This window comes from Hydrogenophaga laconesensis (assembly GCF_031457235.1).
Lineage (GTDB): Bacteria > Pseudomonadota > Gammaproteobacteria > Burkholderiales > Burkholderiaceae_C > Hydrogenophaga > Hydrogenophaga laconesensis.
Map to the genome: position 1 here is coordinate 57672 of NZ_JAVDWE010000009.1, position 169242 is coordinate 226913.

Here is a 169242-nt window from a genome sequence, read left to right on the forward strand (position 1 = left end):
CTCGTGCTCATCCTCATCTTCCGCCCCCGTGGGCTGCTGGGCAAGCGGGAGACCTGATCCATGACGACCAAGTACTACGAATTCAAACCCCTGAACGTGGGGCGCTGGCTGACCTGGGGCCTTTTCGCGCTGCTGCTCATCGTGGCGCCGAAAATCTTCACCAGTGGCCTGGCGATGACCGTGCTCTCGCAGATGGGCATCGCCATCATTGCCTGCCTGTCCTACAACATTCTGCTGGGGCAGGGCGGCATGCTGAGCTTCGGCCATGCCGTCTACACCGGGCTCGGATCGTTCATGGCCATCCACGCGCTCAACCGAGTGACCGAAGGCACGCTGAGCCTGCCGGTGTCGCTGATCCCGATCGTGGGCGGCCTGGCCGGCGTGTTCTTCGCCGTGCTGTTCGGCTACGTGACCACACGCAAGGCCGGCACCACCTTCGCCATGATCACGCTGGGCCTGGGGGAACTGGTGTTCGCTCTCTCGCTCATGATCCCCGAGTTTTTCGGCGGCGAGGGCGGGGTGTCGGGCGACCGCATGGCGGGCAAGCCGTTCATGGGCGTCACCTTCGGCCCGCAGGTGCAGGTGTACTACCTCATCGCGGTCTACACCTTCATCTCGGTCGCGCTCATGTACGCATTCACGCGCACACCGCTGGGCCGCATTCTCAACGCGGTGCGCGACAACCCGGAGCGCGTCGAGTTCGTGGGCTACGACACGCAGAAGGTGCGCTACTTCGCGTTCATCATCGCGGGCTTCTTCGCCGGCATCTCCGGCGGCCTGGGCGCATTGAACTTCGAGATCGTCACGGCCGAGGTGGTGGGCGCGGCACGTTCTGGCGCCTACCTGCTGTTCACGTTTCTCGGCGGCGCCACCTTCTTCTTCGGCCCCATCATCGGCGGCGTGCTCATGGTGCTCGCACTGATCCTGCTGTCCGAGCTCACCAAGGCCTGGCTGCTGTACCTGGGCCTGATCTTCCTGTTCATGGTGATGTACGCGCCGGGCGGCATTGCCAGCCTGATCATGATGAACCTGCGCGTGGCGGCCTTCGGGCGGCTGCGCGAACTCTGGGTGAGTTACCTCGCCCTGGCCGGCACCGCGCTGGTGATGCTGGCGGGTGCTGCGGCCATGATCGAGATGGTCTACCACCTGCAGCTCAACACCACGCTGGGCTCCGAGCTGCGCTTCCTCGGCGTGCCGCTGGATGCGCACGGCCTCAACAGCTGGTTCGGCGCGGGCATGGTCCTGCTGACCGGCTTCGGGCTGTTCGAGCTCACGCGCCGCGCCTTCCTGCGCCAGTGGGGCGAGATCCAGGAATACATCGAAAAGGAAATCAAGCGAAGGGAAGCCCTGTGAGCACCGCCCCATCGAACTACGCGCTCGAGCTGAAAGACCTGCGCAAGAGTTTCGGCAAGACCGAGATCATCCGCGGCGTGAACCTGGCCGTGAACGCCGGTGAGCGCGTGGGCATCATCGGCCCCAACGGGGCCGGCAAGTCCACACTGTTCAACCTCATCAGTGGCCGATTCGCGCCCACCAGCGGGCAGGTGCTGCTCAATGGCCAGCGCATTGATGGCAAGAAGCCGTTCGAGATCAACCGCGCCGGCCTCTCGCGCAGCTTCCAGATCACCAACATCTTCCCCAAGCTCAGCGTGTTCGAGAACCTGCGCTGTGGTGTGCTCTGGAGCCTGGGTTACAAGTACACCTTCCTGAAGTTCCTGGCCGACCTCGACGACGCCAACGAACGCGCCGAGCAATTGATGGAAATGATCAAGCTCGACCGCAAGCGCGACGTGCTGGCCATGAACCTCACCTACGCCGAGCAGCGCGCGCTGGAGATCGGCATCACCATCGCCGGTGGCGCGAACGTGATCCTGCTCGACGAGCCCACCGCCGGCATGAGCAAGAGCGAGACCAGTCGCTTCATCAGCCTCATCAAGGAAGTGACCGTGGGCAAAACCCTGCTCACGGTGGAGCACGACATGGGCGTGGTGTTCGGCCTGGCCGACCGGATCGCCGTGGTGGTCTATGGCGAAGTGCTGGCCTTCGACACGCCCGCGGCCGTGCGGGCCAACCAGCGCGTGCAGGAGGCTTATCTTGGTTCTCACGTGGCAGATGCTCAGGGAGCGGCAGCATGAACCCCCACGTTTGCGGCTTTGCCGCTGCACTGCCCCCCGAGGGGGCGCGGCCCTCCTTGGGGCGGCCCAGCGGAGTACCAAGATGCTAAAGATCGAAAATCTCCACGCCTACTACGGCAAGAGCCACGTCCTGCACGGCGTGAGCTTCGAGGTGCAGCCGGGCGAGATCGTCGCGCTGCTGGGCCGCAACGGCTCGGGCCGCTCCACCACCGCCAAGGCCGTCATGGGCCTGGTCGACTGCCAGGGCAGCATCCACTGGAAGGGCCAGCAGATCATGGGCAGGAAGGCCTATGAGGTGGCACACCTGGGCCTGGGTTACGTGCCCGAGAACCGCGACATCTTCCCCACGCTCACGGTGCACCAGAACCTGATGCTGGGCCAGAAGGGCAGCGGCAAGGGCTCGCGCTGGACCTTCGAGGACATGTACAACATGTTCCCGCGCCTGCGCGAGCGCCAGCACACCGAGGCCGGCGTGCTCTCGGGCGGCGAGCAGCAGATGCTGACTCTGTGCCGAACGCTGATGGGTGACCCGGACCTGATCATCATCGACGAACCCACAGAAGGCCTGGCGCCCAAGATTGTCGAGCTGGTGGGCCAGTACCTGCAGACGCTCAAGTCGCGCGGCGTGTCGGTGCTGCTGATCGAACAGAAGCTGACCATCGCGATGGCGATTTCCGACCGCGCGCTGGTGATGGGGCACGGCAGCATCGTGTTCCAGGGCACACCGGAGAGCCTGCGCGCCGATCCATACACCCGCAAGGAGTGGCTGGAGGTTTAGAGCGTGGCCCCCACGCTCCGCCGCTGCGCGGGTCGCTGCCCCCCAAGGGGGCTTTCCCGGCTTGGGGCGGCCCGGCACCGGGAATCCCCCTGCGCCGCCTGCGGCGTCACCCCCCACTGGGGGGCGATGCCTGTGGGCCGGCGGAGCCGGACCCACGGCATCCTGGGTCCGGGCACGCGCTCCGGCTGCAGCCCGGTACACAGTCTTTCCGCGTTTCACCTTTCCCGAGACAAGCCGGCGACACCCGCCCCTTTGCGGCGCCGCACAATCTTTCTAGAATCGAACGATCGTTCTTTTTACAGAAGAGCGTCACAGTCAACGCCCTCAGGCACTGCCCGACATACACAACGAAGGAGCTTTCATGACCGCTGAGTACAAGGTCCACGGCGATGTGGCCGTCATCACCATGAACAACCCGCCGGTCAACGGCCTGGGCCTGTCGACGCGGCAAGGCATCACCGATGGGCTGGCCAAGGCCGAGGGCGATCCGGCGGTCAAGGCGATCGTGCTCACCGGTGCGGGCAAGGCGTTTTCGGGTGGTGCGGACATCCGTGAGTTCGGCTCGCCCAAGGCGCTGGCCGAACCGAACCTGCTGTCGGTCATTCTGGCGGTGGAAAACGCCTCGAAGCCGGTGGTGGCGGCCATTCACTCGGTGGCCATGGGCGGCGGCCTGGAGCTGGCACTGGGTTGCCATTACCGCATTGCCGCACCCGGCACCAACGTGGCATTGCCCGAAGTGAAGCTGGGCCTGATTCCGGGTGCCGGTGGCACGCAGCGCCTGCCGCGCGCCCTGGGCGTGGAACCCGCGCTGAACATGATCGTGAGCGGCGAAGCCGTCAAGAGCGAAATGCTGGCGCAGGTGCCGGGCCAGATGCTGTTCAACAAGCTGGCCGCATCGCCGGACAGCCTGGCGGAGGAAGCCCTGGCCCTGGCCCGCGAGATGGCCGCGAAACATGCCGATGGCAGTGCGCTGCCCAAGGTGCGCGACCTGCCTTGCAAGCACCCGAAGGGCGATGCGTACTTCCAGTTCGCGCGCAACATGGTCAAGGGCATGTCGAAGAATTTCCCGGCGCCCGCCAAGTGCGTGGACGCGGTGGAAGCCGCCACCAAGAAGAAGTTCGACGATGGCATGACCTTCGAGCGAGAGATCTTCATCAACCTGATGTGGACGCCCGAGTGCCGCGCGCTGCGCCACCTGTTCACCGCCGAACGCGCCGCGAGCAAGATTCCCGACGTGCCGGAAGACACGCCCAAGCGCGAGATCGCGTCCGTGGCCGTGATCGGCGCCGGCACCATGGGCGGCGGCATTTCCATGAACTTCCTCAACGCGGGCATCCCGGTGAAGATTCTGGAGATGAAGCAGGAGGCGCTGGACCGCGGCATCGCGACCATCCGCAAGAATTACGAAGCCCAGGTGAAGAAGGGCAAGCTCAAGCAGGACAAGTACGAACAGCGCATGTCGCTGCTCAGCACCACGCTGAGCTACGACGATATCGGCTCGGCCGACCTCGTGATCGAGGCCGTGTTCGAGGACATCGGCGTCAAGGAGACGGTGTTCAAGGAACTCGACCGCGTGATGAAGCCCGGCGCGATCCTCGCGTCGAACACCTCCACGCTGGATGTGAACGCCATCGCCAACTTCACCAAGCGTCCGCAGGACGTGGTGGGCCTGCACTTCTTCAGCCCCGCCAACGTGATGAAGCTGCTGGAAGTGGTGCGGGGCGACAAGACCGCCAAGGACGTGATGGCCACCGTGATGGCCGTGGCCAAGAAGATCAAGAAGACGGCTGTGGTCTCGGGCGTGTGCGATGGCTTCATCGGCAATCGCATGATCGAGCAGTACGGCCGCCAGGGCGGCTTCCTGCTGGACGAGGGCTGCACGCCCGAGCAGGTGGACAAGGCGATGGAGAAGTTCGGCATGGCCATGGGCCCGTTCCGCATGGGCGACCTGGCCGGCAACGACATCGGCTGGGCGATCCGCAAGCGCCGCTATGTGGAAAAGCCGGACATGAAGTACAGCAAGACCGCCGACCTGCTGTGCGAGAAGGGCCGCTTCGGGCAGAAGACCGGCGCAGGCTGGTACGACTACGTGCCGGGCAAGCGCGATGCGATCCCGAACGCCGAGGTGGTGAAGATGATCGAGGATCACCGCAAGTCACTGGGCATCACGCCGCGCAAGATTTCCGACGAGGAGATCGTGCAGCGCCTCATCTACGCGCTGGTGAACGAGGCTGCGCACATCCTGGAAGAAGGCATTGCCAACAAGGCGAGCGACATCGACGTGGTCTACATCTTCGGCTACGGCTTCCCCATCCACCGTGGCGGCCCGATGATCTACGCCGACACGGTGGGACTGTTCAATGTGGTGCAGAGCATGAAGCGCTTTGCGAAGAACCCGCTGGACGACGCGAAATTCTGGGAGCCGGCGCCGCTGCTGGCCCGTCTGGTCGCTGAAGGCAAGACCTTCAACTAAGCCCACCGCCAGCAAAAGACCGAATCAGGAGAACATTCATCATGACCAACGCCGTCATCGTTTCCACCGCCCGCACCCCCCTGGCCAAGAGCTGGAAGGGCGCCTTCAACATGACCCACGGTGCCACCCTGGGTGGCCATGCGGTGCAGCACGCCGTGCAGCGCGCCGGCATCGAGGCCGCCGAGGTGGACGACGTCATCATGGGCTGCGCCAATCCCGAAGGCGCCACCGGCGCCAACATCGCGCGCCAGATCGCGCTGCGCGCCGGGCTGCCCATCACCACCTCGGGCGTCACCGTCAACCGCTTCTGCTCCTCCGGCCTGCAAACCATCGCCATGGCCGCGCAGCGCATCATTGCGGGCGAGGGCGATGTGTACGTGGCCGGTGGCGTGGAGAGCATTTCCTGCGTGCAGCAGGAAATGAACACCCACATGCTGGCCGATCCCTGGCTGGTGAAGAACAAGCCCGAGATCTACTGGAACATGCTGCAGACTGCGGAGCAGGTGGCCAAGCGCTACAACATCGGCCGCGACGCCATGGACGAATACGGCGCCGCCAGCCAGCAGAAGGCCACAGCCGCGCTGGAAGCCGGCCTGTTCAAGGCCGAGATTGCGCCGATCACCGTGACCGCCGGCGTGGCCGACAAGGTCATGGGCCTGATCACCAAACAGGTGACGGTGGAGAACGACGAAGGCATTCGCGCTGGCACCACCAAGGAAGGCATCAGCGGCATCCGCTCTGCCGTCCCGGGTGGGCTGGTGTCTGCCGGCAACGCCAGCCAGTTCAGCGATGGCGGCGGCGCCTGCGTGCTGATGAACGAAACCCTGGCCGAGAAGCGTGGCCTGCAGCCGCTGGGCCGCTTCCTTGGCTTTGCGGTCGCGGGTTGCGAGCCTGACGAAATGGGCATCGGCCCGGTGTTCGCCATTCCCAAGGTGCTCAAGCGCCTGGGCCTGAAGATGGACGACATCGACCTGTGGGAACTGAACGAGGCCTTCGCGGTGCAGGTGATTTACTGCCGCGACAAGCTGGGCATTCCGGGCGACCGCCTCAACGTGAACGGCGGTGCCATCGCCGTGGGCCACCCCTATGGAGTGTCCGGCCAGCGCCTGACGGGCCACGCGCTCATCGAAGGCAAGCGCCGTGGCGCCAGGCGCGTCTGCGTGACGATGTGCATCGGCGGCGGCATGGGCGCGGCTGGCATATTCGAAGTGCTCTGAAGGCGAGCCGCCATGGCCGAGGCCAGCGTCAGCCCCGAGGAATTCCTGGCCATGGGGCGAGAGGTGCTGGCGGCCCAGCCGTTCTCGCGCCTGATCGGTGCCGAGCTTGCCGCGTTCTCCCGGGGGCGCTGCGAGCTGCATGTGCCCATCGGTGAGTCGGTCAAGCAGCAGCACGGCTTCGTGCACGGCGGCGTGCTCAGTTACGCGGCCGACAACGCGCTCACCTACGCCGGTGGCAGTGCCCTGGGCTTGCGGGTGGTCACGGCGGAGTTCAAGATCAACTACCTGAGGCCTGCGATCGGCGAGCGGCTGATTGCCCGCGCCGAGGCCGTGCACACGGGGAAGACGCAATCGGTCTGCCGCTGCGATGTGTTCGTCCTCAAGGACGGCGTGGAAAAGCTCTGCGCCGTGGCGCAGGGCACCATTGCCGCGCTGCCACCTCAGAACTGAAGAAGAGACCGTTTCCATGAGCCTGCGTCCGACCGTCGACTTCCTGCTGAACGACTGGCTGCATGTCGAGAGCCTGAACCAGCGCGAGCGCTTCGCCGACCACAGCCGCGAAACCTTCGACGCGGTGTTGGACACCTGCGAGCGCATCGCCCGTGAGAAGTACGCGCCCTTCAACCGCGTGGTGGACACGCAGGAGCCGCATTTCGACGGCGAGAAGGTGATCCTGCCGCAGGCCACGCATGACGCGCAGAAGGCCTACGCCGAGAGCGGCATGCTCAGCGCCGCGCAGGACTACGAGGTCGGCGGCATGCAGCTGCCCTACACGGTGGAGGCGGCCGCCAACGCCTTCTTCGCCATGGCCTCGGTGAGCATCGGCAGCGGCATGCTCACCACCGGCAACGCCAACCTGCTGATGGCGCATGGCACCGATGCCCAGAAGCGGGTGTTCGCGCTCAACGAGTTCTCGGGTCGCTTCTCGGGCACCATGTGCCTGTCCGAACCCCAGGCCGGTTCGTCGCTCAGCGACGTGGCCACCCGCGCCGTGCCGGACGGCCCCGATTTCCAGAGCGATCCGCTCGGACCCCGTTACCGCCTCAAGGGCAACAAGATGTGGATCTCTGCGGGGGAGCATGAGCTCACCGAGAACATCATTCACCTCGTTCTGGCCAAGATTCCCGATGAGAACGGCAGGCTGGTGCCCGGCACGCGGGGCATCTCGCTGTTCATCGTGCCCAAGAAAATCGTGAACCCGGCCGGGGAACTGACAGGCGAACGCAACGACGTGGCCCTGGCCGGCCTGAACCACAAGTGCGGCTGGCGTGGCACCACCAACACGCTGCTCAACTTCGGCGAGGGCAGGTTTCCTGTGAAGGGCGAGGCCGGTGCGGTGGGCTACCTGGTGGGGCAGGCAGGCAAGGGCCTGCACTGCATGTTCCACATGATGAACGAGGCCCGCATCGGCGTGGGCATGGCCGCCACCATGCTTGGCATGGCGGGCTACCACGCGAGTCTGGACTACGCGAAGAACCGCCCGCAGGGCCGCCCGATGGGACCGGCCGGGAAAGACCCGGCGCAGCCGCCGGTGCGCATCATCGAACACGCGGACGTCAAGCGCATGCTGCTGGCGCAGAAGGCGTACTGCGAAGGCGCGCTGGCGCTGGAGCTGTACTGCGCGCGCCTGGTGGACGAGCAACACACCGCCGATGCCACCACGGCAGACGACGCGCGCCTGCTGCTGGAAGTGCTCACGCCCATCGCCAAGAGCTGGCCGAGCGAGTGGTGCCTGGAGGCCAACTCGCTGGCGATCCAGATCCATGGTGGCTACGGCTACACGCGCGACTTTCCCGTGGAGCAGTACTGGCGCGACAACCGCCTGAACATGATCCACGAGGGCACACACGGCATCCAGGCGATGGACCTGCTCGGGCGCAAGGTGCTCATGGAAGGCGGCAAGGGCCTGAGCCTGCTGGCGGGCCGCATCAACGACACCATCCAGCGCGCGATCCACATTCCGGAATTCGCGGCCCACGCCAATGCGCTGGGCCAGGCGCTCGCGCAGGTGGGTGCGGCCACCAAGGCCGCGTGGGCCACGGGCGAGCCGACCGACGCGCTCGCGAACGCCGTGCCCTACCTGCAGGCCTTCGGTCACACCGTGCTGGCCTGGATCTGGCTCGACGTGGCCCTGGCCGCGCATGCCGCGGCCGAATCACCCGCGCGCGCGGGCCGCCTGGCGGCGATGCGCTTCTTCTTCCACTACGAGCTGCCCAAGATCGGCGCGTGGCTGCAGGTGGTGAGCAGCCGGGACCAGACCTGCGCGGCATTGCCCGAAGAGGCGTTCTGATGGTCCACCACATCGTCATGTGGAAGATCAAGGCCACGGCCGATGGCAGCAGCCGCGAGGCCAACATCGCCAAGGCCAAGGCGCTGCTCGATGCCTGCGCCCACCTGGTGCCCGGCATCGTGCGATTCGAGGTGGCCGGTTTTCTGGAAGGCATGGAGTGCACCTACGACCTGGTGCTCAACAGCAGCTTCACGGATCGCGAGGCGTTGGCCGCGTACCAGAACCATCCGTCCCACACCGCCCTCAAACCGTTCATGCGCCTGGTCGTCCAGGAACGACAGTGCATGGACTACGAGATATGAAACACCCTCTGCGCCGCTGCACGGCTTCCCCCTCTCTGGCGCCTTCGGCTTGGAGGGGGACGGCACCTAGGGCCGGCAAAGCCGGACCCTCAGTGCCCCTGGCTTGCGCTGCTGCATGCGTTGCGGGTTGCTCGCCGGCGCGGTGAAGAGAACGATACAGATCGACATCACGCACTTACCACAGGAGACCACATGACCCGGACCATTCCCCAACTCTTCGACCTCAAGGGCAAGACCGCCCTGATCACCGGCGGCTCGCGCGGCCTGGGCCTGCAGATGGCGCATGCGCTGGGTGAGGCCGGCGCGCGCGTGCTGGTGAGTTCGCGCAAGGCCGAGGACCTGGAGAACGCCGTGGCCGAACTGCAGGCCGCCGGCATCGACGCGCGCTGGGTGGCGGCCGATTGCTCGAAAGAGGAAGACATCCATCGCCTGGCCGACGAAAGCCTGCAGCGCCTGGGCGATATCGACATCCTGGTGAACAACGCCGGGGCCGCCTGGGGCGCACCGGCCGAAGACCACCCGGTGGAGGCCTGGGACAAGGTGATGAACCTCAACGTGCGCAGCTATTTCATCCTGAGCCAGGTCATTGCGCGGCGCAGCATGATCGCGCGCAAGTCGGGCCGCATCATCAACACCGCGTCCATCGCCGGCCTGGGCGGCAATCCCTCGGGGATGAACACCATCGCCTACAACACGTCCAAGGGCGCGGTGATCAACTTCACCCGGGCGCTGGCCGCCGAATGGGGCAAGTACGGCATCACCGTCAACGCCATCTGCCCGGGGTTCTTCCCGAGCAAGATGACCGTGGGCACGCTCAAGGCCATGGGCGAGGACAAGCTGGCCGCCCACGCACCACTGCGCCGCCTGGGCGACGACGAAGACCTCAAGGGCCTGACGGTGCTCTACGCGTCCGATGCCGGCAAGCACATCACCGGGCAGTGGCTGGCGGTCGATGGCGGGGTCAGCGTCATCACGGGAGGTTGAGCGCTTCATGGAGTTTTCCGTCCGCATTCCTTTCGTGGAGTTGCTGGGCTTCGAGCTGCACAGGTTCGAAGGAGGGGAGGCGGAGCTGCGCTTCAACCCGGGGCCCGATCACATGAACTCCTTCGACGTCGTGCACGGCGGCGCGAGCATGACCCTGCTGGACGTGGTCATGGCGCACGCCGCGCGCTCCACCGTGCCGGAGATGGGCGCGGTCACCATCGAGATGAAGACCAGCTTCATGCGTGCCGCCAAGGGGCCCTTGCGGGCGACAGGCCGCACCATGCACCGCACTGCCACGCTGGTCTTCACGGAAGGCCACATTCACGACGCCGCAGGCAGGCTGTGTGCCCACGCCACGGGCACCTTCAAGCTGATGCCGCGCCTGGCCACCGGGCCGGGAAGCACGCAAGCCCTCAACCGCATTCCCACCGACTGAATACCCTTTTCCAACGGAGACCACCATGCCCGCCAACCAGCAGATCCTTCTCGACAACCGCCCCGACGGTGAAGCCACCGTCAACAACTTCAAGCTCGTCACCACACAGACGCCCGCGCTGGCCGAGGGCCAGGTGCTGGTGCGCCACCATTTCCTGAGCCTGGACCCGTACATGCGCGGGCGCATGAACGACAGCAAGAGTTACGCCGCCTCGCAGCCGCTGGGCGAGGTCATGATCGGCGGCACCGTGGGCGAGGTGGCCGAATCGAAGCACCCGAAATTCCAGCCCGGCGACAAGGTGGTGGGCATGGGCGGCTGGCAGGAGTACAGCGTGGTCGACGCCGGCCAGCCCGGCGCGCTGCGCAAGGTGGACACCACGCACGTGCCGCTGTCGCACTACCTGGGCGCGGTCGGCATGCCCGGCGTGACCGCCTGGTACGGCCTGGTGAAGATCATCAACCCCAAGGCCGGCGACACCGTGGTGGTGAGCGCGGCCACCGGCGCGGTGGGCAGCGCGTTCGGCGCGCTGGCCAAGGCGCGCGGCTGCCGTGCGGTCGGCATTGCGGGTGGCCCGGACAAATGCAAGTACGCCGTGGAAGAACTCGGCTTCGACGCCTGCATCGACTACAAGCAGCACAAGGACATGTATTCGCTGGCCAAGGCCCTGAAGGAAGTCTGCCCCAAGGGCATCGACGGCTACTTCGAGAACGTGGGGGGCATGGTGCTCGACGCCGTGCTGCTGCGCATGAACGCGTTTGGCCGCATCGCGGTCTGCGGCATGATCGCCGGCTACGACGGCCAGCCATTGCCCCTGGCCAACCCGGCGCTGATCCTCATCAACCGCCTCAAGGTGGAAGGCTTCATCGTCAGCGAACACATGGAAGTCTGGCCTGAGGCATTGACCGAACTGGGCACGCTGGTGGCCACCGGCAAGCTGCGCCCGCGTGAAACCGTGGCGCAGGGCATTGCGGCCGCACCCGAGGCGTTCATGGGCCTGCTCAAGGGCAGGAACTTCGGCAAGCAGCTCGTAAAACTTGTGTAGTCCCGCGCGCCGCCTTCGGCGTCACCCCCCAGGGGCGGCGAAGGCGACCCGGCGGAGCCGGTTCTGCGGTGGCTCTGGATGAAGACACCGCTTCTTTTGAGGAGTCGTTGTGAACGCCACGCATGACGTGTTCAACCAGCCCCTGCCGCTGGTGGATGTGAACCTGTTTGCCGGCAACCAGCCGATGCAGGCCGCGCTGAAGTTCAACGCCCCGTCGCTGGACACGGCCTCGCTGCATGCACTGGGCGCCACCGTGGGCAGCGCGGGAATGCAGACCCACGCCCGCCTGGCCAACGTGCACACGCCGCAGCTCAAGACCCACAGCCGTTTCGGTCACCGCATCGACCAGGTCGAGTTCCACCCGGCGTACCACGCGCTCATGCAGGCGGCCACTGGCGCCGGCCTGCACGGCACCCCCTGGGGCGAAGGCGCCGACCACGCGCACCAGTTGCGCGCCGCCGGCTTCATGCTGTTCACCGAACTCGAACCGTCCATCCTCTGCCCCATCTCGATGAGCTACGCGGTCGCGCCCGCGCTCAAGGACAACCCCGCCATCTGGCGCGACTGGGCGCCCGGCCTCACCAGCCGCGCCTACGACCCCGCGCTCAAGCCCTGGCGCGAGAAGCCCGGCCTGACCATGGGCATGGGCATGACGGAAAAGCAGGGCGGCTCCGACGTGCGGGCGAACACCACCCGCGCCGAGCCCGCTGGCAGTGATGCCTGGGGACAGCGCTACACCGTCACCGGGCACAAGTGGTTCTTTTCCGCGCCGATGTGCGATGCCTTTCTCATCCTCGCGCAGACCGCCAGCGGCCTGAGCTGCCTGTTCCTGCCTCGTGTGCTGCCCGACGGCTCGCTCAACCAGCTGTTCATCCAGCGCCTGAAGGACAAGCTCGGCAACAAGGCCAACGCCAGTTCCGAGGTGGAGTTCGTGGGCGCGAGCGCGTGGCTGGTGGGTGAGGAAGGGCGGGGCGTGCCGCAGATCCTGGCGATGGGCACCATGACGCGGCTCGACTGCGCGCTGGGCACCAGTGGCCTGATGCGTCAGGCGCTGTCCATCGCACTCAACCACACCACGCAGCGCAAGGCCTTCGGCAAGGCGCTGATCGACCAGCCGCTGATGAAGAACGTGCTAGCCGACCTGGCGCTGGAATCCGAAGCCGCGACCGCGCTGGCGCTGCGCCTGGCGCGCAGCTTCGACCGCGCGGGTGATGCGCACGAGCAGGTGATGATGCGCCTGCTCACCCCGGTGGCCAAGTTCTGGATCTGCAAGCGCGGCAGCCACTTTGCCCAGGAAGCCATGGAGTGCCTGGGCGGCAACGGCTATGTGGAAGAGGGCGGCGAAGGCATCATGGCACGCATCTACCGCGAGATGCCGCTGAACTCCATCTGGGAGGGCGCAGGCAACATCATGGCGCTGGACCTGTTGCGCGCGCTGCGCAAGGCCGATGCCGCCGCCGCGCTGGCCCACGAACTGGCGCCCGCGCGTGGCATGCACCCGGCGCTGGACCACCTGGCCGAACGCCTGCCTCTGCGCGTGGAAGAGATGGCCACCGAAATGGAGGCGCGCCGCCTCGCCCAGGACGTGGCCCTGGCCGTGCAGGCCGCGCTGCTGGCCCAGACCGCGCCGGCCGCCGTCTTCGGCGCTTTCTGCGACTCGCGCCTGGGCGGACACTGGGGCTACAGCTTCGGTTCGCTGTCGTCGGGCACCGACGTTGATGCCATCATTGCCCGAGCCATGCCGCGCTGACGACCACGGAAAGTCCCCCCATGCCCGACCTCATCCTGCACCACTACGGTCTCTCGCCCTTCGCCGAGAAGGCTCGCCTCATGCTCGGCCACAAGCGCCTGGCCTGGCGCGGCGTCACCATTCCGGCGACCATGCCCAAGCCCGACGTGATCGCGCTCACCGGTGGCTACCGCCGCACGCCCATCCTGCAGATCGGCGCCGACATCTACTGCGACACCGCGCTCATCTGCGATGTGCTCGAACATGTACAACCCGATCCGCCGCTGTACCCCGAGCATTTCAAGGGCATGGCCCGGGTGCTCGCGCAGTGGGCCGACACCACGCTGTTCTGGGCCTCGATGGGCTACAACCTCAGCCCCAAAGGCGCCGCCGCGCTGTTCGCGGGCCAGCCACCCGAGGTGGGTCAGGCCTTCGCCGCCGACCGTGCCACCATGCGCGCCGGCATGACCAGCCCGCGCCCCGGCGACGCCACGGCGGCCTTCCGCAGCTACCTGCGCCGCCTCTCCACCATGGTGGAAGAACAGCCCTTCCTGCTGGGTGAAGCGCCTTGCATCGCCGACTTTGCCGCCTACCACCCGCTCTGGTTCAGCCGTGTGGCCAACCGCGCCATGGCCGGCATCCTCGATGCCACGCCACCCGTGCTGGAGTGGATGGACCGCATGGCCGCCATCGGCCATGGCCAGATGAGCAAGGTGAGCTCCACCGAGGCCATCGCCACCGCGGCCGCCGCCGAACCCGCGGCCCTGGCGGATGAGGTGTTCCAGGACGAGCACGGCATCGCGCTGGGCAGCCGCGTCACCGTGGCCGCCGAGACCTTCGGCCCCGAACCGACCGAGGGCATCCTGCGCGCGGCCACGCGCACGCGCTACACCCTGGAGCGCGAGGACGCGAGGGCCGGCCGGCTGCACGTGCACTTTCCGCGCATCGGCTACGTGTTGAGGGAAGTGCGCGCTTGAACCCGAGAGAACTGAACTGGCGCTGCCTGCCGTTCGACGCCCTGCATGCCCGCACGCTTTACAACCTGCTGCAGCTGCGCACCGAGGTTTTCGTGATGGAACAGACCTGCATCTTCCAGGACATGGACGGTGCGGACCCGCAATGCTTCCACCTGCTCGGCGAGGAGGCGGACGGCACACTGGTGGCCTACGCCCGGCTTGTGCCGGCCGGCCTCAAGTTCACCGAGGCCAGCATCGGCCGCGTCGTGACGTTGCCGGCCGCACGCGGCGGCGGGCTGGGCCATGTGCTCATGCGCGAGGCGGTGCGGGCGCTGCACGGCCTCTGGGGTGTGCAGCCCATCCGCATCGGCGCGCAGGCGCGACTGGAAGCTTTCTACCGCCAGCACGACTTCGTGCCCGCGAGCGAGATCTACATCGAGGACGGCATCGACCACGTGGAAATGACGCGAGCCGCCTGAACCTTTCACATCACCACACAGGAGACAGACGCATGATTCAGGACTTCAAGGGCAAGACGGCGGTGCTCACCGGCGCGGGTTCGGGCTTCGGGCTGGAGTGCGCCCGCATCGGTGCCCGGCTGGGCATGAACCTGGTGCTGGTGGATGTGCAGCAGGACGCGCTGGACAAGGCCACCGCCGAGATCGAGGCCACCGGCGTGCAGGTGCTCTCGCGCCGGGTCGACGTCTCCAGCAAGGACCAGATGGAAAGCCTCGCCGCGCTGGTGGAGCAGCGCTTCGGCGCGCCGCACTTCGTCTTCAACAACGCCGGCGTGGGCTCGGCCGGGATGATCTGGGAAAACTCCGTGCGGGATTGGGAGTGGGTGCTGGGCGTGAACGTGTGGGGTGTGATCCACGGCGTGCGCCTGTTCACGCCCATGATGCTCGCCGCCGCGAAGAAAGACCCGAACTGGCGCGGCCACATCGTCAACACCGCCAGCATGGCTGGCCTGCTCACGCCGCCCAACATGGGTATCTACAACGTGAGCAAGCACGCCGTGGTGAGCCTCACCGAAACGCTCTACCAGGACCTTAAGCTGGTGAGCGACCAGGTCAGTGCCAGCGTGCTGTGCCCGTACTTCGTGCCCACCGGCATCAACCAGAGCCACCGCAACCGCCCGGCCGAGATGGCCGACGAAAAGCCCACGCAGAGCCAGCTGATCGGCCAGGCCATGACCGACAAGGCCGTGGGCTCTGGCAAGGTCACGGCAGCCGAGGTGGCGCAGCTGGTGTTCGACGCGATCGCCGCCGACCGCTTCTACATCTTCAGCCACCCGCGCGCGCTCGGCAACGTGCGAGCGCGCATGGAGGGCATCGTCAACCAGACCAACCCCGCCGACCCGTTCCACGAGCGCCCCGAAATCGGCGTGGGCCTGCGCGCCGCGCTGCGCGCCATGTGAGGCTGCGGTGGGTGAGGGCGGCCACACACTGTTCGACACCGCCATCGGTGTCTGCGGCATCGCCTGGGAAGGCGATGTGGTGGTGGCGGTGCAACTGCCCGAAGCCGACCTGGCACGCACCCGCTCGCGGATGCTGAAGGGCCTGCCGCCGCTGCCCGAAGTGAGGCAGCCACCGGCACCGGTGCAGGCCGCCATCGAAGGCGTGCAGGCCCTCTTGAACGGCGAAGCAAGGGATCTGCTCGAAGTGCCACTTGACATGGCGCGCGTGAGCCCATTCCAGCGCGAGGTCTACGCCCTGGCCCGTGCCATTCCGCCGGGTCGCACGCGCACCTATGGCGATCTGGCCACGGCGCTGGGTGACGTTGGACTGTCCAGGGCGGTGGGCCAGGCCATGGGCCACAACCCATTCGCCCCCATCGTGCCCTGCCATCGCGTGCTGGCAGCGGGCGGACGCTCCGGCGGGTTTTCCGGTGGCAGCGGCGTGCCGACCAAGCTGCGCATGCTGCAGATCGAGCGAGCGCAGATCGGCGATTCGCCCGGGCTCTTCGATGGGGACGGCACATGATCGCCGCGACGGAGCTTCTGGCCGGTCCCATCCGCGTGATGGACTTCCGCTGCAGCGCCGGGCCTTCGGCGAAGCCGTTCACCGAAGTGCACGATGCGCATTCGGTGTCCTATGTCCGCAAAGGCAGTTTCGGCTACCGGGTGCGTGGGAAGTCCCATGAACTGGTGGCGGGCGCGGTGCTCGTCGGCCATCCGGGTGACGAGTTCATGTGCACGCACGAGCACCACCTGTGCGGTGACGAATGCCTGTCGTTCCACTTCTCGCCCGGCTTCGTGGATCTGGTGGGTGGGACGCGCGGCAACTGGCGTGCTGGCGCCGTGCCGCCTTTGCCCGAGCTCATGGTGCTGGGAGAACTGGCCCAGGCCGTGGCGGGAGGCCACAGCGATGCGGGTCTGGACGAAGTGGGCCTGTGGTTCGCGTCGCGCTTCCTGCAGGTCGTCACGGGCCGCGAGCACGAGGCGCTGGCCGTGAGCGGGCGGGACCGCCGTCGCGCCGTGGAGGTCGCCCTGTGGATCTCAGCGCACTCGCAGGAAGCCATCGACCTGGACCGGGCGGCGGGCGAGGCCTCCCTGAGTCCGTTCCATTTCCTGCGGCTGTTCTCGCGGGCGCTTGGCGTCACGCCGCACCAGTACCTGGTGCGTTCGCGGTTGCGCCAGGCCGCGCGCCTGCTCGCCGAAACCGATGACGCCGTGACGGACGTGGCGCAGGACGTGGGCTTCGCCGACCTGAGCAACTTCGTGCGCACCTTCCACCGCGCGGCGGGTGTGTCGCCGCGCACTTTCCGCCAGGCCGCGCGCCATGGCAGGGCACAAGACCGCAAGATTCTCCAAGACCGCATGGCCTCGCTGATCGACGATGACCGCCTGATCCACCCCTCGAACAGGAAGCCATCGCCATGTACGACCACATTGGACTGAAAGTCAAAGACCTCGCCGCCAGCCGCCGCTTCTACGAAGCCGCGCTTGCACCGCTCGGCCACGTGCTGGGTTCTCACGACGACACCTGTGCCGGGCTGGGCCCCCAGGGTGCACCCGCACTGTGGCTCTACGCCAGCATGGGCGAGAAAGGCGCTGCGGGCACGCATGTGGCTTTCCGCGCGCCCGATCAGAAGGCGGTCGACGCCTTCTACAAGGCAGGCCTGAAAGCCGGTGCGAAAGACAACGGTGGGCCCGGCCCGCGCCCGGACTACAGCCCGACCTACTACGCGGCCTTCCTGATCGATCCGGACGGCAACAACGTCGAAGCCGTCTGCCCTTGACGCCACGGGAAGGCACGGATCAGGCCGGCGCCTGCACTTCCTCGTGTTCGGGCGGCTTCTTCTTGAGGTTGCCCAGCACGAGCTGCCGCCCGGCGAACAGGCCGCCCGCCGCTTCCATGTCCATGCGCTCGGCATCGCGGCGACGCAGGTGTTCCATCACCTCGTCGGCCTCTTCCTCGGCCGCGCCCATGGTCAGCAGCGCCTGCCGGCCCATGGCCATCGCCGACTCGAAGGTCTCGCGCACGAGGTAGCTCACGTCGGCCTTGCGCAGTTCCAGCACGTGCTCGCGGTCGAAGGCGCGCACCAGCAGCTCGGCCTGGGGGAACTCTTCCCTGGCCAGTTCGGCGATGCGCGTGGCGGCCTCCTTGTTGTCCAGGCACACCAGGATGGCCTGCGCCGTGTGCGCGCCTGCGGCGTGGAGGACGTCGGCACGGCAGCCATCGCCGTAGTACACCTTGAAGCCGTACAGCTCGGCGTCGCGGATCATCTGCACGTTGTTGTCGATGATGGTGATGCTCGCGCCGCGCGCGATCACGCCCTGGCTGGCGATCTGGCCGAAGCGGCCGAAGCCGATCACCAGCACGCTGGCGTTCTGCTGGCCATCGACCTTCTCGATGCCGTCGAGCGAGACGGCGCTGTCCGCCGGGGTCAGGCGCTTGTGCACCAGCACCACCAACGGCGTGAGGGCCATGGAGAGCACCACGATCGCGGTCATGTTGGCGTTGACCACGGGGTCGATCACCTTCGCGCCCAGCGCGGCCGCGAACAGCACGAAGGCGAACTCGCCGCCCTGGGCCATGAGCACGGCGCGGTCCAGCGCGTCGGCGTGCGAGCTTTTGGCCAGGCGCGCGACGATGTAGATGCACAGCGCCTTGACGATCATCATGGCCACCACGCCGGCCAGGATGATGGGCCAGTTGCTCGCGACGGCGGCCAGATCCAGCGACATGCCGACGCTCAGGAAGAACAACCCGAGCAGCAGGCCCCGGAACGGCTCGATGTCCGCCTCCAGCTGGTGCCGGAAGGTGGATTCGGAGAGCAGCACGCCGGCCAGGAATGCGCCCATGGCCATGGACAGCCCGCCCACCTGCATCAGCAGGGCGGCGCCGAGCACCACCAGCAGCGCCGCGGCGGTCATCACTTCGCGGGCCTTGGCGTTGGCCAGGATGCGGAAGAGGGGGTTGAGCAACCACACGCCGGCGGCGACCAGAGCCACCAGAGACCCCAGCGCCAGGCCGATGGTGCCCCAGCGCGAGGAACTCGCCGCCACGGTGGCCCCCACATCGGCCGGCGCCATGAACGCCACCACCGCCAGCAACGGCACGATCAACAGATCCTCGAACAGCAGGATGGCGACGATCTTCTGGCCGCGCGGCTGGGCCATGTCGCCCCGCTCGCCGAGCAGCTGCATCACCACGGCGGTGGAGGTGAGCACGAAACCCATGGCGCTCACGAATGAAACGCCCAACGGGAAACCGAACGCCAGGCCCACGCCGGTGAGCAGCAGGCCGCACACGACCACCTGCATGCTGCCCAGGCCGAAGATGGCCTTGCGCAGGCTCCAGAGATGGGAGGGCTGCATTTCCAGCCCGATGACGAAGAGGTACATCACCACCCCGAGCTCGGCCGTGTGCAGGATGGTGGCAGGGTCGCTGATCAGCCCCATGCCGAAGGGCCCGATGGCCAGGCCAGCGGCCAGATAGCCCAGCACCGAGCCCAGACCGATGCGTTTGAACAAGGGCACGGCCACGACCGCGGCACCCAGCAGGGTCACGACTTTGAGCAGATCGCCTGCGCTGCCTTCAACGGCCATGGGGATTCTCCGGAGGGATGAAAGGAATTCGGAATGCGAAATTGTGACGCAGGCGGCATCGCCCTACACCAGATCGGCGCAACCGTGCCCGGGCAATGCCTTCGGGCGGTGGCGACAATAGCCCGATGTTCTTTTCCCGTTATCTCAAGATGGCCCTGATTCTGGGCCTGTTGTCCGCCATCGGCCCCTTCGCCATCGACATGTACCTGCCGGCGCTGCCGGCCATCGGCCGCAGCCTGGGCGCCGAGGTGGGCGCCGTGCAGTTCAGCCTCACTGCATTCTTCCTGTCCCTGGGGGTGGGCCAGTTGCTCTACGGGCCGGTGTCCGACATGGTGGGCCGCAAGCCGCCGCTGTATTTCGGCCTGGGGCTGTTCACGCTGGCCAGCATCGGCTGCGCGCTCGCGACCGACATCCAGACCCTGGTAGCCCTGCGCTTCCTGCAAGGCCTGGGTGCGGCCGCCGGCATGGCGATTCCACGTGCGGTGGTGCGCGACCTGCACACCGGCGCGGAAGCCGCGCGGCTGATGTCGCTGCTGATGCTGGTGTTCAGCGTCTCGCCGATCCTGGCCCCCCTGGCGGGCAGCGGCGTGATCGCGCTCACCGGCTGGCGCGGGGTGTTCTGGGCGGTGGCGCTGGCGTCGGTGGCCGGGTTGCTGCTGGTCTACAGTGCCCTGCAGGAAACCCGCTCCGAAGCCGAGCGTGTGGAAAGCAGCCTGGGCAGCGCGCTGCGCGCCTACGGTGTGCTGCTGCGCGACTGGCACTACCTCGGTCTGGTCGGCATCGGTGCCACGGCCATGGCGGGCTTCTTCGTGTACCTGGCGGGCTCGCCCTTCGTGCTGATCAACCACTACGGCCTGTCGCCCACGCAGTACAGCCTGGCCTTCTCATTCAACGCCGTGGCCTTCATCGGTGCCTCGCAGTTCACCGGCCTGCTGGGGCGGCGCTTCGGCCTGGTGCGGCTGGTGAAGGCCGCCGCCACGGCCTCGGGCACCACCATGGCACTGCTGCTGGCGTATTACCTGCTGGGCGGTGACCAACTCTGGGTGCTGATCACGCTCTACTTCGTGGCCAGTGCCTTCATGGGCCTGGTGATTCCGACCGCCTCCGTGCTGGCACTGGAGAAGCACGGTGCCATCGCCGGTACCGCGTCGGCGCTGCTGGGCACGCTGCAGATGCTGGGCGGTGCAGCGGCCATGGGCATCGTGAGCCTGTTCGCCACCGGCAAGCCGTTGCCAATGGTGGTGGGCATGGCCACCGGTGCGCTGATCGGCGTGGCACTGACCTGGATCACGCTCTCGGGCGACGCCCGCCGGCACCTCGCGGCCGAGGCGCACGGGTGACCCCGCAGGACGGTCTTCCTTCGCCCCAGCGCGGCAAGGCCGTGCTGGTGATCGTGCTGGGCATCGCCATGTCGGTGATGGACGGCAGCATCGTCAATCTTGCGCTGCCCGGCATTGCCCGCGAGCTTGATGCGACGGCGGCACAGGCCATCTGGGTGGTCAATGCCTACCAGATCGCTTCGCTGGTGATGCTGTTGCCTCTCGCGGCACTGGGCGATCGCCTGGGCTACCGGCGGGTCTACCTCGTGGGCATGCTGCTGTTCGTGGTGTCGTCGGTGGTCGCCATGCTGGCGAACTCGCTGCCCATGCTCACGGCGGCGCGCGCGCTGCAGGGCCTGGGTGCGGCCGGCATCCTGAGCGTGAACACGGCGCTGGTGCGGCTGGTCTACCCGAGCTCGCGGCTGGGGCGTGGCATCGCCATCAACTCCATGGTGGTGGCCACGTCCACGATGGCGGGCCCGGCGGTCGCGGCGGCCATCCTGTCGGTGGCGTCGTGGCCCTGGCTGTTCGCGCTGAATGTGCCGCTGGGCCTGCTGACCCTGTGGATGGGCCGACGGGCTCTGCCCACCAACCCGCCACGCACCACCGCTGCGCCACAGTTCTCGCTCGTGGACGTGCTGCTCAACGTGCTCATGTTCACCCTGGTCTTCGTCGGCGCGGACTACCTGGGCGTGCGGGCCGGTGCGGCGCATAGCGCACCAGCCCTGGGCTGGACGCTGCTGGCCGCGGGTGTCGCGGTGGGCATCGTCTACCTGCGCCGCCAGTGGCACCTGGCCGCGCCGCTGTTCCCGCTGGATCTGTTGCGCCTGCCGGTGTTCGCGTTGTCGATGGCGTCGTCCGTCGGCGCCTTCTGCGGGCAGATGCTGGCTTTTCTCAGCTTGCCGTTCCTGTTGTTGGAAGTGCAGGGGCGTTCGCACATGGACGCGGGCCTGATCATGACGGCCTGGCCGCTGGCCACGGTGCTGGTCGCACCGATCGCGGGCCGTCTGATCGGCCGCTATCCGGCCGGCTGGCTGGGCGGTATCGGCATGGTGGTGTTCGCTTCCGGCCTGCTCGCCACGGGCTTGCGCCCCGAGCACGCGACCAGCCTCGACATGGCCTGGCGCCTGGCCCTGTGCGGTGCGGGTTTCGCGCTGTTCCAGTCGCCCAACAACCACACCATCGTGACCACCGCGCCCCTGCACCGCAGCGGCGCGGCCAGCGGCATGCTGGGCACGGCGCGGCTCACGGGGCAGACGCTGGGTGCGGTGGTGCTGGCGGCGATCTACGCGATCTGGAACCAGCACGACGGCCGGGGCGAGACCATTGCGTTGTGCCTGGCGGCCAGCTGCGCCCTGCTGGCGGGCGTCACGAGCTCGCTGCGTGTGCGGGCGAGCCGCTAGGGTCGCGGGTTCGCCGCCAGCCCTTCGGCCAGCGCCCGCACCGACAGCGGCGCGCAGCCCTCTGCCTTGTTGCTGATGGTCACGTAGACGTTCTGGCCGGCACCCGCGATGCCGGCCATGGTGCGCACCAGCAGCTCGCGCGTGTCCTGATCCACATCGTGGATGCGGTCGTAAGGGCTGTATTCGCGCTGGGCGTCTTCATACCCATAGGCCCCATGCAGCGGGTTGAGGTTCCAGCGGCACACCATGGGGCCGGGCCAGAGCTTGCGCAGCAGGGGCAACTGATCGGCCAGGCGCGGCATCTTGGCGTGCAGGCACAGGCACCAGGTGGCCCCCGCTTCGCGCAGCATGGCGGCGAGTTCCGGCATGAAGAGCGGGTCCAGCCATTCGGGGTCTCGCACTTCCAGCGCCAGCACGCCGTCGGGTGCCGTGGGCGAGAGCGGCGGCTGGGCCAGCAGCAGCGTGCGCATGCGCTGCAGCACCAGGGGCAGGTTGTGCAGCAGGTGACGGGGCAGCGGGCTCAGCTGGAACACCAGCGCGCCGACCTTGTGGCCCAACCCGGCGAGTGCCGGCGCCACGAAGTCCTGGGTGGCCAGGACGGGGTCCAGAAAGGCCGGGTTGGGCTGCAGGCCCCGTCCGTCCTCGCCGCGCACGAGGGCGTCGGTCACATGGCTGGGCGCCTTGACCACAAAGCGGAAATCGTCGGGCACCTGGGCGGCATAGCGGGCGTACTGGTCCTGTGTGAGCGGGCGGTAGAAGCTGCGGTCCACGCCCACCACGCGCAACAGGGGGTGCTGGCTGTAGGCGTGCAAGCCTTCCTTTGAGAGGAGCGATTCGCTGTACGGGCCTTCGTCCCACACCAGACCTGCCCAGCCTGGGTAGCTCCACGATGAGCTCCCAATCCGCACACGTGGAGGTATCGTGGCCGCCAGCGCCTGCAGCGCGGCGTCGGCAGGGGCCGGACAGACCTCGTTCGTCCGGCGGCGTCGCACGATCGGCTCGCTGGCGGCTTGCGCGAGCACGTGTGGCGAGGGCGCAGCGGGCGGTGCGCCGAAGAGGTCGTCCTGCATGGTGAAAACGGGCGTTTCTGCGTACCACATCTCGCGGCTCGCGGCCTGGAATGTTAGCCCGTCAGGTGTGGCAAACTCGCGCGCTTCTTTTGTTCCCACAGCGACGGTGCATGCAGCAGATCATCCGGCAGATCGCCACAGAAATCAGGGTTGAAGAGAGACAGGTGTTGGCAGCGGTGGAGCTGCTGGATGGCGGCGCCACGGTGCCCTTCATCGCCCGCTACAGAAAAGAAGCCACAGGCGGCCTCGACGACGTCCAGCTACGGGAACTGTCGTTCCGGCTGGACTACCTGCGCGAGCTGGAGGACCGCCGGGTGGCGGTGCTCAAGAGCATTGACGAACAGGGCAAGCTCACCGACGCGCTGCGTGCCGCGATCGCCGCGGCGCCGACCAAGCAGGAACTGGAAGACATCTACCTGCCGTTCAAGCAGAAGCGCCGTACCAAGGGCCAGATCGCGCGCGAGTTCGGCATCGAACCACTGGCCGACCGGCTCTTCGCCGACCCGACGCTGGACCCTGTGGCCGAGGCGGCGGCCTTTACCCGCCCCCCCGAGGTGCTGGACGACGGCAAGCCGGGCGCCGATTTCTCCACGGTGCCCGCCGTGCTCGACGGCGTGCGCGACATCCTCAGCGAGCGCTGGGCGGAAGACCCGGCGCTGGTGCAGAGCCTGCGTGAGTGGCTATGGCAGGAAGGCCTGCTGAAGAGCACGCTGGTGGCTGGCAAGGACGAAAACACGCCCGACAACGCCAAGTTCCGCGACTACTTCGACTACGACGAACCCATCAGCCGCGTGCCCTCGCACCGGGCGCTGGCCGTGTTTCGCGGCCGGGGCCTGGAAATCCTGGACGCCAGACTGGTGTTGCCCGAGCCCCCCGACGCAGTGCCCGCCGGCAAGCCGGGCGCCACGCCATCGCTGGCCGAAGGCCGCATCGCGCTGCACCTGGGCTGGAGCCACCAGGGCCGCAAGGCCGACGATTTGCTGCGCAAATGCGTGGCGTGGACCTGGCGCGTGAAGCTCTCTCTCTCCAGCGAGCGCGACCTGTTCGCCCGCCTGCGCGAAAGCGCCGAGGCGGTGGCCATCAAGGTGTTTGCCGACAACCTGCGCGACCTGCTGCTGGCCGCGCCGGCCGGTCCCAAGGTGGTGATGGGGCTGGACCCTGGCGTCCGCACGGGCGTGAAGGTGGCCGTGGTCGATGCCACCGGCAAGCTGGTCGACACCGCCACCGTGTACCCGCACGAACCCCGGCGCGACTGGGATGGTGCCCTGCACACCCTGGGCCTGCTGGCACGCAAGCACGGCGTGAACCTGATCGCCATCGGCAACGGCACGGCCAGCCGGGAAACCGACAAGCTCGCCGCCGATCTCCTCAAACTGCTCGAGAAAGCCGGGCAGGGCGGGATGCAGAAGGTGGTGGTCAGTGAGGCTGGCGCTTCCGTCTACTCCGCCAGCGAGTTCGCCTCGCAGGAAATGCCCGATGTGGACGTGAGCCTGCGTGGCGCGGCCAGCATCGCCCGCCGCCTGCAGGACCCGCTGGCCGAGCTGGTGAAGATCGATCCCAAGAGCATCGGCGTGGGCCAGTACCAGCACGATGTGAACCAGAGCGAGCTGGCCCGCACGCTCGATGCCGTGGTGGAGGACTGCGTGAACGGCGTGGGCGTGGACCTGAACACCGCCAGCGTGCCGCTGCTCTCGCGCGTGTCCGGCCTGTCGGGCAGCGTGGCCAAGGCCGTGGTGCGCTGGCGCGAGGCCCATGGCGCGTTCCGCAACCGCCAGCAGCTGATGGAAGTGGCGGGCCTGGGCGCCAAGACCTTCGAACAGAGTGCGGGTTTCCTGCGCATCCGGGGTGGCGACAACCCGCTGGACATGACCGGCGTGCACCCCGAGACCTACCCTGTGGTCGAGCAGATCATCGAAAAGACGGGCAAGCCGGTGGCCGAGCTGATGGGCCGCGCCGACATGCTCAAGACCTTGCGTCCGGAGCTGTTCGCCAACGATCGCTTCGGCGTCATCACGGTGAAGGACATCCTGGGCGAGCTGGAGAAGCCGGGCCGCGATCCGCGCCCCGATTTCCAGGTGGCGCGTTTCAACGAAGGCGTAGACGACATCAGCGACCTGCGCGAGGGCATGATCCTGGAGGGCACGGTGAGCAACGTGGCGCAGTTCGGCGCCTTCGTCGACCTGGGCGTGCACCAGGACGGCCTGGTGCACGTGAGCCAGCTGTCGCACAAGTTCGTGAACGACGCGCGCGAGATCGTCAAGACCGGCGATATCGTCAAGGTGAAGGTGATGGAAGTGGACGTGGCGCGCAAGCGCATCGGCCTGTCCATGAAGCTCGATGCCGCACCCGCCCGGCGCGACGGCCCGCGCGACAACCGCTTTGAACCGTCGCGCGGCCAGGGCCGTTCCGGCGCCCCCGCCTCGCCACCTGTGACATCTGCCATGGCTTCGGCCTTCGCGAAGCTCAAGAACGCGCGTTGAGCGGGCCCCGTGGCTCAAGTCGGGTGAAGCCCGGCCGATAGGAAGGACAACAAGAAAACCCTTTCGCATCGGACTTCACCCTCATGGAACTCGAAGCCCTCCTCAATTACCCGCGCGCCTTGCCGCCCATGTCGCGCACCGTCTCGGACCTGCTGGCCGAGATGAACAAGGATGACCCCAGCCCCAAGCGCGTGGCTGGCCTGGTCGCACACGACCCCGCGCTCACCACCCGCGTGCTGCGCCTGTCGAACTCTGCGTTCTTCCGTGTCAGCCGCCAGATCGGCAGTGCCGATGAGGCGGTCGCCCTGCTGGGCATGACGCACGTGCGCTCGCTCGTGATGGCCGCGGCCCTCGGATCGAGTTTCAAGAATGTGCCGGGCGTGGACATGGTCCATTTCTGGCGCTACAGCCTGCGGACGGCGGACATCTCGCGCTCCCTGGCCAGCCTGCTGAGGCAGAACGAAGGCAACGCCTTCACGGCCGGGCTGATCCACGGCATTGGTGAATTGATCATGCACATCGCCATGCCCGACGTCATGGCGCCCATCGACATGGGCACGCCGCCCCTGGATCTGCGGCGCGCCGAAGTGGAGCGCAGCGCGCTGGGATACACCTATGCCGAGGTGGGTGCCGGCATGGCCGAGAAGTGGCAGTTTCCCACCTCCATCGTTTCCGCCCTGAAGTACCAGGCCGCGCCTTTCGATGGCGAGACCTACGACGCCCTTGGGGGCGTCCTGCACCTGGCGTCCTGGCGCGCCCGGGCAGAAGAGATCCGGCTCGATGAGAGCGGTCTGGCCGCCACCTTCCCCGACATGGTGGGCCTCACCCTGGGCCTTGATCTGGACAGCGTGCTCGGCAAAGACCCGACGGAATGGTCGTTCAGCCAGGCTTTGAGCGCGTTCATCGACTGACACGATTTCCCGGCACGTTGTGCCGAAAAAGTTCTCAAGTGGCGCCCGCACCCGTCGATGAACTCATCACAAGTCACCAACCGCCGCGCACTCCGAAGGGCAGACCATCATGCAACTCGAAAAGCTCCTCAAGCAACCGAATGCACTTCCTTCAGCACCCAAGGTGGTGCGCAAGCTGATCGAGACGTTCGACCAGGAAGATGTCGATGCCATGCTGGCGGCCTCCCTGATCGAAGACGACCCGGTGCTCACCGCCAAGTTGCTCAAGACCGCCAATTCGGCGTTCTTTGGCCTGAACCGGTCCGTGAGCACGGCGCGCGATGCGATCAACGTGCTCGGGCTCATCAAGGTTCGCGCCCTGGTGATCGCCGCCTCGCTGGGTGAAGGCTTCCACACCGTGGGCGGCGTGAACCTCAACCAGTTCTGGCGCTACAGCCTCAACACCGCGAACCTGTCGCGCTACATCGCGCTGCCCATCAAGATGGATGAGAACACCGCGTTCACGGCCGGCCTGATCCACGGCATTGGCGAGCTGGTCATGCACGTGGGCATGCCTGAAGCCATGATCGATCTCGACCGCAGCGTCCCCATGCTGGACCTCAAGCGCGCCAAGGCCGAGCGTGGCCTGTTCGGCTACAGCTACGCCGAGGTGGGGGCCGCGCTGGCACGCGACTGGCACTTCCCCAAGCGCATGATCAACGCCATCCTTCACCAGACGGCACCGTTCGACAACGACGTGTACGAGCCGATTGCCGGCGTGATCCACATCGGTTCCTGGCGTGCACGGGCGGAAGAGCAGCAGATGCGCTCGGAGCTGCTGATCAACACCTACCCCGACCCGGTGGGCCTGGTGCTTGGCATCGACCCCGACACCGTCGTCGCCGAGGAAATTCCCTCGATCTCGCGCCACTCGGAAGTCACCGAGGCGTCGGAACCCCACTGACTCCTTCAGGTGCCGGGCCTGCGCGACAATCGCAGCCCTATGCAAGCGCTCCGTTTCTACGCCGGCCCGGCGGCCCGCCGGCACATCGAACAGCACGGCCTGCGTCCGCAGGACATCGGCGTCATCCCCGCGGCGGCAGGTGGCCCCAAGGGCCTGATCCTCGGTCCCATCGACCGCTTCCTCTTCGGTGAATGGCTCGCTCGCAGCGGGCAACCCGTGGATCTCGTGGGGGCCTCCATCGGCGCCTGGCGCATGGCCACCGCATGCCTCAACGATCCCGTGGCCGCCTTCGAGCGGCTGGAACGCGACTACATCGCTCAGCATTACGAGTTGCCACCCGGGCAGAAGCGGCCCACGGCCGTCCAGATCAGCCAGCGCTTCGGCGAAAACCTGGAGCTCTTCTACGGTGGTCGGCTGGATGAAGTCCTTCACCACCCGCGTTACCGCCTGCACATCGTGACTTCCCGGGGGCGCCTGCTGCTGCGCCAGGATGGCGGGCTGCGCACGCCGCTGGGTTACCTGGGGGCCTTCACGGCCAACGCGCTGCACCGCAAGGCGCTGGGGGCGTGGCTGGAACGCGTGGTGTTCTCGTCGGCCCCGGCGCAGGCCGACAGCCTCGGTCCGCTGCCCTTCGGCACGCTGGACTACCGCACCCGCCAGGTGGCGATGCGGGCAGACAACTTCATGGACGCGCTGCAGGCCAGCTGCTCGATTCCTTTCATGCTGCGCCCGGTGCGCAACATTGCCGGCGCGCCGCCCGGCACCTACTGGGATGGTGGTCTCACGGATTACCACCTGCACCTGCAGTACCAGCCGCCAGCGTCCTCACCCATCGTGCTCTACCCGCACTTCCAGAAAGCCGTGGTGCCCGGCTGGCTCGACAAGGCCTGGAAGGGACGCCACCGCAGCAGCCCCGCGCTGGACGCCATGCTGGTGATCGCCCCCGACCCCGAATGGGTCAAGACCCTGCCCAATGCCAAACTGCCCGACCGGGACGATTTCCGCCGCTACGGCCAGAACCTCCCGGCACGCATGCAGGTGTGGAACGGCGCCGTGAGCGCGGCCACGCAACTGGCCGACGAGCTGGCGCGGTGGCTGGAGCGGCCCGATCTGTCGCGCCTCGACCCCCTGTAAGGCCTTGGCCGGGCGCGGGATAATCTCGCCCATGCCCGCTTTCCTGACCGCCGCCCTGTACCAGTTCGTGGATCTTCCGGACTTCGCCGACCTGCGCGAGCCGCTGCTCGCCTGCTGCGAGGCGAACGAGGTGAAGGGCACGCTGCTGCTCGCGCGGGAAGGCATCAACGGCACCATCGCCGGACCGGAAGCCGGGGTGCGGGCGGTGTTGACGTTCCTCCGCGCAGACCCGAGGCTGGCGCGCCTGCCGCACAAGGAGTCCTGGAGCGAACACCCGCCGTTCCACCGCATGAAGGTGAGGCTGAAGAAGGAGATCGTCACCCTGCGCGTGCCAGGCCTGGACCCGAACCAGACCGTGGGCCAGTATGTGAAGCCGCAGGACTGGAATGCCTTGCTGGCCGATCCCGACGTGCTGCTGATCGACACCCGCAACGACTACGAGGTGGCCATCGGTACCTTCGAGGGGGCGATCAACCCGAACATCAAGACCTTCACCGAGCTGCCGGCCTGGCTGGATGCGCAACCGGCCTTGCAAGGGGAGGGTAAGAAGCCCAAGGTCGCGATGTTCTGCACGGGCGGCATCCGCTGCGAGAAATCCACGGCGCTCATGAAGATGCGCGGCTTCGACGAGGTCTACCACCTCGAGGGCGGCATCCTCAAGTACCTGGAGGAAGTGCCGGCAGAGCAAAGCACCTGGCAAGGCGACTGCTTCGTGTTCGACGAGCGCGTGAGCGTGGGCCATGGCCTGGTGCCCGGGCCGCACGAACTCTGCCGTTCCTGCCGCTGGCCGCTGGACCCGCAGGAGAAGGCCTCGCCGCACTACGTCAAGGGCGTGAGTTGCGCGCACTGCCACGACCAGCGCAGCCCCGAGGAAAAGGCCCGCCTCGCCGAGCGCCAGCGCCAGGTGGAGCTGGCGGAGGCACGGGGCGAGGTGCACGTGGGGGCGCGCATGCCGGATCGCGATGGCGGCGGCATTGCCGAGCCGGAACCGCAGGCCTGAGCGCCAGGTCGCCGACTCGGCAGCCTGCCATCACATCGACGCGTGCAGCATGGCGCGGTAGTCGTCGGGGCTTGCCAGGCGCGGATTGGTCTTGTGGCAGTGGTCCGCCAGGGCGCCTTCGATCACGCGGTCAAACAGGTCAGGGGTGACGCCCATGGCCGCCAGGCCGCTCGGCAACCCCAGCCGGGCACTCATGTCCTTCACCGCCTCGGGCACATCGCTGCCGCTGGGCAGGCCCATGGCCTGGGCCATGCGCTGGAGGCGATCGTCTTTGCGCATGGAGTCGGTCTCGGCATTGAAGCGGATGACGGCAGGCAGGAACACCGCGTTCAGCGTGCCATGGTGCAACCGCGGGTTCACGCCGCCCAGGCTGTGGCTGAGCGAGTGCACGCAGCCCAGGCCCTTCTGGAATGCCATCGCGCCCTGCATGGACGCGCTCATCATGTTCAGCCGCGCCTCGCGGTCCTGGCCGTTCCTGGTGGCCCGTTCGATGTGGGCCCAGCCGCGCCGCAGGCCGTCCAGGCCAATGCCGTCGGCTGGCGGGTTGAAGGCGGGGGCCATGAAGGTTTCCATGCAGTGGGCAATGGCGTCCATGCCGGTGGCCGCGGTCAGCATGGGCGGCAGGCCCAGCGTGAGCTCGGGGTCGAGCAGGGCGGTGCGGGGCACGAGGTGCCAGCTGTGGAAGCCCAGCTTGCGCCCGTCGTCGACGATCACGATGGCGCCGCGCGCCACTTCACTGCCTGTGCCGGCGGTGGTGGGTACAGCGATCAGCGGCGGCACGCGGTCGGTGATCTTCGGCGAGCCGCCTTCGATGGTGGCGTAGGTCTTGAGGGGCCCTTCGTGCGTGCAGGCAATGGCCACACCCTTGGCGCAGTCGATCGCGCTGCCCCCGCCCAGCGCGACCAGGCCGTTGCAATCGCCTTGCCGGTAGACCGCCACCGCCGCACGGATGCCCGCTTCGGTCGGGTTGGACGGGGTCTGGTCAAACACCGAGGCTTGCAGGCCGGGCATGGCCGCGAGGGTTTTGTCGAGCAGGCCTGCGGCCTTCACGCCCGCGTCGGTGACGATCAGTGGGCGGGTGATGCCGACACGTTCGCACTCGGCCTGCAGCTGCTCGAGGGCGCCGAATTCGATGAGGATGTTGGTGACGTAAAGAATCTGGGCCATGTCTGTCTCCGTGGAGCAAAAACTATACGGTCGGCCTGAACGCTTGACTATGCGGACCTGCCCGCGCGGGTCGCGCAAAAGACAGCCACAATCGGATGCCATGCAGAACCCCAACGATCCCCGTGGCCTGCTCACGCCGACGATGCGCGGCGTGCTGGACCGCATCGCGCGCGCCGGTCATCCACCCCTGCACGCATTGCCGCCCGACCAGGCCAAGGCCGCCTACGAGGCCGGCGCCGGTGTTCTCGAGGTGCCTTCACAGCCCCTGGCCCGGGTGGAGAACCTGAGCATTCCCGCGCGCGACGGTGCCATGCTGCCCGCGCGCCTGTTCGCCCCCGAGGCAGACCAGCCCCTGCCGGTGCTGCTGTATTTCCACGGCGGTGGCTTCACGGTGGGCAGCGTGGACACGCACGCGCCGCTGTGCCGTCAGCTGGCACAGCTGGCGGGTTGTGCCGTGGTGTCGGTGGACTACCGGCTGGCGCCCGAGTGGAAATTTCCGACGGCGGTGAACGATGCCTGGGACAGTCTGGCCTGGCTGCGCGCGCAGGCTGGCGCACTGGGCCTGGACGCTTCGCGCATCGCGGTGGGGGGCGACAGTGCCGGCGGCACGCTGGCGGCCGTGACGGCCATCGCCGCGCGCGACATCGGCTGGTCGCTGGCGCTGCAATGTCTTTTCTACCCCGGCTGCGCCGGCCACCAGGACACCGCGAGCCACAAGACCTTCGCGAAGGGCTTCCTTCTCGAGGAAGCGGACATCACCTACTTCTTCGGCCACTACCTGCGCGAGGCTGCCGACCGGGACGACTGGCGCTTTGCGCCGCTCGATGGGGTCGACGAGAGCGGCCATGTGCGGGAGCTGGACGACGTGGCACCGGCCTGGATCGGACTGGCCGAGTGCGACTCCCTCACCGACGAGGGGGTGATGTACGCAGACCGCCTGCGCCATGCCGGTGTGGCGGTGGATCTTGAGATCTACGCCGGGGTGGTCCATGGTTTCGTCAATTTCGGGCGTGCCATCCCCGAGGCCCGCACCGCTCACCAACACGCCGCGCTCGCGCTGCGCAACGCTTTTGGAGTCCACTGAGATGAGTTTGAAACGATCCGATTTCCGCTTCTTCCACCGCATGCGTGTGCGCTGGGCCGAGGTGGACATGCAGAAAATCGTGTTCAACGCGCATTACCTGATGTACTTCGACACCGCCATCTCGGACTACTGGCGCGTCATGGCCCTGCCGTACCACGAGACCATGGAGCAGCTCGAGGGCGACCTGTACGTGGTGAAGGCCACGGTGGAATTCCATGCCTCTGCGCGCATGGACGACCAGATCGACGTGGCCATGAAATGCAGCCGCATCGGCAACTCGTCACTCACCTTCACCGGTGCGATCTTCCGGGGCGATGAACATCTGATCAGCGGGGAGCTGGTCTACGTGTTTGCCGATCCGGCAACGCAGAAGTCCCGCCCCGTGCCGGCCGAGCTGCGTCAGGCACTGGAAGGCTATGAAGCCGGTGAAGCCATGACCTCGGTTCGCGTGGGCGCCTGGAGCGAACTCGGGCCTGACGCGCAACGCCTGCGCACGGCGGTGTTCGTGGAGGAGCAACGCATACCCAAGGAACTGGAGTGGGACGAGGCCGACCACACGGCGGTGCACGCCGTGGCCTACAACCGCCTGGGCCGAGCGGTGGCCACCGGCCGGATGCTGCCGCACGAACCGGGTGTGGCGCGCATCGGCCGCATGGCGGTGGAACGCACCCTGCGCGGTGGCCGTCTGGGCCGCGATGTGCTGCACGCGCTGATGGGCGCTGCACGCGAGCGGGGTGACAACGAGGTGATGCTGCATGCGCAGCAAAGCGCCGAGGGCTTTTACGCCCGGCTGGGTTACGAACGCCGTGGTGCGCCCTTCGAAGAGGCGGGCATCCCTCACCAGGAAATGGTCGCCAGGCTCTGAGGCCGGAGAGCACTCACCAGTTGAGGGTTTCGCGATGGTGCTGGGCGCCTTCGAGCGGGGCACCCGGGCCCGTATGCGGGTAAGTCCATTCGTCCATGTGCACGTCCCATCCGCTGCCTGCAGGCCGTGCGCTCACCACCAGGCTGCTGCGTGTGCCATAGGCGCGTCCGGGCATGCACACGAAGGCGCTGGATAGCGCGCGCTCCATGTCATCCGGCACGCCGGTGTGGGGCAGTTCCCGGGCATTGGCCGGCGTGCCATCGGACAGGCTGCGTGCGAGCGGAAGCATCCACTCATCGGTGGTGGACATGCGGGTGAGCGCGTCCGTCACGGCCTGCTTGAGGCGCAGGGTCTTGGGCCAGGGCGTGTCGAGGCTGGCGTTGGACAGGCCATAGATGCCGGCCGACAGGGCCTTGCGGTGCATCTTTGACGCTCGGGTTTCGTGCGGTGTGTCGGGGTCCCGGTTGCTCAGCCAGGTCCAGTGCTGGCGATGGAAATCACCCACCACTAGGTTGAAGCCCCCGTACGCGCTTGGGTCGATCGTGCCGGCCAGCCGGTCTTCATCGCCGTCGCCCTGCAGCCATCGGGTGACCAGTTCACCCCGGCTGCGCGATCCGGACCCCGCCAGTGGCTGCCGCACATTGGTCAGCATGGCCACGCGCCCGGCCGGGCTCAGGCCGAGCCAGGTGCCGCCATCGCGCAGGTCGCGCCCTGCGACGATTTCAGTCCCGTCGTCCAGGTTCCAGCGGTGCAGGGCGGCGGTGGGGCGGTTCAGGAACTCATCGCGGTTGGCCGCGATGAGCAAGGGGCAACCCGGTGCGGCATTGAGAGCAAACGCGATCAGGCACATGGGCGCTCCGGGCGCGGCACTCAGATGTCTTCGAGCAAGGGGTAGGGCAGGGGCAGCAGATGCAGGGTGGGGCCGTCAGCGCTGCCAGCGTGCAGGCTGCCTTGCGCGGCGGCGCTGGTCTGCATCGACACGATGGCGTCGAATCCGCCAGTGGGGTTGGGCGCGGCCTGGACCACGGTGCCGCAGGCCTGTTCGGCATCGCCACTGTGAAACACCTCCTGCCCCGAAGCCAGCGGCGCATCGCCGTGCACCACGTAGGCGCGGCGCTTGAGCGTGCCCCGGAACTGGCTGCGTGCCACCACTTCCTGGCCGGGGTAGCACCCCTTCTTGAAGTTCACGCCACCAACCGATTCGTAGTTCAGCATCTGCGGCACGAAGGCTTCGTAGACCGGCTGGCTCACCGTGCCCACGCCGCTTCGCACGTCCAGCCATTGCCACAGGGGTTCGGCCAGTGCTTCGCCTTCGGGTTGCGCCGCTGCGCCTGGGGCCAGCCACAACGCGCGGGCCAGTCCCTCGGCCGGGTAGAGTCGCACGACGCTGGCTTCACCATCGCGCCACTGGCTCCACGCGGCCACCGGCAGCGCAGGCGGCACGGCGGCGCCCACCAGGCCGAACAGGCGGAAGGCATCGCTGGCGTCGCTCAGCCTGGCCTTGGCGCGCAGCACGAACATGGAGAGGCGCTTGAGCGTGGTGGGCAGCAGGTCGCGGCTGCAGACGAGGAGGATCTCGTCGTGGCTGCGCTTGAGGCCCACGAAGCTGGCCTGCATGCGTCCCTTGGCCGAGCAGAAGGCGGCCAGCCGGGCTTCCGACAGGCCGAGGAGGGCGAAGTCCTGCGTGAGCTGGCCCTGCAGGAATCTGGCGGCGTCCTCGCCCGCCACCCGGATCACGCCCAGGTGCTGCAAGGCGGTCACGCCGCTGGTGGCGAGGCCCTGTGGGGCGCTGCCGGGGATCGTCGATGTGCTCATGGCGTCGATTATCATGGCCGGCTCGAATCCCCACGGCCGTCCAAGCCTTGTCCCTGCCGAGCCCAAGCCTGTGATCCGTTTCCTCAAACTGCTGGTGGTCATTCCCCTGCTGCTGGCCATGCTGGCAGCCGTGGGCGGCATGTGGTGGCTGGAGCAGCCCCTGCCATTGAAGCCGGAGGCCTCGGACCAGAACCCGTTGCTGGTCACCATCCCGCCAGGGTCCTCGGCCCAGACCGTGGCGGACACCCTGGAGGCGTCGGGTGTGCAGACGCCTTCGGCACTGCTGTACGCGTGGTTCCGTTTCTCCGGGCAGGCGCGCGACATCAAGGCCGGTACCTACGAGTTCACGCCCGACACCACGCCCCGCATGCTGCTGTCCAAGCTGGTGCGAGGCGAACAGGCCCTTCGCAGCATCACGCTCGTGGAGGGCTGGAACATCCGCCAGGTGCTGCAGGCGGTGCGCAGTTCGCCCGACCTGACGCAGGACATCGAGGGCATGAGCCAGAACGACATCATGGCGCTCATCGGCTACCCGGGTCGACATCCGGAAGGGCGGTTTTTCCCCGACACCTACCGTGTGGTCACACGGGCTCCCGCATCGAGCGTGTTGCGGCAGGCCGCCCAGGCGATGGAGCAGCGTGTGGCACAGGCATGGGAACAGCGCGATCCGGCCACGCCGCTGCGCACGCCGGATGAGGCGCTCATCCTGGCCAGCATCATCGAGAAAGAGACCGGCCTGGAGAGCGACCGTCGGCGCGTGGCGGGTGTGTTTGCCAACCGCCTGCGCATCGGCATGCGGTTGCAGACCGACCCCACCGTGATCTATGGCCTGGGCGAGCGCTTCGACGGCAACCTGCGGCGCGTCGATCTGCAGACGGACACCGCCTACAACTCGTACACCCGCGCGGGTCTGCCACCCACCCCGATTGCCATGCCGGGCATGGCATCGTTGCTGGCTGCGGTGCGGCCCCAGGCCACGAACGCCATCTATTTCGTGTCGCGGGGCGATGGCTCCAGCCAGTTCAGCGCCACGCTCGAAGAACACAATGCCGCGGTGCAGCGCTACATCCTGCGCCGTTGATGCCTCTCTCGTATCCGACCATGCCCGCTGCCGGACTCTTCTTCACCTTCGAAGGCATCGACGGCGCGGGCAAATCCACGCACATCGCCGCGCTGGCCGACGCCTTCACCGCCGAAGGCCGTGTGGTCACGCTCACCCGCGAGCCAGGCGGCACGCCGCTGGCGGAAAAGCTGCGCGAACTCGTGCTGAACGACGCCATGGACCCGTTGAGCGAGGCCCTGCTCATGTTCGCGGCGCGCCGCGACCACCTGCAGCAGGTCATCGAACCCGCGCTGGCGCGAGGCGAGGTTGTGCTGTGCGACCGCTTCACCGACGCGACCTTCGCCTATCAGGGCAGTGGCCGAGGTTTTGACCTGAACGTGCTGCGCCAGCTGGAAAACTGGGTGCAGGCGCGGCCAGACAGCCCGCAGATCCGCCAGCCCGACCTCACGGTGTGGTTCGACCTGCCACCCGAGGTGGCAGCACAACGCCTGGTTGCCGCGCGCATGCCTGACCGGTTCGAGTCCCAGCCGCAGGCCTTCTTCGAGCGTGTCGCGTCAGGCTATGCGCAACGCATGCAGGCTTCACCCGAGCGGTTTGCCCGCATCGCCTCCGATCTGCCCCGGGAGGCGGTCTGGCAGCAGGTGCGGCAGGCGTTCGAACAGCGCAACTGGCTGCCGCCCGAGGGAGGGCGCGCATGAGTGGCCTGGCGCCCTGGTTGCAGCGGCAGTTGCAGCGTCTGCTTGCCCAGCGCGGCCACGCCTTGCTGCTGTCCGGACCTTCCGGTCTTGGCCAGTACGACCTCGCACTTGCGCTGGCGCGGGCCTGGCTGTGCGAGCAGCCGGGAGAACACGGCGCGTGTGGTGTATGCGGCAGTTGCCATGCCATCGACGTGCGCACGCATGCCGACCTGTGCGTGCTCATGCCCGAAACCCTCAGCCTCGAGCTGGGATGGCCGCTGGACGAGGGCGCCCAGAAGGAAATCGACGACAAGAAGCGCAAGGCAAGCAAGCTCATCCGCGTCGAGGCTGCCCGCGAGGCGGTGGGCTTCACGCAGTTCACGCGCTCGCGCGGTCGTACCAAGGTGATCCTGGTCCATCCGGCCGAGCGGATGAACGTGGAATCCGCGAACACGCTCCTCAAGACGCTGGAAGAGCCTGCGGGCGAGGTGAGGTTTGTCCTTTCCACCGAGGCCGCGCACCAGTTGCTGCCCACCATCCGCAGCCGCTGCCTCACCCACAACATGGCGTGGCCCGCTGAGGCCGAGGCGCTGGAGTGGTTGCAGCAGCAGGCCGCGGGGGAAAACCGCAGCGTCAGCCGCGACCAGGCGGCCGTGTGGCTGCAGGCCGCAGGCGGTCGGCCTGACGATGCCCTGGCCTGGGCCGCCGCCGGGCTGCAGGGCTCGACCTGGGCGCAACTTCCGCAGGCACTGGCCCGGGGCGACTGGGGCACGCTGAACGGCTGGCCGCCAGCGCAACAGCTTTCGGTGCTGCAGAAGCTGTGTCACGACCTCATGGCCCGCGCGGCCGGGGCGCCCGCACGCTTTTTCCAGTCGGAACAGTTGCCACCGGCACCTCGATGGGGAGCGCTGGCGCAATGGTCGCGTGAACTCGCGAACGCCGCACGCTCCGTCGAACACCCCTACAACGCGGGCCTGATGCAGGAAGCCTGGGCCGCGCGCACCCGGCAGGTGCTGGCGGGCGCGGCCGGTCGCAAAGGCTGAAAGCCACCCGGAAGCTGGCGAAACGCCGATTTGTCACGGAATTGGCCCGGTATTGATGCCCTGCGATGGCAGCAAAACCGCCCGAATGCCCAGGTATTGCCGCTAAACTCGCCAACCATGAGCACCCATCCATCCCCATCGTCCGCAGCGGCGCGGCCGAGCGTGATCCAGCTCTCCATCAAGGAAAAGGCGGCTTTGTATGCCGCCTACATTCCTTTGTTTGCCGACGGTGGGATCTTCATTCCCTCGTCGCGCGAGTACCGACTGGGCGACGATGTCTATGTGCTGCTCAGCCTTCCCGATGATCCGCAGCGCTATCCGGTGGCAGGCAAGGTGGCCTGGGTCACGCCCGCCAAGGCGCAAGGCGCACGCACGCAAGGGGTGGGCATCCGATTCCCGGCGGATGAAAAGTCGCGCCAGCTCAAGCTCAAGATCGAGGAGATCCTGGGCTCCAGCCTCGGTTCCGACCGCGCCACACAGACACTCTGACCACCCGCTCCCCTGCAGGCCGATGCGGCGCACAATGCGTGTTGCCCATCGGCCTTTTCCATGCCTGCTTCCCTTTCGCATGTTCACCGACTCCCACTGCCACCTCAGTTTTCCCGAACTTCAGGCCCAGCTGCCCGACATCCTCAAGGCCATGGAGCAAGCGCAGGTCGACCGGGCCCTGTGCATCTGCACAACGCTGGAAGAATTCGAGGAGGTGTACGGCCTCGCCCACGATCACAGCCACCTGTGGGCCACCGTGGGTGTGCACCCCGACAGCGACAACGTGCAGGAGCCCTCGCTCGACGATCTGCTGGACCGAGCAGCACGCCCCCGCGTGGTGGGCATTGGCGAAACAGGACTGGACTATTACCGGCTCGGCGAGCGGACCGTCGCTGACATGGAGTGGCAGCGCGAGCGCTTTCGGACCCACATCCGCGCCGCACGCCAGACTGCGCTCCCTTTGGTCATCCACACCCGCAGTGCTTCCGACGACACCGTGGCAATCCTGCGCGAGGAGGGTGGCTTCGGCTCGGCGACGGCACAGCCGAGGCCTGTGGCGACCGGTGTGTTCCACTGCTTCACGGAAAGCATGGCCGTGGCACGTGCTGCCCTGGACCTGGGCTTTTTCATCTCGTTTTCCGGCATCCTGACGTTTCGCAATGCGGCCGACCTGCGCGAGGTGGCGGCCTATGTGCCACTCGACCGCATCCTCATTGAAACCGACAGCCCGTATCTCGCACCGGTGCCCTACAGGGGCAAGACCAACACCCCCGCCTACGTGCCCTGGGTGGCGAGGCAGGTGGCAGAGCTCAAGCAGCTCAGCGTGGAGGCCGTGGCGGAGGCCACCAGCCGGAACTTTGAAACCCTGTTCAATGGCATCAAGGCATCGGCCTGAAGCAAATGCATCTCATCCAGCACATCAAGAATATGAAAAAGTTCATTGTTTTCAAATGGATGATTTGCCTTGTCATGGTATGGGTTCCGGCCTCCTGGGCGAGCTCATTCGACGATTTCTTCATCGCGGTCAAGAAGAACGATGTGCCCGCCTTGCGCCACCTCGTCCAGCGCGGGTTTGACCTCAACACACGCAACGCAGAAGGCGAGCACGCGCTGTATCTGGCGCTGCGCGACGACGCCCCTGATGTCGCGACCTACCTGATCAGTCAACCGAAGGTGGATGTGGAGGCACGCACCGCCAAGGACGAAAGTCCGCTGATGATCGCGGCCATCAAGGGGCGCCTGGAGCTTGCCAGGCGCCTGATCGCGCGCAAGGCCGAGGTGAACAAGACCGGCTGGACGCCGCTGCATTACGCCGCATCGAATGCGAACGAAACCAGCACGGCCATGGTACGGCTGCTGCTGGAGAACCATGCCTACATCGATGCGGAGTCGCCGAACAAGACCACCCCGCTCATGATGGCGGCGCACTATGGAGCACCGGGTGTGGTCAAGCTGCTGCTGGAAGAGGGGGCCGACCCACTGCTCAAGAACCAGCTGGGTCTGACCGCCATCGATTTCGCGCAACGCGCCAATCGGCAAGCCTCCGCCGACATCATCTCGGCCTTCGTTCGCGCCAGGCAACCCAAGGGCAAGTGGTGATTGCCGCCCCGAAAGGGTGCAGAGGCAGACATCCCCGCCAGGCGAAAAGTAGGTGTAACCCACATGCGCCGATCGACTCGGCCGCATCAAAATCCTGCGGTTACCCACAAATTGAGGAGACGCCGTGAAATTGGCAAGCCAAAAGGACTTCTACTCCGGACTCATGTTCACAGCCGTCGGCATCGTGTTTGCCGTCGGAGCCACCAACTTCACGGTTGGCAGCGCTGCGCGCATGGGCCCGGGCTATTTCCCACTTCTGCTCGGCATTCTGCTGGCGATTCTTGGCGTGATCGTCACGCTGCAGTCGTTCAAGAGCAAGGCGACGGATGGGGATCCCATCGGCAGTTTCGCCTGGCGGCCCCTGGGCTTCATCATCGGCGCCAACCTGGCGTTCGGTGTGCTGCTCGTTGGCGTGCCGGCGCTGGGCATTCCGGCATTCGGCATGATCATCGCTATTTATGCGCTGGTGCTCATCGCCGGCTTCGCACGCCCCAATTCGAGCATCAAGGAATCGCTGATCCTCGCCACCATCCTTGCGGCGGGCAGCTATTTCGCCTTCGTGTACGCGTTGAATCTGCAGTTCCCGGTGTGGCCTGCTTTCGTGACCGCCTGAGCCGGAGACATTCGCCATGGAACTGATTGATCATTTGACGCTGGGCTTCGGCGTCGCCTTCACCGCACAGAACCTGCTCTACGCGCTGCTGGGCTGCCTGCTGGGCACGCTCATCGGCGTGCTGCCTGGCATCGGCCCGGTGGCGACCATCGCCATGCTCCTGCCCGCCACTTATGGCCTGCCGCCTGTGGCCGCGCTGATCATGCTGGCTGGCATCTACTACGGCGCACAGTATGGTGGCTCTACCACGGCCATCCTGGTCAACCTGCCGGGTGAATCGTCCTCGGTGGTGACCGTGATCGACGGCCATCAGATGGCGAAAAAGGGAAGGGCGGGTCCCGCGCTGGCGGCCGCTGGCCTGGGCTCCTTCTTTGCAGGCTGCGTCGGCACGCTCGTGCTGGCCGCCTTTGCTCCACCGCTGACCGAAGTGGCCCTGAGCTTTGGTCCCGCTGAATACTTCGCGCTGATGATCGTGGGCCTGATTGGTGCCGTGGTGCTGGCCTCTGGCTCGCTCATCAAGGCGCTGGCCATGATCGTGCTGGGCCTGCTGCTGGGTCTGGTCGGCACGGACGTGAACTCCGGCGTGGCGCGCTTCAGCTTCGACGTTCCTGAACTCACCGATGGCATCAGCTTCGTTGTGATCGCCATGGGCGTGTTCGGCTACGGCGAAATCATCCACAACCTCTCGCACCCCGAAGGCGAACGCTCTGTGTTCACCGACAAGGTGCAGGGCCTGATGCCGACCAAGGAAGACTTCAAGAACATGCTGCCGGCCGTGCTGCGCGGCACGGCACTGGGTTCTGCGCTGGGCATCCTGCCGGGTGGTGGCGCACTGCTGTCCGCCTTTGCGGCTTACACGATCGAGAAGAAGGTCAAGCTCAAGGCCGGCGAAATCCCGTTCGGCAAGGGCAACATCCGCGGTGTGGCAGGCCCCGAATCGGCCAACAACGCCGGTGCACAGACCTCGTTCATCCCGCTGCTCACGCTGGGCATTCCGCCCAACGCCGTGATGGCGCTGATGGTCGGTGCCATGACCATCCACAACATCCAGCCCGGCCCGCAGGTGATGACCAGCAACCCGGAACTGTTCTGGGGCCTGATCGCCTCGATGTGGATCGGCAACGCCATGCTGATCATCCTGAACCTGCCGCTGATCGGCATGTGGATCAAGTTGCTGGCCGTGCCTTATCGCTGGCTGTTCCCCGCCATCGTGCTGTTCTGTGCGATCGGGGTGTACTCGACCAACAACAACAACTTCGACATCTGGATGGTGGCGCTGTTCGGCGTGATCGGCTACATCTTCATCAAGCTCGGTTGTGAGCCTGCACCTTTGCTGCTGGGCTTCATCCTCGGCCCGATGATGGAGGAGTACCTGCGCCGCGCGCTGCTGATCTCCCGCGGTGACTGGTCGGTGTTCGTGACGCGTCCGATCTCCGCCTCGCTGCTGGCCGTGGCCGTGGCGCTGCTGCTGATCGTGCTGCTGCCGTCGATCAAGAAGAAGCGCGAGGAAGCCTTCGTCGAAGATTGATGAAATGACCTTGGTGGCGTCTGCCGCCGCGTCATAAATGCAGAAACCCGGATCGCTGAAAGGCGTTCCGGGTTTTTTCGTGGCCACGACGAACGAGCCGCGATAGCCTGCAGAGGAGAGTTGCTTGATCGGCATGAGCCCCTTGCAGCCGTGTCCTTGAAAGATTTGAGTGCGCCTTTGATATTCCACGATGTATATAAAAGTTAAATTTCTAATGACAATTCGATAGATAGAATTGTGCATAAACGTGGCGATATGACAACAGAAAAGTTGCACGCGGTAAGCGTTCCACACTCACCGGGCCAGCAGCCCTCCGCCAGCTAGCACGCCACCCCTTCGCACTCTGGCACTCTGGCACTCGCACTCTGGCACTCGCATTCCGACAGGCATTGCATGTCCGGTCTTCATGTCTACGTGTCCGACGTGTCTACGTGTCCGACGTGTCCGACGTGTCTACAGGGGTGGCGTGTCTACGCTGGCTCCAGGCAGCAGGCCCGGTGAGCGCTCCACTTTTGGCGTTGAAGTAGGGGTCACTGGTTAACCCACGTTGACATGGGGCGCTTCGCCCCCATACCCCAGACCCCGAACCCCTACGGGGTGCCCCACAGGGGGGCGGTTCGGGGCCCCATGTTGTCCCCAGAAAGAAAAATCAGCGCCTTAGCAGGAGCCGGAGTAGTTGGCGTAGGCCACGAGAAAGCATCTTGGCCAAGAGCAAATTGGTTGCGCGTTGCGCCTGGCTTTTGCGGCCGTCTCCCCACCTTGGGGAGCGTCTACGAGGCGGGAACACTGGTCTTCACCGGCGCGGCCGCAGCACCCTGCGGTGCTGGCTGGCCTGCGGCCGTCTCGAAATCAATGAAGATCCCGTGCCGCACGATCTGCAGGCAGATCTGCTCGGTGGTGCGGTAGGGGGTGCCGGTCTGCGTGAAGCACTTGCAGCCCTTGCCGGTCCACTGGATGCACGCGGCAGGCAGCGGGACACGTGTCGGAGTCGTAAGGCCGTCATAGACCGGCGCAGTGTGCTCAAGGCCTTCGAGCCTTGGCACGCGCTCCGTGGCGTACTCCAAGGCCGTCTTGGGCCGCTGCTGCTGCGGCTGCGGCTGGCCGCCAATGCCTGGAACATCAGGCGACACGCCGCTCGCCCCTGCAGGAGCCGAACTGCCGCCGGGTGGCTTGCCGGACCCACCGAACGCCTCTCCGCGAGAGAGCTTGCCAAGAAACACTGCCCAGGCAATGCCGACGCCAATGATGATCAGCACAGCAATCACGATTGGCATCGGCACCTTGAGCTTGTGCGTGTGGACCTCGGCGGACTTGTACCAGCCAAAAACCTCTTTGGGATACCGGCGCGTGTTGGACACGCTGTCTTTGCGTGTCTTGTCACAGTTCTCGCGCACGCCCTGCCACTGGTGAACAGAAACGGTGCGCGACCCGAACTTGCGCATGATGTGCCGGTGGACCTCGATGTCCTTTCGGACAGCTGCGTCCAGCTTGCCGGGATGCTGCGTGATCAGAAAGATGTCGTGGCCGTTGTGCCGGTGCGTCGCCATGCGCGCGACATGCTCAGGCGCTGCCTGACCGTTGCCACGCAGAGGGAAATGATACTGGGCCTCATCAATGACGATGATCGCGCCTGGGGGGCACTCGTACCACTTCTTCGGATCGTCCAGCAGCTTCCAAGGCAGGGTCAACTCCTTGATGCCGTGGTAGTAAACCTCCCGGTTTTCCTTCTTCCGCTTGGCCTCAACATCAGCGATGGTGAGAAGCGTCTTTCCAGCGCCGGGAAGACCAGAGGTCAGCGTGATCATGAACCGCCCCCAGGCACGACGCGCATGCGGCTGAAAGAGTCATTGTTCAAGCCCCACAGAGTGAGCTTGATCACGAAGGCGCTAAACCAAATGTTTAGACAAACACCCACCTTCAATACCCCGATCAGCTGCACCGTGACGGGCGGCAACGTGTGGAGGAGCGCCATGATCTGCGCTTGATTCATGTCCACCAGCGCATTCATGCCGGTATACGTGACATAGCCAATGCCGAGCGACACGAGCGATTTCGCGACGATCTGCCCAACACCGGACGCAAGCCCGGCAACGATCCAGCCGGCCAAGCCGGCAGCAAGCGGTAAGGCCATCAGTCACCCCTCCTCAAAATGAACAACGTCGCACCGAGCAGGCTCATGGCCACAAGCAAGTTGCCGATGAGCTGGAGCCATGTGCAGATGCGCGATAGCTCCAGAACCATCGTGCGACCGGCGACATGAAACGAGATATCCGCAGGGCAAGAAGAGCCAAGCGGGTTCGACTGGTCGAAGACCCCCACAGAAATCTGCTGCGCGTTTTCTGCCGGGTTCTCAGTCCACGTGCCAGCGAGCACCGAGTTGACGAGGCCTTGCGTGTCGCTGTCCATCTCAAAAACGTCTTTGAGCTTGCACAGCTGATCGTTGACAGCCTTTGCAGTCGCGCATTGCACGGCGTCGCCCGTGCACTGGAACGACGCTTGGCAGTTGCCGCCGAAGCTGGAGCCTTCACCACCACCGCATTCCTTCGAGGCGGGATTTGCCGCGCAAAACTCGCCCTTACCCTGCGTGGTGGTGCTGGTGGTGGTCGTGGGAGAACCACCATTGACAGTTGTCGTGGTGGTCGTTGTCGTGGTGCAGCTGCCAGCGCCGTTGCACGTCGTGGCCTTGGACTCGGTCTTCTGCGTGGTGTTGCCCGCACCATCGTTCGTGGTGTTCGTGCTGGTGCTGCCGCTGCTGGTGTTCGAACACGGCACGTTCACGGTGACACCATTCACGGTGCCTGGGCACATCCCGGGCGGTGGAGCTTCCGGCCAGTTCGTGTCAGGTGTACCAACTGGCGGCGGCGCATCGGGTTCTGGCGACGGTGTGCACGTTGTGCCCGCACCAGATGCCCCGCTAACGCCGGAGCCATGGCACACGTAGGACCCTCCAGAGCCGGTTCCACCGCAGATGTCCCCGGTCACCGTGGCGGTGCACGAGTAACCTGCATTCGTCATGCAGATGGTGCGCGTGGACAAGGACGGATTCGTCGTGGTCCAGGAGGCTTTGACGGGCGAGCCGTTGATGCTGGCGCAGTGCTGTTCTTCCGGCGTCTGCTGGACAACGCATGCGTTGCCGTCTTCGACATAGCCGCTGTTGCACGAGCACTGCCCACCAGAAAGCGTTGCGTTACCGGGACAGGACTGGACAGGACCGGAGTTCACAGCAATGGTGATCGTTGCGCCACTCCAGGCGGGACCGGTCCAACGGCAATTGCTGCTATCAGCTGAGATGAAACTCCGAGCGTTTCCGTCGTATGCAATTGCCTTGGCGATCCAGTCTTGACAGGCCGCTGTCGGGCTAGAAGACCACGCGCTAGTAACTTGATCAGTGGTAACTCGATACTGCGTCGAGGTCGTAGGAGGAAACGCCGCGTGCGCCTGTGCGCCGAAAACCAGCAGCAGGAGGGCCAGAAAGGCCCTCAGGGCGCGAGAAACAGCCATACCGCCCCCAGCACACCCACCACCACGTAAATGCCGTAGAAGTCTGTTTCCATCGCGTTGCTCCAGTGAACCCATTCCATGGGGGTGCACGCACCCCCACAGGATGGATTCACACCATCACTTCATCACGCGGCGCAGCCACACGAACAGCAGCAGAGCCAGCAGGATGCCGATGGCAAGCCCGCCGGCATCGCCGATGTCTTCCTTAGCCGAAGCGACGTCCGTCGCAAGGCTGGCCGGCAGCGCGGCGTGCACGCTGGTGCCGATCAGCAGAAGACCCGTGCCGACGGCAGCGGGAACCTTGGCGCCGAAGCGCTTGATAGCGTTGAAGGGTTTCATCACAGTTTCCTTTCTTGGTGGTCAACCGTCGCTGTTGCCTTTTAGGACCGCCATCAGCGCGCGGATGCCGAAGCCGGCAAACCACAAGGAGACGACGAGTCCAGAGAGCACCAGCCCGTCAGCGACGGTTAAATGAAACGGGCCGGTGGTTTCGAGTTGGAGCGTCACCGTGCAAGCACTGGCACACTCAACGATGACGGGATCGGGCATTACGCAGGGACCGCTTTGCGGGGTTGAGCAGCTGCAGGACCACGCACTTCGCCGGTCAGCGGATCAGGCGTGTCCTCCAGCGGGCGGCAGTCGATCACCACCTCTTTGGTCTCACGGCCATTCGACACGCGCTCCACCTCCAGGCGGACCATCACGGGGCGGTCGATGCTGGGCTTGAGATGCGCAAGGCGCATCACGATCTCAGCATCAGGGACCTTCCACTCCTCGACGGAGTGGCCGAACTTCCAGTTCGTGCCGTCTTGGTCCTTGCGGTTGTGGCGCTCATCGAGCTTGACCTTGGTGTACAGCGCACCGCTGTTGATCTCCTTGCCGTCGAGCTTGCCCTTGAAGGCCTTCATGCCCACCAGTTCAACCTTGAGTTCCATTGCGTTTCCTTTCGATTTCAGGCAGCTCATACCAGTCAGGCGGAGACACAGGGCCGAGCCGGATAACCCTGGTCTTCGTTTTCAGTTGGGTGACGTTGCTTTTGATGGCGATATCCACCCCATAGGGCAACAGCGCCTTACGGTGCTTAAAGAACGTGGCGCGGCTCATCCGCGACACCACGTCATCACCGGCCTGCCACATGCGATACGTGGACAGGAGCGGCTTCGAAAGCCCACTCAACTCCTCGACCTCGGCCGAGGCACGCGAGAGCACTTCCTTGCGGTCTTCAAAATCGATTTCCAGCTGCTTCATGTCGAAGCCTCCGAGGTAGTGGCAACCCATGTCGTGCAGCTTGGTTGCCTTGTAGGTGGTCTCGAAACGCACGATCCCTCGCTCGTCGCACCAGTCGGCCAGCTGCTCTAGGTACGCGTCGCCCTTGGCATGTCGGCGCAGTTCCGCGGCTTTGAGATACGCCTTGCTGTACACACGGCGTGAACCGCGTCCGAAGTCCACGGTCTCACCGTCACCGTGGGTGCCGGTCTTCAAGCGGCTGGCCTGCTGGCCCGAGAGCCAGCGCATAAAGTGGTAGGCGTCCTCGCGTGAGCCGGTCTCGAAGTTCTCGGTCATGTCGACACGCGTGACGATGGCCCCCGTCCACACACTGCGCGGCTCACCCTTGAAGTTCGTGATGAACTTGTCACCTTCGGTGAACGCCGGCAGGTCGTGCTCTTCGAGCAGCGCATTGATGCGCTGGATGCACTGCATGAACGTGTAGCCGAACACGTTGTCGGGTCGGCGAAAACGCGAGGCGTTTCCTTCGAACCACACCGTTTCGCCGTCGCAGCGCAGGTACACGGACGTGTCATGGCTGCCCTCGATGCGCAGCTTCTTCAGCGTCGTATTGACACACTCGCCGTGGGCGTCAATGCGCAGGAACGCACCGTCACACAGTTTGGGCAGCTGTGCAGCGCCATGGCGCTGGTAAATGCTGATCCAGTCGCAGAAGCCCACCGCCTGAAACTTGGTGATGGGAGCAGGGTGCCAAGTCTCGGGACGTTTCACGTCCACTGCGACGAGCGCGGAGAGGGGGAACAACGCTTCGAGGTCGGCCCGATCAACAGCTTCCGCAGCTGGGCTAGAAGTGGCGAAAGTCTCGCCAGTGAGACTAAAGTGACGTGTTACTAGCACGTCACGCCCTCCGGGCCGGTCTGAGCCTCGGTCGCGGCAAGCCGCTGCCCGGTCTCTGCCCGGCCCTCCGGGGCAGCGGAGCAGCTGCAGCGACCGTCCACCAGCGCACACTGGCGGACGTTGCGGGTCGCGGTGGACATGCGCCCATGGATCGGGCCGTAGAGGTCCAGCTGCCACATTTCGACGCCGTCGGCGGTGTCCCAGGCGGTGACGATGCGTGCGCAGCAGATCGTGCGGCCAATCCGCGCCTGGACGTGCAGGCCGGCCACAGAGTGACCAGCCCGAGCAGCAGCTGCGCAAACGGCCGCGTGATCGCGGTGTGTGTACGGGGCGCTCATCGCGAAAGCTCCGCCCAATCGATCCTCAGAAAGTCCGCGAACGCCTGATACGTGAAAAACGGGAACATCACCAGTGCGAAGACCACGAAAACGATGCCGATGAATCTCATGGCCGCGTCCTGCGCCGAGGTTGGACATCGAGGCCGAGGAAGAGCACGACGTGCAACCACTGGAGGTAGTTGTGCTCATGCCGGGTGTTCTCCCCCGTCACTGGTGCGGCCGGAGCCGCCAAGGTTTCGACCGCGCCAGCCGGCGACGGGGGAGAACGATCGTCATGAAGACAGTCGGGCCACGAGCAACCGTCGCGGCAGATTTGATCGACGCTGCAGAACTGGCAAGCGCGAAGTTCGGTCTCGGGGAAGGGCATGGCGGCTCCTGATTTGCGCCCCCGTGAAGGGGGCGTTAAAGTCGGAGCCGTCCTGCAAGACACACCCCGACACGTTTAGGTCTTGACAACCTAAACGCAACCTTAGGTCAAAACGACCAAAGGAGCAACGCGATGAAATCTGATGAATTGAGCCAGTTGATTGCCCTTGCTGCAGCGCAGCACGGCAACAACAAGAGCGAGCTTGCCCGCCAGCTTGGCGTAAGCCCGCAGACGCTGAACCACTGGGAGACGGGAAAGATTCCGTGCCCGCCGGAGCGCGTGGCTCTCATCGCAGCAGCTGGAAATCTCCCGCCAGATCAATGGCTTACGAGAGCCGTGCTGTGGAAGCACGACGGTACAGACCTTGGGGAAAGACTCAAGGTGGCATTGGGAAAACCAATGCGAGCGATTGGCGCGGCGCTCGTTTTGTGTATCGCAGTCGCCTTGGCGGGGCACTTTGGTAAGGCCGAAAGCGGCCTTTTCAGGCGCGCCTGACATTCCACGATGTATATTATGTCAAGTTACATCCGGGCGCTTTTCCGGCGATTGATTCGCCGCCGTTGGGCGAAATTGGCGGGCCTTAATTACGGGAGCCCTGATGTTCAAAGCGCCTGGTCAATTGCCCCCTCTGTCGCTATTGCTTGATGACATTCCCACCAGGTGCGCGAAAACCATTTCGCGCCACCTGGGCATCAGCACCAGGACATTGAAGCGCTACCAGGTGGAAGACCAGGCGCCGCGCTTCATCCTGCTGGCCCTGTTCTTCGAAACCCGCTGGGGGCGCTCCATCATGGATTCCGAGCTCGAACACCGCCACCGCCTGCACATGGGCTACATCGACGCTCTCAAGCGCGAAAACGCACATCTGCAGGCCCGGATGGCTCGCTTGGCGGATCTGCTGGACCGGGGCGACTATGGAGCCGCCAACTCACCCATTTTCGATGCCCGGGCGCACTTTGTGCACATGGGTCCAGTCACCACCGGCGGGCATGTCCCGGTCCGGCTCAAACCCTTCGACCTCAGGCCGAAAATGCAGGCCTCCAATCAGCCGCCGATCACCCACGATGACAGCCCATGTGTCACGGCCGGCAGCGCGTCGCTGCTCAAAAAACACCGGAGCATCGACATCGGTGACGGTCAGAAAGAGCTGAGAGTCTTCCTTGATGCGGAACGTGATTTCCATCACACCGATGGTAAACCCGAGGATGCAAATTTTTCAAGAGCGCCCGGCGCGCCGCTGGCGATACAGCGGCGGGGTTCAGTCGCAGTGCTTGCCGCTGGGGTCGAACGTGTCCAGCAGCTCGGAACAGAACCAGTGCGCAACGCGCTGGCGCCACCCTCGCCCATGGGCAATGTGCCGCTTGAGGCGTGAGGTCACCAGCGTTTCGCGCGGCAGCTCGAGCAGGATCACGGTGAAGACCACCACGTTCACCAGGAAGTCCACCAGCAGGCCGAGAATCAGCACGGGGTACCCCAGATACAGCGCGGTCGGGCGCAGCGCGCCGGCGTCTTTGGCGCGCTTGAGGTTCATCACCGCCAGGTAGAGCACCCACAGCAGGTACAGCGCCGCCGGCGCGGCCAGGATCGGGGCGAGATCAGTGCTCACAGTCGCAGCCTTTCGTGCTCTGGCTGATCCAGCTGCGCAGCTGGGGCAGCTGCTGCAGGATCAGCGCGGCCAGGATGGCGCCGCCGATCAGCACCAGGCTCTCGCGGAGGACCTCGGGGGCGCTGGGTAGGACTTTCATCGGGGGGCCTCCTGGGACTGCGGAAACAGCCGCGTCTCGATGCGGATCAGGCTGCGCTCCATGGCATCGATCCGGCCCTCCAGGGAGAGCATCTTGGCGCTGTAGGTCAGCACACCGCCGACCATGGCCGACACGATGGCCACAATGATTTTTTCGAGCATAGGACGCGGCGTCACTTCTTCGCCTTGATGTGGAACAGAGTGCGATCGCCGAACAGGTAGAACCCGATCGCCGATGCGAAGTTGTCGATGCTGTCGCTGGGCACGCCGTAGGTCTTGCTCCAGACCCACACGCCCAGCACCACGCCGCCCAGCAAGGGCCGCTGCAGGCGCACAACGGCCTCCACCCAGGGGTAGGAGGGGTTCATGCCGCCGGCGGCGTTGATGGCCGTGAAGCGGTCCAGCTCGGCCTTTTGCATCGCCAGCCAGTCATTGACGGTGGCGGGCTTGAACTCGGCGCCGGTGAAGCGCGCCAGGATGGTCTTCACGACGTCAACGCCCACGGGGGCGAGCGCGGCCAGGATGGTGATCGGGTCCATAGGTCCTCAGAAGTAGCGGAAGTCCATGCCGCCGGCGTTGTCGGTGCCGTTGCTCTCGAAGGCCGGCGGGAGATCCACGCGGCGGGGGTCGGTCAGGGCGTACTGAGCGCGCGCCCTCGCCGCCTCGATCCGGCGCGCTTCCTCGCTGTCACCGCCCCACAGCACGGTGGAGCCGAACACGGAGCCGGCGCCGGCGTTGATGAAGGTTCCCGCCGGGCACGAAAACGAGGCGTCCAGCCAGCGCCCGGACGCAATGTCGGCCTCGCAGGCGCTGCGGTTGGTGTCGGGTACGCCCAGCACCGAGCCGATGCCCTTGACCACGCCCACGCCGGCGGCGCCCACGGCCTCAACGGCGCTCTGTGCGGCGCTGCCGGCGAGACCGGCGATGCCGCCGGCGCTGCTCACGCGGCGCGAGGCGTACCAGATCAGCCCGGCCACACCCAGCACGCCTAGCGCGATCAGCTTGGCGTTCGTGGCACTCATGCCAGGCTCCCGCCGGCGTTGAGGTAGCGCGCCTGCAGATCGCCCATGGAGCGCATGCCCTGCCCTGCGTAGTTCGCTCCTGGCAGGCTGGCCCACTCGCTGCGCGCAGCGGCCACAGCGCCGGCCAGATCGCCGCGCTCGATGCGCGCGAGGGCGCCGCGCTCGCGCAGCAGCTCGATGGCGGCGCGCTCCTGGCTGGCCGGCGAGAAGTCCACCAGGCCCAGCTTCGGCTTGAGGCGGCGCCAGGTGGTCACCGTGATCTGGAACTTGCCCGCCGCGGTGGAGCGGCACCCGGGGTTCAGGCCGGCGCCGCGGCACTGCTCGGCGGTCAGCACCACGCCGGGCCACTCGCCCAGGCTGTACGGGTGGTCCGCGAAGCTCTGGATGGTGTGGCTGTAGGCGTAGCACACGCGGTACGGGTCGGGCTGGTTGGCGGTGCCTTCGGCCCAGCCGATGGCATCGAGCAGCGCGGCGACATTGGCCGCGCGCGTGGTCGGTGGGTTCATGGTCACTTCCTTCTGCTGCGTTTCGAGCACGTTGGCCTGAATCCAGGCCGTGATGGTGTCAATGCCGCCGGCGGGGGCCGGGCCCGGCACGAAGGTCCAGGCGTCCAGGGCGGGCCAGTCCAGCACGCCAGGCGCCCCGCCCTGCGCTGGCTCTGGCGAGGCTGCAGCGCGGCGCGTGGCGGCGAACGCCACACCACCACCGAGCAGCAGCACCAGGGCCACCAGGGCGCGTTTCATCAGATCGCTTCCTCGATCAGCTCGATGCCGGAGATCAGGCCCACGTTCGCCGAGGCGACGAACACGCGGAACCCGGCGCCGGGCTCGATCAGCACGGGCTCGTAGAGGTCGCCCACGTCCACCTGGTTGGCCGCCAGCGAGGCAGTGAACACCGCGTTCATGGAGGGCGCGGTGCCGTTGAAGTTGCCCGCCGCAGTCTGGTAGCACTCGAACGAGGGCGGCGCGCCCAAGCGCTTGTGCACCGGCGCGCTGGGGTTGAGCGCCAGCCCGGTGCCCAGCGACGTGATGTGGCCGGACCCGTACACCGCCGCCACGGTCACCGAGACACGCAGCCGCTGGATGTAGATGTTCTTGCCGCTGCCTGGTGGGTTCCACAGCACGGTGCTGTGGTTGACGCCCACCGCCGCCGCCACGTTGAACGACGCGATGAAGGCCTGCCCGGCGATGGTGCGGCTCTTGGAGCTATCGACCACCTGCACCACGCCCGAGGTGCGCCGCGTGCCGGCCTCGCTGGTGCCGAACGCGAAGCGCACCACCTGCGCATTCGGGCTCTCGATGGTGATCGTGGAGTAGTCACCCCCCTTGAGGTAGAACGACGCTTCGGCGTTGCGCATGATGCCGCGCAGCTCGCCGTGCAGGCCGATCAGCTTCACGGTCACCGGGTACGAGCAATCGAGGATCTCGAAATAGCCGCCGGAGATCGCGTAGGACTTGTGCTCGCCGGTGGAGAACGCGGCGGTGAGGATTTCCAGAAACGGAGGGGCTTGGGTGGTCATGGCTTCAGGAGCGCATAGCCCACCACGCCAGCGGCGGCAGCGATGGCCGCCCACTGGATGGTGTTCTGTTGCGCGTTGTCGGTGGGTTGGAAGTTGTCGATGGCCTTGCCCGCCATCGACGTGTTGGAGTCGATCAGCTTGTCCACCAGGGCCGCGCCGGCGGTCACCGTCTTGTCCCAGGCGGCAACGTTCGCATCCATGCCCGCCTGGTTGAGCTCGACCACGGCGGCGCCGCTGCGCGAGATCACATCGGCGCCCATCGCGGCCATGGCCTTGACCACGTCCGGATCGTTCATGTTGATGGTGTTGCCGGAGGAACCGGAAACGCCGATGCCGTCCTGCACCGCCACGCGCTGATCGGTGTTGGTGGACGTGGTGTCGCTGCTGCTCGTGGAGCGGCCACCGCCGCCACCACCGCCGCACACCAGGCGGCCACACGCTTCGCGGCGCGTGACGCATTCGCCCAGGGGTTCACCCAGGGCGTACAGCTGTCGTTTCGTGATGCTCATCTGAGCGCCTTCCTCATGATCCAGCCGGCCACCTCGTAGCCGTGCCGCTCGCTCTTGTGCACCAGGCCGCGCCGCGAGGTCTGGAAGCCCACCTCGGTGCAACCGCACTGGCGCGCCGTTTCTTCGACCAGCTGGAAGCCCAGCTCGGTCAAGTCGTCTGTTGCCTTGCCCGCTGCGGCGGTGATCCACAGCACGTGGCCCTGGCGTTCCAGGACGAACACGCCACCACCGGTGGCGGTCTTCAGCTCGAAGGGCACGCCGGCGGCGGTCAGGCTCTCGGGGGTGGAGGTGCCGGCGGGGTCGATGATTGGCGTCTCGGTGAACGCCTGCACCGCCCGCTCGCGGCTCACTTCCTGGACGATCTCAAGCGCCATACGACCGCCAGACCGAGCGCGGCCCACACCCACCAGGGGATGGCACCGCCGATGCCCGAAACGAGGCCGGCGCCGCTGGACTTGTCCTGCTGGCTGCTGGCGCTCTGCACGCCGGAGAAATTGACGTTCCAGCCCGAGTTGTCGGCGCCCGAGCCGTAGCTCGCGCCCTCGGCGCTGCTGGGGCCGGCGCTGCCGCCCGCCCCGCCCGTCATGCTGGGGATGGGAGTGGTCATCAGCCCACCGCCAGGAGCGCCGCAACGCCGACCAGCAGGAGCGGCAGCACGCCACCGATACCGCCCTGCTGCAGGGGGGTGCCCACCTGGCTGTAGGTCAGGCCGTTCTGACCGGCGAAGGTCGCCGGCTGGGTGGTCTTGTTCTGCTGCACCGGGCCCAGGTGGTTGTCAATGGCGCGCGTGAGGCCGTATTCGGCCACGCGCTCCCACCAGGGGCGGTTGTCGCCCGCCGGAGCGGCCGCGTAGGGGTCCAGCTTGGCGCTTTCGCGCGCGTCGGTCCAGTAGCTGGCGCTCTGGTAGTAGTTGCCCTCGGCGGTGACCTTGGACACCACCTGGCCGGCGGTGTTGGCCGCGTACTGGGTGCCGCTGGCGTCCACCTCGATCCAGCTGCCGTCGTCGAAAAACTGTCGCATGGTGCGCTCCTGATGATCTGCACACCCCGCCGGCGCTCATGGCCGGCGGGGGGTCTACGCTCGCTTCGGGGGATATCCGGTTACGGGCGCTCGTTCGTCGTGATCGACTCGGTGTAGATGTTCCAGGTGCCACCGGTGTTGACGTTGAGGCGGATGTCCAGGTTCTGGATCACCTTGGGCTTGCCATCGGCGCCGATGATCTGGCTGGTGTTGAGCATGTGGCCCATCAGATCGTGCTCGGTGAAGTCCACCACGAAGAGACCGGCCTGCGGCACCTTCTGGTAGGTCTTCTGGAAGAACTCGGCCTGGCCCTGCGTGATGCTCTCGAACTCGTCGGCGCCCTCGCGGCGCACACGCACGAAGTTCAGCTGCGCGAGCGTGCCGAAGAAGTACATGCGCTTGATCTGCTCGCCGTTGAGGCCGGAAGGCAGAATGATCTGTTCCTCGGTCGCGCCGCCCAGCACGCGCTGGGTGAAGCGGTTGCGCACGATCAGGCGGTTGGCACTGGGCACGTCCACCTCGGCCACGGCCTTGACGGTCGATGCGGCGGTGACCGTGTAGGTGGCCAGGTCGAATTCCAGCACCATGTCCTGCACGCCGGCCTCGGCGGTCGCGGCGTAGGCGCCCAGCGTCATCGCGGCTTCATCCTTGCCGCGCGGCTCGATGAAGTTGAACTCCAGCACCTGCGGATCGCTGGTGAGGCGGTTGAACAGGTTGGCCGCGACCATCTGCGCGGCGGTGTTCCAGCGGATGCGCTCGGCGCCGTTGAGGCGCAGCACGATGTTGCTGATGAGCGTGGTGTTGATGTTCCCGCCCAGGAACAGGATGATCTTGTTGTACGTCACGCCCAGGGGCAGGCGGATGGTGACCCGCTGGTTCGGGCCCACGTTCTGGATCAGGGGAAGTTGGACCTTACGGGTCATGGTGTGCTCTCGGTGGTGGTTGCGACAAAGCCGCCAGCAATGCCGGCGGCGCACTCGGTGGAGACGTTCAGCCTTGCAGGGCTTTTTGCACCAGGGGGCGGGTGAAGCCGATCTGGTTCAGGCCGTAGATGACGCCCAGCACAACGGCGGTGGTCATCAGGGCGTCTTTGATCTTGGCTGCGGACATGGGTGGTTCTCCTGTGAGAAGTGTTGAAGGTTGGGAGCCTCGATTCAAGGGGGCAACCCGTGACGTAGCAAGCCCTGCGGCCCGTACGTAGGGCCTACGTAGCCCCCCCCCGCTTCTTCTTCAAAACAATGGTTTTTTTGCCACTCTGGCCGGTCCGCCAGTCCCGTTCCAGGCAGTTGATCGTGGTCGCCTGGTCGGTTTCTGCCGTGGTCAGCGCCGCGATCTCGGCATAGGGCACATCGAACAGATCCGCCATCACGGCCTTGTCCTGGCGAAAGCGCAGGGTGAACACGCGGCAGTAGGTCAGGCCCGAGAAAAAATCTTTGTCGCAGTCCGCCGGGCGCTGGGTGGCCGCGATCACGCGCAGGCCCTGGTGCCGGCCCTGTTTCGTGATGCGGCGCCAGCTCGGCGGCGCCCAGCTCGCGCGCGTCACGCCGTTCAGCTCCTCGACCATGAAGGTGCAGTTCCCCGCGGCGAACACGGCACGGCACAGCAGATCGAATTTCTTCGCGTGCGTATCGGGGTCCGGGCCCGGATCGAACGACACAGCAAAGCGCTTGCCCTTGAGCGCCTGGCACACCTCGGGGATGGTGCGCACCGTGCGCCCGAAACCGGCGTATTCGTTGAGCGGGTCCCACGCAATGAAGCGGTCGGGCTTGGTGGCCTTCAGGTGCTCGCGCACGCTCACGCCCTTGCCCGAGCCCGTGGCGCCGATGTACGCGCGGAGGTCAGGACGGTTGCTGTTGTCCATCGACACGCTCCACGGGTGGCGGCGACACGCGCAGCAGCTTCAAGGTGGCGAGCGCCGGCATGCCCAGCGCCATCATCAGCTGGATGTACGGGCCATAGCCCTCGAACAGCTGGCCCAGCGTGAGGCCGTGTTTCCGGGCCACGGCAACGATGGCCTTGCCGATCTCGACAAGCTGCTTGTCGTTCCAGACCTGCAGCAGCGGTTCCTGCACGTGGTCGGGCGCGAACGGCAGCGCAGCCGCGCGCAGCAGGCCAAGCGCTTCGGCCAGTTCCTCGGCTTCGCTGGCGAGCACCTGCTGTTCCTGGCGAACGTCTGCCGCCGGCGGCGCGTCCAGGCCGGCGCCCTCGGTCGCAATGGCGTCCAGCGTGGTGAAGTCGCCCACCTGGTCATCGGCACCAGGTGGAGCGGGCGGGGGGGATTTTTCGACGCGGGTCACCATGACAGCAGGCTCCTACGGGGTGCGGGTGGTGGGGGTGGTGCCGGCGGCTCGGGCGCCGGTGCTGGCGCCGGCGGTGCCGGTTCAGGGCTCGGGGCGGGCCCGGCCTTGGGGATCAGATCGCGCAACAGCTCATCGCTGCGCTCGCTGCGCGCGAAGCCCTGAAAGTTGCAGCCGTTGCACGTGACGACGCACAGCTGTTTCGAGCTGAGCGTGTAGCGGGCCTTCGCCGAGCGGCACACGGGGCAGATGCCCTGCCCCAGCTTCACGGACTCGGCCATGGTCAGGCCGCGTCGGCGGATGCGTTCGCGTGCTCGCGCTGCAGCGTGGACAGCGCCAGTTGCGCGTGCAGGGACTGTTCCTCGGCGGGCAGCGCGTCGAACGCCTCGGGGCCCGGCTCGTACGCGTCGCGCGCCAGGCGCAGGAGGTCGGCGGCGGAATAGTCGCGCCCGGCCACGGTGGCCACAACCGGATCGAGCGGCGGAAACACCGGCTCATCGTCGGCGCCGAGGTCGGGGTGCGCGGTGGGGGTGGTGGGCTCGACGGCCTGGGCGATCAGCAGCGCCAGGGCGGAAACGTCGGGGCCGGTGGTGGCCGTGGCGGCGGCGAAGTCGCGCAGCGCGGCAGCGAACTGGTTCGGGGACATGGATCGTGCTCCGTTCGATCCAGCACCCTGCAGGGAGTGGCGGGATTATGGCCGATTTGGGGCGTTTTTCCGTACGGGGTGAGGCCCTGCCCTACCCCGGGGCCCGTTCGTGGCGCCTAGCCCTGTCTGCGCGCCCGGGTGCCGTACGCGGCGTGGATGGTGGCGACCTACAAAACTCCCCCGCGCCCTGATAAGCCGGCTGTTGGGGAGCCGGTCCGAAGGCCGGCGGGGCGAAGCCCCTCGGGGGCCCGGCTTGGCCCCCTTGGGGGCCTGTTGATGCATCCCCCATGGGCGTTGGTTATCCACAAAAAGTTGTCCCCCGAAGGGGTAGGGGTTAAAGAATGCAACGGTCAGTGATACCCCTGGGTTGTGCCCTGGGCTTAGTCCGCGTCCGTACGGCTGGAAGCCGCATAGAACCTAGCTTTTTTTATTCACACCCCTGGGCTTTACCCTGTGTTCTAAAGCGCTGGGCCTGCGTTTTTCCGTACGGGTTTTTGCGCGGCTTCTCACGTACAGGCGGAGCATCCCCTGGGTCTCGTTTCGTTCGGTGTTTCGCGCCACCAGCTTGGCGTCTACAAGCCACTGGACGGCCCGACGCACCTGGTCAATCGTGGGCGGGGGCATGCGCTTGCCCTTCTCGGGCGGTGGCGGTGTGCACAGCTCGATCAGGCGCTTGTAGTTGGTGATCTGCTCGCCGCTGTTGAAGTCGGCCTGGCTCACCAGGATGAAGTAGAGGTGCACCGTGAGCGGGTCGCGGAGCTTGTTCAGGAGGATCTTCAGCTCCTCGCCCTCGAACCGCAGGAACGAGGGCGTGAAGATGGTCGCGGGTAACGGCATCAGGCCGGGCGCTGCGCGAGGCACAGACCGGCGCACTCCCCTTCGGGGTACCCGCACCCGCTGGCGGCGTGTTCGCAGCGCCTGGCGGGCGCCTTGGGGCCTGGGCGGGGGAACATGGGGAGTTCCACGCGGACGGCCAGGCAGCGGTTACCGATGCCCTCCATCAGCATGCCCATGCACGAATGGCTCGGGTATCGGCAGGCTTCGCACTTCGGGGTGCTCATCGCACCGCCACGCCGGATTTTTCGAGGGCGGTGCGCACCAGGTCCATCGCGTGGAGCATGTGGTACGCCTCATCCTGGTTGACCGCGTTGTTGCGGCAGTCCTGGAAGCCGATGCGCTTGCACAGCTCGGCCAGCGCGTAGGCCGCGAAGGGTTCCAGCTCGACCTTGATCGTCACGGCGTGGTGGCTCATGTGCGCACCTGCAGGGCGCGGATCAGGCGGGCTTCCGCGCTGTCGAAATCGGGGGTGTGGTAGCTCAGCTGCAGCCGGGCTTCGGCCTCGGCGCTGCGGATCGTCATGGCCCGCACGAAGCACTTGAAGGGCTTGCCGTGGGCGCTGAATTCCAGCTCCCAGCCAGGCATGGCCGAGGGGTCGAGCGGTGAAGGGAGGGACTGCAGGCGCGGCAAGGCCGCGAACTGGACCGACGCGCGCCGGTCTCGCTGAGTGGTTTCCATGATGCTGCTCTACCGACGCCCCGCGCGCTCCGTTAAGAGCGCCCCCCGGCTGGAAACTCACTGCAGGGTGCCGGATTTGGCGTTGGACCGGGGGGCAGCGCGAATATGCCCTAATGGCCCTGTACATGTCAACGACAATTCAGGGCATTGCACGTATTAGGGGTTTACAGCATCATCCCGTACGTACGGAAACCACCCTGCAAGGACTGGATATGCAAACAGTAGACACCCTACTCGACACGGTGAAAAGCAAGCACGGAATCAAGTCCGATTACAAGCTGGCGCAGTTCCTGAAAGTCACCCAGCACACCATCGCCAATTACCGCCACGGCAGAAGCCGCCCCGACGATCTAACGTTGCATCGTCTGGCCGAATTGGGTGATGTGCCCAGGGAGGAAATCGACCTGCTGGCGGTGAAACTCCAGGCCGAACGCGCGTCAACCGATGAGGCGCGGGCATTGTGGTCGCGGATCGCGGCGCGCCTTCAAGGCGGCGCGGTGCACTCTGCTCTGTTGGCGGTCCTGGTGGTGCTGGGCTTCATCACCGCCCCGCCGAACGCCCACGCGGTAGTTACCTCGCCCGCTACTATTTCCGCAGCACCGGCCAACGGTTTGTATATTATGTAAATAAAAAAATGGGGAGAAAACCACGCCGAGATGTGTCCACTCACCCGTTGCTCATGGACGGCTTCCCACCGTAAGCCGTCAAGACAAAGTTGTCGAGCTCATAGCCAAGGTTCGACGCCACCATACGCAACCTCGCTTCGATCTCGGGGTCGAAGAACTCATGGACGGCGCCTGTACGGTTGCAAATCAGGTGGCCATGGTGACGTTCGCCGTCGTTGAGTTCATAGACGGCCTTGTTGTTGCCGAGTTGGTTCTTCTTGAGCAACCCAGCCTGTTCAAATTGCCCGAGCACGCGGTACACCGTGGCCAGTCCGAGGCCGAGATGGGGTTGTTCCGCCAGCAGCAGGCGGTACACATCTTCCGCCGCCAGGTGGCGTTGCTCGCTGGACAGGAAAAGGCCCAGGATCTTCAGGCGCGGCAGTGTCGGCTTGAGCCCGCTGCGCTTCAGGTCTGCGGAGGGTTCCATGGGCATGCCCGCAAAGGATGAAGTCAAGGGTGCGTGCGGTTGTGGGGAAAAAAAAGCATGGCTGGCCGGCAATGCGCCGATGGCTAGCAAAAACGACGCCTGGGAACCATGCCCAGGGTCGCCCCACGAAAAAACCTATTTGGTCAGGATGAGTTTGCCCAGCTTGGTGGCTTGCAGCTTGTACAGCGAACCGTTGTGTTCGATTTGCACGCACTTGCCTCCCCGTAGGAGCGAGATGCTGTCGATGTGCGGCAGTGCGCCCATGGCGGGAGACGGGTCCGCTGCGTTCTCACCCCTCGGCACAGTGGCGGCGGCAACGCGCCGCGGGATGCTCAAACGCTGGCGGGTGATCGGCTCTGTCTGCATGGCATCGCTCCTTGGTTCGCGAATCGACGACGGTTGTCACCTGAATCCATGGAGCGAAGCATAGCACATAAATGCGACTGATTCGCATTTCATTTAACAACCTTCGCGAAGGCGGGCGCGCCTTCTCGCGGGTCTGTTGATGCTCACAGGCACGGCGCGTTTGTTGCTACAGCTATCGGGGAAACACCGGGCTCCCGGATGAGTCGAGACTTACAATGCAAACGCCTGTCACAGCCGCATCTTCATGCGGTATTCAAACGAAAGACATTATGAAAAACCTGTTCCTTTCCCTGAGTCTGATCGGTGCCGCCGCCTTGGTGGGTTGCGGAAAAACCGAAACGCCCGCGCCTGAAGCTGCGCCGGCCGCTCCCACTGCTGCGCCGGCCGCCGCACCCGCGCCGGCCGAGCTGCCTGAACTCAAGGTTGCTATCGACCCGACCTACGAGCCCTTCACCTTCAAGACCGCCGACGGCAAGCCCACCGGCTTCGATGTGGACATCGCTGAGGCGCTGTGCAACGAGATCAAGCGCAAGTGCGTGTATGTGGAACAGGTCTGGGACAGCATGATCCCCGGTCTGCAAGCCAAGAAGTACGACGCCATCATCAGCTCCATGTCCATCACGGAAGAGCGCCAGCAAGTGGTGGACTTCACGGACAAGTACTACTTCACCCCCAGCCGTATCGTGGTCAAGACCGGCACCGCCTACACCGACCCGGCTTCGCTCAAGGGCAAGAAGATCGGCGTGCTCAAGGGCAGCACGCAAGAGAAATACGCCATGGGTGAACTCAAGCCCGCAGGCGTGAGCGTGGTTCCCTACGAAGCCCAGGATCAGGTCTATCTGGACATCAAGTCCGGTCGCCTCGATGGCACCGTGGCCGATCAGGTCGAGGTCAACGGCGGCTTCCTGAGCAAGCCCGAAGGTGCCGGCTACGGCTTCGTCGGCCCGGTGCTGAATGAGGCCAAGTACTACGGCACCGGCGTGGGCGTGGCCCTGCGCAAGGGCGAGACCGCGCTGAAGGACGAGCTCAACGCCGCCATCAAGGCCATCCGCTCCAATGGCGTCTATGAGACGGTGAGCAAGAAGTACTTCGACTTCGACGTGTACGGCAACTAAGCCGTTCCCGTGCTCTCCGGCTACTTCGACTCGATCCTGCAAGGCGCCCTCCTGACGGTGGGCGTCTCGCTGGCCGCCTTGCTGGTGGCCATCGTGCTGGGTCTGCTGGGCGCGGTGGCCAAGCTCTCAGGCCGGCGCCCGCTGGTGGCGCTGGCCACGCTGTACACCACGCTCGTGCGTGGCATTCCCGAACTGGTGCTCATGCTGCTCATCTTCTACGGCGGCACCATTGGTCTCAATCACCTGCTGGCCGCTGCCGGCAGCAAGTCGTCGGTGGACATCAACCCCTTTCTGGCCGGGGTGCTCACCATCGGATTCATCTATGGCGCCTACATGACGGAGACCTTCCGTGGCGCCATCCTCTCGATTCCCAAGGGCCAGATGGAGGCCGCCTGGGCGTTCGGCATGGGGCCCCTTCGGACCTTCCTGCGCATCACCGCCCCGCAGATGGTGCGCTACGCCCTCCCCGGCTTCACGAACAACTGGCTGGTGCTGATCAAGGCCACCGCCCTGGTCAGCCTGATCGGCCTGAAGGAAATGACCTATCTGGCGAAGCAGGCCAGTGCCGCCACGCGCGAGCCTTTCACCTTCTTCCTTTTCGCCGCGGCGCTGTTCCTCATCTACACCTCCGTTTCCCTCTGGGCACTGCGCTGGCTGGAACGCCGCTTCAGCCTGGGCGTGAAGCGCGCCAGAACCTGAGAACCGGCCTATGCGGTGGGACGTCATCTTCCAGCCCAACAACCTCGCCATGTACGGCGACGGGCTGCTCACCACCGTCTGGCTGTTGCTGTCTTCGCTGGGGGTGGGCGCGGTACTGGCGCTGCTGTTTGCCCTGGCACTCACCAGCTCGATCGCGCCGCTGCGCTGGATCGTCGGTGCCTACACCTATGTCATCCGCGGCACGCCGCTGCTGATCCAGCTCTACCTCATCTATTACGGCCTGGCGCAACTGGACTGGATCCAGGCGCGCTGGAACGATGTCTGGCCCTGGACGCATTTCAAGGAGCCGTTCTTCTGCGCCCTGCTCGCCTTCAGCCTGAACACGGCCGGTTACACCGCCGAGATGCTGGCGGGCGCGATCCGCGAGACTTCCGCCGGTGAGATCGAGGCGGCTCAGGCGATGGGGATGAGCCCGGCGAAGGCGATGTGGCGCATCGTGCTGCCCAGTGCCATGCGCCGTACGTTGCCGGCGTACAGCAACGAGGTGGTGATGATGCTGCACGCCACCAGTCTCGCGAGCACCGTGCCCGCCATGCTCGACGTGACCGCTGCCGCCAGCCGCATCTACTCGGACTACTACCTGCCGTTCGAAGCCTATATCTTTGCCGCGGCGATCTACCTCACCATCACCTTCAGCCTGGTGGGCATGTTCAAGCTCGCCGAGCGGCGTTTCCTGGCCCATCTGGCGCCCCGCGGGCACTGAGATCGTTCATGCGGCGCGTCGAATACCCTCTCCTGAGCCCCAGTCTGGGCAGCCAGAAAACCCTGGTGGGTTTTCACTATGGCACGCCCGGTGCTCGGCCCAAGGTGTACGTGCAGGCAAGTCTGCACGCCGATGAACTGCCCGGCATGCTGGTGGCCCACCACCTGAGGCAGTTGCTGGACGAGGCCGACGAGGCTGGCCGTTTGCGGGGTGAAGTCGTTCTGGTGCCGGCGGCCAACCCGATCGGCCTGAGCCAGCGGCTCGATCACCGCGCCATGGGCCGCTTTGAATTCGATACCGCCCAGAACTTCAACCGCCACTACCCCGACATGGCCGCGGCCGTGCTGGACGATGCCCGTCCGCTGATGACCGCCGACGCCACGTCCAACGTCGCGGTGGTTCGCCAACTCGTCGGCCAGTGGTTGCAGCAGTGGACGCCCTCGAGCGAACTCGAGAGCCAGCGCCGCCTGCTGCTGCTGCTGTCGCACGACGCCGACCTGGTGCTGGATCTGCATTGCGACACCAATGCGGTGATGCACATGTACAGCGAGGAAGCCTGCTGGCCCCCCTTCGAGCCGCTTGCACGCTTGCTGGGTTGCCAGGCGGTGCTGCTGGCACGCGAGTCGGGCGGAGGCCCCTTTGACGAAAGGCTCTCGGGACTGTGGTGGCAGCTCGCCGCTGCGCTGAAGGCCTCGGGCGTGAAGGGCCCTCTTCCGCAGGCGTGTGCCAGCACGACGGTGGAGCTGCGCGGCGAAGGCGACGTCTCGCATGAACAAGCCCGTCAGGACGCGCGGGCGATCCTGGCATTTCTCGTCCATGCGGGCGCGCTGGCCAGCCACGGGACCCATGAGCTGCCCCCCATGGCCTGCAAGCCCACGCCGCTGGCCGGATCTCAGACGCTGCGCTCGGCCATGCCGGGCGTGCTGGTTTTTCTTGCGCAACCCGGTGACACGGTGTCCGTGGGCGACGTGGTGGCCGAGGTCATCGACCCCACCGCCGAAGGCGCCGCGCGTGTGCATGAGGTGCGTGCTGAAGTGGCCGGCGTCCTGTACGCGGCCATTCGCGAACGTTATGTCACGGCCGGCGGCGAAGTCGGCAAGATCGCGGGCGCCACACCGTTTCGCACAGGCGATCTGCTGGGCGCATGAGTTTCATTTCCACCGAGCATCGGGCATAGATCATGACTGCTGACCCCACCGTCCCCCGCACGCCTGGCCGGCCTCTGCTGGAAGTCCACGACATCCACAAGCGGTTCGGTGAGAACGAGGTGCTCAAGGGCGTTTCGCTGCAGGCCCGGGCGGGAGACGTGATCAGCCTGATCGGCAGTTCGGGCTCGGGCAAGAGCACCCTTCTGCGCTGCATCAACCTGCTGGAGAACCCGAACAGCGGGCGCATCCTGCTGGGTGGCGAGGAACTGCAGCTCAGGGTCGACCGTCACGGCGAGCTGCGGGCGGTCAATGCGGCCCAGCTGCAGCGGCTGCGCACCAAACTGGCCATGGTGTTCCAGCACTTCAACCTCTGGGCACACATGACGGTGTTACAGAACATCATCGAGGCGCCCGTGCATGTGCTCGGCATTCCGAAAGACCAGGCGGTGGAAACCGCTCGCCGCTACCTGGAGCGTGTGGGTCTGCGCGGGGTGGAAGATCGCTATCCGTCGCACATGAGCGGAGGCCAGCAACAGCGGGTGGCGATTGCCCGCGCGCTCGCGGTGGAACCTGACGTGATGCTGTTCGATGAACCCACCAGCGCGCTCGACCCCGAGCTCGTGGGCGAGGTGCTGCGCGTGATGAAGCTGCTGGCCGAAGAAGGCCGCACCATGGTGGTGGTGACACACGAAATGGGTTTCGCGCGCGAGGTGTCCTCCCACCTCGTCTTTCTGCACAAGGGATGCATCGAGGAACAGGGTGTTCCGAGAGAGGTGCTGGCGAATCCCAAAAGCGAACGGCTCGCGCAATTCCTCTCGGGCAACCTCAAATAGGCCGCCAGCGGCTTGTCAGGGGCTGGCGGGCGGCCGCAGCTCCAGTGTGGATCGCCACTGCGCGGGCTTCATCGTCAACACGCGGTACTGCACCGCCATCCAGGCATCGCTCATGTCGCGGTAACGGCCAGAAAACACGTTGCCGCTCTGCCCCGTCTGGTAGATGAAGCGGGACTCGTCCAGATTCGCGAGGTCGTACACCGCGCGCAGGCTGGCGGCGTGTCGGTTGGCGTAGGGTGCGTCGGCCTTGTCCAGGTGGTATTGGCCCACGTTGACCGTGAACGGATCGCCACCCGTGGGCGTGCGCACCTCGAACAGCCTGGCCAGTGGCTTCACGTTGCTCAGGGGCCGGTGGATCGAGATGGCAGGATGGGCATCACCCCAGCGCCAGGTGGACACATCGCTGCCGTGCACGGCCTGCAATGCATTGAGGGCGTCGGTCAGCGCCTGACCGCTCGCAGCGGCGCAGCCCGGTGCGCCGCACCAGCTGGCATCGTCCCGTTCCAGAATGCCTTCCACCGCGTTGCGGAACAGGCGCTTGCCGTACATGCCCTCGAACCGTTCGCGGCCCAGCCGCTCGCCAATCACGCGGCGCGTGAAGGTGTCCACCCATGCCGTGTAGATCAGCGGTGCCGCCGCGTCGGCCCGCATGTCGCCCTTGAAGTCGCGCAGCGCGCTCAGCGCTGCCGCGGCCAGGGGGTGGTCGGACGAGGCTTTCTGCAGGAACGGCAGCAGGCGCATCGTGGCCGCCGCGTATTGATCTGCGTGGATCTCACGGAATGACTCCAGCGTGTGTTTCGGGGTCTTCTCCAGCAAGGCTTCGATGCGCTCCTGACGGTACGGCGCGGCCCAGTCCTGGGTGAGAAAGTGCGGGTAGTCCGGCGCATGGATGCGCTGGTTGGCCGTCGCGATCCATCCGCGCGCGCCATCGTCCTGCGGGGTTTCCTCGTACGGCAGCCAGCCCGCCCAGTCGTAGCGCGGGTCCCAACCTGGCGAGGGAGCAACACCGCGGATGTCGTTGTCGGGCGCACGCACGGGCACGCGGCCAGCCGCCTTGTAGGCGATGCGGCCGGTGCGATCGGCCATGACGACGCTCTGCATCGGTGCGTGGAAATCGCGCAGGGCACGCAAGAGGTCGTCCACCGACTGTGCGCGGTTGGATTCGAGTGAGGCCACCACGTTGCGGCTGTCGGCGTCGAGTGCGGTCCAGCGCAGCGACAGCACGAAACGGCGTGTGTCGATCACATCGCCGTGGCGCGCCTGAGCGTCGCTGAGCACGGGACCATGCCGGGTGCTGCGCACCATGTGGCTCACGTCAGGCTGACCCTTGACGCGGATGGTTTCCATGCGCAAGCCGAAGTTGGCCCAGGCCGGCTCTTCGCCCGTGGACGGCACGCGGTACTGCGCAGGGTTGGCCGGGTTGATCTGCTCCAGGTAGAGGTCCTGCACGTCGGGGCCGGTATTGGTGAATCCCCAGGCCACCTGCTGTGTGCGGCCGAGCACCACGAAAGGCGTGCCCGGCAGCGTGGCACCGATCACGTCCATGCCTTTGATGCCACCGACATCGGGGGCCTGCAGGCGAGCGAAGTACCAGATCGCCGGCGCGCTCAGGCCCAGGTGCGGATCGTTCGCCAGCAAAGGCATGCCCGAAGCACTGCGTGCCCCGTTCACCACCCAGTTGTTCGAGCCTTTGCCCTCGATGTTGCCCAGCTCGTCTGCCCAGCGCTGCAGGTCCTGCCCGATCTGCTCGCGCACCGAGGCGAGCACCCCCGCCGCTTCCGGCGCCCGCGACGTCGCGGCCGGCCGCGCACGGTAGATACCCAGTTCGCGGTAGAGCCTGGCCAGATCGGCTGTGGCCGCCGGCTGCTCACCCGGATACGGCGGAAACAGTTCCCACAGGGCCTTTGTGTCGATGGCTTCCAGCGCCGTGAGCCGTGCGAACTCGTTGCCCCAGTTGCCACCGAGGTCGAGCGCCATCATCAGCGACCAGGCCACGCTGTCCGCTGGATCCCAGTAGCGCCCGGCGGCGGCTTCGTCACGCGGGTTGATACCCAGCAGCAGGAACTCGGGTGTCAGCAACTGCTCGGTGTGGGCGAAGAACGCATTCACGCCATCGCTGTAGGCCTGCAGCGATTCGCGAGCCTCGGCCGGAAGGTTCTCGAGTTGCCGCAGTGCCGCATGGCGCAGGCCCAGCGTGCGCATGAGCTTGTCGGTCTCCAGTGTGGAAGGTCCCAGCACTTCGGACAGTGTGCCGCGCATGATGCGGCGGTTGAATTCGAGTTGCCAGCCACGCTCCTGCGCGTGCACATAGCCCATGGCCATCCAGGCGTCGCGCGGCGTGCTGGCCAGGATGTGGGTGACATCGCTGGCATCGCGGTGCACCTTCACCGGTGCGGACAGGCCGCCGACGTTGAGGCTGCCTTCGGTCCTGGGCAAGCTGCGCCAGGCGTAGAAAGCCGCGAGTGCGGCGGCGAGCGCCAGCAGCAACGTCAGAAGGCCGAAGAGTCGTTTGATCCAGCGCACGATGTGGTCCCCAAGATGTCTTGTTGCGAAGCGCGGTGGTCTTGCCCGCCACCCTGGCGCCCTCCCCCTCGGCGGCTACTTCTCGATGCCGCCGGGCGCGATTGAAAGGTGTCCCTCGACCAGCCTGAAACGCACCGTGGGCGCGCTGAAATCGCTGAAGGGGGCGCCCATCGCGATCTCGCCATCGCTGTGCAGCAGGCATTCCTGGCGGCGCAGCGCAATCACGTTGTCACCCGCGCCGAAGCGCACCCAGGTGCCATAGCTGCTGATGTCTTCCAGCACGTAGTTGCCAGAGCGGATGTCGATGTTGGCGTGCATGCGCGAAACCCTGGGATCGCTCACCACGAAGTCGGCCTCGGGCACCCGGCCGATCTTCAAGGGCAGATCGGTCAGGTTGAAGGCGTGCGTGGAGTCCAGCCAGGACAGTTCAAAACCACCGAAGACAGACTCCTTCATCGGGCTGAGCGCGTGCAGGTCGGCCGGCAGCGTGAGGAATTCGGACAGCATCTCGGGTTGCCACTCGACGCGAAACACCTCGCAAGGCTCCACGCGCCCCTTGATGCGCATGGGGCCCAGGCTGCGACTGCGCACCCCGTGGCGGGGGCCGAGTTTGCGAATCACCGTGTCGGTGGCCATGATCTGTTCCGGGCCTGCAAGATCGCTCAGGCGCGAGGCCACGTTGACGGCGTCCCCAAAGCAGTCACCGTCGACCACGACCACCTGACCGCGCGCCATGCCGATCTGCATCATGAGCTTGAGGCGGTCGGGCCATTGCATGACCCGTTTGGCGTGCTCCTGCTGGATCTGCACCATTGCATCAACCGCGTTGCGGTTGTTGGAGAACGACATGAGCACGCCGTCCCCCAGCATCTTGACGACCGTTCCCCCGTTTTCCACCCCCATGGAGCCGATCCATTGGGTCAATTTGGTGACGGCTTTGGTGGCACGGTCGTTACCCAGTGTTTCAAACACGGACACGCTACCCGTCAAATCCACGAAAGCAATAGTCAGTTCGGCCATAGGTGAAGCAAATATCCGCTGGATTACAACACACCACCGGGGGTATTCCTTGTCCCCCCGAAACCATGGTTTTTCACCCTGTGGCGGATGCCAAAGTGGGCTCGAGCACGCCGCCTGAAATCACACTTGTTGATACCGCTATGGCTGTCGTCACAAAACCGACCTCAGCATGGCCTGGCACGCAAAAAGCGTAAAAAGGTATTAACAACATGAGAAACACATTCAAAAGTCTTCAGTAAATACATGATTTATTTGTTGTTTTTTGCGTGTTGTCAAACATTCCCGATTGCAAACACTCGGACGCGGGACGTATCCTGCGACCAATTAGTACAAAGTCGTTGAGGCCACTTCCATGCGCTGGTTCAAACCCGGTATCCGCAACAGCATTTCAGCCCTTCTAAGCCCTGAGGCGCGCAAGGACTCACCCGAGTCGCTAGAACCCGTGCGCGAAGCCATGCTGGCGGCCCTGGGCGAAGACGGCGCCAGGGTCAATCCACAGCTCACCCGCAAGCTGAAGTACCTGCACGATGCCCACGCCCTGTGGTTCGCGCGCGCCGAAATGGTGGCCGTGTTGAGCCAGCTGCATGGGGAAGCACTTGCGGTGCACCGAGTGAAGAGTCTCTCCCCGGTGTTCCAGGGCCTGGTGCCCAAGAGCCTCATGGACGCCTGCCGCATCCGCAGCAGGTAAACGCCTCTCCCTGCGAAGCCCCCTTCGTGCTTCAGCCCCAATAGATCAGGGCGTCGCGCCCTTCCACCATCAGATCCACCTTGCGTCCGACGGGCAGCAGCACCTTGGTCGGCACGTGCCCGAAAGGCAGCCCGGTGAACACCGGCGTTCTGGTCTGCGTGCGCAGCCAGTCAAAAACCGTCTGCAACTTGAAGCCCCGGTCGTAGCCGGGGACGAGCTTGAACCGGTTGAAGGAACCCATCAGCACCGCCTTCTGCTTGCCGATGATCCCGGCGTTGAGCAGCTGTGTCAGCTGGCGTTCGATGCGGTACGGATGCTCGTTCGCATCTTCCAGGAACAGGATGCCGCCTTCGATCGCCGGCAGGTAGGGCGTGCCCACCAGCGCACAGATCACGTTGAGGTTGCCGCCCCACAGCGTTCCGCCGCGCACCTTGAACAGTGGCGGCTGCTCGGCGTTCTTGCCCTTGCTCTGAAGGGTCTTCGCATCCGACGCCGGCAAGCGCCAGCCCGCGCCTTCGCCGTGCCCGACCAAGAGGTCGTCGAAACAGGCCTCCATGATGTCGTCGGGCGCTTCGGCGCCGAAGTCCTCCCCCAGCGCCGGACCGGCCCAGGTGGTTGCGCCGGTCCTGGCCAGCACCGCCATCTGCAGCGCCGTGAAGTCGCTAAGACCCACGAACTGCGTACCGCGTTCGATGGCCTTGGCAATCTTCCTGAAGGGCAGCTGGCCGACGATGCGGGTGAGCCCGTAGCCACCGCGCGAGATCAGCGCCACATCCGCACCGCTCGCCGCCGCGCGGCCAATGGCGGCGATGCGGGTTTCGTCATCGCCTGCGAAGCGCATGTGGCTCGACAGTGCCGCCTCATCGATTTCCACCTCATGACCCAGCGCCTTGAGCCTCGCCACGCCACGGCGGAACGCGGCCCTGTCGCGCACGGCACTGGAGGGCGAGTAGATGTAGATGTGCCGAGGGCCGTGACGGTGTTCGTGGTTGCAGGCGGGGCCGCAATGGTGATCGTGTTGATCGTGGCTCATGGAAGTCGACGGCAAAAGGGCTTGATTATCGGGGTGCGACGGGGCCGAAGTGGCGCACCGCAGCGTGGGCGATGGCTTCGCCATGCTCCTGCACAAAGTGCCCGGCCTGCGGCAACCGCAGCGGTTCCGGGCAACCGCGGATCAGGGCGTGCAGGGACTGCATCACGGGTTCGCCGAGCACAGGGTCCTGCTGGCCGATGGCCATCAGGCTGCGACCCTGCCATTGGCGGGACCAGAACTCGCGAGCCTCTCGGCTGATGGCCGCGCCATCGTCGTCATGGTGCTCGGGCACACGCGCGGGAAAGGCGCGCAAGGCGGCACGGTGGCCACGGTCGGGGAACGGCGCGTTGTAGGCGGCGCACTCCTCTGCCGTCATCTGCGGGTTGCCGCGCGCGAACAGGCGCGCCACGTCGAATTCGGGGTTCTGTGCGCACATCTTCCGCCAGGCCAGAAAACCGGGCGACAGCGGCGTCTCGCCCGTCGCCAGGATGGTGTTCATCACCAGCAGGCCCTGGTAGCGATGCGGCGCGGCCATGGGCAGGGTCAGGCCGAGCAGGCCGCCCCAGTCCTGCACCACCAGCACGACATTGCGCAGGTCGAGGCGTTCCACGAATTCGAGCAGCACCTGCCGATGCCAGCCGAAGGTGTGGGCGCTTTCCTTCTTGGGCTTGTCGCTGCGGCCAAAGCCGATGAGATCGGGGGCCACCACCCGGCCTCCGCTCGCCTCGAACACCGGGATCATCTTGCGGTACAGGTAGCTCCACGCCGGGTTGCCGTGCAGGCAGAGCCAGGTGACGGGCGCCTCGGCCGGACCTTCATCCAGGTGGTGCATGCGCAGGCCGTCCAGCGCGGGCAGATCATTCAGGTAGCGCGGTCGCCAGGGGTAACCTGGCAGATTCTGGAAACGGTCATCCGGGGTGCGCACGGCGTCGTCGCGCACCGGTTGCGGGTTGATGCGGCGCTCCTTGAAGAAGCCGCGCAGCAGCTGCGCGCCCTCCTCCGCCAGCACGCCGCCCTGCACCTGCGTCTGGTGGTTGAGTTGTGCATGTTCGAACAGGTCCAGCACGGAACCCGCCGCGCCGGTCTTCGGGTCTGCGGCACCGAACACCACACGGGCCAGCCTCGCGTGCAGCATGGCGCCGCTGCACATGGCGCAGGGTTCCAGCGTCACGTAAAGCGAACATCCGTCGAGCCGGTAGTTGCCCATTGTCTGTGCCGCCGCACGCAGGGCGACGATTTCGGCATGGGCGGTGGGGTCGTGCTGGTCGATGGGGGCATTGCGGCCCGTGGCGATCACCTGCCCGTCCTTCACCACCACGGCGCCCACCGGCACTTCACCAGTGGCGCCCGCCTGGCGGGCTTCGGCCAGCGCCAAGCGCATGAAGTGCGCGTCGTCGGGGGCGGGCGTGTCGGGCATCCGGGGAGTGTAGGCGAGCGCGCATACCCCATCGGGTAAAATGCACGCCGGGTGTTCGCGCTGCATGCCGCAGCGAAACAGGTTCATGCGCTGGTCGGGCCGCCACGCGGAATTGTCACGACCATGAACCGACCCTCCTCCCGGCAGGACCTGCCGCGCGCCCAGTTGCTCACGCTGCGCGCCTTTGCCACCCTCCAACGTTTTCTGCACATCGAGGCCGTCAGTGGCGTCGTCCTGCTGATCGCTGCGGCTGTCGCCCTCATCTGGGCCAACTCCCCCGCCGCCGCCATCTATCAGGCGGTGTGGCACGCCCCACTGACGTTCGGCCTGGGCGAATGGATGGTCTCGCAGTCCTTGCACTTCTGGATCAACGACGCCTTGATGGCGGTGTTCTTTCTTGTGGTCGGCATGGAGATCCGCCGTGAGATTCACGAAGGTGCACTCGCCAGCCTGAAGCTTGCCGCCTTGCCCATGGCAGCGGCTTTCGGCGGCGTTCTCGTGCCCGCCCTGATCTACGTTGCCCTGAACACCGAGCCGACGCAACTGCAGGGATGGGCCGTGCCCACCGCGACCGACATCGCATTCGCTGTCGGCGTGCTGGCCCTGCTGGGCCGCTCGATTCCCGGCAACGTGCGCGTGCTGCTGCTGGCGCTGGCCATCATCGACGACATCGTCGCGGTGCTGATCATCGCGCTCTTCTACTCGGGCGGGCTGGACTACAGCGGCCTGCTGGTGGCCGGTCTCGGCATTGCCATGGTGCTCGGCATGCAGCACATCGGTATCGGATCCGCCTGGGCCTATGTGTTGCCGGGTGCCGTGTTGTGGCTTGGCTTGCTTCAGACGGGTGCCCACCCGACGCTGGCAGGTGTGGTGCTGGGCCTGATGACGCCCGTGCTGCCCACCCGCACGCGGGAGCGCCCCGTGGACATGGCCACCCGCGCGGTGGACGCATTGCGGACCGGGAATGACCGCACGGCCCACGAGCTCGTGGAGCCATTGAAGGCCTTGCGCCTGGCCCAGCGCGAAGCCCTGCCGCCCGTCACCCGCGTGCAGATGGCGCTGCACCCCTGGGTGGCCTTCGGTGTGATGCCGCTGTTCGCCCTGGCCAACGCGGGGGTGACGCTGGAAGGCGTGGACCTGGATCTGGGTGGCGCAAGCACGGTGACGCTGGGGGTGGTTCTGGCCCTGGTGCTTGGAAAGCCGCTGGGCGTGATGCTGGCCAGCTGGCTGGCCGTGCGCATGGGCTGGTGCCAGTTGCCGGTGGGCGTCAACTGGTCCGGTGTCATGCTGGTGGGCCTCCTGGCAGGCATCGGTTTCACCATGTCCATCTTCATAGGCACCTTGGCATTTGCAGACGACAACCTGCTCAATGCCGCCAAGCTGGGGGTCCTGCTCGCTTCGCTGCTGGCCGCCGTGCTGGGTCTTGGCTGGGGTGCCATGCAGGCCCGCCGTGCCCGCCGGCTGGTCTCCTCTGGCATGATCGCGGGTTCTTCTGGTTAACCCTGATGCCACACGCCCCGCAACGCCGCTGGGAGCTCGACGCCCTGCGGGGCCTGATGCTCGTCCTCATGACGCTGACCCACATGCCAACGATGTACTCGTTGCCATCGGGTCAGCCGTTCGGCTTTGTCTCGGCGGCGGAGGGGTTCGTGTTTCTCTCTGCCTTCATGGCAGGACGCGTCTACGGTCGCCGGGCGCGACGCGACGGTTTGCCAGCCATGCAGACCGCCTTCCATGAGCGCGCGCTCAAGCTCTACCTGTGCCAGCTCGGCCTGTTGCTGCTGGCGTTCACGCTGATCGCCTGGCTGGGCGTGTACAACCGGCAAGGCGGTGTCACCGGGCTGCTGGAATTCTTCTTCATGGACCCTCAGGCCGCCGTGGTGGGCGCCGCGCTGCTGCTGTACAACCCGCCGCTGCTCGACATCCTGCCGCTGTACATCGTGATGATGCTGGTCAGTCCCTGGCTGCTGCGCCGTGGCTACCAGCAGGGCTGGCGGGGCCTGCTGGCCGTCAGCGGACTGCTCTGGCTGGGTGAGCAATGGGGCCTTGGCCACGTTGTGCACCAGGCCATCGAAGCACTGACCGGCCTGCCGATCCCGTACCGGTACACCGGTGCCTTCCACTGGCTCGCCTGGCAGGCCCTGTGGGTGGTCGGTCTGTGTCTGGGGGCCCGCGAACAGCCTTTGCCGCGCGTGCCGCGCTGGATGCTGGCGCCAGCGGCCCTTTACGCCCTGGGCATGTTCGTGTGGCGGCACGTGGCAGGGCAGGATCCGCTGCCCTGGTTACCCGCGGTCGGCGTGCTCCTCGACAAATGGTCGCTCGGGCCGATGCGGGTGCTGAATTTCGCCAGCGTGTTCCTGCTGCTGGTGACCATCTGTCCCTGGCTGACGCGGATGCTGCCCCGCCTGGAACCACTGGAGCTGCTGGGGCGCCACTCGCTGGTGGTGTTCTGCACCCACATCGTGATCGCGTTGTTCACCCTCGCCTTCTTCGGCTCCACACAGGTCATCCGCCCCTGGACCACCGACGTCACGCTGCTGCTGGCCGCCTTCGCTGGCCTGTTCGCCGTGGCCATGCTGGCGCAGCGGCACGAGCGTCATGGCTTGCGACCCTGGCTGTTCTGGCGCCCCCGCCCCCAGGTCCACTGACGCCCCCACGTTGCGAGGGGAACTTTTGCCCTGTCGCACGGCCCCGAGCAGGGATCGGTTAACTTGGTGTATTCCCGCCAACCTGCCAGGAATCAGACATGAGCCAGGACGACCGCCAGTGGGAACTGGACGCCATGCGCGGCTTGATGCTCGTGCTGATGACCCTGACCCACCTCCCTACCCGGCTTGCGGACCCGCTGGGCCAGCCATTCGGCTACGTGTCGGCTGCCGAGGGTTTCGTGCTGCTGTCGGCCTACATGGCCGGCCGCGTGTATTCCGCGAAAGCCGACAGGCAAGGCGCCGAAGCCATGAAGACGGCCTTTTTCAACCGCGCCGTCAAGCTCTACGCCTGCCAGCTGGCCCTTGTGGTGTTTGCGTTCACGGCTGTCGCCGGCCTGGGCCTGGCCTTGCGCGAAGGCGCTGTGACCGACATGCTGGCCTTTTTCCTCGAGCGACCGGTGGTCGCCACGCTCAGCGCGGGCCTGCTGCTCTACAGCCCTGCGCTGCTCGACATCCTGCCGATCTACATCGTGTTCATGCTCCTGAGTCCACTGGTGTTGTTGCACGGCATGCGCCACGGTTGGGGTGCTGTGATGGCGGTGAGCCTGGCGCTCTGGTTCGGCGCGCAGTTCGGGCTCGGACCAGCGCTCTACCAGATGGCCACCGGCTGGTTCGACATGCCGCTGCGCTACCGCGACATGGGGGCATTCGAGATCTTCGCCTGGCAGTTGCTCTGGGTCATCGGCCTCTGGCTCGGCACCGAGCACAGCGAGCCCGGTCACCAGCCCACCCGGTTTCCGCGCTGGATGGTACTGATCGCGATCTCGCTGGCACTTTTTGCCTTTGTCTGGCGCCATGCTGTCGGGCAGATACCGATGCCGGGCCAGTCGCCGGTGAACCTGATGTTCGACAAATGGCACCTGGCACCGCTGCGCCTGCTCAACCTGCTGGCCCTGGTGGTGCTCGCCATGTACTACGCGCCCTGGCTCAAGCAGCATCTGCCGCGCTGGCGACCGCTGGAGGTGCTCGGCAAGGCCGCGCTGCCGGTGTTCTGCGCCCACTTGGTGGTGGCGCTGCTGGCCCTGGCCGCGTTCGGCCCCGCCAACCCCGCCAGGCCTGTCTCGGTGGATCTGCTGATCCTCTTCATGGGGTTCTACACCCTGTGGCTCGTGGCCCGCGTGACACTGGCGCGAGACCGCAGGGTCGCACAGCGAAAGGCCCGCAAGGGGCCGGTGCGGCTCAGCCCTTCAGGTGCAGCGCGATGATCTGCCGCCACAGGGCATAGCCCTCGGCATTCATGTGCAGGCGGTCGGCCTGGAAGAGTTCGGGGCGCGGTTGCCCATTGGCATCGAGCATGGCCGAGTGCACGTCGATGAAGTCCAGCTGCGGTTCCGTGGTGCTGTAGGCCTTGATCAGCTCGTTGGTTTCGCGCACCGCCGGCATCATGCCGGCACGCAGCGGGCTGGGCTTGATGGAGACGAAGGCGATCCGGCTTTCTGGCAGCTCGGCCTTGACCGCACGCACGAAGGCGGTGAATCGGTCGAGCACGTCGCGCGGGGTGGCGCCCTCGGACAGGTCGTTCTCACCCGCGTAGACCACCACCATGCGGGGCTTGTAGGGCAGCACGAGCCGGTTCACCAGCTTCACACAATCCAGCAGTTGCGAACCACCAAAGCCCCGTTTGATGACCACGGGCTGGTCGGAAAAACTCGTCTCCAGATCGTTCCAGAGCCGGATCGACGAGCTGCCCACGAACACCACGCCACCCGGCTGCGGTGCCTGTTTCAGATCGGCGGCGGCAAAGGCCTCGAAACTGGCGCTCCAGCGGGGGTCGATCGCTGCGAGCTGCGTGGCCGCCGGTGGTGCCGCCACCGGCGCACTCGCGGGCACGGCCACCGCCAACTGGGTGACGGCGGGTGCCTGGGAGGCCACGGGGGTCTCGGCCTGCGCAAGGGCCGAAGAACCGATGCTCAGCAAAGCGGCCAGGGCCAGCTCCAGGGGCAACGGTGAACGCAAGGAACGGTGGGTCACGTGGTGCAAGGCGTCAGGGAGAGATGAAGGCGCTGAATGGACAGCCCCATCTCCGGAAAGTTCAGACCCCGCCAGTGTAAAGATCGGTATCCGGTGGGTCCACCTGGTGCCGGGAAAGTGTTGTCCTGAAGCCCCACGGGGCCCCGTTCGTCGGAACCGCTGGACTCAGGTGGCCTCTGGTGGCACGACCAGCACGTCGTTTTCCGCGATTTCCAGCACCCGCTGCGCCACGCTGCCCAGCAGCAGCCCGAGCACGCCACGGCGCTGCTGCGTGCCGAGCACCACCAGGTCGGACGGATGGGCCTGGCCGTGGGCGTGCAGCAGCAGCGCCGTGTCGCCATGCTCCAGCCAGGTGCGCAGGCGCCGCCCCGCCTCGGTGGGGAGATCGCAGGACTGGATGAACGCGTCCGCCGCCCGTTCCGCCTGCGCCAGGCCATCGGCGCGGACCTTGGTCATGTCCACACCGCCAATGGCCGGATAGGGGTTGTCGAACGCGTGGAAGAGCGTGAGCGTGGCCTCGGGAAACAGCGCGGCAGCGGTGCGCAGCGTGTGGCGCGAGGCCTGCGAGAAGTCGGTGGCGACGATGACCTGGCTGTAGGGCGCGCGTGGCCGGCTGCGCACCACCAGCAGCGGCACAGGCGACCGGCGCGCCAGCGCTTCGACGGAGGACCCCAGCACCACACGGCTCAGTGCCTCGTTGCGCGCCACGCCGGTCACGATCAACTGGCTGCCCTCGGCGCCCGCCACTGTCAGCACGGTATCGGTCACAGCGCCCTGCTCGACCCGGGGCACCAGGGGCAGGTCACCTTCGCCGGCGATATCGGCCCGAAGGCGCCGCTCGGCCAGCACACGGCGCGCCGTGCCGCCGGCCAGTCCGCTCGCGCGCGCGAGCACCGAGGTGGGTGCCTCCGCGGGTTCGGGCTCGACGACGGTGAGAGCCACCAGGCGGGCATCCCAGTCGCGCGCGAGTTGCACGGCCCGGTCCAGGGCGCGGTCGCTGCGGCTGCTGAGGTCGGTGGCCAGCAGGAGGTGACGCGGGGTGGTGGATGTGCTCACTGGGCAGTTCCTTTCAGGGTGGTCGGGCCGGTGTCACGGGCCGTCGGATTCAGTTCCGGAAAGACCTGCCAGCGCCGCAGCAGGGCCTTTTCCACTTCCAGCACGACCATGGAGAGCACGCCGATGGCCAGGATCACCAGCCCGTCGAGCAAGGGCACCGCCCGGGTGTCGAACACCGCCTGCATCCATGGCGTGTACGTGAAGGCCATCTGCGCCAGCACCACGCCCACCACCGCCCACAGCACCGCAGGGGTTCCGCGCGCGCCGCGCCAGGTGAACGAGCGCATGTGCAGGTAGCGCACGTTGAAGAGGTAGAAGATCTCCATCACGCACAGGGTGTTGACCACCATCGTGCGGGCCAGTTCCACACCGAAGCCGCGCACCGTCGCCCAGCCGAAGATGCCAAATGCCCCGGCCGTGAACAGCAGGGACACCAGTACCACGCGCCAGACCATGAACGGCGAGAGCAGCGCCGCGTCGGGCGAGCGCGGGCGGCGCTGCATCACACCCGGTTCGGCGGGTTCGAAGGCCAGCACCAGCCCGAGCGTGATGGTCAGGATCATGTTGATCCACAGAATCTGCGTGGGCGTCATCGGCAGCGTGAGGCCGAAGGCCAGCGCCGCGATGATGGCCAGCACCTCGCCACCATTGGTCGGCAGCGTCCAGGCGATCACCTTGCGGATGTTGTCGTACACCGTGCGCCCCTCGCTCACCGCGGCCACGATGGAGGCGAAGTTGTCGTCGGCCAGCACGATCTGCGCGGCCTCCCTGGCCGCATCCGTGCCCTTGTGGCCCATGGCGATGCCCACATTCGCCTGCTTGAGCGAGGGTGCGTCATTGACACCATCGCCGGTCATCGCCACCACATGGCCCTCGCTTTGCAGGGCCCGCACGACGCGAAGCTTGTGTTCCGGGTTGGTGCGTGCGAAGACGTGGGCGTTCAGCGCCAGGGTACGCAGGTCGCTGGCAGACGCGGCATCGAGCTCCTGCCCCGTCACCACCACCGGCTGCACCGCCAGATCCAGCTGGCGTGCGATGGCCGCCGCCGTGGCAGCGTGGTCGCCCGTGATCATTTTTACCGCGATGCCGGCGCTGCGGCAATCGGCCACCGCCGCCATGGCTTCGGTGCGCGGCGGGTCGATGAAGCCCACCACCCCCAGGAAGACGAGTTCATCCGCGTCGGAGAACGCCAGGCGCGCCGGGACCGGGTTCAGGCGCCGGCGGGCGAAGCCCAGCACGCGCTCGCCAGCGGCGGCGGCCTCGGCGATCGCCTGTTGCCAGTGCGCCTCGTCCAGCGCTTGTTCCGTGCCCTGCGCGTCGAGTTGCGCGCGGCTCATCGCCAGCAAGCGCTCGGGCGCTCCTTTCACCAGCAGGTCGGCACCGCCTTCGGCGCGGTCGTGCAGCGTGGCCATGAAGCGGTGCTGGGCATCGAATGGAATCTCGTCGGCGCGCGGGTGCACCGCGCGCTGCGTGGCAGGCTGCAGTCCCGCCTTCATGGCCAGGGCCACCAGCGCGCCTTCCATGGGATCGCCATCGACCCGCCATCCACCTTCCGGCGCCTGCAGCAGGTGCGCGTCGTTGCAGAGCAGCGCGGTCTCGATGAGGCTGCGTGCATTCAACGGCAGCGTGGCACAGCCTTCGGGCAGGTCCAGCGTGCCCACGGGTTCGTAGCCCGCGCCGTTCACCATCACGCAAGCGGTATCGGTCACCACGCGGCGCGCGGTCATCTCGTTGCGCGTGAGCGTGCCGGTCTTGTCGGAACAGATGACCGTGGTCGCCCCCAGCGTTTCCACGGCCGGCAGGCGGCGCACGATGGCCTGACGCCCCGCCATGCGTTGCACACCGATGGCCAGCGTGATCGTGATCACCGCCGGCAGGCCTTCTGGCACGATGCTCACGGCGATGGCCACCACCACCATCAGCGCGTCCACCCAGTGGTGATCGCGCACGAACACGACGAACAGGAACAGCAGCGCGGCCAGCACCGCCGAGAACAGGGTGAACCAGCGGCCGAAGCCGTTGATCTGCCGCAGCAACGGTGTGGCGAGTGAACGCACCTCGCCCAGCAGGCGGCTGATGTGGCCGATTTCGGTGTGGCGACCGGTGGCCACCACCACCGCGCTGCCCTGCCCCGCCGCGACCAGCGTGCCCGAATAGGCCATGGAAGACCGGTCCCCCAGCGCGGCACTGGTGGCCACGGCATCCTCCTGCTTCGAGCTCGTCACCGACTCGCCGGTGAGGATCGCCTCGTCCACCAGCAGGCCGCGCGCGCGCAGCAGCCGAAGGTCCGCTGGCACGCGGTCGCCGGCTTCGAGCAGCACCACGTCGCCGGGCACCAGGTCGGCCACCGGCACCGTCTCGCGGCGCCCGTCACGCAGAACACGCGCGTTGGGCGCCAGCATGCCGCGCAGGGCATCGAGCGCCTGTTCGGCGCGCCCCTCCTGCACGAAGCCGACGATGGCGTTGACCAGCACCACGCCGACGATCACCGCCGCGTCGATCCAGTGGTCCAGCAACGCGGCCATGGCGGCCGCGGCCAGCAGAAAAAGGATCAGCGCGTTGTTGAACTGGTCCAGCAGGCGCAGCATGGGGTGCACACGGGGTGGTGCGGGCAGTTCATTGGGGCCGGCCTCCGTCAGGCGGCGGGCCGCTTCGGCGGGCGCCAGTCCTTCGCGACGGCTCCGGAGCGTTTCGAGTACCGTGTCGGGCGCCCATGCATGCCAGTCCTGCGAGGATGCGTTGGCGGCCTCCGACGCGCCGCTGGCGTGGGTCGTGGCGTGATTCATGCCCGGAATAGAACACGTCGAGGGGAACGGGTTCAACCCGCCGGGGCACTCATCGCCCAGCGGTTGACATGGATCAAATCCGCCCGTTCCGGCAGTAACGCAAACGTGACACAAACCCGGGTGGACGGAACAATGGCCACGCAAAGCGCTTCACACTCGACACCATGACCCTTCCAGCCTCACGTCCCCTGCTGCCCGCCGGGGTGCAGCTCACCCCCGAGGGCCTGCCCCGCCTGCTCGCCCACGCCCGCGCGCTCGGCGCCATCCGCATCGCCGTGGTGCACCCTTGCGACGAACTCAGCCTGCGGGGCGCGCTCGACGCGCGCGAGGCAGGCCTGATCGATCCCGTGCTCGTCGCGCCGCGCACGCGGCTGCTCGCACTGGCCGCGCAGCTGTCGGTGGACCTCACGGGCCTGCCCATCGAGGATGTGCCGCACAGCCATGCGGCCGCCGCCCACGCCGCCGGCCTGGCCTCGAGCGGCGCGGTGGAGGCGATCATGAAGGGCAGCCTGCACACCGACGAACTGCTGGGCGCAGTGCTGCCTGCGCACGCCGGGCTGCGCACCAAACGCCGGCTGAGCCATTGCTTCCTGATGCAGACACCGGCCTACCCCAGGCCTTTCGTCATCACCGACGCGGCCATCAACATCGCGCCCACGCTGGAGGAAAAGGCCGACATCGTGCGCAACGCGATCGAGCTCGCTCACACGATCGGCGTGGCCGTGCCGCGCGTGGCGATCCTGGCTGCGGTGGAGACCGTGAACCCGCGCATGCCCGCCACACTGGACGCCGCGGCCCTCTGCAAGATGGCCGACCGCCGGCAGATCACCGGTGGCCTGCTCGACGGGCCGCTGGCGTTCGACAACGCCATCTCGCCTGAGGCGGCGCGTGTCAAGGGGATCGAATCGCCCGTGGCGGGCCGGGCGGATGTGCTGGTCGTGCCCGATCTGGAAAGCGGCAACATGCTGGCCAAGCAGCTGGAGTACATGGGCCAGGCGGCCAGCGCAGGCATTGCGATCGGCGCACGAGTGCCCATCGTCCTCACCAGCCGTGCCGACTCCCGTGCCACGCGCCTGGCGTCGTGCGCGATCGCGGTGCTGCTCGCCCATCGCTACCGGGCCAGCCCGCCATGAGCACGGAAGGCGGCATGGTGCTGGTTCTCAACGCGGGCTCGTCCAGCATCAAATTCGCCCTGTTTGAGGCCGGCCCCAACCCGCCGCGCGAGCCCGCCTGGAAGGGCCAGGTGCGCGGCATCGGTGGACCGCAGCCCACCTGTGCCGACAGCAACACCCCCGAAGCGCCGCTGGCACTTGGCACCTCGCAGCCCTACCACGACGCACTTCGCCAGATCCTGGAGCGGGTGCGCGCCAGGCTCGCCACGCGCCGGCTGCACGCGGTGGCGCACCGGGTGGTGCATGGCGGCAGCCAGTATTTCGACCCGGTGCGCGTGAATGCGGCCGTGCTGACCGATCTGCAGCGTCTCATCCCGCTCGCGCCACTGCACCAGCCCTTTGCGCTCGACGCCATCCAGGTGCTGCTGGAGAGCGACCCGCAGCTGCCGCAGGTGGCCTGCTTCGACACGGCCTTCCACCACACCCTGCCCCAGGTGGAACAGATGCTGCCGTTGCCACACGCGGCGTGGGAACGCGGCCTGCGCCGCTACGGCTTCCACGGCCTGTCGTACGAATACCTGTCTGTAGCGCTCCCCGAGCGCCACGGCGCGCTGGCCCAGGGTCGTGTGATCGCTGCGCACCTGGGCAGCGGCGCGAGCCTATGCGCCCTGCAAGGTTCGAAAAGCGTGGCCACCACGATGGGCTTCTCGGCGCTGGACGGGCTGATGATGGGCACCCGCACCGGCTCGCTCGACCCCGGCGCGGTGATCTACCTGATGGAGATCGAGAAGCTGAGCCTGGAAGAAGTGGCCCGCGTCCTGTACCACGAGTCGGGCCTGCTGGGTGTGTCGGGAGTGTCGTCGGAACCGCGCCGTCTGTTTGCCGAAGAAGGCCGCACCGACGCCACCGGCGAGCGCGTGCGTGCCGCGCTGGCGCTGTATGTGCGGCGCATCGTGCGCGAGATCGGTGCGCTGGTCGCCGTGCTCGGGGGGCTCGATCTGCTGGTGTTCACCGCCGGCGTGGGCGAGCACAGCGCCGAGATGCGCCAGCGCATCTGCCGCGAGCTGGGCTTTCTGGGTGTGGTGCTCGACGACGACGCCAACCTGGGCCACGCCCCGCGCATCTCCGCGCCCACCAGCCCGGTGGTGGTGGCCATCGAACCGACCAATGAGGAGTGGATTGCGGCTCGGCATGCCGCCGCGCTGGTGCTGCGCGGTTGAGTGTCCCTAGGCGCGCGGCGGGTTGGGCCGGCCCAGCTCGACGATGGGGCCCGTGGACGCGTACTGGTTGCCGCCCAGGCGCGTGAGCGGCTGCGTGCGAACGACGTCGAAACGGCCATTGGGCTCGACGAAGCGGTCGTCCAGGTGCAGGGCCACGACGACACCGAACACCACGTTGCTGAACGTGTCACCGGGCCCGATGGGCTCGATGTCCATGATCTTCAGCAGCTTGCACTCCATGCTGGCCGGCGAGGCCGCCACGCGCGGCGGGCGCACTTTGTTGCTAGGCGCCTTGGCCAGCCCGGCGAGTTCGAATTCGTCGGTGCCATAGGGCGCGTTGAACGAGGAGTTGTTCATCTGTTCGCGCAGGTCCCAGGTCACGAGGTTGGTGACGAATTCGCCAGTGGCGCGCACGTTGGTGATGGTGTCCTTCTCGTGGCGGTCGTCCGGCGCGTTGCACGAGAACATGACCACGGGCGGTGCCGTGGAGACCAGGTTGAAATGCGAGAACGGCGCGAGGTTGACGCGGCCATCCGCGGCCATGGTGCTGATCCAGCCGATCGGCCGGGGGGCGACGATGGCATTGAAGATGGAGCGCTTGTAGTCCGTCGCGGTGTCGAGGTCGATGTACATGGGTCGGTTCAGAAGGTTATTCAGGGCGCGGCGCGTTGACGATGGAAGCGCCTGGCTCGCCGCGCACCACCCTGGCGAGGTTCTCGGCCGCCTGCTGGCGGCGGCCGAAGAAGCCCTCCCAGGTCCAGGAGGCCACGTGCGGCGTGCTCAGCACGCGCGGGTGCGCCAGCAAAGGATCATCGCGCGCCGGAGGCTCGGGGTCGAACACGTCGAAAGCGGCGCCCGCCAGCGTGCCGGCGTCCAGCGCTGCGATGAGCGCGGCGGCGTCGACCAGGGTGGCCCGCGCGGTGTTGATCAGCACGGCCCCCTTCTTCATGCGGGCCAGTGCCGCCGTGTCGAGCAGCGGGCGGTCACCCGGTAGCGCTGGGCAGTGCAGCGATACCGCGTCGCTCTGCGCGAGCAGTTCGTCCATGTCGACGGCCTGCACGCCGGGCGGCAGATCACGCGCCAGCGGATCGTGCACGAGCACGCGCACGTTCCAGCCCGCCACACGCTGCGCCAATGCACGGCCAATGCGGCCGAAACCCGCAATGCCGAGCGTGCTGCCATCGAGCCCGCCCGAGAAGACCTGCGGGTTGCGCCAGCCTCCCGATTGCAGGTACTCGCGCGTCCACACATGCAGCTGCTTGCGCAAGGCCAGCAGCAGGGCCAGCGCATGCTCGGCGACGGCCACGGAATCGTTGCCACCGGGCGTGTTGCACACGGCAATGCCGCGGGCGGTGGCGGCGGCCACATCCACGGTGTCCACGCCGATGCCGATCTTGCTGATGACCTTCAGGCCCGGCAGTGCGTCCATCACCCCCGGTGTGATCCGGATGCCACCGGAGATCAGCACGCCCTCGCAGCCGCTGGCGTCGGCGATGAAGTCGGCTTCCAGGTGGCGGCGGTACGCAGGGTCGTGGTTGGGCTTGCCCAGGCGCACATCGAAACCCTGCTCGCGCAGCCAGGGAATGCTGGGGTCATCGGGCATGACGCGTTCCCAGATCAGGACGGGTTCGTTTCGTTTGGAGCTCATCGGTCGGTGTTTCTCGGAGGGATGGGGGTGTCGGCGAAGCCGAACACGCGCGCGGGGTTGTGCACCAGGATCTGCTCTCTGAGCGAGGCGTCGGGCACGGCGCGGGCGAACAGCTCCACCAGGTCGGCGTCGTTGGGCATGGTGGTCGAGGCCACGTCGTACAGCGGATGCGGCCAGTCGGTGGCCCAGAGCATGCGCCAGGGATTGAGCGAGACCACCCGGCGGATCAGCTCCACCGCGTCGTGGTAAGGCGGCGAGAAGCGATGGTCCACGCGCGAAACCTTCACCCACCAGTTGCCACGCGTGATGGCCTCGCGAAGGAAGCGGAATCCCTCGCCATCGAGTTCATCACCATTCAGGTAAGCGAGGTGATCGACGACCACCTCGGTGCGGATTTCAAGCAGCAGGCGCGCCTGCGCCGCCAGTTCGGCGGCGGTGGCGTGCAACGAGATGCTCCAGCCCAGCGCCTCGGCACGGCGCACCTGGCGCCGGAAAGCCAGGCCATCAAAAGCTGCGCCGAAGCGCGAGAGGATGTTGAAGCGCGCACTGCGCACCCCGGCGGCATGCAGTGCTTCAGAGGCCGCGTCCGACACGCTGTCGTCCAGCAGCGCCACGCCCCGGTAACGGTGGGGGTCCGAGCGCAAGGCCGTGAGCAGCACCGTGTGGTCGCTGCCGTAGACCGAGGGTTGCACCAGCACGGCACGATCCACGCCGAGCCGCTGGTGCAGCGTGCGCAGTTCACCGAGCCAGGCCACCGGTGGTTCGTGGCGCCGGCCGGGCAGCAGCAGATCTGCGCGGGTCGGATCGAACACGTGAATGGCGCAATCGCAGGTCCCCGGCGGCAGCGCCACCGAGGGCTGGCGCGTGTCGCGCCGCCAGTCGTGGTACAGGGTCACGGCTGCGGCGCTCGGATGGCGTAGTCGCCGGCGTTGTGCACCCAGCCCTTGGCGATGAAGTCCTCGCGCGGTGGGCTGAACACGTCGAGCAGCAGGTGATGGCCTTCGCCCACGCCTTCGGTCGTGTGCACCAGGTCCACCGGCACCACGACGAGCGAGGGCGACGCAGCGGCCAGGTGCTCGTCGTCGCGCCAGAGGTTGGCGTCGCGGCCCCAGTTCACGCGCAGGTGGTGGATGAAGTTGCCTGCGAGCGCGAGCGAACCCTGTTCGAGATCGCTGTGGCTGTGCGGGCTCAGGGCCTTGCGGTCACGCACGCCCTGGTACTCCACCCAGTTGATGCTCAGCGTGTCGGTCTGCAGCATCTTCAGGCGCGGGTTGTCTGCGGGCGCGGTCACCTGCGCCATGTCGAACACCGTCACAAGCGGTGCGCCGGGCTGGCGCTGGAACGGTCGGCCGGTGGGCTTGATGCGCGCGTCCGGCTGAGCGTAGGCACTGTCGTTGATCACCGAGGCGGGGTCGACGTCGGGACGGCTGGATGCGATCACCGTGCAGGTGCCCGGGGCAACCAGCTGCACGCGGCAGCGGCCGGCGGCCACCACGCAGGCGCTGCCCTTGTTCGGCACCGCCACGGGCTCGCCCTGTGGCGCCAGTGGGGTCACGGTGGCGCCCACGTCCGGAAAGATCAGCAACATCTCGGCCGGGCTTTCCACTTCGAATGCGTTGCCCCCCGATTCCACCCACTCCACCACGAAGTTCTGCGCGCGCATGCGCCGGTGGCGGTTGCCCGCGATGGCAGGTCCCTCGTGCTCGGGAAAGACGGCGAAGCTGCGGTGGCGGACACCTTGGGAAGGGGCAACGGGTTTGGAAGACATGAAAAGAATGAGAAACGAAAGGGACAGCGAAGCAGGCCGGAGTGGCCTGGAATGCGACGATCATCCCCTCCACCGCGATGTGGAGGCAATCCGAACGCGGCCATTTTCTGCCTGCCGGAAAGCGGGCCGAGTTTCGTTGACACCCGTCGAGCCGCTCGGGAATCATCGGTTCACATTCCTTTCTTCCATCGAGCCCCGGAGACATCCATGAAAGCACTTCAACGCACCCTGCTCGGCGCACTCGCCGGTGCCGCATTCGCGCTGGGCGCAACAGCCGTCCACGCACAGGCGGACGACTTCCCCAACAAACCCGTGCGGCTGGTGGTGCCCTTCGCCGCTGGCGGCACGATGGACCTGTTCGGCCGCCTCGTGGGCGGTGAAATGGCCAAGGCCCTGGGCCAGACCGTGGTGGTGGAAAACATGCCCGGCGCGGGCGGCTCCATCGCCACCGGCAACGTGGCCCGCTCGGCGGCCGACGGCTATTCCATCTGCTTCTGCGCCACCGGCAGCACCGTGATCCTGCCGCTGATGGATCCGAAGCTGCCCTACAAGGTCGCCACCGACCTGCCGCCGGTGGGCCATGTGCTGCGCATCGAGCAGACCATCCTCGTCAATGCCGAGAAGGGCGCGCCCAACCTCGCGGCACTCATCGCCAAGGCCAAGGGCAAGCCGGGCGGCATGTTCTACGGCACGCCGGGCAACGGCACCTCCAACCACCTGGCGGGCGAACTGTTCAAGATCGCGGCGGGCATCGACGTCGGTACCGTGCACTACAAGGGCGAGTCGGCCGCGGTGCTGGACTTGCTGACCGGCCAGATCGACTTCATGGTGGCGTCGGTGTCCTTCGCTGACCCGCAGGTGAAGTCCGGCAAACTGCGCATCCTCGCGCTCACCGGCCCCAAGCGCGTTCCCACGTACCCGGACGTGCCCACCATCGCCGAGTCCGGCTACCCCGGCTACGAGGCCACCACGCAGGTCGGCCTGCACGTGGCCAAGGGCACGCCGCAGGCGCGCATCGACAAGCTCAACGCGGCCATGAACACCGCACTCAAGAGCAAGGAATTGCTGGACCGCATGGCCGCCAGCGGTGTGTCTCCCGTGGGAGGAACGCCAGCCGCCTACGCCACGTTCCTGCGCCAGGAAGAGGACAAGTGGGGCAAGGTGATCAAGCAGGCCGGCATCAAGCTCGAGTAAGTTCGCGGTTTTCTTTCTTCTGCCCGAGACCACCTGCCTGTCATGTCCGTCACCCTGTTGATGCTGCCGCCGCAGATTCCCGCCACCCGTGACTGGGCTGGCCGGTTGCGCGCCGCCCTGCCCGAACTGAATGTCATCGTTGCCGAGACCGACGATGAAGCCCTGGCCGCCATCGGCGGTGCCGATGCCGCCGTGGGCACGCTCACGCCAGCGCTGCTGGCGGCAGCGCCCCGCCTGCGCTGGTTGCACTCACCGCTGGCGGCGCCACCCTCGGGGTACTTCTTTCCAGAGCTGGTCGACCACAGTGTGACGGTGACCAACGTGCGCGGCATCTTCAACGATCACATCGGCGCGCACATCCTGTCCTTCGTGCTTGCCTTCTCGCGCGCGCTGCATCGCTTCATCCCGCAGCAGCAGCGCAGCGAATGGCGGCAGCCGCCGCGCTACGAAGGCACGGTGTACCTGCCCGAGGCCACGGCGCTCATCGTCGGCGTGGGCGGCATTGGCGCAGAAACCGCGCGCCTGCTCAAGGCCTTCGGCGTGCACGTGATCGGTACCGACGCACAGCGCACGGCATTGCCCGAGGGCATGGACGAACTGCACAAGCCCGAGGCACTGGACAGCCTGCTGCCGCGCGCGGACTTCGTCATTGCCACCGTGCCGCACACCCCCGAGACCGAGGGCATGTTCCACCGCGAGCGCTTCCAGCGCATGAAGCGAGGCGCCTTCTTCATCAACATCGGGCGCGGCATGACCACCCGGCTCGACGACCTGCTGGCCGCACTACAGGCCGGTGAAGTGGGGGGCGCAGGGCTGGACGTGTTCGAGCAGGAGCCCCTGCCCGCGACGCACCCGCTCTGGACGCAGCCCGGTGTGTTCATCACGCCGCACGTGGCCATGTGGGGCCCGTATTACAACGAGCGCCGCTACGCCATCCTGGAAGACAACTGCCGCCGCTTCATAGCGGGGCTGCCGCTGGCCAACCGCGTCGACAAGGCCCTCTGGTACTGACATGCACGCCACGGGTATGATCCGCTCCCCCTCCCGTCCCTGCGGGAACGAGCCCATCCTGCCCATGGCCGACGCCTCCGACGACAACTCCAACGGATCGATCCGGGCCATTTCGCGCGCGTTGCAGATTCTGCGGATCATGAACACGCAGCCGACGTGGAGCCTGCACAGCCTGCACCTGCAGACCGCGCTGCCCAAGTCCACCATCTTCCGCATCCTGCACACACTGCAGCTCGAGGGCTATGTGCGGCTGGAAGGTGTGGCGGGCGTCTATCGTCTCACCGAGAAGATCCTGGAGATGAGCGGCGGTTTCACGGAAAAGTCGCTGCTGGTGGAGGTGGGCTCGCCGCTGGCACTGCGGCTGACCAAGCAGATCAAGTGGCCGGTGGCGCTCGGTGTGCTCGATGGCGACGCGATCGTGGTGCGCTACAGCGGCATGCCCTACAGCCCGATTGCCGCGCACTCCACCACCATCGGCCGCCGTCTGGGCCTGGCCGACACTGCCATGGGCAAGGCCTACCTGGCCTTCTGTCCCGAGGTGGAGCGCGAGATCCTGTTCGACATGCTGCGCGCCGCGCCCGGTGGCAGCCAGCTCGGGCACGAGGAACTGCTGATGCAGGAGCTCGACACCATCCGCCAGCAGGGCTATGCCGTGCGCCAGCCCAACCCGCAGCGGCGCACCGCCACGCTGGCCACGCCGGTGATGCACCTCACCGAGGTGGTGGGGCTCATGGGCATGACCACCTTTGGCAACCTCATGACCCCGGCCACCGTGGCCCAGTACGCGCCACAGCTGCAGCAGGCCGCTGCCGCCGTGAGCCAGGCCTACCGCACCCGCCTGCCCGCCGCGCCGGACACCGGCGCTTTCTGACCAGCGGAAAGCCGCGCCACGGCGCTTGCCGCGCTGCCCGCTGCTGGCGACCATGGCAACGCGCGGCGCATCCGCCGCGAGCCGCCAACAGGAACCCCTTTCGATGAAGCCACGGGCCAACATCCGCCAGCGCCAGCTCTCGCTCGGCATCTTCGTGAAAACAGACTCGCCCCAGATCACCGAGGTGCTGGGCACGACCGACCTCGACTTCGTCGTCGTCGATGCCGAACACGCCCCCTTCGACCGCCTCACGCTCGACCGCCACATGATGGCCGGGCGCGCCACCGGCATTCCCGTGATCGTGCGCATTCCGGACACCTCGGCCGCCACCATCCAGTCCGTGCTCGACCTCGGTGCGGCGGGCGTGCTGGTGCCCCATGTGGACAACGCGGAGCAGGCGCGGGAGGTCGTTGCACGCGCGCGCTACCGCAACGGCAACCGGGGCTTCTCCATCTCGCCGCGCAGCTCGGGCTACGGCGCCCAGCGCATGGCCGACGCCATCGAGGCCGGTGATCAGACCCTGGTCATCTGCCAGATCGAGAGCGCCGATGGTGTGACCGAAGCCCTCGACATCGCCAGCACGCCCGGCGTGGACGGCCTGTTCATCGGCCGTGCGGACCTTGCGTTGTCCATGGGTCTGGACGACATCCGCGCACCCGCCGTGTCCGAGGCCTGCAGTCGCATCATCGAAGCGGCGAAGACCGCCGGTGTGAGCGCGGCCATGTTCGTGCCCAACGAAGCCGAAGCCCTGGCGTTCCGCAAGATCGGCATCGACTGCTTCGTGGTCTCCTCAGACCAGTCCCTGCTGCGCCAGGCGACCCAGCAGTTCGCGGCGGCCAGCACCGCGCTGCGCAAGACCGCGTAAGGCGAACTCAGGCGCCCATGCCCAGGCGGCGCATCCAGCCTGCGAGCGCCTGCTCGTCCGGGTTGCCGGCGGCGTAGGCAGCCAGCATGGCTGCGTGCGATTCGGGCCGGTGCTGGTTCAGCTTCACCTTGCACTGCAGGCTGGTCACGCGCAGTTCGAACGCCGAGATGCCCTGCATCAGCTTGCGCTGGAACTCTTCGTCCAGCCCGCGCCACTGGTCCGCATAGGCAGGGTCGTGGTCGTGGATCAGGTGCTTGAGCAAGCGGTCCTTGTCATCGAAGCCGTCCAGCAGCCGGGCCTGCACTGTGGCGTGCACAGCGAGGTAGTTCCAGGTGGGCACCCGAGCCAGATCCGGGTACACGCGTGGCGTCATGTAGGCGTGCGGCCCGAGAAAGGTCACCACCGCCTGCGGGCGCGCCTGCAGGTAGCGGCCGTGCGCGTTGGGTCTGGCGCAATGCCCCAGCAGCGTGAGGCCGCCCTCTTCCTCCAGCACATGCAGCGGCAGGTGCGTCACGAAAGGCAGGCCTTCGTCGTCGGTGGAGATCAGGCTGGCGAACGGGTGCGCACGCATCAGCTCGACAGCGATGGCAGCGTCCTTGGCGGCGAATTGGGGCGGCAGGTACATGGCGACCGATGAGGGTTTTCGTGGGGGTTCGTGGCACTGTAACGGTTCGCGTCGGGCGGATGTGGCGCCTATCATGGACCCATGCCCGCCTCGGACATCCTGAACCACCCTGCGTTCCAGAGCGTCGTGTTGCCCTTGCTGCTGTGCTCCGCCTGCGCTGCGGCACTGAGCCGCACCGCGGGGCCTCGCTGGGCCGCGGCCGGCGTGTTGCTGGGCCTGCTGCTGGCGTTGGCCTGGTTTCCGGGTTTTGACTGGCCCGCGAGCACACGCGCGCAAAAGCTGCCGTGGATCGTCCTCGCGGGCGCGGCCGTGAGCCTGCTGGTGCCCGCTTTGCGGCGCGGAGCATCCGGCGTGGCATTGCCTGCCGGCCTGACCCTCATCGCCCTGGCGCTGGCCGCCTGGGCCGGCACCAGCGGTTCGCTGCTGCTCGCGCAACTGGCTCTGGTGCTCGCCGTGGCCGGCGCTGTCGCCACCTTCCTGGCCTGGCGCCACCCATCGCCACCGGGTGGTGGATGGCTCGTGTTCCTGCTGCCCGCCGCCCTGGCCTGCCTCACCATCGCCTGGGCGATGACCGGTGCCGCCGGCTCCGCACACACCACCGACGACCCCTACTACGCCCCGCAATGGAAATGACCACACCGCCGGCCAAATCCGTGCCCGGCCCACCCACCGCCACCGATGTTCCCGCCGACTGGCATGCGCTCTGGCTGCAGATGCTGCAGGTGCGCACTTCCGTCGGCCCCGTGCCACCCGCCCTCGTGCGCCAGGCCGGTAGCGGATGGCGGCTCGCCGCGCCCTTCAGCCGGCGCAGTACGGAACTCTTCAGTCTCTACAAGCCGTTGCTCGACGCGGCCGATACCGCCAGCGACACCCCCTGGACGGTGGCCCAGCTCGGCCAGAGCCTGGACGGCTTCGTGGCCACCGCGACCGGCGACTCCTACTACGTGAACGGTGCGCACTGCCTGCTGCACCTGCATCGTCTGCGCGCCCTGTGCGACGCCGTGCTCGTCGGCGCCGGCACCGTCGCCATCGACAACCCGCAGCTCACGACCCGCCGCGTGCCCGGCCCGCAACCCGTGCGCGTGGTGGTGGACCCTGCCGTCAGGCTCGACGGCCATTCCCGCGTGTTCCGCGACGGCCAGGCGCCCACCCTCTGGGTGTGCGACACCCTGCACGTCGCGCGCGCCCGCCAGCAGCTGGGCACCGGCGGTGAAGGGCCGCACCCCGCTGAAGTGCTCGCTGTGGACGATCTGCTGATCGAAGGCGACGTCTGCCACGGCTACCGGCCAGAACGCGTGACCAGTGCACTCGCCCAGCGCGGCCTGCACCTGCTGTTCGTCGAAGGCGGTGGCATGACGGTCTCGCGCTTTTTCACCGCCGGCGTGCTCAACCGCCTGCACCTCGTGCTCGCGCCCGTGCTCATCGGCCAGGGCCGACGCGGCCTGCGCGTGCCCGCGCACGACGTCATGGCCGACTGCCCTCGCCCACCCGCGCGCACGCTGGCGCTGGGTGATGACATGTTGTGGGATCTGGATCTCAACCCATCAGGATGCGCCTGACCGGCCCACCGTTCCGATGCATTCCTGCGGCCGATCGCCGCGGTCTGTCTGTTCGGTAGTGCACGAAGCGTCCCACGCATAATCTCCGTCGGCCCAGGGAGCCTCTCGTCTCGCACACCTCCATCGTGACCCCCACTCTCAAGCAATTCTTCTATCACAGCCGTCTCGCCCCCGGGCAGCGACATTCCGCGGTCAGCGACATCATCTCCACGGCGCGCCGCTTCAACGCCGGGCATGGGATCACCGGCCTGCTGGTCTTCGATGGGGAGCGGTTCTGCCAGTTCATCGAAGGTCCGCCCACGGAAATGGATGCCTTGGTCGAACGCCTGAAGACCGATCCCCGGCATGTGGACTTCACGGTGCTGATCAGCGACGCCTGGGCCCATGAGCGGCTGCACCCGTACTGGAGCATGGCCTACGCCGCGCTGGAAGGGCCGGCCTACCTGACCGATCTGCTGAGCCGCCCGGGCGAGGAGGCACTGCGCCAGTTGCAAGCCAGCATCGACCGGCTGGACGTGAACTGATCGTTGGTCATGACCTTCGGTGCCCGGCTGAAAGCGTGGGCGAAGCGGACCCGGCGGGATGGTGTCACGCTCTGGTTCGCGGGCAAGCACCGCCGAACGCCCTGGTACGCCAAGGCGTTGGGCCTCTTCGTGGTGGCCTGCGCGCTCAGCCCCATTGACCTGATTCCCGACTTCATTCCCGTGCTCGGCTATGTCGACGATGTGCTGTTGTTGCCCGGGCTGATCTGGCTGGCGATCCGGCTGGTGCCGCCGGATGTCCTGGAAGAATGCCGTCGTGAAGCCGACGGCTGGCTGGAGACCCATGGCGCCAGACCCCGAAGCCGACTGGGAGTGGTGCTGGTGGTCAGCGCATGGGTCGCGTTGGCGGCTGCCGCGCTGTTCTGGCTTTCGTGATGACCCTGTCCCTTCCATGACCGTCCCTGCTTCCGTCTTCATTCGTCCAGCCACCATCGCGGACGTGAGCGCGATGTTCCGCATCCGGACCTCGGTGCGCGAAAACACCCTGACCGTCGAAGAGCTCGCCCAGTTGGGTGTCACGCCCGAGTCCCTGGCGCAAGCCGTGTCGGGCGCAGTCTGTGCGTGGGTGGCGGAGGTGGCGGGCGAGCCGGTTGGCTTCTCGATGGTGGACCTGGCCACCGCGTGCCTGTTCGCCGCGTTCGTGCAGCCCGCGCACGAGGGTCGTGGCATCGGCAAGCGCCTGATCCGGGTCAGCGAGGAGGCCTTGTTTCAACGGCACGCGGTCGCATGGCTGGAAACGGCACGCAACAGCCGCGCCGCCGGGGTCTACCGGCACCTGGGCTGGGGGAACGAGCGCGACGTGGGCGACGGCGATGTGCGCATGGAGAAGCAACGGGCATGATGCCCGCCCTGTCCTGGTCCATCGCGACTGGCATCGCCGCCTGGGCACCACCGGGTATCGAGCTGCACAACCACAGGCGCCGAGCTGTTTTGCGGCGGTGGTGTCGGCGGCGCTCGTGGCGCTCGGGGTGCCCGGCGCCATCCCCGTGCTGCCCGCGGTGATCGTCGAGCCGGCCCTGGTGCGCTGCTGGGCGAACCCGTCTGCGTGCGCTGGATCGCGAGGTGGGCGACTAGTTCGTGTTGGTCGCCGGCATGCCCGGGATGGGCGTGGCATTGGGCGACACCGGTGCGGGCGTCGGCGGTTCCGCCGGGTCGAACAGATGCCGCGGCGGGTTGCGCTTCATTTCGCCGGCCAGGGTGAGCTGCTCGGGGCTCATGCACTCGTCGGCCAGCCGCTTGCCCAGTTGCTGGCTCATGAGCATCGACTTGTTGCCCAGCTGCAGCCACATGGCGCCGCGTTTGGGGTCTTCAAGGCGGATGGCACCGGTGCGGCTTTCCACCGGGTGCATGTAGTAGCGCGCGTTGCGCATGTTCTTCACCTGGACGATGAAGAAGCCCTGCCGCTTGGCGGGGGTGATCTCCACCGAGGCGCCCAGTTCGCAGGGAATGCTGCCCAGGTACACCCGTTGCGCCACGGCGAGGTCGGCTTCGTTCAAGGTCACGTTGGTGTCTTCTTCGATCGGGGTCACCTCTTCCACGGCCTTGGCAGCGGAGCGGGCCAGCGGAGCGCGCTTGGTAACGGGTTTCGTGGCGGATGCCGGGGGTGTCGCAGCAGGCTTCGCGGCAGGTGTGGCCGTTTGCGCCAGGGCAGCGAAGGGACCGAACGCGACGGCGCTCATGGAAAGGACGAGAGGGAGCAGTTTCATAAGGTCGGCCGGGTGTGTGCGGGGCACGGTGGGTGAAAAACAGCGCGTAGTCTGCGCGCTCATGCACCGGAATGGTGTTTGAAGATGTTTCGGTATCCCCGCAGTTCAACGAACCGTTTCACGCACCAGCCGGATGCCCACCAGCGTATAGCGCGTCTGCGCGGTGTTCCAGTTGCGGAAGGCGCAGCGCGCATACAGCGGCCAGGTGTGCCAGGAACCCCCTCGCCTCACCTTCACCGCGCCTTCGGCCGGGCCGCTGGGGTCGACCTCCGGCGATTGGGCGTAGTAGTCGTCGCCATGCCAGTCGGACACCCACTCCCACACATTGCCATGCATGTCGTGCAGGCCGAAGGCATTGGGTGCATAGGAGCCGACGGGTGCGGTGAAGGCATGGCCATCGTTGCCGGCCGTGGCACGGTCGCGCCAGGCGGGCCAGTGGGCGGCGGCTTCCGCATCGAAGGTGTTGCCCACGCGCGGCAGACCGGCGGGGTCGTCGCCATGCTGGTAACGGCCCTTGCCACCCGCGCGGCAGGCGTATTCCCATTCGGCTTCTGTGGGCAGCCGGTAGATGCGACCTTCCCATGCAGACAGCCACCGCGCCAGTGCGACGGCATCGTTCCAGGTAACGTTCACCACCGGGTGGTCGTCACCCTGCGCGAAGCCTGGGTTCTGCCAGGAATAGCGGGGCAGGCGGCCCTCGAAGGCGTCGCCACGGGGGGTGGTGGCGGGGTTGTAGCCCGGGTTGTAACCGTAGCCGCCGGTACCGTCGGCAATGGATTCAGGCACATGGCCTGAACGCTCGAGAAAGGCCCGGAACTGGCCGACGGTGATCTCGTGCTGGCTCATCTCGAAGGGTTTCGTGATGCGGACACGGTGCATGGGCGCCTCGTCCGACAGGCCTTCGAAACGGGAACGCTCCATGGCTGGGTAGGCTGTGGCCAGCACGTCGGGCGTTTCGTCGCTGCCCATCCAGAACTCACCCGCCGGCACCGGCACGAACGCAATGCCGAGGGTGTCAAGCGCCGGGGTGGCCGTTGTGCACCCGGCAAGGAGCGTGATGAAAGCCAGCGCAGAAACGCGTCCGGCGCGGCACTCAGGAATGGGCATGGTGTCTCCGCCTGGGGCACCCATCGACCGGATCCAGGTTGATCGACGGGCTTTGCGACGCATTCTAGGCAGACGGAATTTTTTCCTGCGGCCCCCCCACGGCTGCATGGACCTCTCGACAGAACCGCCCAGTACGGCGCTCGCTTGTGTCAGCTGCCCTTTCCCGAGGCGCGACCTCATCCTGCTGCCGGGCGACCTGATCTGCCCCGGTCGCATCGACGATGCAGAGCCCGTGCGAGCCGATTTGTCGAAGAATTTACGCGCGGGCGCCTGCGTGGAATGGCTTCTTTACGCGGCCTGGAAGAACACTCGTGATCGGCGTTGTCGCCTGTCACGAGTCCTTCCAACATGTTCGAAACCTTTCTGCTCCTGGTGCCGCTGCTGGCCCTGGGCTGGCCCCTGGGGCGCTATCTGGCTGCGGTCATGCGCGGCGACCCGATGGGCGGCGATGCCCTCTTCGACCGGGTCGAGCGTCCGCTCTACCGCCTGCTCGGCACCCGGCCCGACCACGGCATGGGCTGGCGCCGGTACGTCCAGGCCTTCCTGCTGAGCAACCTTCTGCTGGCGGTGGTGGTCTGGGTGATCTTCATGACCCAGGCCTGGCTGCCTCTCAACCCCGATGGCGTGCCCAACATGTCCTGGGATCTGGCGCTGCACACCACGGTATCGTTCCTCACGAACACCAACCAGCAGCACTACTCGGGTCAGGCACAGCTGTCTTACCTCGCACAGATGACGGGCATCGTCGGCCTGCAGATGGTCACGCCGGTGATGGGCCTGGCCCTGGCCGTGGCCACGCTGCGCGGCCTTTCCGGCGGCCGCCAGGGCGACGTTGACGGCCCCGACATCCCGGGATCACGCGCCGAGGTGGTGGATGTGGGCAACTACTGGGCCGACGTGATCCGGGGCGCGGTGCGGTTCATGCTGCCGCTGTCGCTTGTGCTGTCGGCGCTGCTGGCCTGGCAGGGTGTTCCCGCCACGCTCGCGTCCGGTCCCACCGTGGCGCCGGTCGACGTCAGCGCAGCATTGAAGGAACAGAAGATCCCCCTGGGTCCAGTGGCCCCGATGGTGGCGATCAAGCAGCTGGGCAGCAACGGCGGCGGATGGTATGGCCCGAACAGCGCGGTGCCGCTGGAGAACCCCACGCCGTTGTCCAACTTCCTGCAGACCCTCGCCATCTGTCTCGTGCCGGTGAGCATCGTGTTCATGATCGGTCCGTTCACCCGCCGCCCGCGTTTCGGCGCCATGGTCTTCGGCTCCATGCTCGCGCTCTCGGTGTTGTCCACCGGCCTGTCGCTCTGGTCTGAAAGCCACTCCAGCACCGCCACGGACGTGGCTCTGATGGAAGGCAAGGAGGTTCGCGTCGGCGCCGAGGCCTCGGCGTTGTGGGCTTCCGTCACCACGCAGGTCAACAACGGCTCGGTCAACACCATGCTCGATTCCACCGCGCCACTGACCGGCATGGTGTCCATGGTCAACATGCTGATCAACGCCATCTGGGGCGGTGTGGGCTGCGGCTTGCAGCAATTCATCGCCTACCTGCTGCTGGGCGTGTTCCTGGCCGGGCTGATGACGGGCCGCACGCCGGAGCTCTTCGGTCGCAAGATCGAAGGACCCGAGGTGCGGCTGCTCGCCATCCTGGTGCTGCTGCAACCCCTGGTGATTCTGGGCTTCACCGCCGTCGCGCTGGCCGTGCCCGGCCTGGCAGGCAATTCCAGCCCGGGCTTCCACGGCATCAGCCAGGTGTTCTACGAATACGTCTCGGCCTTCGCCAACAACGGCTCGGGCTTCGAAGGACTCGCGGACGCGACGGTCTGGTGGAACGTCAGCACCACCATCGTGCTCGCTGCCGGCCGCTACCCCGCGCTCATCATCCCGCTGGCCATTGCCGCCATGCTGGCCGCGAAGCGGCGCGCACCCGAAGGGGCCGGTACGCTTCAGATCGAGACGCCGACCTTCGCACTCACGCTCATCGGCATCGTCCTCATCCTCACGCTGCTGCAGTTCATGCCGGTGCTGGTGCTGGGCCCGGTGGCCGACCACCTCTCGCTCATGCCCTTGCTGGCGCGCTGAAAGGACGTCCGACATGAACACCTCCAACCCGCTTTCATCCGCGTGGGCCGACGCCTTCGCGAAACTCTCGCCCCGCCATGCGTTCCAGAACCCCGTCATGGCGGTGGTCTGGCTCGGCACACTGCTGACCGCCGTGGCCACCCTGGCCGGCCGGGCCTCTGCCGGCTTCGGCTGGGCCGTGACCGGTGTGCTCTTCCTGACCGTGCTGTTCGCCAACTTCGCCGAAGCCATCGCGGAGGCGCACGGTCGCGGGCAGGCCGCTTCGCTGCGGCGCGCTCGCAAAGACCTGGTGGCCCGGCGGCTCGATGCATCGGGCCAGGACAGCAGCGTGCCCGCGACCGAGCTGCGCCCGGGAGACCGTGTCGTGGTGGAGGAAGGCCAGCTGGTGCCTGCGGACGGCGAGATCGTCGAAGGCATGGCCACCATCAACGAGGCCGCGGTGACGGGGGAATCGGCCCCGGTGCTGCGCGAGGCCGGCACCGATCGATCCGGCGTCATCGGCGGCACGAAGGTGCTGTCGGACCGCATCGTGGTGCGCGTCACCGCCGAGCCTGGCCACAGCTTCCTCGACCGCATGATCGCGCTGGTCGAGGGTTCCAACCGGCAGAAGACCCCGAACGAGATCGCGCTGGGCATCCTGCTCGGGGTGATGACGCTGACCTTCCTGATCGTGGTGGTCACCCTGCCCTTCATCGCTGACTTCGTCGGCGTGCAGGTCAACGTCGTGCTGCTGGTCGCCCTGCTGGTGTGCCTCATTCCCACCACCATCGGTGGCCTGCTGCCGGCGATCGGCATCGCGGGCATGAACCGCGCGCTCAAGGCCAACGTGCTGGCCAAATCCGGCAAAGCCGTGGAGGTCGCCGGCGACGTGGACGTGCTGCTGCTCGACAAGACCGGCACCATCACCCACGGCGACCGCCAGGCCACGGCCTTTCACGCCATGGCGGGCGTCGACCCTGCGCAACTGCGTCAGGCGGCGCTGCTGGCCTCGCTGGCCGACCCGACGCCCGAGGGCAAATCCATCGTCAGGCTGGCGCGCGAGAAAGGCGAAGCACTGACCGACCCCGCACGGGCGCATTTCGTGGCCTTCACCGCGCAGACGCGCATGTCGGGCGTGGACATTCCCGACGATCGGATCATTCGCAAAGGCGCACTCGACGCCATCGCGGCCCATGTGAAATCGCTGGACGGCCGCGTGCCGGCGGAACTGGAGGCCCGCGTCATCGACGTGGCGCGCAAGGGCGCCACGCCCCTGGTGGTCAGCGACGGTCGCCACGTGCTGGGCGTGATCGAGCTCTCCGATGTGGTCAAGCGCGGCATCAGGGAACGCTTCGCCCGCCTGCGCGAGATGGGTGTGAAGACGGTGATGATCACAGGCGACAACAAGTTCACCGCCGCGCACATCGCGGCCGATGCCGGGGTCGACGACTACATCGCCGAGGCGAAGCCCGAAGACAAGCTCGCGCGCATCCGCGCCGAGCAGGCCCAGGGCCGGCTGGTCGCCATGGTCGGTGATGGCACCAACGACGCACCCGCGCTGGCACAGGCCGATGTGGGTCTGGCCATGAACTCGGGCACCCAGGCCGCCAAGGAGGCCGGCAACATGGTCGACCTCGACTCCGACCCCGCCAAGCTGCTGGCCGTGGTGGAGATCGGCAAGCAGCAGCTCATCACGCGCGGGGCGCTGACGACCTTCTCGCTGGCCAACGACGTGTCCAAGTACTTCGCCATCCTGCCCGCGCTGTTCGCGGCAGCCATTCCCTCCATGGCGGTGCTCAACGTGATGAACCTGTCGAGCCCGTCGAGCGCGGTGCTCTCGGCGCTCATCTTCAACGCGCTGGTCATTCCGGCCCTGGTGCCGCTGGCCTTGCGCGGCGTGCGGTTCAAACCCGCCAGCGCCACCGAGCTGCTGCGCAGCAACATGCTGATCTACGGCCTGGGCGGTGTGCTGCTGCCTTTCGTGGGTATCAAGCTGATCGACCTTGTGTTGTCCGCGCTTTTCTCCATGTGAACCATCGAGACCTCCATGACCATTGCCTCCTCCTCTCGTACTCGCCCCATCACCCGTGCATCTGACGATGGCGGCCTGTGGCGAAGTGCCCTGGGCCTGACCACTGTGACACTCGCAGGATTCGGTTTTCTGTACGCTGCGGCCGGTGTCGGCGTCGGGCAACTGTTGTTTCCCGATCAGGCCAATGGCAGCCTGGTTTTCCAGGGCGATCGCAAGGTGGGCTCCGCGCTGGTGGCCCAGCCCTTCACCGGTGCGGGCTACTTCCAGCCCCGACCTTCCGCCGCCGCCTACAACCCGCTGGCACTGGCCGCCAGCAACCAGGCCCGCACCAACCCAGACATGCGAGCGCGCATCGAGGAGACCCGCGCGGCCGTTGCACGGCGTGATGGCATCGCCCCCTCGGCCGCCCCCGGTGACCTGGTCACGCAGTCTGGCAGCGGCATCGATCCGCACATCAGTGTCGAAGGGGCCGCGGTGCAGGTCGACCGCGTGGCACGTGAACGCGGACTGGACCGCAAGGCGGTCGAGCGCCTGGTCACGGAGCACACCGAAGGCCCCCAGCTCGGTGCGCTCGGCCAGACGCGGGTGAACGTGCTGTTGCTCAACCTGGGGCTCGATGCATTGGGGGCATCGGCCCCCGTCGCACCCCGCAAGACGGCATCATGAACCGGGCGCGCCACGACAGCGGCTATGCTGTCTTCAACCGGTCGTACCACCCATGGGATCTGAGAACGCAGAACGGGCCGATGCCTTGATGGAGGGCTTGCGCCGCCAGGCGGCAGGCCGCCTCACGCTGTTCCTCGGTGCCGCCCCGGGCGTCGGCAAGACCTGCGCCATGCTGACGCGTGCGCGCGAGTTGCGCCGCCAGGGCCTGGACGTCGTCATCGGCTTCATCGAGACGCATGGGCGCAGCGAGACGCAGGCCCTGGTCGAAGGACTGCCTCAAGTGCCGCGCCGCCTGACGCAGTACCAGGGCAAGGCGCTGGAAGAGATGGATCTCGACAGCCTGCTGGCGCGGAGGCCCGCCGTGGCCCTGGTGGACGAGCTGGCGCACCGCAATGTGCCCGGCAGCCGCCACGAACGCCGCTGGCAGGACGTGGAGGAACTTCTGGACGCGGGCATCGACGTCTACACCACCCTCAACATCCAGCACCTGGAGAGCCTCAACGACGTGGTGCACCAGATCACTGGCATCCGGGTCAGCGAGACCGTGCCGGATGCGGTGCTCGAGCGTTTGCGCGACATCCGCCTGGTGGATCTGCCAGCCCGCGAGCTGATCGAGCGGCTGAACCAGGGCAAGGTCTACCTTCCTGAACAGGCCTCACAGGCGCTTCAGGCTTTCTTCTCCCCGTCGAATCTCACGGCGTTGCGTGAACTGGCGATGCAGACCGTGGTGGCGCACGTGGACGCAGACCTCCGCGAAACGCGCACCGCAAGCGGCCTGGGGGGGATCGCGATTCAGCGCCATGTGCTCATCGCCATCGATGGCCAGGGGCAGTCCGAGTACCTGGTGCGCGCGGGCGCACGTCTGGCCGAAAGGCGCGGCGCCCCCTGGTCGGTGATCACCGTCGACACCGGGCATTCTGCGGACGCCGTGCCGCAGGGCGACGATCTGCGCCGCGCGGCACCTGCCCGCCGCCCCATTGCGCGCGCGGAACAGCAACGCCAGATGGAGCTCGACAAGGCCTTTGCCCTGGCCCGCAACCTCGGGGGTGACACCGAAGTGCTTCACAACACCGATGTCGCGCAGGCGCTGCTGGATGCGGCGGCGGCGCGCGGTGCACGCTCCATCGTGATCGGTCGAACGCGCGAACGCCCCATCGCGCGCGTCTTCAACCGCACGCTGACGCAACAGCTTTTGCAGCGGGGCGCGCGTTACGAACTGACCATCGTGAGCACACCGCAGTTGCGGCAGCGCTCGCATCGCCTGCAAGACCTCGCGGGTGAACGGCTCGCGCGCGGCGAACCCACGCTCATTGCCGTGGCCACACTGGGCGCGGTGGCCACGGCGGCGGCGGCGGAAAAGCTGCTTGGCCTGCAGGACCTGACGCCGGTCTTTCTGGTGGCCGTGCTGCTGGTGGCATCGCGCACGCGCATGCTGGCGGCCGTCATCACCGCCGTCCTGTGTTTTCTGGCGTACGACTTCCTGTTCATCGAACCGCGCTTCACCCTGCTCATCAGCGCCCCACGCGGCGTGGCGACGGTGTTGCTGTTCCTGGCTGCGGCCCTCATCGCGGGCCGGCTGGCCTCGCGCCTGCGAATGCAGGTGATAGCGCTGCGCGCCGCGAACGCGCACGCCATTGCGATGCAGAACCTTGCCAGGCGGCTGGCCAAGGCGGCCGACCTGGGCGGTGTGGTTGCGGCCAGCTCCGCCGTGCTGCAGTCCGCGCTGAACGCGCAGGCCTGGGTGCGGCTCCGGGGCGAGTCGGGCCCGCCGGCGGCCGATCACCTCCTCGATGAAAAGGACCGCAGCGCCGCCGACTGGAGCGAGCAGAATGCCCAGCCCAGTGGCCGCTTTACCGACACGCTGGGCCAGTCGGCCTGGTGGTTCCTGCCGATCCACAGTGGGGAAGAGTCCCTGGGTGTCGTGGGCCTGCGCTTTCCCGACGGCATGGGACGGCTGTCCTTCGAGCAGCGGCGGCTGGCTGAAAGCATGACGGAGGACATCGGGCAGGCTGCCCTGCGCGCGCGGCTGGTGTCCGAGCTGGAAACCGCCCGGGTCAGCGAGGAAACCGAGCGGCTGCGCTCGGCGTTGCTGTCCTCGGTGTCGCACGACCTGCGATCGCCCCTCTCTTCCATGATCGGCGCGGCCGATAGCCTCCAGCGTTACGGTCAGGACATGAACGAGCAGGACCGTGGCAGCCTGCTGGACACCATCCGTGTGGAGGGCGAGCGTCTGGATCGCTACATCCAGAACCTGCTGGACATGACCCGCCTGGGCCAGCACGGTCTCACGCTGGCACGCGACTGGATCGGTGTCGACGAACTGGTCGGCTCCGCCTCGCGCAGGCTGCAACGCTACGTCCCGGATGCGAGGCTGGAAACCCGCATCGCGTCCGGCATGGGCCTCATCCACGTGCACCCGGCACTGGTCGAACAGGCCTTGTTCAACGTGATGGAAAATGCCGCGAAGTTCTCGCCGCCGGGCGAGACCATCCGGGCGGAGGTGCGCCCTGGCGAAGGCAACAAGGTGCTCATCGACGTCACCGACCAAGGCCCCGGCATTCCCGAAAACGAACGGCGCAGGATTTTCGACATGTTCTACAGCGTGGAGCGCGGTGACCGAGGTCAGCACGGCACCGGGCTAGGCCTGACCATCGTGCAGGGCATCGTGGGCGCGCACATGGGCCAGGTGGAGGCGTTGCCCGGACCTGATGGACGTGGCACCACCATCCGCATCAGCCTGCCCATGGGTGAACAGCCCATTCCCGGGGGGTGACGCCATGCCCGCAAAGGCCACCACGCCCCAGGCCCGCGTGCTCGTCGTCGACGACGAACCGCAGATTCGCAAGTTCATTGACATCAGCCTGCGCTCGCAGGGTTACACCACCCTTCTGGCGGAAACCGGTCAGCAGGGCTTGAGCCTGCTGGCGAGCCAGGGAGCCGACATCGTGGTGCTGGATCTGGGTTTGCCCGATCGCGATGGCCAGTCGGTCCTGCAGGAGCTGCGCCAATGGTCCGGTGTGCCGGTGATCGTGCTGACGGTGCGGTCGTCCGAAGAGCACAAGGTCGCGCTGCTCGATGCGGGGGCCAACGACTATGTCACCAAGCCCTTCAGCATCGGGGAGTTGATGGCACGCATACGCGCCTTCCTGCGCAGCACTCCGATGAGCACCGACGTCGCGCCGATCTATGACGACGGACACCTCAGGGTCGACATCGCCCGTCGGGAGGTGTCGCTCGGCGGCGAGCCCGTGGCTCTGGCGCGAAAGGAATTCGCCCTGTTGGCCCGGCTGATCCGGGAACCGGGCCGCCTGGTGACCCAGACCCAGCTGCTGCGCGACATGTGGGGCCCCACGCACGACGCCGACACGCACTACCTGCGTGTGCTGGTCGGCAAGCTGCGCCACAAGCTGGGTGACGACGCAGCCGCGCCACGCTACATCGCCACCGAACCGGGGGTGGGCCTGCGTTTCATCGGCGAGCGCCCGCCACCCTGATCGGCGGGCATTCCCGCGCCCGCCCCGACAACTTTGCGACAATACGATACATATATACTTCGTATACATTTCGCATAAAGGAGCCTTCATGGGCATTGTCAAGATTTCCGACCAGATGCACGAGAACCTGCGGGTGGCCGGCAACGCGCTCAGCCGTTCCATCAATGCGCAGGCCGAGCACTGGATGCGCGTCGGCATGCTGACCGAGATGTATCCGGAGCTCAACCACCGCGAGATCAGCCAGATGCTGGTGCGGGCCGAACTGGCGGGTGGACTGGACCTGGTGGAGGCTGTCTCGGTTCAGCCGGGCAAGGCGCGCGCGACCACGGCCGGAAAACACTAGTGGCGCGCGGCATCACCATCAAGTCCGCCGCCGACATCGCGATGGCGCGGCGGGCGGGCCAGCTGGCCGCCGACGTGCTCGAGATGATCGGGCCGCATGTGGTGCCGGGCGTGAGCACGGAAGCACTGGACCGCCTCTGCCACGATCACATCGTGAACGTGCAAGGTGCCATTCCAGCCAATGTGGGGTACCAGGGCTACCCCAAGACCATCCTCACCTCCGTCAACCAGGTGGTGTGCCATGGCATTCCCTCGGCAGACAAGGTGCTGAAAAAAGGCGACATCGTCAACATCGATGTGGCGGTCATCAAGGACGGCTGGTTCGGCGACACCAGCCGCATGTTCTTTGTCGGCGAGCCGGGCACCCTCGCCCGCCGCCTCGTGGAGACGACCTACGAGGCCATGCTGGCGGGCATCCGCGAGGTGCGGCCCGGCGCCACGCTGGGCGACGTGGGTCACGCGATCCAGTCGGTGGCGCAGCGCGAGCATTTCAGCGTGGTGCGCGAGTACTGCGGTCATGGCATCGGGCAGACGTACCACGAGAAGCCGGACGTGCTGCACTTCGGGCGGCGCGGCGAAGGCACGGTGCTGGAGCCCGGCATGGTGTTCACCATCGAGCCGATGCTGAATGCGGGCAAACGCGACACCCGGCTGATGCCCGACGGCTGGACGGTGGTCACCAAGGACCGGTCTCTCTCCGCCCAGTGGGAGCATATGGTGGCCGTCACGCCCGATGGTCATGACGTGCTCACGCGCTGGCCTGGTGGCACGGGCCGCTACGCGCCGGTCTGACCCGGCCCCTTGCTCAAGGCAGCGCCAGCAGGTCCGTGTGCCCCACGCGCAGCTGGCCCGTCGCCGCCAGCGCATGCCGCCGCTGGCGCCAGGCCTCCACCGCAGCCGTGGACGGCGGATCCTGCTCGCTGGCGGCGATGGCGATGCCGTCCACCAGCGCACGCTGCAGCGCACCAGCCTGCGGACCGTGCTGGCTGTCGATCCACCAGTCGCTCGAGGCGCTGAACACCCGGTAGCCGCTGCCCAGCAAGGCGCGCTGCAGCGTGACCACAGCGCGCGCGCCCAGTGCGGGGCCGAACCCCTTGTCGCGTCGCTGGTGTTCGGCAAACAGGCGTCCCACGGTGGTGTCCATCGGGTCCGGCGGGGTCCATTCGTGGCGACCGTCCACGCTGAGCGTGAACAGCAAGGCCGCCCGCGCGGTCACGGCGAGCCGCACCATGCGCTGCAGCCAGCCTTCGCTCACCAGATCGAGCAGCGCCGAGGCCGTGACCAGATGAGCAGCATGCCATGGCAGCATCTCCAGATCGAGGGCGAGGTCGGCCTGTTGTCGGACGATGGTGGCCTCGAAGCCAGGGCCACCCAAGGTGGATGGCCATTCACGCAGCAGTGCGGCATCGTGATCCACCACCAGCCATTCCTGCGCACCGCCCAGCCGGGGCGCGAGCCAGCGCAGGTTGGCGCCGGTGCCGCAACCCAGGTCGATGACGCGCCATGGCGTACCCGCCGGTGGCGCCATCGCGTGCAGACGCGCGGCCAGATGCAGGTGTTTCGCGGCTTCGTCGCGCGCGGCGGTGTCGAAAGGCTCGCGCCGCTGCAGCCATGCGGCGGTGAAATGGCGATCGCTCATGCCACGCTGCCCAGCGTCGCGGCAAAGCGCGCCGCCTGCTGCGGCCAGGTCGGCAGCAAAGCCGCTGCCTCGCGCGCGCCGGTGGCCAGGCGTTCGTGCAGAGCGGGGTCGGTGAGCACCCGGCCCAGCGCGGCCTGGAGCTTGAGCACATCGCCGGCGGGCACCTTGAGGCCGGCGCGCGGCGGCAAAGTGCGGGCCAGCGCGCCGCCATCGGTGGTGACGACCGGCAGGCCGTGGGCCACCGCCTCGGCAACCACCATGCCATAGCCCTCGTACAGCGACGGCAGCACGAACACGTCTGCCGCCAGGTAGTGGGCCTGCAGCGCCTCGGGCGGGAGCTCGCCATGCCAGACCACGCGCTCCTTCAGGGGTTCTGCCATGGCCTGCAGGCTGGCGGTGAAGCCGGGGTCGCGCTCGGTGTTGCCCACCAGGTGCAATTCCCAGGGCAGGTGCTGCAGGCCTGTGAGCGCTTCGAGCAGCACCGCGTGACCCTTGCGCGGGATGAGCGAGGCCACGCAGAGCAGCCTGACCACCCCGTTTCGCCGGGGTGTTTCGGAACGGGATGGCACGGGATCGGTGCCCGGCTCCACCACGGTGATGCGGGACGACGACACCCCCAGGGCGGTCACGTCGGCCACGGTGCTGCGGCTGGTCACTACCACGCGCCGTGCACATTGCAGCGCCCTGGCCTCGCTCTCCCGCAGCCGGGCACTGTCTTCGGAGCGCCAGCCGGTTTCCAGGTGCAGGGGGTGGTGCACCAGGGCCACCCAGCGCAGGCGCCTCGCGTGGCGCAGCGCCACGTCGGGCATGCAGCCGAAGGCCAGGCCATCGGCGACCACCAGGGCGTTGTCGGGCAAGGCCTGAACGAGCGCCTCCGCCGTGATGAGGTCGAACTGATCCGGGCACGGCCACGCGCCGTCCAGCACCAGGGGCATCACGCTCCAGTCGACCTCGCGCAGGGCGGCCGCCAGCCGGCGGTCGTAGGCGTACCCGCCGGTGGGGGTGTTCCAGTCGCCCGGCAACAGGAAGTGGCAGGTCTTCAGGGACGACATGGCTCAGGCGGGCAGATCACCCTCGTACGAAGCCCAGGCCACATGCGATTCGTGCAGCGTCACACGCATCTGGCGCAGGCCGCTCGCATTCGCGCCAAGCTCACCTGTGGCGATGCACGCGGCCACGCGGTCGAAGATCGCCCGGGCCATGAACTCGGTGGTGGTGTTGTGCCCCTTGAACTCGGGCATTTCGTCCAGGTTCTGGAAATTGAAAGCGGCCAGGGTCTGCCGCAGCACCTGCGTGGCCAGGCCAATGTCGACCACGACACCGTCGGCATCGAGCGAGTCGCGGCGCAGCTCCAGGTCCACCACGTAGGTGGCGCCGTGCATGCGCTGGGCAGGCCCGAAGACGGCGCCCTGGAAGCTGTGGGCGATCATGAAGTGGTCTCTGACGTTGACGGCATACATGGCGTTGATGGCTTCCGGGACAGGGTTCAGGAATAGTCGATGCGGTGGCACAGCGTACCCGGTGCACCGTCGCCGGCCAGCCGCGCGAGCACCTGGGGCAATTCCGCGAACGGCGCGGTGTCGGTGACCAGCGCATCCAGCGCGGGCTCGGTGAGCAGCGAGAGCGCCAGTTCCAGCCGCTGGCGGTGGCTCCAGCGCTCGCGTTGCCGTGGTGCCACGTGGCCGACCTGTGAGCTCTTGAGTGTGAGCCGCTGCGAGTGGAAGGCTTCGCCCAGCGGCACGTTCACGGCGCGATTGCCGTACCAGCTGAGTTCCAGCACGGTGGCTTCGAAGGCGGCAAGCCGCAACGCAGTGGCCAGCCCGGCGGAACTGGCGCTGGTGTGGATCACGAGGTGCGCCCCGCCCTGTGCGTCCTGCGGCAAGGCAAAACCCGCACCGAGTGCGGCTGCGATGTCCGCCCGGGCGGGGTTGGTGTCCACCACCTGCACGCTCCCTTCGGGCAACCGTGCGGCCAGCCAGGCCACCAGCAGGCCGAGCGTGCCACCGCCGACAACGGCGATGGGGTCGCCCGGGCGCGGTGCGGCGTCCCACAGGGCGTTGATGGCCGTTTCCAGGTTGGCGGCCAGCACGGCGCGCGCGGCGGGCACGCCCGGCGGCAGCGGCACCACCGCCGTCGCGGGCACCTGAAAAACCGTCTGGTGCGGGTGCAGGCAGAACACTTCGCGGCCCACCAGTTCGGCAGGCCCGGCCTCGACCACGCCGACGTTCACGTAGCCGTACTTCACCGGGCCGGAAAACTCGCCCACCTGGAACGGCGCGCGCATGCGCTGTGCTTCGCTGGCGGGCACTTCACCGCGGAACACCAGGCCTTCCGTGCCCCGGCTCACCGCGGTGTGCAGGGTGCGCACCCGCACGCTGCCCTCAGGCAGCGCGGGCAGGGTTTCCTCACGGATCTCGGCGCGGCCGGGCGCCACCACCCAGCAGGCCTGGGCAGACACAGCTGCTGACGAATCGGAAGCGTTGGGCATGAACGAATCGGGGAATGCGGTGTCGGAGGGTGGAGCGTGCCATGATCGCCGGAAACGGGCCCGTGAATGTTCACGTGTCCCATCCGCAGGCGCCCATCTTGCCATCCATGAAGACCGCCGAAAACGCCATCGCTTCATCCACGGGTACCGTGCACACCGGGTTGCGGCACGACGCTGCGCGCGATCTCGCCGCTGTGGCGGTGCTGGTGCTGGTGCTTTCGGTGGCGCTGGGCATGGCCGCGGGCCTTGGCGCTGATTACAGCGCCAAGGCCCTGCTGGTGTACGCGGTGGGCGTCTGGCTCGTGTGGCGCGCGTTGGGCGCGCACCCGCACCCGCGCTTCGGCCCCGCCAACCGGGTGACCCTGGCGCGGCTGGGTTCGATGGCGCTGCTCGCCGCCCTGGTGGGCGAAGACCTGCCCCGCCCACCCCTGGCCGACATGCCCACGGCGGCATGGTGGCTGGTCGGGGTGGCCACCGTCACGGCAGTGGCCGACGCGGCGGACGGCGCACTGGCGCGGCGCAGCGGCCTGGCCAGCGCCTTCGGTGCGCGCTTCGACATGGAAACCGACGCCGCCTTCACCCTGGTGCTCTGCGCGCTGGTGCTGCAGGCCGGCCAGGCCGGTGCGTGGGTGCTGGCCGCGGGACTGATGCGCTACGCCTTCGTGGCCGCCGCGCGCCCCTGGCCCTGGCTCGCCGGCGCGCTTCCACCGAGCCGGCGGCGCCAGACCGTGTGCGTGGTGCAGATCACGACGCTGATCGTCTGCCTCGGGCCGATCGTGTCACCCGGCCTCGCGGTCTGGCTGGCGGCGCTCAGCCTGGTTTTGCTCACCCTTTCGTTCGCCATCGACGTGCGGACCCTGGCGCGGCAGCGCCCCACCCCACAGGAGACCTGAGCCATGCGCACTTCCGCCCTGCTTCTTCCGCTGGTGCTCTGCGCCCATCTGCTGGCCGCCATGCCCGCGCAGGCCCAGGCCGCGCGCTACGAGCTCGACCCCGACCACACCACCGTCGCCTTCCTGGTCGACCACATCGGCTATGCCAAGGTGCTCGGCATGTTCCGGTCCGCGCGCGGGAGCTACCGCTTCGACGAGGCCACCGCCACCCTGTCGGACGTGCGCATCGAGGTGGAAACAGCGAGCGTGTTCAGCAACCAGCGCAAGCGCGACGACCACCTCAAGGGGCCGGACTTCCTCAACAGCGGCGAATTCCCGCGCATGGTGTTCACCGCCGCCAGCGCGAAACGCACCGGCGAGCGCACCTTCGAGGTGGCGGGCCAGCTGGAACTGCTGGGCAAGTCCCAGCCGCTCACGCTGCAGGCGACCTGGAACAAGAGCGCCGAGTCGCCCTTGGGCGGGCCATTGCGCAAGCCGTACGTCATGGGTGTGTCCGCGCGCGGCAGCTTCAAGCGCAGCGCCTATGGCATGAACTACGCCGTGGCCAACGGCTGGGTGGGCGACGAGGTGCCGCTGATCGTCGAGTTCGAGGCGGTGCGCCAGTGAGGGTGGCGCCCCCGGCGGCCATCCCCTGGCTGCTGCGCTTCTGCCTGGCCTTTGCGCTGCTGAACACGCTGCTGACGTTCGAGAACCGCTGGCCGGGTTTTGGCGTGCGCTACATGCCGCGCCTGTCGTACGAACTGTGCCTGGCCCTGGTGGCACTGATGGCCTGGGTCGCCTGGAGGGGCCGTCTTTCCACCCGTGCCGCGTCCGCCATGGCAGCGGGCTTTCTGGCGCTGGTGTTGGCGCGCTACGCCGACGTGACGGCGCCTGCCGTGCTGGGCCGGCCGGTGAACGTGTACTGGGACGGTCGCCACGCCAGCGAGCTCGTCCAGCTGGCGGTGCAGACCCTGCCAGCGTGGCAGGTGGCAGCGGCGGGTGCCACCCTGATTCTGGGCTCGGTGCTGCTCTTCCTGCTGGTGCGCGCCGCCATCGCGGTGCTGGCCGGCTGCCTGGCCTGGCGCGGTCCGCGCCCGTGGGTGCTGGCTGCCACGGCGGTGCTCACGCTGAGCTTCATGGCCTACGTGCCGGGCCAGCGCGACACGCGCTGGTTCTTCTCGCTGCCGCTGACGCCCACATTGCTGCACCAGGGCGAGTTGCTGGCGCGTGTGTGGTGGCCGGCGGCGGGGGAGTCGGTGCTGGACGCCGCTCCCGCGTTCGACGGCGACCTCTCCGGTCTGGTGGGCCCGGCCGGGCCGGCCGATGTGCTGCTGGTGTTCGCCGAGTCTTACGGCAGCGGCAGCTTCGACCAACCCGCCATGGCCTCGGCGCTCGCGTCTTCGCGCACGGCGCTGGACGATGCCATCCGCGCCGGTGGGCGCCACGTCGTCAGCGCTCGGGTGACCGCGCCCACGTTCGGTGGCGCCTCCTGGCTGTCGCACGCCGGTTTGCTGGCGGGGGTGGATACCCGCGACCCCGCCGATCACGACCTGCTGCTGGCCAGCCAGCGGCCCACGCTGGTGCGCCATTTCGCGCGCCACGGCTACCGCACGGTGGGCTGGATGCCAGGCCTCAAGCGCCCCTGGCCCGAAGGCGCTTTCTACGGCTTTGACCGGCTGTCCGGCGACGCGGGCATCGGCTACAGCGGGCCAGACTTCGGCTACTGGCGCATCCCCGATCAGGCTGCGCTGGCGCTGCTGCACGTGCAGGAACTGGAGCGGAAAGGACACGAGGCTGCCCGCGTGCCGCGCTTTGTCGTCTTCCCCACCACCAGCACCCACGCGCCGTTCCACCCCCTGGCGCCCTTCGTGCCGGATTGGCCACGCCTTGCCGGCCCGCAGGCCTACACGGCAGCCGAGGCCCGGGCGGCGCAGGCCGCGCCAGTGGCCGTGCGGGAACCGCTGCGGCCCTACGTCGACAGCCTGCGCTACCAGTACGCCTGGATGGCCGACTACCTTCGGCACCACGCGCCCCACCCCCTGGTGATGGTGATCGTCGGCGACCACCAGCCGCCTGCGCTGGTCAGCGGTCCCGGCGCCTCATGGGATGTGCCCGTTCACGTGATCAGCGACGACCCCGCGCTGCTGCAGCGCCTGCTGGTCAGTGGTTTCGTGCCCGGCCTCGCCCTGCCCGAACAGCCGCAGGGCCCCATGCACCAGCTCACACGGGTGCTGCTGGGGGTGTTCAACGCCCCGGGGGCGCACGAGTTGCAAGGCTTCGAGCATGTGGGCGCGCCAGTGCCAGCGCCACACACCGGATCCTGATCGGGATACGCCATTCAGCCCGCCAGCCAGGCGTGCACGTCGCCGGAGGACGCGTCCACAGGCAAGGCGCGCAACCAGTCGCGCATCGACGCCGCCAGCTCGCCTTCAGGCTTCAACAGGCGTTGCCGTTCGCCGAGCGAGACAGCGTAGCGGTAGCGCCCGGGGCCGGCCAGTGCCTCCAGCCGGTCGATGCAACCCAGCGCGACGCCACGCACCGCCGGCACGAACTCGAACGACAGGGCCGGTAGCGCCTGGCTCAGGCCCAGCAGCACCTCCTCTTCGAAACCCTCCACATCGATCTTCACGAAGTCGGGCACACCATGCGTGGCGATCAGTGCGTCCAGCGTGGTCACGGTCACCAGGGGGCCTTCTTCCCACCGAACGCCACGGAAGGATGACGCGGCCGTCGCTTCCCGCACGAAGCGGGTGGACAGCGTGGAGACGGTGGGCGTGAGCTCGCTGACGTGCAGGCGCATCTCGCCCGGCGAGCGGCCCAGGGCCTGCGGCAACAGCGTCACACCCGTGTCGCGCCCGAAGCGGCGCCGCAGCAGCCAGACGAAATCGGCCTGCGGCTCCAGCGCCACCACGCGCGCGCCCAGCTGCCGGAACGCGGCCACGCGGTTGCCCGCGTGGGCGCCGACATCGAACGCGAGCCCGCCTGCCGGCACGAAGCGCCGGTAGAAACGCCGGAGCTGCACGCCCCGCCAGGGAATGGCGCGGTAGATCACCCAGGAGCGCAGCAGGCCGACGGCCCGGGCAGGCAGGCTCATGGCTGCCCGCGAAGAATGCGCGGCGAAGCCGCAGTCGGGCCGGACAGGAAGAATGGCTTGTGCATCGGCCCCACTGTAGTCGCCACGCGCGCGCCGTGGTCGCGGTCTGATAATGGCCCACGCCCCTCCCCACCCCTCACCCTGTCAGGACGACGATGGCCGACGACGCACCCAGCGAGCTCCTGTCTCGCCGCCACCAGATGTTCCCCGTGCTCACCGACGCCGAGATGGCGCGGATGCAGCGGTTCGGCAAGCGGCAGACTCACCCCGGCGGCACGCACCTGCTGCGGGCGGGCGAACCGGGTGCCGGCCTGTTCGTGGTGATGGACGGCGTGGTGGCGGTGAGCGAGCGCGACGGCCTCGGACACATCACGCCGATCGTGAAGCACAGCCGGGGGCACTTCATGGGCGAGGTCGGCTCGCTGTCGGGCAAACCGTCGCTGGTGGACGGCATCGCGGAGGACACCGTCGACACCCTGATGCTCACGCCCGGCCAGTTGCGCGCGCTCATCATCGCGGAGGCCGATCTGGGCGAGCGCCTGGTGCGCGCACTGATCCTGCGCCGCGTGGCCCTGATCGCGTCCGGAGCCAGCGGCCCGGTGCTGATCGGCCAGCCTGCCTCGGCCGAACTGATGCGGCTGCAGAACTTCCTGCGCCGCAACGGGGAGCCGTACCACGTGGTCGATGCCGCATCGGACGCCGGTGCCACAGCGCTGATGGAGCAGTCCGGCGCGGCCGATGGCGAGCCGCTGGTGGTGTGCCCCGATGGCGAGGTGCTGGTCAACCCGGACGACCAGACGCTGGCCCGCCGCCTGGGCATGGTGGATACGGCGGTGCACGACGAGCTTTTCGACGTGGCCGTGGTCGGCGCCGGGCCGGCCGGCCTGTCCACCGCGGTCTATGCGGCATCGGAAGGGCTGCGCGTGGTCGTGCTGGATTGCCGCTCGTATGGCGGGCAGGCCGGGGCGAGCGCGCGCATCGAGAACTACCTGGGTTTTCCCACCGGCATCTCCGGCCAGGCGCTGGCGGGCCGCGCCTACGTCCAGGCGCAGAAGTTCGGCGCCGAAATGCTCATCCCCTCCGAGGTTGCCCGGCTCGACTGCACGCGGGACGGCCCGGACCGTGAGCTGGCCGTGCACCTCACCGATGGCCGGCGGCTGCGGGCACGAACGGTGGTGATCGCCAGCGGCGCACGGTACCGGCGGCCCGATGTGCCCGGACTGAGGGATTTCGAGGGACGCGGCGTCTGGTACTGGGCATCGGCACTGGAAGCCACGTTGTGCGCACGTGCCGACGTGGCACTGGTGGGTGGTGGCAATTCGGCGGGCCAGGCGGCGGTGTTCCTGTCCCAGCACGCGGCGCGCGTGACCATGCTGGTGCGCGGCCCGGGGCTGGCGGCGAGCATGTCCCGCTACCTGATCGACCGCATCGAGGCCATACCCAACATCGAGCTGCGGCCGCACACCGCCCTCACGCGCCTGCATGGCAGTGCCGAGAACGGGTTGTCCGCCGTGTCCTGGCACGACCGCCGCGCGGGCCTGCAGGAAGAAAAGCCGCTGCGCAACCTGTTCCTCTTCGTGGGGGCAGACCCGGAAACGGGCTGGATGGCGGGTTGCGAGGCCGCCGTGGATGCCCATGGATTCGTGTTGACGGGCGATGCCACGGGCGCTCGGCCGGATGGACGGCCCGCCCGTTCACTGGAAACCAGCATCCCTGGCGTGTTCGCGGTGGGGGATGTGCGGTCGGGTTCCGTCAAGCGCGTGGGCAGCGCGATTGGCGAGGGAGCGGCGGCGGTGGCGCAGATCCACGCGCATCTCGCCGCAGGTCATTGATTCATTGAAAATCAATGAGATTTCACGATATTCTCATGTTTTACATGAGAATGAGCTCAAACCACCCCGCTGACAAGCCATTGATAATTTTCGTTTTAAATCAAATACTTGCCATTGATTTGAAATGTACTGGATGAAATATGAAAAACGGGTGGGCATTCGTGTGAACGCCCACCCGCCTGGCGTCATCCGCTTCAGCCGCCGAGGTAGGCGTCCTGCACCTTCGGGTCGCGCAGCAGTTCCTGGCCGCTGCCTTCCAGCACGATGCGACCGGTCTCGATCACATAGGCGCGGTCCGCGATTTTCAGCGCCTGGCGCACGTTCTGCTCCACGAGGAAGATGGTCAGGCCGCCCTTGTTGATCTCGCGCAGCGTGCGGAAGATGTCCTGCACGATGATGGGTGCCAGGCCCATCGAAGGCTCGTCCAGCAGCAGCACGCGGGGCTTGGCCATCAGGGCCCGGCCAATCGCAAGCATCTGCTGCTCACCGCCCGACAGGTTGCCGGCGAGGCCGTCCGCCCGCTCCTTGAGCCGCGGGAACAGCGCATAGATGCGTTCGAGGTCGTCCATGCGCTGGGCGCGCCCGTCGCGGCGCGTGTAGGCACCGAGCTCGAGGTTCTCGCGCACCGTGAGCGTGGTCAGCGTCGCACGGCCTTCAGCCACCTGCACCATGCCGGCGGACACGATCTTGTGCGGCGGCAGCGCGCTCAGGTCCTGCCCCTGCAGCGTGACGCGCCCGGCGGCTTTCTTCACCAGGCCCGACAGAGCCAGCAAGGTGGTGGACTTGCCCGCGCCGTTGGCCCCCACGAGCGTGGTGATCTGGCCTTCGTGCAGCTGGAGGTCGATGCCTTTGACGGCCTCGATGTGGCCGTAGGAGACCTTCAGCCCCTCGACCTGGAGGAATGCTGCGCTCATCGTGCACTCCCTTCCACCGTGGCGGCATCGCCGCCGGCCTCGTCTTCTTCCCGGCCCAGGTAGGCCTCGATGACCTCGGGGTCGTTGCGGATCTGGTCCGGGTCGCCGCGCGCGATGATGCGGCCGAAGTTCAGCACGGCGATGTGCTCGCACAGTCCCATCACGAAACGCATGTCGTGCTCGATCATGAAAACGGTGTAGCCGCGCGCGCTGATGTTGCGGATCTCGGCCATCAGGTCGGTCTTTTCGGCGCTGTTCATGCCCGCGACGGGTTCGTCGAGCAACAGCAGCCTGGGTTCGGTGGCCAGCGCGCGCGCCAGCTCCAGCTTGCGCTGCTCGCCGTAGGACAGGTTGTCGGCGATGTCGCTGGCCTTGTGGTCCAGCTTCACCCACGACAGCAGCTCGCGAGCGCGGTCGCGCGCACGGCGCTCCTCGCTGCGGAACAGGCCGGTGGACGCCAGCAGGCCGAACGCGCCGTAGCGCAGGTGCGAATGCATGCCCACCATCACGTTCTCCAGCAAGGACATTTCCTTGAACACACGGATGTTCTGAAAGGTCCGTGCGATGCCGGTGCGCGTGATCTGGTGCGGCTTGAGACCCGCCAGGTCGCGGCCTTCGTAGCGGATGGTGCCGCCCGAGACGGCCAGCAGGCCGGTCGTGAGGTTGAACACCGTCGTCTTGCCGGCCCCGTTCGGCCCGATCAGACCGAAGATGCCCCCCTGGGGCACCGCCAGGTGAACGTCCTGCAGCACCTTGAGCCCGCCGAAATGGCGCGAAACGCCGTCGAATGTCAGCAAGGGGACATTGCTCATTGCGCGCCTCCCTTGCGTCCGAACCACTGGCGCATGCGCGCCGGATCCCAGATACCCTTGGGCAAGAACAGCACGATCAGCACCAGGATGATGCCGTTGATGACCATGCGGAAGTCACCGAAGGCGCGCAGCGTTTCGGGCAGCAAGGTCAGGATCACGGCGCCCAGCACCGGGCCGAACAGGCTGTTGATACCACCCAGCACGGCCATGGTCAGGATGTCCACGCCCCGGTCGAAACCGAACTCGTTGGGGCCGATGAAGAACGTGAGGTGCGCATTCAAGGCGCCGGCCAGACCGGCAATGGCGGCCCCGAGCACGAAGGCCAGCATCTTGTTGCTCCCGACGTCGATGCCCATCAGGCCGGCGGCGGTCTCGTCTTCCTTGATCGACTCGAACGCACGGCCCACTTTCGAGCGGCGCAGGCGCCAGAGCCCGAACAGCACCGCCACCAGCGCCAGCAGCACATGCCACCACTGCGTCAGCGGCGGGATGCCGTTGAGCCCCAGGGCACCACCGGTGATGTCTTCGGTGTTGAGGATGGCGATGCGCACGACCTCGCCGAAAGCGAGCGTGGCCATGGCCAGGTAGACACCCGACAGGCGCAGCGTGGGCTTGCCGATGACGAAGGCCATCAGCGCCGGTGCGGCAATGCCGCCGGCCAGCGCAACCGGGAACGGCACGCCAAAAGTCATTGTGAGAATGGCCGAGGTGTAGGCGCCGATGCCCATGAAAGCGGCATTGGCCATGGCGAGCATGCCGCAGGCCAGCGTGAGCCAGATCGACAGCGCGAGCAGGGAGTTGGTGCCGAGCGAGAGCACCACGTTGCTGTAGACAGCCCAGAAGTTGGAGAGCGCTTCCATCATCAGACCTTGCGCTCCTGCAAGGTACCGAACAGCCCTTTGGGTCGCAGCAGCAGCACCAGGAACAGCAGGCCGAAGCCGACCGCGTCGCGCATGGTCGAGCCGATGTAGGCCACCGACAGCACTTCTGCGAAACCGAGAAACAGGCCACCGAGCAGTGCGCCGCGGATGTCGCCCATGCCGCCCAGGATGATGACCGCGATGCCCTTGTGCAGGATGGGCTGACCCATCAGCGGGAACACGGCGTTCGAGTACAGGCCGATCAGCACGCCGGCCAGGCCGCCCAGCGCAGCGGCGGCGAAGGACGTCATGTAGAACAGGCCTTCGACGTTGATGCCCAGCAGGTGCGCCGCCTTGGGCGACTCGGAAATGGCGCGCAACGCACGGCCCAGCTGGGTGCGCTTGAGCACCAGCAGCAGCACGGCCATCAGCGCGAACGAGAGCAGGATGATGCCGAGCTCCAGCGCGGTCAGGTGCAGGCTGCCCAGGTTGATGGACTCTTCGGAGACCACACCGGCCGGAAAACGGATGTTCTGCGCGCCGAAGATGCCCTGGATGCCATTGTTCAGGATGATGGCCACGCCAATGGTCGCGATCATCGGGATCAGGTGTGGCGCATTGCGTGCGCGCAGCGGCCGCAGCACCAGAAAGTCGATCAGCAAACCGAGCATTCCACAGAAGAGGAACGCAAACAGCAGCCCGGCCCACAGGGGAAGGCCCAGCACGGCCATGGCTTCGACGGCCGCGTAGGCGCCGACCATGAACACCGCACCGTGCGACAGGTTGATGACGCCGAGGACGCCGAAGATGAGTGTGAAACCCAGTGCGAAGAGCGCATACACGCATCCGAGCGACAGGGCATTGACGAGTTGCTGTTCTAGCAAGGCGGTGCTCCGGGCCTCACGGCAGGCATGAAGCCGAATTCAGGGGAAAAAAATCAACCTCTGCCGGCGGCACCGGATGTCCGCCATCGCAGAGGCTGCTGGTCTGCCAGCGCCGCCCTCACCTCACGGGACAGCGGCGTCACTGGCGGCGTCTTACTTCGTGATGACGAACTCGGCACCCTTGGTCACGCTGACGATGGGCGCTTGCTGCGCGTCATAGCCGGCAGGCTTGCCGGCCTTGTCGTTGGCACGACGGAACTGGAACGGGCCGGTGGCGCCGGTCCACTTTACGGCGGGCAGCGCATCGCGCAAAGCGGTGCGGTCGGCGGCCAGGTTGCCCGAGAGCTTCACCGTCTTGAGAGCCTGCGTGGCGATGTACAGCGCGTCGTAGGCCTGGGCGGCGAACTGGTCCGGCGCCATCTTGTACTTCTCGGTGTAGGCCTTGATGAACTTGCTGTTCTCGGGCGTGGTGTTGCTGGCCGACCAGGGGCTGCCCACGTAGAGGTTGTCGGACTGGCCCTTGGCCAGGTCGAACACCTTGGTCGAGTTCATGCCGTTGCCGCCGATGAAGGGCACGTTCAGGCCGAGCTGGCGGGCCTGCACCATGATGGGAGCGCCTTCGGCCAGCAGGGCCGACAGGACGATGGCGTCAGCGCCGCTGGCCTTGATCTTGGTCAGCTGGGCCTTGAAGTCCACGTCACCCTTGGCGAAGGTCTCGGTCGTGGTGACGGGAATCTTCAGGTCGTCGAGCGCCTTCTTGAAGTTGTCGTAACCGCTCTTGGTGAACACGTCGTCGTTGCCGTACAGCACGGCGACCTTCTTGATGCCGGCGTTCTTCACGGCGACCTTGATGGTCTCGGGCAGCACGTCGGCTTCGGTCACGGAGTTGCGGAAAACGTAGTCGCCAATGGCGGTGATGCCGTCCGCGGTGGTCGAGGTACCGAAGGCCACGGTCTTGCCGGCCTGGGCGATCGGATGGCCGGCCTGGGCCGAGTTCGACAGTGTCGGGCCGAAGACCATCAACACCTTGTCCTGGAACACCAGCTTCTTGAAGACGTTGATCGCTTCTTCCTTCTTGCCTTGCTCATCGGCCACGACCAGCACGATCTGGTTGCCGTTGACACCGCCTGCGGCGTTGATCTCGGCCGCAGCCAGTTCGAAACCGTTGCGGATGGCTGCGCCGTACTGGGCAGCGCCACCCGACAACGCTTCGGCCACACCGATCTTGATGTCTGCAGCGCTGGCGGCAAAGCCCAGCGCGGCCAGCGAAAGGATGGCGGTCTTCTTGAAACTCACGGAAATACCTCTTTGGATGGTTGACGGACTGGGGTCGCCTGCCAGCGGTCTGGCATGTCGCCAGCACCGTCCACGCCTGTCAGGTTCGCCCGATTCTGTGACTGCGCAGCAGCGGCGGCAGCCGGGGTTTTTACGGGGAAACTATAGCAAATCGAGAAGTTTCCATCTCAAAAATGCATGGATGAGCCCTCTCGAATGAAGGTTTGGCATGGCTCGGCGCCGCCATTCCAGGGCCTTGCGGCGCCTTGCTCCTGCCTCAGTGCATGGGGCTTTCCAGGCTCAGGCAATGGGCTCCAGGCCACCGGTTCTTCTCACACATCTCCCGCGCCGTGTGCCGGATCATGTCGCAGATCGCCTGGCGCGCCTTGGACTCGCTGAAGTTCAGGGGCTCGCAGATGCTCAGCCTGCGGCGCATCCGGCCTCCGTCGATACGGTGTGCGATCAGCCGCCCATCGTTCACCTCGCGCTCGGCGAGCGCCAGCGGCATGACCGAGAAGCCCAGCCCGGCTTCGACCGCGCTCTTGATCAGGTGGATCGAGTTCATCTCCGCGACCACGTTCAGCGAAGGCAGTCCTGCGGCCTGCAGCGCCGCCTCGATCACCCAGCGCGTGGTGTGGCCGTTTTCGGTGCTCGGCATGATCATCGGCCGCGAGCAGGCGGCCACCAGCGACACATCGTCGGTGGACGGGGCATCCGTGGCGTGCGGCGCCCGAAGCAGCACGAACTCTTCGTCCACCAGGGGCGTGAAACGCAGGTTCTGCTCCGTCCCGCTGTCGCACAGAATCGTCAGATCGATCAGGCCGCGGTGCATCTGGTCCATCACGTTGCCGGACAACTCCTCATTGAGGCGAAACGCGATACCGGGGAAGGTGGCGGCCGCCGCCCGCATCAATGGCAGGGCCAGCACGGTGGTGATGGTCTGCGGAAGCGCGAGCACGATGGCGCCGGTCACCACATCACTGGAACTGCGCACGGCGGCGCGCAGGTTGGCCACCTGCTTGGTGATGCCCAGTGCATAGTCATAGAGCACCTCGCCTTCCGGCGTGAGTGACACGCCGCTGCGGCCTCGCACCATCAACCGGGCCTCGAGGTCGGCCTCCAGTTCCATGATCTGCCGGCTGAGCGCCGACTGGGCGATGTGCAGTTTCTCCGAGGCCCGCGACAGGCTGCCGCTGTCGGCAATGCACAGAAAGTACTTGAGTTGGCGCAATTCCATTGACGACCTCGACTCCCCGTAGCGGGACGGCAGGAGGATAGTCGCAAACAGGAGGGGCAACCGATGAACGCCCAGCGGTCTGACTCAGGGTTGACCCGGACGAAAGCCGGCAGCCAGGGCGGTCACGTCATGGGCTGGAAGGCCCGGGATATCACTCCCACTCGATCGTCGCTGGCGGCTTGGAGCTCACGTCGTAGGTCACCCGGTTGATGCCCCGCACCTCGTTGATGATGCGGCCGGACACCTTCTTGAGCAGGCTGTACGGCAGCTCTGCCCAGTCGGCGGTCATGAAATCGCTGGTCTGCACCGCGCGCAGCGCGACCACGTAGTCGTAGGTGCGGCCGTCGCCCATCACGCCCACGCTCTTGACCGGCAAGAACACGGTGAACGCCTGGCTGGTGAGTTCGTACCAGGTCTTGCCGCTGTGCGGGTCGACCGTGGAGCGCAGCTCCTCGATGAAGATGGCATCGGCACGGCGCAGCAGGTCGGCGTACGCCTTCTTCACTTCACCCAGGATCCGCACACCCAGGCCCGGGCCGGGGAAGGGGTGGCGATAGACCATGTCGTGCGGCAAGCCAAGCGCCACACCCAGTTCGCGCACCTCGTCCTTGAACAGATCGCGCAGGGGCTCGAGCAGCTTCAAGCCCAGTTGCTCGGGGAGACCTCCCACGTTGTGGTGGCTCTTGATCGTCACCGCTTTCTTGCTCTTGGCACCACCGGACTCGATCACGTCGGGGTAGATCGTGCCTTGTGCCAACCACTTGGCGCCTTTGGTTGATGCCCCACTTGCGGTCAGTTTGGCCGCTTCGGCCTTGAAGACCTCGACGAACTCGCGGCCGATGATCTTGCGTTTGGCTTCCGGATCGCTCACGCCGGCGAGGTGGCCGAGGAACTGGTCTGACGCGTCCACGCGGATCACCTTGGCGTGCAGCTTGCCGACGAACATGTCCATCACCATGTCGCCCTCGTTCAGGCGCAGCAGGCCATGGTCGACAAAGACACAGGTGAGCTGGTCGCCGATCGCACGGTGGATCAGCGCGGCCGCCACGGACGAGTCAACGCCGCCCGACAGGCCAAGGATCACCTCTTCATCGCCCACCTGCTCACGAATCTTCTCCACCGCTTCCGCGATGTGGTCGCGCATCACCCAGTCGGGCGTGGTGCCGCAGATCTCGAGCACAAAACGCTCCAGCAGCGCGCGGCCTTGCACGGTGTGCGTGACCTCGGGGTGGAACTGCACGGCGTAGAAGCGGCGGCTCTCGTCGGCCATGCCGGCGATGGGGCAGGAATCGGTGCTGGCCATGAGCTTGAAGCCCGGAGGCAGCTCGGTCACCTTGTCACCGTGGCTCATCCACACCTTGAGCATGCCGTGGCCTTCCGGGGTGGTGAAGTCGGCAATGTTCTTGAGCAGCGCAGTGTGGCCACGCGCACGCACCTCGGCGTAGCCGAACTCGCGCGTGTGGGAACCCTCCACCTTGCCGCCCAGTTGCTGCGCCATGGTCTGCATGCCGTAGCAGATACCCAGCACGGGAATGCCCAGCTCGTACACCGCGTCGGGGGCCTTGTCGTCCACTTCATACACGCTGGCGTGGCTGCCCGAAAGAATCACTCCCTTGAGCTGGCCGTCGGCGGCAAACTCGCGCACCCATTCGTCGCTCACGTCACAGGGGTGCACTTCGCAGTACACGTGGGCTTCGCGCACACGGCGTGCAATGAGCTGAGTAACCTGGGAGCCGAAATCGAGGATGAGGATCTTCTGGTGCTGCATGGTGGTTTTCCGGGGTTTTCAAAAGGGCTCGGTGGCGATGCCGCAGGCCTTGGCGGCTTGCAGCAGATCGGCTTGGCGCGAGACCAGCGTGCCGTTGAAGCGCACGACGAGCTCCAGGTAAGTGGCGTCGAAATAGCTGATGTGGTGGGACTCGGCCAGCCGCAGCACCTGGCTGCGACGGTGCAGGCTCAAAGGGGGGTCGATGTCGACCTGCGCCTGCGCCACCAGCTCCAGACCGCGCTCGTAGTGGGCGCGGGGCAGGCGGCCGCCGCGGCAGGCCAGCAGCAGGGCTTCGCCCAGTTGCCAGTGCCACAGGCTGGGCGCGTGGTAGATGCCGGCACGGCTGCGCGCCTGGCTGTAGTGGTAGTCGGTGCGCTCGCTATGCTGCTCGGGGATCAGCCAGGCCAGGGCCACCGAAGCGTCGATCACCCAAGGCCTCATCGGGGCTCCTCGGTCGACCAGGCGGCGCGAAACGCGCGCAGTTCGGTGAGTGCCTGGGCGGCCACGCGTTCGCGTTCGGCTTGATCCACGTGGGCCACCTCGGCCGCCAGCCGCACCACCGGCTTGCCGTGCCGCGTGAGCACGACCTGCTCACCCTGCTCGGCCGCGCGAATTAGCTCGGACAGCTGGCCTTTGGCCTGGTGGATGGGGACAGACAGCATGGTCAATGGGTGGCGCCGGAAAACCAGGGATTGTGCCAGATTCCGCCATTTTGGGTCCCAATACTTTGGGTCCAGATTTTGTAACACCCGCCATCCCAGCCCACCATGCTCCACCCGCCCCGCGCCTACATCTACCTCGACGCCGTGGCCCGCGCTGGCTCCATTCGCAAGGCGGCGGAGAAACTGCACGTGGCGTCCACCGCGCTCAACCGCATGATCCTGGAGCTCGAAGAACAGGCCGGCACGCCCCTGTTTGAGCGCCTGCCGCGCGGCGTGCGCCTGACGGCGGCGGGCGAGGTGTTGGTGCACACGGTGCGCCGCTCGCTCTCCGATCTGCGGTCGGCGCAGTCGCAGATCGAGCAGTTGCGCGGCCTGGTGCGTGGCACCGTGCGCCTGGGCTGCGCCGAATCGGTGGCCACCGACCTGATCCCCAGCGCCGTGGCGCAACACCAGGCGCAGCACCCGGGTGTGCAATTTCAGGTCGTCTCTGGTGTGACGCACCACCTGGTGCAGCTGCTCGGCCAGGATGAAGTGGAGCTGGTGCTGGTGCACGACCCCGCCCCGAGCGATGACCTGCAGGTCATCAGCCGCCTGCACCAGCCGCTGTGCGCGATGGTGCGCCCAGACCACCCCCTGGCCGGGCGCACCAGCCTGCGCCTGGCCGAATGCCAGCCCTACGCCGTGGCCCTGGGCGATCATTCGTTTGGCAGCCGCCGCCTGCTCGACGCGGTCATGGCGCGCTCGCGCATCGCCATGCGCCCCATGATCGAAGCCAGCACGGTGCAGTTGCTCAAGGAATTCACGCGGCAGACGGGGGCGATCAGTTTCCAGTTCGAGATCGGCACGCTGCAGGAAAAGCGCCGCGGCGAGCTGGTGTCGATCCCGCTGGTGGATGCCGCGCTCGGCCGCAGCGAGCTGGTGCTGGCGGTGCGCGAGGGCCGCCGCCTGCCCAGCGCCACGCTGTCTTTCGTGGAATTGCTGGTGGGGCGCCTGGCCGAAATCACGCCCTGAGGCCGTTGGCTGCGGCCCAACTGCACACATTTCTCGCTCGCCCTGAGCGAAACATTGAGCTTCCGCGCAGCACTGGTGTTCCAGATACTGCGCTGCATGCACCGCTCGACACCCCTTCGCCAGCTCCAGGTCTTCCGCCTGCCGATGTCCCACCCCGGCGACTTGTCGGCCCTGGCCGCCTTGCTGGATACGGGGCGTGTGCGGGCCGACGAGGTGGTGGCGGTCATCGGCAAGACCGAGGGCAACGGTGGTGTAAACGACTTCACCCGGGGCTACTTCACCCAGAGCCTCATGCACCTGCTCGGCGCGCGCATGGGCCGCGATCCGGCCGATCTGCTGCTCGAACTGCCCTGCGTGCTCTCGGGCGGCACCGAAGGCGTGCTCTCGCCCCACTACAGCGTATTCGTGCGAAGCGCCGCCAGCGCGGATGCGCCTGCTTGCCCGGCGCTGGCCATGGGCCGCGCCTTCAGCCCGCCCACGCCGGCGGCGGACATCGGGCGCTGGGCGCAGGTGCACGCGGTGGCCGACGCCGTGCGCAGCGCCATGGCCGACGCCGGCATCGACAACCCGGCCGATGTGTGCTTCGTGCAGGTTAAAGGCCCCTGCGTGACCGCCGCTCGGGCGGCCGCCGCACGGGCCGCCGGCCAGCAAGTGGTCAGCGACGACCCGAACCGCTCCATGGCCCTGTCTCGCGCGGCGGGCGCCTTCGGGGTGGCACTGGCGCTGGGCGAAATGGCCGACGACCCGGCGCTGGAAGCCGGGCTGCTCACGCGCTTTGATCTCTGGTGCGCACGCGCCGGCGTGTCCACCGGGGTGGAAGTGCAGGCCAATGAAATCGTGCTGCTGGGCCACAGCGCGCACTGGCGCGGCCCGCTGCGCATGGCTTGCGAGCCCATGGCCGACGCGCTGGACTTGCCGGCCGTCACCCGCGTGCTCGCCCGGCTGGGCCTGCGCGCCGACCCCCAGCTGGACAATGCAGATCGCCACCGCGTGGCCGCCGCGCTGGTGAAGTGCGAGCCCGACCGCCGGGGCCAAGTGCGCGGCACGCGCGTGACCATGCTGGACGACACCGACATCAACGCCCAGCGCCACATCCGCGCGGCTGTGGGCGGTCTGGTGGCGGGTGTGCTGGGCGATGGCCGCATTTTTGTGTCGGGTGGTGCCGAGCACCAGGGGCCTGAGGGTGGCGGCCTGGTGGCCGTGATCGCGGAGGCGGCATGAGCACCGACACGCGCGCACCGTTGTGGCAGCTCGATGCCTGCGCGCTGGGCGCGGCGTACCGCACTGGTGCACTTACACCGCTGGCTGTGCTCGATGCCCACCTGGAGCGCCTCAACATGGTGCAACCACTCATCAACGCCATGGCGTGCGTCGATGCCGACGGCGCACGCCACGCGGCCACCGCCAGCACCGAACGCTGGCGCCAGGGCCGCCCGCTGTCGGCGCTGGACGGCGTGCCCATGACCGTGAAAGACAACATCCAGCTGGCTGGCCTGCCTTGCCGCTGGGGCAGCCGGCTCTGGCAAGACCACCGGCCCGCCGTGGACGAATCGCCCGTGGCACGGCTGCGCGCGGCGGGCGCGGTGTTTCTGGGCAAGACAGCGGTGCCCGAATTCACCTTGCAGGGCTACACCGACAGCCCGCTCACCGGCGTGACGCGCAACCCCTGGGACGCCGCACTCACACCCGGCGGCTCCAGCGGTGGCGCCGTGGCCGCGCTGGCGGCGGGCGTGGGCGTGCTGGCGCTGGGCACCGACGGTGGCGGCTCGATCCGCCGCCCGGCTGGTCACACCGGCCTGTATGGCTTCAAACCCGGCTGGAACGTGGTGCCCCGCGAGCAAGGCCTGCCCGAGGTGCTGCCCGGCCTGGAAGTCATTGGCCCCATGGCCCGCCATGCGCGCGATCTGCCGCTGGCCATGGCCGTGATCGGCGGCACCGTGCCCGGCGCATGGCGCGCAGCCGAGGCCGCGTCCCAGCCCTTGCGCATTGCCTACTGGCGCCACATCGCCGGCTCGCCGGTGGACGCCGACGTGCTGGCGCGCTGCGACGCCGCCGCGCAACAGCTGTGCGAACTCGGTCACACGGTGGAAGTGACCGAGGCGCCGGCCGACATCCAGGCCTTCAACCAGCAGGCCTGGCCCGTCATCAGCACCACGGGCCTGGCCCACGTGCTGCGCGACGCGCCGCGCGCGGCCGACGAACTCTCCCCCGCGCTGGCCGCCATGTGGGCCTGCGGCGAGGCCTGGCGCGCCACCGATCTGTTTGAAGCCCAGGCCGTGGTGCGCCGCCTCGAACGGGCACTGGAGAAGGTCTTCAGCGCGCACGACCTCGTGCTCACACCCTGCTCGGCTGCTCTGCCTTGGCCCGCCGACGAGAGCCACCCGCCCGTGATCGACGCCCAGCCGGTGGACGGGCGCGGCCACGCCGTGTTCACCGCCTTCGTCAATGCCACTGGCCTGCCCGCAATGGCCCTACCCGCCGGGCGCGCCGGGCACCTGCCGGTTGGCGTGCAGCTGGTGGCCCCGGCCGGCGGCGACGCGCTGCTCCTCGCCCTGGGCCTGCAGTGGGAGCAAAGCGGCGGCTCCGCCAACGAATGGCCGCTGTGGCCCTGATTCTGCTTATCTGGAGAAAAGCCTGACCATGTCCCCCCTGAAAAAAATCGTCATCGTCGGCGCCGGCGTGGCCGGTTCCATCCTCGTCCGGCGCCTGGCGGCGCTGCCCGGCGTGGCGGTCACTTGCCTGGAGCGCGTGGCGCCCGACGACCACAGCGAAGCCGGCACCGGCCTGAACGTCGGCCCCAACGCCATCAAGGCCCTGCGTGCCTGCGACCCGACGCTGGCCGACGAAGTCATCCGCCAGAGCCTGCCCTGGACGCAATGGCGCACCTCGCTGGCCGATGGCACCGTGCTCTTTGACCTGCCGCTGGCGCGCGTGGCCGACAACGCGGGCATCCGCATTCGCTGGTCCGAGCTCTACCGCATCCTGCGCAGCGGCGCGAGCCCGGCCATCCGCTACGGCTGCGAGGTCACGTCCATTGGCGCCTCCCCGACCGACCCCCACCGCACCCGCGTGGCCTGGACCGAAAACGGCCAAGCCCACACCATCGACGGCATCGACCTGCTGATCGGCACCGACGGCCGCTACTCGGCCACCCGCGCGGCCTTCTCCGGCCTGCCCGAGGCGCGGCATGTGGGCGTGGCCATCTTGCGCGTGCTGGTGCAGGACCGCAGCCAAGGCCTGGTGGACGACTACGAGCAGTGGTTCAACCGCCACCACCGCCTGCTCGCGTTTCGCGTGCCGCCCGACCACATCTACATCGCCGGAACCTACCCGATTGAACCCGGCGCGGCCATCCCAGACGACTGGAAGACACCCGAGGGCATGCGCCGCGCCTTCCTGCCCGAAGGCCGCGAGGCCTCGCCTGCGGTGCGCTGGCTGGTGAACGCCATGTGCGAGCAGACCGAGCACGCGCACTGGGCACGCATGCAGGAGTCCGACGTCCGCTTTGTCGAACCCGTGCGCCAGGTGCTCTACCTGGGTGACAGCGCCCACGGCATGGCACCCACGCTGGGCCAGGGCGCCACGCAGGCAATGGAAGACGCGAGCTGCGCCGCGCTCCTCATCGAGGCCGCCATGCGTGCGGGCCGGCACGGCGTGCGCGACTGGCTGGACGCGATTGACCTGGCTCGCCGCGAACGCATCCGCTTCGCCATGGAACTCTCGGTGCGCGCCACCGACACCATGCTGCAAGGCGCCGACCCAGTGGCCGGCGCGCGCTGGAAAACCGAAGACCCTTTCATCGACGACCTTACGCGGCTGTTCCGCGACGTCGCACTCGGCGAGAAGACATGAGCCCCCACACGCCACCCGGCACCAGCGACGGCGCCTTCACGCTGGGCCTGTTCCATTTGGCCATCAAGACCAGCGACCTCGCCCTCACGCGCGCCTTCTGGTGTGGCGTGATCGGGCTGCGCGAGGTGGCGCGGCCCGACTTCGGCTACCCCGGCGCCTGGCTGGCCTGCCCGCAGCCCGGAGGCCAGGCCATCGTGCACGTGTATGCCGGAGGCCCGGCGCTGGCCGGGCTGGACCACGTACCCAGCGGCAGCGCCGCGATCGACCACCTCTCGCTCGCCTGCGTGGGCTACCACGCCTACCGCGCGCGGTTTGCTGCGGCCGGCCTGGCGTGGCGCGAGTTTCTGGTGCCCGGCACCACGCTGTGGCAGCTGTTCGTTTACGACCCCAGCGGCGTGCAGCTCGAGCTCACCTTCGAGGGGGCGGCCGAAGCCGGGGCGCCTCCCGACATGTCCGAGGGCCGCATCTACCGCGCCGGCCACCCGTTCTTTCAACCGCCGCTCTACCCCCGGCAGACCCTTTTGTCACTTCACGGAGAAACCCGCCATGCAACGCGCTGACTTCCTTTCCCTCGCCGCCAAAGCCCTGGCCACCCTGACCCTGTGCGCCGCGCTGCTGCCGCACGCCCAGGCCGCCGACCGCGTGCGCGTGGGCGTGTTCCCGTCCAGCGCGGCGCTGCCGTTCTACATTGCGCAGAACCGTGGCTTCTTCAAGGCCGCCGGGCTTGAAGTGGAAGAGGTGCCCATGACCAGCCACCCGCTCACGGTGCAGGCCATCGTGGCCGGCAACATCGATGGTGCGGTCAACCTCGTGACGCTAGAAGGCGCCAACATGGAGTCGCGCCGCGCCAAGACGCTCAAGTACCTCTCGCTCAACGGCCAGAACAGCGCTCACGTGATCGAGCAGTTCGTCGTCAAGGCCAATCTCCCGGCCAAGTCGCTCAAGGATTTCAAGGGCGGTATCAAGCTGTTCTCGGCCCCGGGGCCGGCCAACATCGGCGCAGCGCGCGCCGTGCTCAAGAAGCTTGGGCTGGTCGAGGGCACCGACTTCACCATCCAGGAGCAGCCCATCAACATGCATGCCAGCGTGCTGCAGGCCGGTACGTTTGACGGTGGCTACACGCTGGAGCCGGCTGCCACGATCATGGTCGCCCAGAAGGTGGGCAAGCGGGTGGAAACGGGCGTGATCGCCACCCACCTGCTGGGCAACAAAAATGCCAGCGCCTTTGCCGCCGGTGCCGTGCTGGCCGACAAATTTGTGAGCGAGCGGCCCGATGTGGCCAAGCGCTTTGCCGACGCCTGGGCGCGCGGCGTGAAGGAAGCGCAGTCCGACAGCAGCACGCGCGGTTACCTGATCGCCGGCATGAAGGTGCCGCCCGAACTGGCCGCCACCGTGCCGCTGCCGCGCATCGTCATGGCCGCTGACCTCTCCCCCGCCGATGTAGCCGACTTCCAGAAATTCCTGGACCTCGGCGTCGAGTTCGGTGTGATCAAGGACAAGGTCGACGCCAAGGCGCTGCTCAAGGCCTTCTGATCACCTGAAGCGGACACCCCATCCCATGCGAGTCATGCCCTCGAACGACGCCTTCCCCCCACCCCCGGCCACCCCCATGGCCGGGGCGCACAACGACACCTCGCACCGTTGGTACCCGGTCGGTACGCACATCACCGTGCGCGGCCTCACCAAGCGCTTCGACGGGGTGACGGTCTACGACCAGTTCGACCTGGACATTCCCAAGGGCAAGATCACCTCGGTGTTCGGCCCCAACGGATGCGGCAAGAGCACGCTGATCAACATGATCTCGGGCATCCTGCCGTACGACAACGGACAGATCCTGTTCGAAGGCAAAGAGGCACAGGAAACGCGCATCGGCTACGTGTTCCAGAACTACCGCGAGGCCGTGTTTCCCTGGATGCGCGCCATCGACAACATCCGCTACCCGCTGCAGTTTCTCGACCTCACCAGAACCGAGCGGCAGGCCCTGCTCGACCAGGTGGTGGAGAGCTTTGACGTGTCATTCGACCTCAACCGTTACCCTTACCAGATGTCGGGCGGCCAGCAGCAGCTGGTCTCCATCATGCGGGCGCTGGTGGTTGAACCCGAGGTGCTGTTTCTGGACGAGCCCTTCTCGGCGCTGGACTACGAGATGGTCATGTTCCTGCGCGGCACGCTGCAGAAGGTGCTCAAGGAACGCTCGGTGACCACACTGCTGGTCTCGCACGATCTGGACGAGGCCGTGCTGCTGGCCGACGAAGTGCTGCTGCTCACCAAACGTCCCACACGCGTGGCCGAACGGCTGGTGTTTGACGCGCCTCGCCCGCGCAGCGCCGACACCACCGTCACCCCCGCATTTGTGCAGACCAAGACCCGGGCACTCGAAGTCTTCCAGCGTGAGGTGCGCGCATGAAACTCCCCGTCTGGCTCTACCGCCTGCGCCCGCTGCTGGGCGCGGTCATCCTCATTGCAGGCTGGGCGCTCATCCACGCCGCCGGCGCGGTTGACCCTGTGCTGTTGCCCTCGCCCGCGGAGGCCGCCGGAGCGTTCTGGAACGGCATGACGCAGGGCACGCTGGGTGCCGACTTTGGCAAGACCATCGTGCGCACGCTCAGCTCGTTTGCCATTGCGCTGGTGGTGGCGGTGCCGCTGGGCATCGTGCTTGGCGCCTCGCAGCGCCTGTACGAATCCATCGAGTTCGCCATCGACTTCTTCCGCTCCACGCCCGCCTCCGCCATGTTCCCGCTGTTCCTGGTCATCTTCGGTGCCGGTGAACAGACCAAGATCGCCGTGGCCGCCTTTGGCGCCGCCCTCGTGATCCTGTTCAATGTGGCCTACGGCGTGATGGGCGCGCGCAAGCAACGCCAGCTCGCCGCCCGCGTGATGCGCGCACCGCGCTGGCGTGTGCTGACCGACGTCACTCTGCTGGAATCGATGCCGCAGGTCTTCGTCGGCATGCGCTCGGGGGTGTCGCTGGCGCTGGTGATCGTCATCGTGGCCGAAATGTTCATCGGCTCCACCGATGGCCTGGGGCAGCGCGTGATGAACGCCCAGATGGTGTTCGACATGCCCGAGATGTACGCCGCCATTTTTGCTGCCGGTGCCCTGGGCTACGCCATGAACCTGATTTTCCTGATCGCAGAACGCCGCTTCGTCCACTGGGGCGGCAAGTGACACCACCCTTCGAAAGCCTTATGTCTTCTCCCACCGATATCAACCGCCCCGATGTGCTCGCCGAAGTCAACGCCGTGTTTGACGCCTACGAACAGGCGCTGGTCACCAACGATGTGGTGGTGCTCGACGAACTGTTCTGGCGGTCGCCGCTGACGCTGCGCTACGGGGCTGGCGAAAACCTCTACGGCTTTGACGCCATCCAGGCCTTCCGCCAGGGCCGGCCAGCCGCGAACCTCATGCGCACGGTCACGGCGCGGCAGGTCACCACCTTCGGGAGCGACATGGCAGTGGCCAACATCGAGTTCCGTCGCGAAGGCAGCGAACGCATTGGCCGCCAGAGCCAGACCTGGGTGCGCATGCCCGAGGGCTGGCGCGTGGTATCGGCCCATGTGAGCCTCATGCTCTGACCATGAAAAACGCCCCTCGGGAGGGGCGTTGTTTCAGGCCGTGAGCGGCAATCAATCGGCGCGGTAGTTCGGCGCTTCCTTGGTGATCTGCACGTCGTGCACATGGCTCTCGCGAATGCCGGCGGCCGTGATCTCCACGAACTCGGCGTTTTCGCGCATGTGCTCGATGCCAGGGCAGCCGCAGTAGCCCATGGCCGCACGCAGGCCGCCGGCCATCTGGAAGATGATCGAGACCACCGAACCCTTGTAAGGCACCCGGCCTTCAATGCCTTCGGGCACGAGCTTGTCGGCGTTTGGATTGCCGGTGCTGCTCTCCTGGAAGTAGCGATCGGCGCTGCCCTGCTGCATCGCGCCAATGGAGCCCATGCCGCGGTAGCTCTTGTAGCTGCGGCCCTGGTACAGCACGATCTCACCCGGTGCTTCTTCGGTGCCAGCGAACATGCCGCCCATCATCACGGTGTTGGCCCCCGCCGCAATCGCCTTGGCAATATCGCCGCTGTAGCGGATGCCACCATCGGCAATCATGGGCACGCCCGTGCCCTTCAAGGCGGTGGCCACGCTGTCGATCGCCATGATCTGCGGCACGCCCACACCGGCCACGATACGCGTGGTGCAGATCGAGCCCGGGCCGATGCCGACCTTGACCGCGTCCGCACCGGCTTCCACCAGCGCCAGCGCGGCGCCGCCGGTGGCGATGTTGCCGCCGATCACGTCGATCTGCGGATAGTTCTGCTTGACCCAGCGCACGCGGTCGATCACGCCCTTGCTGTGACCATGAGCCGTGTCCACCACGATGGCGTCCACACCAGCCTTGACCAACGCTTCCACCCGCTCCTCGGTGCCGTCGCCCACGCCCACCGCAGCGCCCACGCGCAGCCGGCCTGCGGCATCGCGCGCTGCGTTCGGGAAGTTGAGCTGCTTGGTGATGTCCTTCACCGTGATCAGGCCCTTGAGCTCGAAGGCGTCGTTCACGAGCAGCAGGCGTTCCAGCTTGTGCTTGTTAAGCAGCGCCTTGGCTTCCGCCGGCGTGGTGCCTTCCGGCACGGTGACCAGGCGCTCGCGCGGCGTCATGATCTCGCTCACCGGCAGGTCGTAACGGGTCTCGAAGCGCAGATCGCGCCCCGTGACGATGCCGACCACCTTGCCGCCGTCGACGACGGGGAAACCGGAAACGCCGAGCTCGTCCGAGAGCTTCATGACCTGGCGGATGGTGGTCTGGGAGGAGATGACGACCGGGTCGCGCAGGACACCGGATTCGTAGCGCTTGACCTTGGCCACATGCGCTGCCTGTTCCTGCGGCGTGAGGTTCTTGTGGACGATGCCGATGCCGCCTTCCTGGGCGATCGCGATGGCCAGTCGGGCCTCGGTGACGGTGTCCATGGCCGCCGAGACCAGGGGCAGATTCAACTGGATGTTTCGGGAGAACTGGGTGGCAAGCGAAGTGTCCTTGGGCAGGACCTGGGAGTACGCTGGCACCAGCAACACGTCGTCGAAGGTGAGCGCTTTGCCGAGGAGGCGCATGGGTAAAGCTCCAAAAGCGTCGATTGTAGCCGGGCGGTCTCGGGGCAAACCCGCACCTGCTGTTCCATCCACATACCGCTCAGGGGCGAAAAGCTACCGCTCCGGCAGCTTGTGGACGAGAAGCCTGCAGATGCCTACGTGCCCTTGAGAACCCGCCGCTAAACTCGCGAAATGCCTCAAAAAACCGCTCTGCTCACGTCCTGGCGCACCCCTGTCGCTGCGGGTTTCCTGCTCCTGGCGTGCTCGCTGGCGTCTGCACAATGGGTATGGATGGAAGGTGGCCGCAAGGTGTTCAGCGACACCGCTCCGCCGGCCAGCGTGCCAGACAAGAGCATCGTCAAACGCCCAGGCGGCGGTGGCGCACCGATGCTGCCACCAGCGGCGGCTGCACCGTCAACGCCGGCAGAAGGCGAAGCCACGGCCCAGGCGCCAGCAACCTCCACCGGCGCACCCCAGCTGCCTGCCGGTGACAAGGAACTCGAGGCCCGGAAGAAGCAGGCTGAACAGGCAGAGGAAGCGAAACGGAAGGCCGAGGAACAGCGCATCGCCAAGGCCCGCAGCGACAATTGCGCCCGTGCACGGCAGGCCAAGGCCACCATGGACTCGGGTGTGCGCCTCGCGACCACCAACGCCAAGGGCGAACGCGAGGTGATGGACGACAAGGCCCGCGCTGCGGAATCGCGCCGTCTGGACGACGTCGTGCGCAGCGACTGCGGCCCGATGCCGAAGGCGGCTCAGTAACCGGCCTTCGAACCAGGGCGGCGCTTCGCGAACAGGCCCGTGGCGCGCGCGCCCTGCCCTTTGAAGCGCTCACGGCGCGCCACTTTCGGATCCACACGCAAGCCGCGCACCACCTCCACGCGGTCGCCCTCGCGCAACACCCAGTCCCACCCGGCCTTGCGGCCCCAGATGCCCGTGGCCAGCGAACCGGACTGGATATCGGGAAAGCGCTGCAGCCAGCCCGCCTGCTGCAGTGCTTCGCCCAGCGTGGTCCCTTCGGGGATGTCCAGCACGTCCTCCACCACCTCGCGTGGCGCAGGCGCATGCATCAGGGTGATCTTCATTGCCGGCTCAGTCGGCGCCGTAAACCTGGTCGGCACGCTTGACAAAGGCGTCCACAAGACTGCCCGCGATCTTGTCGAACACCGGGCCGACCAGCGCGGCCAGCGCCGTGCTGGCGAAACCATAGGTCAATTTGAAGTCCACCTTGCAGGCGCGCTGCGCACCGTCCCCCAGAGGGGTGAACTCCCAGACGCCGTCCAGGCTGGAGAATGGCCCGTCCACCAGCTTCATGAGGACCTGGCGGTCGGCCACATGGGTGTTGCGGGTGGTGAAACTCTGCCGCAGGCCGCTGATGGCCATGCCCACACGCGCCACCATGCCGTTGCCATCATGTTCCAGCACTTCGCCCTGGTCGCACCACGGCAGGAATTGCGGGTAGCGCTCGATGTCGGTCACCAGCGCGAACATCTCGGGCGCGCTATGCCATAGCAGAACGGACTTGTGAATGGTTTTCATACAATCCGGTTCATTGTATTGGCCTGAAACGGCCTCACTTTCCGCTGCATGGCCACCACAAGCAACAAAACACCCTCCACCAAAGGCGTCGACAGCCGCATTGCTGAAAACCGCAAGGCGCTCTTCAACTATGCGATCGAAGAACGGTATGAGGCCGGCATGGTGCTGGAGGGATGGGAAGTCAAGGCACTGCGCGAAGGCAAGGTGCAGCTCACGGACGGCTATGTGGTGATCCGGGAGGGAGAGATGTTCCTCATCGGATGCCAGATCAACCCGCTGCACACCGCTTCCAGCCACGTCAGTCCTGACGCCGTGCGCACCAAGAAGCTGCTGCTGCACAAGGAGCAGATCCGCCGCCTGGTCGGCAAGGTGGAGCAGAAGGGTTATGCCCTCGTGCCGCTCAACCTGCACTGGAAGACCGGCAAGGTGAAATGCGAGATCGCGCTGGGCAGGGGCAAGGCCGAGCACGACAAGCGCGACACGATCAAGGACCGCGAGGGCAAGCGGGAAGTCGAGCGCGCGATGAAGTCGCGCAGCCGCTGAAGAAATTTTCCGCGCCACGGGAATAAACCCGTGCGCGCTGGCGTTCATTCCGATGCAGAACCCTTCTGCCCTCAACCCCAATGGAGAACGCCATGATGAAATTCCCGATCGCCGTCACGCTGGCTGGAGCCTTGCTCGGTGGATGCGCCTCGATGTCGTCCTCACCCACGCCGGCCATGGCCAGCGAAGGTGTGCTGGTCGGCCCCAACCGCATGACCCTTTACACCTTTGACCGCGATGTGGCGGGCAGCGGCAAGTCGGTCTGCAATGGCCCCTGCGCCACCAACTGGCCGCCGTTGATGGCCTCAGGTGGCGACAAGGATGGCGGCGACTACACGGTCATCACGCGCGACGACGGACAGAAGCAGTGGGCGCTGAGAGGCAAGCCGCTGTACTACTGGGCCAAGGACACCAAGCCCGGCGACAAGACGGGTGACGGCTTCAACAACGTCTGGCGCGTCGCCAGGCCCTGAACGATCCCGCATTCCAGGTCCAACTGCGCTCCACGATGAAGCGATCCGAGCTGATCGACCAGATTCCCGGTTTGCGCCGCTACGCGCGTGCGTTGACGGGCGATCCCTGGGCCGCCGATGACCTCGTGCAGGACACACTGGAGCGGGCCTGCGCCAAGTGGCGGCTCTGGACGGCAGGGACGGACCTGCGGGCCTGGTTGTTCACTCTCATGCACAACCTGTATGCCAGCGGCCTTCGCCAGGCACAGCGCCGCGAAGGCCGCGGCGTGGTGGTGTACCCGGACGACGTGGTCGCGGAACTTGTCGCGCCCGACAGCGCCCAGGACCTGGTCTTGGACCTGCAACGTTGCCTGCTGCGCCTGCCCGAGGAGCAGCGCGTGGTGCTGTTGCTCGTGAGCCTGGAGGACATGAGCTACGAACAGGTGGCCCGCATCACGGGCTGCCCGATCGGCACCGTCATGTCCAGGCTTTCACGCGCCCGGACGCGACTGCAGGCGCTCCTGAACGCATCGACGCACAGCGTGCTGCCCGATGCCGATGCCCCCACCCACCTGAGGCGGATGAAATAGGCCCGCCCGCAAGAACATGGACACCCCCGCCGCCCAACCCCTGACCGATGCCGAGATCAACCGCCTGATTGACGGCGAGGTACACGGTGCCGAACGGGATGCCCTGCAACAGCGACTGCTTGGCGACGCGAACGGCCGCGAGCGCCTGGCGCAGTGGCAGCGCCAGCGCAATGCCATCCGGCAGCTGCACGCCGGCGTGCTGCAGGAACCGGTACCGCATCCCTTGCAGGAAGCCGCGGACCGCGTCGGCGATGCGAAAGCCCGCGTGTCGAACTGGTGGCGCTGGGGGGGAATCGCGGCAGGCATCGTCCTGGCTTTTGGCGTGGGCCGCTTGTCGAACCAGGAGTGGCCTGCAGGCCGGGTGCTTCAAGGAGCTCCGTTGGCCACCCTGCCCGCCTTCGCCCGCGATGCCGCCGTGGCGCACGCCGTCTATTCACCGGAGAAGCGTCACCCCGTGGAAGTGGGTGCCGGAGAGCAGGACCACCTTGTGCAGTGGCTCTCGCGGCGCACCGGCAAGTCCCTCAAGGTGCCGCGCCTGGACCCGTTGGGCTATGAGCTGGTCGGTGGTCGCCTTTTGCCCGGCGATGCCGGCGCGCGCGCGCAATTCATGTTCCAGAACGCCCAGGGCGTTCGCATCACCCTGTACCTCGGCGCCCTGGCCCCCAGCGATCCGACAGGGGCCGGACAGGAAACCGCCTTCCGCTTCACGGAAGGCGGCCCCGTGCCGGGTTTCTATTGGGTTGACCAGGGTTTCGGCTATGCGCTGAGTGGCCCGTTGAGCCGGGACGCACTCCTGTCTCTGGCCGAGACTGTGTACCAGCAGCTGTAGCTGACGTCAGCCGAGGTGCCGCAACGGATGTGCATCGGCCGCCCAGGGGCTTTCAAAGAAAGCCGCCACCTGGGCCGGTATCACGTCTTCGATGCGCGCCGGATTCCAGCGCGGCGCATGGTCCTTGTCGACCGCCAGGGCACGGATGCCCTCAACCGTTTCGCTGTCAGCGCCAGGGCACAGATGGAAGCAGCGGTGCACCATGTCGCGCTCCATGCGCAGGTCTTCGGCCAGGCCCATGACGCGCGCGCGCCGGATCTGCTCCAGCACCACATGCAGCATCAGCGGCGAGCGCTGACGCAGCGTGGCGGCGGTTTCGCGTGCCCAGTCGCTGTCGGTGGCGGCCAGCGCGGTCATGATCTGCGGCACATCGGGCAGGCCGAAGATGCGGTCGACCTCTTTCGACGGCCAGGGTGCCGGCGGCGCCACGGTGTTGAGGTGGCTTGCGCACCAGCGCTCGACCGAGGCACCGTTCTCGAACGGCGTGCGCTCCAGTGAATTCCAGAGACCAGGCAACCGGGAGGAGTCGATGAAGCCATCGGCGAGACCTGCCGTGATGGCTTCGCGGCCCACCAGCACCCGGCCGGTGAGCGCCAGGTATTCGCCCAGGCGGCCCGCACAACGGCTCAGGAAGTAGCCACCCCCCACGTCGGGGAAAAGGCCGATGTTGGTTTCGGGCATGGCCAGCTTACTGCGCTCGGTGATGATGCGCAGACTGGCCCCCTGGCTGATGCCCATGCCGCCCCCCATCACGATCCCATCCATCAATGCGATGTACGGTTTGGGATAGGTGTGGATGAGGTGGTTGAGCGCGTACTCCTCTGTGAAGAAGGCTTCCAGCGCCTCGTCCCCCGCCAGTGCGGCCTGGTGGAAGAAGCGAATGTCCCCGCCCGCGCAGAACGACCCGAACGGTCCCTCCTTGTTGACGCCACGGATCGCCACGGCAAGCACCGAATCATCGTCTTTCCAGGCTTGCAGCGTCTGCGTGAGGCTGCGGATCATGTCCAGCGACAGCGCGTTGAGCGCCTTGGGCCGGTTCAGCGTGATGCACCCCACGCGCCCTCGTAGTTCGGCAATGACATGGGTTTCCGATGCGATGGAGGTCATGGTGTTGTTCCGTTTCAGTCGGTCATTGTGCTTGCTTGTCCACGGTCTGTATGCGGGGCGTGCCAGTGCGTGAATGCCAGCCCAGCAACTCATTGAGCACCAGGGCGCCAATCACGACCGAGCCACCGGTCAACACCTCGGCACCCGGCCGCTCTCCGGCACCCAGCCAGGCCAGCAGGATGCCAAAAATCACTTCGAGCAGTGCGAGGAGAGACACTTCCGGCGCTTTCAGCGAACGGGCACAGACCACGGCCAGCGCGCAGGGAATGGCCAGTTGCACCAGGCCCAGCAGCGCGAGCCAGGCAATGTCCGCCCCGGTGGCGTCGAAAGGCAACGCGAGGGGCAGGGTCGCAAGCGAGGAGAGAATGCCACCGAGCAGCACGGACGGCACGAGATCGATCTTTTCGCCATGGGTCTGACCGCGTTGCACCACAGTCCAGTTGACGGCAGCGGCCACCGGTACGCACAACGCCACGAGCGAGCCCACCACCAGCCCACCCGTCTGCAGCGCGGGGTCACTGAAAGCCTGCAGGAACTGGCTGCCGTACATGTAGACGATGCCGGCACCGGCGGCCACGATGGCCAGCCACGTGCGCAATGCGAGTTGCTGGCCGATGGCAACACGAGCCACCAGCGCGGTGAAGAGCGGGCCCACCGACATGATGATCAGCACGTTGGCCACCGTGGTGAACGTCAGTGCCAGCATGAAGGCGGTGAACATCACGCTCCAGCACACGCCGGAGATCCAGAATGCCCGCGAACGCGGCAGCACGCCCCAGTGGCGCTCGATCACGCCCTGCCGGGGATCGACCGTGATCAGCCCGGCCGCGCGATCAGCGGAGCGCCACCACGGCAGGATGACCAGCAGAGAAAGCGTGGTGAACGCGCTGCGCCAGAAGGTCACCTCGAAACGGGCGGCCGATTCGAGCTGGCGCGACACCACGCCCGCGATGGACCACATCAGGGTCACCACGACCATCAGGAGGACGGCCTGGGTGTGTGTCAGGCGGCCGAGGGCACGAAAGGACATAAACCGGGTCGATAAAAAGGCCGCGTCCCGGAGGACAGCGGCCTGTGAACAAGCATCAGCTTTCGCGGCTGGCGCGCTTGCGCTCATGCTCCTTCAGATGCCGCTTGCGCAGACGCACGCTCTTGGGCGTGATCTCGACCAGCTCGTCGTCCTCGATGAACTCGACGCCGTACTCCAGCGTGAGGTCGATCGGCGGCGTGATCTTGATCGCGTCTTCCTTGCCGCTCACGCGGAAGTTGGTGAGCTGCTTGGTGCGGGTGGCGTTCACCACCAGGTCGTTGTCGCGGCTGTGGATGCCGACGATCATGCCTTCGTACACCGGGTCGTTCGCCTTGACGAACATGCGGCCGCGGTCGTCGAGCTTGCCCAGCGCATAGGTGAAGATCTCACCATCGTCCATGGAGATCAGCACGCCGTTCTTGCGGCCACCGATGTCGCCACGGTGCGGCTCGTAGCCGTCGAAGATGTTGGAGATGAGGCCCGAGCCGCGCGTGAGGTTCAGGAACTCGTTGGTGAAGCCGATCAGGCCACGCGCAGGAATGCGGTACTCCAGACGCACACGGCCACGGCCGTCGGGCTCCATGTTCACCAGCTCACCCTTGCGCTCGCCCAGTGCCTGCATCACGCCACCCTGGTGGCCTTCTTCGATATCGGCGGTCACCAGCTCGATCGGCTCGTGCTTCTCGCCATCGACGTCCTTGAACACCACACGGGGCTTGGACACGGCGAGTTCGTAGCCTTCACGGCGCATGTTCTCGAGCAGGATGGTCAGGTGCAGTTCACCGCGGCCCGCCACTTCGAAAATGCCGTCCTCGTCGGTTTCCTTCACGCGCAGGGCCACGTTGTGCTGCAGTTCCTTCTGCAGGCGGTCCCAGATCTGGCGGCTGGTCACGAACTTGCCTTCGCGGCCCGCCAGCGGCGAGGTGTTCACGCAGAAGTTCATCGTCAGCGTGGGCTCGTCCACCTTCAGCATGGGCAGCGGCGAGGGATTGGCCGGATCGGTCACGGTCACGCCTATGCCGATGTCCTCGATGCCGTTGATCAACACGATGTCGCCGGGACCCGCCAGCGGCGTCTGCATGCGGTCCAGACCCTGGAACGTCAGCACCTGGTTGACACGGCCCTTGACGGTCTTGCCGTCAGGTCCTTCCATGACCAGCACGTCCTGCATGGGCTTGATGGTGCCCTGGCTGATGCGGCCCACACCGATGCGGCCGACGAAGCTGGAGTAATCCAGCGCGGAGATCTGCAGCTGCAGCGGTGCCGACGGATCGCCGGAGTTGGCCGGCACGTGCTTGAGGATGGTGTTGAAGAGGGCCGACATGTCGGGGCCCCATTGCTCGCCTGGAGCGCCCTCTTCCAGCGAGGTCCAGCCGTTGATGCCCGAGGCGTACACCACGGGGAAGTCGAGCTGCTCGTCCGTCGCACCCAGCTTGTCGAACAGGTCGAAAGCGGCATTGACCACCTTGTCCGGGTTCGCACCGGGCTTGTCGACCTTGTTGACCACCAGGATGGGGCGCAGGCCCAGGGCCAGCGCCTTCTTCGTCACGAAGCGCGTCTGCGGCATTGGGCCTTCCTGCGCATCGATCAGCAGCACCACACTGTCCACCATGGACAGCGCGCGCTCGACCTCACCGCCGAAGTCCGCGTGGCCCGGGGTGTCGACGATGTTGATGTGCGTGCCCTGCCAGCTCACCGCGCAGTTCTTCGCCAGGATGGTGATGCCGCGTTCGCGTTCGATGGCGTTGTTGTCCATCACGGTGTCGACCACCTTCTCGTGCTCGGCAAAAGTGCCTGACTGGCGCAGCAGCTGGTCCACCATGGTGGTCTTGCCATGGTCGACGTGGGCAATGATGGCGATGTTGCGGATTTGTTTGCTCATGATGAGAGTTCCGGTGAGGTTTCCAGGATTTGCTGTATTTCGATGGGGCTCAGCAGTCGCCCCGGGATCAGTTCGCCGGCCATGGTGTGGGCGCTGCCCAGCAACACGGGAGACAGGGAGGACGCAACGGCCGGGTGGTCTGCCGGCGGCGGGCCGAACACCGCCACACGTGGGCTGTCGGCCCAGTCGCCACGTCGGCGCAGGCCGCTCAGGAAACGCCCGGCATGGTCGGCATCCAGTGTGACGGCTTCGTGACCCTGGAGCAGCGTCTGCACCGGCAGCAACGGGTCCGTGCGTTCTTCTGCGCTCAGTGCCTCCAGGGCATCCAGGCCGATGCATTGCGACACATCGAATGGCCCCGTGGCGGTCCGGCGCAGCATGGTGAGGTGACCACCGCAGCCCAGGGCATCACCGATGTCCTCGCCCAGCGTGCGGATGTAGGTGCCCTTGCTGCACCGCACCCGCAGGCGAAGCTCGGGGCTGTCGCCCTGCAACTGCATGTCCAGCAGTTCGAGGTCGTGGATGACGACACGGCGGGGCTCTCGCTCCACGGTCTCACCGTCACGCGCGTATTCGTACAGCGCCTTGCCGTCCTTCTTCAGCGCGCTGTGCATCGGTGGGATCTGTTCGATCGGACCCATGAACCGGTCCAGGACCTCGACCACCTGCCCCACCGAGCATTCCACGGGGCGCGACTGGATCACATCGCCTTCGGCATCGCCGGTGCTCGTCTTCACGCCGAGCCGCACTGTGGTTTCGTAGGTCTTGTCTGCGTCCAGATGAAGCTGGCTGAACTTCGTGGCGGCACCGAAGCACAACGGCAAGACGCCACTGGCCAAAGGATCGAGCGTGCCGGTGTGGCCCGCTTTCTCGGCGCGCAACAGCCACTTGGCCTTCTGCAAGGCCTGATTGCTGGAAAGACCCAGCGGCTTGTCGAGCAACAGCACCCCATGCACAGGGCGCCGTTGCACCCTGGTGCGTGGCGCGTGCATCTTCAGTCCTCGTCCTTGGAACGCGAAGCGACGGCCTTGGAAATCAGGGCATTCATGTCGGCCGCGCGCTCGGTGGTGCGGTCGAACACGAAGTGCAGCGTCGGCACCGTGTGGATGTGCAGGCGCTTGAACAGGCCGTTGCGCAGGAAACCGGCCGCCGCGTTGAGACCTTCCAGGGTCTCGTCGGGGTTGCCGGTGAGCAGGCTGAAAAACACCTTGGCGTGTGCGTAGTCCGGTGTGACTTCGACCGCGTTCAGCGTGACCATGCCGACCCTCGGATCCTTGAGCTCGCGCGCAATCAGCTCGGCCAGATCGCGCTGGATCTGGTCGGCCACGCGGAAACCGCGGTTCGGGGTGGATGAAGCCTTGCGGGGCATGAGGATTCCCGGTCGATTACAGCGTCCGAGCCACTTCCTTGACTTCGAAGAATTCGAGCTGGTCGCCTTCCTTGATGTCGTTGTAGTTCTTCAGCTTGATACCGCACTCGAAGCCTTCCTTGACCTCGCGCACGTCGTCCTTGAGGCGCTTGAGCGAGTCGATCTCGCCCGTATACACCACCACGTTGTCGCGCAGCAGGCGGAAATGCGCGTTGCGCGTGACCTGACCGGAGGTGACCATACAGCCCGCGACCGTACCGATCTTGGAGGCCACGAACACGGTGCGAATCTCGGCCGAGCCGATGACTTCCTCGCGCTTTTCGGGAGCGAGCATGCCGGACATGGCGGCCTTCAGGTCGTCCACGGCGTCATAGATGATGTTGTAGTAGCGCAGGTCGACATCGTTGCCTTCGGCCAGCTTGCGCGCACCCACATCGGCGCGCACATTGAAACCGATGATCACCGCCTTGGAAGCGATGGCCAGGTTGACGTCGGACTCGCTGATACCACCCACACCGGCAAACACGAGCTGCACCTTGACCTCTTCGGTCGACAGCTTGAGCAGTGAGGCGGACAGCGCTTCCTGCGAACCCTGCACGTCGGCCTTGACAATGATCGGCAGCAGCTTGACCTCGCCCGCCGTCATGTCGGAGAACATGTTCTCCAGCTTGGCGGCCTGCTGCTTGGCCAGCTTGGTGTTGCGGAACTTGCCAGCGCGGTAGGTCGCGATCTCACGGGCACGGCGTTCGTCGGTGAGCACCATGAAGTCGTCACCCGCCTGAGGCACTTCGGACAGGCCCTGGATTTCAACCGGAATCGACGGGCCGGCCGCCTTGATCGGCTTGCCGTTCTCGTCCAGCATCGCACGCACGCGGCCAGAGGTCTGGCCCACCAGGATCACATCGCCTGTCTTGAGCGTGCCGCTCTGCACGAGCACCGTGGCCACGGCACCGCGGCCCTTGTCCAGGCGGGCTTCGATCACGAGACCCTTGGCCATGGCATCGACAGGCGCTTTGAGTTCCAGCACTTCGGCCTGCAGCAGCACGTGCTCGAGCAGCGAATCCACGCCCTCGCCGGTCTTGGCCGAGACGCCCACGAACGGCGTGTCGCCACCGAACTCCTCGGGCACGACCTCTTCCGCGATCAGCTCGGAGCGCACCTTTTCGAGGTTGATGCCCGGCTTGTCGATCTTGGTCAGCGCCACCACCATGGGCACACCCGCCGCCTTCGCGTGCTTGATGGCTTCCTTGGTCTGGGGCATGACGCCGTCGTCGGCCGCACAGACCAGGATCACGATGTCGGTGGCCTGGGCACCACGGGCACGCATGGCCGTGAACGCCTCGTGACCCGGGGTGTCGAGGAAGGAGATCATGCCGCGCGGGGTTTCCACGTGATAAGCCCCGATGTGCTGCGTGATACCGCCAGCCTCGCCCGCGGCCACCTTGGCGCGCCGGATGTAGTCCAGCAGCGAGGTCTTGCCGTGGTCGACGTGACCCATGACGGTGACCACCGGCGCGCGAGGCATGGCCTCGGCGTTCTGGTGACCGGCTTCTTCCTCGGTGAAGGCTTCGGGATCGTCCAGCGCAGCAACGATGGCTTTGTGGCCCAGTTCTTCCACCACGATCATGGCGGTGTCCTGGTCCAGCGGCTGGTTGATCGTGACCATCTGGCCCAGCTTCATCAGCTGCTTGATGACTTCCGAGGACTTCAGGCTCATCTTGTGCGCGAGCTCGGCCACCGTGATGGTCTCGGGCACGTGCACCTCGATGGACTTGAACTCGGTCGGTGCCACGAAGCTGCTCGGGCCGGCATCGCGCGCATCACGGTCGTTGCGGCGGCCACGCGGGCCTCCGCGCCAGTTGGAACGCCCGGCACTGGTGTCGCCGCGCGTCTTGATTTCCTTCTTCTTGGCCGCGTCGTCTTTCCAGGTGGAGGACAGGTTCTCGGACTTGACCTCCTTCTTGCCTGCACCACCGCCAGTGCCCGGTGCCGCAGGGGTGCCCGCAGCGGCCGGGGCCTTGGCGGGCGTACCCGCTGGCTTGTGCAGCGTGCCCTTGATGCCAGCCTTGTCGGCGGTCGGTGCCGGTTCGGGCTTCTTGGCCACCAGCGTCTTGGCGGGGGCGGACATCATCGCGCGGATGTTGGCGGCCTCGGCTTCGGCCTTGCGGCGACGCTCCAGCAGGTCCTGGGCGCGTGCCTCTTCGGCCTTCTTGGCTTCTGCATTCTTGTCGGCAATCACGCGCGCAGCAGACTCACGCTCAAGGGCGCTGGCTTTCGCCTTGGCGTCCTTGTCGGCTTTGGCGGCAGCGGCTTCCTCCGCCGCGCTCGGTGCGGCGGCTTCTGCAGCGGCACGGGCCGCAGCTTCCGCTGCCTCGGCCGCCTGGCGCTCCTGTTCGGCCTTGGCCTGGCGGGCCTCTTCGGCTTCACGGGCCTGGCGCTTTTGCGTCAGTTCTTCTTCCTGGCGGCGCAGCAGCTCGGCCTGGCGGCGCGCGTCTTCCTCGCGTCGGGCCAATTCCTCGGTGTCCACCGCCGGTGCAGTTTCGGCTGCGGCTTCCGGCACGGCGACATCGTCGTCGCGCTTGATGAAGGTGCGCTTCTTCCGCACTTCCACCTGGATGGTGCGGGCGCGCCCGGTCGCATCGGCCTGCTTGATTTCAGAGGTCGATTTCTTGACAAGGGTGATCTTCTTGCGCTCACCACCGACCGTGCCGTGGCTGGCCTTCAGATGGCCGAGCAGCGACTGCTTGTCGGATTCGGTGACCGCATCGGTCCCGGAGGTCTTGGGCACCCCGGCCGCTGTGAGTTGCTCCAGCAGGACGGAAGTGGGTTTGTTCAGCTCGGCCGCAAATTCGGCGACGGTGGTACTTGTCATGGGTTCTCTTCTCCGCTCGGGCCTCCGCTGGTCAGTTGGTGGATTGCGCTTCGTCACCGGTGAACCAGTGAGCGCGTGCCAGCATGATCAGCGCCGTGGCCTCTTCAGGCGTCTGGCCGGTGATGTCGGTGAGTTCGTCGGTTGCGAGGTCGGCCAGTTCGTCGCGGGTATGCACACCGCTGTCGGCCAACTTTGCAATCAGTTCAGGGGTGACGCCAGCCAGGTCTCGCAGGTTCTGCGAGACTTCCTCGACGCTCTCCTCGCGGGCGATTTCCATCGTCAGCAGAGCGTCCTTGGCGCGCGTGCGCAGCTCGTTGACGGTGTCTTCGTCGAAGGCCTCGATCTCAAGCATTTCCTGCAGCGGCACATAGGCCACTTCCTCGAGGCTGGTGAAGCCTTCCTCGATCAGGATGTCGGCGATTTCCTGGTCCACGTCCAGCTTGGCCATGAACACCTTGCGGATGCCGTCGGCCTCTTCGGCCTGCTTCTGCGCCGACTCGTCGGCCGTCATGATGTTGATGCGCCAGCCGGTCAATTCCGAGGCCAGGCGCACGTTCTGCCCCCCACGGCCGATGGCGATGGCGAGGTTCTCTTCGTCGACCACCACGTCCATGGCGTGACGTTCTTCGTCCACCACGATGGAAACCACGTTGGCCGGCGCCAGCGCGCCGATGACGAATTGCGCAGGATCTTCCGACCACAGAACGATGTCCACGCGCTCGCCAGCGAGCTCATTGGTCACGCCATTGACGCGCGAGCCGCGCACGCCGACACAGGTGCCGATGGGGTCGATGCGCTTGTCGAAGCTGTGCACCGCGATCTTGGCGCGCGAGCCCGGGTCCCGGGCGCAGGACTTGATCTCGAGCAGACCTTGCTCGATCTCGGGCACTTCCTGGCGGAAGAGCTCGATCATGAAGGACGGTGCCGAGCGCGACAGCAGGATGGGGGCGCCCCGCAGCGTGAGATCGACTTCCATGATCATGGCGCGCACACGATCGCCCGTGCGGAAGTTCTCCTTGGGGATCATCTCGCCACGCTTGAGGCGGCCTTCGACACGGCCGCTCTCGACGATCAGATCACCCTTGTCCATGCGCTTGACGGTACCGACGAAGATCTTGTCGCCACGCGACATGAAATCGTTGAGCAGCATCTCGCGCTCGGCGTCGCGGATCTTCTGGAGGATCACCTGCTTGGCCGCCATGGCACCGATGCGGCCGATCGGCACGCTCTCCACCGGCTTCTCGATGTAGTCGCCCTCCTCGATGTCGGCCAGCTCTTCGCGTGCGTCGCTGAGCATCTCTTCGGCATCGGGGTTCTGAAGGCCAGCCTCATCGGGCACGACCAGCCAGCGGCGGAAGGTTTCGTAGGCGCCGGTATCCGGATCCATGGCGACGCGGATGTCCACATCGCCCTTGTAGAGTTTCTTGGTGGCGGAGGCCAACGCGAGTTCCACGGCACCCAGCACCACGTCGCGCTCGACGTTCTTCTCGCGTGAGATCGCATCGATCAGCATCAACATTTCGCGGTTCATTTCACTCGCCCACCTTTCCGAATAGCTTGTCCGTAATCACAACGTTTTCTCTCATTCCTCACTGGGCGCAGCGGCTGCGCCCGGGGCCTGGCGGCCCTTGAAATTCACGATCGGCGCAAGCCGCGCCTGCTGGACGTCGGCCAGCGAAAATGCCAGCGCCTGCAGCGGTGCCGGCACGCGCTTCTTGCTCACACGCTGGCCAGGCTTGGGTTCCGGCGCATCGCTCCAGACCACCTGCCACTGAACACCATCGGCGGCGCGCTCCAGCGTGCCGCGAAACTTCTTGCGGTTGGCCGCCACATCGGTACCTGTGACACCAATCGGCGCCTTCAAGGTCAGATCCACCACCTGCCCCTCGAAGCGCACGTAGTCGATCTCGCGCTTGAGCGGGCGGTCGATGCCCGGCGAACCCACTTCGAGCCGCCGGTATTCCAGTCCTTCAACTTCCAGCAGGTACTGCAACTGCCGCGTGACCTTCTCGCAATCCTCCACCGTCACAAAGCGTTCGGCGGGCATGGGCTGGCCTTCTTCGGGCACCTGCCACGGCCAGTCGATGGTGACGCGCAGCAGACCGCCGGCGGAGCGTTCAAGCTCCACCAGCTCAAAACCGAACCCGGTAACGGTCTGTTCTACGGTGTCTTGCCAAGCCATTGCGTGTGGTGTCTGCCCAGATTCCTGCCCTGGGGAGTATCCGTAGGGCGAAAAGCGTTCGGCCAAAAAAAAAGGGCCGGTAGTTACCCGCCCATCTGGTCGTGAAGCCAGTATTGTAACGCTTACTGGCTCGCACTGGCAACCGTGCTACATGCCTAGCACCCACTGAATCAGGTTCTTGGCCAGAAACCCCAACATGCCGAATGACAGCACAAGAAACAGAACGAAAGTACCAAATTTCCCGGCTCTGGATTCACGGGCCAGGTTCAGCACGATGAAGAGCATGTAGAGAATGAACGCGCCCACACCGAAAGTCAGCCCGAAATGGGCAATCTGGCCCTCGGTGAAGCCCAGGACGGTCGATTCCATGGCTCAGCCCTGCCCGTCCCCGCCTGTCAGGTCGCGGTAGGCATGCCAGCTGGCATGGCCGATCAGAGGAATCAGCACGACCAGACCCAGCAGCAGTGACGCCATGCCCAGACCAGCCAGCAACGCGATCAGCACCGCCCAGAGCGTGGCCGGGCCGGGGTGCGCGGACACCGCCCGCCAACTCCGGAACACGGCGGTACGGACCGACACAGGCTGGTCCACCAACATCGGCAGCGCCACCACGGTGGATGCAAACACCGGGGCTGCCAGCAGCGCGCCGAGCACCAGCCAGGCCTCGAACAGGCCGACCCGGCGCACCAGCACGACGTGGTGCAGAAAATCCAGCGGGTTCCGTATGGGATCAGGAGACCACAGTGTGATCAGCGCTGCCGAGGTCAGCACCCAGCCGGTGCCAGCCAACGCCAGCAACAAACCGAATCGGACGAGCCTGGTATCGCCCGATCGCCAGAGCCGCCACACCTTGGGCAAGCCGATCCGCTGGCCGCGCGCCAGATGGCGACTGACCTCATAAAGCCCCGTCGCCAGAACGGGCGCCACGATGAGAAAACCGGAAAACGCGCCGGCCAGCAACCAGAAGCGGTCACCCACCGTCCAGAGGAGCGCGGCGCCGAATGCGGTGATGAGCAGGCCATGAAACAGGCCCGGCAGGGGGTTGCGGCGCAGATCGGTCCAGCCCCTGGCGAGCCAGCGCAGAGGCGAATACAGGTTGACGGGAGGGATTGCGGTGCGCTCGACGCCCATGCGGGCTTTTTAGCGCCCAGACCGGGCAGCCGCACTGACGCAGATCAAACGCCATCGATTCACGCGGCCGCCTGCACCAGCATTCGGGTGTACGGGTGCTCGGGCGCCCGCAGCACCCGGTCCACCGCACCGGCTTCGACCACCGCACCGTCTTTCATCACGACGACCTCGTGGGCCATGGCGCGAATCACGTCCACGTCATGGGTGATCAGCAGATAGCTCAGTCCCCGTTCGCGTTGCAGCCGCTGCAGCAATGCCAGAACCTGCTTCTGAACCGTCACGTCGAGTGCACTGGTGGGCTCGTCCAGCACCAGCAACTGCGGATCGACGATGAGCGCGCGCGCGATCGCCAGGCGCTGTCGCTGGCCGCCGGAGAACTCATGCGGGTAGCGCTGCAGCCAATCAGCGCCACTGCCGGTGTCGTTGATCAGACCCACGTCGGCCAGCGCCGCCACCACGCGGTCGCGCCGCTGGGCGGCCGTGAGGTGGGGCTGGTGAACCTGGAGGCCTTCTCCCACGATCTGCTCCACTGTCATGCGGGGTGAGAGCGATGAGAAAGGGTCCTGGAAGACGACCTGGACGCGCTGCCGAAGCGCCCTGTCGCGCCCGGCCTTGCGGGCCTGAGCCCAATCGGTGCCTGCCACCTCCAGCCGGCCCTGGTGCGGCATCAGGCCCAGCGCGGCGAGCGCCAGAGTGGACTTGCCTGAGCCGGACTCGCCGATGATGCCCAGCGTCTGGGCTGGCACGATGGTCATGTCCACGCCCTGCACGGCCACGAATTCGCCCTTTCTGAACCAACCCTTGAAGCCGGGAAGGCTCACCGGATAGGTCACGCGCAATCCTTCGGCCTTCATGACGGTCGCCATTTCTCCAGGAGCCGCGGGTTCGGCCACATCCCGTTCCGGCCGGCTCTCCAGCAGCTTGCGGGTATAGCGGTGCTCTGGCGCCTCAAAAACCCGGGTCACCGCGCCCTGCTCCACCAGATGCCCGCGCTCCATCACCGCCACGCGATCGGCGAAGCGGCGCACGAGGTTGAGGTCGTGTGTGATGAGGAGCACCGCCATGCCATGCTGTCGCTGCAGGTCGGACAACAGGTCCAGGATCTGGACGCGCAGGCTGACATCGAGCGCGGTGGTGGGTTCGTCGGCGATCAGCAGCCTGGGCTGGCTCGCCAGCGCCATGGCAATCATGGCGCGCTGGCGCTGCCCACCACTGAGCTGATGAGGGTATGCCCTGGCGCGGCGCGCAGGTTCGGGAATGCCGGTGGACGCCAGCAACTCCACCACGCCGGCAGACGCCTGCCGGGCGGTCAGGCCGCGCTTGAGCTGGAGCACCTCGGCGATCTGGTTGCCCACGCTGTAGAGCGGATTCAGCGCGGTCATGGGCTCCTGGAAGATCACTGCCACGTCGCCGCCGCGCACACCACGCAGTTCGCGCTCGGTCAGGGCCAGCAGGTCTCGACCGCCCAGCAGCGCCTGGCCTGTGACCTCGGCGTTGACCACCAGCCGCAGCAGGGACAGCGCCGATACGGTCTTGCCCGAACCCGACTCGCCCACCAGCGCCAGCTTTTCCCCCGGCGCGATCGAAAAATCGATGCCATGCACCACCGGCTGGCCGGCAAAGGCCACCCGCAGGTTCTTCACATCGAGCAAGGCCTCAGACATCCTGCTTCCTCGGATCGAGCGCGTCGCGCAGCGCGTCGCCCATGAACGTGAGCAACAGCAGCGTGATCACCAGGACGGCGAAGGTGGAGAGCGAGATCCACCATGCGTCGATGCTGGTCTTGCCCTGGTTGAGCAACTCACCCAGCGATGGGGTACCTGGCGGCACCCCGAGCCCGAGAAAATCGAGCGAAGTCAGCGCCAGGATGGCCGCGCTCATCCGGAATGGAAGAAAAGTCACCACGGGCGTCAGGCTGTTGGGCAGGATGTGGCGCCACATGATCTGCCAGTTGGACAACCCCATCGCTCGTGCGGCACGCACGTAGTCCAGCTGGCGGTTGCGCAGGAATTCGGCGCGCACATAGTCCGACAGGCCCATCCAGCCGAACAGGCTCAGCAGCACCAGCAGCAGGCCCACGCTGGGCGAGAACACGGCGGCGAAGATGATCAAAAGGTAGAGCTCGGGCATGGAACTCCAGATCTCGATGAAACGCTGGAAGGCCAGGTCGGTCTTGCCACCGAAAAAGCCCTGAATGGCGCCCGTGATGACACCCAGCACCACCCCGATGGCGGTGAGCGCCAGCGCAAACAGAACACTCACCCGAAACCCGTAGATCAGCTGCGCAAGCAGATCCCGCCCCCGGTCGTCGGTGCCCAACCAATTGGCTCGGGTCGGTGCCGATGGGTTGGGTTGTTCCGCGAAGTAGTTGATGGTCTGCGAACCATACGGATTCGGTGCGTACAGCGCCCAGTTGTCGCCCCGGGTGATCTGTTCGCGGATGAAGGGGTCGAGATAGTCGGTGGGCGACTCGAAGTCGCCGCCGAACACCGTCTCCGGGTGATCCTGCAGGATGGGAAAGTACGTCTTGCCTTCGTAGCGCACCACCAACGGCCGGTCGTTGGAGAGGACTTCCGCAAACAGGCTGGCCACCACCAGCACGCAGAAGATCACCAGGCTCCAGTAGCCCAACCGGTTGCGCTTAAAGCGGCGCCAGGCACGCCGGCCGGGGCTGAGAGAAGCGGCCGCCATCAGTCGAACTTCACGCGCGGGTCCACCCACACGTAGCAAAGATCAGAGATCAGCTTGGTGACCAGGGCGATCAGGGTGAAGAAGAACAACGTGCCCATCACGACCGGATAGTCGCGCCGGATCACACTCTCGTAGCTCAGCAAACCCAGGCCGTCCAGAGAGAAAAGCGTTTCGATCAGCAACGCCCCCGTGAAAAAGGCGCCTATGAATGCGGCGGGGAAGCCGGTAACGATGGGAATGAGCGCGTTACGCATGACGTGCTTCCAGAGCACCTGTCGTTCGCCGAGGCCTTTGGCCCGTGCGGTCATCACGTACTGCTTGCGGATCTCCTCAAGAAATGCGTTCTTGGTCAGCATGGCCGTGACGGCAAAACTGCCCAGCACCATGGCGGTCACCGGCAGTGTGATGTGCCAGAGGTAGTCGACGATGCGAGCACCCCAACTCAGCTCATCCCAATTGGCCGACGTGAGGCCCCGCAAGGGAAACCACTGCAGCTGCCCGCCGAACACCACCAGAAGGGCAACACCAAGAACAAAGCCGGGAATGGCGTAGCCCACCAGTACGAACAGGGTTGTGACCAGGTCGAATCTTGTGCCGGCGCGCACCGCCTTGGCCACCCCCAGTGGCACCGCCACGCCATAACTGATCAGGAAGGTCCACAGCCCCAGGCTGATCGACACGGGAAGCTTCTCGACGATCAGATCCCACACCGACTTGTTCTGGAAAAAGCTGTTGCCCAGATCGAAGCGGGCGAACCGGCCCAGCATCTGCGCCAATCGCTCCAACGGCGGCTTGTCGAACCCATAGAGCGCCTTGATTTCCTCGAGGCGCTTCGGGTCAACCCCTTGTGAACCGCGGTAGGCGCTGGTTCCCCCACCGGCTTCGCCGCCCATGCCCACCGCGCCCGCGCGCGACTCCATGATGTACTGCTCAACTGGCCCGCCCGGCACAAACTGGATCACGACGAAGGTCAGAACCACCACACCGATCAGCGTGGGAATCATGAGCAACAACCGGCGCAGGATGTAGACCGTCACGGTTTGCGCCCTTCCAGCTGCAAGGGTGTGGCCCACCAGGTTCCCATGGCCCACTGCTCTGCCCGGGCGTAGGGCGGCATGGGGGATTTGTGCTGCGTGAGCCAGGCGTTGTAGACCAGACGGTGCGCGGTCATGGTCCACTGGGGGATCAGGTAGTGGCTGTGCATGATCACACGATCCAGCGCACGGCAGGCTGTGAGCAGGTCGTCGCGCGTGCCTGCGCTCACGATGCGCCGCAACAGATCGTCCACCGCCGGGCTCTTCACGCCACTGAAATTGAACGCGCCCTCGGTGTCCGCAGCCTTGCTGCCGAACATGTCCATCAATTCCTGGCCAGGGTTGTGCGTGCCCTGGGCGTTCATCGTCATGATGTCGAAGTCGTAACGATCCATGCGCTGTTGGTAAAGCGCGTAGTCCACAGACGTGAACCGGAGCACGATACCCAGCTTGCGCAGATTGGCGATCCAGGGGCCGAGCGTGCGAATGCCGCCCTCCCGGCTGTCCAGGTAGGTCAGTACCATGGCCTGCCCCTGGGCGTTGCGCAATGCACCGTCGCGATACGTCCAGCCTGCGGCGGACAGCAGATCCCGTGCGCGGCGCAGGTTGTTGCGCAGCGACTCACCCTCTCCCACCGTGGTAGGCGGTTCATACATGGCGCCGAACGCTGCATCCGGAATCTTGCCGCGCCAGCGTTCCAGCAAGGCCGTCTCAGCCGCCGATGGTAGCCCCTTCGCCTCGCATGCGGTGTTGCCGAACAGGCCGTGCACACGCGGATAGCCGTTATAGAACAGTTGCCGGTTCATCCAGTCGTAGTCCACCGCCAGGCCCAGCGCCTCGCGCACCCTCGGGTCGGCCAGTTGCGGGCGGCGCGTGTTCAGAAAGTAGCTCTGGAAACCCGAGGGCTGCTGGTGCGGGAACTCCTGCTTGATGAGTTCACCACGGTCGAAACGGCGGCCCGTCACGCGGCGCGCCCAATCGCCAGCGGAGTAAAAGCTCATGAAGTCAAACTCGCCTGCCTTCAATGCTTCAAGCCGCGCCGTGTTGTCCTTGTAGATGCGCACTGTGATGCGATCAAAGTTGCTTGTGCCCTTGCGCACCGGCAGGTTCCTGCCCCAGTAGTTGGGGTCGCGCACGTAGGTGATGTCGCGGCCGAAACGCACCGGGCCAATCTTGTAAGGTCCGCTGCCCAGCGGCGTGTCGGTCACGATCTGGTCGAAGGGCTTGGGCTTGCCATCCACCATGCCCCACTTCCGGCTGAACACGGGAATGGAGCCCACCGTCAGAGGCAATTCCTGGTTCGGCTGCAGGAAACGGAAGCGCACGGTGAGCCGGTCCACCACCTCGAGGGACTTCACGTCTGCCAGCACGCTGGCGTACTGCGGTGCAGCCTGCGCACTGCGCAAGGTATCGAAACTGTGTTTGACGTCGGCCGCCTCCACCGGGCTGCCATCGTGAAACCGCGCCTCGGGGCGCAGCCGGAAGGTAACGCTCAACCGATCTGGCGCGACGTCCACGTCCAGCGCCAGCAAACCGTAGCCCGATGCCGTCTCGTCCATCGGGGCCGCCAGCAGCGGCTCGAACAACAAGTCGATCAGGTAGGCGGGGGGCGAGCCCTTGAGCGTGAAGGGGTTGTATTTGTCAAAAGTGGAGAGGCGCTGGTTGCTCACCAGCCGCAACTCCCCGCCTTTGGGTGCCTCGGGATTCACATAGTCGAAGTGGGAGAAGCCCTCGGCGTATTTGAGATCCCCCCACAGCGCATACCCGTGGGCCGCCCAGCCAGACGTGCTCCATGCCACCATCACCATGGCCGCACACAGCGCCCGCAGGCGGCTGTGAGAACGGGGGAGGATGACGTGCATGAGACAATTCTGAAGGATTTTTCTCTGGAGACTGAAAAATGGGTTTTCTCGCTGGCAAGAAACTGCTGATCACGGGCGTGCTGTCCAACCGGTCCATCGCCTACGGCATTGCCAAAGCCTGCCACCAACAGGGCGCCGAGCTGGCGTTCAGCTACGTTGGTGATCGTTTCAAGGACCGCATCACCGAGTTCGCGGCCGACTTCAATTCCAGGCTCATCTTCGACTGCGACGTGAGCGACGATGCGCAGATCGACAAGATGTTTGCCGACCTCTCGCAAACCTGGCCCAAATTCGACGGCTTCGTCCACAGCATCGGTTTTGCACCGCGCGAGGCCATCACCGGTGACTTCCTCGAAGGCCTGTCCCGCGAGGCGTTCCGCATCGCGCACGACATCAGCGCCTACAGCTTCCCCGGCATGGCCAAGGCGGCCCTGCCCTACCTCAACGACAAGGCGTCGCTGCTCACGTTGAGCTACATGGGCGCCATCCGGGCCGTGCCCAACTACAACACCATGGGCCTGGCCAAGGCCAGTCTCGAGGCATCGGTGCGCTATCTGGCCGAATCGCTCGGTCCCAAGGGCATGCGCGTCAACGGCATCAGCGCCGGCCCGATCAAGACGCTGGCGGCCAGCGGCATCAAGGACTTCGGCAAGCTCCTCAACCTGGTGGCCTCCGCCGCGCCCATCCGCCGCAACATCACCATCGAGGAAGTCGGCAACGTCGCGGCCTTCCTCCTGTCCGACCTGGCCTCCGGCGTCTCGGCCGAAATCACCTACGTGGACGGCGGCTACGCCCAGACCACGGGCGTGAGCCGCGACAGCCAGGCAATGCTCTGAGCGCCCCCGGCCTGCAGCGCCGCGCACTGTTCACCGGACTCGGCGCGGCCCTGGTGCTTGCGGCCTGGCCGGTGCGCTCGGCCACCGGCGCGCCGCCGCCTGCACTCATGCTCGCGGGGGTCTACCGCCCCGGCATCCCCGTCAACGCCTATTGGCTCAGCGAAAAGTACGACGGCCTGCGCGCGTACTGGGACGGGCAACGCCTGCGCACGCGCGGGGGCGACGCCCTCGCCGTGCCCGCCTGGTTCACGGCGGGTTGGCCTGCCGAACCCATGGATGGCGAGCTCTGGGCGGGCCGAGGCCGTTTCGAGGAAGCCATGTCCACTGTGCGCCAGCAGACGCCGAACGACGAGGCGTGGCGCCGCATCCGCTTCATGGTGTTCGACCTGCCCGCCCATCCCGGACCATTCACCGACCGCATTGCCGCGTACCACGGGCTCGTCTCGCGCATCGACCAGCCCTGGGTGCGGGCCGTGCCGCAGGAGCGTGTGGCCAGCCACGCGGCCTTGATGGCCCAGCTCGACCGCATGGTGAAGGAAGGCGGTGAAGGGCTGATGCTCCACCGGGGCGATGCGCCCTACCGCGCGGTGCGCAACGACGACCTGCTCAAGGTGAAAACCCATGAGGACGCCGAAGCCCGTGTGGTCGGACACGTGCCGGGCCTAGGACGGCACGCCGGGCGCATGGGCGCCCTGCAGGTGGAAACGCCCGAGGGCGTGCGCTTTCGCCTGGGCACGGGCTTCACGGATGCCCAGCGCGAGCAACCACCGGCCCTCGGCGCGTGGGTGACCTACCGCTTCCGGGGTGTCAGCGCCAAGGGTGTGCCACGCTTCGCCAGCTTTCTGCGGGTGCGTCCCGACGCACCGCGCTGAGGCGGGGGCGCGAAGGCCTCAGGCCTTCACGCAGTCAGCGAAGAAGTGCTTGCGACCGTCGTCGCCCACCACTTCCACAAGGCCGTGGATGTCGGTCTCGAAGCCCGGGCACTGCAGGTTGAACTCGCGTGCGAACTTGAGGTAGTCCACGATCTTCTTGTTGAACACCTCACCCGGGATCAGCAGCGGAATACCCGGCGGGTACGGCGTCACCAGGCTGGTCGTGATGCGGCCTTCCAGATCATCGATCGGCACCCGCTCGGTGGTGCGCTGCGCGATGTGGGCAAACGCGTCCGACGGCTTCATCGCCGGCGTCAGGTCGCTCAGGTACATCTCGGTGGTCAGCCGCGCGATGTCGTAGCGTGCATAGAGCTCGTGCACGTGCTGGCACAGGTCGCGCAGGCCCATCTGCTCATAGCGAGGATGCTTCTGGCAGAACTCCGGCAGGATGCGCCACATCGGCTGGTTCTTGGCGTAGTCGTCCTTGAACTGCTGCAGCGCGGTCAGCAGCGTGTTCCAGCGGCCCTTGGTGATGCCGATGGTGAACATGATGAAGAAGCTGTACAGACCCGTCTTCTCCACCACCACACCATGTTCGGCCAGGAACTTGGTGACGATGGAGGCGGGAATGCCATTGGCTTCGAAGCGCCCATCCAGGTTCAGGCCCGGCGTGACGATGGTGGCCTTGATCGGGTCCAGCATGTTGAAGCCCGGCGCCATGTCGCCAAAGCCGTGCCAGTCCTTCCCATTGAGGGACACGTCTTTCTGCTTGAGCACCCAGTCGCCGGTTTCGCCCATGCCCTCGTCGGCCAGGTCGTCGGGGCCCCAGACCTTGAACCACCAGTCGTCATCACCGAATTCGGCCTCCACCTTGCGCATGGCGCGCCGGAAATCGAGCGCTTCGAAGATGCTCTCTTCGACCAGCGCACGGCCCCCGGGCGGCTCCATCATGGCGGCGGCCACGTCGCAGCTCGCGATGATCGCGTACTGCGGGCTGGTGCTGGTGTGCATCAGATACGACTCGTTGAACAGGTGCCGATCCAGCTTGACGTTCTGCGAGTCCTGCACCAGCACATGGCTGGCCTGGCTGATGCCGGCCAGCAGTTTGTGGATCGACTGCGTTGCGTACACCACCGATTCCATGGGTCGGGTGCGCTTCTTGCCCATGGCGTGGAAGTTGCCGTAGAACGGGTGGAAGGCGGCGTGCGGCAGCCAGGCTTCATCGAAATGCAGGTTGGCCACGTAGCCGTCCAGCATCTGCTTGATAGCTTCGGTGTTGTAAAGCACCCCGTCGTAGGTGGACTGCGTGAGCGTCAGCACGCGGGGTTTCACCGTCTGGGCGTCCACGCCGGACAGCAGCGGGTTGGCGCGGATCTTGGCCTGGATCGCGTCAATCTCGAACTCACTCTGCGGAATCGGGCCGATGATGCCGTAATGGTTGCGCGTCGGCTTCAGGAAGACGGGAATCGCGCCCGTCATGATGATACTGTGCAGGATCGACTTGTGGCAGTTGCGATCCACCACCACCACGTCGCCAGGCGCCACGGTGTGGTGCCACACCATCTTGTTGGAGGTGGACGTGCCGTTGGTGACGAAGAAGCAGTGATCGGCGTTGAAAATGCGCGCAGCGTTGCGCTCGCTCGCGCCGATCGCGCCGTTGTGGTCCAGCAGCTGGCCCAGTTCCTCCACCGCGTTGCACACGTCGGCGCGCAGCATGTTTTCACCGAAGAACTGGTGGAACATCTGACCCACCGGGCTCTTGAGGAACGCCACGCCACCCGAGTGGCCCGGGCAGTGCCAGGAGTAGGAGCCATCTTCCGCGTAGTCGAGCAAGGCCTTGAAGAACGGCGGCTGGATGCCTTCGAGGTAGCTCTTGGCCTCGCGGATGATGTGACGCGCCACGAACTCCGGCGTGTCTTCGAACATGTGGATGAAACCGTGCAGCTCGCGCAGGATGTCGTTGGGCAGGTGGCGGCTGGTCTTGGTCTCGCCGTAGATGTAGATCGGCACGTCCGCGTTCTTGCGCCGCACCTCGTCGATGAAGTTGCGCAGGTTCAGCACCACCGGGTCAATGTCCTCGCCCAGACTGAACTCCTCGTCGTCGATCGACAGAATGAACGCGCTGGCCCGGCTCTGCTGCTGTGCGAACTGGCTCATGTCGCCATAGCTCGTGACACCGACGACTTCGAAGCCCTCGACCTCGATGGCCTGCGCCAGCGCACGGATACCCAGACCCGAGGTGTTCTCGGAACGGAAGTCCTCATCGATGATGACGATGGGAAAACGGAATTTCATGTGAATCTCCAGCCGTATCAAGCCGGCTACAGGGGAAGGGTACCGGGGCGTGGGCGCCATCGGTGGCAAAGCAGGCGCGAAGTGTACGGAAATCGTGTGGCGCCCCGCGGATCGCGCGAGTCTTTTGTCGCAGAATGTGGCGCATGCCAGACATTGACGCTGGCTGGACCCTCGGAGACTGCAGGGGTTCCCGCTGTTTTGTAGTCAGGAGTATTCATGTTGTCCGATTCAACCTGGTGGTGGCTGCTGGCCGGCGCTGCGGTCGCCCTCGAACTCTTCACCGGCACCTTCTACCTGCTCATGCTGGCCGTCGGCATCGCAGCTGGCGCACTCGCGGCCCACGCCGGCGCTGGCCTGACCGGACAACTGGTCACGGCCGCCGTGGTGGGGTCCGCCGCCGTGGTGGCCTGCTATGTCCTCAGGAAACGCCGGGCCGGCGATCCTTCAGTCCGGGCCATGCGCAGCGTCAATCTCGACATCGGCGAAATCGTGCAGATCGACGAGTGGCACGCGGACGGCACCGCCAGCGTGAAGTACAGGGGCGCGCAATGGACCGTCATCCAGCGCCCGGGGAACATGCCCACACCAGGCGCCTACCGCGTGGCCGAACTGGTGGGGAACCGCCTGCTCGTCGACAAGGTCTGAGGCCGCATGCGCTACCCTCGCCCCTCCTCCAACCCATCTGATGTCATAGGCACCCCATGGAAATTGCTCTCATCCTGATCGTCATCGCCGGCATCTTTGTCGTGCGTGCCATCAAAGTCGTCCCCCAACAGAACGCCTGGGTGGTCGAACGGCTGGGCAAGTACCACTCTTCGCTGGCACCCGGTCTCAACTTCCTCGTGCCCTTCATCGACAAGGTGGCCTACAAGCACAGCCTGAAGGAAATTCCGCTGGACGTGCCCAGCCAGGTCTGCATCACGCGCGACAACACCCAACTGCAGGTCGACGGCATTCTGTACTTCCAGGTGACCGACCCCATGCGCGCGAGTTACGGCTCGTCCAACTACATCGTCGCCGTCACCCAGCTCGCCCAGACCTCGCTGCGTTCGGTCATCGGCAAACTGGAGCTCGACAAGACCTTCGAAGAACGCGACATGATCAACGCACAGGTGGTGTCCGCCATCGACGAAGCCGCCTTGAACTGGGGTGTTAAGGTGCTGCGCTATGAAATCAAGGACCTCACGCCACCGGCCGAAATCCTGCGCGCCATGCAGGCCCAGATCACTGCTGAGCGCGAGAAGCGCGCCCTGATCGCCGCATCCGAAGGCCGCCGCCAGGAACAGATTAACATCGCCACGGGCGAACGCGAGGCGTTCATTGCGCGTTCCGAAGGTGAAAAGCAAGCCGAAATCAACAACGCCCAAGGCGAAGCCGCCGCCATCCTCGCCGTCGCCGAAGCCACTGCGGAAGCCATCCGTAAAGTGGCCGAAGCCATCCGCCAACCCGGTGGCCAGGAGGCGGTGCAGCTCAAGGTGGCCGAAAAGGCGGTCGACGCCTACGGCAAGGTGGCGGCAGACGCCACCACCACGCTGATCGTGCCCAGCAACATGACCGAGGTCTCCACCCTCATCACGTCCGCCATGAAGATGGTGGGCGCAGGCAAGAACGCCTGAGCCCCATTTCAGCCTGCTACAATCGCAGGCTTCGCGGAGAGGTGGATGAGCGGTTTAAGTCGCACGCCTGGAAAGCGTGTGTGGGCTAATCCCCACCGCGGGTTCGAATCCCGCCCTCTCCGCCAGCAATCAGTCCAAAGACGTCCACAAGCGTCCTGGATACACCCCTAAAAGCCCCGTAAACACTAGCGTTACGGGGCTTTTTTGTTTGCGGACGTCCAAAAGCGTGCGTTGACAGCCACAAGTTTCTGTTGGTATGGTTTTGGGTATTGAGGTGCTACCGTGTTGGTATCGCTCATACCAGCAGGAAAATCGTGGCCCTTACCGACACCGCCGTCAGAATCAGCAAGCCCAAAGAGACGCTCTACAAACTCTCCGATGGGCGCGGCCTGCAGCTCCATGTGACACCAAGTGGTTCCAAGCTGTGGCGGTGGGCATACCGCTTTGATGGCAAACAGAAGCTGATGGCATTGGGCACATACCCAGACGTGAGCCTCGCCCAGGCCCGAGACAAGGTGGATGGGGCTCGCAAGATGCTAGCGGCTGGAACCGACCCGATGGCTCGTCGCAAGGCCGAAAAGATCGCCCGCCGCTTGGCGATCGAAGACACCTTTGCCGCCGTCGCAAAAAAATGGTGGGAGGGCTGGAAAGCCGCCCGCAGCGAGAGCCACACGATGTATGTTTGGCGTCGTCTGGAGGCGGACATTTTCCCCGCTATCGGTGCGCGCCCTGTTTCAGAAATCGAGGCGCCAGAGCTCGTAGCGATGATGAAGAAGATCGAAGAGCGTGGCGCCTTAGATATCGCCAAAAGGGCGCTGCAGACCTGCTCGCAGATATTCCGTTATGCCATAGCGCATGGCGTCGCCCGGCGCAATCCTGCCGTAGACATTCGACCTAGCGACGTACTAGCTTCCCGCAAAAAGGAAAACTACGCCCGTGTGGATGCGAAGGAGCTGCCACATCTGCTGCGAAAGATCGATGTTTACAACGGCAGCATGATCACACGCGTTGCCATCAAACTGATGGCAATGACTTTCGTTCGCACCAAAGAACTGATTGGAGCAAGATGGGCCGAGTTTGATTTAGACGCTGCGCGTTGGGACATTCCGGCTGAGCGCATGAAGATGAAGAGCCCACACATCGTGCCCTTGTCCACCCAAGCCGTCACCCTGCTGCGAAGCCTCCATACGCTCACCGGGCACAGCGCCCTACTCTTTCCCGGTGAACGGGATCATGAAAAGCCTATGAGCAACAACACGATCTTGGGCGCCTTGGATCGCATGGGTTACGCCGGCAGGATGACTGGCCATGGATTCAGAGGGATTGCATCGACGCTCCTGCACGAGCAAGGCTGGCCACACGAGCACATCGAGTTACAGCTTGCGCATCAAGAACGTAATCAGGTGAGCGCGTCATACAACCATGCCCTGTATCTGCAGCCACGAGCCAAATTGATGCAAGCTTGGTCTGACTTCCTTGATGCTCGCATGGCAAGTAACGTGGTGCAGATTCAAGGAAAATGCGCTTGACTAGTAAGGGTGAGCGGCGACGAAGAACCTATACCTGCCACAGCGCGTCAGACTGAAGAAGAGGCTTGGCAGCTGCGATCAGTTCAGATGATCAGACAGCACCAAGCCTCCGCAAAACTTCCGATTGAGCGACTCCACGAAATGGAAATGGCACACAGCAAAAAAATGGTACGACTCGCACCGGGAGAATGGCTCCCCGTGCGTCACGTGGCTTTGCGCATCGCAGCGGCCATTCAGCCCGACCGTCGAAGCGCCAAAGGCGTGGAGCTGATTCAGAAGAAACTCGTCGCGATTGGTACTCACGATGAGCCTTGGTGCCCGAAAGATCTTACGAGCAAAGACTTGGAGCAACTCGAAGCCGTGTTCGAAAGGCTGCCACAGATTCATGGAAAAATGACCGAGAACGACAAGCAGACCTTTCTGATGAAATACATGGCTCTGCCCCTCACAGAGCGGCCCGACTGGCTTCCATCCATACCAACTGCATACGACTTGTATCGGGAGGTCGGCGCTATGCATGAGTTGGCAAATGAGCACCTCAATTCACTGTCTCAAGCGATACGTGCGGGTGCACTCCTTGCAGTCAACAAACACCACGCTCAAGTATCAGATCTAGGTTTTGACACCCTAGTTGCGCGCGACGAGGTCGCGCAGCACCTGCGCAAGTTGGGCTTCGAAGTTGTAGAAGAGAAGCCTACAGACCCGTTGACAGCCCCGTCGGAAGACCCGTCGGAAGACCCGTCGGAAGACCCGGCTGACGGATCTCAGGACGTTGCTGCTTGGTTTCCAAACTCGGAACTAAAACGGTTGGTATCACAGGACTCATTTCTGAGAACGTTTTCATCCGATGGGCACACACTCAAACCCTTCAGAAAGAAGGGGGAGTGGACGGATGCCATTCTCAAGGAATTGCGGAAGTGGCGAGAGCGCCTCGGGAAGCCAGATGGCCCCAAGGCGTGGAAAGAACTCGAGTTGGTCTTTGACTGCTCGCGAACCATGATGGAGCGAAAGTTGAAAAAAGGCCTCTGAGCCACGTTGCGCAACCAGTTGCAGGAGTTGGCTGAAACCCCTGCAACCTCGCCAAAGTCCGGGTTCCTCGAAGCAGCACATAGGGTGTTTGCGGAGGATTTCTAAGGACAAAACATGCGCACAGATGGTGGCTCTAGAAGCCAATTTTTTAACTTCTTGCCGGCGCAAGAGAGGGCGGTGCCCGCCCATGAGGCTGCGGCAGTCCTCGGCATGGGACGCTCTTCGTTCTACTCGTTGATGCGCCCCGATTCCAAGAATTTTGACCCCAATTTCCCGAAGCCCATTCGCGTCAGTGCACGGCGGGTGGTTTGGCTCTACTCCTCTCTGGTGAGCTGGCTTGAGGCGCGCAGCCAAGTCTCCACAGATGGAGGCGCGAAATGAGCTACTGGCTACCGTATTCGAATCGTGGGGAACAGTTCGAAACCAGAGATCGTGCCCCATTCGCTCTCCACAACCCGTCTTTGCCAGCCTTCGTACGAGAGGGGGACGGGCTTTTCTGGGGAATCGTCAGACACTTTGCCCGCGCCGGCGCGTCAGTCGAGATGATCGCCGTGCAGGTCGCCGCCTTCGTCTCCCTGCTGACACAAGGGCAGGCAGACGCCGAGTGGCCTAACGGCCAACGCATCAACATCGGCGCAAGTGGGTTCACCGTCGGCGTTTCTAATTCAGGCAAGTCGGCGATCTTCCGGGAGTTGGTGGAAGTCTTCGAGCAATTCATGGCCGCGCACGCAACCGGAGGTGATCAGGATCCCGACTTTTTCATCGGGGACGCGACACGCGAATCGCTCATAGATCACCTGAACAATTGGCGGTTCGCGGCCCTGTTCTCAGATGATGCCGGCAACCTGATGCAGATGTTCAAACAAGCGGCGCCCACGCTGGCCACCGCGCTCGACGGCGCACCCCTGCGGCACTCGCGCGTGAGCACCGGACGGATTCATCTTCACAACTATCGCGTGGTACTGTACCTCGGCCTTCAGCCCGACTACGTCACTCCTCAGTGGTTGTTGAAAACGAGCACATCTGGTGCCGGGACAACGAACCGTATGCTGTTCTCGAGGGCTCTCGAGCCGTTATTGGGGGGAAACCGGGCTCTGCTGACGCTCCCACCGGAGCTGAAGCAACCCTGGTGGCAAAAAGCCGATCTCCACCTCCACGCCGTTGCACGGAATGCGTTGGGCAAGCCTGCACCGTTACCGCTCATGCGGCTCTCGCGTGAGGCCAAGTCCTACATGGAAGCCCTGATCGCCGATGGAGCCTATTCTTCGACGCCGTCGTTGGATGCCTGCCCTGCAGCCTACCGGAGTCGCCATCCGGAACGCGTGCTGCGGTTCTCCGGCTCTATCGAGGTGTTCGAGAACGGCGTCGACAACGAAATCTCACTCGAATCGGTGATCTCGGCGGACGCCCTGTGTCAAATGAGCCTGGACGCCTTTCGGGGCCTGACGTACATAGCGCCGACGTTGAGTCGTACTGAACGCGATGCTCTGCTTCTCCACCAGAAGCTTGTGCAGACAGCGGTAAACACCGGTGTCACTAGTTTTGAGCGCGCTGCCCTTCGACGCTTCGCCCCGAACATGGGGCTAACGGCACAACGGGTAGAAAAAGCTCTGCCCCTGCTCGTGGACGACCGCAAGGCCTGGATCACCGGCAGCGGGAAAACCGACTATGTGCAGCTGCTCTGCGTACCACCTGCGCCGAGTATTGCGTGGTGAGTTCTTCTATCCCCTTGTCCTCTTGGCAGAGGCTTGGGGTGCCCCCGTCACTTGCGGGAATTAGTAGGGATGTTTGTCTCAAGAAACATTTCCCGGGGAAATCATCGAATTCAGTCAAAAATCCTCCGCATCAGTTGCATTAAATCGCTATTCTCCATATCGGTTTTTAGTGATATAGATAATAGAAGAGCGAGAGATAGATGCGCAAGCGTAAACAAAGAACATTTCTCAATACACATGCCTTGGCACTCAGCTCACTTTGCAGACCATCTGGCGACTCCATTGAATACTACAATCATGAAAATCACAGCAACCAATGAAATGGTCAAAATTGAGAATCATGGACCAATACACCTTCCTGATGGCGCCAATATGCCGAGAGGGTATATCTTGGAAGGAAGATTTGCACACATCGGGCAACTTGCAGACTTTATCGATATGGTCTTGTCAACCAAGGAGAAATATTACCTCCCCACAAAGTGCAGAATAACCGGCTGTATGCGTGTGAGCAAACTCGGCGGTTACTTTGAGAAGCTACCAAGTTATGCCGGCTATTTTGCGACAGGGTATTTCCTGCATCCTGCTTGTCAGTTATTTCTTGACGAATACAGGAAGCACACCATCAGTGAACTGGATCTTTGCGGAGGCAGAGACAAGTTAAATGACGGTCGTTATGCTTGGGAGGTATTCGACGACTTCGTCGAAAAAATAAGGAAAAGAGCAAAGGAAATCAAACTGAAGAGCAAGATTCGGGACTGGGACAGTCGATACAGAAAAAACAGGGAAAGCCTGGATGACCAATTGGCAGTATTGTTGGATCGCCATGAGAGCCTGATGGTGATTCGCCTTGATGTTCACCATGGAAAGTTTTGGCTGAATCCGGCGCAATTGGAAGAGTTTTTGACAAACGAGCAAATGCGGCGAGCTTCAGAAGAAGCCGCCTATTTTGCTGGTGCCGATCTGGTTCCAGAGCACGGCCCTCGCTTGCTGGTTGATCTGCCAGAAGTAAAAGGCGACCTGACTCGTTTTCTCGCGAGCAGGAAGGGGAAACAGTCCCTCTTCAAGCATTTCGTTGGCTATGCCTGGAGGATCGAGTGCTCCGACCCCGGCGGGTTTCATGTTCACATGGTGCTGTACTTCAATGGCTCAAAAGTGCAGCAGCACAAGTGGCTTGCTCAGCGCATCGGCGAGTACTGGCGCGACAAGATCACCAAAGGCCAAGGGCGGTTTCACAACTGCAACCTGGACTGGGATGAGAGCTCGCCCAAATGCGGTGTGGGGATGGTCCGCCGCAAGGACTTCAAGAAGATAGCCGTTGACCTGATCCTTGCCCTTAAGCGATGCGCTCTGGCCGGTGCGGGCCAGTGCCCAAAGTTTGCGGCCTTCCTTGAGCACGCCGGCAGTCTCCAGTTCATAGCCACCAACCTCGGTCAGGTCGCGGAAAAATTCGAGCACCGCGGCAGGCTGAACCACCTCAAATCGGTTGGAAACCACCGACAAGGGCGCCTTGGTGTCCGAGCGATACAGCACCTTCTGCTGTGGGAAGGCGTGGATTGCACCGAGTCCTCTGGTGTCGGAGCTGTGGCTAGTGACGTAGCGGACTTCGGATTCTTCGATGCGCCAGTCCATGCCGGCGCTGCGTGCCCAGACTTCGATCGGTTGATTGGGGGCCAGTTGATTTCCCAGGCCATGCCAGGGGGTTGCGTTGACATAGGCCATGGTTTGCACGAGGTGCATGGTGAACTCCAGAAAAATGCGGGCATAAAAAGGCCCGGTCGAGGCCGGGCTTGTCATGCACGAGGGAAAGGACAAGAAGGAAAATCAGCGCAGGTCAGCCGTGATCGGCAGTGCCGAATGCGTTGTGCTGAAAATGGTGAGGAAAAGGCCTGTAGAAACCGTACGGCTCTTCGTCATCGTCCATGGGGAAGTGCACGGCTTCGAAGGCGTGAGATGCCTGGGTTGACTGCAGGCCATCTTGCGGATGCGGAGACTCCCGTCCGGGTTTTCGAGCGACCTCGGATGAACTCCCCTGCGGCACTGGTGTCGAGGCCCGACTGAACCGGTAGTCGCAGTCCAGACATTGGTAGTTGTTCAGGACCTTGTAGTCGATCAGATCGCCGACCACGGCGCCCGCCGCGCAGCCTGCAGCGCTTCCAGCCAGGGCTGCAAGCACTGCGCCGGCAACCGCGCTGAGGAGTGATCCCGTAGGACCAGCGACGGATCCCACGGCGGCCCCTAGGCGTGCACCATGCCAGACACTGGCTGCGCTGGAGATGCCTCCAGCCAAACCACCGAGCATGACGGCGCTTTTGCGGCCGCGGTTCATCGAAATCACATTGGCGCTGTGGCAGTGAGGACAGCACGGCAGATACAAGCTCCTCATGCCGCCATCCCCTTGGAGATGGGTGCAACGGAGCAGCAACCGTACAGCTTGTGGTGAATGCGCGACCACAGAAGGCCGAGCACGAAGACGACGCCAAATGCGATCAACGTCTCAAGGGTTGAGGGGTATGGGAACACGATGACTCCTTGCGTGAAACAAGACGCTGGGCGACTGCGCCAGCGTGAGGGCTTTCAGGAGCTCTCGGTACCGTGATATGTGATTGAAATTCTTTTGGTTCGACTGAAAACCACCATCCCAGTTCACCTTTTCCGTGACGGATTCAGTGGGGCACAGACGTCGCGATGCATCGAGCCAGCAATGCCACGGCCTGGGCCTGCCGATGCGTTCCAGTCTTGGAGAGGATGCGCTTGAGGTGTGTGCGCACCGTTCCAAGGCCAATGTGCATTGCCGTCGCTATCTCTTCCAGCGACTGGCCCCGCACCAGGGCGGCAGCGACGGCAGCCTCCGTGCGCGTCAACCCAAAAAGCTCTCTCAGTCGCGCCACCGCAATCGGAGCTTCGGGATCGCGGAGGAAGACCAACACAGCAGGCCGCGCCTCACCAAAGCCGAGCGCGGTTGGACGCAACGGTGCGACTTCCAGCGTCAGCGGCATCTGCCGATGCCGTGGTATCAGGAGAACAGACCCGGGCTTTCCCGTCCCGCCCCTCGCGGTGCCCATCGCGGTGCGCACCAGTGACTGCAACCTCTCGCGAAGCGTGGGCTGGGAAAGCGAAAACCGCCCGCCGACCACAGTGAACTCCGGGTTCTCGCGCAACAAGGCTTCGGCCATGGCGCTTGATTGGAGAACGCGACAGTTGCCATCTACCACCAAGACACCTGTATCGAACCGGTCGAGCGCCTGCAGGGCCACAGCATGCTGCTGGGTGAGGGTGGACAGGTGTTGGCCGAGCCGGAGTGCGCGTTGCAAGTGCGGCAAAACCAGCGCCGCCTGCCGGCGCTCCTGCTCGGTGTAAGCCCCAGCGCCACGAGGGCGATGGATGCCCAACACGCCGACCGCACCTTGAGCTGCGGGGAATACCGCCCCAAGCATGTGGTGGATGTCCAGGTGAGGCAGCCATTCCTGATAGAAGCCGCTGCGCGCTTGCTCCTTCTTTGTCACCAAGTCCTCGTCGGTGATGACACGCGACATGCCGTAGGCCACGGAGCGCTCCACCCACAGGTCGCGGCGGTGCCAGTCATCGGCCCACTCCTGATCCCGTTCAGACACCAGCAGGTTGCTGGTGCATTCCAGCAAGCTCACCTGGCCGCCATCGCCGTGCAGTTTGACCACGGTGCTGGTTGAACCGAGTGCCTGTGCGATTCGCAATGCAGTTCCAGGCCACAAGGCAGGGTCCATCGCCGCATCGTAGAGATGCGCAATGAGCCCTGATAGGCGGGATTCATGGAATGCGGAGAACTCCATACCTGGTTTCTACCCTATTTGAGAGACGAAATGCTGTTCGCAACGCATCACCATCCAGAGAAGGATTTTTCAGTTGGAGATGTGCATGAAAAAAGCTGTGTTGGGCCGTTCCGTGCTGTTGGCCGTAGTGCTTGCCTGGTCCGCGCCCCTCGTCGCTCAAACCACCACGCCATTGGCCAAGATGGACATCGCCGGCGTGCGCATCGGCATGACCGAGGCCGAAGTCGTCAAGGCCATCCAGGCCTTTGATCCGGGCGCGAAGATGACGAGCCGCTCTGTGGCCTACTTTCCGTACTTCGATGGCGTCAACGACCTGAAGACGCCGGAGTTCCTGGATCAAATGGGGTTTCGCACAGCGGATGCGGGCATCGGCGTGTGGTTCGCCGGCCCACCATCCGAGCCGCGCGTGTTGGCCGTCGTTCGCCGAGTGGGTCCGACGCAGCCACCGAGCGCTGAGCAGATGCTGTCTGCATTGACGGCGAAGCACGGCCCCTTCAACGTTCGGTCGGTTCCGCGCCCAGGAGGCGGTGCCGTCGTGCACTGGGACGAGGAAGGCAAGGCCCAGTGCACCGTGGTGAAGGAGCGCAGCGGCCAGAGGGTGCCTTCGACGAATGCCATGGGGACCTTGCTTCCGCCGAATGCGGTCAAGGTGCTTGAGCAATACGCTCGCCAGGATGTCTTTCGCGAGGCGTTGGGCGCATCACGGGATGTTTCAAAGTGCGGCACCGTTCTGCGCTACGAATGGGGAAGCGAGCCGGTCCGAAGTTTCGAAGCCTGGTTGGTGGATCAAGGCGGCATGGTTACCGCAAATCGCAGGTCAGTCCAATGGGTGGAGCAGTTGAAGGCGGAGGCGGTTCGCAAGCTCCAAAGCCAGGGCAAGACACCAAAGCTGTAACGGGAGGACTTGTCGTGAGCGGTGATCGCCGGGATCACGGTGACACCGCGACTGAAGCCGATGACATGTCGCAGGCCGCACCGGTCTGGCTGCTCATCCACGCCCGAGCGTTCTTGCGCGAAGGAAAGATGGCTTGAGCGTTGCGGCTGGCTACTGCTGCATGACATGCCTTGGCGTGGTAGGCCCCCGTCCCCAAGCTTGACCGCGAACGCAGCCTGTACGGCAGCGAGTTCGAGATTCAGTTGCGCAACAAGCTGACCCAGCGCGCAATCGCCAAAGAATGCGCCGACTGGATGCGCCGTAAGGCCCGGTTCAAGAGCAACCGCACCAAAGCACCCATGCAGCCCTTCGCCGTGGTGCAGGCGTCCGCACCAACCCATGGCAGCGACACCGCCTACATGCCGCTCCACGGCTTCACGGCGGTGGACTTGGGCTACCAGCGAGGCAACGCGGTGTCCAACCTCGTCAACAAGATGGACGAGCCCGCCTTCGCTGCCACCTACCTCAGCCTGTTCGACCAGATCTGGAGCGCCCCCGAGAAGCTGGAAGACGTGGCCAACGACAAAGCGCAGGATGTGACCATTAAGAAACTGACCCGGGGCAACCCCACTATGGCAGCCAAGTTCGCCGAGCTGAAGAATGACCCCAAAGACACGAATTGAACCAATGAACAAACTACAGATGCACTCGCCCAACCTCACACAAGGCAACATCGACCGCTTGCGCCAGATGTTTCCGGGCTGTGTGACGGAGACAAGAAGCCAAGATGGAGGCGTAAAGCTGGCGGTGGATTTCGACCAACTGCGGCAAGAGCTTGCCGAGTCGCTTGTCGAGGGGCCCCAGGAACGCTACCAACTGAGTTGGCCGGGAAAACGCGAAGCCTTGTTGACAGCCAACGCACCGATCGCAAAAACGTTGCGCCCGTGCCGAGAAGATAGCGTTGACTTCGATTCGACTAAGAACCTGTTCATCGAAGGTGACAATTTGGAGGCGCTCAAGCTGCTGCAGGAGACATACCTTGGCAAGGTCAAACTGATCTACATCGACCCACCGTACAACACAGGGCGCGACTTTATCTACGACGACGACTACAGCTCAGATGTTGAGGGCTACCGGTTGGCCACGGGGCAGGTGGACGAATCCGGCCGCCGCCTTGTGGCGAACACCGAAGCCAATGGGCGCTTCCATTCGGACTGGCTCAGCATGATTTACGCCAGGCTTCGGCTGGCACGCAACCTCTTGAAGGACGATGGCGCGATTTTCATTTCCATCGACGACAACGAAGTGGACAACCTGCGAAAGGTCGCAAGCGAGGTGTTCGGCGAAGACAATTTCGTCGCTCAAGTCATTTGGCAGAAAGTGTTCTCCCCTAAGAACAGCGCACGTTGGTTCTCGGAAGATCACGATTACGTCCTAGTCTACGCAAAGAACGGCGCCTCTTGGACGCCACGGTTGCTTCCGCAGACCGAAGAAATGATTGCTCGTTACAAGAACCCTGACAACGATCCGCGAGGTCCTTGGGCATCAAGCGACTTGGCAGCTCGAAATCGCTACGATGCTGGGCTGTATCCAATTAGATGTCCTTCCGGACGAGTAATCGATGGCCCACCTACCGGTAGCTATTGGAGATTCAGCCAGGAGAGTTTCGAAAAGCTACTTCGTGGCCGAAACCAAGGGCTCGATGTCCAGCATGGAGTTGCGGGAGATAGAGAAAACCAAGATCAAGTGCGCGCGCAAGTTTTTCGATGACATCAACCTCCGATTCGCCCCGGAGATGGTTAAGTACGACGTCGTAGACAACTTCGGAAGACTGATGGAGCTCGTCAAAGGCTGAGGTATCTCTGTGGATCCCGTCTGGACTTGCGCTACATGAGAACGGGAGGTGGAGCGACTATCCGTCTACAAGCACAGTAGCGGCCTACTGCAGCTAAAGCCACGCCTCCTGCTCCGCCTTTCGTCCCTCTCGTTGCATTGTAAGCCGTCTATGAACCACGCCCTTGCACTTGGAGTCGCAACGATGTGCGCAGGGCAGCCTACAGTCCGTCGAGCGCGATGTTCCAAGGCAGCA

The 169242-nt window shown here is 66.0% G+C and carries 179 protein-coding genes, 1 tRNA gene and 2 pseudogenes (1 of these 182 cut by a window edge); 97 read left to right on the forward strand and 85 right to left on the reverse strand.

The annotated features are described in order from the left end of the window. The 19 genes from J2X09_RS16080 to J2X09_RS16170 all read left to right on the forward strand — a co-directional run. On the forward strand, positions 1–57 hold the end of the coding sequence (locus J2X09_RS16080; RefSeq protein WP_204731264.1) for a branched-chain amino acid ABC transporter permease. The gene continues 978 nt to the left of window position 1, outside the view; the window shows 57 of its 1035 coding nt (coding positions 979–1035); its start codon lies off the left edge, out of view; its stop codon occupies positions 55–57. 3 nt (positions 58–60) lie between these two features. Then, positions 61–1353, forward strand: coding sequence for a branched-chain amino acid ABC transporter permease (locus J2X09_RS16085; RefSeq protein WP_204731263.1), 1293 nt, complete (start codon positions 61–63; stop codon positions 1351–1353). Then, positions 1350–2135, forward strand: a complete 786-nt coding sequence (locus J2X09_RS16090; RefSeq protein WP_204731262.1) for an ABC transporter ATP-binding protein — start codon at positions 1350–1352, stop codon at positions 2133–2135. Before J2X09_RS16085 ends, J2X09_RS16090 begins: the two co-directional genes overlap by 4 nt. A gap of 82 nt (positions 2136–2217) precedes the next feature. Then, positions 2218–2913 (forward strand): ABC transporter ATP-binding protein, encoded by a 696-nt coding sequence (locus tag J2X09_RS16095; RefSeq protein ID WP_204731261.1) that lies wholly within the window; start codon positions 2218–2220, stop codon positions 2911–2913. A 361-nt stretch (positions 2914–3274) separates the two neighbouring features. After that, entirely contained in the window at positions 3275–5386 is a 2112-nt protein-coding gene (locus J2X09_RS16100; protein ID WP_204731260.1) for a 3-hydroxyacyl-CoA dehydrogenase NAD-binding domain-containing protein, read from the forward strand. 41 nt (positions 5387–5427) lie between these two features. After that, on the forward strand, positions 5428–6603 hold the full coding sequence (locus tag J2X09_RS16105; protein ID WP_204731259.1) for an acetyl-CoA C-acyltransferase: 1176 nt from the start codon (positions 5428–5430) through the stop codon (positions 6601–6603). 12 nt (positions 6604–6615) lie between these two features. Next, positions 6616–7053, forward strand: coding sequence for a PaaI family thioesterase (locus J2X09_RS16110; protein ID WP_204731258.1), 438 nt, complete (start codon positions 6616–6618; stop codon positions 7051–7053). Between the two features lie 16 nt (positions 7054–7069). Then, positions 7070–8893, forward strand: a complete 1824-nt coding sequence (locus J2X09_RS16115; protein WP_204731257.1) for an acyl-CoA dehydrogenase — start codon at positions 7070–7072, stop codon at positions 8891–8893. After that, positions 8893–9195 carry a Dabb family protein gene (locus J2X09_RS16120; RefSeq protein ID WP_204731256.1) on the forward strand — a complete coding sequence of 101 codons (303 nt, stop codon included), beginning with the start codon at positions 8893–8895 and terminating at the stop codon, positions 9193–9195. The genes J2X09_RS16115 and J2X09_RS16120 overlap by 1 nt, the downstream gene beginning before the upstream one ends. A gap of 192 nt (positions 9196–9387) precedes the next feature. After that, on the forward strand, positions 9388–10179 hold the full coding sequence (locus tag J2X09_RS16125; protein ID WP_204731255.1) for an SDR family oxidoreductase: 792 nt from the start codon (positions 9388–9390) through the stop codon (positions 10177–10179). Between the two features lie 7 nt (positions 10180–10186). Then, the gene (locus J2X09_RS16130) at positions 10187–10615 is read left to right on the forward strand and encodes a PaaI family thioesterase (RefSeq protein WP_204731254.1); all 429 of its coding nucleotides are present in this window, start codon (positions 10187–10189) and stop codon (positions 10613–10615) included. Between the two features lie 25 nt (positions 10616–10640). Continuing rightward, positions 10641–11657, forward strand: a complete 1017-nt coding sequence (locus tag J2X09_RS16135; RefSeq protein ID WP_204731253.1) for an NADP-dependent oxidoreductase — start codon at positions 10641–10643, stop codon at positions 11655–11657. Between the two features lie 109 nt (positions 11658–11766). Beyond that, positions 11767–13407 (forward strand): isovaleryl-CoA dehydrogenase, encoded by a 1641-nt coding sequence (locus J2X09_RS16140; protein ID WP_204731252.1) that lies wholly within the window; start codon positions 11767–11769, stop codon positions 13405–13407. Positions 13408–13427: 20 nt separating this feature from the next. Further along, on the forward strand, positions 13428–14363 hold the full coding sequence (locus tag J2X09_RS16145; RefSeq protein WP_204731251.1) for a glutathione S-transferase family protein: 936 nt from the start codon (positions 13428–13430) through the stop codon (positions 14361–14363). Beyond that, positions 14360–14821: a GNAT family N-acetyltransferase gene (locus J2X09_RS16150; protein WP_310308761.1), complete on the forward strand. Its 462-nt coding sequence runs from the start codon at positions 14360–14362 to the stop codon at positions 14819–14821. The genes J2X09_RS16145 and J2X09_RS16150 overlap by 4 nt, the downstream gene beginning before the upstream one ends. Before the next feature lie 32 nt (positions 14822–14853). Beyond that, positions 14854–15759: an SDR family oxidoreductase gene (locus J2X09_RS16155; protein WP_204731250.1), complete on the forward strand. Its 906-nt coding sequence runs from the start codon at positions 14854–14856 to the stop codon at positions 15757–15759. Positions 15760–15766: 7 nt separating this feature from the next. Further along, the gene (locus J2X09_RS16160; protein ID WP_204731249.1) at positions 15767–16324 is read left to right on the forward strand and encodes a methylated-DNA--[protein]-cysteine S-methyltransferase; all 558 of its coding nucleotides are present in this window, start codon (positions 15767–15769) and stop codon (positions 16322–16324) included. After that, entirely contained in the window at positions 16321–17241 is a 921-nt protein-coding gene (locus J2X09_RS16165) for a helix-turn-helix transcriptional regulator (RefSeq protein WP_204731248.1), read from the forward strand. The genes J2X09_RS16160 and J2X09_RS16165 overlap by 4 nt, the downstream gene beginning before the upstream one ends. Beyond that, positions 17220–17582 carry a VOC family protein gene (locus tag J2X09_RS16170; protein WP_204731247.1) on the forward strand — a complete coding sequence of 121 codons (363 nt, stop codon included), beginning with the start codon at positions 17220–17222 and terminating at the stop codon, positions 17580–17582. Before J2X09_RS16165 ends, J2X09_RS16170 begins: the two co-directional genes overlap by 22 nt. 19 nt (positions 17583–17601) lie before the next feature. On the opposite strand, the gene J2X09_RS16175 is transcribed toward J2X09_RS16170, so the two are convergent. Beyond that, the gene (locus tag J2X09_RS16175; protein ID WP_204731246.1) at positions 17602–19395 is read right to left on the reverse strand and encodes a monovalent cation:proton antiporter-2 (CPA2) family protein; all 1794 of its coding nucleotides are present in this window, start codon (positions 19393–19395) and stop codon (positions 17602–17604) included. A 125-nt stretch (positions 19396–19520) separates the two neighbouring features. On the opposite strand from J2X09_RS16175, the gene J2X09_RS16180 reads away from it, so the two are divergent. Both J2X09_RS16180 and J2X09_RS16185 read left to right on the forward strand, forming a co-directional pair. Then, positions 19521–20735: a multidrug effflux MFS transporter gene (locus J2X09_RS16180; RefSeq protein ID WP_204731245.1), complete on the forward strand. Its 1215-nt coding sequence runs from the start codon at positions 19521–19523 to the stop codon at positions 20733–20735. Then, positions 20732–22117, forward strand: a complete 1386-nt coding sequence (locus J2X09_RS16185; protein WP_310308763.1) for an MFS transporter — start codon at positions 20732–20734, stop codon at positions 22115–22117. The genes J2X09_RS16180 and J2X09_RS16185 overlap by 4 nt, the downstream gene beginning before the upstream one ends. Here J2X09_RS16185 and J2X09_RS16190 read toward each other — a convergent pair. Continuing rightward, entirely contained in the window at positions 22114–23187 is a 1074-nt protein-coding gene (locus J2X09_RS16190) for a DUF72 domain-containing protein (protein ID WP_204731919.1), read from the reverse strand. The two genes, J2X09_RS16185 and J2X09_RS16190, sit on opposite strands and share 4 nt — an antisense overlap. A gap of 110 nt (positions 23188–23297) precedes the next feature. On the opposite strand from J2X09_RS16190, the gene J2X09_RS16195 reads away from it, so the two are divergent. The 5 genes from J2X09_RS16195 (at position 23298) to trhO (ending at position 29655) form a co-directional block, all read left to right on the forward strand. After that, a complete protein-coding gene (locus J2X09_RS16195; protein ID WP_204731244.1) occupies positions 23298–25667 on the forward strand; it encodes a Tex family protein in 2370 nt (789 codons plus the stop codon). 83 nt (positions 25668–25750) lie between these two features. Next, entirely contained in the window at positions 25751–26578 is an 828-nt protein-coding gene (locus tag J2X09_RS16200) for an HDOD domain-containing protein (protein WP_204731243.1), read from the forward strand. Between the two features lie 109 nt (positions 26579–26687). Further along, on the forward strand, positions 26688–27521 hold the full coding sequence (locus tag J2X09_RS16205; protein WP_204731242.1) for an HDOD domain-containing protein: 834 nt from the start codon (positions 26688–26690) through the stop codon (positions 27519–27521). A gap of 39 nt (positions 27522–27560) precedes the next feature. Next, positions 27561–28655 carry a patatin-like phospholipase family protein gene (locus J2X09_RS16210; RefSeq protein WP_204731241.1) on the forward strand — a complete coding sequence of 365 codons (1095 nt, stop codon included), beginning with the start codon at positions 27561–27563 and terminating at the stop codon, positions 28653–28655. 31 nt (positions 28656–28686) lie between these two features. Next, positions 28687–29655: an oxygen-dependent tRNA uridine(34) hydroxylase TrhO gene (gene trhO, locus J2X09_RS16215; RefSeq protein ID WP_204731240.1), complete on the forward strand. Its 969-nt coding sequence runs from the start codon at positions 28687–28689 to the stop codon at positions 29653–29655. A gap of 30 nt (positions 29656–29685) precedes the next feature. Here the strand turns inward: trhO and gbd are convergent, their stop codons facing one another. Beyond that, complete coding sequence (gene gbd / locus J2X09_RS16220) at positions 29686–30822, reverse strand: 4-hydroxybutyrate dehydrogenase (RefSeq protein WP_204731239.1); 1137 nt, start codon at positions 30820–30822, stop codon at positions 29686–29688. A gap of 100 nt (positions 30823–30922) precedes the next feature. On the opposite strand from gbd, the gene J2X09_RS16225 reads away from it, so the two are divergent. Then, positions 30923–31906 carry an alpha/beta hydrolase gene (locus tag J2X09_RS16225; protein WP_204731238.1) on the forward strand — a complete coding sequence of 328 codons (984 nt, stop codon included), beginning with the start codon at positions 30923–30925 and terminating at the stop codon, positions 31904–31906. A 7-nt stretch (positions 31907–31913) separates the two neighbouring features. After that, entirely contained in the window at positions 31914–32771 is an 858-nt protein-coding gene (locus tag J2X09_RS16230; protein ID WP_204731917.1) for a YbgC/FadM family acyl-CoA thioesterase, read from the forward strand. A 13-nt stretch (positions 32772–32784) separates the two neighbouring features. Here the strand turns inward: J2X09_RS16230 and J2X09_RS16235 are convergent, their stop codons facing one another. Next, entirely contained in the window at positions 32785–33621 is an 837-nt protein-coding gene (locus J2X09_RS16235) for an NRDE family protein (protein ID WP_204731237.1), read from the reverse strand. A gap of 20 nt (positions 33622–33641) precedes the next feature. Next, complete coding sequence (gene ygfZ, locus J2X09_RS16240) at positions 33642–34586, reverse strand: CAF17-like 4Fe-4S cluster assembly/insertion protein YgfZ (protein ID WP_310308770.1); 945 nt, start codon at positions 34584–34586, stop codon at positions 33642–33644. On the opposite strand from ygfZ, the gene mltG reads away from it, so the two are divergent. The 8 genes from mltG (at position 34585) to J2X09_RS16280 (ending at position 41598) form a co-directional block, all read left to right on the forward strand. Next, positions 34585–35667, forward strand: coding sequence for an endolytic transglycosylase MltG (gene mltG / locus J2X09_RS16245; RefSeq protein ID WP_374726512.1), 1083 nt, complete (start codon positions 34585–34587; stop codon positions 35665–35667). The genes ygfZ and mltG overlap by 2 nt on opposite strands. Positions 35668–35687: 20 nt before the next feature. After that, positions 35688–36347, forward strand: coding sequence for a dTMP kinase (gene tmk / locus J2X09_RS16250; RefSeq protein WP_204731235.1), 660 nt, complete (start codon positions 35688–35690; stop codon positions 36345–36347). Beyond that, positions 36344–37369 carry a DNA polymerase III delta subunit-related protein gene (locus J2X09_RS16255; protein WP_204731234.1) on the forward strand — a complete coding sequence of 342 codons (1026 nt, stop codon included), beginning with the start codon at positions 36344–36346 and terminating at the stop codon, positions 37367–37369. The genes tmk and J2X09_RS16255 overlap by 4 nt, the downstream gene beginning before the upstream one ends. A 117-nt stretch (positions 37370–37486) precedes the next feature. Further along, positions 37487–37858: a PilZ domain-containing protein gene (locus tag J2X09_RS16260; protein ID WP_204731233.1), complete on the forward strand. Its 372-nt coding sequence runs from the start codon at positions 37487–37489 to the stop codon at positions 37856–37858. A gap of 79 nt (positions 37859–37937) precedes the next feature. Beyond that, on the forward strand, positions 37938–38753 hold the full coding sequence (locus J2X09_RS16265; RefSeq protein WP_204731232.1) for a TatD family hydrolase: 816 nt from the start codon (positions 37938–37940) through the stop codon (positions 38751–38753). 74 nt (positions 38754–38827) lie between these two features. Next, positions 38828–39457 carry an ankyrin repeat domain-containing protein gene (locus J2X09_RS16270; protein ID WP_310308773.1) on the forward strand — a complete coding sequence of 210 codons (630 nt, stop codon included), beginning with the start codon at positions 38828–38830 and terminating at the stop codon, positions 39455–39457. A 124-nt stretch (positions 39458–39581) separates the two neighbouring features. Further along, the gene (locus J2X09_RS16275) at positions 39582–40070 is read left to right on the forward strand and encodes a tripartite tricarboxylate transporter TctB family protein (protein ID WP_204731230.1); all 489 of its coding nucleotides are present in this window, start codon (positions 39582–39584) and stop codon (positions 40068–40070) included. A gap of 16 nt (positions 40071–40086) precedes the next feature. Further along, positions 40087–41598 (forward strand): tripartite tricarboxylate transporter permease, encoded by a 1512-nt coding sequence (locus J2X09_RS16280; RefSeq protein WP_204731229.1) that lies wholly within the window; start codon positions 40087–40089, stop codon positions 41596–41598. 770 nt (positions 41599–42368) lie between these two features. Here J2X09_RS16280 and J2X09_RS16285 read toward each other — a convergent pair. The 8 genes from J2X09_RS16285 to J2X09_RS16320 all read right to left on the reverse strand — a co-directional run bounded on the left by J2X09_RS16285 (position 42369) and on the right by J2X09_RS16320 (position 47561). Further along, the gene (locus J2X09_RS16285; protein WP_204731228.1) at positions 42369–43403 is read right to left on the reverse strand and encodes a zonular occludens toxin domain-containing protein; all 1035 of its coding nucleotides are present in this window, start codon (positions 43401–43403) and stop codon (positions 42369–42371) included. Beyond that, complete coding sequence (locus tag J2X09_RS16290; protein WP_204731227.1) at positions 43400–43729, reverse strand: DUF2523 domain-containing protein; 330 nt, start codon at positions 43727–43729, stop codon at positions 43400–43402. Before J2X09_RS16290 ends, J2X09_RS16285 begins: the two co-directional genes overlap by 4 nt. Beyond that, the gene (locus J2X09_RS16295) at positions 43729–44391 is read right to left on the reverse strand and encodes a virulence factor TspB C-terminal domain-related protein (protein WP_204731226.1); all 663 of its coding nucleotides are present in this window, start codon (positions 44389–44391) and stop codon (positions 43729–43731) included. Before J2X09_RS16295 ends, J2X09_RS16290 begins: the two co-directional genes overlap by 1 nt. Before the next feature lie 825 nt (positions 44392–45216). Then, complete coding sequence (locus J2X09_RS16300; protein WP_204731225.1) at positions 45217–45438, reverse strand: major capsid protein; 222 nt, start codon at positions 45436–45438, stop codon at positions 45217–45219. Between the two features lie 21 nt (positions 45439–45459). Continuing rightward, positions 45460–45648: a hypothetical protein gene (locus J2X09_RS16305; protein WP_204731224.1), complete on the reverse strand. Its 189-nt coding sequence runs from the start codon at positions 45646–45648 to the stop codon at positions 45460–45462. Then, positions 45648–46034, reverse strand: coding sequence for a hypothetical protein (locus J2X09_RS16310; protein ID WP_204731223.1), 387 nt, complete (start codon positions 46032–46034; stop codon positions 45648–45650). The genes J2X09_RS16305 and J2X09_RS16310 overlap by 1 nt, the downstream gene beginning before the upstream one ends. Continuing rightward, on the reverse strand, positions 46018–47223 hold the full coding sequence (locus J2X09_RS16315) for a phage/plasmid replication domain-containing protein (protein ID WP_310308778.1): 1206 nt from the start codon (positions 47221–47223) through the stop codon (positions 46018–46020). Before J2X09_RS16315 ends, J2X09_RS16310 begins: the two co-directional genes overlap by 17 nt. After that, positions 47217–47561: a hypothetical protein gene (locus J2X09_RS16320; RefSeq protein WP_204731222.1), complete on the reverse strand. Its 345-nt coding sequence runs from the start codon at positions 47559–47561 to the stop codon at positions 47217–47219. Before J2X09_RS16320 ends, J2X09_RS16315 begins: the two co-directional genes overlap by 7 nt. Positions 47562–48060: 499 nt before the next feature. Here J2X09_RS16320 and J2X09_RS16325 point away from each other — a divergent pair, with 499 nt between their 5' ends. Together J2X09_RS16325 and J2X09_RS16330 are read left to right on the forward strand one after the other, a co-directional pair. Further along, positions 48061–48423, forward strand: coding sequence for a helix-turn-helix domain-containing protein (locus J2X09_RS16325; protein ID WP_204731221.1), 363 nt, complete (start codon positions 48061–48063; stop codon positions 48421–48423). Between the two features lie 103 nt (positions 48424–48526). Next, positions 48527–49300, forward strand: a complete 774-nt coding sequence (locus tag J2X09_RS16330) for a hypothetical protein (RefSeq protein WP_204731220.1) — start codon at positions 48527–48529, stop codon at positions 49298–49300. On the opposite strand, the gene J2X09_RS16335 is transcribed toward J2X09_RS16330, so the two are convergent. The 20 genes from J2X09_RS16335 to J2X09_RS16430 all read right to left on the reverse strand — a co-directional run bounded on the left by J2X09_RS16335 (position 49187) and on the right by J2X09_RS16430 (position 58200). After that, positions 49187–49534, reverse strand: coding sequence for a hypothetical protein (locus J2X09_RS16335; protein ID WP_204731219.1), 348 nt, complete (start codon positions 49532–49534; stop codon positions 49187–49189). The two genes, J2X09_RS16330 and J2X09_RS16335, sit on opposite strands and share 114 nt — an antisense overlap. Further along, positions 49524–49673, reverse strand: coding sequence for a hypothetical protein (locus J2X09_RS16340; RefSeq protein ID WP_204731218.1), 150 nt, complete (start codon positions 49671–49673; stop codon positions 49524–49526). The genes J2X09_RS16335 and J2X09_RS16340 overlap by 11 nt, the downstream gene beginning before the upstream one ends. Continuing rightward, entirely contained in the window at positions 49670–49849 is a 180-nt protein-coding gene (locus tag J2X09_RS16345; RefSeq protein ID WP_204731217.1) for a hypothetical protein, read from the reverse strand. The genes J2X09_RS16340 and J2X09_RS16345 overlap by 4 nt, the downstream gene beginning before the upstream one ends. Next, entirely contained in the window at positions 49846–50211 is a 366-nt protein-coding gene (locus tag J2X09_RS16350; RefSeq protein WP_204731216.1) for a hypothetical protein, read from the reverse strand. Before J2X09_RS16350 ends, J2X09_RS16345 begins: the two co-directional genes overlap by 4 nt. Positions 50212–50217: 6 nt before the next feature. Next, positions 50218–50694, reverse strand: coding sequence for a hypothetical protein (locus tag J2X09_RS16355; RefSeq protein WP_204731215.1), 477 nt, complete (start codon positions 50692–50694; stop codon positions 50218–50220). After that, the gene (locus tag J2X09_RS16360) at positions 50691–51437 is read right to left on the reverse strand and encodes a glycoside hydrolase family 24 protein (RefSeq protein WP_204731214.1); all 747 of its coding nucleotides are present in this window, start codon (positions 51435–51437) and stop codon (positions 50691–50693) included. The genes J2X09_RS16355 and J2X09_RS16360 overlap by 4 nt, the downstream gene beginning before the upstream one ends. Further along, positions 51437–52213 carry a hypothetical protein gene (locus J2X09_RS16365; RefSeq protein WP_204731213.1) on the reverse strand — a complete coding sequence of 259 codons (777 nt, stop codon included), beginning with the start codon at positions 52211–52213 and terminating at the stop codon, positions 51437–51439. Before J2X09_RS16365 ends, J2X09_RS16360 begins: the two co-directional genes overlap by 1 nt. Next, positions 52210–52722, reverse strand: a complete 513-nt coding sequence (locus J2X09_RS16370) for a hypothetical protein (RefSeq protein WP_204731212.1) — start codon at positions 52720–52722, stop codon at positions 52210–52212. The genes J2X09_RS16365 and J2X09_RS16370 overlap by 4 nt, the downstream gene beginning before the upstream one ends. Continuing rightward, positions 52719–53096, reverse strand: coding sequence for a hypothetical protein (locus J2X09_RS16375; protein ID WP_204731211.1), 378 nt, complete (start codon positions 53094–53096; stop codon positions 52719–52721). The genes J2X09_RS16370 and J2X09_RS16375 overlap by 4 nt, the downstream gene beginning before the upstream one ends. Beyond that, positions 53069–53329, reverse strand: coding sequence for a hypothetical protein (locus J2X09_RS16380; RefSeq protein WP_204731210.1), 261 nt, complete (start codon positions 53327–53329; stop codon positions 53069–53071). The genes J2X09_RS16375 and J2X09_RS16380 overlap by 28 nt, the downstream gene beginning before the upstream one ends. Continuing rightward, complete coding sequence (locus tag J2X09_RS16385; RefSeq protein WP_204731209.1) at positions 53329–53742, reverse strand: hypothetical protein; 414 nt, start codon at positions 53740–53742, stop codon at positions 53329–53331. Before J2X09_RS16385 ends, J2X09_RS16380 begins: the two co-directional genes overlap by 1 nt. Before the next feature lie 80 nt (positions 53743–53822). Continuing rightward, entirely contained in the window at positions 53823–54665 is an 843-nt protein-coding gene (locus J2X09_RS16390) for a major capsid protein P2 (protein WP_204731208.1), read from the reverse strand. A gap of 281 nt (positions 54666–54946) precedes the next feature. After that, a complete protein-coding gene (locus J2X09_RS16395; protein WP_204731207.1) occupies positions 54947–55603 on the reverse strand; it encodes a hypothetical protein in 657 nt (218 codons plus the stop codon). Beyond that, a complete protein-coding gene (locus tag J2X09_RS16400; protein WP_204731206.1) occupies positions 55581–56042 on the reverse strand; it encodes a hypothetical protein in 462 nt (153 codons plus the stop codon). Before J2X09_RS16400 ends, J2X09_RS16395 begins: the two co-directional genes overlap by 23 nt. Further along, positions 56036–56320, reverse strand: coding sequence for a hypothetical protein (locus tag J2X09_RS16405; RefSeq protein ID WP_204731205.1), 285 nt, complete (start codon positions 56318–56320; stop codon positions 56036–56038). The genes J2X09_RS16400 and J2X09_RS16405 overlap by 7 nt, the downstream gene beginning before the upstream one ends. 2 nt (positions 56321–56322) lie before the next feature. Then, positions 56323–56685, reverse strand: coding sequence for a hypothetical protein (locus J2X09_RS16410; protein ID WP_204731204.1), 363 nt, complete (start codon positions 56683–56685; stop codon positions 56323–56325). Positions 56686–57102: 417 nt separating this feature from the next. Beyond that, on the reverse strand, positions 57103–57522 hold the full coding sequence (locus J2X09_RS16415; protein WP_204731203.1) for a hypothetical protein: 420 nt from the start codon (positions 57520–57522) through the stop codon (positions 57103–57105). Next, positions 57522–57746, reverse strand: a complete 225-nt coding sequence (locus tag J2X09_RS16420) for a hypothetical protein (RefSeq protein ID WP_204731202.1) — start codon at positions 57744–57746, stop codon at positions 57522–57524. Before J2X09_RS16420 ends, J2X09_RS16415 begins: the two co-directional genes overlap by 1 nt. Further along, a complete protein-coding gene (locus J2X09_RS16425; RefSeq protein WP_204731201.1) occupies positions 57743–57937 on the reverse strand; it encodes a DUF7706 family protein in 195 nt (64 codons plus the stop codon). Before J2X09_RS16425 ends, J2X09_RS16420 begins: the two co-directional genes overlap by 4 nt. Further along, positions 57934–58200: a hypothetical protein gene (locus tag J2X09_RS16430; RefSeq protein WP_204731200.1), complete on the reverse strand. Its 267-nt coding sequence runs from the start codon at positions 58198–58200 to the stop codon at positions 57934–57936. The genes J2X09_RS16425 and J2X09_RS16430 overlap by 4 nt, the downstream gene beginning before the upstream one ends. Before the next feature lie 212 nt (positions 58201–58412). On the opposite strand from J2X09_RS16430, the gene J2X09_RS16435 reads away from it, so the two are divergent. Then, the gene (locus J2X09_RS16435; protein WP_310308785.1) at positions 58413–58826 is read left to right on the forward strand and encodes a DUF3693 domain-containing protein; all 414 of its coding nucleotides are present in this window, start codon (positions 58413–58415) and stop codon (positions 58824–58826) included. Positions 58827–58866: 40 nt separating this feature from the next. On the opposite strand, the gene J2X09_RS16440 is transcribed toward J2X09_RS16435, so the two are convergent. Both J2X09_RS16440 and hemP read right to left on the reverse strand, forming a co-directional pair. Further along, positions 58867–59292: a Fur family transcriptional regulator gene (locus J2X09_RS16440; protein WP_204731914.1), complete on the reverse strand. Its 426-nt coding sequence runs from the start codon at positions 59290–59292 to the stop codon at positions 58867–58869. A 135-nt stretch (positions 59293–59427) separates the two neighbouring features. Next, entirely contained in the window at positions 59428–59658 is a 231-nt protein-coding gene (hemP, locus tag J2X09_RS16445) for a hemin uptake protein HemP (RefSeq protein ID WP_204731198.1), read from the reverse strand. A 269-nt stretch (positions 59659–59927) separates the two neighbouring features. Between hemP and aotJ the strand changes: the two genes are divergently transcribed. From aotJ to J2X09_RS16470, 5 genes are read left to right on the forward strand one after another with little or no spacing between them, the layout of a single operon-like run. Further along, positions 59928–60773, forward strand: a complete 846-nt coding sequence (gene aotJ, locus J2X09_RS16450) for an L-arginine-binding protein AotJ (RefSeq protein WP_204731197.1) — start codon at positions 59928–59930, stop codon at positions 60771–60773. A gap of 9 nt (positions 60774–60782) precedes the next feature. After that, positions 60783–61472: an ABC transporter permease gene (locus J2X09_RS16455; protein WP_204731196.1), complete on the forward strand. Its 690-nt coding sequence runs from the start codon at positions 60783–60785 to the stop codon at positions 61470–61472. Positions 61473–61482: 10 nt separating this feature from the next. Further along, a complete protein-coding gene (locus tag J2X09_RS16460; RefSeq protein ID WP_204731195.1) occupies positions 61483–62196 on the forward strand; it encodes an ABC transporter permease in 714 nt (237 codons plus the stop codon). 8 nt (positions 62197–62204) lie between these two features. After that, entirely contained in the window at positions 62205–63344 is a 1140-nt protein-coding gene (locus tag J2X09_RS16465) for a succinylglutamate desuccinylase/aspartoacylase family protein (RefSeq protein WP_204731194.1), read from the forward strand. Between the two features lie 32 nt (positions 63345–63376). After that, positions 63377–64177, forward strand: a complete 801-nt coding sequence (locus J2X09_RS16470) for an ABC transporter ATP-binding protein (protein ID WP_204731193.1) — start codon at positions 63377–63379, stop codon at positions 64175–64177. 15 nt (positions 64178–64192) lie between these two features. Here the strand turns inward: J2X09_RS16470 and J2X09_RS16475 are convergent, their stop codons facing one another. Both J2X09_RS16475 and J2X09_RS16480 read right to left on the reverse strand, forming a co-directional pair. Next, positions 64193–66700 (reverse strand): penicillin acylase family protein, encoded by a 2508-nt coding sequence (locus tag J2X09_RS16475; RefSeq protein ID WP_204731192.1) that lies wholly within the window; start codon positions 66698–66700, stop codon positions 64193–64195. Positions 66701–66775: 75 nt separating this feature from the next. After that, complete coding sequence (locus J2X09_RS16480) at positions 66776–67720, reverse strand: adenylate/guanylate cyclase domain-containing protein (protein ID WP_204731191.1); 945 nt, start codon at positions 67718–67720, stop codon at positions 66776–66778. Positions 67721–68072: 352 nt separating this feature from the next. Here J2X09_RS16480 and J2X09_RS16485 point away from each other — a divergent pair, with 352 nt between their 5' ends. Next, on the forward strand, positions 68073–68408 hold the full coding sequence (locus J2X09_RS16485; RefSeq protein WP_204731190.1) for a hypothetical protein: 336 nt from the start codon (positions 68073–68075) through the stop codon (positions 68406–68408). A 31-nt stretch (positions 68409–68439) separates the two neighbouring features. Here the strand turns inward: J2X09_RS16485 and J2X09_RS16490 are convergent, their stop codons facing one another. Next, a complete protein-coding gene (locus J2X09_RS16490) occupies positions 68440–69441 on the reverse strand; it encodes an LD-carboxypeptidase (RefSeq protein ID WP_204731189.1) in 1002 nt (333 codons plus the stop codon). A 25-nt stretch (positions 69442–69466) separates the two neighbouring features. Next, positions 69467–70858, reverse strand: coding sequence for a tRNA adenosine(34) deaminase TadA (tadA, locus tag J2X09_RS16495; protein ID WP_310308793.1), 1392 nt, complete (start codon positions 70856–70858; stop codon positions 69467–69469). A gap of 123 nt (positions 70859–70981) precedes the next feature. Here tadA and nhaA point away from each other — a divergent pair, with 123 nt between their 5' ends. From nhaA to opgC (J2X09_RS16510), 3 genes are all read left to right on the forward strand, one after another. Next, on the forward strand, positions 70982–72358 hold the full coding sequence (nhaA, locus tag J2X09_RS16500) for a Na+/H+ antiporter NhaA (RefSeq protein ID WP_204731188.1): 1377 nt from the start codon (positions 70982–70984) through the stop codon (positions 72356–72358). Positions 72359–72363: 5 nt separating this feature from the next. Beyond that, complete coding sequence (gene opgC / locus J2X09_RS16505; protein ID WP_204731187.1) at positions 72364–73506, forward strand: OpgC domain-containing protein; 1143 nt, start codon at positions 72364–72366, stop codon at positions 73504–73506. Between the two features lie 98 nt (positions 73507–73604). Beyond that, positions 73605–74771 (forward strand): OpgC domain-containing protein, encoded by a 1167-nt coding sequence (opgC, locus tag J2X09_RS16510; protein WP_204731186.1) that lies wholly within the window; start codon positions 73605–73607, stop codon positions 74769–74771. Here the strand turns inward: opgC (J2X09_RS16510) and J2X09_RS16515 are convergent. The 3 genes from J2X09_RS16515 to J2X09_RS16525 form a co-directional block, all read right to left on the reverse strand. Further along, on the reverse strand, positions 74746–75537 hold the full coding sequence (locus tag J2X09_RS16515) for an SGNH/GDSL hydrolase family protein (RefSeq protein ID WP_310308796.1): 792 nt from the start codon (positions 75535–75537) through the stop codon (positions 74746–74748). The genes opgC (J2X09_RS16510) and J2X09_RS16515 overlap by 26 nt on opposite strands. A gap of 165 nt (positions 75538–75702) precedes the next feature. Further along, positions 75703–76593 carry a universal stress protein gene (locus tag J2X09_RS16520; RefSeq protein ID WP_204731185.1) on the reverse strand — a complete coding sequence of 297 codons (891 nt, stop codon included), beginning with the start codon at positions 76591–76593 and terminating at the stop codon, positions 75703–75705. Beyond that, positions 76590–79379 (reverse strand): HAD-IC family P-type ATPase, encoded by a 2790-nt coding sequence (locus tag J2X09_RS16525; protein WP_204731184.1) that lies wholly within the window; start codon positions 79377–79379, stop codon positions 76590–76592. Before J2X09_RS16525 ends, J2X09_RS16520 begins: the two co-directional genes overlap by 4 nt. A 218-nt stretch (positions 79380–79597) precedes the next feature. On the opposite strand from J2X09_RS16525, the pseudogene J2X09_RS16530 reads away from it, so the two are divergent. Beyond that, positions 79598–80512 (forward strand): annotated as a pseudogene (locus J2X09_RS16530) (bifunctional enoyl-CoA hydratase/phosphate acetyltransferase); the annotation flags it as partial. Further along, a complete protein-coding gene (locus J2X09_RS16535) occupies positions 80509–81711 on the forward strand; it encodes an acetate/propionate family kinase (protein ID WP_204731182.1) in 1203 nt (400 codons plus the stop codon). The pseudogene J2X09_RS16530 and the gene J2X09_RS16535, both read left to right, overlap by 4 nt. A gap of 6 nt (positions 81712–81717) precedes the next feature. Here the strand turns inward: J2X09_RS16535 and J2X09_RS16540 are convergent, their stop codons facing one another. Genes J2X09_RS16540 through J2X09_RS16555 form a run of 4 tightly spaced genes read right to left on the reverse strand, consistent with a single transcriptional unit; the run spans position 81718 to position 85127 of the window. Beyond that, a complete protein-coding gene (locus tag J2X09_RS16540) occupies positions 81718–82344 on the reverse strand; it encodes a flavin reductase family protein (protein WP_204731181.1) in 627 nt (208 codons plus the stop codon). 16 nt (positions 82345–82360) lie between these two features. Further along, entirely contained in the window at positions 82361–83359 is a 999-nt protein-coding gene (locus tag J2X09_RS16545) for a 2-hydroxyacid dehydrogenase (protein WP_204731180.1), read from the reverse strand. Beyond that, positions 83356–84255, reverse strand: coding sequence for an amidohydrolase family protein (locus J2X09_RS16550; RefSeq protein ID WP_204731179.1), 900 nt, complete (start codon positions 84253–84255; stop codon positions 83356–83358). Before J2X09_RS16550 ends, J2X09_RS16545 begins: the two co-directional genes overlap by 4 nt. Next, entirely contained in the window at positions 84252–85127 is an 876-nt protein-coding gene (locus tag J2X09_RS16555) for a cupin domain-containing protein (RefSeq protein ID WP_204731178.1), read from the reverse strand. Before J2X09_RS16555 ends, J2X09_RS16550 begins: the two co-directional genes overlap by 4 nt. Positions 85128–85334: 207 nt before the next feature. Here J2X09_RS16555 and J2X09_RS16560 point away from each other — a divergent pair, with 207 nt between their 5' ends. The 4 genes from J2X09_RS16560 (at position 85335) to J2X09_RS16575 (ending at position 89068) form a co-directional block, all read left to right on the forward strand. Further along, a complete protein-coding gene (locus J2X09_RS16560; protein WP_204731177.1) occupies positions 85335–86321 on the forward strand; it encodes a Bug family tripartite tricarboxylate transporter substrate binding protein in 987 nt (328 codons plus the stop codon). Between the two features lie 42 nt (positions 86322–86363). After that, positions 86364–87332: a D-2-hydroxyacid dehydrogenase gene (locus J2X09_RS16565; RefSeq protein ID WP_204731176.1), complete on the forward strand. Its 969-nt coding sequence runs from the start codon at positions 86364–86366 to the stop codon at positions 87330–87332. Positions 87333–87396: 64 nt separating this feature from the next. Further along, on the forward strand, positions 87397–88203 hold the full coding sequence (locus J2X09_RS16570) for an IclR family transcriptional regulator domain-containing protein (RefSeq protein WP_204731175.1): 807 nt from the start codon (positions 87397–87399) through the stop codon (positions 88201–88203). A 103-nt stretch (positions 88204–88306) separates the two neighbouring features. After that, positions 88307–89068: an HpcH/HpaI aldolase family protein gene (locus J2X09_RS16575; protein ID WP_204731174.1), complete on the forward strand. Its 762-nt coding sequence runs from the start codon at positions 88307–88309 to the stop codon at positions 89066–89068. A gap of 7 nt (positions 89069–89075) precedes the next feature. On the opposite strand, the gene J2X09_RS16580 is transcribed toward J2X09_RS16575, so the two are convergent. After that, positions 89076–89693: an FMN-binding negative transcriptional regulator gene (locus J2X09_RS16580; protein ID WP_204731173.1), complete on the reverse strand. Its 618-nt coding sequence runs from the start codon at positions 89691–89693 to the stop codon at positions 89076–89078. A gap of 81 nt (positions 89694–89774) precedes the next feature. On the opposite strand from J2X09_RS16580, the gene J2X09_RS16585 reads away from it, so the two are divergent. From J2X09_RS16585 to J2X09_RS16605, 5 genes are all read left to right on the forward strand, one after another. Then, positions 89775–90326 carry a hypothetical protein gene (locus J2X09_RS16585; protein WP_204731172.1) on the forward strand — a complete coding sequence of 184 codons (552 nt, stop codon included), beginning with the start codon at positions 89775–89777 and terminating at the stop codon, positions 90324–90326. Next, positions 90323–91252 (forward strand): RibD family protein, encoded by a 930-nt coding sequence (locus J2X09_RS16590; RefSeq protein ID WP_204731171.1) that lies wholly within the window; start codon positions 90323–90325, stop codon positions 91250–91252. Before J2X09_RS16585 ends, J2X09_RS16590 begins: the two co-directional genes overlap by 4 nt. Before the next feature lie 125 nt (positions 91253–91377). Beyond that, positions 91378–91776 carry a BLUF domain-containing protein gene (locus tag J2X09_RS16595; protein ID WP_310308802.1) on the forward strand — a complete coding sequence of 133 codons (399 nt, stop codon included), beginning with the start codon at positions 91378–91380 and terminating at the stop codon, positions 91774–91776. A gap of 9 nt (positions 91777–91785) precedes the next feature. Continuing rightward, the gene (locus J2X09_RS16600; protein ID WP_204731170.1) at positions 91786–92169 is read left to right on the forward strand and encodes a YkvA family protein; all 384 of its coding nucleotides are present in this window, start codon (positions 91786–91788) and stop codon (positions 92167–92169) included. Between the two features lie 16 nt (positions 92170–92185). Then, a complete protein-coding gene (locus J2X09_RS16605; protein WP_310308805.1) occupies positions 92186–92635 on the forward strand; it encodes a GNAT family N-acetyltransferase in 450 nt (149 codons plus the stop codon). Between the two features lie 229 nt (positions 92636–92864). Here J2X09_RS16605 and J2X09_RS16610 read toward each other — a convergent pair whose 3' ends face one another. Together J2X09_RS16610 and J2X09_RS16615 are read right to left on the reverse strand one after the other, a co-directional pair. Beyond that, on the reverse strand, positions 92865–93473 hold the full coding sequence (locus J2X09_RS16610) for a hypothetical protein (protein WP_310308807.1): 609 nt from the start codon (positions 93471–93473) through the stop codon (positions 92865–92867). 132 nt (positions 93474–93605) lie between these two features. Beyond that, positions 93606–94607 carry a formylglycine-generating enzyme family protein gene (locus J2X09_RS16615; RefSeq protein ID WP_204731169.1) on the reverse strand — a complete coding sequence of 334 codons (1002 nt, stop codon included), beginning with the start codon at positions 94605–94607 and terminating at the stop codon, positions 93606–93608. Positions 94608–94955: 348 nt separating this feature from the next. Here J2X09_RS16615 and kdpA point away from each other — a divergent pair, with 348 nt between their 5' ends. The 7 genes from kdpA to map all read left to right on the forward strand — a co-directional run bounded on the left by kdpA (position 94956) and on the right by map (position 103985). Then, complete coding sequence (gene kdpA, locus J2X09_RS16620; protein WP_204731168.1) at positions 94956–96680, forward strand: potassium-transporting ATPase subunit KdpA; 1725 nt, start codon at positions 94956–94958, stop codon at positions 96678–96680. A gap of 13 nt (positions 96681–96693) precedes the next feature. Next, positions 96694–98691, forward strand: coding sequence for a potassium-transporting ATPase subunit KdpB (gene kdpB, locus J2X09_RS16625; protein WP_204731167.1), 1998 nt, complete (start codon positions 96694–96696; stop codon positions 98689–98691). Positions 98692–98706: 15 nt separating this feature from the next. After that, positions 98707–99357 carry a potassium-transporting ATPase subunit KdpC gene (gene kdpC / locus J2X09_RS16630; RefSeq protein WP_204731166.1) on the forward strand — a complete coding sequence of 217 codons (651 nt, stop codon included), beginning with the start codon at positions 98707–98709 and terminating at the stop codon, positions 99355–99357. Positions 99358–99409: 52 nt separating this feature from the next. After that, positions 99410–102130 carry an ATP-binding protein gene (locus J2X09_RS16635; protein ID WP_204731165.1) on the forward strand — a complete coding sequence of 907 codons (2721 nt, stop codon included), beginning with the start codon at positions 99410–99412 and terminating at the stop codon, positions 102128–102130. Between the two features lie 4 nt (positions 102131–102134). After that, complete coding sequence (locus J2X09_RS16640; protein WP_204731164.1) at positions 102135–102851, forward strand: response regulator; 717 nt, start codon at positions 102135–102137, stop codon at positions 102849–102851. 88 nt (positions 102852–102939) lie between these two features. Then, entirely contained in the window at positions 102940–103194 is a 255-nt protein-coding gene (locus J2X09_RS16645; RefSeq protein WP_204731163.1) for a ParD-like family protein, read from the forward strand. After that, positions 103194–103985 carry a type I methionyl aminopeptidase gene (gene map / locus J2X09_RS16650; RefSeq protein WP_204731162.1) on the forward strand — a complete coding sequence of 264 codons (792 nt, stop codon included), beginning with the start codon at positions 103194–103196 and terminating at the stop codon, positions 103983–103985. Before J2X09_RS16645 ends, map begins: the two co-directional genes overlap by 1 nt. Before the next feature lie 13 nt (positions 103986–103998). Here map and J2X09_RS16655 read toward each other — a convergent pair whose 3' ends face one another. The 4 genes from J2X09_RS16655 to J2X09_RS16670 are packed head-to-tail and all read right to left on the reverse strand — an operon-like array spanning position 103999 to position 107320. After that, positions 103999–104832 (reverse strand): class I SAM-dependent methyltransferase, encoded by an 834-nt coding sequence (locus J2X09_RS16655; protein ID WP_204731161.1) that lies wholly within the window; start codon positions 104830–104832, stop codon positions 103999–104001. Then, a complete protein-coding gene (locus J2X09_RS16660; protein WP_204731160.1) occupies positions 104829–105884 on the reverse strand; it encodes a glycosyltransferase family 4 protein in 1056 nt (351 codons plus the stop codon). The genes J2X09_RS16655 and J2X09_RS16660 overlap by 4 nt, the downstream gene beginning before the upstream one ends. 3 nt (positions 105885–105887) lie before the next feature. Next, the gene (locus J2X09_RS16665) at positions 105888–106292 is read right to left on the reverse strand and encodes a 6-pyruvoyl trahydropterin synthase family protein (RefSeq protein ID WP_204731159.1); all 405 of its coding nucleotides are present in this window, start codon (positions 106290–106292) and stop codon (positions 105888–105890) included. Positions 106293–106318: 26 nt separating this feature from the next. Further along, entirely contained in the window at positions 106319–107320 is a 1002-nt protein-coding gene (locus J2X09_RS16670; protein ID WP_310308814.1) for a zinc-dependent alcohol dehydrogenase, read from the reverse strand. A gap of 107 nt (positions 107321–107427) precedes the next feature. Here J2X09_RS16670 and J2X09_RS16675 point away from each other — a divergent pair, with 107 nt between their 5' ends. From J2X09_RS16675 to J2X09_RS16685, 3 genes are read left to right on the forward strand one after another with little or no spacing between them, the layout of a single operon-like run. Then, a complete protein-coding gene (locus tag J2X09_RS16675) occupies positions 107428–108213 on the forward strand; it encodes a CDP-alcohol phosphatidyltransferase family protein (RefSeq protein WP_204731158.1) in 786 nt (261 codons plus the stop codon). A gap of 3 nt (positions 108214–108216) precedes the next feature. Continuing rightward, positions 108217–108819, forward strand: coding sequence for a YceI family protein (locus tag J2X09_RS16680; protein ID WP_204731157.1), 603 nt, complete (start codon positions 108217–108219; stop codon positions 108817–108819). Next, a complete protein-coding gene (locus J2X09_RS16685) occupies positions 108816–110516 on the forward strand; it encodes an LTA synthase family protein (protein WP_204731156.1) in 1701 nt (566 codons plus the stop codon). Before J2X09_RS16680 ends, J2X09_RS16685 begins: the two co-directional genes overlap by 4 nt. A 14-nt stretch (positions 110517–110530) precedes the next feature. Here J2X09_RS16685 and J2X09_RS16690 read toward each other — a convergent pair whose 3' ends face one another. Then, positions 110531–111286, reverse strand: a complete 756-nt coding sequence (locus J2X09_RS16690; RefSeq protein ID WP_204731155.1) for an FkbM family methyltransferase — start codon at positions 111284–111286, stop codon at positions 110531–110533. A 155-nt stretch (positions 111287–111441) separates the two neighbouring features. Between J2X09_RS16690 and J2X09_RS16695 the strand changes: the two genes are divergently transcribed. Next, complete coding sequence (locus J2X09_RS16695; protein WP_204731154.1) at positions 111442–113118, forward strand: FAD-dependent oxidoreductase; 1677 nt, start codon at positions 111442–111444, stop codon at positions 113116–113118. Positions 113119–113312: 194 nt separating this feature from the next. Here the strand turns inward: J2X09_RS16695 and J2X09_RS16700 are convergent, their stop codons facing one another. The 9 genes from J2X09_RS16700 to J2X09_RS16740 all read right to left on the reverse strand — a co-directional run bounded on the left by J2X09_RS16700 (position 113313) and on the right by J2X09_RS16740 (position 121530). Continuing rightward, a complete protein-coding gene (locus J2X09_RS16700) occupies positions 113313–114032 on the reverse strand; it encodes an ABC transporter ATP-binding protein (RefSeq protein WP_204731153.1) in 720 nt (239 codons plus the stop codon). Then, positions 114029–114844 (reverse strand): ABC transporter ATP-binding protein, encoded by an 816-nt coding sequence (locus J2X09_RS16705; RefSeq protein WP_204731152.1) that lies wholly within the window; start codon positions 114842–114844, stop codon positions 114029–114031. The genes J2X09_RS16700 and J2X09_RS16705 overlap by 4 nt, the downstream gene beginning before the upstream one ends. After that, entirely contained in the window at positions 114841–115704 is an 864-nt protein-coding gene (locus J2X09_RS16710) for a branched-chain amino acid ABC transporter permease (protein WP_204731908.1), read from the reverse strand. Before J2X09_RS16710 ends, J2X09_RS16705 begins: the two co-directional genes overlap by 4 nt. Before the next feature lie 2 nt (positions 115705–115706). After that, entirely contained in the window at positions 115707–116588 is an 882-nt protein-coding gene (locus J2X09_RS16715) for a branched-chain amino acid ABC transporter permease (protein WP_204731151.1), read from the reverse strand. 153 nt (positions 116589–116741) lie between these two features. After that, positions 116742–117884 carry an ABC transporter substrate-binding protein gene (locus tag J2X09_RS16720; RefSeq protein WP_310308819.1) on the reverse strand — a complete coding sequence of 381 codons (1143 nt, stop codon included), beginning with the start codon at positions 117882–117884 and terminating at the stop codon, positions 116742–116744. Between the two features lie 256 nt (positions 117885–118140). Continuing rightward, the gene (locus J2X09_RS16725) at positions 118141–119100 is read right to left on the reverse strand and encodes a LysR family transcriptional regulator (protein ID WP_204731150.1); all 960 of its coding nucleotides are present in this window, start codon (positions 119098–119100) and stop codon (positions 118141–118143) included. 151 nt (positions 119101–119251) lie between these two features. Then, the gene (guaA, locus tag J2X09_RS16730) at positions 119252–120868 is read right to left on the reverse strand and encodes a glutamine-hydrolyzing GMP synthase (RefSeq protein ID WP_204731149.1); all 1617 of its coding nucleotides are present in this window, start codon (positions 120866–120868) and stop codon (positions 119252–119254) included. A gap of 18 nt (positions 120869–120886) precedes the next feature. Then, positions 120887–121309, reverse strand: coding sequence for a type II toxin-antitoxin system VapC family toxin (locus J2X09_RS16735; protein ID WP_204731148.1), 423 nt, complete (start codon positions 121307–121309; stop codon positions 120887–120889). Beyond that, positions 121306–121530 (reverse strand): type II toxin-antitoxin system Phd/YefM family antitoxin, encoded by a 225-nt coding sequence (locus J2X09_RS16740; RefSeq protein ID WP_204731147.1) that lies wholly within the window; start codon positions 121528–121530, stop codon positions 121306–121308. Before J2X09_RS16740 ends, J2X09_RS16735 begins: the two co-directional genes overlap by 4 nt. Positions 121531–121635: 105 nt before the next feature. Between J2X09_RS16740 and J2X09_RS16745 the strand changes: the two genes are divergently transcribed. The 9 genes from J2X09_RS16745 to hpxZ all read left to right on the forward strand — a co-directional run bounded on the left by J2X09_RS16745 (position 121636) and on the right by hpxZ (position 129968). After that, the gene (locus tag J2X09_RS16745) at positions 121636–122541 is read left to right on the forward strand and encodes a LysR family transcriptional regulator (protein WP_204731146.1); all 906 of its coding nucleotides are present in this window, start codon (positions 121636–121638) and stop codon (positions 122539–122541) included. Between the two features lie 96 nt (positions 122542–122637). Continuing rightward, positions 122638–123762, forward strand: coding sequence for a cyanuric acid amidohydrolase (gene atzD, locus J2X09_RS16750; protein WP_204731906.1), 1125 nt, complete (start codon positions 122638–122640; stop codon positions 123760–123762). Further along, positions 123759–125153, forward strand: coding sequence for an amidase (locus J2X09_RS16755; protein ID WP_204731145.1), 1395 nt, complete (start codon positions 123759–123761; stop codon positions 125151–125153). Before atzD ends, J2X09_RS16755 begins: the two co-directional genes overlap by 4 nt. Before the next feature lie 28 nt (positions 125154–125181). After that, positions 125182–126393, forward strand: a complete 1212-nt coding sequence (locus J2X09_RS16760; RefSeq protein ID WP_204731144.1) for an FAD-dependent monooxygenase — start codon at positions 125182–125184, stop codon at positions 126391–126393. After that, a complete protein-coding gene (locus J2X09_RS16765; protein WP_204731143.1) occupies positions 126390–126953 on the forward strand; it encodes a VOC family protein in 564 nt (187 codons plus the stop codon). Before J2X09_RS16760 ends, J2X09_RS16765 begins: the two co-directional genes overlap by 4 nt. Continuing rightward, positions 126940–127926 carry an ABC transporter substrate-binding protein gene (locus tag J2X09_RS16770; protein WP_204731142.1) on the forward strand — a complete coding sequence of 329 codons (987 nt, stop codon included), beginning with the start codon at positions 126940–126942 and terminating at the stop codon, positions 127924–127926. Before J2X09_RS16765 ends, J2X09_RS16770 begins: the two co-directional genes overlap by 14 nt. Before the next feature lie 25 nt (positions 127927–127951). Beyond that, positions 127952–128800, forward strand: coding sequence for an ABC transporter ATP-binding protein (locus tag J2X09_RS16775; RefSeq protein WP_204731141.1), 849 nt, complete (start codon positions 127952–127954; stop codon positions 128798–128800). Then, a complete protein-coding gene (locus tag J2X09_RS16780) occupies positions 128797–129561 on the forward strand; it encodes an ABC transporter permease (protein WP_204731140.1) in 765 nt (254 codons plus the stop codon). Before J2X09_RS16775 ends, J2X09_RS16780 begins: the two co-directional genes overlap by 4 nt. A gap of 20 nt (positions 129562–129581) precedes the next feature. Next, positions 129582–129968, forward strand: a complete 387-nt coding sequence (hpxZ, locus tag J2X09_RS16785) for an oxalurate catabolism protein HpxZ (protein WP_204731139.1) — start codon at positions 129582–129584, stop codon at positions 129966–129968. Between the two features lie 51 nt (positions 129969–130019). Here the strand turns inward: hpxZ and guaB are convergent, their stop codons facing one another. Then, positions 130020–131489 carry an IMP dehydrogenase gene (gene guaB / locus J2X09_RS16790; RefSeq protein ID WP_204731138.1) on the reverse strand — a complete coding sequence of 490 codons (1470 nt, stop codon included), beginning with the start codon at positions 131487–131489 and terminating at the stop codon, positions 130020–130022. A 171-nt stretch (positions 131490–131660) separates the two neighbouring features. On the opposite strand from guaB, the gene J2X09_RS16795 reads away from it, so the two are divergent. Continuing rightward, positions 131661–132230 carry a DUF4124 domain-containing protein gene (locus J2X09_RS16795; protein WP_310308824.1) on the forward strand — a complete coding sequence of 190 codons (570 nt, stop codon included), beginning with the start codon at positions 131661–131663 and terminating at the stop codon, positions 132228–132230. Here the strand turns inward: J2X09_RS16795 and J2X09_RS16800 are convergent. After that, entirely contained in the window at positions 132224–132553 is a 330-nt protein-coding gene (locus J2X09_RS16800) for an RnfH family protein (protein ID WP_204731137.1), read from the reverse strand. The two genes, J2X09_RS16795 and J2X09_RS16800, sit on opposite strands and share 7 nt — an antisense overlap. 7 nt (positions 132554–132560) lie before the next feature. Further along, the gene (locus J2X09_RS16805; RefSeq protein WP_204731136.1) at positions 132561–133007 is read right to left on the reverse strand and encodes a type II toxin-antitoxin system RatA family toxin; all 447 of its coding nucleotides are present in this window, start codon (positions 133005–133007) and stop codon (positions 132561–132563) included. 48 nt (positions 133008–133055) lie between these two features. On the opposite strand from J2X09_RS16805, the gene smpB reads away from it, so the two are divergent. The 4 genes from smpB (at position 133056) to J2X09_RS16825 (ending at position 135421) form a co-directional block, all read left to right on the forward strand. Further along, positions 133056–133550, forward strand: coding sequence for an SsrA-binding protein SmpB (gene smpB / locus J2X09_RS16810; protein WP_204731135.1), 495 nt, complete (start codon positions 133056–133058; stop codon positions 133548–133550). Positions 133551–133645: 95 nt separating this feature from the next. Then, a complete protein-coding gene (locus tag J2X09_RS16815) occupies positions 133646–134023 on the forward strand; it encodes a COG4315 family predicted lipoprotein (protein WP_374726514.1) in 378 nt (125 codons plus the stop codon). A gap of 35 nt (positions 134024–134058) precedes the next feature. Beyond that, positions 134059–134592, forward strand: coding sequence for a sigma-70 family RNA polymerase sigma factor (locus J2X09_RS16820; protein WP_204731133.1), 534 nt, complete (start codon positions 134059–134061; stop codon positions 134590–134592). 16 nt (positions 134593–134608) lie between these two features. After that, positions 134609–135421 carry an anti-sigma factor family protein gene (locus tag J2X09_RS16825; protein ID WP_204731132.1) on the forward strand — a complete coding sequence of 271 codons (813 nt, stop codon included), beginning with the start codon at positions 134609–134611 and terminating at the stop codon, positions 135419–135421. A 6-nt stretch (positions 135422–135427) separates the two neighbouring features. Here J2X09_RS16825 and J2X09_RS16830 read toward each other — a convergent pair whose 3' ends face one another. The 14 genes from J2X09_RS16830 to J2X09_RS16895 form a co-directional block, all read right to left on the reverse strand. Then, entirely contained in the window at positions 135428–136528 is a 1101-nt protein-coding gene (locus tag J2X09_RS16830; protein ID WP_204731131.1) for an enoyl-CoA hydratase/isomerase family protein, read from the reverse strand. A 22-nt stretch (positions 136529–136550) separates the two neighbouring features. Beyond that, the gene (locus tag J2X09_RS16835; RefSeq protein WP_310308827.1) at positions 136551–137558 is read right to left on the reverse strand and encodes a DMT family transporter; all 1008 of its coding nucleotides are present in this window, start codon (positions 137556–137558) and stop codon (positions 136551–136553) included. 55 nt (positions 137559–137613) lie between these two features. Continuing rightward, on the reverse strand, positions 137614–139440 hold the full coding sequence (typA, locus tag J2X09_RS16840; protein WP_204731130.1) for a translational GTPase TypA: 1827 nt from the start codon (positions 139438–139440) through the stop codon (positions 137614–137616). Further along, entirely contained in the window at positions 139437–140432 is a 996-nt protein-coding gene (gene truB / locus J2X09_RS16845) for a tRNA pseudouridine(55) synthase TruB (protein ID WP_204731129.1), read from the reverse strand. The genes typA and truB overlap by 4 nt, the downstream gene beginning before the upstream one ends. Before the next feature lie 2 nt (positions 140433–140434). Next, positions 140435–140809 carry a 30S ribosome-binding factor RbfA gene (gene rbfA, locus J2X09_RS16850; RefSeq protein ID WP_204731128.1) on the reverse strand — a complete coding sequence of 125 codons (375 nt, stop codon included), beginning with the start codon at positions 140807–140809 and terminating at the stop codon, positions 140435–140437. Positions 140810–140825: 16 nt separating this feature from the next. Continuing rightward, positions 140826–143681 (reverse strand): translation initiation factor IF-2, encoded by a 2856-nt coding sequence (gene infB, locus J2X09_RS16855; protein ID WP_204731127.1) that lies wholly within the window; start codon positions 143679–143681, stop codon positions 140826–140828. Positions 143682–143712: 31 nt separating this feature from the next. Beyond that, entirely contained in the window at positions 143713–145212 is a 1500-nt protein-coding gene (gene nusA / locus J2X09_RS16860; protein WP_204731126.1) for a transcription termination factor NusA, read from the reverse strand. 51 nt (positions 145213–145263) lie between these two features. Next, entirely contained in the window at positions 145264–145863 is a 600-nt protein-coding gene (gene rimP / locus J2X09_RS16865) for a ribosome maturation factor RimP (protein WP_204731125.1), read from the reverse strand. Between the two features lie 147 nt (positions 145864–146010). Continuing rightward, positions 146011–146232 (reverse strand): DUF2788 domain-containing protein, encoded by a 222-nt coding sequence (locus J2X09_RS16870; RefSeq protein WP_204731124.1) that lies wholly within the window; start codon positions 146230–146232, stop codon positions 146011–146013. Between the two features lie 3 nt (positions 146233–146235). Further along, positions 146236–146994: a DUF2189 domain-containing protein gene (locus J2X09_RS16875; RefSeq protein ID WP_204731123.1), complete on the reverse strand. Its 759-nt coding sequence runs from the start codon at positions 146992–146994 to the stop codon at positions 146236–146238. Positions 146995–147053: 59 nt separating this feature from the next. Then, on the reverse strand, positions 147054–148658 hold the full coding sequence (locus tag J2X09_RS16880; RefSeq protein ID WP_204731122.1) for an ABC transporter ATP-binding protein: 1605 nt from the start codon (positions 148656–148658) through the stop codon (positions 147054–147056). Further along, a complete protein-coding gene (locus J2X09_RS16885; RefSeq protein WP_204731121.1) occupies positions 148651–149685 on the reverse strand; it encodes an ABC transporter permease in 1035 nt (344 codons plus the stop codon). The genes J2X09_RS16880 and J2X09_RS16885 overlap by 8 nt, the downstream gene beginning before the upstream one ends. Beyond that, positions 149685–150722, reverse strand: a complete 1038-nt coding sequence (locus J2X09_RS16890; RefSeq protein WP_204731120.1) for a microcin C ABC transporter permease YejB — start codon at positions 150720–150722, stop codon at positions 149685–149687. Before J2X09_RS16890 ends, J2X09_RS16885 begins: the two co-directional genes overlap by 1 nt. Next, on the reverse strand, positions 150719–152581 hold the full coding sequence (locus J2X09_RS16895; protein WP_374726513.1) for an extracellular solute-binding protein: 1863 nt from the start codon (positions 152579–152581) through the stop codon (positions 150719–150721). The genes J2X09_RS16890 and J2X09_RS16895 overlap by 4 nt, the downstream gene beginning before the upstream one ends. A gap of 38 nt (positions 152582–152619) precedes the next feature. Between J2X09_RS16895 and fabI the strand changes: the two genes are divergently transcribed. After that, positions 152620–153417 (forward strand): enoyl-ACP reductase FabI, encoded by a 798-nt coding sequence (gene fabI / locus J2X09_RS16900; RefSeq protein WP_204731119.1) that lies wholly within the window; start codon positions 152620–152622, stop codon positions 153415–153417. A gap of 53 nt (positions 153418–153470) precedes the next feature. Then, positions 153471–154289 (forward strand): DNA ligase, encoded by an 819-nt coding sequence (locus J2X09_RS16905; protein ID WP_310308829.1) that lies wholly within the window; start codon positions 153471–153473, stop codon positions 154287–154289. 18 nt (positions 154290–154307) lie between these two features. Here the strand turns inward: J2X09_RS16905 and J2X09_RS16910 are convergent, their stop codons facing one another. Beyond that, positions 154308–156584: an Orn/Lys/Arg family decarboxylase gene (locus J2X09_RS16910; protein ID WP_204731118.1), complete on the reverse strand. Its 2277-nt coding sequence runs from the start codon at positions 156582–156584 to the stop codon at positions 154308–154310. Positions 156585–156803: 219 nt separating this feature from the next. On the opposite strand from J2X09_RS16910, the gene J2X09_RS16915 reads away from it, so the two are divergent. The 7 genes from J2X09_RS16915 (at position 156804) to J2X09_RS16945 (ending at position 162473) form a co-directional block, all read left to right on the forward strand. Beyond that, positions 156804–157229, forward strand: a complete 426-nt coding sequence (locus J2X09_RS16915; RefSeq protein ID WP_204731901.1) for an NfeD family protein — start codon at positions 156804–156806, stop codon at positions 157227–157229. Positions 157230–157285: 56 nt separating this feature from the next. Continuing rightward, positions 157286–158200 (forward strand): SPFH domain-containing protein, encoded by a 915-nt coding sequence (locus J2X09_RS16920; protein WP_204731117.1) that lies wholly within the window; start codon positions 157286–157288, stop codon positions 158198–158200. A gap of 35 nt (positions 158201–158235) precedes the next feature. After that, a tRNA-Ser gene (locus J2X09_RS16925) sits at positions 158236–158325 on the forward strand. Positions 158326–158514: 189 nt separating this feature from the next. After that, a complete protein-coding gene (locus J2X09_RS16930; RefSeq protein WP_204731116.1) occupies positions 158515–159729 on the forward strand; it encodes a tyrosine-type recombinase/integrase in 1215 nt (404 codons plus the stop codon). 9 nt (positions 159730–159738) lie between these two features. Further along, positions 159739–160758 carry a hypothetical protein gene (locus tag J2X09_RS16935; protein WP_310308831.1) on the forward strand — a complete coding sequence of 340 codons (1020 nt, stop codon included), beginning with the start codon at positions 159739–159741 and terminating at the stop codon, positions 160756–160758. 114 nt (positions 160759–160872) lie between these two features. Beyond that, positions 160873–161139, forward strand: coding sequence for a helix-turn-helix transcriptional regulator (locus tag J2X09_RS16940; protein WP_204731114.1), 267 nt, complete (start codon positions 160873–160875; stop codon positions 161137–161139). After that, complete coding sequence (locus J2X09_RS16945) at positions 161136–162473, forward strand: DUF3987 domain-containing protein (RefSeq protein WP_204731113.1); 1338 nt, start codon at positions 161136–161138, stop codon at positions 162471–162473. The genes J2X09_RS16940 and J2X09_RS16945 overlap by 4 nt, the downstream gene beginning before the upstream one ends. Before the next feature lie 927 nt (positions 162474–163400). On the opposite strand, the gene J2X09_RS27175 is transcribed toward J2X09_RS16945, so the two are convergent. From J2X09_RS27175 to J2X09_RS16960, 4 genes and pseudogenes are all read right to left on the reverse strand, one after another. Beyond that, positions 163401–163592, reverse strand: a complete 192-nt coding sequence (locus J2X09_RS27175) for a hypothetical protein (protein ID WP_445352003.1) — start codon at positions 163590–163592, stop codon at positions 163401–163403. 165 nt (positions 163593–163757) lie between these two features. Next, positions 163758–164210: pseudogene (locus J2X09_RS16955) on the reverse strand (TIGR03299 family phage/plasmid-derived protein); the annotation flags it as partial. A 94-nt stretch (positions 164211–164304) separates the two neighbouring features. Further along, positions 164305–164799 (reverse strand): hypothetical protein, encoded by a 495-nt coding sequence (locus J2X09_RS27180; RefSeq protein WP_445352004.1) that lies wholly within the window; start codon positions 164797–164799, stop codon positions 164305–164307. 337 nt (positions 164800–165136) lie between these two features. Continuing rightward, entirely contained in the window at positions 165137–166279 is a 1143-nt protein-coding gene (locus J2X09_RS16960) for a helix-turn-helix transcriptional regulator (RefSeq protein ID WP_204731112.1), read from the reverse strand. An 85-nt stretch (positions 166280–166364) separates the two neighbouring features. On the opposite strand from J2X09_RS16960, the gene J2X09_RS16965 reads away from it, so the two are divergent. The 4 genes from J2X09_RS16965 (at position 166365) to J2X09_RS16985 (ending at position 169008) form a co-directional block, all read left to right on the forward strand. Continuing rightward, positions 166365–167174 (forward strand): hypothetical protein, encoded by an 810-nt coding sequence (locus J2X09_RS16965; protein WP_204731111.1) that lies wholly within the window; start codon positions 166365–166367, stop codon positions 167172–167174. Positions 167175–167416: 242 nt separating this feature from the next. Further along, a complete protein-coding gene (locus tag J2X09_RS16975; RefSeq protein ID WP_310308842.1) occupies positions 167417–167836 on the forward strand; it encodes a phospholipase D-like domain-containing protein in 420 nt (139 codons plus the stop codon). Between the two features lie 4 nt (positions 167837–167840). Further along, positions 167841–168923 (forward strand): site-specific DNA-methyltransferase, encoded by a 1083-nt coding sequence (locus tag J2X09_RS16980; RefSeq protein WP_310308833.1) that lies wholly within the window; start codon positions 167841–167843, stop codon positions 168921–168923. Next, positions 168865–169008, forward strand: a complete 144-nt coding sequence (locus J2X09_RS16985; protein ID WP_310308835.1) for a hypothetical protein — start codon at positions 168865–168867, stop codon at positions 169006–169008. Before J2X09_RS16980 ends, J2X09_RS16985 begins: the two co-directional genes overlap by 59 nt. Positions 169009–169242: the final 234 nt, after the last annotated feature.

Bases quoted from the DNA above. Each gene is read 5' to 3' on its own strand.
- J2X09_RS16420 (WP_204731202.1), bottom strand. From the start codon at position 57,746: ATGAGCACCCCGAAGTGCGAAGCCTGCCGATACCCGAGCCATTCGTGC.
- J2X09_RS16130 (WP_204731254.1), top strand. From the start codon at position 10,187: ATGGAGTTTTCCGTCCGCATTCCTTTCGTGGAGTTGCTGGGCTTCGAG.
- J2X09_RS16910 (WP_204731118.1), bottom strand. From the start codon at position 156,584: ATGAAATTCCGTTTTCCCATCGTCATCATCGATGAGGACTTCCGTTCC.
- kdpA (WP_204731168.1), top strand. From the start codon at position 94,956: ATGTTCGAAACCTTTCTGCTCCTGGTGCCGCTGCTGGCCCTGGGCTGG.
- J2X09_RS16425 (WP_204731201.1), bottom strand. From the start codon at position 57,937: ATGAGCCACCACGCCGTGACGATCAAGGTCGAGCTGGAACCCTTCGCG.
- J2X09_RS16800 (WP_204731137.1), bottom strand. From the start codon at position 132,553: ATGAAGATCACCCTGATGCATGCGCCTGCGCCACGCGAGGTGGTGGAG.
- J2X09_RS16165 (WP_204731248.1), top strand. From the start codon at position 16,321: ATGATCGCCGCGACGGAGCTTCTGGCCGGTCCCATCCGCGTGATGGAC.
- J2X09_RS16290 (WP_204731227.1), bottom strand. From the start codon at position 43,729: ATGGCCTTACCGCTTGCTGCCGGCTTGGCCGGCTGGATCGTTGCCGGG.
- J2X09_RS16985 (WP_310308835.1), top strand. From the start codon at position 168,865: ATGGAGTTGCGGGAGATAGAGAAAACCAAGATCAAGTGCGCGCGCAAG.
- mltG (WP_374726512.1), top strand. From the start codon at position 34,585: ATGGCGTCGATTATCATGGCCGGCTCGAATCCCCACGGCCGTCCAAGC.
- J2X09_RS16260 (WP_204731233.1), top strand. From the start codon at position 37,487: ATGAGCACCCATCCATCCCCATCGTCCGCAGCGGCGCGGCCGAGCGTG.
- guaA (WP_204731149.1), bottom strand. From the start codon at position 120,868: ATGCAGCACCAGAAGATCCTCATCCTCGATTTCGGCTCCCAGGTTACT.
- J2X09_RS16655 (WP_204731161.1), bottom strand. From the start codon at position 104,832: ATGAGCGATCGCCATTTCACCGCCGCATGGCTGCAGCGGCGCGAGCCT.
- J2X09_RS16440 (WP_204731914.1), bottom strand. From the start codon at position 59,292: ATGGAACCCTCCGCAGACCTGAAGCGCAGCGGGCTCAAGCCGACACTG.
- J2X09_RS16545 (WP_204731180.1), bottom strand. From the start codon at position 83,359: ATGAGCTCCAAACGAAACGAACCCGTCCTGATCTGGGAACGCGTCATG.
- J2X09_RS16100 (WP_204731260.1), top strand. From the start codon at position 3,275: ATGACCGCTGAGTACAAGGTCCACGGCGATGTGGCCGTCATCACCATG.
- J2X09_RS16710 (WP_204731908.1), bottom strand. From the start codon at position 115,704: ATGGAAGCGCTCTCCAACTTCTGGGCTGTCTACAGCAACGTGGTGCTC.
- J2X09_RS16600 (WP_204731170.1), top strand. From the start codon at position 91,786: ATGACCTTCGGTGCCCGGCTGAAAGCGTGGGCGAAGCGGACCCGGCGG.
- J2X09_RS16465 (WP_204731194.1), top strand. From the start codon at position 62,205: ATGCGGCGCGTCGAATACCCTCTCCTGAGCCCCAGTCTGGGCAGCCAG.
- guaB (WP_204731138.1), bottom strand. From the start codon at position 131,489: ATGCGCCTCCTCGGCAAAGCGCTCACCTTCGACGACGTGTTGCTGGTG.
- J2X09_RS16395 (WP_204731207.1), bottom strand. From the start codon at position 55,603: ATGGACAACAGCAACCGTCCTGACCTCCGCGCGTACATCGGCGCCACG.
- J2X09_RS16635 (WP_204731165.1), top strand. From the start codon at position 99,410: ATGGGATCTGAGAACGCAGAACGGGCCGATGCCTTGATGGAGGGCTTG.
- J2X09_RS16980 (WP_310308833.1), top strand. From the start codon at position 167,841: ATGAACAAACTACAGATGCACTCGCCCAACCTCACACAAGGCAACATC.
- J2X09_RS16725 (WP_204731150.1), bottom strand. From the start codon at position 119,100: ATGGAATTGCGCCAACTCAAGTACTTTCTGTGCATTGCCGACAGCGGC.
- hpxZ (WP_204731139.1), top strand. From the start codon at position 129,582: ATGTCTTCTCCCACCGATATCAACCGCCCCGATGTGCTCGCCGAAGTC.
- J2X09_RS16895 (WP_374726513.1), bottom strand. From the start codon at position 152,581: ATGCACGTCATCCTCCCCCGTTCTCACAGCCGCCTGCGGGCGCTGTGT.
- hemP (WP_204731198.1), bottom strand. From the start codon at position 59,658: ATGCAGACAGAGCCGATCACCCGCCAGCGTTTGAGCATCCCGCGGCGC.
- J2X09_RS16795 (WP_310308824.1), top strand. From the start codon at position 131,661: ATGCCTCAAAAAACCGCTCTGCTCACGTCCTGGCGCACCCCTGTCGCT.
- J2X09_RS16665 (WP_204731159.1), bottom strand. From the start codon at position 106,292: ATGTATGCCGTCAACGTCAGAGACCACTTCATGATCGCCCACAGCTTC.
- J2X09_RS16605 (WP_310308805.1), top strand. From the start codon at position 92,186: ATGACCGTCCCTGCTTCCGTCTTCATTCGTCCAGCCACCATCGCGGAC.
- J2X09_RS16255 (WP_204731234.1), top strand. From the start codon at position 36,344: ATGAGTGGCCTGGCGCCCTGGTTGCAGCGGCAGTTGCAGCGTCTGCTT.
- ygfZ (WP_310308770.1), bottom strand. From the start codon at position 34,586: ATGAGCACATCGACGATCCCCGGCAGCGCCCCACAGGGCCTCGCCACC.
- J2X09_RS16590 (WP_204731171.1), top strand. From the start codon at position 90,323: ATGACCACACCGCCGGCCAAATCCGTGCCCGGCCCACCCACCGCCACC.
- J2X09_RS16155 (WP_204731250.1), top strand. From the start codon at position 14,854: ATGATTCAGGACTTCAAGGGCAAGACGGCGGTGCTCACCGGCGCGGGT.
- J2X09_RS16325 (WP_204731221.1), top strand. From the start codon at position 48,061: ATGAAATCTGATGAATTGAGCCAGTTGATTGCCCTTGCTGCAGCGCAG.
- J2X09_RS16870 (WP_204731124.1), bottom strand. From the start codon at position 146,232: ATGGAATCGACCGTCCTGGGCTTCACCGAGGGCCAGATTGCCCATTTC.
- J2X09_RS16965 (WP_204731111.1), top strand. From the start codon at position 166,365: ATGAAAAAAGCTGTGTTGGGCCGTTCCGTGCTGTTGGCCGTAGTGCTT.
- smpB (WP_204731135.1), top strand. From the start codon at position 133,056: ATGGCCACCACAAGCAACAAAACACCCTCCACCAAAGGCGTCGACAGC.
- J2X09_RS16535 (WP_204731182.1), top strand. From the start codon at position 80,509: ATGAGCACGGAAGGCGGCATGGTGCTGGTTCTCAACGCGGGCTCGTCC.
- J2X09_RS16125 (WP_204731255.1), top strand. From the start codon at position 9,388: ATGACCCGGACCATTCCCCAACTCTTCGACCTCAAGGGCAAGACCGCC.
- trhO (WP_204731240.1), top strand. From the start codon at position 28,687: ATGCCCGCTTTCCTGACCGCCGCCCTGTACCAGTTCGTGGATCTTCCG.
- J2X09_RS16565 (WP_204731176.1), top strand. From the start codon at position 86,364: ATGTCCGTCACCCTGTTGATGCTGCCGCCGCAGATTCCCGCCACCCGT.
- kdpC (WP_204731166.1), top strand. From the start codon at position 98,707: ATGACCATTGCCTCCTCCTCTCGTACTCGCCCCATCACCCGTGCATCT.
- J2X09_RS16360 (WP_204731214.1), bottom strand. From the start codon at position 51,437: ATGAAACGCGCCCTGGTGGCCCTGGTGCTGCTGCTCGGTGGTGGTGTG.
- J2X09_RS16940 (WP_204731114.1), top strand. From the start codon at position 160,873: ATGCGCACAGATGGTGGCTCTAGAAGCCAATTTTTTAACTTCTTGCCG.
- J2X09_RS16330 (WP_204731220.1), top strand. From the start codon at position 48,527: ATGTTCAAAGCGCCTGGTCAATTGCCCCCTCTGTCGCTATTGCTTGAT.
- J2X09_RS16430 (WP_204731200.1), bottom strand. From the start codon at position 58,200: ATGGAAACCACTCAGCGAGACCGGCGCGCGTCGGTCCAGTTCGCGGCC.
- J2X09_RS16525 (WP_204731184.1), bottom strand. From the start codon at position 79,379: ATGAATCACGCCACGACCCACGCCAGCGGCGCGTCGGAGGCCGCCAAC.
- J2X09_RS16645 (WP_204731163.1), top strand. From the start codon at position 102,940: ATGGGCATTGTCAAGATTTCCGACCAGATGCACGAGAACCTGCGGGTG.
- infB (WP_204731127.1), bottom strand. From the start codon at position 143,681: ATGACAAGTACCACCGTCGCCGAATTTGCGGCCGAGCTGAACAAACCC.
- J2X09_RS16920 (WP_204731117.1), top strand. From the start codon at position 157,286: ATGGAAATTGCTCTCATCCTGATCGTCATCGCCGGCATCTTTGTCGTG.
- J2X09_RS16615 (WP_204731169.1), bottom strand. From the start codon at position 94,607: ATGCCCATTCCTGAGTGCCGCGCCGGACGCGTTTCTGCGCTGGCTTTC.
- typA (WP_204731130.1), bottom strand. From the start codon at position 139,440: ATGAGCAAACAAATCCGCAACATCGCCATCATTGCCCACGTCGACCAT.
- J2X09_RS16820 (WP_204731133.1), top strand. From the start codon at position 134,059: ATGAAGCGATCCGAGCTGATCGACCAGATTCCCGGTTTGCGCCGCTAC.
- J2X09_RS16460 (WP_204731195.1), top strand. From the start codon at position 61,483: ATGCGGTGGGACGTCATCTTCCAGCCCAACAACCTCGCCATGTACGGC.
- kdpB (WP_204731167.1), top strand. From the start codon at position 96,694: ATGAACACCTCCAACCCGCTTTCATCCGCGTGGGCCGACGCCTTCGCG.
- J2X09_RS16340 (WP_204731218.1), bottom strand. From the start codon at position 49,673: ATGAAAGTCCTACCCAGCGCCCCCGAGGTCCTCCGCGAGAGCCTGGTG.
- J2X09_RS16115 (WP_204731257.1), top strand. From the start codon at position 7,070: ATGAGCCTGCGTCCGACCGTCGACTTCCTGCTGAACGACTGGCTGCAT.
- J2X09_RS16770 (WP_204731142.1), top strand. From the start codon at position 126,940: ATGCAACGCGCTGACTTCCTTTCCCTCGCCGCCAAAGCCCTGGCCACC.
- J2X09_RS16755 (WP_204731145.1), top strand. From the start codon at position 123,759: ATGAGCACCGACACGCGCGCACCGTTGTGGCAGCTCGATGCCTGCGCG.
- J2X09_RS16190 (WP_204731919.1), bottom strand. From the start codon at position 23,187: ATGCAGGACGACCTCTTCGGCGCACCGCCCGCTGCGCCCTCGCCACAC.
- J2X09_RS16555 (WP_204731178.1), bottom strand. From the start codon at position 85,127: ATGTCTTCCAAACCCGTTGCCCCTTCCCAAGGTGTCCGCCACCGCAGC.
- J2X09_RS16670 (WP_310308814.1), bottom strand. From the start codon at position 107,320: ATGCCCAACGCTTCCGATTCGTCAGCAGCTGTGTCTGCCCAGGCCTGC.
- opgC (WP_204731186.1), top strand. From the start codon at position 73,605: ATGAGCCAGGACGACCGCCAGTGGGAACTGGACGCCATGCGCGGCTTG.
- nusA (WP_204731126.1), bottom strand. From the start codon at position 145,212: ATGAACCGCGAAATGTTGATGCTGATCGATGCGATCTCACGCGAGAAG.
- J2X09_RS16410 (WP_204731204.1), bottom strand. From the start codon at position 56,685: ATGTCCCCGAACCAGTTCGCTGCCGCGCTGCGCGACTTCGCCGCCGCC.
- J2X09_RS16705 (WP_204731152.1), bottom strand. From the start codon at position 114,844: ATGAGCAATGTCCCCTTGCTGACATTCGACGGCGTTTCGCGCCATTTC.
- fabI (WP_204731119.1), top strand. From the start codon at position 152,620: ATGGGTTTTCTCGCTGGCAAGAAACTGCTGATCACGGGCGTGCTGTCC.
- J2X09_RS16135 (WP_204731253.1), top strand. From the start codon at position 10,641: ATGCCCGCCAACCAGCAGATCCTTCTCGACAACCGCCCCGACGGTGAA.
- J2X09_RS16570 (WP_204731175.1), top strand. From the start codon at position 87,397: ATGGCCGACGCCTCCGACGACAACTCCAACGGATCGATCCGGGCCATT.
- J2X09_RS16300 (WP_204731225.1), bottom strand. From the start codon at position 45,438: ATGAAACCCTTCAACGCTATCAAGCGCTTCGGCGCCAAGGTTCCCGCT.
- gbd (WP_204731239.1), bottom strand. From the start codon at position 30,822: ATGGCCCAGATTCTTTACGTCACCAACATCCTCATCGAATTCGGCGCC.
- rbfA (WP_204731128.1), bottom strand. From the start codon at position 140,809: ATGCCCCGCAAGGCTTCATCCACCCCGAACCGCGGTTTCCGCGTGGCC.
- J2X09_RS16765 (WP_204731143.1), top strand. From the start codon at position 126,390: ATGAGCCCCCACACGCCACCCGGCACCAGCGACGGCGCCTTCACGCTG.
- J2X09_RS16735 (WP_204731148.1), bottom strand. From the start codon at position 121,309: ATGAGGCCTTGGGTGATCGACGCTTCGGTGGCCCTGGCCTGGCTGATC.
- J2X09_RS16095 (WP_204731261.1), top strand. From the start codon at position 2,218: ATGCTAAAGATCGAAAATCTCCACGCCTACTACGGCAAGAGCCACGTC.
- J2X09_RS16780 (WP_204731140.1), top strand. From the start codon at position 128,797: ATGAAACTCCCCGTCTGGCTCTACCGCCTGCGCCCGCTGCTGGGCGCG.
- J2X09_RS16120 (WP_204731256.1), top strand. From the start codon at position 8,893: ATGGTCCACCACATCGTCATGTGGAAGATCAAGGCCACGGCCGATGGC.
- J2X09_RS16435 (WP_310308785.1), top strand. From the start codon at position 58,413: ATGCAAACAGTAGACACCCTACTCGACACGGTGAAAAGCAAGCACGGA.
- J2X09_RS16470 (WP_204731193.1), top strand. From the start codon at position 63,377: ATGACTGCTGACCCCACCGTCCCCCGCACGCCTGGCCGGCCTCTGCTG.
- J2X09_RS16385 (WP_204731209.1), bottom strand. From the start codon at position 53,742: ATGCGACAGTTTTTCGACGACGGCAGCTGGATCGAGGTGGACGCCAGC.
- J2X09_RS16400 (WP_204731206.1), bottom strand. From the start codon at position 56,042: ATGGTGACCCGCGTCGAAAAATCCCCCCCGCCCGCTCCACCTGGTGCC.
- J2X09_RS16815 (WP_374726514.1), top strand. From the start codon at position 133,646: ATGAAATTCCCGATCGCCGTCACGCTGGCTGGAGCCTTGCTCGGTGGA.
- J2X09_RS16880 (WP_204731122.1), bottom strand. From the start codon at position 148,658: ATGTCTGAGGCCTTGCTCGATGTGAAGAACCTGCGGGTGGCCTTTGCC.
- atzD (WP_204731906.1), top strand. From the start codon at position 122,638: ATGCACCGCTCGACACCCCTTCGCCAGCTCCAGGTCTTCCGCCTGCCG.
- J2X09_RS16680 (WP_204731157.1), top strand. From the start codon at position 108,217: ATGCGCACTTCCGCCCTGCTTCTTCCGCTGGTGCTCTGCGCCCATCTG.
- J2X09_RS16175 (WP_204731246.1), bottom strand. From the start codon at position 19,395: ATGGCCGTTGAAGGCAGCGCAGGCGATCTGCTCAAAGTCGTGACCCTG.
- J2X09_RS16660 (WP_204731160.1), bottom strand. From the start codon at position 105,884: ATGTCGTCCCTGAAGACCTGCCACTTCCTGTTGCCGGGCGACTGGAAC.
- J2X09_RS16105 (WP_204731259.1), top strand. From the start codon at position 5,428: ATGACCAACGCCGTCATCGTTTCCACCGCCCGCACCCCCCTGGCCAAG.
- J2X09_RS16775 (WP_204731141.1), top strand. From the start codon at position 127,952: ATGCGAGTCATGCCCTCGAACGACGCCTTCCCCCCACCCCCGGCCACC.
- J2X09_RS16205 (WP_204731242.1), top strand. From the start codon at position 26,688: ATGCAACTCGAAAAGCTCCTCAAGCAACCGAATGCACTTCCTTCAGCA.
- aotJ (WP_204731197.1), top strand. From the start codon at position 59,928: ATGAAAAACCTGTTCCTTTCCCTGAGTCTGATCGGTGCCGCCGCCTTG.
- J2X09_RS16875 (WP_204731123.1), bottom strand. From the start codon at position 146,994: ATGGGCGTCGAGCGCACCGCAATCCCTCCCGTCAACCTGTATTCGCCT.
- rimP (WP_204731125.1), bottom strand. From the start codon at position 145,863: ATGGCTTGGCAAGACACCGTAGAACAGACCGTTACCGGGTTCGGTTTT.
- J2X09_RS16490 (WP_204731189.1), bottom strand. From the start codon at position 69,441: ATGAGCCACGATCAACACGATCACCATTGCGGCCCCGCCTGCAACCAC.
- J2X09_RS16835 (WP_310308827.1), bottom strand. From the start codon at position 137,558: ATGTCCTTTCGTGCCCTCGGCCGCCTGACACACACCCAGGCCGTCCTC.
- tmk (WP_204731235.1), top strand. From the start codon at position 35,688: ATGCCCGCTGCCGGACTCTTCTTCACCTTCGAAGGCATCGACGGCGCG.
- J2X09_RS16310 (WP_204731223.1), bottom strand. From the start codon at position 46,034: ATGGAACTCAAGGTTGAACTGGTGGGCATGAAGGCCTTCAAGGGCAAG.
- J2X09_RS16320 (WP_204731222.1), bottom strand. From the start codon at position 47,561: ATGAGCGCCCCGTACACACACCGCGATCACGCGGCCGTTTGCGCAGCT.
- J2X09_RS27175 (WP_445352003.1), bottom strand. From the start codon at position 163,592: ATGAAACCCGCCGGGGTCGGAGCACTCGATCCTCCAGGCATAGCCAAC.
- J2X09_RS16695 (WP_204731154.1), top strand. From the start codon at position 111,442: ATGGCCGACGACGCACCCAGCGAGCTCCTGTCTCGCCGCCACCAGATG.
- J2X09_RS16885 (WP_204731121.1), bottom strand. From the start codon at position 149,685: ATGGCGGCCGCTTCTCTCAGCCCCGGCCGGCGTGCCTGGCGCCGCTTT.
- J2X09_RS16195 (WP_204731244.1), top strand. From the start codon at position 23,298: ATGCAGCAGATCATCCGGCAGATCGCCACAGAAATCAGGGTTGAAGAG.
- J2X09_RS16305 (WP_204731224.1), bottom strand. From the start codon at position 45,648: ATGCCCGATCCCGTCATCGTTGAGTGTGCCAGTGCTTGCACGGTGACG.
- J2X09_RS16480 (WP_204731191.1), bottom strand. From the start codon at position 67,720: ATGGCCGAACTGACTATTGCTTTCGTGGATTTGACGGGTAGCGTGTCC.
- J2X09_RS16560 (WP_204731177.1), top strand. From the start codon at position 85,335: ATGAAAGCACTTCAACGCACCCTGCTCGGCGCACTCGCCGGTGCCGCA.
- J2X09_RS16365 (WP_204731213.1), bottom strand. From the start codon at position 52,213: ATGACCACCCAAGCCCCTCCGTTTCTGGAAATCCTCACCGCCGCGTTC.
- J2X09_RS16740 (WP_204731147.1), bottom strand. From the start codon at position 121,530: ATGCTGTCTGTCCCCATCCACCAGGCCAAAGGCCAGCTGTCCGAGCTA.
- J2X09_RS16805 (WP_204731136.1), bottom strand. From the start codon at position 133,007: ATGAAAACCATTCACAAGTCCGTTCTGCTATGGCATAGCGCGCCCGAG.
- J2X09_RS16485 (WP_204731190.1), top strand. From the start codon at position 68,073: ATGCGCTGGTTCAAACCCGGTATCCGCAACAGCATTTCAGCCCTTCTA.
- J2X09_RS16575 (WP_204731174.1), top strand. From the start codon at position 88,307: ATGAAGCCACGGGCCAACATCCGCCAGCGCCAGCTCTCGCTCGGCATC.
- J2X09_RS16825 (WP_204731132.1), top strand. From the start codon at position 134,609: ATGGACACCCCCGCCGCCCAACCCCTGACCGATGCCGAGATCAACCGC.
- J2X09_RS16390 (WP_204731208.1), bottom strand. From the start codon at position 54,665: ATGACCCGTAAGGTCCAACTTCCCCTGATCCAGAACGTGGGCCCGAAC.
- J2X09_RS16350 (WP_204731216.1), bottom strand. From the start codon at position 50,211: ATGGACCCGATCACCATCCTGGCCGCGCTCGCCCCCGTGGGCGTTGAC.
- J2X09_RS16415 (WP_204731203.1), bottom strand. From the start codon at position 57,522: ATGCCGTTACCCGCGACCATCTTCACGCCCTCGTTCCTGCGGTTCGAG.
- J2X09_RS16285 (WP_204731228.1), bottom strand. From the start codon at position 43,403: ATGATCACGCTGACCTCTGGTCTTCCCGGCGCTGGAAAGACGCTTCTC.
- J2X09_RS16745 (WP_204731146.1), top strand. From the start codon at position 121,636: ATGCTCCACCCGCCCCGCGCCTACATCTACCTCGACGCCGTGGCCCGC.
- J2X09_RS16370 (WP_204731212.1), bottom strand. From the start codon at position 52,722: ATGAGCATCACGAAACGACAGCTGTACGCCCTGGGTGAACCCCTGGGC.
- J2X09_RS16270 (WP_310308773.1), top strand. From the start codon at position 38,828: ATGGTATGGGTTCCGGCCTCCTGGGCGAGCTCATTCGACGATTTCTTC.
- J2X09_RS16960 (WP_204731112.1), bottom strand. From the start codon at position 166,279: ATGGAGTTCTCCGCATTCCATGAATCCCGCCTATCAGGGCTCATTGCG.
- J2X09_RS16265 (WP_204731232.1), top strand. From the start codon at position 37,938: ATGTTCACCGACTCCCACTGCCACCTCAGTTTTCCCGAACTTCAGGCC.
- nhaA (WP_204731188.1), top strand. From the start codon at position 70,982: ATGAACCGACCCTCCTCCCGGCAGGACCTGCCGCGCGCCCAGTTGCTC.
- J2X09_RS16355 (WP_204731215.1), bottom strand. From the start codon at position 50,694: ATGAGTGCCACGAACGCCAAGCTGATCGCGCTAGGCGTGCTGGGTGTG.
- J2X09_RS16110 (WP_204731258.1), top strand. From the start codon at position 6,616: ATGGCCGAGGCCAGCGTCAGCCCCGAGGAATTCCTGGCCATGGGGCGA.
- J2X09_RS16170 (WP_204731247.1), top strand. From the start codon at position 17,220: ATGTACGACCACATTGGACTGAAAGTCAAAGACCTCGCCGCCAGCCGC.
- J2X09_RS16830 (WP_204731131.1), bottom strand. From the start codon at position 136,528: ATGACCTCCATCGCATCGGAAACCCATGTCATTGCCGAACTACGAGGG.
- J2X09_RS16690 (WP_204731155.1), bottom strand. From the start codon at position 111,286: ATGAGCCTGCCTGCCCGGGCCGTCGGCCTGCTGCGCTCCTGGGTGATC.
- J2X09_RS16760 (WP_204731144.1), top strand. From the start codon at position 125,182: ATGTCCCCCCTGAAAAAAATCGTCATCGTCGGCGCCGGCGTGGCCGGT.
- J2X09_RS16225 (WP_204731238.1), top strand. From the start codon at position 30,923: ATGCAGAACCCCAACGATCCCCGTGGCCTGCTCACGCCGACGATGCGC.
- tadA (WP_310308793.1), bottom strand. From the start codon at position 70,858: ATGCCCGACACGCCCGCCCCCGACGACGCGCACTTCATGCGCTTGGCG.
- opgC (WP_204731187.1), top strand. From the start codon at position 72,364: ATGCCACACGCCCCGCAACGCCGCTGGGAGCTCGACGCCCTGCGGGGC.
- J2X09_RS16380 (WP_204731210.1), bottom strand. From the start codon at position 53,329: ATGACCACTCCCATCCCCAGCATGACGGGCGGGGCGGGCGGCAGCGCC.
- J2X09_RS16945 (WP_204731113.1), top strand. From the start codon at position 161,136: ATGAGCTACTGGCTACCGTATTCGAATCGTGGGGAACAGTTCGAAACC.
- J2X09_RS16540 (WP_204731181.1), bottom strand. From the start codon at position 82,344: ATGTACATCGACCTCGACACCGCGACGGACTACAAGCGCTCCATCTTC.
- J2X09_RS16675 (WP_204731158.1), top strand. From the start codon at position 107,428: ATGAAGACCGCCGAAAACGCCATCGCTTCATCCACGGGTACCGTGCAC.
- J2X09_RS16200 (WP_204731243.1), top strand. From the start codon at position 25,751: ATGGAACTCGAAGCCCTCCTCAATTACCCGCGCGCCTTGCCGCCCATG.
- J2X09_RS27180 (WP_445352004.1), bottom strand. From the start codon at position 164,799: ATGAACCGCGGCCGCAAAAGCGCCGTCATGCTCGGTGGTTTGGCTGGA.
- J2X09_RS16405 (WP_204731205.1), bottom strand. From the start codon at position 56,320: ATGGCCGAGTCCGTGAAGCTGGGGCAGGGCATCTGCCCCGTGTGCCGC.
- J2X09_RS16085 (WP_204731263.1), top strand. From the start codon at position 61: ATGACGACCAAGTACTACGAATTCAAACCCCTGAACGTGGGGCGCTGG.
- J2X09_RS16280 (WP_204731229.1), top strand. From the start codon at position 40,087: ATGGAACTGATTGATCATTTGACGCTGGGCTTCGGCGTCGCCTTCACC.
- J2X09_RS16610 (WP_310308807.1), bottom strand. From the start codon at position 93,473: ATGAGCGCCGTCGCGTTCGGTCCCTTCGCTGCCCTGGCGCAAACGGCC.
- J2X09_RS16145 (WP_204731251.1), top strand. From the start codon at position 13,428: ATGCCCGACCTCATCCTGCACCACTACGGTCTCTCGCCCTTCGCCGAG.
- J2X09_RS16180 (WP_204731245.1), top strand. From the start codon at position 19,521: ATGTTCTTTTCCCGTTATCTCAAGATGGCCCTGATTCTGGGCCTGTTG.
- J2X09_RS16585 (WP_204731172.1), top strand. From the start codon at position 89,775: ATGCCCGCCTCGGACATCCTGAACCACCCTGCGTTCCAGAGCGTCGTG.
- J2X09_RS16210 (WP_204731241.1), top strand. From the start codon at position 27,561: ATGCAAGCGCTCCGTTTCTACGCCGGCCCGGCGGCCCGCCGGCACATC.
- J2X09_RS16580 (WP_204731173.1), bottom strand. From the start codon at position 89,693: ATGTACCTGCCGCCCCAATTCGCCGCCAAGGACGCTGCCATCGCTGTC.
- J2X09_RS16640 (WP_204731164.1), top strand. From the start codon at position 102,135: ATGCCCGCAAAGGCCACCACGCCCCAGGCCCGCGTGCTCGTCGTCGAC.
- J2X09_RS16235 (WP_204731237.1), bottom strand. From the start codon at position 33,621: ATGTGCCTGATCGCGTTTGCTCTCAATGCCGCACCGGGTTGCCCCTTG.
- truB (WP_204731129.1), bottom strand. From the start codon at position 140,432: ATGCACGCGCCACGCACCAGGGTGCAACGGCGCCCTGTGCATGGGGTG.
- J2X09_RS16375 (WP_204731211.1), bottom strand. From the start codon at position 53,096: ATGGCGCTTGAGATCGTCCAGGAAGTGAGCCGCGAGCGGGCGGTGCAG.
- J2X09_RS16700 (WP_204731153.1), bottom strand. From the start codon at position 114,032: ATGAGCGCAGCATTCCTCCAGGTCGAGGGGCTGAAGGTCTCCTACGGC.